This is a genomic window from Pontibacter akesuensis (assembly GCF_001611675.1).
GTDB lineage: Bacteria > Bacteroidota > Bacteroidia > Cytophagales > Hymenobacteraceae > Pontibacter > Pontibacter akesuensis.
Window position 1 is genome coordinate 3,629,350 of record NZ_CP014766.1, and the last position, 230,686, is coordinate 3,860,035.

The window sequence follows — 230,686 nt, forward strand, 5'->3', positions numbered from 1 at the left end:
AGAGGATATCACCGCAGCCGATAAGGAAGCACTAAAGGAAGCGGGTGCCTCTGTCGAGACAAAGCCGCGAAATGAGCTGCACGTGGAGGAAATCAGCTTTTACCCCAACCCAAACAACGGGCGCTTTAACCTTAGCTTTAAGCTGGACAAGAGGAGCACCACCCGGGTAAGCGTAATGGACAGCCAGGGGAAAGAAGTATTTGTGGATACTGTGGCAGAGCCTGCAGGAGAGTACAACCGGCAGATCGATCTCACACCTTTCGGACCAGGACTATACTACCTGCAAATTGCGCAGGGGAAAAAATATCACACCAAAAGGATATTAGTGAAATAACAGAATTGCTACAAAGATGAATAAACCGAAAAGCCTGCTACTGTGTAACAGGCTTTTTTTCTGTGGCTGAACCCTGTGCCGGCTTCCTAAGTAAAAGTATACCTGTGTTTTAAAGGAGGGTGACACTTAATAGGATACCGATGCAAAATAAAAGTTTACTGACGCTGCTTTTGACTTGCCTGCTTTGCCTAAGCGCACAGGCGCAAATTCCGAAAACCTTGAATGCCACGCTGGATGGCTACAAGTACCCTTATGAGGTGAAATACTTTGAGGCCGAGGTAGAAGGCGAGAAGTATAAAATGGCTTACATGGATGTGGCGCCTACCAGGCAGGTGCAAAACCCCCAAACGGTACTGCTCCTGCACGGCAAGAACTTCTTCGGGGCTTACTGGGGCCAGACAATTAAATTCCTCACTGAAAATGGCTTTCGGGTAATCGTGCCGGATCAGGTGGGTTTCGGCAAGTCTGAAAAGCCGGAAGTATACTACAGCTTCCACCAACTGGCCCAAAATACGAAGGAGCTGCTGGAGCACCTAGGGGTAAAAAGAACAGCCGTGGTGGGTCACTCCATGGGCGGCATGGTGGCTACGCGGTTTGCCTTGCTTTACCCGGAGATGACAACGAAGCTGGTGCTGGAAAATTCCATAGGGCTGGAGGATTACCGCCTGTTCGTACCATACAAAACGCTGAACGATCTGTACCAGGAAGAGCTGAAGCGCACGCCGGAATCTATCCGCAAATACCATCAAACCTATTATACCGCCTGGAAACCTGCTTATGAGGAGTGGGTAAACGTGCCGGCCGCGCAAATTGGCCATCCGGATTATCCTAAAGTTGCCCAGGCATCGGCATTAACGTATGCCATGATTTACCAGCAGCCGGTGGTGTATGAGTTCGATGAGCTGAAGGTGCCCACACTGCTGGTGATCGGGCAGGAAGACCGCACCATTGTAGGTAAAGGCTACATCCAGGACAAGCAGAAGCTGCAGGAGCATGGGCAGTACCCGCAACTAGGCAAGCAAACAGCCAAGGCTATTCCGAACGCAAGGCTGGTGGAACTGAAGGGGGTGGGGCATATCCCGCACCTGGAGGCTCCCGAAAAGTTTGAGCAGGCGCTGCTTCAGTTTCTAAAGCAGTAGGCCGGTTAATGGTGGTGGTCGTGATCGTTGGGCTTGCTGTTGTAATTGGCGATGGTACCCAGCACAAAAAAGACAGCCCAACATAAATAAAGCGCGTTGAAATTAGCAACAGTTTTGCCCAGCAGCAGCAGGATAAGGTTGGCAACAATGGTCATCACCAAGCCTGTGGCAGCCACAAACTGGTAGGAGTTCATTTCCCGAGGGTCGTAAATTTTCGATAATTTCATGCGCTGTCAGTTCTGTTCTCCCCCCGCTAACAATTTCGGAGCAAGAGTAGTGCCTTTTGGGTAAAGGTGCGGCAAAGATAACAGAACGGTTCAGTTATTGTTACTAAAGATCAGAACCAGCTCCTTATACTTTACCGATGATGAAAAAGACCTTCCTATACTTGTTTTTACTTTTTGTTCCCGCTGCTGTTATACTTCCCGTATCAAGCGCTTCTGCCGCTGCGGTTACCCAGGATAACTTTTATACCTCCACCACAGAGCTGTTGCAGCGGCACGTAAAGCAGGGGCAGGTAAATTACAGGAGCCTGCAGCAGGACGGACAGAAGCTAAAACAACTTGTGCAGCAGGTAGCTGCCTATAATCTGAGCAATGCCTCCGCTGCTGAAAGAAAAGCTTTTTACATTAACGCCTACAACCTGCTGGTACTGCAGCAGGTGCTGGAGCATTATCCGTTAAAATCGGTGATGGACGTGAAAGGCTTTTTTGACGGGAACAAGTATAAAGTTGCCGGGGAGAGCCTGACGCTAAACCAATTGGAGAAGCAAAAGCTGCTGGAGCCATTTAATGATGCGCGGGTTCATTTCGCCGTGGTATGTGCCGCTAAGTCGTGCCCGCCCTTGCTTAGCGAGGCCTACACCCCGCAAAAGGTAGAGCAGCAGTTGCAGGCACAGGCCGAGCGTACACTGCAAGGTAAGCAGTTCATAAAGGTACAGCCCCAAAACCGTAAAGTACTGGTGTCAGAGATCTTCAACTGGTACAAGAGCGATTTTGGCAGCTCTAACAATAGCATTCTCGCCTATATAAACCGCTATCGCACACAAGCCGTTCCTAAGAATTACGACCTGGGATACTATACTTATAATTGGCAGCTGAACGATATATCAGGCAAATGATGCCATTAGTGTGAATTTTATGTTAAGCTATTCTGGGGCACACGCTAACATGTGCTGGCTATCAGCGTATATGCTAGAGAACTAAAACAAAAAGACTATGAGCAATGCTGAAGATAGAAAGCCTGAAAAGGATGATAACATAAATAACGATTACCGCGAACGCGTTGGCATGGACAACCACCCCGATCCGTCGGCCAAGCGAAATATGGGCCCCGGGGGCACAACAGAGCGTGCCGGCCAGATGGACAAGCTGGAGAACAAGCACATCGGTGGCGACGAAACCACCGGCTACGGCGCCAACGACCCAAACAGCGTAGAATCTTTTGCGCAAGGACCGGGCTTTGAGTTTGAAGGAAGCGACACCGGCATGGATGACGATGTGGCGGGTATCCGCCGTGGAGACCAGCCGCTAGGGGAGGACAAGGAAAGACCAGACGACGCAGATTACAGCCGACGGTAACAGCGGACAAGTATAAACAGGAAGGGGGGAGCCAATTGGCTCCCCCCTTCCTGTTTATAAGTTAACCATACAGCGAAGGCCCAGGGTTGGTGTTCCTTCGCTATCCTGGCTCATGTTCTAGTTCTCTGCGCCGGCGGCTACAAAGCGTGTGTGGGTATTTTCTTTCTTAAAGTTAGCATAGGCCTGCATTTGGTCAGGCTTCAGGAAGGACTGCATGTTATGGTCATACGTCTGAGCCAGCTCCTGCAGCTTCTGCTTCATCAGTTTTTCATCGCTGCCAAACTTCTGCTTTATTTCCTCCGTTTTGGCCATCAGGTCACGGTTCAAAGCTTTGAGTTGGATATAGCCGGGCTCATTAAGGCGAAGTTCAAGCGCCATCTTTCTTGTTAGCTCGGTGCATCGGGCTTCGGCTTCAGGGCTAAGGGAGCTATTGGATTGTGCAAATGAGGTCGCACAAATCATAAAAGAGGCAAACGCAACTAGTAAAAACTTTTTCATAAGGGGTGTGTTTAAGCGTAAAACAAAGGTTACATAGAAGACTTCTATATCTGCATATAGTGTTTTTGTCTTACACTGCTTACGCACCTGTTTTTGAAATAGTTGTTGGTTTTTAATATTAGATTAGTTTGAGGGAGATTAAAGTTAAAAAAGATGCCTAAATATTTATATATATATATAATACGGAATCTATACTTAGAATCAGGTATACGGTATAAACGGAAAAAGGCCACAGGTAACTGTGGCCTTTTTCCGTTTATAGAAATAAACTATTGCTGTATATAGTCTTCCTTGATGATGTTCAGTATCTCTGTGGAAAGCGGTTTAGAGAAGAATTCCTTTACATCCAGAAGGTTCTTAGCGGTGATGATGTCTTTCCTGTCTACGGCCGAGGACAGCATAAACAGGCAGCACTTGCTGGTCAGGTCCTCCGGAAACTTCTTATACTCATCCATAAACTGCCAGCCATCCATGCCCGGCATGTTGATGTCGAGGAAAATTAATTCTGGAAAGTTGCCAGGGGAGGCTGTTGCCATATCCTTCAAGTGATTCAGCGCGTCCTCAGCCCACTCAAAACTACACACCTCCTCCGCAAAATCCTCATTCTTGATTATACTCTCACAAACAAAGTTGTTTACCTGGTCATCATCAATTAAAACTACTTTCTTTAAGGTGCTCATGGTACTTCTGTAGTTTAAGGTATACATAGAAGGTAGTCCCCATCGAAGGCTGGCTCTCAACTTCAACTTTTCCTCCCAGTAATTCCGCCTGTGTCTTTACAAGGTGTAACCCTATGCCTTTGCCTTCAATCTTGTGGTGGAACCGCTTGTACAGCCCGAATACTTTTCCGTTCTGCTTCTCAAGGTCTATACCCAAACCATTATCCCGAATGCTGAGGCAAAGATAATTGTTTACCTCATAAGTATTAATGCTGACGATTAATTTTTGATCAGGCTTTCTGAATTTAATCGCGTTGGATACCAGGTTGTACAGGATGCTGTGCACATAGCTGCGAACAGCCACGGTGCTTGGTGCCAGATCAAAAGAATACGTGATGCATGCTCCGCAGGCCTCTATCTCCGGTTTCAGGGAGGCCAGCACATCGTCTGCCAACTCCTGAAAGCAAACCTGCTCCTGTGCGGCCTCAGCCTCACTGCGCATGGTGAGCAGGTCGTTCAGGTCACGGATTGTAGTGTCAAGCAGCTGAGCTGAGGTTACAATGTTGTCGATAACCAGGTTGTTGGTAGGTATCTGGGGAGTTTGCCTGTTGTAAATCGAGACAAGGCCAAGCAGGTTGGCAATTGGTGCCCGCATGTTGTGCGACACAATATAGGCGAACTGCTGCAGGTTCTGGTTCTGCTTGAGCAACTGCTCTGTCAGCTTTAGTCGCTTGGCCTCAGTCTCCTTGTTTTGAGTGATATCTGATGCGGCACCGTCTATTCGTACTACACTGCCGTTCTCATTTTTCTTGGGCGACAGGCGCAACAGCACCCATTTGATGCCTGCGTCAGGGGTTACGATTCTTGCCTCATGCTGCTGTTGCTGGCCTGCCAGCACCTTTGGCAGCACTTCCTGCAGCAGCACCTCTTTGTCGGCACTGTATATTATGTTTTGCCATATTAGCTTGTTACCGATAAAGCTCTCTTCGGAATAACCGGTCACATCACGGCATTGCGGACTCATGTAGGTCATGACAAAATCCGTATCGGTGGAGAAGATAACCTCAGGGATATTTTCTATCGTTGACTGCAGTAGGTTTTTGGCCTCTGTTACGTCCCGCTCTGCAAGTTTCCTGTCCGTAATGTCCTGAGTAGTGCCTGTTACGAGTACAGGGTTCCCTTCCTCGTCGCAAATTGTTTCGGTGATGTGGTACAGGTATTTGGTGCTGCCATCCTGCAGGATAATCCGGTGCTCATACGTCAGGTCTTCCTTGCCACAGGCAATGTCGGCTACAAGTTTAAGGGTGGCCTGGCTGTCCCCGGGGTGCAGGAACGGAGCCAGACTGCGCAGCGTCGGAACAAAGTCGGGATATGCAAAGCCGCAGAGATCGTAGAGCGTTCGGGACATGGTGAGCACGTCTTTCTGCAGATCATACTCCCAACTGCCAATTTTGGCGAGACGCTGGGCCTTGGCCAACTGCGTTTCATTTCTTTTGATGGTCTCAATGGCCCTTTTTTGATCTGTCCGGTTGTAGACACTAAGCGTTACGTTGATTACCTGGCCCTTGCCATCAAAAACAGGCTTGAAGGTGATCTCGTGCCAGAAACCACCGGTTCCCTGCTCATACTGGATCGTCAGGCCCTGCATGGCCTTTGCATGGTTGTCGCGGAACTGCCCCTGCTGTTCAGGGTCAATGATGTCCAATATGTCCTGGCCTGTGGCCAACTCCTGGAGCGAAAGCCGCTGCACTTCTTCCTGTGCCACTGCATTGAAGGCAACGATACGTCGTTGGGTATCCAGCAGGTAGATCGCCTGAGGTGAGCTGTCGAGCAGTGCGCGCAGGTTTGCCTCGTTGCGGGTAAGCTGCTCCTGCGCCTCTTTCTGGCCGGAAATATCAATAAAAGTTCCGTTCCAGGTGACGGTACCCTTGCCCTTGCAGGTAGGCAGGCTGTGCCCACGCACCCATCCATACTTGTTCAGGTCAGGTTTCCAAACGCGTAACTCTGCTATCCAGGGGGTCAGGTTCAGGTATGAATCGAGGATGGACTGATGTACAGTTGGCAGGTCGTCCGGGTGCAGGTTACTGAAAAGAATCGAAGGGTCCTGGTAAACCTCTGCCGGCGCCACGCCACATAAATTGGTGATGCCCTCGCTCACGTATGGAAAGCTGGTGGAATGATCAGGGCCCATCTGAAACTGGAACACAGCACCGGGCAAGCTGGAACTAACCTCGTGAAGCTGTCTGGCACTTTTTTCCATCTGTTCCATAGCCTGCTCTCTCTCCTGCACATTCACAGCCACCACCAGCCTTGGATATATGCCGTTCTGCCTCGGCAGAGCGTGCGATTTCAGCTCTACCTTAAACAAATGCCCATCTTTGTGCTTGTGGATGTAACCTTTGCTGCCGGCATCAGAGGCTTTATCGATAGAATGCATGCGCTGCATAAGTTTTTCAACCTCTTCCTCAGGCCTTATATCGAGCAGCGTCATGCCCATAAATTCCTCCCGGGTATAGCCATACTCCTGCACCGCCGCCTTGTTTACCTCTAAAAAGCGGAGGGAGCTTTGGTCATAGACCCACATGGGCACCGGGTTTCTGTTAAATAGCCGCTTGTACTGCATCTGGCTATCCTCGAGTGCCTGCTGCAGCTCCTTACGCTCGTTTACCTCCTCATTCAGGGTGTTGTTTTCCTGGTGCAGTCGCTTGAAAACCTTGGACAGCACAAAAGCGGCCCACACCGAGGCGGAAATGGCCAGCAACAGCAGTAAGGCATAGTCATCAACAATAGACGAAAACCCGGAAATTGCCTCCTGTGTGCGCTTTCTGGAGGAGCTGGCAATGCCATCGCTAAGCTTTACTAACTTTAACTGGTGACTGCTGTAAAAAGGAGCAAGTGTGCCCTTTGCATAGGATTGCGCTTCTGCAGTCAACTTCATGTCGCTGAGCGTGAGCAGACTATCTGCCTGCATTTTGTATTGCCTGCGCTCTTCTACAAGCTCTTTTAGTAGCTGTCTGCGGGCCGTATCTACAATTATAGCGTCCAGTTCGAGGAGAATGGCCTCATTTTCCATGGTTATAACGGCTACCTCCTGGCGCAAGCTGTTTTTAGTGGCGGCGCTGTCGGCAAGCAGGTGCAGTTGGAGCAAGGTCTGTGTTTGCTCCTTGTTATTAAGCAGCTCATTGACGAGCTCCAGCTGCTTATAGGTGCGGAACACGTTGTTACTGTACTCGTTTCGCACCTGGTTTGCCCGTATGTAAGAATAAAGGCAAACGCCTACGAGCACCACTACCAATAGCAGGAAAGAAACACCTAGAGAGCGTATGGTCAGTTGGTGCCTGCTGTTGCCGCTTTGTTTGTTCGTTTTCAAGCTAAGGGTGTACAATAGTTTGGGTACGGCTTCGGAAAGCCTTGTAAGTATAAAGTCTAATATACAGGAGTTATATGTTTTGTGCAACAACCAGATAAGTTGTCCTGCCCGTAAAGATAGGCTATAAGACACAAAAGTAGTGACATATATTTAAAAGACCCCATAAAACCGAGGACTATTAGTAGAAACAGGATCGATTCTAAAATTATACTTATATTTTATAGAATGAATAAAATACAATTGGTGCTGGGCGCTTGATTGCCCTGTTGAGAAAAACTATGTAACATTATTATAAAATTATGTAATACCCCAGCCTCTTGCCTGAAGTATCTTTGTAGGGAACAGAAAATCAAACTATGGCAACGTTAGCAGACATAAAACTGGAAAAGGTAACTTATCCCGTAGAGGGCATGACCTGTGCCTCCTGCGCCAACAGCATTCAGAGTATGCTCAATGCGCGCGAAGGAGTGCAGGAGGCGAGCGTAAACTTTGCAAGCAAAACAGTGCAGGTAGCTTATGCACCGAGTGAGGTAACACCTGCGCAGCTGCGCGAGACGGTGCAGGAAATCGGGTTTGATATACTTATAGAGGAGCAGACGCAAGAGGAGCTGGAGGAGCGGCAGGAAAAGGCCCTGGCTACCCTGAAGCGAAAAACCATAGTGGCGGGAGTTCTGGCGTTGCCGGTCTTCGTGCTGGGTATGTTCTTCCACGGCGCCTTTGCCTGGGGTAACTGGGCCATGCTTATACTTACCACACCCGTGATACTATGGGCAGGGCAGCGCTTCTTCACTGGGGCCTGGGCGCAGGCAAAGCATTTCCGGGCGAACATGGATACGCTGGTGGCGCTTAGCACCGGCATTGCCTTTGCTTTCAGTGTTTTTAATACGGTGTACCCCCAGTTCTTTTTGAGCCGGGGCCTGATGCCGCACGTGTACTACGAGGCGGTGGCCGTGATCATTGCGTTTATACTTCTGGGTAAGTACCTGGAGGAGGGGGCCAAGGATCGCAGTTCTACGGCGATCAAAAAGCTGATGGGCCTGCAGCCCAAGAGCGTGCGTGTGCTCCGCAATGGCACCGAGATGGAAATAAAAATAGAAGAGGTACAGCTAGGAGACCGCGTAGTGCTGTTGCCCGGCGAGCGCATACCGGTGGATGGAGAGGTGGCAGCAGGCAGCACGTACGTGGATGAAAGCATGTTAAGTGGCGAGCCGCTGCCCGTGCAGAAACAGGCGGGGGATCTGCTGTATGCCGGTACCATTAACCAAAAAGGAAGTGTGCAGCTTATTGCCCGGAAAACAGGTGGCGAAACAATGCTGGCCCATATCATCAAACTGGTGCAGGAGGCGCAGGGGAGCAAAGCGCCTGTGCAGAAACTGGTGGATAAGATTGCCGGTATCTTTGTGCCGATTGTGTTGGTCATCGCACTACTGACATTTGCCGCCTGGCTACTTTTTGGTGGGGAATCCTACTTGTCGGAGGCGCTGCTGTCCACTATTTCGGTACTGGTGATTGCCTGTCCCTGTGCCCTGGGCCTTGCCACGCCAACGGCTATTATGGTGGGTGTAGGCAGGGGCGCCGAGAATGGCATTTTGATCAAAGACGCAGAGAGCCTGGAGCACGCCCATAAAGTTAACGCTGTTATCCTGGATAAGACGGGTACAATTACGTTAGGCAAGCCTTCGGTAACCGATAGTGTGTGGGCGCATGAAGTTGAGGAGCAGGGCAAGCTGGAGAGACTTTTCTTCTCCATGGAGGCACAATCCGAACATCCTATCGCCCAGGCCATCTATACTTATTATAAAGAACAGGGGCAGCAGGCGCTGCAGCCGGACAGCTTCAACAGTTTAACCGGTCTGGGAATTGAAGCGACCTATGCGGGCACAACCTACTATGCCGGTAACGAAAAGCTGTTGCGGCAGCAAGGCGTAAACCTACCGGAGCACCTGTTACAGGCGGCCCGCAAACTGCAGCAGGACGCGAAAACGGCTATCTTCTTTGCGGATGCCGTACAGGCACTGGCTGTTTTTGCCGTAAGCGACCCTGTAAAGCCTACGGCTGCCGAGGGCATAAAGGCCTTGCATGATGCCGGTCTGGAAGTATACATGTTGACGGGCGACAACATTCAGACAGCCACGGCTGTGGCTAAGCAGGTAGGAGTGGCGCATTATCAGGCAGAACTGCTGCCAAACGATAAGGCCGCCTTTGTGAAAAAGCTGCAGTCAGAAGGAAAAGTGGTAGCGATGGTGGGAGATGGCATAAACGATGCACAGGCCCTTGCCACGGCCGATGTAAGCATAGCCATGGGCCAGGGCACCGATGTGGCCATGGATGTGGCCGGAATTACCCTCATGCGCTCTGACCTGACCCAGGTTGCCAAGGCGGTAACACTGTCGCGGGCCACGGTGCAGACGATTCGGCAGAACCTGTTCTGGGCCTTTTTCTACAACGTGATCTGTATTCCCGTGGCAGCCGGTGTGCTGTTCCCGTTCACAGGCTTCCTGTTGAGCCCGATGGTAGCTGGGGCTGCCATGGCCCTGAGTTCCGTGTCGGTTGTAACAAACAGCCTCCGCTTGCGTGCCCGTAAATTATAAAGTGTAATTAATATGTTAAACAGATAAATGCATACGTATGGAAACCTTTAAATTTAAAACCAACATCAACTGCGGAAACTGTGTGAAAGCCGTTACGCCCCATTTAAATAAATTAGAAGGCATTCAGGAATGGACGGTGGATACCAACAACCCCAATAAAGTGCTGGAGGTGAAAGCTGACTCAGCTGATGCCCAGGAAATCAAAAGCACGGTAGAGCGTGCCGGGTTTGAGGCAGAGTTAATATAATTCTGAAACCGTGTGGAAAGCTTTCTGGTGCTTTGCAAGCTGTCTTATACTTGAAAGAGCATGTCAACAGCAGGAGGGGAGTAACGGTAGAATGTTTTAAACCAGATGGGCTAGCCGAGTAATCGGCTAGCCCATCTGGTTTATAGAACCGCTATGCGTTGGAAGAACGGCGAACGTGGTATTTCTGTAACAGAGCCAGGCAGGTAAAGGATACAGCGCATAACAGGAGGCCCAAAGATTCACGCGCTTCTTCGATGTGCTTAATGTCGCCACCGCCAATACGGATACCTTCGAAACGCGCTGGCCACACGAAGATGGCGCAAGCAATATACAAAGCGGCTGCTAACCAAAGTATTGCAGGTGCGGTTTTATTAGCTGCGGCCATAAAGCAGGCCAGCGCCGCCATACCATAGGCCACCATCCATATAAGAGGATCGGGATCATTGTACTGTAGCACCACAAAGAGCAGGTACAGCACTCCAAAGGACAACCCCATAATTTTTAGAAGCATCATAAGCACGAGGTTAGTTTGTTGATCTACTCCTATCTACTTTGATGGCATAGGTGATTAGTATACAAATAAAATAAAAAAGCGAGCTAAAGTGCCTGTTTGTTTGCCAACCTTTGCTGCAATAGCGGGCTATCCATGAAGTATCAGTTCTAGGGGTTGTTTATCTGTTGTGATTTAAACCTTGGCATACGCATTGAGTGCCAGGTGTTTGCAATAATTAGGTTGTTAACAAGAACCTTAAAACAAGTGCCGCTCCAGGAAAAATCGAAGTTGGAATCATGCTTGATGTTACTGTTTAAGCGGTATGAAATATAGCTGCCTAAGATTTGTGTTAAGGGCAAAAGCATAGTTAAGTAGGAACCGACCCTAAGGTATGAGAAGCAAAAAAAATTATTAACTGCAATTGGATGCTGGCTCTAATAGCGCTAAAAGTGAAAACAAGCTGCTCTCCTGCCCCTAAAGTTTTGTACCATTGGTACCATCCCTAACAATTCAGTCTGCAAACGCTGCCAATACTTGTAAGTAGATTTTGTCTGTCCTGTCTGATTCACTGCATTATACAGTTTCGGTTATTTCCTGTCAATCGTAAGGCGATTCTCCTGTACTTCAAGAGCATGCATGATTGAGCTTGCCCAAGTATAGGCTGCCCATCACAAGGTGCGTACGGCTTCAATAGTACATAATCCTGCTGGAAGCAAGCACAACGCTACACATTACCAGCTTTTATGAAGTATTGACCGCATTACCCCTTCCTTAAAATAGTTCAGCATATAGGTCTCCAAACCTGCTCGTTTATTAGATGAATTATGAACGTATGGTAGACAGGGCGCGTTGAAGACTGAAAATTCATCGGAAGGAGGGTGACGATCGCGCTATTTAAAATATAACTATTCGGCTATTAAATATTCTTAATTAATTGCTGGCACCTTAACTCACTACTGTAGCAATTCTGTTGGCGTGGGCCCTTAAACTAATGGCTAAATCCATTTGAAGAAGCGTGCACGAAGTATAAAGCACCTGCCAGAATACAAAAAAAAATTCGTTCTGAATCAGGCGTGAAAGCTGTATACATTAAAATATTTCTATATTAAAAACAGCGGATTAGTGTTGGGGTGTATGTGGGATTTCAGTGCAATTTGCCGTAAAAAATCAAATAGACAAACAATTAAATATATATTAATATTCTATTTTCTATATATAAACTTATTTCTTTTTATTAATACAACTTAGTAAAATCACAAACCTTCCTGGCTACAAAGCGTATTTTTAGTTATCTGCATAAGGCGCAGCTTCTAGCTCGCCGGAACGGATAGAAAGCAGTAAAGAAAAGACGCACCGTTAGTGTTTTTTCTGCTGACACCAAAGATCAATACAGACTGAATTTACCTTTAACTAATTGCTCTTAAAATGCACCATTAACCACTACCAAGTATGACGGCTTTCTGTGATGAGGAAACTGGCAGCATGAAAGAACAAGAAAGATTATAATATGATTAAATAAGTACCTGACTCCAATGAACAAATACAGACATTACTATAGCTTCAATAGAGTTCTTCTGTTGATTCTCGACGTTACCCTTATTGCACTTGCCTTCAAACTTTCGAACCTTGTACGGTACGGCGATCTGGACCTTGAGCACGAATACAACATCTTCTTTGTGTTGTTTGCACTCGTGTGGTGGATTGTTTCCGGGTTCTCTAATTTCCTGGTACGTGTAGACGGAATGCTGACTCTAAACAGAAAGCTGTCGAACCTGATAAATGCTTTCCTGATGCACGCCCTCGTGCTGGCAAGCTGTATCGTAATCTTCAACCTCGAAGAACTATCGCGACTCCTGCTGCTTTACACATACTTGTCAACCGTGATGCTGATAGGGTTTAGCCGCCTTATTCTGCTCCAGGTGTACCAGTACTTCACCAATGCCGACATGGCCCACACACGTTACGTGATTGTGGGAAGCGGCCAGGCTGCTACGGCGCTGCACCAGACGCTGGACCACAACGACGAATTGGGTACGAAATTTATGGGCTTTTTCGATGACAACGTTTCGGAAGGACACCCTTATTATAGCCAAGTGAAAGGTGATCTAAGCGAGTTAAAGGAGTTTTGCCTGCGCCACAGCATCGACGAGATCTACTATACCAAGCCGCTTACGGATAAGAGCCAGATTGATGACCTGACCCAGTTTGCGGACGACAATTTCTGCTATTTCCGCATCGTGCCGGATTTCAGCGCGATCGTGGAAAGAGAAGTGAACATGTACTTCTACCATAACATCCCAATGATCAGCGTGCGCAAGGAGCCTTTGGAGCTTGCATCTAACCGTGTGGTGAAGCGCATTTTTGATATAGCCTTCTCTCTGGCTGTCATACTGTTTATCTTCCCGATACTGTTGCCGCTGATCGCACTTGCCGTGAAACTGGAGTCAAAAGGCCCCGTGTTCTTTAAGCAGCTGCGCCCGGGTAAAAAGAACAAGCTGTTCGTGTGCTACAAGTTCCGAACCATGCGTGTAAATAACAATACAGAGTTACAGGCTACTAAAAACGACCCGCGCATTACCCGTGTAGGTGCCTTCCTGCGCAAAACGAACCTTGACGAGTTACCGCAGTTCTTTAACGTGCTGCTAGGCGATATGTCCGTAGTGGGACCACGTCCGAACCTGGTGTCTCAGCTGGATCATTATTCAAAAGTTATCACCAAGTATAAAATGCGCCATTTCGTAACACCGGGTATCACGGGTTACGCACAGGTTAGCGGCTTCCGCGGCGAGACCAAGGAGATGCACCTGATGGAGAAGCGTGTGGAGTACGATGTGAAGTATATGGAAAACTGGAGCTTCATGATGGATATGAAGATAATTTTCCTGACAGTTTGGAACATGATCAAAGGCGAGAAGAATGCTTACTAACACCTTAGAGCCCGTACAAGTAATTGCCGCCGAGCCTCCGATCAGAGTTAAACGAAAGCTGCTAAACTCCCTGATTTCAGCGGGATCGTTTGATGATTTCGTAAACCAGGTGTTCTGGCTGGCAGAGAATAAATACTCTTCCTATGTTTGCTTCGCCAATGTGCACATGCTGATGGAGGCAAAGCAGGATGCTGCCTTTTCAGAAGTACTGAACAATGCCGACCTGGCTGCGCCCGACGGAGGGCCGGTTTCGAAGCTCATGAAGTTGCTTTACGGAGAGAGCCAGGACCGCGTGCCGGGTATGGACCTGCTGCCGCGCTTGCTGCAGGAAGCACAGGCAAGAGGCAAGTCAGTGTTCTTTTACGGGTCAACCGACGATGTGCTGCAGGCAGTAGCAGCCCGAGCGAACGCAGATCTTCCTGATCTACGCATTGCCGGCACCTACTCACCGCCTTTCCGGCAGCTAAGTGAGGAAGAGGACCAGGAAATTATCCGGATGATAAACAGCTCTGGGGCCGATTTGGTGTTTGTGGCGCTCGGCTGTCCGAAACAGGAGCGCTGGATGGCGGCACACAAAGGAAAAGTAAATGCCTGCATGCTAGGCGTAGGACAGGCCTACATGACGTATGCCGGCTTAGAAAAGCGTTTGCCACAGTGGGCCCGCGATTTAAGCTTGGAGTGGACTTACCGTTTGTGGCAGGAGCCGCGCCGCCTCTGGAAGCGCTATCTACTTACAAACAGCCTATTTGTGTTTGAAGTAATGAAGCTGCTTGCTAAAGGCAAAGGCCGTCATTCTGAAAGCAGCAACTAATACGATACCATATAGAGCGGCAGGTAAACTTTACCTGCCGCTCTACTTTCTTCTACGCTGCGGTGCCAGTACGTTTCAACTCAACTAACGTAGTGCCCACACCCTTTTACAAGTATAAAGTGCACTGTCCAACCTGATTTGTACCCATTTTTTTCAGCTTGAGATGCAGCATTTACCTGCCGTTTCAATGTTTGACCACAAAAACATTCTTTTTTAACTCAATTTCTAATTTCTAAACATCAAAATATAGAATTTTCCGTATTTGTTTAAAGACAGTTTTTTAGACAGGAATAACATATAATTCACCACCACAGAACACAACCTAAAAACCCTTACTATAGATGAAAGCAGTTATCCTTGCCGGCGGCTACGGTACAAGAATCAGCGAAGAAAGCGGTGTGCGACCTAAACCCATGGTCGAGATTGGAGGCAAACCTATCCTCTGGCATATCATGAAGATCTACTCGCATTACAACATTGATGAGTTTATCATTTGCTGCGGATACAAAGGCCATATTATAAAAGAATATTTTGCCAACTATTGCCTCTACAACTCCGATGTAACCTTCGACATGCGTAAAAACGGCATGGAGGTGCATAAGAACAATACCGAGTCCTGGAAAGTTACGCTGGTGGATACCGGTGAGGGCACAATGACTGGTGGCCGTCTGAAGCGCGTGCAGGAGTATGTGGGCGACGAGACGTTCTGCCTGACTTACGGTGACGGAGTGAGCGATGTGGATATTTCAGAGGCTATCGCCTACCACAAATCTCAGGGCACCAAGGCTACGCTTACAGCTGTGCAACAGCCTGGCCGTTTTGGCGCGTTCACACTCACTACCGAGGCAACCAAAGTTCCTCAATTCAAAGAAAAGCCATCAGGAGGCGATATGCCCTGGATTAACGGGGGCTTTTTCGTGCTGGAGCCAAGCGTATTCGATTATATCGACGATGACAGCACCGTGTTTGAGCGCGGCCCGCTGGAGAACCTGGCTGAGGAGGGGGAGCTTTCAGCTTACCGCCACCGGGGCTTCTGGCAGCCAATGGACACGCTCCGCGACAAGCACCTGCTGGAGGACCTGTGGCAGGAGGGCAAAGCGCCGTGGAAAGTGTGGAACAAAGCCATGACCGAGGCAGTACAATAAGCGAGGCTGTGAGCTATCAAATCAGAACCTTAAACCCTCTTCATATAAAATCTCATCATGAAAATACTTATAACCGGTAACATGGGCTATGTTGGGCCCGGTGTGGTAGAACGCTTGCGTGCCGCGCATCCCGATGCCACGCTTATAGGCTACGATATGGCCTACTTTGCAACTTGCCTTACGGATGCGCCTATACTTCCAGAAAGCAGACTAGATGTACAGCTTTACGGTGACGTGCGCACCATGCCAGCCGAAGTGCTGGAAGGTGTAGATGCCGTAGTGCACCTGGCTGCCATCTCAAACGACCCGATGGGAAACAAGTTTGAGGAGGTGACCATGGAAGTTAACTATAAGTCCAGTGTTCGCATAGCCGAAATGGCCAAGGCAGCCGGCGTGAAAAACTATGTATTTGCCTCTAGCTGCAGCATGTACGGCGCTGCCGAAGACAAGCCCAAAACAGAGGATTCGACGCTGAACCCGCTTACTGCCTACGCCCGCTCAAAAGTGGCAACGGAAAAAGACTTGCAGCCGCTTGCCGGTGATGGCTTCACCGTAACCTGCCTGCGTTTCGCCACCGCTTGCGGCATGAGCGACCGCCTGCGCCTGGACCTGGTGCTGAACGACTTTGTGGCAAGTGCCGTGGCTACACGCAAAATCAATATTCTTAGCGACGGTACGCCGTGGCGCCCATTAATCCACGTAAAAGACATGGCACGCGCCATTGAGTGGGCCGTGACACGACAGCCATCGAACGGTGGCGAGTTTTTGGCAGTGAACACCGGCTCTAATGAGTGGAACTACCAAGTATACGAACTGGCTAATGCCGTATCGGAAGTGATGCCGGGGGTGGATGTGACCGTAAACAAAGATGCCGCACCGGATAAGCGCTCTTATAAAGTTAACTTCGATCTGTTCAGAGAACTGGCTCCGGACTACCTGCCGCAGTACACGCTAACACATGCTATACAGGAGCTGCACGCCGGTTTGCAGGCCATGGAATTCAAGGACGGAGATTTCCGCAACTCGCAGCTCATGCGCCTGATGGTGCTGAACAGCCTGATGGAGAACAACAAGATCAACGAGCAACTGCAGTGGGAGCAGCGTAAATCCGACGTATTACAAACTGTATAAGCCTTTATACTTACTATGATATTTACAGAGACCAAGCTTAAAGGCGCCTTTATACTTGATGTAAAGCGCCTGGAGGATGAGCGCGGCTTTTTTGGCCGCTCGTTCTGCCAAAACGAGTTTGAGGAGCATGGTTTGAGTGCCAACGTGCGACAGACGAACGTTTCCTACAACAAAAAGAAGGGAACCCTTCGTGGCATGCACATGCAGTTGGCCCCGAATGAGGAGTCGAAACTGGTGCGCTGCACCCGCGGCGCCATTTACGATGTGATTATAGACATGCGTCCAGATTCTGAAACGTACAAACAGTGGATCGGCGTGGAACTGACTGCCGATAATTACCGCATGCTGTTTGTGCCGGAGGGATTTGCGCATGGGTTTATCACGCTGGAAGACAACACCGACGTAACGTACCAGGTAACTGAATTCTATACACCGGGAGCCGAGCGCGGCATCCGCTGGAACGATCCTGCCTTCAATATTGAGTGGCCGATTGAGCCGGTAGTGATTTCAGAGAAAGATCAGGCGCATCCTGATTTTGTGGAAGCGCAGGAGGCACAAAAGGGAAAGCAGCTGGCGTAAGGCCAGCGCTTCATCTAACTAAATTAAAATTTCAACAGCATGATTATAGTTGATACCGCCTTAGCAAAGCGCCAGGCCGAGGGCAACCCGATTCGGGTAGCCATGGTGGGGGCAGGCTTTATGGGCAAAGGCATAGCGTTGCAGATTTGCAAGTATACCCAGGGAATGGAACTGGTGGCCATTTCTAACCGCACCCTCGACAAAGCCCGGCAGGCCTACGCAGACGCTGGGGTGCAGCAGGCAGAGGAGGTAAACTCCATCGCCGATCTGGAAGAGAACATTCGCCAGGGCAAGTATAGCATCACCGAAGATGCCCTGCTGCTTTGCCAGGCCGAAGGCATCGATGCAGTAATAGAAGTGACCGGTGCCGTGGAATTCGGCACAAACATAGCTTTAACAGCTATACAGAACGGCAAGCATATCATTATGATGAATGCCGAAGTGGATGGCACCGTTGGACCAATTCTGAAAGTATATGCCGACAAAGCCGGCGTTGTTTTCACTAATGCCGACGGTGACCAGCCGGGCGTTACCATGAACCTTTTCCGTTTTGTGAAGGGGCTGGGCGTGAAACCGGTGCTGTGCGGCAACATCAAAGGCCTGCACGACCCGTACCGTAACCCTACCACACAGGAAGGCTTCGCCAAGAAATGGGGCCAGAACCCGGCGATGGTTACATCGTTTGCAGATGGCAGCAAAATATCTTTTGAGCAGGCTATCATTGCTAACGGAACAGGAATGCGTGTGGCCAAGCGCGGCATGCACGGTCCTACTGTACTGGGCGGCACTACTTTGAAAGAGTGTGTGCACAGCCTGTACCCGCTGGAGGATCTGGTGCAAGGACCGGGCATTGTTGATTATGTGGTAGGAGCGGAGCCGGGACCAGGCGTGTTTGTACTTGGTACGCACGATGACCCGATTCAGCAGCACTACCTGAACCTGTACAAACTGGGCGAGGGTCCGCTATACTTGTTCTACACGCCTTACCACCTGTGCCACTTTGAGGTACCGAATACCGTGGCGCGTGCCGTCCTTTTCCAGGATGCGGCCTTAACCCCGATGGGGGCACCGCAGGTTTCGGTGGTTGCGGCTGCCAAAATAGACCTGAAGGCAGGGGAGGAAATAGATGGCATTGGCCACTACATGACTTATGGGCTTTGCGAAAACGCCGATACAACCGCTGCAGAACGTTTGCTGCCAATTGGAATTGCAGAAGGCTGCGTGCTGAAGCGCGACATCCCAAAAGACCAGGTGATCACATATGATGACGTGGTACTGCCGGAAGGCCGTTTGGTGGACAGGCTATTGCAGGAACAGGCTGTGTACTTCTCCACAACAGATGAAGCGACACGTGATAACGTGCTGCAGCACCTGCAACGATCAGAGGCATCTATTTCATAGAACAGAAGTATAAAACTGACGTTTAAATAAACCCATAGTAGCCGCGCATCGCAGACCACAGGTAGCGGTGCGCGGCTTTTTTAAGCACCTTATGCCAGCAGACATTGTAGGTTTGATTCCGGCTGCCGGGCAGGGCTCGCGGCTCGCGCCCATACCCTGCAGCAAAGAGCTGTTTCCGGTTGGCTTTGCGGCGCACCCGGAGCATGGTGCACCGCACCCGAAAGTGGTGTCGCAGTATTTGCTGGAGCACATGCAACGGGCTGGGGCCGCACAGGTGTACTTTATACTTCGCAAAGGCAAGTGGGATATTCCGGACTACTTTGGCGACGGCAGCCAACTTGGCTTGCAGTTGGGCTACCTGATCATGCAGCGGCCGTATGGCACGCCCTATTCGCTGGACCAGAGTTACGGCTTTGTGCAGGGCAAGCAGGTGGTGTTTGGCTTCCCGGACATCCTGTTTACACCCGAAGATGCCTTTGCCCAGCTGCTACAGCAGCAATCTGAAACGCAGGCCGATGTGGTGCTGGGCTGCTTTAAAGTAACTGACCCCTCCAAGTGGGATGTGGTAGATCTGGCAGAAAACGGACAGGTAAAACACATAATCCGGAAACCCGCACACTCTGCCCTTATTTACGGTTGGGCCATTGCCTGCTGGGGACCACGGTTCACCGAATTCATGCACCTATACCTGCAGCAGGAGGAGGCGGAGCTTTATGCTTCGGGAAGAGAACTAAGCGTGGGGGAGGTGGTACAGGCGGCGATCAAAGAGGGGCTGCTGGTGCAAAGCCTGTGTTTCGACAGCGGCAGTTGCCTAGATGTAGGCACGCCGGAAGACCTGCGAAAGGCTATCAAATCACTTATTTAATTCAATTCGCGCATGCGCATACTTCAGGTTCACAACCACTATAAAATATCAGCCGGAGAAGATACTGTTTTCTTTGCAGAGGCGGCTTTGCTGGAGGAGCACGGCCACCAGGTGGAAAGGCTGACCTTATCGAACAGGAATGTTAATTCTTTATCTGAAAAACTACGATCAGCGCTGGGAGTAGTGTATAACCAACGTAGTGCCCAGTTGGTGGAGGACAAGATAATAGCTTTCCGGCCGGACGTGGTGCACGTACATAATTTCTTCCCGCTGATTTCCCCGGCTGTTTTCTACGTGGCCAAAAAGCTGCGTGTACCCGTCGTGATGACGCTTCACAACTACCGGCTCGTGTGCCCCAGCGCTTACCTGCATTACAACGGGCGGGTGCACATGGAAAACGTGCAAAAGGTATTTCCTATGGGCGCTATTTTGGACGGTGCTTACCGCGACTCCAGGTTTCAGACTGCCTCCGTTGTTCTGGCTACAGGCGTTCATAAGCTCCTGGGCACGTGGCGAAGCAAAGTAGACCGCTTTATCACGCTAACCAGCGGTGCCGCCGACCTGTTTCTGCATTCCTCGTTAAAGCTAAGACCGGAGCAGTTGGTAGTAAAACCAAATTTCACAGCAGATCTTGGTGTAAGCGCCTCTGAAAGAGAAGACTTCTTTCTTTACGTGGGCCGGCTCTCGCCCGAAAAGGGGGTTAGCACCTTGCTGAAAGCTTGTGAGCAGCACCCTTTTAAACTAAAGGTAATAGGGGATGGGTCGATGCGGGCGGAGGTGGAGGCTTTTGCGGCGAATCATCCGCAGGTGGAGTATCTTGGTTATCAAAAGATTGAAAGGGTAGTGGAGGAGCTGAAGAAGACACGGGCGTTGATTTTCACTTCAGAGTGGCCCGAGATGTTCGGCATGTCCATTATAGAAGCCTTCTCTACCGGTACACCGGTGATTTCCTCCAACATAGGCGGCGGCGGACAACTCGTGCGACACGGACACAATGGACTGCATTACGAGCCTGGCAACGCCAATGAACTGGTGCGCCAGTTAAAGACAATCGGGCTTGATCCTCAATATGCGCAGCACCTGGGGCAGAATGCCCGCCGCGACTACGAGGCCAACTACACGCCTGAGGCTAACTACAAACTGCTGCTACAGATTTACCAGGAGGTGGCAGGCCAAAAGCAAAAGCCTGCATCCGAAACAACGTTTCAAACGCAGGCTTTATAGTATAGCCGCTTAGCTTCAACTTAAACTGGCTGCACTCTTTTGTGCCTTTTCTTTGTCTCTAGCATTTCCAGCATCTCCACCACCTTGTCAGTCTCAACCAACAGGTGCTCGTGCTGTCCCTGGTCTGCGTTGCGCACTTTTTTCTTGCCTTTGCAAATAATGTACTGGTAGTCCAGTTCAATTTTAGAGGCAATATCGTAGAAAGGCTCAATTACAAACCCCTCATTAAAAATCTCTATCATCTTGGTGCCGGGCTTGCAGAAAAACATGCTGATCAGACCCGCGCCCGTGGCGCCCACCACTACTTTGGCTTTGGAGAACAGCTGTATTTTCTGTTTTATACTTAGCTGGCTCGAAATAACTGTTTTGAAGCCATAGGGTTCCAGTGCCTCCAGCAACTCCTGCTCATTCAGTACATTCCGAATCTTGGAGTCCGAGCGGCTGATGTAGAGGTATGGCGTATCAGTAACCGCAGCAGCGGTCTCTTCGGCTGCATAAGGCATAAACGAGTCCTGAATGTAGTTGCACAGCCATTTGGGCACCAATGTATGGTTGCCGCGGGGGGCTGTAGAAGCTACTACGTTGTCAGCGGTAATGTGCGGGTACATATCACCGGTGATGATCTTTTCCTCCGGAATGCCCAATAACTCCAGCGTTTCTGTTTGATAGCTATAGCGGGTACTCGGTAGGTAAAACCAGTCTACTTTGTCGTAGAGGCCGCTTTCACGGAGCAGGTGCAGGCGGGGCAGCACATCAATAAACCAGTGCCCGATGTTGTTTATGCCTGCGCCCCCGGTAAGTAGCGAGAACACGGTGCCCTCTATCTTTACAGGCGGCTTAAAGAAGCGCTGCTCGAAGATATTGTTCAGGTTTGGCTCTGACACCTTGCCATTTACAAGGCTTAGTGAAACGTTCTCTATCAAACGGTTGTATTGCGAAACAACCGCAATGCTGCTGTCATTGTCTGTGTAAATCCGTCCGTTTGGCACTTCCAGCACCATATAGTCGGTCTGCACTGTCCTTTTGGGTTTCCAATAGGGAGAGCACGCTTCATACAACTCCTCTGATATATCCAGAGTGGTGGTCAAATCAGGGTAAATCGGGTGTATATAAAATTCACGGGGATTATTAACCGATAAATCACTCAGATTTATTCTGCAAACGTCACTGGGCCTGTACTGGGTGTTGTAAGGCACGATCTTCCCTAAAATCTTCTTTAACCTCTTTACCCCCTTGTCATAGTAAGCCTTCATGTTTCTGGGTTATGGGTTTTTCGCGTTGTATTCAATTCCAGCCAAAGCCAGAGTTACTCGTTCTTTAAATTTACAAGCATGCTCTGCTCGTCACTTCTATTTTTCTCTACCTTCAACTCCGCTACTGTGGCGTGCTGAGTTAACAGCTTTGCAGCTACTTTTACGGCTACTTCATTCCAATGGGCATCATCAGCCGGATAAAGCTGTACCTGCTCCTGCTGATAAAGCTTGTTAAACGATTCCTGCAGGTCTACATACGGTACGCCCCGCTCTTCCAATTTAGCGTACAGTCGCGGCAGAAAAGTAGCTTTTTTCTTAGACGGAAGCAGCTGGTAATAAATATTTTCTTTGTTCGGGATGGGAAGGAACAGAAACTGTATTCCACGCTCCTGCAGGGCTTTCTGGTAGCCTTGCAGCACGTCCGCTATCTGCTCTATCTCCTCCTCGCTGTAAGTGCGGTTTGCCGTATCACCCTCTATAAAAAACTCATTGTTATAACTAATATACTCTTTTTTTCCCAAAGCACGCTCAATATCTGCTAACGTGCGATGGTACAGCCCCAATTTGGAGATGCGGTCGGCGGTAACGGCCAGGGATGTCAGGAAAGAGGAATTACTGATAAAAGTACCTGTCATATCCCGAACCTCCGACTGAAAACCATTTGCGCCAACTGCAGGCAGGCCGGGCACGCGGCGCTCAATGCTCGAAACGATCACCAGGTGCGGCGGGTCCTTCACAAAGCGGTCTGTTGCCAGGAAACGGTTCATGGTGGCCGGGGCGAAAGAATAGACAGGGCGGTTCAGGCGCTGCTCCAGTACTTCAGCCAGCGTTTCGTCCTGCGACAGCTTGGCTCCCGTGATATTTGAGTCGCCGATCAGCAGCACATCGTTCTCCAAGTCACGGTTGCGGTAACCGTAGGCATCGGTGTACCACTCTACCGGGCGCTTCTGGGCGTAGGGCGTGCGCGGGGCCAGTTCGCCTTCCTCTACCATCTTCATATGGATGTTCGGGTAAAACGGACCGGACATGATGCGCATGGTATTCACAGAGATGGTCTCCCAGATACGGAAGGTGAAGAAGTTCATCGGCAGCACAAAGACCTCGATCAGCGGCCACAGCACGAAAGGCAGCGCCAACAGGCCCAGCTTCTTCAGCAATCGCTTCACTTCCTGCTTTTTACTAGCTGTCGTCATGCTCTACTTAAAACTGAAAATAAATAAACTCCTGGTTGCCAAACTGGCCGAACAACAACACCGCAATGATGGCCAAGTAGTACATTCCCCAGCGAACAAACGCCGGGCGCTGCCCAATTAGTTGCGATACGCTGCCATTTCGCTGTATTAAATGCACCGTTTCCATAATGGCTATGGCGATGACGGATGTTCCGAAAACCTTAACGCCCTGCTCCATAAAAACATCGTGGCTCCAGTCCATTGCAACTACCTGGCCTGGATTAGTGAGTACCGAGAAACACTGGCCCACGATGTAGAACGCATCGCTGATGCTGTTGGCCCTGAAGAATATCCACGAAAAGCATACCAAAGCAAAAACAGTGAGCACCTGCACCCACTTATAAAGCAGTGGGTAGTTGGTAAGGCCGATTTTCTGCACCAGCGCATTGCGCCCGGAGCGGGTTACGATGCCGAAGACCTGGTAAACGCCATGCAAGGCGCCCCAGATTACGAAGGTCCAACTGGCGCCGTGCCACAACCCGCTCACCAAAAATACAATAAACAAATTATAGTACCAGCGCCATTTTACCACCCGGTTGCCCCCAAGCGGGATATACAGGTAATCGCGGAACCACGTGGAAAGGGAAATATGCCAACGCCCCCAGAATTCGGATATGGTTTTCGCAAAGTAAGGGCTGCGGAAGTTCTCCATGAGGTTAAAGCCCATCACCTGCGAGGCACCAATGGCAATGTCGGAGTAGCCCGAAAAGTCGCAGTAAATCTGAAAGGCGAAGAAGATGGTGGCGATAACAAGCGAAATGCCTTCATACTCAGTTGGATTGTTATAGACCTGGTTCACCATCAGCGCCAGGTTATCAGCAATCACCAGCTTTTTGAAGAAGCCCCAGCCCATGCGTTTCAGGCCTGCCACCACGCGCTCATACTTAAACTCGTGCCCCACGCGCAGCTGCCCCAGCAGGTTTCCAGCCCGCTCAATGGGGCCTGCTACCAACTGCGGGAAAAAAGTGACGAAAAGCGCGAAGATGCCCAGGTGCGGCTCGGGCTTTATACGGCCATTGTACACATCTATACTATAGCTCATGGTCTGGAACGTATAGAAGGAGATACCCATCGGGAGCAGCATGTTAAAAGCAGGCATGGCATAACCCATATCCAACGCCGTAGCAAGGCCGCGGGCACTTTCGTTAAAGAAGTTATAGTACTTGAATAATAGCAGTATACCGAGGTTGGAACAGAGGCTTAGATACAGCCAGGGGCGACGCTTAGATTTCTCCTCGTCGGAGTAACCGCCCATTTTCCGGCCGCACACATAATCTATAAGCGTGGATACAACCAGAATAATGGCATAAGCGGGCTTCCACGACATGTAGAAGTAGTAGCTGGCAAGCAGCAGAATGATCCAGCGCCGGTTAAAAGGCGTTAGGAAGTAAAGGGTAACTACTACCGGAAAGAATATAAAGAATTCAGTAGAGTTGAAAAGCATAAAGGGACTAGTTAAGGGTTGTAACCGCTAAAGAATTGGATCAGTGTGGTTATGCTTCACATGGGGTTAGGGCGTGGATGGTTCTACTATATATTAGGAAAGAGCCTAAAAAGTTGCCCTTTTAAGTATATATTTTTTTTAATACAGTGATAACACTATTCTTAAATTGCACAGAAGATTTGGGAATGGGTGAATTTTACGTTGTTGTAACGCAGATGTTTGCGCGAAGTTGAAATATGGCTGGATATGAACTAGTTTTCTGAGTTAGGAGGGAGGCAACCAAGGTATCGGTTTATCGTTATATAGTGAATCGCGAAACTGCTATACCTAACGTACTATATGCCCTTACATTTATCAATAAGCAGGTTGCTTGTTTTATTGTTACTTACCTTTAGCACCCAAGCTACAGCATCACCCATTGCTACCCCTCTTCCTTCAAAGGCCCTAGCCTTGTCAGCTCCGCAGCTGAAGGCAAGGCCCTCACTAGTCGGAGCCATTTCCCTTACCTGGAATAAGATAGATGGCGCAACTGGTTACGTACTGGAGAGGTCAAATACAGGAAATGCCGGCACTTTTGTACCCTTAGCCACCATCACGAATCCGGGAGTTCTTTACTATCGGGATGCTACATTATACTATAGCCAAACAGCTTACTACCGCATCAAAGCTTCCGCGAACGGTGCGGAGTCTGCTTACAGTGCCGTGGCTAGCGCTACCACCCATCCTGCTTCCAAAACTTTCAACATCATGCCCCTTGGAGATTCCAACACAGAGGGGGGCAGCAGTGCTATCGCCGTGAACGAGCGGGGTGGTTACCGGGATAAACTGGAGGAGCTGTTGAACAACGCCATTTCCACAAACAAGTATGACTTTGTGGGAAGTGAAAGATCTGGCAGTAACTATGTTTCTGATACCGACCACGCCGGTTTTGGAGGGGCGCGGGACGAGGACATAGCCCTGTTGTTAAAGGACGGAAGGTTTCCGTACTACAACACAGGCGAGTTCCGTGGACCGGGCGGTGGTTTTTACCTCGACAAGTATAACCCGGACATTATTCTGCTGCACATTGGAACAAACCAGGTAGATGGCTCTGCAACCAGCATCCAAGACGTGGTGAAAATACTCGACCAGATTGACCTCTACGAGGAGCGGGCAAACCAAGAGGTAACGGTGGTGCTGGCTAAGATTATACTTACCGCCGGAGATAACCCATCGCTGGATGCCGCCGCAAAAAACTACAATAACTATGTGCGGGCAATGGCCGAGAAAAGAGTGCAGGCAGGAGACCGCATCGTGTTTGCCGACATGGAAGCCGGTGCCGGCCTGATTTATGATAAAGCCCCGAGCGGTGACTTTACCGACAACCTGCATCCCAGCCGGAAAGGTTATGATAAAATGGCCCAGGAGTGGTTTGAGGTGCTGGAGAAGCTCCTGAACGTGACTCCGCAGCCCAATGATACTCAGGACCCTGAAACCACAATTGCCACGAAGCCTGCCGAGTTAAGCAACAAGTCTACTGCCACATTTACCTTTACCAGCAACGAGAATGGCGTTACTTTCCAGGTGAAGCTGGATGGCGCAGCTTCCTTCAGCAATGCCACCACGCCTTACACGGTTTCGGGGCTGGCAGATGGAGAGCATACCTTGTTGGTAAGAGCTGTAGACCAGGCCGGAAACAGAGACGAGACGCCGGCTTTCTATACCTGGACCATCGACACCAAGGCACCCGCTGCACCTGTTGTGCTTACTCCCAAAGACAATGCGCTGCTGAACAATCCAAAGCCAACATTTTCCGGAACGGCCGAAGCAGGAAGTAAAGTAGTTGTAGCGGTAGACGGCAAAAGTATAGGTACGGCAACTGCCGCTGCTGACGGAAAATGGACGTTAACGCCAGGAACGGCCTTGGCAGAAGGCGAGCATACCGTTGCTGCCACTGCTGCGGATGCTGCAGGAAACAATAGCCCGGAAAGCAACACCATTGCCTTCACTATCGATTCAAAGGCGCCACAGACGAACATTGTAGAAAAACCCGCAGCTATTACCAACAATGCTTCCTTTACATTCACTTTCTCCAGTGATAAAGCTAACGTGACGTACCAGGTGAAGCTGGACGGGGGGAACTATGCTGATGCAGCCACGCCATACCCTGTGCAGAACCTTTCGGACGGCTCCCACACCTTGGCCGTTCGTGCCGTGGATGCTGCCGGAAACACCGATGCCTCGCCGGCCACCTATACCTGGGTGGTTGATACGAAAGCTCCCGCTGCTCCTGCCATGATCAAGATCACGGAAGACAGGGGACCAGACGCGAATGATAGAATAACCTCAGATAATACCCCGGAACTGGCAGGCACTGCAGAGGCGGGCGCAGAAGTAACCGTGTACAAAGACGGCACAACACTGGGCTCCGTGAAAGCTGATGCCTCTGGCAACTGGGCTTACAGCTCTGAAACTGCCTTGGCGGAGGGTGCCCATTCCTATACAGCTGCTGCCACCGACGCCGCCGGAAACACGGGTGCGAAAAGTGCGGCGTTCAACGTTCAGGTCGACCTAACCGCCCCAACCGGCAGTCTCACATCCGCTAGCAAAGCTGCTGTGAAGGACCCTTTTGCCATAAGTATTAAGTTCAGTGAAGAAGTATTCGGAGTAGCAGCCGCCGACTTCACCGTTAGCAACGGCACCCTGGGCAACTTTGCTTCAACGGATAAAGCCACCTACACCGCCACCGTTACACCAACCGCCGATGGTATGGTGCGCATGCAATTCGCGGCTGGCAAGGCCACCGATTTGGCCGGGAACCTGAACGAAGCATCGAATGCGCTGGAGCGCCAGTTTGATGCGACTGCCCCAGAGTTGGTGCTGAAAACGGATGCGCCCGCCACAACCAACACACCTTTTGTAGTTACCTTTACCTTCACCGAAGCCGTTACGGGATTTGAAGCCGGGGATGTTGAAATTAGTAATGGCGCAGCCGGCAATTTCACAAAAATCAACGCCACGAAGTATACGGCCACTATAACGCCAGCTTCCGACGGAGAGGTAAGCATTAGTGTTGCCGCAGACAAAGCCTTTGATGCGGCGGAAAATGGCAACAAGGCCTCTGCAGCGTTAGTGCGGACGTATGATGCGCAGCGCCCAACGGTTGTGCTGAGCACATCGGCTAAAGGCCCGGTAAACGCTCCGTGTACGGTGCAGGTAAGTTTTAGTGAGCAGGTGGTAAACTTTGCCGCTTCGGATGTGCGGGTAACCAATGGCGAAGCATCCCAGCTAACGAAGGTGAATGACCAGACCTATACTGTGCTTATCACCCCTTCAGCAAGTGGCAACGTGGCTTTGAGTATGGCTGCCAAAGTGGTGCAGGACAAGGCAGCAAACGGCAACGAGGCATCAAACGAACTGGTTCTGGGCTATGATGCCACCCGCCCGACGGTTAGCCTAAGCAGTAATGCACCAGCCAGAACAAACCAGCCCTTTACGGTGCTCGTTGACTTTAGCGAGCCTGTTACCGGCTTCGAAATTGGTGATTTTATACTTGCCAACGCAACGGCTGCCGATTTCAGGAAAGTAAATGAGCAGCAGTATTCCGTGGTGATACAACCGGGGCAGGATGGCGCTGTATCAGTCAGTGTGCCTGCTAACAAGGCGCAGGATGCTGCCACCAACGGAAACACTGCCTCCAGCAAACTGGAGCGCCAGTATGACACCACAGCGCCTGCCCGGTATGCTATCACCTTTGCAACAGATAAGGTGAACGTGGATAACCAGAACAATGTAGCGCTGCAAGTAACCGGCGCCGAAGTCGGGGCCTCCTATACCTATGCCATCAGCAGCGACAACGGAGGCAGCGAGATAACCGGAACAGCAACCGTTAACAATGCTTCCTTCACCATACCTGCACTAAACTTATCTGGTTTGAAAGATGGCCTGCTGACAGTGCGCCTGTACCTGGTGGATGCCTTGGGAAACAAGGGAGCCACGGTGACGGACGAGGTGGAAAAGCTTACAAAGAATGTTTCGGCCATAGCCGCTGTGGAGCGCATTATCGTGCCATTCAAAACGGCCTTCAATAAGGTGCCCCTACCTGCGCAGGTAGAGGTAACCTTTACGAACGGCGAAAGGGAAAACCTTAGCGTAACCTGGAGTGCCGGGAACTACAATGGCGAGGTGCCTGCCGCCTACGAGCTGACTGGAAAGCTACAACTGCCGGAGAATGCCTCTAACACAGAAAACAAGATGGCTCGCGTTACAGTGGAGGTGGCGCCAAACCAGCCACCTACGAACATGCGTCTGAGCGACAATAAGTTCAGGCCGGATATCACACCTGCAGAGGCAATCGGCACGTTTTCCACAACCGACCCCGATGATTCGAACTTCACCTATACCCTTGTTGCCGGGCCGGGCGATACGCATAACAGCCTGTTTCGAATTGTTAATGCTGATGAGCTACACTTAGTCTCTAACCAGGGCTTGTCCGGTGTATCTGATTTTACCATCCGTGTCAGCAGTAAAGACCCCTATAACAACACCATAGAGCAAATCTTTACACTCACCAAAACACTTTACGAGCCACAGCAAAAGCTTAAACTGGTAAATGCCTTCTCGCCTAACAACGACGGCCGGAACGATACCTGGACGGTACCGGAACTCCGCTATTATAACCAGGTGGAAGTAGAAGTGTTTGACCGGTCAGGCGTGCGGATTTTCCACACCAGCAACCCCGAGGAGGGATGGGATGGCAGAGGCGCTGGCGGAGATGTGCAGGCCGGATCCTACTTCTACATCATCCAGATAAAAGACATAAACCTGGTGCAGAAAGGCGTAGTTACCATACTTAAGTAGTACCCATGAAGAAATTTATACTTGCAGCATGTGTTTTAATGCTGAGCTGGGATGTACAGGCCCAGTCAGTGAAATCTTTTGCCAACTTTTCGCAATACAAGCACTATTTCAATCCGTCGCTAACGGGGCACGAAGGGTCGGTAATCAGGAGCCTGTACCGCAACCAGTGGACGGGTTTTGAAGACGCACCCAAAACAATTATGGCATCGGCTGAGATCAGCACAAGCCTGTTCGGACGTGCTAGCGGCGACTACCAGTTCAGAAGAGACGACCGCTTGGGATCTGGTGAAAGCATGGGCGCGAAGCATGCCTTGGGCCTGGTGGTGCTTCGGGACCAGTTCGGCCCCCTGAAAGAGACACAGCTGGCGCTAAGCTATGGCTCCGGCGTCAGGCTATCAGAAGAGTTGCAGCTGCGTTGGGGCGTTGCGTTTACCTTCGCCAACCAGCGGCTCGACGCCAATAGCCTGGTTGTGGACCAGCCGGACGACCCGCAGTACACCGGTGTGATGGCTGATAACAACAGCAGCAGCAAAGGAGACATCAACCTGGGGCTATCGCTGGCAAGTGCCAATTACTATGTGGGGTATGCCGCACAAAATGTTACTGGCGGGCGCGTGTTATCCTCTGGCTATGAGGTATTGGAGAATGCCAACAAACTCCGCCATCAGGCACAGGCTGGCTTCCGCAAAAGCGTAAGCCAGCAGATTGGGTTCACTGTAAATGGCATTTACCATTACATGCAAGACGAGAAATCAGTGGCAGAGGCACAGGTGAAGGCCGTTTACAATAACATGTTCTGGGTCGGCGCAGGCTATCGGGATGACCTTGCCTACAATCTGGCAGCAGGTGCGCGCCTAAAGCAGTTCCATATCGGGTATGCCTACGAAATGCCTGTTCAGGATGCCAGCGCTATAAACAAGGCTACGAATGAGATAACCCTTAGCTATGTACTGACACCGTTTAAAGATACTCCTCATCGGAGGCAGCTTACCATATGGTAATGCATCTCTACTTTATCAAAACTTATCATCTTTTTTAAGAATAGTAATATAGGAGTTAATTCACACCCGTAGCAGGTGTTATAACGCTGATTGTTTTACTATTCCAACATGCAACCCCTGTTATACATAATCAGGGAAGGCGGGAGCGGTAACCGAAATATCATAGGTTCGGTATATAGTGCTGCACTTAAAAACAAACATGCGCGCCTTTATGCCCTCACCCTTACGACAAGCTTTCCTGTTCATTTTCTTTTTTGCCGCAAGTGTGGCTAATGCCCTGGCAGCTGTGCCATCTGCCAAACATGTGTTCACAATGTCTCCTTCACCTGTGGCATTTGCAAGTGGAGTGTATGATGAAGGCTTCAAAAGTGTATACATGGAAAAGGAGTTACTCCCGGATTTTTCTGTAGTACAGGAAACGCAGTTAAACTCTTTTGAAGCACCCCAAGAAATCACAGCACGTGCATCATTTGTAAAAGCGATAGTTGTACGTTGGCAGCCTGTGCAAGGAGCAAATAACTACATCATTGAAAAATCAACATCAGGTACAGAAGGTAGTTTCTTCATATTAACAACAGTCTCTGGAAACCAATCTTCCTATAAAGAGACAGATTTGGGTTTAAGTCAAACTGTGCATTACAGAATAAAGGCCGTTGCTGCTGATGGTTCTGAATCCCTTTATAGTTCGGTAGTAAGTGCTACTACTAATCCTGATGAGATTATCCGCATCATGCCCTTGGGAGACTCAAACACACAAGGAAACATAGTGCCAGATAAAAGCAGACAAGTGGCTTATAGAAAAGCTTTGTATGATAATTTGGCTGAGGCTCAAATAAAGTTCCGTTTTGTTGGAAGTGAAAAGTCTGGTGAGGCATTGCTGGGAACTGATACAACGAAAACATCTCACGCCGGTTTTGGAGGGGCCAGAAATCAGGATATTGTTTTGTTGCTTAGGAATGGGGAATTCCCTTTTTACGGCAATATAAATGATATGCGGGGACCAGGTGGTAACATACCTTATCTGGACAGGTACCACCCAGATATTGTACTTCTGCATATTGGTACAAATCCGAATAATGCATCATCGAATGCCGTGGAAGACCTGGCAAGAATCCTAGATGAGATCGATGCCTATGAAACGGCTGCTGGTAAAGAGGTGACGGTTGTGCTTCCGAAGGTAATTCTTACGCTAGATAAAGAATCTACACACGAAGCTTATCTTAAAACCTACAACTTAAAAGTCAGAAGCCTAGCTGAAGAAAGAATCCTAGCCGGAGATCAAATTATACTTGCGGATATGGAGAAAGGTGCCGGAATTGATTACAGGAAGACAAGCGATGGAGGAGATATGGCTGACAACCTACACCCGAATCCAACAGGCTACGCAAAAATGGCCCAAGTTTGGTATGATGCGATTGCCCCTATATCAGTACTACCCGTAGAGTTCATCAGCTTCGATGCAACTCATGCACAGGGAAGGGTATTGCTAAAGTGGAGCACTGCCTCTGAAGACAACAACAGCCACTTCGAAGTAGAGCGGATGCAGGAGGGGCAGGCCTTTAGAAGAGTAGGAACTGTGGCAGGAGCCGGAAACAGCCAGTTGCGCCGCAGGTATACTTTCCAGGATGCCACCGCACCAGCAGGAACCCTGTACTACCGGCTGAAGCAGGTAGATCACGATGGCACGTATGAATATTCCAAAGTAGTTGCCATACAGCACGGCCGTACCGGTGAGATACCCTCCATACTTTACCCTAATCCTTCCAGCGGAGAAGGAGCCGTACAGTTAAATGCAGGCGGTTTCTCACCTGAGGCATCCGTTGGAATTACGTTATTTGATGCTTTCGGCCGTAGACTGCAGGCTCAGTCAGAAAAGGCTGGGGCAACAGGCCAAATCCATACTTCTGTGCAATTGCCACCGTCGTTAGCCAAAGGGCTTTACATCATCCAGATTGCTTCTGCTACCCGGATAGAACGGCTTAAATTGCTAATCAAATAAGATCCCGGAAGTATAAGCGCATTTACCCGAACTTACCTATATAATTGGCGTACTATATCTTGTAGTTACGGCCGGGGCGTTTGCAGAAAGGTATCTGTTCCTGTGCAATTTTATAGGCTAGCAAAGCCAATGCAGTGCCTGCTCATACTACACAACCTTTACGTTAAGGTTAGTCTCAATTGTACCGAGCACATGACATATACATACTCTTTATACAGGAGCTGTGCGTACAGATTCAAGTCCAATCTGTTGGCAACCCTGCTTCTTTCAGCACTGCTCGTATGGCAAAGCGCTTCCGTGGCTTACGGCCAAAAACCAGACCTTTCCAATTGCCCCACTGGCATTGTGCACTACTATGGCTTTGATGCGACAGATGGCTCTCCTTACCAGGACTATAAAAGTGACGAGGTAATTACCTGTACCGACTGCCCCGATCCGGCCAGCGGCATGTTTGGGGGTGCCCTAAGTTTTGCCGGAAATGATAAACTGACGCTTCAGAACTCCACCAATTTCGATCTCCCGCAGAACGGAAGCTTTACGATTGAATTTTGGGTTAAAACCACCGACAGGCCGAAAGATAATGTCGTAATGATCGGGCGCAACGGGGAAGGTTCTAAGTTGCATTGGTGGCTGGGGATGGACAAGGACGGCTACGCGCTGTTTCAGTTCCGCGACAAGAGCGGCGATGGTTTCCTGATGGGGCGGGGCATGAAAAAAATCAACGATGGCCAGTGGCACCACCTGGTGGGCGTACGAGACGGAAATTCAACCCTAACCACCTTCTACGTGGATGGGTATGCCATCGAAAGTCATGAGTATCAGTACAGTACCAGCTTTGAGAGCTCCAGCATGGTAACCATCGGCTGGCTTCCACTTTATAACAACTACCTGTTCAAGGGCTTGCTGGATGAGTTGATCGTGTACAACCGGGCGCTGCAGAAAGAAGAAGTGCTTATTCGCTACGGAAACGGGGCGGGGCAATATTGCGGCCCGCAGCAGATCGCTCCTGTCATCGTCTCTGATCCCATCACCTTTGCTACAGTCGGGCGAAACTATAGCTATGATGTAGCGGCCACCGGTAATCCCTTGCCAACCTATACATTGGTTACTGCTCCGGCAGGGATGAAGATAAATGCAGCAACAGGCGAAATAAGCTGGAACCCAGGAACTGCTGGCGAGGCAAGAGTCACTGTGAAAGTATCAAATGCCGCAGGAAGCGATGAGCAATCCTACACGATAAAAGTCAAGCAGGGAATAGGCGAGTCGTTCTCTATTATTCACCACTGGATGTTGCACGAAATATCAGGCAGCACATACAAAGACTATTATACACCTTCTTCCGGACTGGCCACAGAAGCTACACGGCCTCTTCCTATAAGTGGCGTTTCGTCCGGAGGGCAGCGATTTGATGGTGCCGATGACGGATTGAACGTTGCCCAAAGCCAGAATTTCAATTGGAAGCAGGATGAGTCTTTCTCTATTGAGCTCTGGATGCGAACAACAGAAGGTGGAAGAAACCAGGTGCTGATAGGGCGCGACGGCAAGGGAGTAGACTCTTACCTGCATTGGTGGGTGGGCCTGAATGGCAGCGGCAAAGCTGTTTTCGAGCTACGGGACATTAACTTCAGGGGAGGGCCTGTGGGTGGCGAAGGACAGGCGCTGAATGATGGGGCATGGCACCAACTGGTGGCCGTGCGTGATGGGGGCAGCGGACTAACGAAACTGTATGTAGACGGGGAACTACTGGGGCAGACAAGCTTTTCGTATCCGTATGGCTTTTCCAGCAGCATGCCGGTTAACATAGGATATCTGAACAGGGAGGGCGGCTACCATTTTAACGGTGACCTGGACGAGGTGAAGCTTTTCGGAACTGCACTGAGTCCTGAAGACATAGCCGAGCGTTACCAGCGCATCCGCAGTGCCATGACGGAGCTTTTAACTTTCGAAGCAAGGTTGCAGGGGCCACAGGTGGTGCTGGATTGGGAAACAATGTCAGAGATAAATACCAAGGATTTTGTCATAGAACGCTCTGCCGATGGCCAGGAATTTACTGCCATTGGCACCGTAGCCGCCTCGGGTACTACACAAAACAGGGTAAGCTATACTTTCACAGATGCGGACCCGTTGAAGGGCGTTTCCTACTACAGGCTAAGAATTAACAAGACGGATGTAGCCTATACCTACTCCAATATTGTACAGATAGAGAATCAGACATTAAACGCCTCTAAATTTATTGTTTATCCAAATCCCATCACGGAAGGCGAAGTAACCATCAACGTCACAAACCTGATAGGGGGCGAGGAAGTGCTTATCAGGATGAGCGAAGTTGCAGGGAAAACATTGCTGCAGGAAAAAGCTGTGGTGAACCCCGATGGCACGCTCAGTTTCAAGCTCCTGATGCCGCAGGAACTTCAGCCGGGTATATACTTGGTAAGTATCACTACAGGAAAGAAATCCCTGAGTAGAAAAGTTCTGGTTATCAGATAGGTAATTGGGTTGTGTGGCAGGTGTGGTTGCGTGTGGCGGTGCAATTTCTTACGCTGAAACACGGCTTGTAACAGGGCCTGAAGCGATGGCTATAAGTATATATAATAATCCCCAACTATTGGCAAATCATCGCCGTATTACCCTTGTGCAATCAGAGCCAACGTCAGGCACGAAGTTTTTAATGCTATCAACCACAAAAATTACTATTGTTTACCCATTAGCCGCTGTCGTGCAGCTATGGGGAGGCTATTTGTAAACATTTGGAAATATTATTTTTTTATGCAAACACTATACGCTACAGTTATTTCACGCTTACAGCCTAAAGTTTACGAAAAAGGAGAATTCCTGTACAAAATACGCGCGTGCTTTACATCTGTTTTAGTGCTTGCCCTGGCACTGTCATTTTCCTTACCTGCGTTCGCACAGCCGCCTGCCGGTTTTGTAGCAGAGCCCATCGGCGGTGAATGGAATGTGGCCGTGGGGCTTACATTCTCCAACGATGGGGAGCGCATGTATGTGTGGGAAAAAGGAGGTAAAGTATGGATTGTGGAAGATGGGGAGCGAAAGCCCAATCCACTGATAGACCTTACAGATGAGGTAGGCGATTGGGGCGACCATGGCCTGCTTGGATTTGCGCTGGACCCAAGCTTTGAGCAGAACGGATACATTTACCTGCTTTATGTGGTAGACCGCAACTACCTGATGAACCCGGGCAGCTTCAACCCGAACCAGCCAAGTATGAATGAGGCCACCATTGGCCGTGTAACGCGTTATCAGGTAGACCTGGCTAACGGTGGTCTGGCTGTGAAGCCAAACAGCCGTAAAATCCTGTTAGGGGAAACGCCCGCCACCGGTATTCCTATACTTTATGTATCGCATGGGGTAGGTTCGTTAGTGTTTGGAGAGGATGGATCCTTATTGGTTTCAGCCGGCGACGGTGCCACAGCGAACGGCCTTGACTCTGGCTATGATGTAAATAACCCCAATGATACCTATGTGCCACAGGGACTTGCCGATGGAATCATCGATGAAAAGCAGGATGTGGGGGCGTTTCGGTCACAGCAGATTCAGTCTTACAACGGTAAAATTCTGCGCATAGACCCTGCAACGGGTAGGGGACTTCCAAACAACCCTTATTACGATGCTGCCAACCCCAATGCCGCAGCCTCTAAAGTGTGGTCGCTGGGCCTAAGGAATCCGTTCCGTTTTACAGTTCGCCCTGGTACAGGCAACGCTAATTTCCCGGGTATTATTTATGTGGGTGATGTTGGTTTGATGGACTGGGAGGAAATAAATATTGTAGACAAGCCTGGCATGAACTTCGGATGGCCACTTTATGAAGGGCTGGAGCAGCAGCAGTTTTACTATGGAAGAGGAGCGGAAACTTTAAACAAGTATGCGCCAAACGAGCAGTATACCGCCGGCGGCACAAACCCACTCTGCAAGCCATTCTACTCATTTCAGGACCTTCTGAAGCAACCGCGTAAAACAACAGCGCCTGCTTTCCTGAACCCTTGCGACAACGCTACCGCAATTCCGGCTAAGTATACGTTTGTGCACGCACGACCGGCACTTGACTGGGTGAATGATATTGTTCAGAATGGGGTGGAGCCTGCTGCCATTACCCGTACCGGAACCTGGAATGGAGAAGAGGCCGCTGTGGTTGGCATCGGGCAGCCAGGTTCTCCAGTTACCGGTCAGCCTTTTTATGGAAGCTCCTCTACGGGTGGTATCTGGTATACCGGTACAGATTTGCCAGCAGAGTACCGCAATACGTACTTCTTCGGTGACTACGGCGCAGGTTGGATCAGGAACGCAACGTTTGACGGAAATAACAACCCGAAAGCCGTTCGTAGCTTTATAGATAAGGATGCGACTGTAACAGCTTTTGGCACAAATCCGGTAAGCGGCGGTTTATACTATATCAACTATGCCACCTCGGTGTTCAAAATTACGTTCTACGGTGATAATACACCGCCTAAAGCGGTGGCAGAAGCTGATAAGCTGTATGGAGCAAGCCCTTTGCGCGTGCAGTTCACAGGCAGCAAGTCAACGGATGCAGAAGACCAGAGCCAGCTTACCTACTCCTGGAATTTCGGGGATGGGTCAGCCGTGTCGAACCAGGTAAATCCGGTGCATACCTTCACCTCAAGCGAAAAAGGGAAAAAATATGAGGTGGTGCTTACGGTGACAGACCCGGACGGCCTTTCATCTACTTCCAAGATCACCATCACCCTGAACAACACACCGCCAGTTGTTAACATCACCAGCCCTGCCGAGGGCACAAAGTATCCGTTTGTCGGTTTGCCCAAGTATAACCTGCGCGCCACCGTTACAGACGGCGAAGACTCAGATGCCCAGTTGGTGTACGAATGGCAGCTTGTGCTGCACCACAACACGCACGTGCACCCGGAGCCGGTGGATAACAGGCATGAAACCGAGGTAACCATTCAGCCGATCGGGTGTGATGGCGAGACATACTTTTACCGGATTCACCTGAAGGTGACAGACACGGGTGGCTTATCAACCACTGACTATGTAGACCTGTACCCGGATTGCAGTGAAGGCGTTGTGGCTGCCGTTTCAATGGACGTAGTCACTGATCAGCCTTATGCTGTGGGAACTCCTATCGCCTTGAAAGTTAAATTTGCAGACAAGAACAGAGCATGGGAAAAAGTGGAGTATTTCAACGGTAGCACGCTGTTGGGTACCGCTACAACTGCTCCGTATACGTTTAATTGGCAAAATGCGCGCTCCGGCACCTACAGCATCACAGCCAAGGCAACCGACACCGATGGCCATTCCGTTACATCTGAGGCAATTCGCTTGGTGGTAGGAACCGGACAGGTGGCCGAACTGCAGGGATGCCTGCCGGGACTGGTGCATTACATAGGTATGGATAAGGTGAATGAGGGTGTGATCAGTGATTTCGCCTCCCTGTCGACAGCCACATGTACGGATTGCCCGGAGGAGACAACGGGTAAGTTTGATGGTGCCCTGTCTTTTAACGGGCAGACAAACGCCGTGAACCTGAACGATGCTACAGCCTTCAACTGGGGCAAGGACGATAGCTTTACCATTAGCTTCTGGATGCGTACAGATGCCACCCATGCTGACAACGCGGTTATTATTGGCCGAAACTCAACTGAATCAAGCCTGCATTGGTGGCTGGGTGTTACACCGCAAGGCTTCGTGAACTTTAACCTGCTCGACATTAACCACCAGGGTGTGGCGATAGGAGGCAAGGGGCCAAAAGTAAATGACGGAAACTGGCACCATGTTATCGCCATGCGCGAAGATGCCGCCGGCCGGAACAGGCTCTATGTGGATGGTGTGCTGGTGGAGGAAAAAGCCTACGACTATGCTAATGGCTTTACCGGGCAGGCGCCAATTAACGTTGGCTACCTGAACCTGAACAACGGGTACCACTATGCCGGTAACCTGGACGAACTGAAACTGCATAGCCAGACCTTTAACGATGCCATGATCGCGCAGGCCTATAACGCAGGCGAAGGCATGTACTGTGGCAGTGGTCCACTGGGCATCACCGACAACCAGACGTTTGCGGGCACTTACGAAGTATACCCGAACCCGACACCATCAAACCAGTTGAACGTGTTTGTCTCTGAGCTGCAGCCAGCTGAAACGGTACAGCTGCAATTGTTTGACATAACCGGCAAAATGGTGTTGCAGCAGAAAGCTGTTGCAAATCCTGACGGAACACTGCGAATAACGGTTCATCCTAAGTCCGTTCTTCCTGTTGGCTTGTATAATTTACTGCTCACGTCCGAAAAGCGAACCCTTAACAGGAAAGTGATCGTGCGCTAAGGTACAGCTGAAAAAAAGAAGGGGGCCGGCAATATTGCCGGCCCCCTTCTTTTTTGGTGTGCAAGTGAGTGTGTTATTCTTTTACAATCTTCAGGCTGCTAGTCTTGCCGGCCTTGTCGGTGTACTTTAGGATGTACAGGCCGCTCTTCAGGTCAGACAGGTTCATGCTAAGCTCATTGTTCACCAGCTTCGGATTTGCTTCCTTGTGCACTTCACGTCCTGTCTGGTCCACTATCACTACCTGTGCCAGTTCTACTTCAGCTGTTCCTAAGGTTAGTGTAACCATGTCGCGGAACGGGTTAGGGTAGGCAGTTGCCTTGGCAAAGAAAGCGTCTGTCTCATCAGCTACCTTCGAGATCTGCATGGCCGTGATACCTTCCAATGCACCGATCGGGGACAATCTGTTTCCTGCAATTGGTGCTTCCTTTGCGCCGCTTGGCAGTTGCCAGGCTACGGCCATGTTATCGCCACCACCGTCTTCCTTGTGCAGTGCCTCTATGTAATATTGCTTTCCGGCCTCCAGCTTCACCTGCACCGACTGCTGCGTGCCATACTTGGTCCACTCACGCGGATTCGTCCAGCCGCTCACAGAGGCAATCTTTACTTTTCCGGCGGCATCCGAAGATGTGCTCAGAAACAGCTCAGCGTTGTCATCACCAGCGATCCAGAACGTGTAAAGGCCAGTTTCCGGTGCCGTGATGTAGCCCCTGATGCGTTGCCCGTAGTTGTCTGCCACGTTAGAAGGTACCTCAAAGGTGGTAAGTTCGGTGGTACTGGTTGGCTTAGTGCTCAACGGAATGTTACTGATACTGCCTCCAAACTGATTCGACCAGAAGTCGCGCGTTATTTTTCCTGTTGCCACTACTGGTGTGGTAGTTGGAGCAGGAGCCGTACTTCCTATCGTCGACAGCCTGTTTCCTGCTATCGGTGCCTCCTTTACACCGCTTGGCAGTTGCCAGGCTACAGCCAGGTTGTCTCCGCCGCCGTTTTCCTTATGCAGCGCCTCGATGTAGTAACGTTTTCCAGCCTCCAGCTTCACCTGCACCGACTGCTGCGTGCTATACTTGGTCCACTCACGCGGATTGGTCCAGCCGCTCACAGAGGCAATCTTTGTTTTCCTGGCGGCATCTTCTGATGTGCTTAAGAACAGTTCGGCGTTGTCGTCACCAGCGATCCAGAACGTGTAAAGGCCAGTTTCAGGTGCCGTGATGTAGCCTCTGATGCGCTGTCCGTAGTTGTTGGCTACGTTAGAAGGTGCCTCGAAAGAAGACAACTCGCTGATGCTGCTAGGCTGGGTGCTTAGCGGAATATCAGACGTGCTGCCGCCAAGGTTGTTGGCCCAGAACTCCCTCGAAATCTTACCCGTTGTGCCAGCTGCTGTTGGAGCTGGGGCCGGAGCAGGCGCAGTTTCTGCTGGTGCGGTTGGTGCCGGAGCAGTGCTGCCAGCAGGAGACAAGCGCTTTCCGGCGATTGGTGCTTCCTTCGCGCCGCTCGGCAGTTGCCAGGCCACAGCCATGTTATCGCCACCCCAGTTCTGCAAGTGAAGTGCCTCAATGTAGTAGCGCTTGCCCGCCTCCAGCTTTATCTGAGCTGATTTCTGGGAAGCATACTTGGTCCAATCACGCGAGTTAGTCCAGCCGCTTACGAAGGCGATTTTTACCTTTCCGTTCGCGTCTTCTGATGTGCTTAGAAATAGCTCTGCATGGTCATCACCTGCAATCCAGAAAGTATAGAGGCCTGTCTCCGGTGCGGTAATGTAGCCTTTAATGCGCTGGCCGTAGGTAGTGCCCACATTGCTGGGTGCCTCAAAGGCAGTAAGCTCTGTAATGCTTGATGGTTTTTGAGTCAGTGGAATATCACTGATCTTACCATTGCTTTTTGTGTCATCCCAGTACTCCCGAGTAATCTTTCCAGTTGCAGCAAGTGTCGTTCCCGCTATCGGCTGCTCCGGTGAAGGAGCTGGTGCCGGTGCTGGTTCTACCGATGCAGTGCTTCCAGGTCCTATTTTGATGTTGTTGCTGTTCAGCTTCTGCAGCCAGAGCTGGTATTCGTGTTTTTCGTGTTCCCTGGTGATTGTTCCCGGGGGCAGTGTGGCGTTTGAGTGGAAGGCGACGGTTCCGTCGGGCAGGTAGGGGGCGTCGTTGCGCTGGTGGGCCAGTGTGCCCATCAGGCCGGTGGTGTTGGCGTGTATGGCGTTGGAGTGGGTGACGCCCTTCTTGTAGTAGTCGTAGCCGTAGAAGCCGATGTTGTGGGTGCTCACCGGGGTGCCGTCGGGGAGCAGGGCCGAGGTGACGGCGCGGTTGCCGGTGATCTCGATGTTGTTTCCGCCGGCGATGGCGTAGTTGTAGTTGCTAAGGTTGACGGTCTGGTTGTTGTAGACCTTCACATAAGCTGTGGCCACGGAGGCCGGGTCGGGCATGCCCTCGTTCCACCAGGAGTCCATGATGATGCCGCCCCCGGAGTAGGTGGAGGAGGTGGGGTTGAGGGGGTAGGCGCCCTGGATGTAGTTGTCGTGTATGCGGATGGGGGAGTCGGGGGTGCCGCGGGAGTTGGAGACGTTGATGTTGTCCTCCACCAGGGAGCGGCCGGGCTCGTTTACGACCTGGTTCCAGGCTATCAGGGCGTGGGGCACGGGGTTTCGGAAGTTGAGGCCCACGAAGTTGACCATGGCCTGGCCGCCGTGCACGCGGCCGTCGATGTTCCTGGCGGTGTTGAAGCGGATGCGCACGGTCTGCTCTGGTGTGCCGTTGCCCACGTAGCGGCCGCCCAGGGCGATGCCGGCCGCGCCCTCGATGTGGCAGTTCTCCACGACGATGTTTCGGAACTCGTCGACGGCCACAAAGTTGCGGGGCTTCTTGTAGTCGGCGTAGGGGGTGGGGGCGATGCCGTAGCCGGAGGTGTTGCGGACGGTGATGTTGGCCCCGTGGCCGGCCGAGCGGATCATGCGGCCGGCGGCGCGGATGGAGGAGTTGAGGATGAGCACGGGCTCTGAGGTCTGCACCTCCACGGCCGAGACGTTGGAGTCGCGGCTCTCCCAGTGGCCCGTGTACGTGCCTCCCTTCGTGATCACAATGGGGCCCGAGTAGGTTTGGGCCTTACCGCTGTAGGGGAACAGGGCAAGCACTAGCATAACGAGCAACAGGGTGGACAAAGTAATCCCTGCTCTCATTCTGTTGGAATAAGAAATTGCATTCATCTTCTTTGGCTAAAAGTTGAAAGTAGGTATTTAGGTTAAATTATGATCGGTATTCTTAAGCGGATTTGATTTATGAAATTATACATAAGCTAGACGTACTGACTTCTTGTAAATTCTTAAGTCTTACTATATTGCTAGACACAAATATATATTATAATTATAGAGAACTGCTAATGGCTTTTCTAAAATTATTTAGTTTTTTATATGGTATTAAAATCGTGATATAGGCATTAATGCTAAAAACTTTATATAAATGCTCTTATTGATGTTTTTATATTTTTAAAAGGTTTCAATTATTTAGCATCTCATGGAATAACCATAATATTAAATCTATATAATATAAGATTATAAATAGTACTATAATGTACTTTGCTTACTATTTCTAATATATGATTTATTTAATATATTAGAGTCTGAAGTTTTAATTTCGGGTGATCGCGAAGGGTAGGGGTTTGATGCTTAGAAAATGTTACAACAATAGTGTTTGTTGTACATTACCTGGTGTATACTTTTCTTTATATTTTGGAAGGTGTTTGTCGAGTCAGGAGGGGTTATGGAATAGGTTGAGGCTTGTCTGGTGTGTCGTTATAGCGGACAGAGGAAGGCAGTATAGCGGCTACTGGAGGCAGAGGTACTGGCGCTTTGCAATTAGGCTATAGAAGGGTTTGGCATCGGCTTTACAGCGATGCTCGGAAGGGAAGGAGGCAGGCGCAGTACTTGCTATACGGTAAGTGTGCGGCTCGTTGGTAGACACCGCAAAATCAAAAAAGCCCTGGCACGCACTGTGCCAGGGCTTTTTTGATTTTGCGGGTATGAGAACCTATTCTTTTACTATTTTCAGGCTATTAGTCTTGCCTGCTTTGTCGGTGTATTTCAGGATGTACAGGCCGCTCTTCAGGTCAGCCAGGTTCATGCTAAGCTCGTTGTTAACCAACTTCGGAGTTGCCTCCTTGTATACTTCGCGTCCTGTCTGGTCTACGATCACTACCTGCGCCAGTTCTGCTTCGGCGGTTCCTAAAGTCAGGGTTACCATGTCGCGGAACGGGTTAGGGTAGGCTGTTGCTTTGGCAAAGAAAGCATCTGTCTCATCTGCTGCCTTAGAGATTTGCATGGCAGAGATACCCTGCAGCGATCCGATTGTAGACAGTCTGTTGCCAGCGATCGGAGCTTCCATGGCGCCGTTAGGAAGTTTCCATGCCACCGCCAGGTTGTCGCCGCCACCGTCTTCCTTGTGCAGGGCCTCGATGTAGTAACGCTTGCCAGCCTCCAGTCTTATTTCTACAGACTTCTGTGAGCTATACTTGGTCCACTCACGTGGGTTAGTGTGTCCGTTAACCGAAGCAATCTTTCTTTTGTTAGCTGCGTCTTCTGTCGTGCTCAGGTAAAGGTCTGCGTGGTCGTCGCCTGCAATGTAGAAGGTATAAAGACCAGTTTCCGGTGCTGTTATGTAACCGCTGATGCGCTGGCTGTAGTTGTTGGCTGCGTCAGACGGCGCCTCGAAAGAGGTTAGCTCTGTTGTGCTGGTTGGCTTTTGGCCGAGCTGGATGTGGCTGGTGGTGCCGCCGTGCTGGTTTGCCCAGAAGTCACGCGTGATTTTGCCAGTAGCCGTGCCCGTAAGGCTGATGGAGGCAACCGGTGCAGAAGCAGTGCTTCCTAGCGTAGACAATCTCTTGCCGGCAACAGGAGCTTCCTTAGCACCGCTTGGCAGTTGCCAGGCCACGGCCAGGTTGTCGCCACCCCAGTTTTGGATGTGCAGCGCCTCAATGTAGTAACGCTTGCCCGCCTCCAGTTTTACCTGTGCAGACTGCTGGGAGTCATACTTGTTCCACTCACGAGAGTTGGTCCATCCGGTTACAGAAGCGATTTTGCGCTTGCCTGATTCGCTTTCCGAGGTGCTTAAGTATAGTTCGGCGTTGTCGTCGCCAGCAATCCAGAACGTGTAAAGGCCGGTTTCCGGTGCTGTGATGTAACCTCTTACGCGCTGTCCGTATGTGCTGCCCGCATTGCTTGGAGCCTCGAACGAAGAAAGTGTTGTGATGCTGGTTGGCTTTGCAGTCAAAGGAATAGCGCTGATGCTACCGTTGCCTTCTGTATCAGCCCAGAATTCACGTGTGATCTTGCCTGTTTCGGCTGTTGTAGTTCCGGTAGTAGTAGTCGTTGGAGAAGTTGGCGCTGGCGCAGTGGTAGGAGCTGGAGCAGGCTCAGATGAAGCAACCGGGGCAGAACCGCCTGGTCCTAGTGTCACACTGTTTCTCTGCAGCTTCTGCAGCCATAACTCATACTCCTGTTGCTCATGCACTTTTGTAATGGTTCCTGCTGGTAGTGTTGCGTTGTCGTAGTGCTTCACTGTTCCGTCCGGGAAGTAAGGTACATCGTTGCGCTGGTGAGCGTAAGTGCCCATCAAGCCAGTAATGTTGCGGTGCACTGTGTTCGTATGCGTTACGCCTTTCTTATAATAGTCGTAGCCGTAGAAGCCAATGTTATGAGTGTTCATTATAGTGCCATCCGGCAGACGGGCAGAGTTAACTGCACGGTTTCCAGTGATCTCGATATTGTTGCCGCCGGCGATGGCGTAGTTGTAGTTACCCAGGTTCACTGTCTGGTTGTCGTAAACCTTCACATAAGCTGTGGCGATAGTTGATGGCTCAGGCATGCCAGCATTCCACCAGGAGTCCATGATGATGCCGCCGCCAGAGTAAGTAGAGGAAGTAGGGTTAATAGGATAAGCACCCTGGATGTAGTTGTTGTGGATGCGGATAGGAGAGTCAGATGTACCGCGAGTATTAGACACGTTAATGTTGTCTTCTACTGCAGAGCGGCTAGGCTCGTTGATGACCTGGTTCCAGGCTACCTCTGCGTTGCGGATAGCGCCGCGGAAGTTAAGGCTCACGAAGTTAACCATGGTAGAACCGCCATAAATGCGACCGTCGATGTTCTTGGCCTTGTTGTAGCGGATTTTCACAGTTTGATTTTGAGAACCGTCGCCTAAGTAGCGGCCGCCCAGGGCGATGCCTGCTGCTCCCTCTATGTAGCAGTTTTCCACTACAATGTTCTTAAACTCATCCACTGCCATGAAGTTACGCGGCTTCTTGTAGTCAGAGTATGGCGTTGGGGTGATACCGTAACCGCTGGTGTTGCGGACAGTGATGTTGGCGGCTCCGTGTCCTGCCGAGCGAATCATGCGGCCTGCTGCGCGGATGTTGGAGTTGATGATGGTAACAGGTTCTGTGGTTTGAATTTCCACCGCTGATACATTCGAATCTCTTGATTCCCAGTTGCCTGTGTAAGTGCCGCCCTTTGTGATCACGATTGGGCCGCTGTAGGTTTGGGCCGCTACCGCGAGTGGAAACAGTGCAATAAAGAATAAGGCTAGGAATTGAGCTAGTATTACTTGTCCAGCTCTCTTGTTGAAAAGTGATGTTGTTGTGTTCATTACTTTGGCTAAAAGTTGATGAATTGTATTTTGTTGTTGTTTCGTTTGTTAAGCTTACTTGTGGTCCTTACTATAAGTACTACTTTTTGGGCTTCTGCAAGAGCTTTGTGAGCGCTTGGTTTTAATTGGTTTTCTTTTTTTTGTTTATATATAATTCGTTACAAATATAGACATGAAAATTTAAGAAATCATAGCCTTTTCAAAATTACCATTGAATAAATTATAAACTTAAAAAATTGTCCTATATTAAAAATAGCTTAATTTGTTCATAAATGGCTATTTTGATCTTTTATGTATGTTTATATAATTTATTATATATAAAATTTGTATTTGAAAAATTATATAAAAAAAGTTGCGAAATTTTAAAAGAAAATTTTAATCGCATCTTTATTAAGCAATACCTATCTATATATATGGTATGTTACCAATATGTTTCTAATTATTGGTGCATCATAAAAATGCAATTAATGTTTAGCTTTTGAGTTAAGACACGATTTTGCATTTTATTGTTGTGGAATAATTCCACACTTTTATCTAAACCTGTTCTTATCCCACGTTTACCCATTGTTTTAGGCCAATTTATTCCACACTTTGGGTAGTTTAGCCTGTGTTATGAAGGTGGATTGGAAGTTTAAGCTGGCCATTTCAATGTGTTGTTGATAGGTAATTGTGAAAATATGGCTGCGAACTGTAGGGAAATGGACAGTTTCGCAAGCGCTTCTGAAGCACTTACACGTTTCTGCCTCACGAAGTATAGCTTGCTGCTTGGGTACTCGCTATACCGCCAGTTCAGGCTAGTAGCCTGCTTGTAGTGTCCAAAGAACTTGTATAGGCTTATATGGCTGCAGTATCAGCCAGTCATGTGTCTTGGATAGCCCCAAAAGCTAATATATGCAGGTTAGGTTCTATTCGAAGTGTATGATCTGCAGAGCGCCGCAAAGACTGTTTTGTGTCGCTGCAGCCGCGAAAGAGAAGTGGCGCAAGTATACCTCGTTGTGCCTGCTTGCTTACACAGAAGAAACATCCTTCGGTAATTCAATGGCTACTTAACTGCTGTAGGCAAGTATACCATAAAGAGTGACTTTAAACTGCAAGAGAGGATATAAGTGGAATGGTTAGGCCTATAAGGTAAAGCAACACCACCTAAAAGGCCATACGTTAATTCAGGTGGTGTTACGTTTGAGTCTATCCTTTGGTGACTATCTTAAAATCAGAGAGCGGAACAGTCTGCGATGCATCATCTATGGCCAGAAGCGGGGTTTCGCCATAGAAAGAGGCCCACATGGTGAAGGTGCTTGGCGGCCCGATCAGGTAATCGCACTGAGAGAGCGCATACAGGTCCACAATAAAATGACGGTCCTCAGTTACGAGCGCCATCCCTGGAAAGCTTTCCGGGTTCACCTTCTCGTTTGAGCAGATCAGGAAGACACAGCGCTTGCCCTGCGCCTCCAGCTGTTGCTTTAGCTCCTGCATTTTGCTGAAGTATACCTCATCCTCGTAGTACCACTTGCCGTCGTTATAGGTTTTATAGTCTCCGCGCCGGATGTGCACGCCTATTACCGTATCTCCCAGTTGCCTGCAGCGGTTCATCACTTCCTGCACCTGCTGGCTGTACTTCGGAAGCGGCGTAAAAATCTGCCGGATGCTTGGGGCATACTTTTCAAAGTTCTTGAAATCGCGGTAGAGCCAGCCATCTATGAACACGATTTTGCTTTTTGCGGAGGCGACAAACTCCGGATCGTTCATGTCGAAGCTTTTGGGTGCGGCATCAAAGGCTTTGATTTCATGGAAGTAAAAGCCCGGTAGTTTCCGTAGAGGATCTATCTGTACTTTCTGCACCGCGTTTACGGCTTTCCGCATCAGTTCATCCAGCTGCTGGTTGTCGGTTATGTTCAGGCTGATGTCATGCCCGTTGAAATTATCAGAAGCGGTGGAGATAAAGAACTCCTTATAATCATTGAAAGAGGGGTTCAGGAGCTTGTAGTTGTAAGCTAAGCTGTTCGATATGAAATGAGAAAAATAAAATAACCGGTTGGCAAGCTGTCCGGCTTTATAGTTCATGATAACCATATTGTGTCTTAAATTATATATATAATTAACGATACTTTATACTGTTGCTCCCGAAATAGGTTCCTGCTAATTGCACGTGACTGCCGCTAATTTGCTCCACCTGCTTTTCGCACTCCTTATATATAGGCTCCAAACGTGAGGTGATACGGCGCCCATACTATAAGTCAGGTGGTGCAGCATGCCTGGCTGTTGTATCAGAAGGCACTTCCGGCTCATTTACGTAAATTTCCTGCCTATCCGGACACCCAGTAGGAGGTGTAGGCCCAACCTGAATACTGTTCTTTTTCAGCTTCTGTAGCCAGAGTTGGTATTCGTGTTTTTCGTGTTCCCTTGTGATTGTTCCCGGGGGCAGTGTGGCGTTTGAGTGGAAGGCGACGGTTCCGTCGGGCAGGTAGGGGGCGTCGTTGCGCTGGTGGGCCAGTGTGCCCATCAGGCCGGTGGTGTTGGCGTGTATGGCGTTGGAGTGGGTGACGCCCTTCTTGTAGTAGTCGTAGCCGTAGAAGCCGATGTTGTGGGTGCTCACCGGGGTGCCGTCGGGGAGCAGGGCCGAGGTGACGGCGCGGTTGCCGGTGATCTCGATGTTGTTTCCGCCGGCGATGGCGTAGTTGTAGTTGCTAAGGTTGACGGTCTGGTTGTTGTAGACCTTCACATAAGCTGTGGCCACGGAGGCCGGGTCGGGCATGCCCTCGTTCCACCAGGAGTCCATGATGATGCCGCCCCCGGAGTAGGTGGAGGAGGTGGGGTTGAGGGGGTAGGCGCCCTGGATGTAGTTGTCGTGTATGCGGATGGGGGAGTCGGGGGTGCCGCGGGAGTTGGAGACGTTGATGTTGTCCTCCACCAGGGAGCGGCCGGGCTCGTTTACGACCTGGTTCCAGGCTATCAGGGCGTGGGGCACGGGGTTTCGGAAGTTGAGGCCCACGAAGTTGACCATGGCCTGGCCGCCGTGCACGCGGCCGTCGATGTTCCTGGCGGTGTTGAAGCGGATGCGCACGGTCTGCTCTGGTGTGCCGTTGCCCACGTAGCGGCCGCCCAGGGCGATGCCGGCCGCGCCCTCGATGTGGCAGTTCTCCACGACGATGTTTCGGAACTCGTCGACGGCCACAAAGTTGCGGGGCTTCTTGTAGTCGGCGTAGGGGGTGGGGGCGATGCCGTAGCCGGAGGTGTTGCGGACGGTGATGTTGGCCCCGTGGCCGGCCGAGCGGATCATGCGGCCGGCGGCGCGGATGGAGGAGTTGAGGATGAGCACGGGCTCTGAGGTCTGCACCTCCACGGCCGAGACGTTGGAGTCGCGGCTCTCCCAGTGGCCCGTGTACGTGCCCCCCTTCGTGATCACGATAGGTCCCGAGTACACAACCTGGCAGGGATCAGGAGAAACTGTGGCCACATCACGCTGGCTATTTCTTTCCTTATTATAAGGAGAGAAAACAAGTACAAGCACCACACCAAGTATAGCAACCGCAATAACGCCCATTACTAATTTGTATATGTTTCGCTTTTTACCTGCTTTTCTCATACTATACGTTTTGCGAGAAGGCTACTTCAGGAAGTAGCCCAGCAACCTGCGCGCGTACCCATTAGCCAGGTGATAGGGAACGTAGGGTGGCGGGCAGTTTTTTAAGGTAAAGCGTGTGAAGTCGCGCAGGTTACCGCCACCCTTAATGTCGAACAGGTGCTTGTAATAGTTCTTGAAAGTCTTGGAGCTTCTGATCTGTCTTTCACCACTTTCCTCCGGGTATGTGAGGATCTTTGCATCGTAATTCACGAAAAGCTCAAACCCGGCCCGGCGCGCGGTGTGCGTATAGTCGTAGTCGGCAATATAATGTGGGAAACGCTCCTGGTCCAGCACGCCAATGGTATCAAATACCACCCTGGGGATAAGCAGGCTACGGCCCGGCAAATGCGTAACAGGATGCAGGCCTTTTCGCTCATTCTCCGGAAGCACCTGCAGCAGGTGCTCAATGGTGTTTGTCTTCCAGTTCAGCCGCTCCCCCCCGAATATAGGCTGGTTGTTGGAGGCATCCAACTCCAGCGCACCGAGCAGCGCCTTTGGCTTTTCTTTGTGCCAGCGGTACATCTGTGCTATCATCTCGCTGTCGACCAGCACATCGTTGTTCATGGTCATCACCAGTTCCGCACCCTCCTTCAGCGCATGGCGGATGCCCATGTTCACGCCGGCAGTCCAGAAGAGGCCGCCATCGCCTTTCAGCACCACTACTTCCGGAAACTCATTCCGAAGCATTTCCTCTGTTCCGTCTGTGGAGCCGTCATCCACAATAATTACTTTAAACGACTGATTTGTCTGTGCCTGCAAAGACACAAGGCACGCTTTGGTATATTCTTTTCTGTTGAAAACAGGTATGACAATGTGTATCATTTTCTTTTGATGGATAAATAGTGCTTGGGCCTGTTGTGGAAGTATGAACTGTTAAAAGCAACTGCCTCAACAGTACCCAGTGTTACAGGCTTAAACTGAAGATGCTTCTAAGCTTAGAGCTTACTTTGTCGCGTATCAGGTGGTTGAAATTCTTCTTGTCCGACTCCAGGTCGCGTATCACATAGCGTGGGTGGCGCAGCGGGAGTTCTATTTCCTGCTCGTGCACCTCGGCCTTTTTGTCCTGCTTGTTAAAGGTATGGGTGGCATCATCCCCAAACCCGATGTTACGCACCAAGTTCACCTCAGGCACAATGCAGAGGCCGGAGTTGCTGTAAACAGTAAACTCCCACTGGTAATCCCACACATCGCACTTCTGGATGTTGGTATAGGTGTCCTGCAACTTGCTCAGGCGGTAAAATTCCTCAAACTTATTCAGGAAAATGCCATTCAGGTATCCTTTCTGCTTCAGTTCCGGGTAATTGGGGATGTTGAAATCGTAGAGGTCCCAGGCGCGGCGCCAGGTGGCCCAGCCCCAGGCATTTACTTTGTCAGAGAAGTAGTAGGAGTAGTCGCTGTCGCGGCGCCAGCCGTTCAGATAATTGTTGCCGCTGATGTGCATCACGCGTGTGTCGTGCTTATACTTCTCCAGCAGTTCCTGGCAGTACCAGAAAAAGCTTTTGGAGGGAACACAGTCATCCTCAAGTATAATGCCTGTCTCTTCGTGCTCAAAAAGCCACGTGATGGCGCTGGCAGGCGCCACGCCGCAGCCCATGTTCTTTTCCTGGAACAGCGTTTTTACCTCGCACTCCCAATCCACCTGCTCCACAATGCGGCGGGTTTCCTCGCAGCGCGCCGCGTCAGTTGCCACATGGGCACGCGGGCCATCGGCAGCAACATAGAGCCTGCTCGGCTTCACCTGCCTGATTCTTTCAAATACTTGTTGGGTGGTATGGGGTCTGTTAAATAATATCAGCAACACCGGGGTGTGCAGTGGGTCTCTAGGAGTACTCATACAAATCTAAGGGTTGATATATTGTTGTACTGCTATTTTTAAAAGATGTTTTGCGCAGGCGTGTTTTTAACGGTAAGAAACAGGCGCCTGCAGCTGCCGCGTTCTTCTGCGGGCAAGCATGCGCTGGGCCGACCGCTTCAGATAGCTGGTAACAGCCTCGTTTTTCTCCTCTATCAGGGTAATACACCAGCCGAGCACGCCAAAGTAAAACGGGGGAAGTATGTAGGAGATGCCGTACACAAACCCAGAGGCAATAAATGTGAGCAGTATGATCTGGGTGATCGGCAGCGGGGACTTGGTAATGGACTTGCGAATTGGGTGAATCATTGTCATGAAGTAGATGAACATCCCCGCCATGCCTACATAAAACAGGATGTCGACATAGAAACTGTGGAAGAAGTGCCCGTTACCGTCCTCAAACACGGGCTTGTCAATATCTTCCTGGTAAAACTGTATGGGCAACTCAAAACCTTCGAAGCGCATGCCAATCATCAGGTTGTCCTCGATAAAGGGCAGGTAGGAGAGAAACTGCAGGTAACGCCAACCGCCTGTTCCCTGGGAGTCATAGTTCTCAATATCTGTGAAGTTCTCCTGAAATTTGGTGATGATCTCCGGGTTCATCGTGAAAATAAACGCACTCATCACGATGCTGACAACGGTAACGATAAACGCGATCGGCAGCATCCTGCCGATTAGGTTGATGGGTTTGTCAGCCTTGAACTTGATGTACAGGTAGAAAACCGCTATCGCAAAAGTTGAGCAAATCCAAACGGTACGGTGCTGGAAGAACACAATAAGCCCAAGCACAAAAAAAGTGGCAAACAGGTTATAGAGCTTTCCACCATACACATAAGTGCCCAGGAAGTACATGAGCGGGATCATGAGCATGTACACGGACGTGGCCACGGCCCCACGCTCATGGCTCGTGAAAGCCGAGATACTTAGCGATTCCGGGTGCACAATGAAAAGGTGCAGCACAAACCCTACAAGTATAAAATAGACAATGTGCTTGAAGTTGAGATGCGGGTTCTTCTTATAGAAAGCGTAGATGAAGAACGTATAACTAAGCAAAAACAGCTTCAGAAATACGTGGGGGTACACCATAAAGGTGCTGTACTTAAAGTACGACTCCAGCACCAGCGCAAACACGTAAGCGGTCAGCAGGAAAAACGCCACCCGCATGTAAGGCGACATGTGCTGGAAGTTGATAATGCTATAGCAGAAAGAAAGTACGGCAGAACCCTTAACAAGCAAATTGAACAGGTTTATCTGCAGCAATTCATTTTCCGGGGCCATCATTTTAATGTACATCTCATCCATCATCAGGACAAGCATGAGTGGGATGGCAAAGATGATACTGTAATTCAGCTTCATAAAAGGTGTTAGTATAGCGTTGGGCAGGGGTTAGAAGTTTCCCTCTTCCAAGGCTGTTTCTTTCCTTACCCGTTGGGGGTAGTATTTGGAGATGATCGACTCGTAAAGCTCGAGGTGCTGCTTTACAACAACCTCTTCTGAGAAGTTATCCTGAGCGAATCGATAGGCGTAAGCAGCCACATCACGGGCAAAAGCATCGTCGGAGAGAAGCTTCTTCACGGCTGCCGCCACCTCATCCGCAGAGTATACATTGCACAATAGCCCTGCTTTTCCGTGGTCGAGCAGATGGGGGATAAAGCCGCTTTCACGCCCTCCTACCACCGGTGTTCCCACCACCATCGATTCTATGACGGCCATGCCGAAGGATTCTTCCCTGGAGGGGTGCAGCAAAACCTTCGCGTTCGCCACCAGCTGAATGAGGTTATCATGTACAAGTGGCCCCAGGAATTTAACACCCTGCTCCAGATTGTGCTGTTTTGCATAGGCATGCGCCAATCCGTCTGGTTCCATGTCTACGCCAATCAGGTGATAGTTAACATCCGGAAATGCCTCCCTTACCTTCGCAAAGGCATGGAGGGCCAGAGGCACGCCTTTGCGGGTGTTAAACCCGTTTATGACCGATACTATGTAGTTTTCCTTCTGTTCAGGTTTAGTTACAGTATCCTCTATATCCGAAGTGAAAAAGTTATTGAGTGTGACTGTCTTCTTTTTCAGGCTTTTGGATAGCTGGCTGTATGTATAGCTGGAGTTCGCCGCAAGGTGCCTGGCGCGTGTCGTCACTATCTTGTTCATGATCAGGCGGACGAAGCGGAACATGTCGCACTGAGTAAGGAAAATTTTACGTGCTATATCATGTATACTTACAATGGTTGGAATGCCGCTCTTTAAGGCAGACCAAGCGTACTCGTAGGTCCAGAACGCATAGATCACATCAGCTGGGTGCTGCTGCATCAGGTTCTTCAACTCATTTATTTCATAGCGGAAGAAACGACGACCCGGCTGCGGTTTGGTACGGGCTACGCATACTGTTAAGTTATGGCCATGGAGCACCAGTGGCTCAGTGATAGTGCCCGAGTTGGTGTAGGCAATTACTTTATAGCCACGTTTAAGCAAGGCATTAATCAGATGCGAGACAAGCGGGAACGCGTTTGTATCAGGCAGGTTTTCACTGCCCAGATCGCATGCCAACAATTTCAAGTCAACCGGACCGGATATACCTATTGTCATAAACTAAATTGTATGTAAGCTAATCTTAAACAAATTCTTTTTTAAACCTTGTTATCACCTTGCCATAGTAGGTGGATGTGTTGACGTTTAACCCCACCCGTGAAAGTACCTGCCCGATCTGCTCTCTCAAAAGCCTGAGAGGAAACAAAAACGTGAAAGTAAGAAGTGCAACGGCTCCTGTTACCACCTGTGCCGCCAGGATGACCATTAGGGGAAGATCAAAGCCGCGCATTACGTAACTCACAGCATAGATAGCAGCGGCAACCAGGATGCCGTTCAGCAGACCCGGCAGATATATCTGTAGCTGAACTTTATACTTCAGGTCCAGCACTTTCCGCATTACCCGTTGGTACAAGGCCACCCGGGCCATCTCTGCCACGAAAACAGCGAGAGCAAATCCCACCAGGCCTAAATCACGGAACAGGTAAAAGCATCCGCAGATCACCAGGATAAATATTACGTTCAAAACAACCTTAGAGTTGAGAGCTGCCTTGGCATCGCATACAATTCCGGCAAACATCGTAATGAAACTTAGAGGAATACCGAGACACAGCACCTGCAGCACCGGAATCGACTCCACCCACTGATCGCCAAGCAATACAAGTATAATTTCAGGAGCCGCCACCGCTATACCCAGGCACACAGGAATCACGATAGCCGCCAGTAAGGTGATGCTGGATAAGTATACCCGCCCCAACTTTTCGTTGTCGGACTGCATTTTGCTGAAAGAGGGGAAGATAACCTTCGATACCGTGCGGGTAAGCATGTGCATCGGCAGGCTCACGAGCAGCAGCGCCCGGTCGTAAATACCGAGTTTATAGGAGCCAAAGGCCCTGCCGATAAGTATGGAACCCAGGCTGATGCTGATAAACTCCAGGAAACTGACAATGGACATTTTGCTTCCATAACTGAACAGCGGCTTGTACGACGACCACTCAAAGTGCAGCAGCACGTTGTGCCGTGCTACTACATAAGCGCCTATCGCCAGCAGGGCCGTTTGTGTGAGGGAGGCATACACCAAACTCCAAACGCCGAAACCCAGGTAGGCGCAGATAATGCCGACACCCAGGTAAGAGAGCACATAGGAGATTGTTTCGATGATGCTCAGGGCCTTGAACTGCATGTTGCGCTGCAGGAGCGTAGTGGCTGTGGAGGAGAGGCCGTTCAGCACAAATGCCAGACCCATTACCTGTACCACCGGCACTATCAGGGCATCATTTACTCCGTTCCCGTTGTCGAAAAATTCAATGGCGAAAGGAGCAAGCAGCCAGGCCAGCACGGTGAACAGGGCGCCCAGCAGCAGCGAACTGGTAAAGGCAGCCCGGATATTCTTATCTGAAAGGTCTTCTTTCTGGATGATGGCTTGTGAAAGGCCCAGGTTGGCAAAGTAGCTGCCAAAGCGAAGTATAACTCCTGCAATGGCAATCACACCAAAGGCCTCAGGTGCCAACAGGCGGGCCATGATGGTGGTATAGCCAATCTGCATCACTGCATTTGCTATCGTAGAAGCAGAGCCCCACTTTAGGCCACTGACAGCTTTTGACGCTAAATTCTTGCTCATCTTCCCTTCTTGGTCATCAGGACGCGCGCCCTCAGAGCTCATTCCAGGCTGTTCCGTTGCCTGCGGGTCTGGTACAGGCGGTTTGGCAAGTCTTGGAAGGTCCATATGCGGGTGCTGAAGTGTAATCGTATTAAATAAGGCTGTTGGAAAAGGTCCACAGCTTGTGTTGCAGGCAGGTTTTTTGTGAATTAGCTCGCGGCTTTAAAGCAGGTGCTGCAAACGGCAGCGGCGAATTGAGCCATCAGAAGTATAAACGTGGGTAATTTTGCACTGCTCGGCCTGGTTTCTGCCTTTCAATCACATGCCCTATAAACCATTGCAAGGGAAGCTTACCCTTAGCTTGCACGCTGTTGCTCCCGCAGCCCTGTGTTGCACAGGTAAAGCATTGCTTTTCTATGCCCGAAGGGGCCAAAGCCGGAAGTAAACAGAGCGGCAACTAAATGTAACGCTTCCCTTGCATGTTAGTCCTACTCGAGGAGCTTATATAGGAAGGGTATACTTACTACTGGCGGCGGAACCGGTAAGTATACTTGCCGACTTTAGAGGTTTTCTTCTCGCTGTCCGGCACATTCATCGGGTATCCTGCATAAGCTTCCTCATCCAGCCAAACCATTTCTGTGTCTGTAATAGAAACTACCATGTAATCTGTAGAAGCACTGCCACGTGTAAGAACTATACGGTTTGGATCATCCTTGTCAGGGAGAGAATAAGTCCAGGCCTCTGGAGTTGAGCTTCCAGGAGTGGTAATAAGCATTTGGTCCCCTTTGAATTCAAAGTATGTTTGAATGTTTACAGAGTCGGCATACATCACAGTGTCTGCATCGCCATAGTATTCTCTTTTAACCAGGTAATTGTGCCACTTTCCCTGGAGGTCCTGGCTAATTTCTCCTTCTGGGATCTTTGGTTCTGGTTCTACTTTTTCATCGTCTCCGCATGAAACTAGGAAGAGAACGGGTAGAAGAAATAACAATAATTTTTTCATGGTGTACTGTATGTTTAATTTACAATCCTTGTACTTTAAAATCGATATATAGTTGCACTTGATGATTAGGAAAAAGCCTAATTTTTGAAAGAAAATGCTTCTTGAAATTCTTCGTGACAACAAGGCAATGAAAGGCACCGGCTATGCGTTTACCTGTGCCTGCACCGGTCTGTGCATCGCTATAGGCAGCTTATGCAGCTAATTCAAAAAGGGCAAAAGGTGGCTACAGCGATGCTGCTGTAGCCGTTTGTTTAAGGTGAGAATTTGGGGAGCAGGCAGCTCAATCAGGCATAGTAGTAATGCGCCTTGCGTTTGTAGCCATACTCGTAGGTCTTGTTGTAATTCACATCGTTGATGATCATATAGAGGTTCTTTACCTTTCTGGAGGCATGCAACTCGTTGATCTGAGTCAGCAGGTTGCGGTCGGTATACTTATGTTTCACTACATACAGGTTCACATCCATGTGGCGCATCAGCACGAAGTATTCAGACACGAAGCCGATTGGGGGTGTATCGATCACGACGAAATCATACCGCTCCTTTAGTTCGTTCACCAACTCCTGCATTTTTGGCGATTCCAGCAAATGCAGCGCGTTTTCAGGTATAAACCCGCACGGAATAATATCCAGGTTCTCCACAGGCGACTTCTGTATAATCTCGTCAAGTGGCTGTCCTTGTGTCAAATAAGATGACAAGCCGCTGGTCTCGGACACAGGGAAGTATTTGCTGAAAGTTGGCTTGCGCATATCCGACTCGATCAATACCACGCGCTTGCCTGATAAAGCCATTTCGGAGCTGAGGTTCACCGAGCAGAAAGTTTTGCCTTCGCCGGAGATAGAAGAGGTAACCCCAATCACCTTAAAGCTGTTGTCGGCCATCAGGTACTGCAGGTTAATGCGGATAGACCTGAAGGATTCAGCAATAGCGGAGCGTTGGTTGTTAAGCACCGCCAGCTTATCTTTTCTGGTGCCATGCGCCACCACTCCCAAAAACGGGATGTTGGTGATGTTGCCAAGGTCTTCTTTGCCCTGTACGGTAGTATCTGCGCTGTTCATCAGCACAATGAAACCCGCTGGTATGGCCAAACCAATCATAAGCGCCAACAGGTAGATCATTTTCGGCTTCTTGTTCACCGGCCCGTTTCCTACCATAGAGGCATGGTCCACAATCTTCTTATCGGTGGCGTTGGTGGCAAGCGCTATGGCTGCTTCAGAGCGCTTCTCCAGCAGGAAGTCATACTTCTTGTCAATAAACTGCGACTCGCTCTGCAGGTCCATCAACTTGCGCTCATTCTCCGGAAGCGAAGCTAGTGTCGCTTCGATCTCAGCGATACGGCGATCCAGGTTCTTGATGGAGATGTCGGATGATTGTATCAGGTTCTGTATGTTGGCTTCAATAGCACTGCGGGTGCTGGCAATCTGGCCATCCAGTTTCCTGAAAATCGGGTTGTCCTGGGTGGCGTTTTCCTGGTAGCCGGCCTTCTGCTGGTTCAGCTCCGCCAGCTGCAAAAACAGGTTGTTCAGCAGCGGGCTCTGAATACCGGAGACAGTAGGGGAGACGGACTGGGCAATACCGTTTCCGTTCTGCACCTGGTCCAGTATGTTGGCATAGTAGGAGCGGTCGGTGGTGAGCTTAGCCTTCTCTGCCTCCAGCTGCGAAAGCTTTTCGTAGCTGATGTTAGACTGCACATTGATGTTGGCAATACGGTTGTTTGAGCGGAAAGCCGACAACTGCTGCTTGCTTTGGCGCAGCGAGTCTGACAAGGTAGCCAGCTGACCGTCAATAAACTCCAGTGTTTTTAAGCCGTTCTGGTTCTTCTCCTTCAGGTCGTTGGCCACGTATTCGGCCATTAGCGTGTTCAGGAAAGCCACCTGCTTGTCAGGAATGGTTCCTTGGCTTTTAAATACCAGTACGCGTGCTTCACGATCCCAGGGGGCCACTTCCAGGGCAGCCTGTTGCTGCTTTACCTGACTGTTAAGGCTGTTGATCACAAAGTAATATTCTCTGCCCCGCGCCAGGTCCTCTTCTTTGTTGCGGTTCAGGGTAAAGCTCATGTACTTGTCCTTGTAGGCTTCGCCATACTTCAGCCGCTTGGTCATTTTAACCACAGGCAGCGACTCCACGGTAGCATGTGTGCCAAAATCATAAAGCGGCACATTCTCGGCCTCCATACGGATTTCGTACGTCTGCTCGTCGATTGGGCGCACATAGATAGGCACATCCACCAGTTGGTTGGAGGTGGTGTCGAGGTCTACTTCGTAAGGAGCCGTTTCATACTGCTCCTCCACTACCAGCTCTGATATGTTGTTGAGCCAGTGGTCTGTTACTTTATAGTATGATACCGTAAAATCCAGGTTTCGCAGCGCCTGCTTCACCATTTCGGCGGACTGCAGCAAGCTTACCTCATCCTCTACTTTGATGCCTCTGCTCTGTACATCAAGCACCTCCAGCAACTCCTGCGCTTTCTTGGAGCCGGTTTGCTGATCGCCGAGAAGTAAAGTGGATTGGAAAGCGTATATGCGTGGGGAAGTTTTAACGTAAACGTAGGCTGCCGCCAGGGCCAGTGTGGCACTTATCGCAAACAGGTACCACTTGGTCTTAAACTTGAAGAACCAGCTCTTCAAGTCTATCTCATGCTCATTCTTCTTCTTCTTCATTTCTACTTAAACACATTGTATAACAGGGATCCTGTGGAGATAAGGCCCAGGATAGTTGTGAGCACGATCAGGTTGTCGCGCTTAAGCTGGGTTTGCCTTGGCTCCACGTAAATCACGTCGTTCGGCATCAGGTAATAGTATGGTGATTGTACGAGGTTCGGGTCCTTGAGGTCTAATAATATTATCTGCGAGTTCTCGCCCTTCTGGCGTATCAGCTTCACGTTGTCTCTGTTGGCACCCTGGGTCAGGTCGCCGGCCATACTTAACCCCTCGAGCAGGTTAGCCCGCTCGTTGTAAATATAGAAGTGGCCAGGATTTTTAACATCGCCCAATACGCTGATCTTAAAGCTGATGAGCTTCGAGACAACGGTGGCGTCAGTAATGTAGCGGTTCAGGTTTGTCTGGATCAGTTCCTGGGCCTGGGTAGGCGTCAGTCCGAGCACCTTCACCTTCCCAATCACCGGCAGGTTAATGTTGCCTTCCGTATCAATGGTATAGCCGCTCATGTACATGCTACCCGGATCAGACACCCCGAAGGCGCTGTTAGGATTGATGATGTTGAACATGCTCGACATTTCCGGATCGATGCTCAGCACCTTTACCGACAGCACATCGTTTGGCTGCAGTTTGTAAGCCGTGAAATTGGACTGAAAATCGGTGGGAGTGTTCCTGTTGAGGCGCTCGCCCTGCAGGTATACTAACTCCTTTTTAGTGACGCAGGATGTTGCGAACAGCAGGAACAGGAGAAAATAGACTGTATTTCTCATATATGGTTGTAAGGGTGTAAAGCGTGTCTGCACCAGATAATGGGCTGTTGACATGCTTTTAGTTAGGGTTTACTTATGGAACTTAGCTATCGCGGAAGCGATAATTCAGGATAGTATACTTTTACTGCGGCAAAAGGATTCCTTTTTATCACAATATTTAAAAACTTTAATAAACGAAATCGCCCTGCTGCGGTGTGTCAGGAGCTTAAGCGTCTTAGAATTAATGTGTTTTAAAAAGAGGCAGTGCCATGGCGGGTGGTAAACGATAAGGCCACTCCTCAAAATAGGGGAGTGGCCTTATCTGCGTTGTTAAGATTATGTAAAGCTAACTTATTCTATCCATTTCGTGCGGCGCTGCCGCTGGTTTGCCGCCGGCTGCTGCTGCTGAACCTTAATGCTGTCTTTCGGGAAACGGATCAGCTGTTGTGCATAGCCGTCCATGTGCTCCACTATGGCGCCTTTGAGTCTCCAACCCTGTGGCAGGAAAGCTGCCACTTCCAATGCCAACCCTTCCAGATCGGCTGCGATAATGATATTGTATTCCATAATTCCTTTGGGGCTAACTATAGAACCAATATACTAACAATAGGTATAGGTTGTGCGGGCGCGTTACGAAAAACTCAATGAAAAGGTTATTTTCTTTTTAATCTTTAGCTATATACTTCTATAGTTACATTCTTGGTAACCGAAGTCGCTTTTTCTACTGCTATAATGCTATATTCAGGTTTTAAAGGCGTTGTATTTTTAGCCATACGCAAGCTAATTTTTCTACCTAAGCCTATCTATACCTGCTGTGCAGCGCAAGTTTATACTTAGTGAAGCCTAATGGTGAAGGAAGTATGGGCGCTGCCGTTTGAGCTAAGCGAGAAGGTGAAGCCGTGGTTCATCAGAATGTCCCGCACCATGGTGAGACCGATGCCCTGACCTGTCTTTTTGGAAGTATAGAATGGTGTGAACAGGTGCTGCTGCACCTCCTCGGGTATGCCGCCGCCACTGTCTTTTATCACCACCTGCGGCGGGTTGTGCTGCGTCTGCAGCTGAATGGTGCCGTCCTCACCGATGGCCTCCATCGCGTTTTTAAGAATATTCAGAAGTGCCTGCTCCATTTGCTGCCTATCAAGGTCCACCTCAAGAGGCTGCGCAGCCAGCAGCCACTCCATTGAAATGCGACGGCGCTCCAGCTCAGGCTTCAGCAGGCGGTGCAGGTCGTGGAGCAGCGCGTGCAGGTCAGTTAGCGTTTTGCGGGGCTGAGGCAGGCGCACCACGTCAGCAAAGTTGGCCATGAAGCGGCTTAGGTTGGTGTTGCGGTCAATGGCCACCTGCAGCACGTGCGAGAAATCTGGCTGGTGCTCCTCCTGCAGTTGCGGCGTGTAAAACTCCAATGAGCCAAGTATGGAGTTGATAGCTCCGGTAGTGTTGTTCACCTCATGCGACATCACCCGGATTACTTTTTCGTATGCCTGCCGCTCATTCTGAAGTATGGCTTCGGTCAGTTCCTCTATCAGAACGAAATAATGCTGGAAGCCGCGGTCCATGAAATGGGCGCGGTGGCAGCGGTAAGTCCAGATACCGTGCACACGGAACGTGGTGGATTGGCCCGTAGGCAGCACCGACAGTTGCTGCGCCCATGTAGAGGGCAGTTGGCTGATGTGCTTGCCCAAAAGCTCTGAGGCGGGTTTTTCCAGGAACCGCTCTGCCGCCGGGTTTATACTTTCCACCTGGTTATCGAAGCCCAAAAGTATAATACCGGCAGGGGAGGCCTGTATCAGCTTGTCAAGCAGAAAGTGCTTTTCTGCCTGTGCCACGCGCTCCCGGCGCAGCTGGTCGATCATGCGGTTGTACACGTTCACCAACTCGTCCAGGTCCTGCTGGCCCACTGCCATGAACTTCGTAGAGAAATCCTTATCCCGGATAGACTCAATTCCGGCGCGGATAAGGCTTAAAGGCTTAAAGAAAGAGCTGTAAAGCTGAAATGTCACAAAAATGGAGCAAATAATGAGCAGCTCCATTCCCAGAAATAGGTACTTGTTCTGCTGCAGCACAAAATACGCCAGCACCACCATCAGGCCATGAACCAGCACGGCAAACAGGATGAACTTACTCCGCAGCGTCATACGGGATGTTGAACTTGTCGAGGCGACGGTAGAGGGCGGCACGGCTAAGGCCCAGCGAGCGTGCCACCTTGCTGATATTGTTGTGGTAGAAATCCATCGATTTCTTGATCATCGAAGCCTCTATCTCGTCCAGCGTCATGGTGCCCACAGCGGGAAGGGCTTTGTCGCCGGGCTTGGCAGGGCTTTGCTGTGCCTGTGCCTGGAAATCCACTGCCTCCAGCACATCTCCCTCAGCCACCAGCACCGCGCGCTCCACCAGGTTCTTCAGCTCCCGAATATTACCAGGCAACTGCAGCTCTTTTACCCACTGCAGCGCCTTCTGGCTGATCTGCAGGTCCGGGCGGTGGTAGGTTTTCTTCAGGTTCTCGACAAAGAACTTTACCAGCAGCGGAATATCCTCCTCACGCTCGCGCAGGGCCGGCAGCTTCACCTTAATCAGGTTGATCCTGTAGTATAAATCTTCACGGAACTTGCCTTCCTCCACCAACTGCGCCAGGTCTTTGTTGGTGGCGCACACCACGCGGATATCGAGTTTGCGGGAGCGGCTGTCGCCGAGTACCTCATAGGTGCGGTCCTGCAGCACGCGCAGCAGTTTTACCTGGCTGTTCAGGTCCAGTTCGCCAATTTCATCGAGGAAGATGGTGCCTTTGTTCGCCATCTCGAAACGGCCCATCCGGTCGGCTTTGGCATCGGTGAAAGCACCGCGCTTGTGCCCGAACATTTCGCTCTCGAAAAGGGTGGAGGAGATGCCGCCCAGGTTCACTTTCACAAAGGGCTGTGCCTTGCGGAGGCTGTTGCGGTGTACAGCCTCCGCAATCAGCTCTTTACCCGTTCCACTCTCTCCTTCTATCAGCACTGAGGCATCTGTCGGAGCTATCTGACCGATGCGCTTCAGGACCTGCAGTAGCTTTGGGTCCTGGCCCACAATGTAACCCAGGTCGTACTGCTGGTCCAGCTTATTGCGGGTGAGGGCATCGCCACTGTCGGGAACCTGCTGAGAGAGGGAAAGGGCGGTGCGCACTGCCTGGAGCAAATACTCATTGCTCCAGGGTTTGGTGATGAAGTCGGCGGCACCAAGGCGCATGCCCTCTACGGCGAGGCTGATGGAACCCCAACCGGTGATAAGTATAACCGGGAGCTTGGGGTATAGGCCCTTCATCTTTCCCAGAAGGTTCAAACCGTCATGCCCCGCCGTATCCATAGAGTAATTCATGTCCATGATCACGAGCTGCAACGGGTGTTGTCGGGCCAGGCCCACTGCCTCTTCCGGCGTGGAAGCCTCTTTCGTCGTGAAGCCGTTCTGCTTCAGCAACAAACTTAGGGAGGCGCGGATGGCAATATCGTCGTCTACAATCAGGATCATGGTGGGCTGAATGGTTGTTGCTGTTTCAGGTATAAAGATAAAATTTTTACGCATAGGTAAATGCTACTCCTCATGCAAAGCCGTGGCGGGAAGTATGGCTGCGGCTTGTCGGCTGGGATAGAAGGCGCACAGGGCTGTGAGCAGGTAGATGATGCCAACAGCACACAGCAAGGCTGTGAAGTATACTTCCGATTCTACCTGAAAAACCTGCAGCAGCGGAAACTGCACCGCAAAGAAAACGCCCAGCAACAGGCCAAACGTAGCCAGCACCAGCACCTCTCCTATAAACTGCCAGTAAATTTGGGTTGAGGCTGCGCCAAGTGCCCTGCGCAGCCCAATTTCCCCATTTCGGCGGCTGATGTTGTACCAGAGCACACCGAAAAGCCCCAGCGCTACATTAAGGATAAGGAACCCACAAACCAGCCCCAGTGCGATCATGGGAATCAGGGTTAGCTTTGATTTACTCTGTCGCATTTTTTCCAGGGTGGAAACCTCTAATGTCCAGTCCTTGGAAATACCGGAAATCTCACGCACCATTTTTTCCTCAAAAGCCACACCAGTGCCTGGCTTCACCCGGATCAGGAGTTCGCTCCAAAAAGAAGTGTTGCTTTCAGAAAGGTTGATACGTTCAAAAAAAGCAGGTTCTTCGGCCGAGAATTCGCTGGAGGCCCGGTAGTGATCTAATACGCCTACGACCTGGTAGTTAATCGTGTCATTTTTCGGGAACACCTTACCCACGGCATCCTCCTCCCCAAACAGTTGTTGTTTCAGTTTGCCGTTAATTACAATCGGCACGTGGTGCGTGGCATCGTCTTGCGGCCCAAACCAGCGGCCTTGGCTTACCTGCAGTTGCATTACATCCTTAAAGTCTTGCTGCACATGGTATTCGTCTGCCACCAGCTCTTTTACCTTGCTATACGATAGGAAAGTATTCATCCGGCTAAAGGCAAAAGGAGCATTGCTTGTGGTGAGGGAGGCATGATTCACTTCATCGAATGCCCGTACGCGCTGTATCACCTGCTCCAGGTTTTGATGATTGAGGGCAGCGGAATCGGTACTGGGGCGCATCGTGAGCAGCCACACGCTTTCATGTTTAAATCCCAGCGGTTTGGTATAGTTGCGCACGTTATAGAAAATGAAGCTTAGCACTGCAAACAGTACCAGAAAGCAAAAGAAGATTTCGGTGATCAGCAGGAAGTTACTTTTCTTCCGGTTCCAGATCAGTTTAAAGAGATGGCGTATCATTTCGAGCCTCCTTTCAGCGCCTCTACGGCATGTAAACGTGACATTCTATAGGCAGGGAGTACCCCTGAAATCAATCCAAAGACAAGACAGAGCACCAAACCCATGGCAAACACACGCAGGTTCAGCCCCAGGTTGGCATATATTATAATGCCGCTGTCGTTGATGAGCCAAAGCACCGCTGCCGACAGTGCAAAACCCAGCAGCCCGCCAAGGAGCGTCAGGAAAATGTTCTCGATCAGGAACTGCCCGATGATGGTGGAGGAGGTAGCGCCGAAGGCCTTACGTACACCAATTTCGGAGGATCGCTCCATGATGCGGCTGATGTTAATGTTCACCAGGTTAATAGTAGGCAGCAGCATGAACAGGAACGCCAATCCGCCGAGGAGAACATAGAGCAGGCCCACGCCTGGCTCTTTTCCGTTGTTTAAAAAAGTGCGGGCGATGCTTTCCAGAAACGTGTCAGGGAAGGAATAGAGTTGAGATCTATCCTTGCTATGCTGTCGCTCCAGTTCCTGCATCATGGCGGCATACTCTGCTTTTATTTTAGGCACGTCTCCGGAATTTTTGGCCTTGATGGTGGCAAAATAGGAGCCACGCAGCCCCGGCTTGTTAAAGTCCTGGCTTTTGAGCGTGATTGGCACCCATACATCGGCATAGGACTGCACGCGCAGCACCGGCACGTTCTCCACCACGCCCACCACTTTGTACTTCACCTGGTCTACCTCTATGTACTGTCCAATCGCTTCGCCTGTGCCGAAATACTGTTTGCGGGTATTTTCGTTGATTACCGCTACCCGGCTGGCACTTTCTACTTCCTGGCGGCTGAAGGCACGTCCCTGCAGGAAGTTAAATTCCAGAATGTCCCAGAACTCGCGGTCCGTATACTTGATGTCGATTGCCAGTTTTCGGTTGTTCACGTAGCTGTTCACCTGGTAAAAAACAGAGTTGATGGAGACTTCCTCAGGTGATTTCAAAGTGCGCACGTGGCGGTCCAGGAAATAGTAGCTGGGCGGTCCGCTGCTACTGTAGCCCTCCTCAGAGAATTCACGCATCTGGTTCACAAACAGGAGCCGGTCCGTGTCCCGTTCCGGCATCTGCGGCCCGAAAGTATGATCGAAGAGCGAAGAAGCCACCACCAGCACCATTAGGGTAAAGCTGATGCCGAAGAGGCTGATGAAGGTAAAGAACCTGCGCCGCAGGAGCACCTTCCAGGCAACTTTTATATAGTTCTTCAGCATGGCTATACTTGTTGCAGGTTGGCAAACACTTTGGCGTCGGATACTTGCTGCCCGTCTGAGAAACGCACCAGGCGCTCGGTTTTCTGAGCCATGTTTTCATCGTGCGTCACCATCACAATGGTGGTTCCTTCCAACCTGTTCAGTTCCAATAAAATCTGCATAATCTCTTCACCCATCACCGAGTCCAGGTTTCCGGTAGGCTCGTCGGCAAGTATAATCTGGGGCGCCCCGATCAAGGCTCGTGCAATGGCAACCCGCTGGCGTTGCCCTCCCGACAATTGGCCAGGGTAGTGCTTTGTGCGGGCGCTCAGGCCTACTTTCTCCAGAGCAACCCTGGCTTTTTTGGTGCGGTCTGAGGCTGAGCTGCCTTTGCGGTAGAGGAGGGGCAGCTCAACATTATCAAGCACGCTCAGGTCATTTACCAAGTGGTAGCTCTGGAAAACAAACCCGATCTTCTCATTGCGAATATTTGCCAACTCGGCGTCCTTATAGCTGTGGATCGGCTTGCCGTCAATTTCCACGAGGCCGCTGCTGGGCACATCCAGCAGGCCCATGATGTTGAGCAGCGTGGACTTGCCGCAGCCCGATGGACCCATGATGGAAAGAAATTCGCCTTTCGGAACCGTCAGGTTCACGTTCTGCAGGGCCACCGTCTCAATGGACTTGGTTTGGTAGACCTTCTCGATGTTTGATAGCGTGATCATAGTTTTAAATTAATGCTTTTACAGATTCTATTGCTGCTGCTTAGTAGATAAATATGTTGACCGTTGTGGTGTGTTAAAATATTCTGCCGTTAGTAGTTTGATCATAGCTTCTCCTGTTCTTTTGCCTGCAGCACTTCCTGGCGCTCAAAGTCATAAAGCGTCAGTTGGCGAAGCTGGTAAAAGGCCTCCCAAAAAGCGCTTAGCGAGGCAATGTAGGCGCGTGTGGCCTGGTCTTTCTCGGCAAGGGCAATGTTAAGTTCTGTAATGCTGATGCGGCCGATCAGGAAGGTGTTCTTAGCTATTTCATAGCGTTCTGTGGCAATGGCATCAGCCTCGGCTGTGCTTTTGATGCGTTCCCGGAGCGTGTTGTACTGGTTCACCTGGGTGATCACAGCCTGCTCAAAATTTGTTTCTTCCTGGCTGATGGTATAAGCCACCAGCTGCTGGTTCAGGGTGGCTACTTTGGTGATGGAGCGCTGGCGGCCCCAGTCGAGGAGCGGCATGCTGAAGCCCAGGCGCGCGCGCTGCTGGTTCTCCGGGTGACTGTAAATGTCTGACAGGTACTGGCCCTGGTCCGTTAAGCCGAAGGTGGCAAATATGCTGGCGTTAAAACCGTTGTCGCCACGGGCTTTGGCAGTCAGGCTTTCGGCCTCCAGCAACCTGCGCCGGAAATTTATACTTTCCTTGCGGTTCTTTTTCGCCTCTGCCAGGGCTACCTCCGCCAGCACCACTCCCTCTGGTAAATTGGTGGGTGCTACCAGGCTGATGCTGTTGCTTTGCGCCAATCCCACGTAATTGCTTAGTGCCAGTGCGGCGGTTTGCTCGTCCAAAGAGGCTTGTGCCAGGGCAAGATCGGCGTTCAGCACCGCCAGGCGCAACTGCAGCAGGTCGTTTTTTGATAAGCGGCCCAAGTTGTACTTCTCCTGAGCCACCTGGTACAGCGTATCGTTGCTGGTTCTGTTTTGGGCGGCGATGCGCTGGTTGATCTGGGCCAGCAGCAAATCGAAGTATAAACGAGTGGCGGTTACGGCTACCTGCTCCAGGTCCTCCACGTACTGCTTCTGCGACTCTTCGTAACGCAGCGGCTCAATTTTCCGCGTCCAGCGGAGGGCGTTGTAGGCAAACAGCGGCTGCTCAAATCCGATGATGGCGGGGTTGCTGTTGTAGCGCGTCATCTTGCGTTCAAAGTCATCAAAACGCTGCATGAGCGAAGTAACAAACACCCTGCCGCCGGTCGGGCTGATCACCTGGCTCAAGGTAAGGCCAATGTCTGAGCTGTTGATAGTTACCGGCCGGAATTCGATGGTGCCGTCTGGCTGAATTACAGGATTAATTGTGCGGCTGAAATCAGGGAGCGTGCCAGAAAGGCTGAGTTGGGGGCGGTACTCCGAACGCACACTGCGCCACTGCCAGTAGCTCGTTTCCCGGCTGGTCTCCACCTGCAGCGCCTCCGTAGACTGCTCCTGCGCCAAAGCAATCACCTCCTTCAGGCTTAGTTGCCGGGTAGCAGGCTGTGCCATACTTGGGCCGCAGGGCAGCACGAAGCACAAAAATAGCAAAGTATGCGCAAAAAGGTGTTTCATAATTTTATTTAGGGACACAAGTAGTAAGACAAAAGACACTAGATTTTATAAATTTAAATGAAGGTGATTCTACTTAGATGCAATGGCTTTTTCTAAGTATGCATGATGCTCGAGTTTATTATTAAAGTATAGCGGCTCATTTCAGCTTTACTTTTTCCATGTGCTGGAATTCCTTCATCTCTGAGACCACCACCACATCTCCTGGCTGCACGCCTGTTTCCAATTCCACGAAATCGCTGTTGCTTACCCCAACTTTGGCAGGCGTGCGGATGAGTTCATCTCCACGCAGCACGAACACCTGGTCTTCTGAGGCGCTGTTGAAGTATGGCCCGTTCTTTACCCGCAGCGTATTAGGCTTGGTGGCGGTCGTAACAAACACCTCCACGCGCAGGCTCGGCCGCAGCACCTGGTGCGCCTCTTCTGAAAGGGCCACATAAAAGGTGATAGTGCCGTTGCTGACGGTGGGGTTGATGGATGAGATGGTACCTGCCAGGTTCGTTTCATTGACACGCACAGTGGTTGCGTCGCCTAAGTGCAGCTGCTCTGCAAAAGCATCCGATATGGTAGCCTGCACCCGGAAACTGCTGAGGTCAGCTAGCCGCGCGATTACTTCGCCAGCGTTCACGTTGCTGCCCACTTCGCTGTTTACCCACGTGACCACCCCAGGGCTGGAAGCACGCACCTCTGCCTGCTGCATTTTGCGCTCCAGCTCCTCCAGCGAGCGGCCGTTCATCGCCAGCGTGAAGCCCAGTTCCTGCTCATCCGCTTTCAGGAGCTTTCGTTCACTGGCAATGTCACGCTCTAGCTGCGCCAGCTCCCGCTGCGCAATCTTCAGGTTCAGTTCAGCCTGCTTTACCTGCTCCAGTGTGCCACCGCCTATCTTTAGCAGGTATTGCTCATCTTCCAGCCGCGCCTGCAGGCTTTTCACGTGCATGCGCTTAATAGCCAGTTCCGATTCCAGGCCATTGAGTTTCTTTTCCAGTTGCAGGCGCAGCTGCACGCTTTTGTGCTGGTTCAGCTGCTGCTCGTCTTTCATTTTGTCGTAAGCGAGTTGGGTGAAGGAGCGGTCGAGGAGGAGCACCTGGTCGCCAGCCTGCACCTGTGCACCTGTGCTGCGCACCACCTGCTCAATGCGCGCCTGTATAGGGCTGGTGAGCACCAACTCATGCTCCGGCACCACTACGCCTGATGCAGTGAGCGTAGCAGCCACCAATCCACGGGACACAGTGGCCGTTCGAATATCGCTGCGCGCAATACCCGGCACTAGCAGGCTCCTGAAACCTAGCACAGCTACAAGTACCAGGGCTATCGCTACCCCTATTTGCCAGAGGCGCTTTTTCTTTTGAGCTTGTTTGGTAGCGGCTGATAATTCGCGATCCATCGTTCTGATTTATTAATTCTTCAGAGCTATATAGCCAATTTAAATGCCAATAGTATAATACATTGTATATCAATTAATTAAGAATATTTGCCGCGAATTTAAGTTAGATATAAGTGTTCAGTTATGAACAGGTTGTTCGTTTTTAAGAGGTCGGATTTGCCGCTTTGTGCCCTTGTTTTCCGTAAGTATGGAAGCCATGAGAAACGCAGCTTTAAGTTACCTTCTTGCCCGCCTGCCCATTGGCATGAGCATGCTCGGCCACGGCATAGTGCGCCTGCCCAAACTAAATGAATTCAGCGAGGGCATGGCCGCTAACTTCAACAATACCTGGCTGCCACAGGCATCGGTGGAGGTGTTTGCCTATTTCCTTCCCTACCTGGAGCTGAACATCGGGCTTTTGCTTTTGCTGGGGCTGTTTACCCGCGCCGCATCAGTGGTGGGAGTCTTGCTGATGGTGGTGCTGATCTTTGGCTCCAGTCTGCAGGAAAACTGGAGCGGCGTAGCCATCCAAATGTTCTATGGCTTATACTTCGCCCTGCTGCTTGCCTTTGAGCACAAGTATAACCGCTACTCCATCGACAACGGCATCCGGGGCCGCCGCAGCCGGAAAAAGAATGCCGCCGCGGCAACTAGCTAAGTACGATTAACGCGCATCAGCCAAGCATTTCTCCCCATCTTTCGTTAATTTGCCCTAAACCGAAAATTTGAGCAAATGACCTACAAAGAAAGACTAGCAGCCATTCAGAGCCAGATGAAAGGGGAGGGTGTGAGCGCCTACATTATTCCGTCGGCCGATCCACACATAAGCGAATACCTTCCAGACCGTTACAAATGCATTGAATTTGCCTCGGGCTTTACCGGTTCGGCTGGCACGCTGGTGATCACGCAGGACTTCGCCGGCCTCTGGACGGATGCCCGCTACTTTGTGCAGGCAAATGAACAATTGGCCGGTACCGGCTTTGAGCTGGTAAAACTACAGGCCCAGGGCGCACCGGAGTACATCACCTGGCTGGCAGACCGCCTGCCGGAGGGCGCCACGGTGGCGTTTGATGCGAAGCTGATCTCGGTGGGGCTGGCGCAGCAGCTGGAATCCATGCTTTCGCCGCTGGGTATCAGCCTGAACAGCGACCGCGATTACCTGGACCCGATCTGGCTGGAAAGGCCTGAACTCCCGGTAGCTCCTGCCTTTCTATTGGCAGAAGATACTGTGGGGGAGTCGCTGCAAAGCAAGCTGGAGCGGCTGCGTGCGGCTCTGAAAAAGCACAGAGCCGAGTACCACCTGATCTCTTCGTTAGATGACCTGGCCTGGCTCTTCAACCTGCGCGGTTCCGATGTGAAGTGCAACCCGGTGGTGCTAAGTTTCGCGCTCATTGGACAGGAGAAAGCCATTCTTTTCATCAACACCACCAAGCTTAGCGACGAAGACCAGCACCGCCTGGTAGAAGCAGGGGTGAGCCTGGAGGCATACGACCTGGTGGAGCGGGCTGTAGCCGGTGTACCGGGCAATAGCATTCTTATTGACCCGAAGCGCAACTGCTATGCCTTGTATAAAATGCTGCCAAAAGAGGTGCGCGTGATACAGGAGACCAACCCGACCACCCACTTTAAAGCCGTGAAAAACGAGGTGGAGGTGGCGCACATCCGCCAAACCATGATCAAAGACGGCGTGGCGCTGACGCGTTTCTTTAAGTGGCTGGAGGAGAACATCGGCAAAGAGAAAATTACAGAACTGTCTGTGGCTGCCAAGGTGCGCGAGTTCAGGGAACAACAGGAGGGATTTGTGGGCGAGAGCTTCGATACCATTGCCGGTTATAAAGCACATGGGGCCCTGCCGCATTACCGGGTAACACCCGAAAGCGACGCTGAACTGCAGCCAGATGGCCTGTTCCTGCTTGATTCAGGCGGTCAGTATACTTCCGGCACCACGGATATTACGCGTGTGGTTTCGCTGGGCAACCTGACCGAGGAGGAAAAAACAGACTATACCCTGGTGCTGAAAGGAATGATTGATGGCTCCACGGCCCGCTACCCGAAAGGCTCCAAAGGGTACCAGATCGATGCTATTTCGCGCAAGCCGCTTTGGGACTATGCCCGCAACTATGGCCACGGAACAGGGCATGGCGTAGGCTTCTTCCTCAATGTGCACGAGGGCCCGCACGTACTGAATGCCTCACCAACAGCAGTGGACCTGGAACTGGGGATGATTTCATCCGTGGAGCCGGGCATCTACCGCAACGGCAAGCACGGCATCCGCATCGAAAACCTGGTGCTCACAGTGCAGGACGAAACGAACGAGTTCGGTGAGTTTTATACGTTCGAGCACCTGACCATGGCGCTGATCGATACCACGCCGATAAAGAAGGATTTGCTGGAGCCACACCAAATTAAATGGCTGAACGATTACCACCAGCAGGTAATCGAACGACTCGGCCCGCACCTTGAGGAGGAGGAACTGGCCTGGTTAAAGGAAAAGGCGAAGCCCATCTAGTTGTAGGTTTTTCAGAATGATGGAAGGCACAGGCAACAGCTTGTGCCTTTTTCTTTTTAAACTGGTGCAGGCGCCGGCACAGAGAACAGTTTTGCCATTGCGAGCACAGTGGAGGCAGGAGCAGCATAGAGCGAGCGTAGCCCTAAGGAATCTATCCGGAATTCTAAAAAATCTCTCCTGTCGTCGGATGAGAATAAAGGGAAATTGTGGGTGAAGAATTTAACAGTTGTGCTCGCCTCTATTGAGAATCATTCAAGTACAATAGCGCCAAGTATGCGTTTGCAGCACCAAGACACAAGCAGACTCTGTTCCCCAGGCTCTCTTCACTATAATTCGATCAACAAATAACGAATAACGAGCAACGAATATCGATACCCGTGCGATCAACTAACAACGAGCAGCGAACAACAAACTTAAGTAGTGTAGAACGGAAAGCAGACAGTCGTGCAAGTATAAATTTCCCTCAAAAAGCTTCTGTTCCCGCAACCTTTCCGACGAAAAGGAATAAAAGTAGAGGTTGAGTATCCTTTACGCGTATCCTATGAATTTTTCATCTCTACTGAAACCATACCTGGCAGCGCTTGTCCTTGCCTTGCCGCTTGCTTCGTTTGCGCAGCGTACACCGCCTGCCGCCTCTGAAACAGTTAAAATCGAGGTGCCGGCAACGATGCGGAACGCTCCCTTCAACGTGGACCGTTTCGCGACAGTGCCGCCCAATTTTAAGCTGGAAGTATTCGCCCGGGTAAGTGGCGTGCGGTTTATGGCAACCGCCCCGAACGGCGACCTGTTTGTCTCGATGCCGTGGGATGGAAAAGTGCGGGGACTGCACCAAAGAGCAGATGGCACCATCGAAGAGTATGATTTCGCCACCGGGCTGCAGCGACCGCATGACATCGTGTTTCATAAGATAAGCAACACCCAGTATGTTTACATTGCCGAAAAGAACCAGATCAACCGCTATACTTACACCAACGGCGACAAGCAGGGGCAAAACCGGGAAATTGTGGTAGCCAACCTGCCTGATGAAACGCTCTCAGAATTGAAGGGCACCTATGGGCACGTACTCAAGAACATAGCCTTAGACAGCAAACATAACCTGTATGTATCGATTGCCTCTACCTGTAACGCCTGTGTGGAGGATACGCAGAGCAATCCGAAACGGGGCGCGATTTACGTGTACAACGCAGATGGCAGCAACCGTCGCTTGTTTGCCGAAGGCATCCGGAATGCCGAGGGACTGGATTTTGTGCCCGGCACCGACGAGCTGTGGGTAACGGTAAACAACCGCGACAATGTAGCCTATCCGTTAAAGGACGCTACCGGCAACTACGGCAAAGTGGTGCAAAGCTACGTGGATAATAATCCGCCAGAGGCATTTACGCTTGTACGGGATGGAGGCAACTATGGCTGGCCTTTCTGCAACCCGGATGCCCGTCAGGGAAAGGATAATATGCCCTACATCAATGATGTGCAGCTAAACCCTGACAATACGGTGGATTGTAACGGTATGACGCGCATCAGCAAGGGCATTCAGGCACACACGGCGCCACTGGGGTTGCTGTTTACGCAGAACACCGCGATGCCGCAGCCTTACCGCAACGGAGCACTCATCGCCCTGCATGGCTCCTGGAACCGCTCTAAAGCTACGGGTTACAAAGTGATCTACTTTCCGTGGCAGAACGGAAAACCCGGTGAGCAGGTAGATTTGGTCAGCGGTTTCCTCAACAGCGACTCCACCGAAGCCTACGCCCGCCCTGTAGACATTACCGTGGGGCCCGATGGAGGTTTATTTATCTCGGATGATAAGGCACATGTGGTGTACAAACTTTCCTATACCGGGCCGTTGTCATCAGCAGCTAAAGCGCAGTTGGAGCGCGCCGTGAAAGTATATCCGGTACCAGCCAAAGGCAACATCAAACTGCAGGTAAACGGCCTGAAGAAGCCGGAAGTACGCTTTATACTGACCAATGCCCAATCGGCCACGGTGCTGGACGTAACACAGCAGCTAAGTGGCGGAGGAAACAGCATAGAGCTGCAAACAGAGCACCTCGCGCCCGGTGTGTACTTCCTTAGCGTTGTTTCAGAAAATACACGGGTTGTACGGCGGGTGGTGCTGCAGTAGCAGGCAGGTGCTGGCTGCGAAAGTATAAATGCAGAAGGAAACCCTCCAGCTATTTTAGTTTTCTGCTTTCCCGGCCTTACCTTTGGGTGTTGCGGCTAAGCTGCGGCAGTCACAGAAGAACCTGATGGGCAGTTTTATACTTTTATTTGGATGCCTGGGGCTGGGAGTGCTGCTGCAGCGCTTCAGGGATTTCCCCCCGAACTCGGCGCTGGTCCTGAACCAGTTCATTATCTACATTTCGCTGCCTGCACTGGCTCTGTACTTCATCCCGGAAGTGACGCTGGACAGTTCGGTGCTGTTACCGGTGGGGCTGGCCTGGATATGCTTTGCCGGTGCAGCCTTGTTTTTCTGGAGCCTCGGGAAATCCTTCGGCTGGTCTAAAAAGCTGATCGGTTGCCTTATACTTACCGGCGGCCTGGGTAATACTTCCTTTATCGGCTTTCCGGTAATGGAAGCGCTTTATGGCAAAGAGGGGCTAAGGACAGCCATTCTCATCGATCAGCCGGGATCTTTTATGGTGCTTTCCACGCTGGGCATTGCCCTGGCTGCGGCGCTATCAAAAGGGAATGCCGACGCGGGTGTGATTGCCCGCAAGATACTACGCTTCCCACCTTTTCTGGTGTTCATGCTGGCGCTCGGCCTTAACATACTGGATCTCCACTTTTCGGATGATCTGAAAGAGGTATTTCAGCGCCTGGGCAGTACCGTTTCACCTCTGGCCCTGGTGTCGGTGGGGCTACAACTACGGCTGGAGCGGCGCAGCAAGCATTGGGGGTTCCTGGCGCTCGGCCTGACTTACCAACTGATGCTGGCACCGCTGCTCATACTTGTCATTTATGTGTGGGGACTGCATGTGCGCGGCACACTGGCACAAGTATGTGTGATGGAAGCTGCCATGGCTCCCATGATTACGGCCAGCATCGTGGCCGCCTCCTATGGCTTAAAACCCCGCCTGGCCAACATGATGATCGGCTTCGGGATCCCGCTCTCCTTCATCACCCTGACTTTCTGGTATTGGGTGGTGCAGGGGATATGATTTCGTTGTTAGTTTTTCGTTGATCGGGTGCGGGGTAATAGCGGGTTAGACGTTGTTTGCTTTAAGGGGTTTGACAGTATTCCTCTCAAGCATTTTCTCCTCCTTTCTGTCATCCTGAAAGGATCTTAGTGGCGAGAAGAGAGGCTATTACTTTACTATCACGCAACGCACATCGCAACCAAGATCTTCGCAAAATAACAAGAGAAGTATAGTCCCTCGAAAAACGATCAACGCGTAACGTAAAACGAACCTACTCCTGGTACGTGTCCAGTTTGATTTTTTCGATGAGAAGGTAGTTTTTAAACTGGTGGATCATTTTGTCCATTTCCCGCTCCTTTGTGCTTAGCGCCTCCATTTCCTCATCAGAGGTTTCGAGCACAGGGCGCAGGCGGAACAGGCTGTCCTGCAACTGTGGAATGGCGGCTTCGGTGTGTTCGCGCATTTCAGGGGGGATGCTGTTTGCCTCCAGCGAGCTTTCGAGTTCTTTGATGTACATTTCCAAAAACTCCACCATGTGCCAGGGGTTGTTCGGACGGTTCCAGGTAAAATTGGTGTTGCAGCGGCGGCAGCGGTAGGTATTGCTTTTCCAGCCATGCTCGTTTGTAGCCACGCTCTGTTGCTTCAGCATGTCTGCCTTGTGGCACTTGGGGCACTGGGCATTGTCCTGAATGATGTTGTTAAGGCGCTCCCGTTTATCAAGTATGGCCGTGCGGTTTTCAGCGTGCGTCAGCAATTGCGTCTCCAGTTTCTGGCATGCCTGTGTTAGTTGCTGGTGCTCGTGGCTTAGCTCCCCCGTCTCCATCAGCAGCGTGGCGCGCTTGCTGAAAAAACGGATCAGCTTAATCAATTCTCGCTCGTTGGCCTTCAATGCATTATTCATACTTACAAAGATAGCCCTTACAGAAGGAATTATGAATTCTGAATGATGAATTCTGAATTAAATTCCTCTATGAGCAGGGAATTCAACAGCCATTCTACACCCAGAGTTTCTAACCTTCTAACCTCCCAACTTTCTAACTTTTGCCCTCTCTTACTTTTTTGTAGATGCGGATGGCCAGCATTAAGATAGCAGAAAACAAGATCAAGCCAACAATACCCCAGAGCATGCTTAGCGAGCTTTTCAACACCACCAGGAACACAATGCTGATCAGGAAGAGGGTGGCCACTTCGTTCCAGATGCGCAGCTGCGTTGAATTATACTTGAGGATGCCTTGCTGCTGCTGTTTGAAGATGGCGTGGCACAGGAAGTGGTACACGTACAGGCCAAGCACAAACGCTATTTTCCAGATTAGCCAGCTTGGAAACGGGTCGTATAGGTTTAGGATGATGACAATACTGGTGCCGAAGATCAGGGTAAGTATGGCGGAGGGCCAGGTGATACCGTACCACAGGCGTTTCTGCATCAAAGAAAACTGCTTTTGAAGTATAGCGCGCTCCGGCTCTGGCTTTTCAGCGGCTTCGGCATAGTAAATAAACAGGCGAACAATATAAAATAGGCCTGCAAACCAGGTAACCACAAAAATGATGTGCAGCGCCTTGACGTAAAGGTAGCTCATAGCTAGTCTTGATTTTTTACAAAGGTACTGGAAAATGCCTTGCCGCCGCCGCAGGAGCGGGAGGAAATAGGTGCCGCTCCTGTTGTAGCAATTCAGTTTTCCTGCGGACAAGCCAGATTCCTTTGCCACCAAAACCTGCCACGGGTGTGCGTTTTTTTACGAACTTGTGTAACTTCACAGGATTTGCTACCATTTGCGAAGAATTGAACATGAGAATTACGATACCCACACTACTACTAGATAAGGATAAGGCAAAGCGCAACATTCGCCGCATGGCTGACAAGGCTAAACGAAACAGCGTGCGGTTGCGCCCACACTTCAAGACGCACCAGTCGGCACAGGTGGGCGAGTGGTTCCGCGAAGTGGGGGTAGAGGCGATTACGGTATCTTCGGTGCGCATGGCCCGCTACTTCGCCAACCACGGCTGGAAAGAAATTATGGTGGCTTTCCCGGTGAACGTGCTGGAAATGGAAAGCATAAATGAGCTTGCTGGCCGCATAAAACTGCACCTGGTGGCAGTAAACGAGGATACGGTGGCCGTGCTGGCGAATCAGTTGCAGCACCCGGTGCACCTGTCGCTCAAAATAGACACGGGCTACCGCCGCACGGGTATCCTGGCCACTAACTACGAGGAACTGGACAGTATCATGCAGCAAGTGCAGGGGCAGGAAAAGCTGCTGTTCGAGGGGTTTGTGGTGCACGACGGGCACACCTACAAGCAAACGGATGTAGACGCCATTCAAACCATCCACAATACCTCGGTGTATCAACTGCAGCAGCTGCGCGACCGCTATAAGTCCCGGTTCCCGAACCTGCAGCTCTCCATTGGCGATACGCCCTCCTGCAGCATCATCGAAACACTAAGTGGGGTGGATGAGATACGCCCGGGCAACTACGTTTTTTACGACCTCACGCAGCAGCGCATCGGCTCCTGCAGTTTTGATGATATTGCCGTTTGCATGGCCTGCCCGGTTGTGGCAATGCACCCGGAGCGGGGCGAAATTATACTTTACGGCGGCAGTGTTCACTTCTCGAAAGACGTGCTGCTGCAGGAAAACGGCTCTACGGTGTATGGTCGTGTTGTTGAGTTTGCCAGCAACGGCTGGTCTGCACCGCAGGAAGGCATCGAGGTGGTGTCGCTGTCGCAGGAGCATGGCGTGGTGAAGGCCTCGCCGGAGCAGTTTTCCAAGTATAAAATAGGCGATCTGATGGGCGTGTTGCCGGTTCATTCCTGCCTCACTGCCAACCTGATGCAAGGCTACACCACCACCGACGGAGCGCAACTTGAGCACCTGACGGGCCTGCCGCAGCGGGAACTCATTTTTTAACGCAAGTATAGCCTAAGTTTTTAATTTAACTGCAGGAGACAACGCATGGCTGCACGCACAAAGCAACCGGTGGATGAATGGCCCATCCCCAAGCCTAAATTGCCCCCCAGAAAGATGAAACCGCCTGTTCCGAAGGCGCCTGCACCGGTAAAGCGAAAACCATCCGCAAAAAAGCCACGCAGGAAGAAAGGCCAGCAGCCGCCCCGTCGCTTCTGGATTGGCTTGGCTTTGCTGCTTGCCATCATTGCCCTGGTTTTTTATGTGGAGTATTTCGTGGAGAAACCGGCACCTGTTTGGCCGGAGGGACACACGGTGTACGGCGTGGATGTGAGCCATTACCAGAAAGAGGTAGACTGGCAGCAAGTGCGCGAAAACCAGATCGCCTTCGCTTTTGTGAAAGCCACCGAGGGTGTTTCGTTGAAAGACAAGCACTTCCAGCGGAACTGGGCAGGAGCCGACTCGGCGGGCATTATCCGGGGAGCCTATCATTTCTACCTGCCTTACCTCGATCCGGAACAACAGGCGAACAACTTCCTGGCTACTGTAAAGATCTCGTCCGGCGATCTGCCGCCCGTGCTGGACATTGAAGTGCGTGGCCGGAAATCAGCTGCGCAACTGCGCAAGGATTTAAAAGTATGGCTTGATGTGGTGGAGAACGCCTACGGCGTCAGGCCTATCATTTATACCGGGTACAGCTTCTATATCGATTACCTGGCCGGGCATTTTGACAGTTATCCACTCTGGATTGCCCATTACGATGTGCCGAAATTAAAAATAGAGAAAAGCACCACCCGCAAACTGCACTTCTGGCAGTACACCGACATTGGCGAGGTAGGAGGCGTAGAAGGCAGGGTGGACTGCAACGTTTTCTACGGCAGCATGCGCGACCTGCGGGAAATGTGTGTAAAATAATCTACTTGAAGAGACCTATCCATCAAGTATAAAAACAAAAATATACCATCAGATCTGGCAGAAACAAAGAAGGCGCAGCTTACTGGCTGCGCCTTCTCTTTTGATCTTATGCTGCTTAATACCTGTCAGAGCCACGATCGTGGTCGCGGTTCCAGGTACGCGTGCGGTTGTCGCTGCTCACGTAGTTGCTGGACCTGCCAGACCTGCCCGATGAGCCACTGAAGCTTTTGTTCGGGTCATAATCGTAGTCGCTGTCGCGGTGCTGGATGCGGTTGTTGTACTGATCGCGCGCATACGTGTCGTTCGGGTATTCATCTCCAACATTTCTGCTGTAGTTGCTGCTTCGGCCTACCGAGCTACCGTAGTTCGAGTTGTTTCCGCCGCGGTCGTAGCTGCCCATAGAACCGTAATTGCCGCTGCCGTAGTCGCTGTTGGAGTTGCGGCTGTAACCACTGCCCATGTAGCTGCCCTGCGAGCCACCGTAGTTAGAGGAACTTCCTGATCCCTGGGACCCGTAGCCCATGCGTTGGTTACCGTAACCACCACGATCTGATTCACGGTCGAAACGGTAACTGCCGCTGCCCCGGTTGTAGTTGTCGGAATTGAAGTCATAGTTTCCCTGGTCGCGGCCCTGGAATCTTCTGGATACGTCAGAACCGTACAGGTCCGGCTGGTCGTCGTTGCGGAACGCGGAACCGTGGCTATCGAAATCGCTCTGGTAGCCGTGGCTGCGCTCGTGGCCCTGGCTGCCATAGTTTGGACTGTAGTTGATGCTGGTGCCCGGGCTGCTCAGGTTGCTCTGCCTGTTTTCGTCCGGAGAGCCCTTGCCGCTGTAGTAGTTGTAGCCGCTGCCTTGCTGGTGCTGGCCACCTCTCGCTGTCCCGAAGCCCTGCGCCCCGCCATAGCTGCCCATGTTGCCATAGTTGCGCGATGTGCTGTAGGTGCCGTACGTATCCTGGTTGCTGGTATTGCGGGAGCCGGCCATTTCGTTGCCCTGGTTGCCCCAGGTGCCGGTGTGGCCTTCGTTGCCGTAGCCGCCCCGCGCAGAGGAGCCATAGTCATCGAAACGGTAATCTGAATCTCGCTCCGGGTGGCGGTACCGGTCAGAGCGGCGCGTATTGAAATTTCGGTTGTTGTCGCGGTTTGAATAGTCACTGATCATAGCTTTAGGATATATAGGTTAAACAAGCGTTCAATACCCTACTAAACGGGGAGGGGCTGCACGGGGTTAAGGAATGTTACCCGATGCGCAAGGTTAGGTTGCGCTTATACACCGGCTCCTGCTTTACCTGCTGTTCAACCTTCGATGCTGGCTTGGCCCAGTAATCCACCCAATCCTGCTTAAAAAGCACAAAGGACACAGACACCATCGCCGATACCACCACCAGCACTAGGGCAGTGCTGCGGATGCCGTAATAAAAGCCATGGCGGGTGCGCCACACACCAAACCGCAGCGGGCTGAACACCGGCTCCAGCAGGGAGGCATGCAGCACATTTTGCCGCACCCATTCCATAAACCGCTCCTGGCCAATAATCACAATGCTACCCACAATCGCCACGTTAATCAAAGCAAAGCCCGCCATCATCTGCACGTAAGGGTTATCGTACAGGTGTCCGTATACTTTCTGGCTGTACATGATGGCACCTATACTTAGCGCGCAAATCATGGTGTTGGGCATGCTCAGCAGGAAGTTGTTCTTCGGCTTGTCGTCTTTTGGCGTGGGGATGTAGGGCACCTTTACCCGCAGAATAGAATAAATCAAGCCCAGCAAAAACACCCACCAGGTGCCGGTGCGCAGAATACCCCCAAACAGGTGAAATCCGTTTTCGTTCTTCTCGTGGTACCAACGCTGCGCAAAATGGCGGATGCAGAGGGAAATGCACAGAAAAGGTGTAAACATGATCAGGAACTCACCCAGCGACACATACCACGGAAATTCAGCCAATAGCAGCGCCAGCACCGGAATCAGGAAGTCAATGAGGTTAAACAAGCCGAACAGGTAGTAGAGCGGCAGGGAAAAATAGTGAATCTTCTGGCGGAAGGTAAAGTGGCGGAAAAGCTTCGGGTAGACAGCAAACAGCAGCTCAAAAGTGCCACGGGCCCATTTTACCTGTTGCTTGTAGTATGAGGATAGCGTTGCCGGCACGAGTCCGCGGGTCAGTATCTTAGGTACGTAGGTTGATTTCCAGCCTTTGGCGTGCAGTTGCATGGCCGTATGCATGTCTTCCGACAAGCCTGCCGCATGGCCTCCGATGCTGTCGAGCGCTTTTCGGCGGAAGGTGCAGTTGGCGCCGATGGCTTGCACGGTGCCGTAGCTGTTCATGCCCATCATCATGGGGCCATAAAAGCTGTAGGTCTGCTCGGCGGCGCCATAGGCTACCAGGCTCTCCTTTTGATTGCTGTACGCCTGCACCACCTGCACAAAGCCAATCTCCGGGTCTTCGAAGTAAGGGAGCACCTCATCGAGAAACTCCGGCTGTGGTACGTGGTCGGGGTCAAGTATAAGGCAGATATCGCCTGTGGCTTGCTTCAAAGCATTGTTGATGTTGCCCGCCTTGGCGTTTACCTTCACTGTTCGTGTTACATGGCGCACACCCAGGCGCTCACAAGCAGCCTTCAGCACCGGGTCGTCGCCTTCGTCGCAGAGGTAGGTGGTATGCGGGTACCTGATGCGCTGTATGGCCTCCAGTGTATTGATGATCATGCTGTGCGGCTCCCCGGGGCACGCAGTGGTGAGCACATCCACGGTAAAGGCGGTGCGCAAATTCGGCTTAACAGGAACGCTAACGGCATAGTAGTGGTACCACTCGTGCAGCGTGCGCAGCAGTTTAAACCCCAGGGCCGTGGTCAGCAGCCAGTAAAGCGGCTCGTAGCCAATGTGGTCCTCATCCAGAAACCAGTACAGAAACAGTACCATGGTTAGCAGGCCCAGCCAGATCATGAACCGTATCGCCTGCACATCCTTTCTGAAAGTGTCCGGCGCTGCCTTTATAAGGGGAGAAGATAGCTTATTCTCGGTCGCAAAGTCTAACATGCTTTGTACTGCTAGGCAGACATTTTAAAGGGTGTTTAACTAATAGGATTATGGAGCTGAAAGAGACAGGGTACTACAGGTGCAATATTTTAGCTGATCATACCGCCTCTACCGTCAATTGTGTACTTAGAACATGTAGAAAGGTTATACGTAAAGAAACTGATTTCACTAATTGAGTTGCACTAAATTTACACTTTTTACATGCTTCAACCCTTGTTCGGGAAGCTCCTGCCAAAACTTGTTTGCATTTCTTTCATCATCTTAACCCTTGCTGCCTGTAAAGCCGATCCAGACCTAGCTAACAAGTATAAACAACAGGGGCGCAAGGTGGAAGTGGTGCAAAAAGGAGATGCCTTTGTGCTGCTGCGCAATGGGGAGCCATACTTCATCAAAGGCGCAGCCGGTTATGATTTTTACGGACGCCTGAGCAAGTATGGCGGTAACTCCGTGCGGGTATGGCATACCGAGAATGCACAGGCGGTGCTGGACTCGGCACACAAGTATGGCCTGACGGTAACACTGGGTCTTTGGATGGCCCGGGAGCGCGAAGGCTTCAACTATTATGACAAAGAACTGGTGGCACAGCAGACCGAGCGGTTACGGCAGGAGGTGCTCAAGTATAAAGACCACCCGGCCCTACTGATGTGGGGCGTGGGCAACGAACTGTACGCCGAGGGATCTAACCTGAAAGTATGGGATGCGGTGAACCAGGTGGCGGAGATGATCAAGAGGGAAGACCCGGAACACCCAACCACCACCACGGTTATGAACGTGCCCGACAAGGTGATTAACCTTATTGCCGATCGCTGCCCCGCCCTGGACGTGCTTTCCATCAACTCCTTTGCAGCCTTGCAGGAGGTACCGGCCGCATTAAGTGAAACAGACTGGAAAGGGCCCTATATCGTGTCAGAGTTCGGCGCCAGGGGTTATTGGGAAGCGTACTACACCTGGTGGATGGCGCCTATTGAACAGACCAGTTCCGAAAAGGCAGAATTCGCCCGTAACCAGTATGAGCAAACCGTGCTGACCGACACGAAGCGCTGCCTGGGCTCCTATGTGTTTATGTGGGGGAGCAAGCAGGAAACAACGCCCACCTGGTTTTCACTTATCAACAAGCAGGGGGAGGAAACAGCACTGGTGCAGGAAATGCGTGCGCTCTGGGGCGATACAACCAACTTCAACAAGGCACCCTACATCGCTTACCTGCAGCTGGACGGAAAATTTGCCAACGATCAGATTTACCTGCGGCCGGGCAAAAAATTTGAGGCGCTGACCTTCACTTTCGACCCTGATGGCGATATGTTGGACCTGCAGTGGGAGGTGCTGCCTGAGGCGGAGACCAGCGATGGCAACGCCGACAAGCAGGAAACCCCGGCGGCAGTGCCTCAAATGCTGGGAAAACAGCAAGGCAACAGCCTCTGGTTGCACACACCTCAAAAAGAAGGTGCTTACCGGCTTTTTGTTTATGTGCGGGACGGGCACCAGAACATAGCCACAGCCAACATTCCTTTCTTCGTGTCGAACAATCCGCTTAAAGAATAATATAAATAAAGTTCAATTTTGTGATAGCAAGAAGGTGCTTGGCTGACTTTTATGGAAGATATAGACCTCTCTAACTACAAACAGGCAACAAACAGTGGTGTATTTTAGTAAAAGAACCCTACGCACCACAATGATCCTGTGAACTAGTGTCCTCTTATACTTAAGAAGCTGCTCCCGGCATCGGTGGGCTGTCGCCTGACGGCGGCTTTCAATAACTTATGGAGATAAAGCAATATGGCTAAAGTAATAGAATTGCAAGAAGGCATTCACCGCCAGGCCGCCCACGATTTTTACCGGGAGGCGCTTGGTATTCTTTCGAACAGTGATGCCGATTTTATGGTGGGAGGGGGATTTGCCCTGCGCCTCTACACCGATATTATGCGCGATACCAAGGACCTGGACATCTTTTGTAAATCGGGCGACACGCCGCGCATCCTCAAGGCTTTTAAAGAGGCAGGGTACGAAACAGAACTGACTGACGCCCGCTGGCTGGCAAAGGCCATCAACGGCGACAATTTCATGGATATCATCTTTAATAACCCTGGCAACCACTGCGCTGTGGACGATGAGTGGTTTGCCCGCTCCACCTCAAGTGAGCTGCTGGGCATTAAGGTGAAGGTGATACCTGCCGAAACGCTGATCTGGTCGAAGTTGTACGTGCAGAACCGCGAGCGCTTTGATGGCGCTGATATCAACCACATTATTTTGCGCTACGGCGATAAACTGGACTGGAAGTGGCTCTGGCACCACATGGACGTGCATTGGCAACTGCTTTTGTCGCAGGTGCTGTCGTTTCAGTTTGTGTATCCCTCAGAGCGCGATCTTGTGCCGAGGTGGCTTTTTGATGAGCTGATGGTACGGGCGCAGGAACAGTTCGATATGCCGCCGCCGAAGGAGAAAATATGCCGCGGCCCGCTCATCGATCAAACCCAATATGCAACCGACATCACAGAATGGGACTATAAGGTAGTTACCATCAGATCTGTTTAATTTATGGACAACACAGAAAAGAAGATTACAAGAATTGCTGCAGTAGGGGATATACATGTGCGGGAGACAGACAGCGGAGAGTGGGAAAAGTATTTTGCGGAAGTCTCGAAGCAGGCGGACGTGTTGCTGCTGTGCGGCGACCTGACGGACACGGGCCGGACGGCCGAAGCCGAGATCCTGGCCGATGAGTTGAAGGCATGCTCCATACCCGTGGTGGCTGTGCTAGGCAACCACGACTATGAGCGGGACAACCAGAAAAGCATCCGCAAGGTGCTAACCAAAGCCAAGGTGCACTTGCTCGATGGCGATAGCATTGTGATCGGGGATGTTGGGTTTGCCGGCGTGAAGGGCTTCGGCGGCGGTTTTGACCGGGGTATGCTTGGTATGTTTGGCGAACCGATGATCAAAAGCTTTGTACAGGAGGCTGTGGATGAATCCCTGAAACTGGATAGTGCCTTGTCGCGCTTGGAGGGGGAATACGTGGATATCAAAATGATAGCCGTGCTGCATTACTCGCCTATCCGCGCGACTGTTGTAGGGGAGCCGGAGCAGATTTTTCCTTTCCTCGGCTCCTCCAGATTAGCTGAGCCGCTAAACCGGCGGGGTGTGCAGGCTGCTTTTCATGGGCATGCCCACATTGGCACACTGGAGGGCGAAACGACCAAAGGAGTGAAGGTGTTCAACGTGTCCAAACCCATCCTGCAGCGCGAAGGTTTTGAGCCACCCTTTTATATTTTTCAAGTATAAATAGCTGCTCCTGCTGCTTCTGCCGCGTATAGGCTTCGCTGTGCCGAACAATAATTTCTGGATTGGACCGATTGCCGCTAAACTATTGTTGAAAAATTAAGTTTACCTTTATACCCGGTTTTAGCACATCCTCATTTTTTTTCAGCTAAGCCACTTAGTACAAGTAATATCAATTTATGGCAGCACCCAAATTTCAAGCACAAAAAGACTCTTTTCACGCGGAATTAAAGAGAAGAATAAACGACTATTTTCAGGAGGAAGGCATCGCCACCACTGGCAATTACAAGCTCTACACCAAAGCTATCATCCTGACTGTTAGTTTGCTGCTGATCTACACGCACCTGGTTTTCTTTACACCGGCCTCTGCCTTGCTTGGGCTGGTGGAGTGCGCGCTGCTGGGAGGTTTAACGGCCGCCATTGGCTTTAACGTGATGCACGATGGCTCCCATGGCAGTTTCAGTAAGAAAAAGCGCTTGAACGAGATGGCGGGTTTGTGCCTGAACGTGCTGGGGGCGAATGAGTTTATGTGGAACACCAAGCACAATGTTATTCACCATGCCTATACAAATATTGATGGTGTGGACGATGACCTGGATGCAGGCCCGTTTCTAAGACTCTGCGAGACGCAGAAACTGCGCAAGATTCACCGCTACCAGCATTTATACTTCTGGGCAGCTTATTCCATGCTTTTCTTTTTCTGGGTGTTTTTCTCTGATTACCAGAAATACTTCACCAAAAAAGTAGGGGCAATGCCGCTTCGCAAGATGAAGACATCTGACCACATCACGTTTTGGGGCTTTAAAGTACTGCACATCGTGTTCTTCGCGGTGCTTCCCATTTATACCGTTGGCTTCCTGCCATGGCTACTCGGCTTCCTGACTTACGGCGTTGTTACGGGGTTTGTGATGAGCATTGTGTTCCAGTTGGCGCATACGGTTCGGGAAACACACTTTCCGGTTGCCGTGCAGCCTGCTAACAAACTGGAAGATGAGTGGGCGGTGCATCAACTGAAAACCACAGCTAACTTTGCCACTAACAATAAACTGGTGACCTGGTTTGCCGGTGGGCTAAACTTCCAGGTAGAGCATCACCTGTTCCCGAAGATCTCACACATCCATTACCCGGCGTTAAGCAAAATAGTGGCTCAGGCATGTGCCGAGTTCAATGTGCCTTACCACAACATTCCTAACATGCGCCGTGCAGTTATGTCGCATGTCATGCACTTAAAGCAACTTTCAAGGGCATAAGGCTCCTGACACCAAGTATAAAGTATAGAAAAGGCTGCCCCTTTCGGGGCAGCCTTTTTTTGTGTGGATGCTACGGATTATTAATACTTCTCTATACTTTGATTCGCTTGAGTTACCCCCTAGCCTCTCTTGAGTAGGAATAATCCGCAGAAGTAGAACACCCCTGTAGTCCCCTCAAGGGGACAGTTATACTTGTTGCATAGGGAAGACAGTGGCTAGTGGAACTGTGTTCAGTCCTTGGGTGGGGGTAGGGGCCCTCGAAAAAGAGCGCCTTGTAATTGATGCGGTGCCCGAAGGGCAGCCTGCAGCGCAGCGGTGGCAGCTTCAATTGCACCGCGCGATGCCCTATATGAGCGGGGCCCCTTCCCCCAGGACGGGGCCCCGCTCATATAGGGCCCCTACCCCAGCCGTGAACGCTCCAAAGGTAGAAGTGAAGCAATAGGTATTAGGGAGCTGGAGTTGGAGGGTCAGCAGCAGCCTGAAAGGATAGCTTATTCGCAGATGCGGAAGCTGTGGCTATGGAAGTATAGCCGAAGCAGTCGATGGCACAAGCGGACGCTGGGAGCTGTAAAGTATGGATACATCAAAATATGCATCTCAACACAAAAGGGGCCGCTGTTGATACAGCGGCCCCTTTTGTGTTGTGGCTTAGTAGAAGTGCTACCCCGCCTGCTTTATACTTTGGTTGTACACATAGTTAACAAAGTCGTCGATGGAGTAGACCGGCACTTCATCCGGGATTGTCAGCTGGTAAGTTTTTTCTACGGCCAGTATAATATCCACCACATCCACTATGTCGAAGTCAAGTTTAGTGAAATCTCTAACCTTCAGAAGCCGGCTGGGGTTTACTTTTTTGATGGAGCTGATGATGTTCACCAGTTCATCTTGAATTGCCTGTGTCGTGTTCGTTACATTTTTCATGGCATTAAGGGTAAGTTGAGGGAAGCCAGTTGGCTATAAGGGTGCTGCGAGACAGCAGCTTTACTTGTGTTGTTGTAGGCAGACATAAAGATTGCGGAAGCCAGGAGCCTCCGCAATCTTGCTACCATCAGTATGTATAAGAAAACAGGTTCATTTTAGTAAGTATGAGAGTGGCTCATCTTGGACTCTTCGAGCATCGCTGTTTCATGCTCCAACTCTTCCATTGTCTTGTCTTCCAGCTCAATCACAGTCTTCTTATCCAGGCCGAACTTGGCAAGTATACGGTCAAAGCCGTAGTAGATAATCGGCACCACGATCAGCGTCAGGAACATGGAGGAGCTTAGACCACCGATCAAGGCCCAGGCCAGACCGTTCTTGGTTGCAGCCACCGAGCCACCTGCCAGGGCAATCGGCAACATACCAATTACCATCGCCAGCGTTGTCATCAAGATCGGACGGAAACGTATTCTCACCGCTTCTGTCAGAGCCTCTTTCACTTCCACGCCTTCATCCTTCAGCTTGTTTGTAAAGTCCACCACCATGATGGCGTTCTTGGCTACCAGACCAATCATCATAATAATACCAAGTATAGAGAAGATACTCAATGACTGGCCAGCAAGCGCAAGGGCCAGCAAGGCACCGATGATCGCTAAAGGAATAGAGAACAATACCACCAGCGGGTACACATAGGAGTCGTAAAGGGCCACCATGATCAGGTACACGAAGATGATGGAGGCAAGCAGGGCAATACCCAGCGTGCCAAAACCTTCGCTCTGGTTTTTGAGGTCACCGCCCATTTCAACACTCACACCTGCTGGCATATCAATTTCTGCTAACTTAGCCTGGATATCTGCACCAATGGAACCAGCCGGACGGCCGATTACCTGTGAGTTCACGTTTACCGAAGTTACACGGTTGTAACGCTCCAACTGAGATGGTCCAGTAGATTGACGAATATCAGCAAACTGCGCCAGGCGCACCAGTTGTCCCTTGTTGTTCACGAAAGACAGGTTAACGATGTCATTCACGCTGCGGCGGTCAAACTCGTCGAGACGGATGTTGATGTCGTAGTCTTCAGTGCCGGAACGGAAAGTAACATCAGAGTTACCGCTAAAGGCCAGCTGCATACTTGCACCCACATTTTCCAGCGACAGACCTACATTCGCCATCTTGTCACGTTCCACCACCACTTCAATCTCAGGGTTACCACCTTCTACCGATGTTTCTGTGTCCACAGTACCTTCCACTCCTTCTACAATCTGCATTACCTGCTGTGAGAAAGCCATCACGCTATCCAGGTTAGAGCCGGAGATGATGATCTGGATGGGAGCCTGCGAGTTTCCTACCAAGCCTACCGGAACCGGTGTTACTTCCACATCAGGCAACTTGCTTTCGATGTCGGCTTTGGCCTGACGGCTGAACTGATTGGTGCTGAAATCACGCTGCTTCACGTCTACCAGCGTTACCGAAACGTCCGCTTTGTAGGCTGTGTTCTGGCCTGCCTGCGCCGAAGAAGTGGTACCTACCGTGGTAAAAACCTTCTCCACTTCAGGTATGGCCTGCAAGTATTCTTCTACCTGGCGCGTGGCAAAGTTTGTTTGCTCCACCGTCGCGTTTTTAGGCAACTCCAGCTGTAAGCTTACCTCACCACGGTCGCCGGCTGGGATAAACTCCGAACCGATAAAGCCGAACGGCACCAAGGCGAATGAGGCAAAAAGCATCAGCATAGTTACTGCCAACGTGATGAACTTGTGGTTAAACGCCCACTTCAGCGCAGCTGTAAAGCTATCAATAATTCTATCAAGTAAACGCTCGAACGAAAGTATAAAGCGTCCGAAGAAGTTCTTGTCAGAGATATGCTCCAGGCGCGAGAAACGGCTGGCAAGCAGCGGAATCAACGTAAAGGCAACGAACAAAGAGATCATCGTTGCTATCGCTACCACCACTGCAAACTGGCGCAGGATATCGGAAACCAGACCAGTAGACAGCGCAATTGGGATAAATACCACCACAATTACCAAGGTGATGGACGTTACCGTTGCCATGATCTCGCGGATGCCGTCATAAGCGGCCTGTGCGGGCTTTTTGCCCATCTCCATGTGGCGGTGAATGTTCTCAATCACCACAATGGCGTCGTCCACAAGTATACCTACCACCAGCGAGAGTGCCAGCAAAGACATCAGGTTAAGGGAATATCCCAGCAGATACATGGCAATAAACGTAGCCACCAGTGATGCCGGAATAGAGACCATTACAATCACGGCGTTTCGCAGCGAGTGCAGGAACAGCAACATCACAATAGCCACAAGTATTACGGCAATAACCAAGTCGTGTATTACTGAGTCGGCAGCCTCCAAAGTAAAGTCAGAGGAGTCGCTGGCCAGGTTAAACTTCAGACCCTGATCTGCATACGTTTGCTCCAGTTCGGCAAGCGCCTCTTTTGTCAGGCGGCTTACTTCCACGGCGTTGGCATCCGACTGCTTCTGAATGGTGATACCCACAGAAGGGTTCGCATTTACACGTGTCAGTACCTCCACATCTTTCTGCGTATCCTGTACTTCCGCTACGTCAGCCAGGCGTACAATGCCGTTCTGGTCTTCGCGGATGATCAGGTTGCGCAGTTGGTCCAGCGAGTTGAATTTACCAGCCAGACGGATCTGCGTCTGCCCGCTTTCCTGCTTGATCTTACCTGTAGGGAAGTCCAGGTTGGAGTTGCGGATTTTCTGCTGCACCTGCAGGATAGACAAGTCATAGGCTGCCAGTTTATCGGCGTTGATGTTCACCTTAATCTCGCGCTCCTGGCCACCAAGTATTTTTATGGCGGCCATGCCTTGAATACGCGACAGCTCCGGCTTGATCTTCTTGTCGATCAGGTCATAGAATTCTGTAGGCGACAAGTTGGCCGTAGCACCCATCTTGATGATGGGCAGGTCGTCCAAGTCGAATTTGTTCATCGTAGGCGCATCCGCATCTTCCGGCAATTTCGCCAGAATGGTGTTTACCTTTCGCTGCGCATCCTGCAGGGCCAGGTCCACGTTAGTGCCCTGGTTCAGGTTGATCACAATCATGGAAAAGCTCTCCAGAGAGGTACTCTTCATCTCCTTCACGTTTTCCAGTGAGGCAAGGGCATCCTCGATCTCCTTCGTCACAGAGTTTTCCACCTCGTTAGGCGAAGCACCGGGATAAATAGTGGTTACAGTGAGTACCGGAGGGTTAAACTTCGGTAGCAGCTCGTAGTTAAGCGCCTGGTAGCTGACCACCCCGAGCAGCGTGAGGACGGTAAAAACCACCACCACCAGGGACGACCGCTGTATGGATAATTTAGTTATGTTCATTTCAGGATTATCTTAAAAGAAGTGTTTCTTTGTTAAAGCACTGTTACTTTGATGCCTTCGCGCAGGTTAATCTGGCCGCTCTGCACAATCTGCTCACCTGGCTGCACGCCTTCCAGCAGCTCTACTTTGTCTTGTGTTACTGTTCCCACTTTTACCTGGCGCAGTGTGGCTTTGCCATCTTTCACCACGTACACGCTTGGGTTCTGTATACTACCCACAATGGCCTCGCGCGGTAACAGCTGCGCATCGCGCTCGGCGGCTACATCAAAGAAGGCGGTGCCATACATGCCGGCACGCAGGTTGTTGTTAGCGGCGTTTTTCACTTCCACTTCCACGTCAAACTTCAGGGTAGGGTCGGCCTGTGCCGCGATGGCTGTCACCGTTCCTTCATACTCCTGGCCTGAACCGGCATCGGCTTTCACGGTTACCTTATCACCTTTGTTGATCAGCAGCACTTCGCTTTCGTTCACCTTTACTTTCAGCTTCAGCTTGTCCACGTTCACAATGTCGTACAGCTTCGTGCCCGGGTTCAGGTAAGAGCCAATTTCCACATAAATCTCGTTGATCTCGCCGCTGATTGGCGCAGTGATGCGTGTCTTGTTCAGGCGCTGACGGGCAGCAACCAACTGAGCCTGCGTAGACTTTGCAGCCAAACGGGCGTCCTCCAACTGTCGCTGGGTGATGGCGTCGCCGGCAGCCAGGTTCTCGAAGCGCTCCAGGTCTTTCTTCGCTTTCTCAGCATTGGTCTGTGCCGTGGCCAGGTCGGCGGCCATGGTGTTGCTTTCTACCTGCAGCAGCAATTCGCCGGCTTTCACCTTGTCGCCCTTGCGCTTCAGCACACGCTGTATCTGGCCTTGTGTCTCTGATAAAAGTGTCAGGCTCTGGATAGGGGCAAAGTTACCCTGAGCCGTGAAAGATTTATCCAGCTTGGTATTCTCCACCTCTGTAACAGTTACCGGAATAGCATCACTTTTAATTTCTGCTACTGCTGCATTGGCCGCCATTTGCTCCTTATTATCCATCAGTTTGAAACCAACGGCACCCAGAATCAGGATTACAACTACTATATAGATTATCTTTTTCATTTTGGATTTTGATGTATATCTTATTTAACTAATATTTCTAATTCTCCTGCTGCCTGCAGGTAATCCAGCTGGGCGATTTTATACTTTAGTCTCTCGTTATTCAGATTTGTTTTGGCCACACGCAAGCTTACTTCTGCATCAAGCAGGTCACTAAGCGGTGCCAGCGCCTCCTTATAGAGTTGGTTGGTCATGTCGTACACTTCCTGAGCTAGCTGCACATTTTCTTCCTGTGCGTTAATGTTGTTCTGGCTGGTACTCAACTGGCTCAGGGCATTGCTTAGCTCTACCTGTGTGTTCTTGTTGTATTGCTGGATATCCAAATCCATCTTTTTTAGCTCCACCTGGCGCTGCTGTACCTGAGCCTTCTTGCGCAGGCCGTCGAATACAGGTATGTTAAGCTGTAAACCTACCTGTGAGTTCGGAGACCACATGGCATCAGAGTTTCCAATCATCTGGCCATCGTACTGCGACTGATAGTTGTAGTTGCCAAAGGCGCTCAGAGAGGGGTAATAACCTGCTCTGATGTTTTCAATCTCATACGCCTTCAGTTCTTTTTGCTTGTTTAGAACCCTAAGCTCAGTACGCGCTGTGGCTGCTTCGCCAGCCGTGCCCAGTGTTGGCAGCTGCTCCAGCAATACCTCTTCAGCAGTGCCTTGCAAGGCTATTTGCTCATCGAGCGGCATGCCCATGAAGAACTTCAGTACATTCAGCTGCTGCACATAGGCCGCCTCCAGGTTTGCCTTCTGGTTCTCCAGGTTGATCTTGTTCACCTTTATGCGGTTTACATCCACCTTTTTAACCAGGTCGTTTTTGTACTGCAGTGTTAGTATCTTTTCAAGCTGGTTCAGCTTATCTAAGTTGGCGTTGATGCTGTTAAACTGCTCCTCGGTTTGCAGCACTTGGTAAAAAGCGCTGCCTACATTGTAAATCACATCTTCGGTAGCCATTTCTTTGCGAATACGGTACAGGTCTCCGGCGCTTTTAGCGGCTTTCAGCCCCACAAAGTATGATTTGCTGAACAGCAGCTGAGAAACTGATATACCACCCTGTACAGTGTTGTCTGTGCCCATTGGCTTAATAAGTGGACCTGTACCTTCTGGGTTGAAGTCAGCTGGTAACGCAATCATTGTTTTTTCAAGGGTTCTTACCGCTGTTCCTTTTATATCCACCTGCGGTAACCCGGCGCTTCTGGCTTCGTTGATTTGGTACTTCGCACCAAGCTCATCATAGGATGCCTTCTGAATGTCCTCATTGTGCTCAAGCGCATACTTTATACTTTCCTGTAGTGTAAGCTCCTGTCCCCGGCTGCTTTGTACAGGCCCCTGTGCAAAAGCAGGATGCAGAAACAGCGATAGCGCTCCTACTATAAAAAACTTTTTTATCACGGTATATTTTGTTTTGAATTGTTTATTTATTATTAGTTAGTTCTGAAATTAGAGAACTAAAAAGGGTAAATTTTTTTATTTCTGCTGTTCCCACCGCTGCAGCAGGCCCGGTAGTTCCGTTTTCAAGTACTTAAGAAAATCTGCCAGCTCCTGTATGTCTTTGTTATACTCTGGTGTGTTTGAGGATCGCTGGGCCACTACCTCGTTTAGTGTCTCTGAGAAGGCAGTGATGTTGTCGATTTCCTTTGTCACCAGCTCACGCCACCTGCCCAAGTTCAACCGGAAGTAACGCTTGCGGTCTCCGTTAAAGGTGATATAGTCTAAGCGGTTTAGCTGTTGCAGGAGGTTTAAGGCATTGCTCGTGGCACTTTTGCTGATGCACAGGGTTTCGCGGATCTCGTCGAAAGTGAGCTCGGGCTTGTCCGATACGTAAAGCAGGCCAATGATGCGACCTGCCGCTGGTTGCATTCCACTTTTCTCCTGGAATACACCAATCTGCTCTATCAGCGCCTGTTGCTTTTCGGTTAGGTTTATCATGCTACTTATCTTGTTCTCTAGTAAGAACAAGGCAAAGGTACAAATAGGTTCTTTTGGTTCCTAATTTTGAGAACTAATATTTTTTTCCCTCCATTCGCCCTCTGTGCCCTGCAAAGGTACTACCGGATTTTGTTATTGCAAGTCATGGTGCCTGATAGCCAGTTGTTGTTAACTTTACGATCCTAATTAGCCATACTTGCGTACGTTTTACTTGCGTGCCTAAGTTTGGCGCGTTCCTGAATCCCGCTGAAGGAGAGAATCATGCGTGGTTTCAGTCATTTTACAATTAAACAGAATATATATGGCATCCGAGTATAGCAGGTGGTATCACCCGTACGAGATTAACGACAAGTATAAAAAGAGAGTAGCTTACTTCAGCATGGAGTTCGGTATTGACCAGGCGCTGAAGATTTATTCCGGCGGCCTCGGCTTTCTGGCAGGTTCGCACATGCGCAGCGCCTACGAGCTCAGGCAGAACATGATCGGTATCGGCATGCTCTGGAAGTATGGCTATTACGACCAGCAGCGCAACGAGGACCTGACCATGCGCCCGCATTTCCAGGAGAAGAACTACTCTTTTCTGGAGGACTCTGGAATTACGGTGCGTGTGCTGGTGGATGAGCACCCGGTGCTGGTAAAGGCCATGGTGCTGAAGCCGGAGGTGTTCGGCACCATCCCAATGTACTTCCTCACCACCGACATTCCAGAAAACGACCACCTGGCCCGCACCATCACGCATCACCTCTACGATCCGGAGCAGCGTGCGCGCATTGCGCAGAGCATTGTGCTGGGGATAGGCGGCGCGAAAGTAGTGGAGGCCCTGGGCGGCTCCGATATTTACCACATGAACGAGGGGCACGCCCTGCCGCTGGCTTTCCGCCTGTTTGAAGTATACGGCAAGCTAAGCGAGATCCGCAAGCGATTGGTGTTTACCACGCACACGCCGGAGAAAGCCGGCAACGAGGAACACGACATCCACCTGCTCGATGACATGAGCTTCTTTAACGGCGCTTCTATTGAGGAGGTGCGCGAACTGACGGGCATGCACGGGCAGATGTTCAGCCATACCCTGGCAGCCCTGCGCCTGGCGAAGGTGGCCAACGGCGTTTCGCAGCTGCATGGCGAGGTATCGCGTGATATGTGGTACGAAAACGAGGGCGTTTGCGAAATTAAGGCCATTACGAACGCGCAGAACTTTAACTTCTGGACGGATATGGAGCTGTGGCATGCACAGGAGCGGGATGATAACGCAGCCATGACCAGGCGAAAGGAAGAGCTGAAACGCGTGATGTTTAAAGAGGTGGCCGACCAGGCAGGAAAGCTTTTCAGGCCGGATGTGCTGACAATTGTGTGGGCGCGCCGCTTTGCCGCTTACAAGCGCGCTGATTTGCTGGTGCGCGACATGGAGCGCTTCATGAAGCTGATCTCGAATAAGGAGATGCCGGTGCAGGTGATCTGGGCCGGAAAGCCTTACCCATTCGATTACGGCGCCATCAATATTTTCAACAAGCTGGTTAAAATGTCGCAGGTACTGGACAACGTGGCGGTGCTGACGGGCTACGAGATCGAGCTGTCGCGCAAACTGAAGCAGGGATGTGATATCTGGCTCAACACGCCGCGTCGCCCACGCGAGGCCTCCGGAACAAGCGGCATGACGGCCTCTATGAACGGAGCCGTGAACGTGTCGGTGCAGGACGGCTGGTTGCCAGAGTATGCCCGAAACGGGGAAAACAGCTACGTGCTGCCTGTTGTGGATACCACCATGCCTGACGAGCGGCAGGACGAGCAGGACTATAACAACCTGATGAACCTGTTGGAGAACGAGATAGTGCCAACTTACTACCGCGACCGCGAACGCTGGCTGTACATCATGAAGCAGAGTATGCGCAACGTGGTACCGCAGTTTGAGTCGAACCGCATGGCACATGAGTATTACGAGCAGCTGTTTAATAGCTAGTTTTTTGGTAGCAAGTAGCACGACACACGATTTAAGACAAAGGGTTTAGTAAAAACAGACCTAAAGAAGAGGGCCGTTCAAACTTGAACGGCCCTCTTCTTTTAAATGAATAATGATTCTATACTTAAGTTCGTGATACATGCATCGTGCTACGCATTACACCTTCTCCGGAATACGCTGCAGGGTGTCGAGCAGGAAATCCCAGTACTTCTGCACTGAGCTGATCTGTACTTTCTCGTCAGGGGAGTGAGCGCCGCGGATGTTTGGTCCGAAGGAGATCATTTCCATGCCCGGATAATTAGCACCAAGTATACCGCACTCCAATCCGGCATGGCAGGCGCTTACTTCCGGTTCGCTGTTAAACTTGCTGCGGTACAAATCGCTCATTAACTGTATGATAGACGCGTCTGGGTTAGGCGCCCAGCCAGGGTAGGAGCCATTTAAAGTTACTTCGGCTCCAGCCAACTCTAGCGTGGCCTGTATGGCAGTGGCCAGGTCTTCTTTCTCTGAGTCTACAGAGCTGCGGGTAAGGCAGAGGATTTTGTAGCTGCCATCCTTCACTTCCACGCGCGCCACGTTGTTGGATGTCTGCACCAGGCCTGCAATTTCTGGGCTCATGCGGTAGATACCGTTGGGCGTAGCATAAATGACGCGCAGCAGGGTAAGCGTAAAGGCTTCGTTCGCTACCTGATCCGGGGCGTCTGCCGTTTCTAACACGATCTGCAGGTTCGGATCGGTGGCTTTGTACTCGGCTACAAGTATGGCTTTTTGTGTGGCCACATACTTCTCGAACGCATCCTTGTCGCCTACAGCCACCGCAACAATTGCCGAGGATTCCCTTGGGATCGCATTGCGAAGTCCGCCGCCATCAATCGAACTAACCCTCAGGCCGAACTGCTTCACCGCGTTGTGCAGCAGGCGATTCACCAGCTTATTTGCGTTGCCGCGGCCAAGTATGATGTCCATACCTGAGTGGCCGCCGGTCAGGCCTTTGACGATTAGTTTGTAGCCCGCCATACCTGCCGGTGTTGCCTCCTGTGTATAGGTGCCTGTTGCCGTCACGTCCACGCCGCCTGCGCAGCCAATGGTCAGTTCACGGTCGTCCTCAGTATCCAGGTTCAGGAGGATGCTGGCATCCAGCAGGCCGCCTTTCAAGCCAAGGGCACCCGTCATGCCTGTTTCCTCATCGATGGTGAACAGCGCTTCGATGGCAGGGTGCGGAATATCTTTGGATGCAAGTATAGCCATGATGGTAGCGACGCCAATGCCGTTGTCCGCGCCGAGGGTCGTGCCGCGGGCTCTTACCCAGTCCTCATCCACGTACATGTCGATGCCCTGCGTGTCGAAGTCAAACGCGGTATCGTTATTTTTCTGGTGTACCATGTCCAGGTGGCTTTGCATGGCGACGGTCTGGCGGTTTTCCATGCCCGGCGTGGCAGGCTTTTTAATGATGACGTTGCCCGTCTCATCCTCCAGTGTCTCCAGCCCTAGTTTCCGGCCAAATTCTTTCATGAACCGGATCACCCGTTCTTCTTTTTTAGAGGGGCGCGGGACAGCGTTTAAATCGGCGAAATTCTCCCAAAGTGCTTTGGGCGCTAAGTTGCGTACTTCAGAACTCATAGTTTTTTGTTTTATGTTCCAGATGGTAGCAGGCGCTGCTGCAGGCTTAAAGGTACAAAATTCAAGCTGGAGAAAAGCGCCTGCCGCAGGTTTTCAGCTTTAGGCTGAGTGGTGGAGCAATGTAATCTTCAAAGTATAAAAAGGTTTGCCCAAGTATAAACCCGGAGAGGCTCCCTCATACTTAACGTAAGCTCAATGGGTAGGCAGGGGCTGTCAGGGAGTTTCCAGCTGCACATCACCACCCACCGGATACCCCACACAGGTCAGTACGAGCCCTTTTGCCAGGTCCTTCTCGGTGAGCACCTCGTTGTACGACATCCATACTTTACCGCTGGTGCAACGTGCCGTGCAGTTGCCACATTTGCCAGCCTCGCAACTATAGGGCATGGGCAAACCTGCTTTTCGGGCGGCCCGAAGAATGGTGTCCGGATACTGCACGGTTAACGCATGCGCTTTGCCTTTTGAGTAAAGCGTAACCCGATGCGGCCTCGTGTCCGGTGGCTGTTGCGCCACGGCTACTTTGCTGGTGTTGAAGTTTTCGCGACGGATGTTCTGTTGCGGCACGTTCGCCTGGCGCAGGGCGTAATAACACATGCGCATGTAGTTAAAGGGGCCGCAGAGATAGCACAGGATTTGCTCGGGTGCCGCGGTGGCATGCTGGCGCAGGAACTGAAGCAGCAGGTCGCGGTAGAGCCTGGCCCGCACCAGGTCTGGAGAGTTGCTGTACAGGAATTCAGTGGTAAACCGGTCCGGAAAGGCATCAGCCAACTGTTGTAACTCTTTTCGGAAGATGGCGTGGGCGGGTGTGCGGTTGCTGTAAATAAGCGTGACCCTCAGGTGGGGCTGTGTGTGCAAAATCGTTTTCAGCAGCGAATAAACAGGGGTGATGCCGCTGCCGGCGGCAATCAAAAAAACGTGCCGGTACAGCTGCATGTCCTCCGGCAGCACGAAGAGGCCCGCGGCTCCGGCGGCGTACAGCACATCGCCCACCTGTGCCTCATCCACCAGCTTTCGGGAGAAAAACCCGTTTGGGATGCGCTTTACCCCAATGCCCAGCGGCTCCTGCAATGCCGGGGAGGAAGTGATGGAATAGGAACGCCGCTCCTCCCTAAAGCCATCGGTGTGTACCAGCGTCAGGTATTGCCCGGCACTGTAGTTCAGTGGTTTGTCCGGCGCAAGCAGGAACGTTTTGAAATCGGGGGCCTCTGCCTTTATTTCTGCAATCGTGAGGGTGTAGTAGTCTTTGCTGTCTGCTGAGTGCTCTGCCATAGTAGGAATTCATACGCAGGCTTCGTTCGATTGGTGCATCATCCGGACATTTGCCGTGTAGGAAGGAAACGTGCTGAAGCTAGTATAGCAGCGGTTAGATGGTTATCTTGGGGCTCTAAAATGAAGCTTGAATGAAATCACTTCCTATAAAATCAAGTATACTGTTCTCGTTGCTGGCCATTAGCAGCTGCCAAACACAGAAGCCCGCGGCAACAGGCAGTGTTCAACATTCAGGGGCAGCGCGTTCGGCAAACCCCATCTGGCAGTCTGAGGCCTACACTATTTACCCTGACAGCGTGGTGCAGGGGGAGCATGTGGCACGGGTGCTTTCGCCCACGGAGCTGAATTCCAACTACCAGAGTCCGGCAAATGAATTTCAGAACCCGCGTATCACCTTTAAGTTCGCCATCAACGGGCGCGATAACGAGATGAAAGCTGGCGTGGATCACCACTTTAACTGCCTCAGCAAAAACTGCGAAACACCGGTGATTACTTTCGGAAAGCAGTATAGCGACACCACCGCCATACCGAACAATGTGTACCTGGCGCCTGATGCCGCCATGAAGGTACGGCTGGACATGCGCCCGGTACTGCAGGCGTTTGAGAAGCAGGGTTTTTATACTTCGCCTACGGGAGACAAAATTTATAAGGAGGATTTCAAGGGCGTGTTCATTGCCGGTAGCAACGACCCATTGAGTTGGGACTTCGATAACCTCGGCGGCAAGAAGGAGATGCAGCTGACCGATGCCGACGGCGATGGCATCTATGATATAACCTTGCCGATGAATGCCAGCCGCGAGGAGAATCTGATTGCCCAGCAATGGAAAATGTCGCGCGATGTGTCGGCTTTCCCGCAGTATCAGTCTGACTACCCGGTGGCCGATGCGCTTTATAACCTGGCTATCGAAGAAATGATTAATGCCGTGGAGCCGGACAGCACGTTCCGGACAGGCAAGGAGTGGGCGGGCGTGTGGACGCGTGATATTAGCTACAGTATTATTCTATCCATGGCGCAGCTGCAGCCGCAGGTGTCGAAGTATAGCCTGCTGCGTAAAGTGAAAAACGGGCGCATCGTGCAGGATACCGGCACAGGTGGCGCGTACCCTGTTTCCACGGACCGCATGATCTGGGCCGTGGCGGCCTGGGAAGTATACAAGGCCACCGGCGATCAGGAGTGGCTACGAAACACTTACCAGATCATCAAGAACTCCCTGGAAGATGATTACAAGAACGCGTATGATCCGGAAACGGGCTTAGTGCGGGGTGAATCCTCTTTCCTGGACTGGCGCGAGCAGACGTACCCGCGCTGGATGCAACCCGCCGATATCTACACCTCCCAAAACCTGGGCACAAACGCGGTCCATTACCAAGCCAACATGGTGGCGGCAAGTATGGCCGAGTTGCTGAACGATAAAGCCAGTGCAGCGATGTTCACGCAGGTGGCTCAGCGCATTAAAGCAGGTATGAACGAGCACCTGTGGCAGGAAGAAAAGGGTTATTACGGGCAGTACCTGTACGGCCGAAACTATATGATTCTTTCGCCACGGGCAGAGGCGCTGGGGGAGGCGCTAAGTGTGCTGTTTGGCGTAGCTGACGCTGAGCGAAGCAAAACCATCGTAGCCAACACGCCTGTTACTGATTTTGGCATTCCAAGCATTTACCCCCAGATTCCAGGCATTCCGCCTTACCACAACAACGGCATCTGGCCCTTTGTGCAGTCGTACTGGAGTTTGGCCGCGGCCAAAGCCGGTAACGAGAAAGCCCTGACCGAGAGCATCAGCGCCATCTACCGCCCCGCCGCCCTGTTCCTGACAAACAAGGAGAACTTTGTTGCCGCTAACGGCGATTATGCCGGAACACAGATTAACTCCAGCAACATGCTTTGGAGCCTGGCCGGCAGTTTAAGTATGGTGTACAAGGCTTTATTCGGGATGGATTTTAGGGCAGACAAACTGGTGCTGCAACCCTTCGTGCCGGAGGCCTTCGCCGGCAACCGCAAACTCACAAATTACAAGTATAGGGATGCTGTGCTGAACATCGAAATGAACGGCTACGGCAACCAGATCAAATCCATCACCATGGATGGTAAACCGCTGCAAAACCCGGAGATTCCCGCTACCCTAACGGGCAGCCATACTATCGTAATTGAACTGGCGAACAACACGGTAGGAGGAGAGGTGAACCATACGGTTGATTATACTTCGCCGGAAACGCCGAAGGTAACCTACAGTGCAGGCACGTTACGTTGGCCAGCGGTTGACGGAGCCGTGGCTTACCAGGTATTCCAGAACGGGCAGGAACTGGAGAAGACGCAAAATACAAGCCTGGCCGTAAAGCCTGCGGGCTATGCCGAGTACATGGTGCTGGCCGTGGACGAAAAGGGCGTTACCTCCTTTGGCAGTGAGCCGGTGGTGGTGGTGCCGGACAAGTATAAACTGGTGTATGAGCTGGAGAAATCGGCGCCTAAAGCCAGTCTGCCCTACCGCGATTACTCCGGCAGTAGCTTTGTGGAGATCAGCAAAAAACGAAACTCAAGTATAAAAGTTGACGTGGTGGTGCCGGAAGCAGGAACTTACGCCATCGACTTCCGCTATGCCAACGGCAACGGCCCGATCAACACCGAAAACAAGGCTGCCATCCGTACCCTGAAAAAAGGAGGAGAGGCTGTGGGCACCATTGTGCTGCCACAGCGCGGCACTGACGAGTGGAGCAACTGGGGCTACACGAATGCCGTGGAGGTACCGCTGCAGAAAGGCCGCCACACCATTTCCCTCACGTTTGAGCCGCACAACGAGAACATGAACGGAGAAACAAACCAGGCCATGGTGGACCTGATGCGGCTAGTGAAGGTGAAATAAAAGGCAGCCGTACCCACAGGTGCGTTCTAAAGCAGGAGAGGCAGCCGGTGGGCGTTTTCAGGAACGCTTGCTCCGGCTGCTCCGTAAGCAAGCAGTGTGACAGGAGGCACTGAGGCCTCTTGCAACTCTTTGCTGGTGCACGCTGTAAAACGTCTTTTCTTCTACCTGGTACTGCTGGCAAGCGTCCTGCTCATACTCCTGACTATGGCCTCGCTGCTGTACAATGTGCCTTTGTGGTACCTTAAGGTGCTCGATTTTCCGAGGGTGCAGGTACTTGTGGCACTGCTAATTTGCCTGTTGCTGCTGTTCATTGTGGCGCGTAAAAGAACCTTTTCCTTTTGGCTGCTGACGGGCGGTTTGGTTGTAAGTGTTTTGTTGCAGGCCCTCTACATCTATCCCTACACACCGCTTGCACAGAAAACGGTGCCCGATGCCATACTTCCTGCAACCGCAAAACAGGCAAAGGTCAGCTTGCTGCTGGCCAACGTGTGGATGAAGAACGACCAGGCCCAGGCGCTGCTGGAGATCATCCTAACATCAGATCCAGACCTGGTATTAGCCACGGAGACGAACAAGTGGTGGACAGACCAATTAGCCGCCTTGTCCGGCACCTATCCCTACCGGGTTATTTACCCGCTGGATAACACCTACGGCATGGCCCTCTACTCCAAATACCCTTTGGAAGAGGCAAAGATAAAGTTCCTGAACTACGAGAATGTGCCCTCAATCCATACCAACGTCAGGCTACCGGGCGGAGCGCTGTTCAGCCTGCACGCCATGCATCCGGTGCCGCCTGTGCCAAGCAAACTGCCCGGAAAAGTAAATGAAGAAGAAGTGGCCCTGCTGAAAGTAGGGGATATGCTCGCTCAGCGAAGCCTCCCGGTGGTGGTAGCCGGCGATTTCAATGATGTGGCCTGGTCGGAGACAAACCGTTTGTTTGGGATCAGGAGCGGATTAGGCGATGTGCGCGTAGGGAGGGGGCTCTACAACTCGTTTAACGCCCACTCCCCGATTTTCCGCTGGCCGCTGGACCATGTCTATGTTTCAGGCGAGTTCAGCGTGATGGAGCTGGAGCGGCTGTCTGGCTTTGGCTCAGACCATTTTCCGATTTACGTCAGCCTTGTTTTGGAGACAGAGTAGACACGATAAAAAAAGCCGCCCAGCATTTCTGCTGAGCGGCTTTTCTATTTTAACCGGGCCATACTTACCAGAGTCTGATTCTGTCTTCCGGCGCTATATACAGCTTGTCGCCTGGCTTCACGTTAAACGCTTCGTACCACGCATCCATGTTCACTGGCGCACCAATGGTACGGAACTCCCCAGGAGAGTGTGAGTCCGTCACGATCTGCTGTGCAGCAGCCTCAGGAAGGATATTGCCTCTCCAAACCTGTGCCCAGGCCAGGAAGAAACGCTGATCCGGCGTAAAGCCGTTGATCTTCTCGTTTGATTTGCCCTGCTCGGTCATTTTAAAGGCTTCGTACGCAGCGCTTAGGCCACCCAGGTCACCAATGTTCTCACCCAGCGTCAGCTTACCGTTCACGTGAACCGTGTCCAGTACTGTATAAGCATTGTACTGTTTTACCAGCGCAGCAGCTTTCTCTTCAAATCTGGCGCGATCCTCTTCTGTCCACCAGTTGCGCAGGTTACCGTCTTTGTCGTATTGGCTGCCAGAGTCGTCAAAGCCATGAGAGATCTCGTGGCCGATCACCGCGCCGATACCGCCGTAGTTCACCGCATCATCCGCATTCGGATCAAAGAACGGGAATTGCAGGATACCCGCAGGGAACACAATCTCGTTCATCACCGGGCTGTAGTAGGCATTTACCGTAGGTGCCGTCATGCCCCACTTGCTTCTGTCCACGGGCTTGCCCAACTGGCTGATCATGTCGTTGTAGCCCCACTGGCCGGCGTTGCGCACGTTCTGGAAGAAGGTTTTGCGGTTGATAGCCAGACCATCGTATGGCTTCCACTTATCCGGGTAGCCAACTTTTGGTGTAAAGGCGTGCAGCTTGGCAAGTGCTTTCTCTTTGGTTGTGGCGCTCATCCAATCCAGGTTGTTGATACGGATCTCGTATGCTTTCACCAGGTTGCTGATCATCTCTTCCATTCTGGCTTTCGCCTCTGGCTTAAAGTGCTTCTTCACGTACAGCTGCCCCAGCAAATCGCCGATAGTGCCGTCAGTCAGAGACGACATACGCTGCCAGCGCGGTGTCTGTACCTTCTGGCCAGACAATGCCTGCGAGTAAGCGAAGTTCGCGTCTACGAAAGCAGAACTTAAGTATGGCGCCGAAGACTTCAGCACGTTCCACTGCAGGTATGTTTGCCAGTCGGTTACCGGCGTGTTCTTTAGCAGGCCATCCAACTCCTTAAAGAAGGCCGGGTTGTTTACCAGCACTGTATCTTGTCCGGTTACCTTCATCTTGGCCATCAACGGCTTCCAATCGATGTTTGGCGTGGTTTTGCTGAAATCGGCAACGGCAAACTTATTGTAAGTTTTGTACGGATCACGCATCTCCACGCGGGCCATTTGCGCCTGGGCCATTTTCTTCTCCAGGTTGAAAACAGTCTCTGCGTTTTGCTGTGCTTTCGCCTTCGGAACGCCTGTTAACGTGAACAAGGTGGTGATATAGTTCTTTAGCGCTTCCTGTATTTTCTGGCTGCGCGCATCGTCTTTCAGATAATAGTCACGGTCTGGCAGGGTAGTACCGCCCTGGCTGAACTGAGGAATCATCACTTCCACGTTCTTGCGGTCCTGGCCTACGTAGAAGCCGAACATCGGCGATCCGGCACCTGTGGTTCTAAGCGTTGCCACCTCGTTCAGCACGCCTTTCACGTCTTTTACAGCGCCTACTCTTTTCAGGTCTGCTTTGATGGGCGTGTAACCCAGCTTCTCGATCGTCGCGCTATCCATACCTGCGGCATAAAAATCGCCCACACGCTTCTCAACCGATCCGGCAGGGGCTTTCTTGTTCGCGGCAGCTTCTTTCAGGATGTCCTGTACGGCTTTAATGTTAAAGTCGCGCAGCAGGTTAAAGCTTCCCCAGCGGGTCTCCTTCGCCGGAACCGGGTTGTTCTTCAGCCACGCACCGCTGGCGTACTGGTAAAAGTCATCGCCCGGCTTCACAGACAGGTCCATGTTATCGCGGTCGATAAACTCCTTCTTTTCCTGTGCCGAGGCATCCAGGCCATAAAAAGAGGCCGCTCCGAACAGAAGCAGGCGCAGGTAGTTTTTGCCCGTTGCCAGGCGATTAGTTTTTGCTTTTGACATAAGGTGTGTTAGTAGTAGACTGGTTTGACTAACTGCTGATGGAAAGGTTTAATCCCAAAGCAGCGGCTAAAAGTAAGGTTTTGCAGTGAAATTTCAGTAGCGTAACAACAAGATTGTAGCTTTTGGTGCCCTTTATCCTAATTTTTAGCCGCTGCCTGTGCTTTGTCTACTGCTTTAATGAATTTTACCAATCCGCTGAAGTATGTTTTCTGGTCGTCGTAAAAGGCCATGTGGCTTCCTTTGGGGCAATGCAGGTAGGTGCCGTTCTGTACTTGCGAAGCCATCCACTTCATGTGCTCCGGATCCATGGTGTCGTGCTGCCCTCCAATGGTGAGTGTAGGCACTGTTATCTTCGACAGATCACCGGAACGATACCAGTTCTTCAGTGAGGCGTTTCCGGTAATGCCGAATTCGCTGTGGCCCTGCATCTGCACGTACACTGTCTGGTTCATGTGGGCAAACATTCTGTTCACCGGGTCCGGCCATTCCTCCACCGGCATGCGCAGGGCGTGTTTGGTGTAAAAGTGGGGCAGCAGCAGCTCCATGTAGCGCGGGTTGCTGAAGTCGTTGTTCGCCTCTATCCGCTTTAATTCGGCCAGCACGGCAGGGGGCATTTGCGGCCCCAGCACCTCCTCGGCATACTTGTTATACGCCGGCACACTCGACATCATGTTAGAGATAATCAGGCCTTTCATTTTGTCCTGGTGCTGCAGCGCGTATTCCATGGCCAGAATGCCGCCCCAGGAGTGTCCCAGCAGGTAAAGGTTGCTCTCATCCAGGTTCAGGGCCTGCCGTACCTGCTCCACTTCCTCCACAAAGCGCTGGGTGTTCCAGAGGCTGGTGTCGTTGGGCTGGTCGCTGTAATGGGAGCCCAGTTGGTCGTAATAGTAATACTCAATGCCTTCCTCGGGCAGGTAGCTGTCGAAGCACTCAAAGGCCTCGTGCGTTCCACCGGGGCCACCGTGCAGGAGTAGCAGCTTCATGCGCGGGTTGTTGCCCGTACGCTTTGTCCATACTTTAAAATCGCCCTTGGGTGTGTTGATGGTGATCATTTTAACGCCGCCGGTAAACTCGTCGTCCCTGCCGGAGCTGTCGAGGTAATTCGCCGTGGCGGTGGGCAGTGCCTCAGCGGTGAGCGGCTCTTGCTGGCTGCTGCAGGATTGGGTAAGCAGCAGGCCCAGGCAAAGGAAAAGATAGCAGATTTTTTTCATGCGCGTTTCGTTTAAATGGCTTTTAAGGTCGGGTTCAAAACAGAAAGGAAAGCAATATACGCATTATTAGACACTGGTTATAGCAGGCGCAGCGGGAGTAAGCAGTTGGCTAAAACAGGAAATCCCTGCAGCAGGAGGCTACAGGGATTTCTTAAGTATGATTCCGCTCTTTCGTATTAGAAGCCGGCGCAGTCGGCTGTTGGTACAAGCACCCCCCCGGCCTGCTCGTACACCACTTCGGCCCCTGAATGCCCGGCCCTGATCAGAAACCAGATGCCAACCAGCATCAGCAGGGTTACCACCAGGTGAATGCCCTTCGGTTTGAACCTGATCAGATTTAACCGTTGCCCCAGGTCCAGCACTGTTGCCGCCGAGAAGAGGTAGGCCAGGTTGTAGGCCGCTATCTCATGCTGCTTCAGTACGGTGGGGTCGCACAGGTTTCGGGATACAATGCCGTCGGCCAAATCCCCGGTGTATATGCTGACCCAGGCGCCAAGGCACCCAAAATAGAGCATAACAGCTGCCGTCCTCTGCCAGAACGTGTCTTTCGTTTGCCGGATAAACAGGGATACCAGTTTGAAAATGGTGGCAAACAGCAGCAGGGCAATCGGGAAATGAACAGTTAAGGGATGCCAAACCTCTGTACGCCAAAAGTTCGGATCGCTCATGTTATTCCACTATTCGTACCGCGATGGGCTCCAGGCGCTGCCCCACTTTCTCTACTTCAACCTCTACCTGTCCGCCTTCCTTCAGCTGATCAAAAGCAACAGTCTCGCCGTTTCTGGTAAGCGTGGTGCTTTCGGTGAAGTATAGCTCCAGCAGTTTTCCGTCTGTGGTTTTAACGTAAATCTCTGTTTTTTCAGGCTCTACCTCGTGCAGTGTACCCGCATAGGTGCCAGATTCTACCACGTCAGTGCTCTGCTCGCACGAGTAAAGTAGTGGCAATAAGAACAGAAGCGCCAGCAAAAGTGATTTGTAATTCGTCATGGTTGTGTTGTTGTTAGTGTTTTGATTATGATTAAATACAGATAAAGCTTTATATATATCTATTTACGAAATACTATGTTTGCGTTACGGGATATTTACTGTCTTGTTCGGTGCTTTGACAGAAAGCAACCTAGAAAGCATAAATTTAGTCACAGTGCCGCAGCGATACAACCCTAAGCCCATTCATTCCTCACAAATCTGATAATTAACTTTGAAGAGGCGCTACAGTCGGTTGCTACACCAGCAGGGCATAGTATGGCTAGCAAGGATAACCCTTTAAGGCTTGCGCGCAAAGAAGCATACATCTATCAAATATTAAATCCTGTTGCCATGGCATTGGATAAGGCGGCACGCACTTTCCCGAATAAACACTGTGGTAAATACGTACACTGCAGGAAATACCTATTTTACCACCCTTTGTTAACTGTCTTTTTAGCGGGGCGTATAGGGTGTAAGTCAACAGGAAATGATAGTGGTGTTTTTTACCTTCTCGAGTCACTCCATACGAGGCACCTTCCGTTGACCGGTTCAAAATTTTAACCCACACCAGACTAAGTTTTATGGCGAAGAGAAAAGTATCTGACCGACATAAAGAGCATCAGGAGGCCCCGGTGCCAAAGGGACGACTCCTTGCTATTGGGGGCAAAGAAGACAAGGGAGAAGGAGATTTGAAAGACACGCAAGAGAAGAATGTGGATTTCGAAAGTGAGCAGATCCTTAAATTCTTTATTGATAAACTACCCGGAACCGACCCGCTGGTGGTGTTGATACCGACGGCATCTACCGTGCCAGAGGAAATAGTGAAAGACTATAAAGCAGGGTTTTCAAGATTCGGATTTAACAATTTAGAAGTACTGGACATTCGCACCCGTGCTGATGCCCAGGATCCGGCGCACCTGGAATTGATAGAGAAGGCGGGCGGTATTTTCTTTACCGGCGGTGACCAGTTGCGCCTGACGGCTATACTTGGCGGCACACCCGTGCTGGAACTCATGAAAGAGCGCTACACCTACGATGACATTCTGATTGCGGGTACAAGTGCCGGTGCCACGGCGATGTCAACCCCTATGATTTACGAGGTGATGACCCACGGCGGTTTCCTGAAAGGAGATGTCCGGATCACGACCGGGCTGGAGTTCCTGAAAAACATTGCCATCGATACGCACTTCATCGAACGTGGCCGCATTGTGCGCATGGCACAGGCCATTTCTACCAACCCGGGATGTATAGGTATTGGGTTAGAGGAAGACACCGCTATTTATGTGCTGGAGGGAAGGGAACTGGAAGTGATTGGCAGCGGCCTCATTACCATCGTAGACGGCATGCGCCTTACCAGTACCACTATTCATGAGATAGGATCGGGGGAGCCCTTCTCGGTACGCGATCTAAAGGTGCACCTGCTGGCATGCGGAGAGCGCTACTCCATCAAGACATACGACCAGTTGCACATTTAAGCTTTTGCCGTGGCCTTACCAAAACCGAAGCTGCAGGTAGTTTCCATACTTCAGGGGCTGTACTGGCTGGTAACTGGTATCTGGCCCTTTGTGCACCTGCCTAGCTTTCTGTGGGTAACAGGTCCCAAAGAAGACATCTGGCTTTTGTACACTGTAAGTGTACTCATTACGGTTATTGGTGGAGTTCTCTTAGCCGCAGGGCTCCGCAAACATGTAACGCAGGAAATTAAGTGGCTGGGTATAGCCAGTGCCGCTGGCCTGACGGGTATAGATGTGTACTACGCCACCAACGATGTCATCTGGGATGTGTACCTGTTAGATGCCATAGGGGAGGTGCTGCTCATTTTGCTGTGGCTTTGGAGCGGAAGTAAAGGGATGTGGACGGCGCATGCGGCGAAAGACAGAGGCTGAAAAATCCTTACAGTACAAGTGCCATACAATACATCCGCCTGTTCCTTGCGTCAACAAAATACTTTTCCCACACTTGACCAAGCCTGATCTCTCCAACCCAAATTATACCTGGTTTATTGCTACAGCGCTTGTTTCTGCACGTGGTTGCAAGCGGACGCTTACGCAGGAGTCTATTCAAGTATTTATTCTACTTAATGTAATTAATAAGCTGATAATGAAGTAACCAAAGTATAGCAAAGAGTGAATTTCTAAATTCCTTTCATCAGCACCTTCCCGGCTCTTTCTTCAGTAAAGCTTTCCCCTTCTTTGGCCACTTTTCCATTCACAAGCACATACCGGAAGCCAGTGGCTAATTGGCGTGGCTCCTCATACGTGGCCTCTTCCTTTATCTCAGAGGGCTTGAACAGCAGTATGTCGGCTTTGTAGCCCTGCCTGATGAGTCCGCGCTTCGGTATGCCGATGGTTTGGGCGGGAAGTCCTGTCATTTTCCAGATGGCCTGCTCCAACGGCATCAGCTTTTTAGTTAGCACGTAGGTTTGGATTACTTTGGCATGTGTCCCAAAACTCCTGGGGTGGTGCATGGAGGGGCTGCCGTCTGTGCATACCATAATGTACGGGTCCTTTAAAAAAGCTTCCTGAAGCGCCTCATCCATAATGAAATAAGCACCGCTGGCACCGTAGGGACCTATGTCTTCCATCAGCACATCTTGGTAAGGCTTGTTCAGCTCCTGCGCAATTCGGGCCAAAGTCTTTCCTTTGTAAGGACCGGATCCGATGAGGGTGGCCTCCGGGCCGTTGCGCTTTGTTATCTTTTCTTTCAGGAAGGTGCGCAGCTCGTTTTTGCGTGTTCGCAGCACCTGCTGGTAATCGTTCGGCTTCTGCGCCCACTCCGGAAAGAGGATGGAGATGCCTGTATAGCTGGCGGTATACGGATAAAAGTCTGCTGTTACGTCTATGCCCTTCGCCCGTGCGCTGTCCAGCAGTTGCAGGATCTCGGCCGCACGCGCTTCGCCTTTCCCGTACACCACTTTTATGTGCGACACGTGGACCGGACAATGCTCCCCTTGTGCCAGCAACTCACGAATAGAGGCTTCAACAAAAGCATCATCTTCGTTGCGCATGTGGCTCATTATGATGCCGTTATTTGCACCAACCACTTTAGCCAAACGGTTTAGTTCGTTACTGCTGGCATAAAGCCCGGGTGTGTACTCCAGTCCCGTTGTCAGGCCGAAGCAGCCGGCGGCCATGGCCTGTGCCAGCAGCTTCTCCATGGCCACCAAATTGGCTTCGGCGGGAACGGTATCGTAGCCCACCCCGGAAAGCAGGCGCAGCGTGTTGTGCCCGGCAAACGGGGCAACGTTTACAGCAGGCTGTACCTGGTTTACCGAGTCAATCCATACTTGCAGGTTCTCGTGCTCAGGGCTGAAACCGTCCTGTCCCAGGGTGATGGTGGTTATGCCCATGGCTATGAAGTTTTGGAACTCAGGCGTCTTGATCGGGTCACCGTGCGCATGGGTGTCGATAAAGCCGGGTGTCAGGGTAAGGCCCCTGGCGTCGATCACTTTTGCGGCTGAGAAGGTAGCGGTGGTGTCCCGTTCGATCAGTGCAATGGAGTCGCCGGCCAGCAGGATGTGGGCCGTATAAGCTGCCTCGCCGGTGCCATCCACCACCGTGGCGTTCTTCACGAAAACATCGTACGTCACCTCTTGCTGCTGTTGCTGACAGGCTGCCGAAAGTGTAACCAGTGCGGCGAGTGCCACCAGGTTTTGAAAGAAGGTTTTCTGTTTCTTCATCCCGAAAGATAATTTATCTACAGCAGAAACAATAGCCGCCGCTTTTCTGAAATCGAAAATTAAACCGCTTTCTTTGCAAGGAATACTTACGTGATGATGCGGCGTTTACTACTGATATCCATACTTATACTTGTGCAACTAGCCCTGGGCGGACCCGCAGCCAAGGCGCAGGCGCCCGCGGCAAAAGAGCCGTGGTCGTTTGGGGCGAATGGCTATTACGGCGCGCTGTTCCGGTACCGCAGCGGCACAGATGCGCTTAATTTTACCCACCCGGTGGCTGTAGAGGTGTATGCCCACCGCCACACGCTGGGCAAGCGCCCCTGGGAGCGGGCGTTCAACCTTCCGCAGATCGGGTTGGCGCTGTCGTACTACAACTACGGCGTGCCCGATGAGCTGGGCGAGGCGGCATCGCTGACTGCTTACCTCGACAACAGCATTTTTAAATTCCGGAAAAGCAGCCTCCGCCTGAACCTTGGCACAGGGCTGGTGTACGCCACCCGCCACTATACGCCCGCCGAGAATGAGTTGAACATGGCCATTGGCAGTGCCTTTACCTTTGCGTTGCGGGGTACGCTGCGCTATGAGATTCCGCTGCAGGAGCGGCTGACGCTGAACCTGAACTTCGCGTTCCGCCACTTCTCCAACGGCGCTTTGAACAAGCCGAACAACGGCATGAATTTCCCCCTACTGGGCGTGGGGCTGCGGTATCAGCCAAGAGAGGTGGAGCTGCTGCCGGAGGCGGGTATCTCGGAAGCAGATTTCGAAAAGCGCATTCGCCTGAACCTGAGGGTAACGGCCGGGGTGAAGGAGGTGCTGTATATTGATGAGAAGCACCCGATTTACAATGTGTCGCTGTATGCGAGCAAGCAACTTACGCAAACCAGTTCGCTGCTGGTGGGCGCGGACGGGTTTCACAACTCCTCTTTCCGGGAGGAGTACATTAAAATCGCTGCGCCGGTGCCCGCTGAGAAAATAGACCCCAGGCTGGCTGGTGTTACACTGGGGCACGAACTGCACCTGGGGGAACTGTCGGTTGTGGTTCAACTGGGGCGCTACCTCTACGAGCCAAACCACCTGTATCCGGATTTCTACCAGCGCTACGGGCTCAAGTATAACCTGACGGATCATGTGTCGGCGAATGTGCTGCTGGTGGCGCACACGAAAACGGCCAATGTAATTGAGTGGGGCGTGGGGCTGCATTTGTAACAAAAAAGGGGAAAAAGCGGTTTCCAGCTTACGCGGGCGTATTTATTTGCCGCTGTCACTACTGTGCCAGGTGAACCATGTAATTGTTCTGCCCGACGCGTTATATAATTCATTATCTTCAACTCTGGAGCGACCATAAAAAAATGCGCTCCTGGAAAAACTATGCCACACATACCTACAGATACAACCATACTCTCGCTCCTGGCGAAACATACCAAGCATCCTACTTTCCTATTTGAAGTAGCGTCCAAACGCCTGGCTTTTATCAATCAGGCGTTTGAAAAGGCCTTTAACATGACGACGGGCACTGAAGTATCACCGGAGGAGCTGCAGCAAGTTGTGCACCCGGAAGACAGGGAGTATGTGCGCGAAGCCTATAAAAGGCTGCTGGAGGAGAAGGATGGAAAAGAAGTAGAGTTCCGCGCGCAACTGCCGGGGCAGCAGGTGCGGTGGTTTTGCCTGACACCCTACATGGCAGGCGATGCTGACGGGAAAGTGTTTGTGGTAGGGTCTGTGGAGGACATTACCGCTTCGCGGCAGTACAACGACTACCTGAAGAAGTACAGCGCGAAGAAAAACTCTATCCTCCATTTGCTGGCCCACGATCTGGCTGGTCCGCTGGGCCTGATTGGCTCTTTATCGGAGGTGCTGGCTGAGGAAACGAGGCAGTACAGAAGCACGGAACTGAACAAGCTTGTTGAGCTCATTGCCAGCACCAGTGCGCACAGCGTAGCCATGATCAAGGACCTCACCAACCATGAGTTTCTGGAGACAACCGGCGTAGACCTGATCAAGCGAAGGGTAAACATGGTCGAGAAATTCAAGGAGGTAATAGAGCAGTACCGCAAGTCTGAGGGAGAGATCAGGAAAACGTTTGTATTCGAACCCTCCTCCGATACGATCTTCGCTGCCCTGGACGATGCCAAGTTTATGCAGGCCATCAACAACCTGATCTCTAACGCCATTAAGTTTACTTACCCCGGGGGCATCATAAGCGTGCGCCTGCAGGAGCGTGCGCAAAGCGTGCTGGTGGAGGTGGAGGACAATGGTGTGGGCATTCCCGAAAAATTCTATGATATCCTGTTCGATAAATTCACCAATGCGCGCCGGCCCGGCCTGAATGGAGAACCTTCCACGGGCTTAGGCATGAGCATTATTAAAATGATTGTAGAGTGGCACAGTGGAGAAATCTGGTTTAAAAGTGAAGAGGGCAAAGGCACGACCTTCTACATCGAGGTTCCGAAAGAGTAACTCCTGATACAGCTGGCCTTAAAGGGGGAAAGCAGCATAATTATAGCAGTAAAAGTATAAGTAAGTATAAGTAAGTATAAGTAAGTATTCTTATTCATTCTTTATTTAAGTATAAATCATTGCCGCCGGTTGCGTATAGTTGAGTTGTAACTATATACAAGCCAGTGGAAAAGAAAATAAAAAATCAGCAGGAATACGACATGGTTGCCGCACGTATAGAGGTTTTGAAAGATGCTGAGGCAAACTCGGAAGAGGAAAGGGAACTGCAGGAGCTAACGCGGCAAATAATCGAATTCGAAAGAAAGAAAGCGTTAACCAAAGAGCGCTAAGGCTGGTGTGGCGGCGTTTGTTCCCCTTATTTTAAATGCTGTACCATTCCGCGTAATTTGTCGGCATCCGTTACCGCATGGCCCTGTATGGTGTTGTTAAAAAACACCCATACTTCTTTTTTATCCTCCAGCCAATCTTTGATCATGTAGGCGTACCGCTCCAGTTTCTCATCAGAGTAAGCTGAGGAATACAGCCGCTCATCGCCATGTAGCCGCAGGTAAGCTGTATTGGTGGTGGTAGCCTCTGTGCCGGCAAAGCGCTTGCCTGCGCTCGCTATCACCAGCGTTATTTTATATTCCCGCAACAGCTCCAGCGATTCTTCGCTAAACCAGGAAACGTGCCGTGCCTCCAGGGCAAAGTCCTGCATTGGGTACTTCTCCCGAAGCGTCCTGTAAAACGACTCAGCCACCAGCCGGTTGTAGCGGAAACTGGCGGCGATCTGCACGAGCACCGGACCCAGCCGCGGCCCCATCAGCAGGTAGCGCGACATGAACTTATCCAGGGGCTCCTCTATATCCACAAATTTCTGCTTGTGCGTCACCTCCTGGTGTAGCTTCGGCGCAAACCGGAAGTGCTCAGGCGTGCTGGCCAGCCACTTCTCGATGGTTTTGGCCATGGTGAAATGGTAAAAACTGCTGTTTATTTCGGTGGCATCGAAGCGGGTGGCATAAAACGGGAGTCGTTCCGCGGATTTTAACTCGGGTGGATACAGCACTTCCTGCCAGCGGTAACTCCAGCCGGATGTGCCAATGTATAGGTTAGGAATAGCTGCCATGTTTTTGCGTTGCTGTAGCAGCGTGTACGGACAGCCAAGTAGGAGGGGTTTGAAATTTTCTCTTTCAGGGCAGCTACTATACTTATATTCCTTGCCAGTAACCTGTTGTTATTTCCTTGCTTTGCGGGTGCGTTTCTCCAGCAGCTTTATCCGCTCCTCAAACTGCTGGGCCACTTCGGCTATAAAGGTCTCGGGCTGTGGATAGGTGGTGAGCACGGTGTAGAGTTGGGATGATTTAGCTTCCTGCAGCGCCTGTTCCAGCTCCTGCTTCTTCTTTTGCAGAAAGGCCAGCATAGCGGCCGGGTTCGCTGCTGTGCCCGGCTTATACGCCACATGCGACATGGCATTGCCGCTGATGATGTGTTCGTAAAAGCCTTTCAACTCGTCCAGATCTCCGCTTTCATACAGATCGTTCAACTGCACCGTCAGAGCGGTGGCCCGCTCACTTTTGTCAGCCTCCTCATTTACAAATTTGTCGGGGTGCACAAGGCGGATCGCATCTTTATAGAGCCGTTTCAGCTCCTGCTGGCTGGCCGTGGCCGGGGTGCTTTTTTCCTGCAGGCCGGTTTCTGTTTTCTGAATTCCCTGCGGCTCCCGGTAATTCTTTCCTTTCTTTTTCTGCGCCAGCCGCTTTGCCATTTTAGCTTTCTTCTGCTGCCGGTACAAGTCGGCCAACTCGTGCAGGCGGTTTAGTTGCACGTGGAGCCTGCTGCGGATCTGCACCACAAAGGTATTTACCTCCCGCTCCGCCTGGCTTAGCTCGGCTTCGAGGGCGGCAATTTCCTTTTCCAGCAGGTTTAGCCGCTTGTCTGGCTGTGGCTCGTATTTCTGCAGCGACATGATTGAAAGATTATACTTGCGGGTGGAGAGAAAATAGAGATTAAGCCTTAACCGGCTGGACCAGACCTATACAGGAAAAGCCTTTTGTCTTGCTACTAACGTCTGGCGCCTCAAATATTATTTGCTGCTGATCCGGATAAAGCCCCGGTCGTAGATTCTCTTCTCAGTCACCTCATCCACCTCATACCACATGTCCACCACGTACTGCGGCGTTTTATAGGTGGTGGCGAATTCCTCCTTGCCGTTGATTGTCTTGTAGTCCAGGATCATCTCATACCCGTCGTGCAGGGCCTTGTAATGTGCCTCGTCCTCGTCATCAAACTCATCCAGATACCCGTTGTACACCTGGTGGTACTTAGTTGTCACCGCCTCGTATACGCGTTGCAGCTCCGACGGGTAAAACGTCATGTAGCCTTCTTCGTCTTTTTTCCAGTTGCCTTCCATTTCCATAGCTGCAAGTTAGGGCAAACAGCCTTCATCCGCCGCATTATTTATCATAATTCCCCACTGGAACTGCTTTAGGCGGGTTTTAAAACAGACAAGCAACCGCTTGAGTAACGAATTATACTTTATGGGCACTACCAGTTGGTCATACTTCACAGTGTTTCGGAACATGCCTGCTTATAACAATTCCCCAAATGAGCGGGTAAGTATAAAACATGTTGATAAGTGATACATGTTAACTGATAATTGAGAAAGCTATGGCAAAACAAATGAAAGCCGCTGTGTATGATGCGTTTGGTGGGGCTGCCAAAGTGCAGGTAAAAACGCTGGATGTTCCTGAGCTGCAGGAAGGAGAGGTGCTGGTGCGCATAAAAGCCGCTGCCGTTAACCCCGTAGACAGCGCCGTGCGCGAAGGGTATCTGAAGGACTTTCTGCCCTATGAGTTTCCGGTGATACCTGGTTGGGATGTTGCCGGTGTGGTGGAGGAAAGGGGCTTTAGTGCCAGGAGGTTTGCCGTGGGGGATGAAGTGTACGCCTATGCCAGAAGACCGCTTGTGAAGTATGGCACCTACGCAGAATACATTGTACTGCCGGAATCGTACCTTTCGCGCAAGCCGCAGAACCTGTCTTTTGAGGAAACAGCGGGTATTCCGCTGGTTGGCCTCACAGCGTATCAGTCTTTGTTTGATGCCGGCAAACTGCAGCAGGGGCAGTCGGTGCTGATTCTTGGTGCCTCGGGCGGCGTGGGCACCATCGCCATCCAACTGGCAAAGGAGAAGGGCGCCACCGTAATCGGTGTGGCCAGCGAAAAGAACCACAGCTACATGAAAGAACTTGGCGCAGACCACACCATCACCTACAAAGACACCCATATTGGCGATTCGGTAAAGGAAGTTCTGCCAGAGGGCGTAGATCTGATTTTCGACTGTGCCAGCGGCGAAACCCTGGAGCAGGCCCTGTCGGCCCTGAAGCCTTCGGGCAAGCTGGTATCCATTCTGAACCAGGGCCAGGACCTGGACAAAAGCATCGACTTTGCTTATGTGTTTGTGGAGCCAAACAGCAGCCAACTAGACCGACTGCGCGAGTTAGCCGAAGCCGGAAAACTGAAAGTACACGTCAGCGAAACGTATAAGCTGCAGGAAACGGCAGAGGCCATGAGGCAAATTGAAACCAAGCACACAACGGGTAAGATCGTGATTGTGCCTTAGTGAGTGACAGTAGGAATATTTACCCACCCCTAACCCCTCCAAGGAGAACTAAATTCCCCTCCTTGGAGGGGTTAGGGGTGGGTTCTATTTCACATGTTTACGAGTTGTAAAATAGTCTAATAAATAGCCCAATCAACGATCAACGAAGCTAATCCACCTCCATATATTTTTCGTCGCCGTTCATCCGCACGATCTTTGGGTTAAACACGCCCACCACTTCCACCAGATCCTGCTGAGCAGCCATCACCTGGTGAATGTCTTTGTATACCATCGGTGCCTCGTCCAAATCGGAGCCTAGCACCTCAATGCCTGCTTTTTTCAGGTGCTTTTGTACCTGTGGTTTAGAGAGCGTGTTCTTGGCCTGTGTCCGAGACATTACGCGGCCTGCACCATGCGAGGCAGAGTTAAGCGCTTTTGCCTCGCCCTTCCCCCGCACCAGAAAACCAGGGGTTGCCATGGAGCCCGGAATAATGCCGAGCACGCCCTTACCCGCCGGAGTAGCGCCTTTGCGGTGCACAATATATTCCCTGCCTTTGGCGTCCTTTTCCTTCCAGGCGAAGTTGTGGTGATTTTCGATGGTAGCCAGGGGCGATTCTCCCAGCGCCTCCGAAAGCCGCTCGTGTATCTGGTGGTGGCAGGCAGAGGCGTAGTCGCCGGCCAGGTTCATCGCCAGCCAGTATTCCTGGCCTGCTTCGGTGGCCAGGTCGAGCCAGGCCAGGTGCTTTGCCTCCTGCGGCAGGCGGCACGAATCCATGGCCACTTTGGTGTAGTAACCGGCAATGTTAGCCCCTAAACCGCGTGAGCCGGAGTGGGAGAGCACCGCCAGGTAACTCCCAACCGGCAGGTTAAACTCATTGTCGGCGTCTTTGATGTCTACTGTGCCAAACTCCACAAAATGATTTCCGCCGCCCGAGGTACCCAGCTGCAAAAAGGCCCGGTCTTTTAACTCCCGTACAATAGGGATCTCGGAAAACTCCGGCCGGTCCATCACGTCGTGGCCCTTTGGCCTTTTAAAGGAGGTATGGCCGAAGCGGGTGTTATCTAAGAGCATTTTCTTTAGCTCTTCGGTATTTTTTGAGAGGAAGCCGGTGTTAATGTCGTAGATGCTCATACTCATGCGGCAGCCGATATCCACGCCCACACCGTAAGGGATCACGGCGTTCTCTGTGGCCAGCACTCCGCCAATCGGCAGGCCGTAACCTTGGTGCGCGTCAGGCATCAGGGCACCCGCACGGGCAACCGGCAGGCGCATGGCAATCTCCATTTGCCGAAAAGCCCCCTCATCTATGCCCGAGGCACCATAAATGGTATAGTCCTGCTGTTGTTCCTTCAGTGCGATAGGAGCCGCCTCTTTCTGTGCCAGAATAGCCAGAGCCAGCGGCCCGAGCGTACTGTGCAACTGGTACTGATCAGGGGCATCCAGCACATCCTGGAGTAACTCAATCTGGTGGTTTTTAGGCAAGTCCTTGTAATACGTGTGCACAATGTTCAGGGCTGTGCCCAGTGGTTTACCCGACGGAAACCCCAGCCGAAGCAGACTGTCAGCACTTAACTTTGCCGGGGCTTTGCTTTTGTTCTTTTTCATGGTTCACTGCTGTTTGGAGCTACTAGTGTACGAGTGCTCTACGTGTTGCAGCTAAGCCACAGGCTATTTTCTGTTGTGTTCGGTGAGGACGGAAAGTACAGGGGCTGGCAGTAACCCGATATTGCGTTTTTGAACATCAACCACAACTGCGCTGGTAGTAACCTTAGTCTACTTCTAACCCCTTCGGGGAGGGGAAATTCAACACAAGTAAAAAGTCCCCGCGCCCCTTGGGGAGCGGGATAGGTGTAATTAATGCAGTTGCCGGACATCGGGGCGCATCAGGCTTTATTCAGCATACTTGACAGCACGTGTTGGCAGACTTGCGTCAGCCAGAGCGTTTCAAAGCATGGGTTTACATGTGTTGACTATTCTCCTTTTAAGGAGGGGCAGGGGCGGGTAGAGCAACAGCAGGCAGGCATTTCTTAAAGCTGATTTATACTTAAAAAGCCTGTGCTTGCTGTAACACCATTCGGGTCTTTTAACTCTACAGATGAAATGATATGTGGCTTTCTTTGGTTAGCAAGTATACCGAAGCACTTGTGCGGCGCGTTTTGAAAAGGAAGTCGGGGGTATTTCTTTGGCTTTTGAAGGCGCGTGCGAGGTGAAATTTTACCTAAGGGGGCAGATTAAGCACAATGCTGCCTGCAAAGCTCTTGAACTTTTGCTAAATTTAGGGAGCAGCGAAGCAGGGCTTCCGCACACAGGAATCAACAAAGAAGGAGGAACGTATGGCACAGCAGATTTGGAGATATGTATGGGGAACGATGGTAGTGGTATTGGCGCTTCAGTTTTGCAGCCAGCAACCGCACGTAGCCCCCACCACGGAAACGACTGCCGAAACAAATAAAGCCGGCTTCACTTCGCCTCCCTTGCCCGAGGCTTTAACATTTGCGGGTGAGGTTGTGCCGTTAGAGATTCCGGATGTAGCCGAGCGCCTCGACCGCGAGCTCCTTTCTAACAGCTATTACCACTCAGGTACATTGCTGGGCTTAAAGCGCATGCAGCGATATGTGCCTGAGATTAAACGCTTGCTTCGGGAAAACGACGTACCGGAGGATTTTATTTACCTGGCGCTGGCCGAAAGCTTGTTTGGGCAGGTTACCTCACCGGCCGGAGCCTCTGGTTTCTGGCAGCTAATGCCGGACACAGCCCGGGGCTACGGCATGATCGTGAACAGCGAGGTGGACGAGCGCTTTCATGTGGAGAAAGCCACTATTGCCGCCTGCCGCTACCTGAAATCGGCCAAAAAGCGCTTCGGCACCTGGACCAACGCCGCGGCCTCCTATAACCGCGGCATGGGAGGGTTGGACAGAGCACTGGAGAAGCAGGGCGTGAGCTCTTACTACGACCTCTACTTAAACGACGAAACCTCCCGCTACATGTTCCGCATTCTGGCACTGAAAGAGGTGCTGGGCAACCCGGCCAAGTATGGCTTCCACTTTACACCCGAGCAGGGCTACAACCCACTGCCAACGCGCTCTGTAACGGTTACCAGCACTATCAGCAACCTACCCAAGTATGCGCTGGAGCAGGGCACCAATTATAAAACGCTGCGCCTCTACAACCCCTGGATCAAAGATTACGAGCTGACGGTTCCCAGCGGGAAGCAATTTGTACTCGAACTGCCAGCGAAATAAATTCTATACTTCTAAACAGTTATCTCGAAGAGCCTTTCTTAAAGTGATGCTGGCGTGAGCGTCCGCTTGTGCCGGAGGTTTCTCTGTTAATCTAACGCGAAGCTTTTATCCTCCTAAGTTGTCACTACTACATCAAACAGCAACCCGTTTCCTTTTTTTCCGACCACGGCTAACGCTTCCATTTTGCGCAGGCAGTAGGTTATCTGTCGGCATCGGTGCAGGGGCAGCGCCAGTGCTTTTTCCAGGCATTTGTTGGAGAAGGGGCGAGGCAGCGTTTCAGGGATGAACTGCAGGAAGTCTGCTGCTTTGGTAAAACGGTGCGTGCTCACCACTTCCAGCAGCCGTCTGTCTTTTATACTTTCGCGCTTCCTGTGCTTGCTGCCCTTGCCGTCGCGGCAGCGCACTTCTTCCTCCCGGATCATCAGGAAATCCACACTGAAGTTCTCGTGCTTCAGCAGCTCCGGAATGCGCACCAGCTCTTCGAAAATATCTGAAAGTTTTCCCCGGTACGGCGACTTGCGGCGGGACAACTGCTTATTGCCCGTACGATCAACCTGCAAGACCCATTTCTCATGCGTTACCGGGTGCAGCAGGTGTACCTTGTGCGTCTTTACCAGCGTCTGCAGCTTGTGGCGGATGGCTGAAAAGTTGCGGGTCTGAATTTCGACCAGCTGCTCCCCCCGTACGAGGTCAATAAAAAATCCACCCAGCGGCACCTCCAGTTGGTCGCCCGGCTGCGCATACCATTGTTTTAGCGCTGCATGCAGCGAGCGTTCGTTCTGAATACCGATTCCCTTTCCCGCTGCTCTGTTTTCTCCTGTTTTTTGCACTCGCCCAACGCGTAAAAAGTTGTTTTTAAAGATACAGTTTGCTGTTCAAAATCGCTTTTTTTTAGAGGAAACGTCTTATAACATCAGGCGCAGGTGCATTATGTAATCTAAAGTATCTCGTTCGGCATCACTTTTTTGTTTTATCGTGACCTTTTTGGGTTTACAGCGTAGTAGTGATTCAGGTGATGCGCCAGTTCAGGCTGTAGCACCTTCCAGCACCCCAAACTTTTAGAAAACAAACTTATGTTCAAAGACACTGCTGAGTCATTTGCTCAAAATGACGTCCAAAATATCTCGGTAGATACGAAAAGTGAACCTGTTTCACCCACCAAAAAAGCAGCCACTCCCAGCTTAGCAAGTTTCCTGTCGCAGTTGCCCGATGTGGTATGTCTGTCACACTTACGCTGGGATTTTGTGTACCAGCGGCCACAACACCTGCTTTCCCGTTTTGCCCGCCACAGCCGGGTTTTTTTTGTGGAGGAGCCCATTTTCGAACATGTGGAGGAGCCCTACCTGGACACAGCCTCGCGCGGGGAAAATATCACCCTTGCCGTACCACACCTGCCGCATGGCCTGGAGCCACAGCGTATAGAGGAGGTGCAGCGCGAACTCCTGGTCCAACTTTTCGCTGAGCATGCCATTGAGCAGCCTATTCTCTGGTATTACACCCCGATGGCATTAAGCTTTTCAGAGCATCTGCAGCCTGCCCTCACCGTGTATGACTGCATGGATGAGTTGTCGGCATTTAAGTTTGCACCGGCCCGCCTGAAAGACCTGGAGCAGCAGCTTTTCCAGAAGGCAGACCTGGTGTTTACGGGTGGGCAAAGCCTGTACGAAGCAAAAAAAGAACAGCATCCGGCTATAAAAGCTTTCCCAAGCAGCATCGACAAAGCGCATTTTGCTAAAGCCAAAGAGGCGCTTCCCGTACCTGCCGATCAGGCGGCCATACCGGAGCCGCGCCTGGGCTTTTTCGGAGTGATTGATGAGCGCATGGATCTTGATCTGCTGGCGGAAATAGCCGATGCAAAACCCGAATGGCAACTCGTGATGATTGGCCCGGTGGTTAAAATTGATCCGGCTTCGTTGCCGCAAAGGGAGAACATCCATTACCTCGGCGGCAAATCTTACCAGGAACTGCCGGCATACCTAAGCTCCTGGCAGGTGGCCCTGCTGCCCTTCGCCATCAACGAATCAACTGCCTTTATCAGCCCCACCAAAACCCCCGAATACCTGGCAGCAGGCAAACCGGTGGTGTCTACGCCCATCCGGGATGTGGTGCGCCCGTACGGCGAAGAAGTCCTGGTACATATTGCTGCTACGGCCCCTGAATTTGTGCAGGCCGTTGAGGCCGCCTTGCTGCAACAGGACGACAAAGTATGGCAGCAGAAAGTGCAGGATTTCATGGGCAACATGTCCTGGGATCAGACATGGCAAAGTATGGTAGCGTTGATGCTTCATGCCATGCAGCAGAGAAATCTTTAGGGGCTTTTAATCTATAACATATGTTTGATTACCTGATAGTAGGAGCGGGCTTTGCAGGAAGCGTGCTGGCGGAGCGGTTGGCATCACAGCAAAATAAAAAAGTGCTTATTATTGATAAGCGCAACCACGTAGCAGGCAATGCCTACGACCATTATAACGAGGATGGAATACTCGTGCACAAGTATGGGCCGCACATCTTTCACACAAACTCCAAAGATGTGTTCGATTACCTGTCGGCTTTCACCAAATGGCGGCCGTACGAGCACCGTGTACTGGCAAGCGTGGATGGGCAACTGGTGCCGATTCCCATCAATCTCGACACCATTAACCAATTATACGGCCTAAAACTAACGGCTTTTGATGTGGATGATTTTTTCAAATCGGTGGCTGAAGAAGTGTCGCCGGTGCGCACCTCGGAAGATGTGGTGGTGAGCAAAGTAGGGCGGGAACTGTACGAGAAATTCTTCCGCAACTATACCCGCAAGCAGTGGGGCATGGACCCCTCGGAACTGGATAAATCCGTGACATCGCGGGTGCCGGTGCGCACTAACCGCGACGACCGCTACTTTACCGATACCTACCAGGCAATGCCCTTGCACGGGTTCACGGCCATGTTCGGGCAGATGCTGGCGCACCCCAACATCAAAATCATGCTCAATACCGATTACCACGAGATCATCGATGACATTCCGTTTAAGGAGATGATTTATACAGGTCCGGTAGATGAGTACTTCAATTTCAAGTATGGAAAGCTGCCTTACCGCTCGCTGGAGTTTAAGCACGAAACGCTGGAGAAGGAGGTGCACCTGCCAACAGCTGTTGTTAACTTCCCGAACGAGCATGCCTACACTCGCGTCACCGAGTTCAAGTACCTGACGGGGCAGCAGCACCAGAAAACAAGTATCGTGTATGAATACCCGCAAGCCGAAGGCGATCCCTACTATCCGGTGCCGCGGCCTGAAAATGCCGAAATTTACAACCATTACAAGCGATTGGCCGATGCGACGCCGGGTGTTCATTTTGTGGGCAGGCTGGCCACCTATAAGTACTACAACATGGACCAGGTTGTGGCTCAGGCTTTAACGCTCTACAAAAAACTTTCGGAAGAGAAACAGCAAAAAGTAATTGATGGCGCCGCCATCAAGCTGAACGGGGCAAAGAAAGTATGGAACGGCGCCATCGCAAACATCAGCACAAATGGAGTTCATGGAGCAAAATGAGCAGACAATCACAAGTTTAAAAGCACGACCTGAGACAGAAGAAACCAGCAGGCAAACGATAGGTAAAGATACTGCTGCCAGAAAAAACCAGTTTCCTGATTTCAGACTGGAGCAGGATTTGCCCTGGATTCAGGTAGCCCCTGATGCACCCTACTTCGTCACCGAAACGGGTGAGGACTGGACGCCAATAGGGCAGAACGATGCGATTACGTGGCCTGATTTTGAGGGACTGTTTCGGCGGAAAAACCTGCAGCAGGTGGAGGGGCACCTGGCATGGCTGGCGGCGCATGGCGTAACCTGCCTGCGCCTGATGCTGGAATATGCGCACGGGGAGCACCGTTACTTTGAAAAGCCTGCAGGCACGTTCGCGCCGAACATGGTGAAACTGTGGGATGACCTGTTTCAGTTGTGTGCCAAGTATAACATGCGCATTCTGCTGACGCCGGTGGACACATTCTGGATGTGGATCCGGTGGAAGCACCACCCCTACAATCACAAAAATGGCGGGCCCTGCAAAAAGCGGTCGGAGTGGCTGCTCTGCCCGGACACGCTGCAGGCGGTGAAGAACAGGCTAAGCTTTGTGGCCGAGCGTTGGGGAGGCAGTGGGGTGCTCTTTGCCTGGGACCTCTGGAACGAGATTCACCCTGCCCATGCGGCAGGCCGCACCGATGTGTTTTCAGAGTTCATCAACGAGCTAAGCCAGCACCTGCGTGAAACGGAACAACGGCTTTACGGCCGTTGCCACCCGCAAACCGTGTCATTGTACGGACCTGTTCTGAATGAGCATCCAGCCGTAGCTGATGTGATTTTCCGGCACCCAAAGCTTGATTTTGCAACGACACATTTCTACGATGCGGCCACCATCAACAACCCCAGGGATACGGTGTGGTCGGCTATTGTGACGGGCAGGCTCGTGCGGGAGGCGCTGTCGCATCTGCCGCCTAACCGACCGTTCTTCGACAGCGAGCACGGACCCATTCATGCCTTCAAAGACAAGCACATTACGTTGCCCGAGTACTTTGACGATGAGTACTTCCGGCACATGCAATGGGCGCACATGGCCTCGGGAGGAGCAGGCGGTGGTATGCGCTGGCCAAACCGGCACCCTCACGTGCTGACTCATGGCATGCGCCGCGCTCAGAAAAGTATGGGTGGTTTCCTCGAACTGGTGGATTGGCAGAACTTTCGCAGAAAGAACCTGAATGAGGAAGTGCAGGTGAACTCAGATGCCGTTGTTGCTTTTGCCTGTGCCAATTCGCGGCAGGCCGTGCTGTGGCTGCTCCGCACCGACAGTAGCGTAAAGAAGACGCGAAAAAAACTTTATACTTTAAATGAGGAAGCTGAGCCGCTGATTGTAACGGTAGGTATTCCGGGTATGGCGAAAGGCAGGTATACCGTTTCTTACTGGGATACGGCAGCGGGAAAGATACTTGCATCCGAAGAAATCAACCATACTTCTGAGCAGGCACTACAGGTGCAACTGCCACCCTACACTACAGATATGGCCGTGGCGCTGCGCAAATTATCATAGCAGGGTTAGGGGAAAACTGACTATTCCCCAATCCCCGCCACGCGCTGCGTGATTTCTTCGATCAGTTCCTCGCTCCACTTCACGGCTACCTCGTCCATTTCACTATCCGTCCAGGACTCGTAGTACTGCTTTTCGAGCCAAGCGTTACCTTTGCCCGTGCCCACGCTGTAGTCGTAAAGCTCCAGCTTAAAGATGAGGTTCTTGGCGATGTCGAAGGCGTCGGCGCCTGCCCGTTGGAAGCCTTCCAAGCGAAGCTTCAGGCCCACCTGCTGCACATTTCCGTTTTCGACGCTGATTTCAGTATCGTCGTCGGCGTGTGGGTCTTTGGTCCAGGTGTCGGTTACTTTCTCCAGTTTGTAATCATCAAACAGGGGGAGCACTGGCTCCAGGTTCGCATGGATCCGCTCGGCAAGTTTGGGCAGAACCTTGTTGAGCAGCTGTAGGATGGCGTCTTTGTCTCGGGTGTGTTGCACGGTGCTTAATTAAAGGATGGTTGATGCGGCGTACTCTGGCTAATAAACATCTCGTATAGCAGCAGCTTAACTTAGATGCGTGATTTTGGTCAGCATCTTCAGCGTGAATTCCTCCTCTGCACGAGTTCCCGTGTGTGCCAGTGCTTTCAGGGTAAGGGCGGCACAGGCATGGGCATCGGAGGCGGCACGGTGGTGCAGGAAGTCGATACGGTGCATGTTGCACAGCGACTTCAGATCATACTTGGGCAATCCCTGCCAAATGCTTTTGGAGAATTTCAGGCTGCACGCAAAGCGTGTCTGCGGAAGCGGAATGTTGTAGGTGGCCAGTGTTTTGCGCAGCACGCTGAAGTCAAAGCTGGCGTTGTGCGCAATCATGAACTGCCCCTCCAGGTACGGCTTTATACTTGGCCACAGCTCCCGGAAATCCGGCTGGTTCCGGACATCGGCCGGCGTAATGCCATGCACAGCTACGTTAAAGGAGTTAAAGTGCGGGTAATACTGTGGCTTAATCAGCCACGACTTCGTTTCCACAATCTGGTGTCCGCGCACTACCGTCAGTCCAATTTCACACGGGCTGTCGCGCTGCGGGGTAGCCGTCTCAAAATCTATCGTCACAAAATCCATCCCGAAAGATAAACATAAACCCTTAAAAGACACGGCAAAAAGGAAGCGCTCCTTTTCATACAGCTCGTTCAGTCCTTTAAATAGCGTCATCAGGCCGTACAGAAGTATAGCCTGTAAAGCAGGGGCTACGGTTTTTATACTTAAATTTACTTACGGAACGATAAATGGCTAAAGTCTGGTAAGGCATAACCCGGGCTGATTTTGTATCCGTAGTAGGAACATCCCTTAAAAGAAGGTCTTGCCTCGCCAGGGAGACGTCCCACTGCTAAAAAGTAACGTTAGCAGGCATTTTCCTAGTAATTTTAGAAATCATGAGAATCACCTTGAAAGACAACACGATCAGGCTGCACCTGGGGCAGCCCGAAATAGAAAAGTTTATGAGCGAGGGCAAGGTTGTGGGTACCTCTCAACTGGGGCCATCGCTGGTGCAATCGCTTCGCTACTCGTTGCTTAAAGACGACGAAGGCGACACTGTCACTGCGACTTTTATCGCCAACAACATCAAAGTTTTTGTGCCGACTGAACTGGCCGAGAAGTGGGCGCAGGCAGACCAGAAAACTTTGGAAGAACAGATGCCGCTGGATGAAGGAGAGTTTCTGCACATCCTGATAGAAAAGGATTCAGAGTAAGCGGAGGTGTGTTTGCGAGCAGGCGCGGCACTTGCTTCGCCAAACCCGCTAATGTTGGAATGCCACGGCTATAATGAAATAAGAAATGAAAGTAACCCTTTTCGGGATGGCCAAAGAGCTTGTGGGGCAGCCGGCCATTTACCTGAACAACACCCAAAGCATCACCAAAGTAAAAGACCTGAAAGAGCGGCTGCTGCGGGAGTACCCTGTGTTTAACCAGCTGCCTAGTATGGCCATTGCCGTGAATGTAAATTTTGCTCAGGACGAGGATACCGTACACGAGCAAGATGAAATTGCAGTGATACCACCCGTAAGCGGAGGATGAGCGGCATGATCAGAATTGTCGAGAAAATAGATTTGAACCTGGCCTACGAGCACCTGCAGGACCCCGGTGCCGGTGCTACCTCGTTGTTTTTAGGCACGGTCCGTAACGCAACCCGCGGAGACGAGGTGTTTCAGCTGGAATACGAGGCCTATGATGCGATGGCTATCAGCGAGATGCAGAAAATTGCAGATGCGGCAACGGCCAAGTATGGCCTGCTGAAAACGCTGATCATCCATGCTGTGGGTGTAAAGAAAGTAGGAGACCTGGTGGTGGTGATAGGCGCCTCTGCGCCGCACCGTAAAGAAGCCATGGCCGCCACCACTCATATGATTGATACCCTGAAACAAACCGTGCCGATCTGGAAGAAGGAGTTCTTCGAGAACAAGCAGGTATGGGTTTCTGAAAACCCCTGACTTATGCTGAAAGACAAACACAACAGGCAAGTTAACTACCTTAGGCTCTCAGTAACCGATAAGTGCAACCTGCGCTGCTTTTACTGCATGCCGGAGGAGGGAATCCCGTTCTGTAAAAAAGACGAGGAACTTTCGTTTGAGGAGCTGCTGCGTGTTTGTCGCATACTTACAGGGCAGGGAGTAAACAAGATCAGGATTACGGGCGGTGAGCCTTTTGTGCGCAAAGGCCTGATGCACTTCCTGGAGCAGCTCACGCAGCTCGAGAAGGCTCCAGAGCTCAGCATCACCACCAACGCTACGCTTATCGGTCCGCACATCCCGAAACTGAAGGCGTTGGGCATCCGAAGTATAAATGTGAGCCTTGACACGCTCGACGAGAACCGCTTTTTTTCCATCACGCGCCGCGACGAGTACAAGCGGGTGATGCAGAACCTGAACACGCTCCTGCAGGAAGGCTTTGACGTGAAAATCAACTGCGTGGTGATGCAGCACCAGAACATAGAAGACATTCCGCTGCTGGCCGAATTTACCAAGGCCTATCCGGTAAGTGTGCGTTTCCTGGAGGAAATGCCATTCAATGCGCAGTCGGAGGGGCAGGAGGCTTTGTTGTGGGACTACACCCACATCAAAGCAAACGTGGAAGCGCATTTCGGAGGGTTGGAAAAGCTGCCGGACCCGCCAAGTTCTACCTCGCTTAACTATAAAATAAAAGGCTATACAGGAACAGTGGGCATTATCCCTTCCTTTAGCCGCACGTTCTGCGGCACCTGCAACCGCATCCGCCTTTCTGCCAACGGCGACTTCCGCACCTGCCTTTATGGTGCGGCCGACCTGAACCTGCGCGACCAGTTGCGGCTAGGGTTTTCGGATGGGCAGCTGCTGTTAAACCTGCAGGAGGCCTTGCAGCAAAAAGCAGCGAACGGCTTCGAGACCGAAACGTTAAATCAGAAACAAGTAAAAGACTCCATGGCCTACCTTGGAGGATAAATATGGAAGAAAAAACAAACATTGTCATCTCAAAAGTATCCTCCATGGTGGATGTGGGGGAAAAGGCCGTGACACGCAGGGTAGCGCAGGCTTCCTGCTACATTCACTTTCCGGAGCAGGTGTTCGAAATGCTCCGCGAGAACGATTTCCTTACCCACAAAGGCTCTATCATCAACACCTCTGTGGTGGCTGGTCTGATGGCCGTGAAGAAAACCTCTGATATTCTGCCGCTGTGCCATCCGCTGCAGATTTCCGGAACGGATCTGGACATCACGCCGGAAGAAAACAAAATTAAAATAGAATGCACGGTGAAATGTGAGGGCAAAACCGGTGTGGAAATGGAAGCGCTCACGGGTGCGTCTGTGGCTGCACTCTGTATTTACGACATGTGCAAAGCGTTCTCGCACGACCTGGAAATCACAGACCTGAAGCTGAACTTTAAAAAAGGAGGCAAAAGCGACTATGGCGGATAAGGCAGAACTGTTCGGGCTGGTACTGGCTGGCGGCAAAAGCACGCGCATGGGCACCGACAAGGGCCTGCTCAACTACCGGGGCATGCCGCACCGCGACTACCTTTTCCAATTGCTGGACAGGCTTTGCACCAAAACTTTCCTGGGCCTGCGAAAAGAGCAACAGAACGAGGCAGGGGAGCAGCCGGTAATCTGGGACGATACGCAGTACGAGGGACCGTTCCGGAGTATACTTGCCGCCCATAAAGCACACCCAACGACTGCCTGGTTCATGCTTGCCTGCGACCTGCCTTTCCTGACAGAAAAAACGGTTGAAAAGCTAATTCAGGAGCGTGATGCAGGTAAAGCGGCGACAGTATACTACAACGAAGGAAGCGGATTTCTGGAACCGCTGATTGCGATTTGGGAACCGGCGGCCTTAGCCCAGGCAATGGAGTATGCAGCTGATGGCAGCAGGTGTCCGCGGAAATTCCTGTTAAGTCAGGATATAAAGCAGCTTTCGGTGGCAAAGGGGCAGGAGCTGTTAAACGCCAACTACCCGGAAGATTACGAGCAGGCGAAGAAAGCCCTCTTATAAGTATAAGCGTCTGCACCACCGCACCTAAAGCAACTAGAATGGACCCGACTACACTGGCGCTTCTACTCATCGTGCTATTCTTTTTTATCGCCATGCTGTATTCCGGCATCGGCTTTGGCGGCGGCTCCAGCTACCTGGCCTTGCTGAGCATTTTCTACACCAATTTTGAATTTATCCGCACCACCGCTTTGGCATGCAACATAGCGGTAGTGCTGGGAAGCGTGCTCCTGTACTACAAAAATGGGCTGATGGATTGGAAGCGGTTTCTGCCGTTTGTAGCCGTAAGCATTCCGGCGGCATTTATTGGGGCGCAGTTCCAGTTGTCACAGCAGGTGTTTTTTATACTACTGGGATTTACACTGATTGCGTCTGCTGTTCTGTTGCTGGTTAAAACGCTGCAGTCTCTGCATACAAATACAAAAAGTTATCCCGCTGGCAGTACCGTGGCGTTGGGCGGTGGTGTGGGCCTGCTTTCGGGGGTGGTAGGCATTGGTGGAGGCGTTTTCCTGTCGCCGGTGCTGAACCTGATGCGCTGGGATGAACCCCGGAAAATTGCTGCCCTGGCCAGCTTCTTTATACTTGCTAATTCTCTCTCTGGGCTAGGCGGTTTGGTTGCAAGCGGGTCGCTGGGAACGGATTTTTCGCTCCAGCTGCTGTTGCTGTTCGCAGTTTTTGCCGGCGGGCAGTTGGGTATTCGGTTGTCGCTGGGCATGCTGAAACCGCAGTTGATCAAATCCCTGACGGCCGTACTGGTGCTGTACGTGGGGGTGCGGCTGGTATTGATGTACAGTGTCGGCATAAAAATATAAGCGATGATTACAGTAGAAGAAGCCTTTGCGCAAATGCAGCAGAACCGGGTGGATTTTGGCCTGGAAGAGGTACTGCTGGAAGATGCAGTCGGTCGGGTTCTGATGCAAAACGTCACCGCCGATCGTGATTTCCCGCCCTTCGACAGAGCCACTAAAGACGGTATCGCCATCAATTTCCACGCAATTCAGCAAGGTATAACCAAGTATAAAATTGAGGGCATACAGGCAGCCGGCGATTCGCAAAAGCAGCTGCATGACCCGATGGCTTGCTTCGAAATAATGACGGGTGCAGTGGTACCCGCAGGTGCCGATACAGTGGTGATGTACGAGCAGGTGCAGCTCGAAAATGGAGTAGCCATACTTCAAACTGAGAAGGTGAAGGAGCGCCAGAACGTTCACTTTCAGGGCCAGGATGCCAGGCAGGGAGATGTACTGCTGCAGGCCCCGGTAAAGCTTCTTCCGAAGCATGTAAATACCCTGGCCTCAGTTGGCAAGTATAAAGTGCCTGTAGCTGGGCTGCCGAAAGTAGCCATAATTTCCACGGGTGATGAACTGGTGGAGGTGCAGGAAATGCCGGAGCCGCATCAGATCCGCAAATCGAATGTGTACGCGCTGAAAAGCCTTTTGAAGGAAGATGGCATCAACGGAGACCTCTACCATACCCAGGACAAGGAAGAGGAGATTGTAGAAACGCTGGGCAGGTTATTGGCGCAGTATGACGTGCTGCTGCTTTCAGGCGGCGTGTCCAAGGGCAAGTATGATTTAATACCGGAATGTTTGCAAAAGCTGGGGGTAGAGAAGGTGTTTCATGGTATAAAGCAGCGGCCGGGCAAGCCGTTTTGGTTTGGAGTCAAAGAAGACAAGTGTGTTTTTGCTTTCCCTGGAAATCCCATTTCTACGTATGTATGCTATTTGCTCTACTTCAGGGCCTGGCTCGGTCATTCTATTAATTCACCGCTTCCAGCTATTCCCGTTAAAGACATCGGCGCTATGACCGGGCTGCAGGACTTCTGGTACCACCGCCTGGTGCACGCCAGTTGGGATGGCACAGCGCAAAAGATTCGTACAGATGCTATCGATAACTCCGGCTCCGGCGATCTGGTCAGCCTGAACCTGGCCAACGGGTTGCTTTCTGTTCCTCCAGCCTCCGCACCGCACGCTACTCCTTTTTTTACGCCTTTCTCCGCGCAAGTTCATGCGTATGCACACCTATAGCACCGGCTTCGGTGCCGCATCCTGGCCCGAATTCCTTTCTGCCATCTAATAGCGCATGCTGTAGTGTGGTGTTGATTCATTTGTTATATTGAGGTGATCATCAAGGCCATGCGTTGTTTATGACGAAACCTCCAATTCCCACAGGCCCTAGCCTAGAGCACCGGATTCAGCTTAAAATCGCTGAGATTGCTGCCGTAGCCGACAATTTGCCGGGAGTCGTCATCATCCACAACCACCAAAACGGAATGGTGGTGGAGTACATGTCGCGGAGGGGAGTGGAGTATTTGGGCGTGACACTGGAGGAGGTGAAGCGGCTTGGAACCGAGTACTACACAAAGTTCTTTAACCCGGACGATGCGAAGGATTATATTCCCAAAATCATGGGTTTGGTGAAGCGAAACAGCGACGAGGAATTGGTGACTTTTTTTCAGCAGGTGCGGACAATTGAAAATCCTGGCTGGACGTGGTATGTGAGCACCATCAAAATTCTGATGCGGGATGATGCCGGGCTTCCGCTGCTAACCATCACCATGGCCTTCCCGATAGATCCGCTTCATCATGTTACGGCCAAGGTGCCGCGGTTGCTGGAAGAGAATAATTTTCTGCGGAACAACCTGCACCGTTTCAGGCTGTTGTCGAAAAGAGAGCAGGAAGTGCTGCGGCAATGGGCCCTGGGGAAAAGCGCTTCTGAAACAGCTGACATACTGTTTATATCCATTACGACAGTTGAAACGCACCGCCGCAACCTAAAGCATAAGTTACAGGCCAACTCTTCTTTCGATCTGGCGCAATATGCCCGCGCCTTCGATCTTATCTGACTATAAACGACATACCGCTCTAACCTGGTGTAGCCGGTTCAAAGCAGTCTTACACCAGAACGCCTTCCAGGTATGCCCACGAAACAAGTTGATACAGGTGGCCCATGTTAAGTTTTTGGAGCATTTGCTGCAGCCTTTTCTCCACTACTGGCTCACTGCAGCTTAACTTCTGGCTTATCTGGCCGTTGGTGTACCCTTCCGCTATAAAAGCGATAATCTTGCACTCTTGCTTGCTGAGTTGTATTACGTGCTTGTTCATGGTTTTCGGGCATGTGAGCAGTTGTAGGACAATTCACTTTTGATGGTTTACATCTACGAAGATATCGGCACCAGCCCCCGTGCGCAATACTCACTTTTAATGATTTTGTAGGATTATATTTAAAAGCTGAATATAGTAGGCACAAGCATTCAGCAAAAATAGGGCTTGCTGCTGGCTGTAGCCAGCAGCGCTTAAACTTCATCTCTGGGATGTACCGCTGTACACCTGCACAACACATTGCTTATACTTGGTGCACAGTTTCCTGCAGGTGCTCCTCCATGCGTTTTAACAGGGTAGAAGGGACCGGATAAACTTCGCTGCAAGTATAAAAACAAAGTCGCCGCTGTGCCTTTTCCCAGGAGAGCGGTATTCATTGATACCACATAGGCCTGTGTTGCCTTACCGAAAGCTGGCCTTCGCTAATTAAATTTGAAAAAACTGCATTTATACTTCCTCCCTTATAGCGTGGCAAAGCGTAGACAAACGCATACGTGAGCCGTCCCGTTATCAGCACCTCAACTGACGCCAGGCTTGCCAGCAGATCGGTTCTCCTTCGGTACCAGGCACCCACACCGGAAAATCGAACGGCCCTGGTCTGCTTTGCTTGAACATATTGTTTCATCGGACCTCCTGCACAAAGGAGCGTCTGCCGCATCAGCTATACACTAAAACAAACTATGGCAGAAAAGAAAGAAGTGAACCCATCCAACAGCGGCTTTTCCATCGGGAAAGCACCCATCAGGGCAACCAGAGCTCCTGTAGGCGCATTGAGAAACATGACAGTGCCCGCCCGTCCGGTAGTGGACCCGGCAGACGTGGTAGTGCCCGAGGGCTATCAGGTAGAGGTGGCCATGGCAGGCCTGTCTTTCCCCACAGATATTGCCTTTGCAGACGATGGAACTGTTTTCGTGAGTGAAGGCGGCAGTTCCTGGCCTACCCGCCCCTACATGCCGGCGCGCGTGCTGATGATAAAACCAGACGGCGGGGTAGAAGCCATTACCATGAAAGTGCAGGCCGGGCCACGGGGCATTGCCTGGCGCGACGGAGAACTGTACATGTGCCTCAAAGGAGGGTACCACATGCAGGTGTGTAAGTATAACCTGGAAACGGGTGAGCTTAAAGTCCTGATCGACAAGCTGCCGAGTGGCGGCTGGCACGAACCCGGCGGACCTATCTTCGGGGACGATGGCTTGATGTACTTCGGCAACGGATCTGTGTCACAGCAGGGGGTGATATTGCCTGCCGGTTTCACGGTGGATATGGCCAAGCACCCGCTGGCGCACGATGTACCGGGGCAGGATGTGACTTTGACCGGCAACAACGTCTGGAGCCGCGATCCGCGCATGCCGTACCCTTACCTCACCCAGACAGGTGCCTTCAAACCGTTCGGTACACCTGCAGAGAAGGGAGAGGTGGTAAAAGGGGATGTGTTCTGCAACTCGGCTGTGTGGCGTTCCAAACCGGACGGAACCGATCTGGAGCTATTGGCCTGGGGCATCCGCAACCCGTTTGGCATGGCGCTGAACGAGCAGGGGGAACTGTACGTGTCGGATAACGACTTTGAGGAAAAAGGAGAACGCGCTGTCGCCAACGATCCGGACCGCATTTGGCACATCAAAAATGCCAGCAAGCCCTACGGCACAGTAAGTACCCCGGATTGGTATGGCTTTCCGGATATCTGCGGCGATGGCTTGCCCGTAAACCACGAATCGCACCTGCCGCTAAAAGGCAAAGCCGCTGAACTGCTCATACAGGACCCGCCGCCCTGGGCCGGGCCAGCCGCTTTCCTGGAGCAGCCGCACTCCTGCATGTGCCGGATGGATTTCTCTAAGTCAGACTTCTTCGGCCACCGGGGAGAATTGTTTGTGAGCGAATGGGGCACCCTGGCTCCGCTAAACTCGCCACGGCCGGAAGACCTGGACCATGGGTTCAGGGTGATTCGGGTAGATGTGAAGCAAGGCACCGGAACGCCATTTATGCACAACCGCAAAATGGGGCCAGCCTCCACCTACAACACGGGTGGTATCGAGCGGCCCGTATCGTGCAAGTTTAGCCCTGATGGCAAGAGCCTGTACGTGCTGGACTTCGGGGTATGCAAGATTACGCAGGGCAGTATGTTTGCCTTCGCCCACACAGGTGTACTTTGGAAAATCAGCAGAAAGGAGGAGAACAATGGATAAGCAAGCCATACTTATAGAACTGGACCAGGAGTGCCGGGAGGAGCAGTACAATAGGGCGGCCGCCTGGTTTAAGAATGTGCAACTTACGCAGGCTTCGTTCCGGCAACTCCTGGAGGACACGGTGGAGAAAATCGAGGAGCCGCACATCAAGGACTACCTGTACACCATGCTGGAGTTTGCCCGGCACCACGAAGAAAAGGCCGAGGAATTGTTTCGGGCAATTGAACGGGAGCCCTCCTCGGTCCGTACCTTGGCCGGAGAAATGCTGGGAAAAGGAAGAGAGCTTTGGGCGGATATCATTGCTTTGGGTGGTGGTGCCGTAGGGCCGTGGCAGGACCTGCAACAGCTGTATATTTCCAACCTCAACTCCATGAGCGCCTTTGCCGTGGCCGAGCAACTGGGCCTGGCGCTGGGCATTCCGGCCATACTCGAAATTACCTTTCCGGTGGTGGCGCAGAAATCCACGGACCAGCTGCTGCTGCAGGAGTGCGCTTTGGAAATGTGCTCTAAATCTATACTCTACAAGCAGCCGTTTTAGAGACACACGATGCTAAGTGTTAGATGCAGGTCCTTATAAGTGTGGGAGGCGCAAGCCTCCGCTCGAGCCCTATCTTTGAGTATGCTGCCAGTTTGTGACGAGCGACGCCAAAGCTATACTTCTGCGTTCACCGACAGGCTGACATGCTCCACTACCGGTTTCCGCTGCCTTAAAACTGACGGTATACCTGGAGCGAAGCCGCTTTGAGTTATACTTCAAGAGCATCATACTTTTGCACCAGCTACGCTTTCGTAGCTGGTGTTTCTTTTTTAACTTGTTCCCTTACATCAATCCTGAAATCTATGCTCCTCAAATATCCTAAAGCAGCCCCACTCAACGTATGGCTGCTGCTTATCGCCTTGCTGCCATCGTTGTTAAGCAGCTGTGCCACTAGCCCTAAGCCAGAGGCTGATGCCGTTTCCCGTGGCTATACCGCCGAAAGAGCGATGGTGGTTTCGGCGCACCCGGAAGCCTCTCGCATCGGTATGGAAATTATGAAAAAGGGCGGCAATGCCTACGATGCGGCAGTGGCTACTCAGTTAGCGCTTGCTGTGGCGTTTCCGGTGGCAGGCAACATTGGCGGTGGTGGCTTTATGGTGTACCGCGGCGCCGACGGCGAAACAGGCGCGTTGGATTACCGTGAGACAGCCCCGGGTGCCGCCTCTGAAACCATGTACCAGGACAGTGCCGGAAATGTGGTACAAGGGCTAAGTACCGATGGCCACCTGGCTGTGGGTGTTCCGGGCGCCATAGACGGCATGGTGAAGATACACGAAAAGCTAGGCTCGCTACCTTGGGCGGAGCTGGTGCAGCCGGCCATAGATCTGGCACGGAACGGTGTCGTGCTCACCAGTAAAGAAGCTGAGGGACTGAACTATACAAAGCAGATGTTCATCAGCAACAACAAGCATGTGCCTTACCTGGTGCGCGATAAAGTATGGCAATCAGGCGACACGCTGCGCCACCCAGACCTGGCCCGCACCCTGGAGCGCATCCGCGACAAGGGACGTGAAGGGTTTTACGCCGGCGAGACAGCTGACCTTTTTGTGAAGGAAATGCAGCGCGGCGGTGGCATCATTACCCACCAGGACCTGCAAGATTACGAGGCCGTATGGCGTGCTCCCGTTACCGGCGACTACAAAGGCTACAAAGTTATTTCGATGGCGCCACCCTCCAGCGGGGGGGTGGCCTTGCTGCAACTGCTGGAGATGGTGGAGCCTTTCGATTTGCGCACCTACGGCTGGCAAAGTGTAGAGGCCGTGCAGGTAATGACCGAAGCGGAGCGCCGGGTGTACGCCGACCGCGCCACCTACTTGGGAGATCCGGATTTTGTGAACGTTCCGGTAGAGCAGCTGCTGGATGAGGCCTATCTGAAGGAGCGTATGCGCTCGGTGAACATGTCGCTGGCAACGCCTTCGGCCAATATTAAAGCAGGGCAGCTCCCGGTATACGAGTCAGACCAAACCACCCACTTCAGTATTGTGGACCCGGCGGGTAACGCGGTTTCTATCACCACCACGTTAAATGGCGGCTACGGCTCTAAAGTAGTAGTGGAAGGTGCCGGGTTTCTGCTGAACAACGAAATGGACGACTTCAGCGCAAAGCCGGGTGTACCAAATATGTTTGGGCTTGTGGGCGGCAAAGCGAACGCCATACAGCCGCGCAAGCGCATGCTGAGCTCCATGACCCCGACCATACTTGAAAAGGACGGAAAGCTATACATGGTAGTCGGCACACCCGGCGGCTCCACCATCATCACCTCTGTTTTCCAGACCATCCTAAACGTGCTGGAGCACGACATGACGATGCAGCAGGCTGTTGCCGCGCCACGCTTCCACCACCAGTGGCTGCCGGATGAGATACAGCACGAGGCGGCGGCGCTACTGCCTACAGTGGAGGCGGAATTGAAGCGCAAAGGCTATGAGCTGAAACAGCGGGGCCCCTTTGGTAGGGTGGACGCCATACTGGTGCTGCCCAACGGAAAACTAGAGGCGGGTGCTGACCCAAGAGGGGATGACGCTGCCGCCGGATTTTAGGCGTAGCAAGTATAAACCGGCACAAGCCGAAAAAATCAAGTAAACGAAAAAGCTGTACTCGTTTTAAAGGAGTACAGCTTTTTCGCTTATAAGTATGGCCATAGGTTTTCTGAAGGCTGCACAATCGTTCATGTTCGCTTCTGCACCGAAACGCGCATGCTAAAGCTTATACTCTTGCCGGGCATTCTGAACCAACGCTTTAATAAAATCAATATCCTCCTGGCTTTTCATTTCCTTACTTGATGCCTCCTCAATGGATTTGAGTTCTTTGGCAAAGAGAGCCGTATGCTTCTTTCGCTCATCCCGCGCACTTACTTTGCTGATCAGGTCTATGAGCCGTGCCTGAACGGCCACATCGGTAGAGGAGTAGGCGCGGATGCTGGCTGTGCAGATGCGAAATATTGTTTCGAAAGGCACAGGTTGATAAACTAAGCGGGCTACACCATCTTTCTTTATAACTTTCCGCCCCCGCAGCGCCTGTAGCCTGCAAAGCAGGTCGAGGAGGTAATCAATGGCCTGCATGGCCGTTCCGGGGTCGTTAATGCCGGGACTAAGGGCTTTCACAGCCACTTCGGTCAGCAGCTTAAACCCATAGACAAAGTTCTCCTCTACCATCTCCTGGTGCCTGAATAAAATATTTTCCTCCACCAGTTCCTGGATCTCTTTGTTCATGGGCTTGTTCATTTTAAGAAAAGGCTCTCCCTTTAGCAGGTACATGCCCTGGTTCTTAAGCAGCGTGGTAGTTAGCCCTAATTTAGAGGAGCCGTTTTTGAACTGGGGTTCTGTGATGGTATCAAAATACCCTGAGTCCCATGCCTTCACCAGGTACTGGCCTTCCTGTTCCTCCCAATCTTCATGGTAGTTGCCGCTGTTCAGTTCCCTGTCCAGGGAATCACGGGTGGCGCGGTACTGGCTGTTAAGGATGTTTCCTATCTGAATTTCATTTGATATTTTGTGAATGAAGTAAATGAAAGACAAGACGCAGGCGAAGCCCAGGAACAAGTTGATCATCATTGAAAGGCGCGGCACTTCGGGTCCACCGGACATCGTTTGCACATTGCTCAGCACCACCATGGTAAAACAGATAGTGCCTACAATGGTGCCTAATACCACCTGACTGCCCCGCTTGCTAAGCAAGTTTGGTAGCAATCTGGGTGAGAAGCTGGAAGTTACCTGCGTCAGGACGATCATTACCATTGCAAAGGTAAACGTAACGAGGCTGATCAAACCCGACAGCAATGACGAAAGCAGGCTCCGGGCCGTGTTGGCATTGTCTATTGAAAGGAATGAAGCCTTGCTAAGCAATGCTCCGCCTACTTTTATGTTATCAAGGTATGCTGTTAACCAGGCAAGAGCCAGTAAGCTGAAAGCGATCAGGAAGGGGTAAAAAGCAATACTGTTAATTAGCTGCATGTATGCTTTTTTAGAAGTATACTTAATTTTTGCAGTTCCCATGTCTAGTTATTGTAGAGGGTTGTGGGTGCATGGTAGTTAGGTGCAAAAAGTAGGCTCTGAAGCGGCGCGATGAACTGTTTCAGCTGCCTGTACTGGCTTTTGGAAACGTAGACAGCACGCGATGGGTTTGCTTTAAGTGCACAGGCCTATGCTTGTGCATAAGAAAGGAGGCAAAAGGATGAGACAGGGCAAACGCTAATCTGCTACAATTAAGACAGTTGCTGTGCATTGAAAATTCAGGGCTACTCCAAAGCCACATCTTCCGTATCTTTAATCTATGAAGTTCCTTCCAACACAACTCCTCGTCTTTCTGAAGAACAAGCCAGAGCGGCGTAATCTGAAGCTCTTGGGTAAATTTCTGCTGGTGTTACTAGTGCTGGTGGTGGCATTCACCGTTATTTTTCACCTGCTCATGATTCGGGAAGGGGAGACCTACTCCTGGATTACAGGGTTTTACTGGACCCTCACCGTTATGTCGACCCTGGGCTTTGGCGACATCACCTTTCATAGTGACGCGGGCCGTTTCTTCTCGATTGTGGTGCTGCTCTCGGGCATGGTGTTTCTGCTGATCCTTTTTCCGTTTACGTTCATCAACTTTTTCTACTCCCCCTGGATGAAAGCCCAGGAGCACGCACAGGTGCCCCGTGAGTTACCAGACACTACCAGGGGGCATGTGGTGCTGACAAGCTATGGTGCCGTGAGCGAGGCGCTCATCAAAAAACTGAACCGCTACCAGTACGACTACGTGGTGCTGGTGCCTGATCTGGCAGAAGGGCTGCGCCTGCATGAGTTAGGCGTGCGCGTGATGCTGGGCGACCAGGACGATCCGGAGACATACAACAAAGTGCGGGTACAGAGCGCAGCCTTGGTGGCCACCACCTCCTCAGATGTAAAAAACACCAACGTGGCGTTTACGGTGCGGGGGCTATCCAGCGAGGTGCCCATTATTTCTACCTGCAGCTTTGAGGCCTCGGAGGATATTATGAAGCTGGCCGGCAGTAACCATGTGCTGCGCCTGGGTGAGATAATGGGTTTGTTCCTGGCACGTAGGGCCAGCGGAGGAGACGCCCGGGCGCATCCCATCGGCAAATTCGGGGAGCTGCAGATTGCAGAGGCGTCGGTAGCCGGCTCGAACCTGGTGGGGCTTACGCTGCGCGAAACAAAGCTGCGCGAGTTGGTGGGGGTAAGTGTGGTAGGCATCTGGGAGCGCGGTAAGTTCCGGGCAGCCCAGCCCAATACCAAGATTACCACTACTACTGTATTGGTGCTGGCAGGCTCCGACGCACAGATAGAGAAGTACAACCAGATGTTTCAGGTAGAGTCAAACTTCACTTCTCCGGTGGTGATCATTGGCGGTGGGCGCGTGGGCCGTTCTACCGGCCGTGCGTTGGCTGCGCGCAACATGGAGTACCGCATTGTGGAGAAGGACATTGCGCGGGTAAAAAACGACAAAAGTTACATATTGGGCGACGCGGCAGAGCTGGAGGTGCTCAAGCAGGCCGGCATCGAGGATTCTCCCTGCGTTATCATCACCACCCATGATGATGACATGAACGTGTACCTCACGATCTATTGCCGCCGCCTGCGCCCCGATATTCAGATCATTACCCGCACCACACTGGAGAGAAATTTGGCCACCATGCACCGCGCCGGGGCCGATTTTGTGATGTCGTATGCCTCGATGGGAGCCAATACGATGTTTAACCTGCTCAAGCGCAGCGATATTCTAATGATAGCCGAGGGGCTGGACTTGCTCAAGGTGCCGGTGCCGGCGCAGCTGGCGGGGCGATCGATCGCAGATTCCTCCATCCGGCAGGAAACGGGCTGTACGATCATCGCCATCCGCAACGGCGAGACAACCCATATTAACCCGGAGCCCAATATGGTGTTACCCGCACAGGCGGAAATCATACTTATCGGAACGGTTGAGGCCGAAAACAAGTTCTTTAAGCTGTATGGCCCGAAATAGCAGCATGGCTTTTAGCTGCTCACTTTTTCCTGTGCCCATACTTGCTTTACTTCGCATGTTCTAAAACTGATCAAAAAATGAATTCTATACTTGACAAAGCCTATTCAACCGAAAACTTCCGCAAACGCGGCCATGAGGTGATTGACATGCTGGCCGATTACCTGGCCGATGCAAAAAGTGACAGCGCGGAGGTGAAAGCCATTCCGTGGCAGGAGCCGGAAGAGCAGCTGGCCTATTGGCAGCACGACTTCAGCAAACCAAGTCTGGACAACCCGCTGGAGCTGTTCCAGGATGTGCTCGAGAAATCGATTCAGGTGCACCGCAAGCGCTACCTCGGGCACCAGACAACTCCTACCTTGCCCATATCCATACTCGCAACAACCGTCATGGCCACGCTGAACCAAGGGATGGGCGTCTATGAGATGGGAATGGTAGGCAACACGCTGGAGAAGATACTGACAGAGCACCTGGCGCAGAAGCTGGGCTTTAGCGGAGAAGCATCCGGTTTCATCACCTCCGGCGGCTCCCTGGGCAACCTGACCGGCTTACTGGCCGCAAGAGCCGCTGCTACCAACATCTGGAACGAGGGCTATACGGGTAAGCAGCAACTGGCGGTGCTGGTGTCGGAAGAGGCACATTACTGCATCGACCGAGCTGCCCGCATCATGGGCCTTGGTACGGATGGTATCATCAAAGTGCCGGTAAACGATAAGTTTCAGCTGCGCACCGACCTGCTGGAGGAGTATTACCAGCAAGCTGTGGCAGCCGGAAAGCAGGTAATTGCCGTAGTTGGCTGCGCTGGAACTACCTCCACAGGTTCTTACGACAACCTGGAAGCCATTGCCGCCTTTACCAAGAAGTATGGGCTGTGGTTTCATGTGGATGGGGCGCATGGCGCACCTGCGGCTTTCTCGCCCAAGTACAGGCATCTGGTAAAAGGCATCGAGCAGGCCGACTCGGTGGTGGTGGATTACCACAAGATGATGATGACGCCCTCGCTTTCCACGGCTGTAATCTTCAAGCGCGGCGGCGATGCCTATAAGATTTTTTCGCAGCGAGCGCAGTACCTTTGGTCAGAGCAGGACACCGAGGAGTGGTACAACGGCGGCAAGCGCACCTTTGAGTGCACCAAAGCCATGTCTGCCCTAAGCGTGTACACCATGTTTAGAGCTTACGGCGATGATGTGTTTGCCGAAAACATTGAGCGGCTATACGGTATGGGTGCCGACTTTGCCGCGCTCATCAAAGCAAACGACAACTTTGAGTTGGCCTACGAGCCGGAGTGCAACATCGTCTGCTTCCGCTTTAAAGGGGAGGGAGACTTAAGCAAGCTAAACCAGCAGATCAGGAGGCAGCTAATGGAGGAAGGGCGCTTTTACATTGTGCAGACCATCCTGAACGGCGATTTATACTTGCGCGTGTCGCTGATGAACCCCCTGACAACAGAAAACGAACTGCAGGAGCTGTTGCAGGAAATAGAAGTAAAGGCGGCTGCAGTGGCGGTGTAGTCTGTTAATCGTTGCCAAAGCCATGTCATCTCGAATGCAGTGAGAGATCTTTCACCGTGTTAGAGATGACATTTTTTATGTTAAATACCATTCAGCAGCCAAAGCCACACCTGTGCGGAAGTATAATCTCATCCCGCCTGGCAGAACTTTTTATACTTCCGCTTTTGTATCTCTTAGCAGAAGCAACACCGCATAAAGTATAATTTCCCGGGCGGCACCGCCTGCATCACAGCAGGGTTTATACTATATTTGCACCCTTAATTAGATTTTATGATTTCAGTTGACGGAGTAACAGTCGAGTTTAACGGTTCGGCTCTTTTTAGCAATATCGGGTTCAACATCAACGAGAACGACCGCATTGCACTCATGGGTAAGAACGGGGCAGGCAAGTCAACCTTGCTGAAGACCATTGCCGGGGCGAACAAGCCAACTAAGGGAAAGATTTCTGCACCCAAGGATGCCGTGATCGCGTACCTGCCGCAGCACCTGCTCACCGAAGACAATTGCACTGTTTTCGAGGAGGCTTCCAAGGCCTTTGCTCAGGTGCTGGATATGAAAAAGCAGATGGATGAGCTGAACGCCCAGCTTGAGACCCGCACCGACTACGACTCCGACGACTACTATAAACTAATTGAGCAGGTATCTGAACTGGGTGAAAAGTACTACTCCATCGAAGATATTAACTTTGATGCGGAGGTAGAGAAAACGCTGCTTGGCCTGGGCTTCCTGCGAAAGGATTTCACTCGCCCGACTAAGGAGTTCAGCGGTGGCTGGCGCATGCGCATTGAACTGGCTAAAATCCTGCTGCAGAAGCCTGACCTGATCCTGCTCGACGAGCCGACCAACCACATGGATATCGAATCTATCCAGTGGCTGGAGGATTTCCTGGTGAATAATGCCAAGGCGGTTATCGTGATTTCGCACGACAAGACCTTCGTAGATAACATCACCAACCGTACCATTGAGGTAACGATGGGCCGCATTTATGATTATAAAGTAAACTACTCGCAATACCTGCAACTGCGCAAAGAGCGGCGTGAGCAGCAGCAGCGGCAGTTCGACGACCAGCAGAAAGAGATTGCCGATATTCAGGGCTTTATCGACCGCTTTAAAGGCACTTACTCCAAAACGCTGCAGGTACAGTCGCGGGTGAAGATGCTGGAGAAGATGGTGATAGTGGAGGTGGATGAGGTGGACACTTCTGCCCTGAACATTAAATTCCCGCCAGCCCCGCGCTCCGGCAACTACCCTGTTATTGTGGAGAACCTGGCTAAGAAGTATGGTGAGCACACGGTGTTTGAGGATGTGTCGCTGACGATTGAGCGCGGCGAGAAAATAGCGTTTGTCGGCAAAAACGGTGAGGGCAAGTCCACGCTGGTAAAAGCGATCATGAACGAGATCGACTTTGACGGTAAGCTGCAACTGGGCCACAACTGTGAGATCGGTTACTTTGCCCAGAACCAGGCCTCCTTGCTGGATGAGGAACTGACGGTGTTCCAGACGATTGACCAAATTGCCGTAGGCGATGTGCGCACCCGGATAAAAGACATGCTCGGAGCGTTCATGTTCAGTGGCGACACGATCGAAAAAAAGGTAAAGGTGCTGTCGGGCGGGGAGAAAACGCGTTTGGCCATGATCAAACTGCTGCTGCAGCCCGTGAACCTGCTGATTCTCGACGAACCAACCAACCACCTGGACATCAAGACAAAGGACATTCTGAAAGACGCCCTTCGCAGCTTCGACGGTACGCTGATCCTGGTGTCGCACGACAGGGATTTCCTGGATGGCCTGGCAAACAAGGTGTTTGAGTTCGGCAACAAGCGCATCAGGGAGCATTTCGAGGACATCAACGGTTTCCTGCGCAACAAGAAAATGGAGAACCTGCGCGAAATTGAAAGAACGGTAGCGAAGTAAATAGTGCAGGTCTTTTCGGCTATACTTCAGATAATAAATCTAAAAGCAGAAGGCACTCATACTTGTATGAGTGCCTTCTGCTTTTAGATTATTCGTGATCGTTCTCCAGATCAACCCGCTGTATACTTGCTGAATTGATGCAGTAGCGCAGCCCGTGCGGTACCGGCCCATCGTTGAACACATGGCCCAGGTGGCTATCGCAGGTGTTGCACTGCACCTCTATGCGCTGCATGTTGTGGCTGTCGTCGAACATATACTTGATGGCTCCTTTGGTGGAGGGCTGTGTAAAGCTGGGCCAACCGGAGATGGCATGATATTTTTCAGTAGCGTTAAACAGAAGCGTGCCGCAGCCAACGCACGTATAAATACCCGGCTCGTACGAGCGGCAGTAGGCGTTGCGGTAAGGCGATTCTGTGCCTTTTTGCCGCATCACATTATACTGCTCCGGCGTAAGTTTCTGCTGCCATTCCTCGTCCGTCTTTTCCTCTCTTTCCCGCGGCTCGGGGTTACTGTACTTGGCAAATTTCAGGACATCTATCCAGCGGAGCATAGGTAAGTATAGGAATGATTGGCACCGTAAAAACGCCTGCATAATACGATAGGTTCATGCAGCCGTTTATCGGTAGCATTGGGTAAGCTGCCGGGATGGCAGCGGACCCGGAAGTAGGATGAGGCGTATCAGGTGTTATTACATCAGCACAAAAAGGTAAAAGGTTGCCGCGCCCTGCGTAAAAACCGGTATCTTGTTGTCATCAAACAGTGCCACTTTAACGACACCTGATCATACAATATTATACTTAAACTCACCTATGCCGATTACGATTGTCACCCAGGGAAAAGACCTAAGCCCCTGGGTGAAAGCCTTGAAGAAAAACAGACCAGACGTAGAGATTAGAATTTACCCGGATGATGCTCAGGCAGAAGAAGTAGAATTTGCCTTGGCCTGGAACCACCCGCTGGGTGTTTTCAAGGCATTTCCAAACCTGAAGTGCATCTCCTCGATGGGTGCTGGCGTGGACCATATCTTAAAAGACACAGAACTGCCTAAAGGTGTAACGGTAACAAAAATTGTAGACACTAACCTGACACAGGACATGGGCGAGTTTATCCTGGCGCTAGCCCTGAACCACATACGCGGACTCGCTGCCTACAAGGTGCAGGAACAGCAGCAGGCTTGGCAGCCCAGGCCCTACAAACGCATTGCAGATGTAACCGTGGGTGTAATGGGGGTAGGTGAATTGGGCGCACATGTTGCCAGCCAATTACATAAAGTGGGTTTTAATGTATGTGGCTGGGCCAGAACTGCGAAGGAATTAGAAGGGGTGGCGGTGTATGTGGGCGAGGAAGAGCTGAACAGCTTTTTAGCGGCATCGGAAATTCTGGTTTGCCTGTTGCCACTCACAAAGGAAACGGCTAACATTCTGAATAAAGGCACGCTTCAGCAGTTGCCAAAAGGTGCCTTCGTAATCAATGCCGCAAGAGGGGAGCATGTGGTGGACGAGGACCTGGTGGAGATGATAAACAACGGACACCTGGCCGGGGCTAGTCTGGATGTTTTTCGGGAGGAGCCACTGCCGCAGGAGCATGTGTTTTGGAAGCACCCGGACATTAACATCACGCCGCACATGGCGAGTAAAACAGACCCGGAAACGGCCGTGCTGCAGATTCTCGACAACTACGACAGGCTTCAGAGAGGAGAGCCGCTGCAAAATATTATTTCACTTGAAAAAGGATACTAGCATGAGCGCATTTCACTACGCTTTCAAAATTAAAGACATCGCTTCCACGCGCAGGTTCTACGTAAGCATACTTGGCTGCCAGGAAGGGAGGAGCACCGACAGTTGGATTGATTTCGACTTCTTTGGTCACCAGCTTTCTGCCCACATCAGCACCAATATTCCGCCGCTTGATTACTGCGGAAAGGTAGACGGCGTGAACGTGCCCATTCCGCATTTTGGCTGTATCCTGACCTATGAGCAGTTCGAAAGGGTACAGGGCCAGCTGGAGGCGCACAACATCAACTTTATCGTTGCGCCTCAAACGCGCTACGAAGGGCAGAAAGGTGAGCAACGCACCATGTTTATACTTGACTTCAGCGGAAACCCCATTGAGTTTAAGGCTTTTAAGAATCCGGAGGAAATATTTGCCGCCTAAAAACAAAAAGCCCCTGCCACGAGAGTAGCAAGGGCTTTTTATTTTTAGCTGTTATGATTACTCTACCACCCGCTGATAGTGACCGATCTCTTCTTCCCCGGCATCTTCCTGCAGGTTCTTGAAGTATAGCGTTTCCAATTCTACTTTATTGATTGTAGCTGGCGCCAGGGTAAAGGTGCCTTTCTCAAATAGCTGCCGGGCCTGGCGATGGAAGAGCTGGTACATCGTCCACACCATCACCTTGCCATAAACATCTTCTTTGGCCACTGCTTCCTCTGCCTCGTTCCACCGGTTGCTAAAGGTTGGCGAGTAGAAGTTGGATGCGGCCTGCGGCATTATACTTAAGCCTTTCTTTTGTGGCTTGGCCTCCAGAATCATCCCGTCCGAAAAGTCAATTGTTTCTCCCCAAAAAGGTAAAATCCTGCTGTATATTTCGTTGAATGTCATGTTGCTTTTTCTTGTTATTTGGCCTTTGTTGATCTCTATACTTCAAAATTAAGAACTGCAGGACAACATAGAGCAGCCGGCTTTGCTTGTTGCCCACTCCGGCCTTTTGGCAAAGAACTCATCAAACTTGTTTGCATACGGGTCTTTCATTGCCTCCTGCAGCTTCAGGAACAGTTCGTTGTTTCCTGCCTCCAGTTGCTCTATCGCCTGCGAAAGCAGGTAATTGCGAAGTATAAACCGCGGGTTTGCCGCACGCATCTTTTCCTGTGATGCCTCAGGTGTAATGGTGTTAACTTTCATCCGCTCCTGGTAGGCTTGTGCAAAAGAGCACAACAGCAGTTTTTCATCGGCATTCAGGTCAGCATAAAAGCTTTCCCTGAAATAAGCTACTACAGCCACCTTATCCTCCAGGCCAAGTGGCAGGTCGATAAGCAGTTGAAAGAAAATAGTCATGTCCGGCTGTACGGTTGAAAGCATGCGCTCAACTTGCGCGAAAAGCGGCGCATCCTCTTTCTTCGCCTCGTCCAGTCCCAGTTTATTGCCCATCATGGTCATGTACCTGCTTGTAAAGGCTTCATCAAATGTGGCGAGTGTTTTTACCAGTTCCTCCGTCCCGGAAAGCAGTGGCGCGATGGCTGAGGCCAGGCGGCTCAGGTTCCAGTAGGCAATAGAGGGCTGTTTTCCAAAGGCATAGCGCTTACCCGGCAAATCGGTGGTATTCGGGGTGAAGTTCAGGTCGTAATTATCTACAAAAGAGTAGGGGCCGTAGTCAATCGTGAGCCCGAGTATGGACATATTATCCGTATTCATCACGCCGTGCACGAATCCCACGCGCAGCCACTCCACCATCAGGCCAGCCGTCTTTTCCACCACTTCCTTAAACCAGGCAAGTAGGCGCTCGTCTCCTTCGCCCTGGATGTGCGGGTAATAGCGCGAAATTGTCCAGTCAACCAGCTTTTGCAGGTTCTCCTTTTCTTTTCGGGCCGCCAGCATTTCAAAGTTTCCGAAACGGAGCAGGCTCGGAGCTACGCGCATCACAATGGCCCCCGGCTCGTAGGCCGCATTTCCATTGTAAAACATATCCCGCAACACCGGATCACCCGTGGAGACCAGGCTAAGGGCGCGTGTGGTAGGAATGCCCAGGTAATGCATCGCCTCGCTCATCAGGTACTCACGCACTGAGGATCGCAACACTGCTCTGCCGTCGGCTCTGCGGGAGTAGGGGGTGGGGCCTGCGCCTTTTAGCTGCAGTTCCCAGCTTTTGCCGTCGGGCGTTTCCCACTCGCCCAAGGTAATGGCGCGACCGTCGCCCAACTGTCCGGCCCAGTTGCCAAACTGGTGCCCGGCATAGCAGGCGGCGTAAGGCTGCATGGTGTCCGTCACAAAATTGCCACCCAGTATGTCGATGTCCTTCTGATCATTTGGTTTCTGAATGCCCAGTTCTTTTGCCAGGTCATCCGACCAAGCCAGCAGTTCAGGCTTCTCGACAGGAGTAGGTTTGGCTTTGCTGTACAAAACGCCCGGAGTTTGCCGTGGACGCAGGTCGCCACTCTCATCGCCGGGGAAGCTTTCTACGAACTCGTTTTTATATTCTTTATCGCTTAAAGTCTGCATATAGTTTGTCAAGTATAAATTCAATTGGCAGGAGGTATAACAGGAGGTATAAAAAGTACTTTCCATGCCAGTTTAGATAACATAAGTCAGGCAAGATTAGTTAAATTTTGCCACATCATATGTTGTTTTTAGCTCATCAAAGAGGATGTGCGATTAGCAAAGCCCTTATGCAGCGTGGTAAAGTCTGTGCATCATTCCCATAAAATGCTTACTTTTTGTGGATGAAATCACTCTCTATCAAACTTCTTCTTCTGACGATTTTAGTACTGGTGCACGTTACCGCCTTTTCTCAGCCAGTACCCGTTAAGTTACAAGCCGCCTTCAAGGCTTTTCAGAACGACCCGCAGTTGCGCAATGCCATAGCTTCCTTGTATGTGGTAGATGCCAAAACGGGTGCAGTGATTTTTGGGGAGAACGAAAGGATAGGGCTAGCGCCTGCCTCTACCATGAAACTGCTGACAAGTGCAAGTGCCTATGAGTTGCTGGGGCAGGACTTTCGCTATAAAACCAGCTTCGCCTATCAGAAAAACAACGGAAAAACTTCACTGCTCATATCACCCAGCGGTGACCCAGCTTTCGGCTCCTGGCGCTGGAAAGACACGAAAGAGGAACTGGTGCTGCAAGACGCCGTACTGGCCATCCGGAACCTGAGAATCAAATTTTTTGACGCGGTAATAATCGACAACAGCGGCTGGAACGAAGAAACTGTTCCGGACGGGTGGATGTGGCAGGACATCGGGAATTATTATGGGGCAGGGCCGTCGAAATTCAACTGGCGCGAGAATCAGTACGATGTGCTCCTGAAGTCCGGAAAGCAGATTGGTGACCCGGTTACTATTGTGAAAACGGTTCCCGCCCTGCATGGCTATACCCTGCGCTCAGAGCTTACTTCTGCCGCAGCCGGCACCGGCGACAATGCCTATATTTATTTCCCTTTGAATGGCTCTTCTGCTGTTATCCGGGGCACTATACCGGTAAACGAGAGCAGCTTCAGTATTTCGGGGGCCTTGCCATCGGCTTCGCATCAGTTTGTGCGAACGCTGGCTGAAACGTTGGAAGGCGTAGGCGTGCAGTTGCCGAAGCAGGAAGAGGTACAGCAAAAAGAGAAACTTTCGAAAGCCGGTTACACCACTTTTCACACCATCACATCGCCGCCACTTGACAGCCTTATTTACTGGTTTAACCGCAAGAGCATTAACCTGTACGGCGAAGCGCTGCTTAAAACTATTGCCGCTAAACAAACCGGAAATGGCGCTACAGACAAAGGCTTAGAGGCGGTACAAGCGTTTTGGCGCAAACGGGGCATTCCTGAAAGTGAGCTGAACGTGGTGGATGGTTCCGGCCTGTCGCCCCTCAACCGGGTTACGACGCACGCACAGGTGCAGGTGCTGCAGCATGCCCAAAAGCAGCCCTGGTTCAGCGGCTTTTATACATCGCTGCCGGTTTACAACGGCATGAAGATGAAAAGCGGCACCATTCGCGGCGTAAAAGGCTTTACCGGCTACCACACGGCCAAAGATGGGACGCAGTATGCCTTTTCCTTCCTGGTGAACAACTACAACGGCTCTTCGGCATCGCTTGTGAAGAAAATGTACCAGGTGCTGGATACGTTGAAGTAAACGGCATTACAGCATGCTTCAAGTTTTCAAATTGGAGCTTTCATGGGGCCAGTTTGTAACTGGCGTGGGCAATCTTATTTGCTTTCTTTCTGTATATGTTAACCCACCCCTGCCCCTCCGAGGAGGGGAATTTTCGGTACGAGTAATTCATTTAACACTGTCATCTCGAACGCGGTGAGAGATCAAGCCTGAATTCTAAATAGATCTTTCTGTCGTCGTGATGATAGTGGTGGCGTAAGGCACTTCATCAAAACTGATAGCCCCTTTTATAGCGCATGAATTTATACTTGGGGCTAAAGTTAATTCCCCTCCTCGCAGGGGCAGGTTAATTGTTTCCACATACACCACCAAGTTATTCAAACCTTACCCTCTTCTCCATACAAGTCCAACAGGAACCAGACCTCCAGGTAACCGTAAACTAATGAACTGTGGCTATCGGGTGGGTGGCCTTGAAAGCAAGTATTAAATGCAGAATCTTACAGCAAAGGCAGCTGCCATGTGCAGCCTGATCGTGTTCCTGCTGGTAAGCTTTTACGGCATGGGTATACTTGCTGCGTGTACTGTTGAAGCGGAAGGAGAGATAATGACAAAAAGAGACAGCTACAAGACCGGCCGGTTAACAGCAAAGCCAGCAACGGGAGCGAAGGCGAACGATTTGAAGACAGGCATGCAGCCCCTGAATCTGGACGGCAAAAAGGAGGGGTTAATATACATACCAAGTTCCTACAGCAGTGAAAAGCCGGCTGCCTTGGCCGTAATGCTGCATGGGGCAGGAGCCAACGCTGAGCAGGGGCTGTCGCTGCTTCGAAAGCAGGCCGATGCGCTTAACATCATACTTATTGCGCCGGCTTCCCGTGCCCCAAGCTGGGATATTATCTCCAGCCGTGCTTTCGGCCCGGATGTACTTTATATAGACCAGGCACTGCAGCAGGTTTTCGATAGGTATGCCATTGAAACAGCCCGTGTTGCCGTGGGTGGCTTTTCGGATGGGGCTTCGTACGCCCTCACGCTTGGCCTAACCAACGGCGATCTCTTCACCCACATCCTGGCCTTTTCCCCAGGCTTTGCCCACACTGCAGAACTGCATGGCAACCCGGCGGTATTTATTTCACACGGCATCCACGACAGCATTTTGCCGATTGACCCTTGCAGCAGGCGCATTGTGCCGCAACTGCAACGGCAGGGCTTTGAGGTTAAATACCAGGAGTTCGACGGGCCGCACACGGTACCGACAGAAGTGGTGGAAAGCGCGGTGGCGTGGTTTCTGAAAAGCGAAGTATAACAGCCATACTTGCCGTCACAGCACCAGTTTATGATCTGCCCTTTCGGCCTTTGCCTTTCTTCTGCTTTTTCTCCTTGCTTCTTTCAGCTTTGATATCCTTGAATTCCTCGTTGGAAACCGTGACGGTGTAGTAGGCAGCTGTCAGGATGGTTAGGTCTGCATCAAAATCATAAGCCACCGTTAATTCCAGGTACTTGTCCGGGTTGAGGACATACTCTCCCTCCACCTTATCATACACCTGATAGGCGAACTCGCCCTCCTCCAGGTGCTTATCCTGTACGCGCGCCAGACAATCCCCCGTCAGCACAAGGGGCGTGTCTAACTCATCCACAAACTCGAATGGCTGTGTATACCTGCCGTCCTTTTTATTCGTGATGTATTCAATCTTATCAATGTACAGCTCCACATCCACATTCTGGTTGTCCCTGCTGTTTTTAATCTGGCTCAAGTTTCCTTTTAACCGCATTTGCCCTTTTGTTTTATTTCTGCTAAGTTAAGAAGTATAAAACGAAAGCGTTGCCATTAGGCCCTGCCATTTCTATTTCAGCATGCAACAACCCAAATTATACATGCTCCTGCTCGGGAGCCGTCCAGCAGGCCGAAACACAGAGCAACACGATATTTTCTTCGGAATTGGCGAAGCTATAAAGGATTTGGTGCCGGCAACTAAAGCCTTCTGGCCCGAGGCGAAGGGAAACCTGCATGTTGATGCCTGGCGCGAGGTGACGCAGGTAGACGGTTTCGAAGTAAAAGTTATACTTCGTGCAGAGGTGTCCCATGAAGCAGCAGCAGAAAACAGGTTGTTTTTCCTGAACCTGGGCGGGTACAAAGCAGGGGAGTTTGATGAATTTCACTACAAGATGCTGGCAGTTGCCGAAGATAAAAAAGCGGCTATACGGCAGGCCAGGCAAACAGCTTTTTACAGGCATACCGGCATCAAAGGAGCGCCATCGCATATCGACGAGAAGTTTGGTGTGGATGTGGACGAGCTATACCAGGTAAAGGATATTTTGTCCCCAGCGCAAAAGGAGCATTATACCCTGGCGATACAACCAGGCGGTGCTGTACCTGAAGACGAACTGCACCTGGGTTATTTTAAGTTGCATAAGCTGTAAGGCAAGTATAGCCACGCTGTTTCTCAAAGGCAGTCGCGGGAATCCAGGGCAATAAAAAGCGTCGCTCCTGATCGGGAGCGACGCTTTTTTATATTTAATAAGTTATGTGATTCCTACTTATCCTGATCGTTCTGCTTGCGGATCTCGTCCAGGTCCACGTTGCTCTTGTGTGCTTTCAACGTGCTGGCGTTTGGCTGGTCTGTACGGAATTCCTTGTCGGTGCTGTCTGCGCCACGGCTGGTGGTGGTCAGGTTGGTATGGTCGTTATGATCGGGGCTATTTTTGCCTGCTTTGGCTCCACCACTATCTCCTTCGCGGCTTGGCTTGTTTTCGCCGCGGGTGTTATCCGCACCGCCGGCTACCGGGCCGGTATTTGTTCCCTGCGGGCGTCCGCTCACATTCTTATCCTTGTCAAAATCTCCTTCGTTCTCAATATTTCTGTTGTTCGTACTCATAGTTTTCTCTTTTAGGGTTTGTTTGATTCTAATTATACTAATGCGGGTTTGCACCGCCATGCTATAGTTTACGGGTAATGGCGGCTTAAGATTAGGTAGCGCGCTAAACGATGTCCCTGCCTGTACCTTTATGCAAGTGCAAAAGCTTGATTTTTAAACAGGAGGACAGAAATACTTTACACAATTTTGTCCTCCTGAATTGATCTTGTGGGCAGGCTAAGAAAGCACTGACTGCCCGCTTCTGCCGTTCGCCACCAAGATCCTTTCAGGATGACAAATCCTCATACTTCTCTTGCTTTGGGTGATAGAATGGCGCTGTATGAAGTATGCCAGGAGAGAGATTTGCCATGCGATAGCTATGTATTAATTATTTTATAAATAGCTGTTACCTAACCTTATATAGTTATAAGCGTCTTTAAGTATTAGATTAAATCATACTTTGTCCCTACCTTTTAACAAAAAGCCAAAATTACTATGGAAAGATTTTTAGGAAATTACAGCCCGCACCTGTACGCGATACTTCGCATTGTGGCAGGCTTGATGTTTGCCATACACGGTGCTCAAAAGCTGTTTGGCATTTTGGGTGGCGACCAACCGGTAGAATTAATTTCGTTGATGGGGCTGGCTGGTATTATAGAGTTTGTGGGAGGCATTCTGATTGCGATTGGCCTGTTTACAAGCATAGCCGCCTTTATTGCGAGTGGCCAGATGGCAGCAGCCTTTTTCATGGCGCACTTTCCGCAAGGCTGGAACCCGGTAACAAATCAGGGCGAAACAGCCGTACTCTACTGCTTTCTGTTTCTGTACATGGCAGCGCGCGGCTCCGGCATCTGGAGTGTAAATGCCGCCCGGCACAGCGGAGCCACCACGCACGCGGCAGTGCACCGCTAACCGCAGCAGGAGGCGCTGTTTTCTGATATTGATGCTGTCAGCACAGGTATGCAGGAAACGGGATCAGGGCTTTTCTCAACGCGAAGGGATGCAGGCCGTAGAATTAAGAAAGAAACGAATCACATCGACAACAAACTTAATACTATGGCTGAGACAACATCATTTGAAAAAACATACACCATTGGCGGAGACCTGGAGGTAAACAGAATGGGCTTCGGTGCCATGCGCATCACGGGCGAGGGCATCTGGGGACCGCCCAAAGACAAAGAGGAGGCGATACGCGTGCTGCAACGCTCCGTGGAACTGGGCATCAACTTTATCGACACAGCTGACAGCTACGGCCCTAATGTGTCGGAAGAATTGATTGCAGAGGCCTTATATCCATACCCGAAGAACCTGGTGATCGCCACTAAAGGCGGCCTTACGCGCACCGGCCCTAATGTATGGCCGATTAACGCCGACCCTGATTACCTGCAGAAAGCACTTGAAGGAAGCCTGAAGCGCCTGAAGCAGGATCGGATTGACCTGTACCAGTTGCACCGCATCGATCCGGAGGTGCCTTACGAGAAAACGTTGGAGTTTCTGCAGCGGGTGCAGGAAGAGGGGCTGGTAAAGCATATTGGCCTGTCGGAGGTGTCGGTAGAGGAGATCAAAAAGGCACAGGAGTACTTTGAGGTGGTATCGGTGCAGAACAAGTATAGCGTGGACTTCCGAAAGTGGGAAGACGAACTGCAGTACTGCCGCGAACAGGACATGGCTTTCATTCCATGGAACCCGATCAATGCAGGCAATGTGGGAGCCCTGAACAAGCTACAGGAGATAGGAAAGAAGTATGATGCCTCTGCGCACCAGATCGCACTGAGCTGGCTGTTGCACCACGCCGACAATATCCTGCTCATTCCGGGTACTTCTAAGGTAAAGCACCTCGAAGAGAATTATAAAGCCGCATCCATTTCATTGACTGAGGAGGATGTGCAGGAACTGAATAAGCTGGAGCAGTCGGAAAAGTAGCAGGAGGAGGCGTTTCGGGCGCAAGCGCTACTGCTTACAATATACTTTTTGGGAAAGCGCCCTATCGGATACAACCGATAGGGCGCTTTTTCTAGAGGTGTTGGTTTAAGAGCTTAAGCGAATTCTCTAGAATCAGCTGGAGGGGCACATATGTGAAATTTATGCTAATAAAATTAGTTTTTAAGCGTTTTTATACACAAATAATAAACCAAGAGTGGTGTAATGCGTAAATTATTAGCAAATCAACAGAGAGAATTATGAAACTGAAGATAGAGGAAAAGCCGTTTCTGCCGGAAGGCCGACACGTGGTGAAGATAACAGAAGTGGAAGAGGGCAAAAGCGAAAACAAGGAGATTCCGTTTATCAACTGCCGCCTCGAAAATGAGGATGGATTCGTGAACCAGCGTTTTTACTTAAGTGAGCCGGGCCAGCCTATACTTGCTGCGTTCCTGAAAGCCTTGGGCATTGAAAAGCAGGAGGTGGACTCGAAAGAGCTTAAAGGCAAAACGCTTTCAGTGGAAGTGGAAGAGCGCTCTTACGAGGATGCAAACGGCAAAGAGAAAACGATCAAACAGGCTTCTCATTTTGAAGCCGTAGGCGAGGCCGATACTTCTGACCGAATCTAGCAAAGCAAAGTATAAAACAAAAAAGGAGCTGCAGGCTCCTTTTTTTATGCCTGGTGATCAAGAGGGCTCGTTTATTCTTGTGTCTGCCTCGCTTGTTTCTCTTCAGGCTGTGCTGGACGTGCAGAAGAACGTTGCATCGCGGTGGATTCACCTCCCCAAAAATAGTGGCTTTTAGAAGTTGAAAGCTATTTCAAAGTCGCCGCTAAAGTTGAGCTAAGTGTTTACAGTTGCCATTGTTATGCTGTTTAAAAGAATACTATTTAAGGCTCACCAGTTTAATGCCAGCAGCTAATATGGCTTTGATAGACAGGTGAAACAAAAGCCAATTGCATCAACCGACAACAGGGGATAAAGCATCCTTCCATACTTGTTCGGAAGGTGATCTTGGCCTTTAGCAAGTATAAGCCGTTGATACCAGCCAGGAGTCTTCCAGAGAGAAGTGCGGAGAGGTAAGGCATTACCTGACTTGCGCTGAACCAAAGGCTTTTTGCATTTCTTGAAGCAATTACCGGACTTTCTTTCCTGCAATACCGTACTATGATTAAGCTTAAAATAGCAGTATAATACTGTGTTATAACATTTTAAGAAAAATACCTACGGAAACCAGCACCCCCTGTCATTGCACCCGTCCTGGGTGCGCAGTAGACCAGCTGCCTTCCCGGTTCTAGGTATTTCAAACGGATTTTGTTAAATTTAAAACCTATACCTCCGTTACCAACGGAAGGCAGTGTCGGGAGATAAATGAGTTATGTCAGGAATTGATCTTCAGGGAGAAACAGAGCAAAGTTTGGTAGAGGCGCTCCAACAGGGCAAACAGGAAATGCTAAGCGTGTTGTACGATGCTTATGCACCTGTGATGATGGGCGTAATTGCCAGGATAGTGCCCGATAAAGAGCAGGCGGAAGAGGTATTGCAGGAAACATTTGTGGCAATCTGGTCGCGCATCGATGTGTACGATTCCTCCAAAGGCAGATTCCTTATCTGGGGACTGGCTATTGCCCGGGGGATTGCACTGGAAGCAGTGAAGAACGGGCAGTATATACCGGGAAATTCGGCCAGTGCTGCGCCACAGCAGGCGCGGGAGCCGAAGCCAAAGCCGTTTTGTGATCTGGAACCCCAGGAACGCGCCATACTGGAGCTGATTTACCTGAAAGGGTACAGCTGCTCTGAAGTAACCGCTGAACTTAATATCACTGAAGAAACGTTAAGAACAATCCTGAAAAAGGCATTCATACATTTAAAGGCAGAAAAATCAGCATGAACCCTATGCTTAGTGAATTTTTAGAATCCGGGGTTTTGGAGCTTTATGTGATGGGTGCCACCACGCCTCAGCAGACCCAGCGCGTAGAGGAAATGGCAGCGGCGTATCCCGAAATCCGCCAGGAGATTGATGCTATCAGTCAGGCGATGGAGGCGTATGCACTGGCACATGCAGTGAAGCCCAGAAATACTGTAAAACCGCTGCTCATGGCCACCATTGATTATATGGAGCGCATGAAGCAGGGGGAACTTCCTGCAACACCACCCGTTGTAACGGAAAATTCGCGCCCTGAGGATTTTGCCACCTGGTTAAATCGTGAAGACATGATGCTGCCACCGGACGCCGAAAATATCCACGCCAGGATTATTGGCTATACACCAGCGGCCACCACAGCCATTGTCTGGATCAAGGACAGGTCTGACCAGGAAGTGCACGAGGATGAACTGGAGCGTTTCCTGATTGTAGAGGGCACCTGCAACATTATAGCCGGCGAGCAAACGCACAGCCTGCAGGCTGGTGATTATTTTGCCGTGCCGCTGCATACCCCGCACATGTTTATTGTAACGTCTGATTACCCCTGCAAGGCCATTCTGCAACGCCTGAGCGTTAACTAAATCGCTGCCTTATTGGAAACTTTGCCGCATACCCTGCTGTTTTAAAGGATGTTGGTTTTGTTACAAATAGCCTTACTATGCGCTGTTCTGATGGTCTGGAACAAGGCATCCGCTGATACTACGATATTTACTTTTTACAAGGAGTCGCACGGCACCTGGTATATAGATCTCCCGGATTACCCTGGCCCGAAAGGAAACTTGGCTATGGTGGCCGGAGCAGATGACATGCTTGATTACCTGGCAAAGGGAGGAAACAGGGTGACGGTGGAAATGAGCGAGCAGCCGTTTTCAGGAGCATTGGCCATGGAACAAACCAGGCTGGGAGAGCCGGGCGGTGGTGCTTACTATAAGCCCAGGAACCACTCGATACAATCGGTGTGGCTCTGCGATGTTACCCTCTTTGCCCTCGGGAAATTTCCGGAGAAGATTTATTTCCGTGCTGTGGAATAGCATCCCCTAACCCACAAATCATTCTCTTTTATTTTGGTTTAGCAGCCACATTAGGGCCGCGATGTTTTCGGCGCATAGAGAAAGTACGCTGAAAGCGTATAAGTATAGACACCGGCAGAAGCGAACCCTGCTTACTTGTACGAACTGCTAATCATACCTATACTTCCCGGTAAAACTCCGGCTTTTTTATTTTTCACTCTTCTGCTCATCTCCCGGATCGCCTGCCACATGATCGGCATGGTAGGCATTGCGCTCACCCAGTGGTTTTTCTTTTCCAACGGTGGTGTCCTTAGCCGTTTGATGCTCCAACTCGGAATTGATTTCAGCCCCTAGAAGTATGATGAAACTGGTTAAATTAAACCAGAGCATTAGGATGATAACGGCGGCAACAGAACCATAGGTTTCGCTGTAGTTGCCGAAGTTGTTCACGTAGTACGAAAACAACAGCGAGCCCAACAGCCAAAGCCCCGTTGCCATGGCAGATCCCCAACTTACCCACCTGAATTTTGGGTTGTTGCGTTTCGGCGCCACTTTGTAAATAAGCGCCAGGGCACCCATTATAAACACGATGAGCAATACCCACCGCCCTAGCTGCAACACTGTTTCGAGCCAGTCCGGCAAACCCAGGTGTTCTATAATGGCCGGGAAGGCAACTACAAGCGCTACACAGAGTGAGCCAAGAATAATGCCGCCGAGCGTAAAGAGCAGTGTGATTGCGTTGAGTTTAAGAAAGCTCCTGTCATTCTCCTCGTCGTAAGCGATGTTGATTCCCTCAAACAGGGATTTGGTGCCGCTGTTGGCACTCCATAAACTCAAAACGATACCCAAAAGCGCTCCCCAGCCCAGGGAGCTGCTAGACTGCTGGGCAATGTTACGGAGCCGTTCGGTAAGCATATCATGCGCTTCGGGCGGTAACACGGATGTAAGCTGCTCCATCTGTTGCTCCACCTCGGCGGGCGAAGTAACCAGGCCATAAATCGAGATGATGGCGGCAAGGGTAGGAAACAGCGCCAGGAAAAAGTAAAAGGCAACGCCGGCCGCCACAATGCTGATGTTATCCGTGGCCAGCTGCTCTTTTACACGGAGCATTACCTGTTTCCAACCGGCGGCCGGTATTTCTTTCGGGGCTTCTGCGTTTCTTCCTTTTGCGTCTTCCATGGGTTTACGGCTATTTATTCACTCAAATAAAACGAAGGACAGGCAAAGGGGTTGAGGTGTTGGGCAGGTTACACTGCACGTGTAAGTAATTCTGCAGCTAATTGAAGCCGGTATCTTTCCCTGCATCACCACAACAGTATTCATGAAAAAGGACACTTATACCCAACCTGATACGGATGCTACATAGGGTGGCAGGCACTGCACTTAAAGGTGCGCCAGTATATTTTCAATGCCTGGTACTGAATCTATACTTGTTGGAGGGGTGTAGCTAATCCTGCAAAGCCACATACTTATTTAGAAGCTACTCATTATAGAAGCTACTCAACTTTGGTTTATAGTACTATTTAAATATAACGCTTCTCCGGGAATGTTAGAATTATGCAACCTTGATTTTGTAAAACAGGTACTTACCTGTAAGCTGTGCTAAACCTCGTCCTGTACAGGAGGCGTGGCGATAGGGAAGATAATTGATTCTCATTTTGTCTCACATTAACTGAAAACAAGCTTATGCTGGCAATGAATTACCGGGGGCCTCAAAGAATCCGCCTCGATCGAAATAAACCCATGCCTGAAATACTGCACCCGCAAGACGCCATTGTGCGGGTAACGCGTGCGTGTATCTGTGGCTCTGACCTGCACCTATATAACGGCAACGTACCCGATACCCGCGTAGGGGAAACGTTCGGACATGAATTTATCGGGGTGGTGGAAGAAATCGGCTCTGATGTACATAAATTAAAAGTAGGCGACCAGGTGATTGTACCTTTCAACATTGCCTGCGGCGAGTGTACTTTCTGTAAGCAGGAGCTGTATGGCAACTGCCACGAAGCTAACCCACAGGCGACAGCCGTTGGAGGCATTTTTGGCTATTCACACATGGCTGGTGGTTACAATGGCGGGCAGGCAGAATATGTACGGGTGCCTTATGCCAATGTAGGCCCGATGGTGATTCCGAGCGGCATGCACCCGGATGATGCCGTGATGCTGACAGACGTGGTGCCTACCGGGTACCAGGCGGCTGAAATGGGTGGTATTCAAAAAGGTGATACCGTAGCGGTATTCGGTGCCGGCCCCGTAGGAATTATGGCTGCCAAGTGCGCCTGGTTATTCGGCGCTGGCCGTGTTATTGTTTTTGACCAGGAAGAGTACCGCCTGGATTTCGTTCGAAACTATGCGCAGTGCGAAGCTTATAATTTCCGCTCGATCGAAGACCCGGTGGTGTTCATGAAAAAGCAAACCGACTCGCTGGGTGCCGATGTGTGTATTGATGCAGTGGGTGCCGAGGCAGCCGGCAGTAAGTTTCAAACTATTACGGGTAGGAAAACCCTGATGCAGGCAGGTTCTGCCACCGCGCTGCAGTGGGCCATCAACTCGGCTAAAAAGGGTGGTATTGTATCGGTGGTAGGGGTTTATGGACCAACAGGCAACATGATTCCTATTGGAAACGCTCTGAACAAAGGTTTGACCATACGTGGTAATCAGGCCTCGGTAAAGCGTTTGCTGCCGAAAATGATAGAGCACGTGCAAAGCGGCGTGCTTAACCCTAAGGCGCTGATAACCCATCATTTCCCGCTCGAAGAGGTGGCAGACGCCTACCGTATTTTCTCAGACAAGCTGGATAATTGCATCAAGCCAGTGCTTATTCCACCTTCAGCAAGAATGTAAAACAGACATATTATGGAAAACAGACCAGTAGACTATAATCTCATCAATGGCTGGGGCATTGATGCAGATCCGAAGAATGACCCCACATACCCCATGCGGAAACGGTCAGCCGATGACCATGAAGGCTATAGCTGGAACAGGCCGCAGCAGCAACCGATAGACGTTGAAGTACTGCACTCCATTGAGCGCCCAAACGTTACGGCTGTATTTGGTACTTCCAAGCCACCGAGTGGCCTTAGCGGAAAGCTTCGCCGCCATGCCTTTAAGTATGGAGAAGGCAGTTTCGCGCATTGGATTCCCCTCATTGTGGCAGACCGCGTGGATGTGGTAGAGGGCATAATAGATGATATCAAAAGCGGCAGCTTTCCAAATATCTGGAAGGAACGCGGCATGAATGCCCAGTGGAAGTATGACAAAGCAGGCCTGTTAAAGAGCCTGGCCATTGGTGCGGCTATCACGACCGCTGCCGTCATGCTGATCAAAAATAAGAGCAGGGACTAACCTTGTTGTAAGGCAGCAGGCTTGTAGCATGTTTAGCCACAGTTGGCCTTGCCTAGTCCTGTTACTGAAAAAAAGAAGCACAGCGAAGTACGGGAGCATCGCGCCTGGTTTTTCGCTGTGTTTCCCTTTTGGGCCGTACATACAAGTATAGCCGGGTAATAAACAATTCGGGAGTTTGGCTGCTATACGTATGCCTGCTGCTCTCTAAAATATACTGTTGCAGTTAAAAGATAAAACAATGCAAAATAAAGTAGAACTCACGTCCATGGTTACCGTCCTCAACAGAGTACGGAAAGATGGCTTTACAACAGATTTCAGGGTTACGGAAGATGGTTTGTGTGCCCTGGCAACGAATGAGACCTTTAAACCTGAGCAGCTGCAAATTGTTAATTTCTACCGCTTCGAAGGAGAGACTAACCCGGACGACATGGCCATACTTTACGTAGTGGAAACAAACACGGGCCTGAAGGGCACGATATCCGATGCTTATGGCCTTTATTCGGACGAAACTATCGAGAGCTTTATGAAGCAGGTGCAGGACCTGGGGAAAAACCTGGACAGGTCGGGCAGGTAACAAGGACTAAAGAATTCCATAACGCATTGGCCGCAAGAATATCCTGTTTCCTGCGGCCAATGCATTATGGAATTTATTTAAAAAGCGCCGGATGCCGTTCCTTCGAAACAGCATTTTTTAGTTGTTTGGAGACTAATTCTTTAAGCTAACAGTAAAGGTAGAGCCTTCTCCCAATTTGCTTTCCACGTTTATTTTTCCGTCGGCATTCTCAATGATGCGCTTTACCATGTATAGCCCCACACCAGATCCTTCTACATGGTCGTGGAGGCGCCCAAACATGGTGAATAATTTGCGGCTGTTCGTCAGGTCTATCCCTAAGCCATTGTCTTTCACGGCAAGTACGGCGTAATTGGTTTCCTGCCTACAGGAGATTTCAATCTGAAGAGCTCGGTCGGGAGCGTGGTACTTGATGGCATTTGAAATAAGGTTGTAAACCACCGAGCGCAGGTTCTTCTTAGAGAAGCGGATGTTTGGGCAGTCCGCTACATCAACGTGCAGCGTGGCATTGGCAGCTTCGAGTTGTGGCTTTAGGTCAAGTTTTATGTTGCCAATCACCTCCTCCAGGTCAACCAATTCGGTGCCCTGGTTATTTTCCTTCTGCAGTTTCGTTACCTCCGTCAGGTGCTCGATAGTGCTTTTAAACCGCTGGATGGATTCTTCAATCATGGCCGGTACACTCTCCAACCCCTCACCAGCCAATGCCTCGGCTGGAAGTGAGTTTAGGAGCACCCGCACCAGGCCTTCAATGTTGAAAATAGGAGCCTTCAGGTCATGTGAAGCCGTATAGATAAAGTTATCTAAGTCAATATTGGTGCGCGTGAGCTGCTCATTGGTTGCACTTAGCTCCATGTTGGTGGCCGCGAGTTGATCCGACAGTTGCTGCAGTTCCGTCTCCTGTTTTTTCCGTTCGGAAATATCGATTGCGATAGCTGCCAAACCAAGTATCTCCCCGGTTTCAGGGTCCTTGATGGAAAAGCTGTTGTAATGCACCGGAATGTCTGCACCTGTCTGGAAATGCCTCAGATTTCTTTCACCGGTCCAGCGGCCATTTTCCTTTAGCGCGGGTAACAAAGACGCTTCTGCAGCCGCTTTGTCATCCTCATGAAAGTAGTCCGTAATTTTTACCTGCTTCACCTGTGCGGCAGTGAGCCCTACCAACTCAAGCCCGGCCTGGTTCAGGTATACCCCGCGTCCTGAGGGAGAAGCCAAGCTTATGAAGTCATTGCTGTTTTCCACCAGTTCTACCTGTTGCTGCTGCTGCTTGGTAAGTTTCTGGAATGCTTTGTTGGAGCGGGAAAGTTCTGCATTGGCGGCAAGGAGTTTGTCGGCTAGCGCTTTGGCCTCTCTTTCGCTTTTCTCTATTTTCTGCAGTACCAGCTTTTGTTCCGTCACGTCGTTTACGAGCGTGAAAAATCCTTCTACCTTGCCCTGCTGGATGTCGGGCACATAACTGGTGCGGATGTGCTTTACAAAATCTTCGCGGTACGGCATCCTGCTTTCAAAATCAAGCCGCTCCCCGGCAAGTGCGCGGTCAATATAGGTTTTAACACCCTGGTATGCCGCCTCGCCGACCACCTCGCGAACAGGACGCCCCAGCAGCTGTTTTGGGTCCATGTTAAACCATGACTCATAAGCCTTATTTGCAAAGCGGTACTTCTCGTCTTTGTCCAGGTAGCCGATCAGCACAGGCAGGGCATCCGTAATGAGGCGGAGGCTGTCAGCGCGCTGCTCCACCACCTGCCGTGACTTTACCTGCTCTGTTACGTCGTGGGCGAAAACCATTGCGCCATCTACTTCTCCTAGTTCGTTTCGACGCGCCTGGTACGTGAAATTCCAGAATATTTCCTCAGGCGGAGCACCCTCGTGGCGGGCCAGCATCAGGGGAAACTCCTGTGCCTGATAAGTCTGTCCGGTATTATATACATTAGCAAGGATATCAAGGAGAGGCGTGCCTTCCAACTCGGGAAGCGCCTTTAGCAATGGCTTGCCCAATAAATCCCTTCCCGGAAAAATCTGTTGGTAGGCTGGGTTTACCAGTTGGTATGTGAGCTCCGGGCCATCCAGGATAACGATAGGGGCAGGGGCTTCCATAAACAACTGCTGCAGGCGGTTGCGCTGCAGCTCTATTTCGGCTTTGGCCATTTCTAACTGGCGCATTCTGTCTGCGACACGTTTTTCAAGCCGCTTGTTAAGCTCCTGGAGCGCCTGTTGCACTTCGGTCAGCTGTTCGTTGGCAGCCTGAATTTCTTCGTTAGCCGCTGTAAGCTGTTCGTTTGATAGCTGCAGGGCTTGTTCCCGCTGCTCCACCTTCTGCCGGGCCTCCACCTGCGCCGTCACCTCATAGGCAAACACCAGAATACTGTCGATGTTGTTATGGATATCCCGGAGCGCCTGGTACGTGAAGTTGTAGTAGTTATGGCCGATGGCTCCCGAATTTTCGTGGTCGAGCTGCACCTTCATCTCGTGCGCATGATAGGTTTCGCCGGTATTGTACACATGGTCCAGTAGCCCAAAAATAGGCTGTCCCGCCAGCTCCGGCATAGCCTCGGCAATAGGCTTTCCTATAATGGATCGCTCGCCCACCAACTGTTGGTAAGGCGGGTTGACAAATTTGAACACATGGTGTGGTCCCTCAAAAACGCAGATCATCGCCGGCGCCTCCACCAGGATATGGTGCATTTTATGCCGCTGCAGATCCGCTTCTGCCCGGGCAGCATTCAGTTCAGCGTCATACTGTTCCTGCTGTTGGCTTAGGTGCTCTAACTGCTGCTTTGTAAGTATAGCTTCCGTTACATCCGCAAGCTTCAGAACAAGGTATTGCACGTTTCCCGCTTCATCCAACACAGGCGTGTTGAAGAGGCGCCAGTAGCTTTCTGCTGCGGCTGCATCCGGCTGCCGGGCGGCGTGGCTTAGTAGTAGTGGCTGTTGCGGCTGTTTGTGCGCAAGCACCCACTCCAGAGACCGATGTACCTGAAGCTGGGCATCCGGTGGCATACCGGCCGGCAAGGCATCCTGTAGTGTTTTCCCCTGCAGCGCGGCACGGCTATGGCGGGTGTTCTTCAGGTATCCCTCACTTGCCGTAAGAATCGTGAGATCGGGGGAAAGGATCAGGTATGGATCAGGGAGAGTCTCAAAAATTCTAAGTGTATCTGGCGGCAACGGAGCAGCTTTTATCATTGTTCGTCTTCTATTTTTTAGGCGCGTTCCCGCCAGGGCAAGCGGTACGTAATACCGCCTTTTGTAGGAACGTTAACAGGCAGGCCAGGTTAAATCTGTTTTTGCATAAGTAGCTCCAACTATTTTCTTTATAAGATTGGGGGCATCTAGCATGTTGCGTCAATGGAAAATTAAAATAAGGTGAACCGTTGGTATAAATATAAGGAAATATAAGGTTTCAGTGTATATCGGCTTCCATATCAGGCACACTATGCTTTATCGTCCGTTCAGTATTTTACGCTTTCCTGTAAAGATGAAGAGAAGCCACCTGTAAACGGGCTGTTCAGGTTTGAACGGACTGGCCTTACGTGCAAAGCAGCCGTAGCAATAAACACAACGCAGCCTGTTACCCAGCGCAGCCTGTTACCCAGCGCAGCAGATCTTAGCGCACACACTCCAGTTCCGCCAGATGTGTATCCGCCACAGAGCCGCATGAGCGGGAAGTGCTTTGGGATAAGTATAAGCGGCAGTTCGGGCAGCTAAAGCAGGGTCAGGGCTTCTGCTTTCAAGTCATCTTAGAGAACCCGGATGTTCGTCAGTTGCTGATACCAGAGATATAGGCCGCTATCTCATCTTCTTTTTCCTGCAGGTTCTCGTAGGCGAATTTGGCCACAACGTCGCTGGCCATGGTAGTGAGCACACCAAACACACGCGCCTTGCTGATGACTTCTTTGTTCCAGGCAGAGGCCACTACCAGAATGGCGTACCCGTTATAAGGCGTCAGGTCCATCAGGTCGGCATTGAGGTTGGGGGATGGCCACTTGCCGGAAGCGATGCTGTAGCTGCCCTGTTCCCAGCGGGGCGGGTTGTTAAGCTTGTCAGGAACCGGCTGAAAATAGCCGTCCACCACGGGCCCCATGAACACCACATTAACCTCCTGCAGCGCATTTGGAAGCAATGCCTGTGGGTTTGGCATTACTTTTCCGCTCTCCTCCGTAACCTCTGCATCCTTTGGGTTTGGCAATACAGTCCCTGACTCCTCTACACGCTCTTCTGTGGTATCCATTATGTTTAGTTGGGTGATAGACTATAAATACTGCAATCAGCGGCAATGGTTACCCTGGCAGCCGAAACAACCATGTCTTCAAGTATAAACGAACCCCGCCATACCACATTCTGGTAAATCAGAAGGTGAGGCTGCTGCCTGTGGGTGGCACATTAGCTGGTGGCAGGTTGTTGACAGGAGGAATCAGGGCCTTCACAACAAATCCATACGTCCTGACCAGCCTTACCGGGAACTGAACAAACAATGGAGCACCGGGTTAGGTACCTATACTTGTTTTTTAAATCAAACTACACCTCATGAACCTATCTCTGAAACAAGCTCAGGCTGCAGTGCAGGCAGCAATTGAAAAATCAAACGAACTGGGCCTTAAAATGAACATTGCACTGGTAGATGCGGGCGCCAACCTAACCGCTTTTGCCCGAATGGACGGTGCCTGGCTTGGTTCCGTGGACATTGCCATGAAGAAAGCCAGAACGGCCCGCTACTTCGACATGAACACCGGTCAGATCGGGGAGTTATCGCAACCGGGAGGTTCGCTATTTAACATTGAGCATTCCAACGGCGGCCTGATCACGTTTCCGGGCGGTATTCCGATCAAGGGAGCGGATGGCGAAGTGATTGGCGCTATCGGCGTTTCGGGAAGCACCGTAGAGAACGACCACACCGTGGCACAGGCGGGGGTAGACGCTGCAAATCAGTAAAAGCAAAGGCTATTCAAGTATAAAGCAGCCCTTCCGAACCAGTTTATACTTGGGGCGGAAGGGCTGCTTTATACTTGAATAGCTTCATTAAGCTGTTGCTGATCACTGTCCAGGCCAGCCTTCTGGTTTTTACCCATGAAAAATGAGCTGAATAATCTTTCAAATTATAGCTTTATACTTAAAAAAGCTCCTGCGCCAGCGCCTGGTCGTGGCCGTAAATATCGTTCCGGAACTGAACAGTACCATCGTCGGCTACCCAGGCAGTGAAATAAACCAGGTACACGGGCACATTCTTTTCCAGGTTTACGCGCTGCTCCTCGCGCGCATTCATGGCCTGCCTTACACGGTTCTTGTCCCAGCCCTGCTTGTTCCGAAGCAGGTAAGTAGCCAGGTCGGCGGGGCGCTCTACCCGCACACAGCCGTGGCTAAGGTTACGCTCTGCCTCACGAAACAGGTGGTCAGCCGGTGTGTCGTGCAGGTACACGGCATACTCATTCGGAAACATGAATTTTACCCGCCCCAGTGCATTGTCCGGGCCGGGGCGCTGACGAATGCGGTAGTCAAAGTTATGCTGCGTCATGGTATTCCAGTTTACCCGTTTTACCGGCACGCGCCTGGCATCGGGGCCAAAGGTGGTCACCATTTCCATGTTGTTGCTGGCCAGCCAATTGGGGTTGCGTTGCATGTGCGGTTTGATATCCTGCTCCACAATACTGTTGGGCACGTTCCAGTAAGGCGAGAAAATGAGGTACTGTATCTCATGGCTGAAGATAGGAGTGGAGTGCAGGTTTTTACCAACCACGGCTTTCATCTGCATCACCTCTTTGTCTTTCTCCATCACCGAAACCTGGAAGGCAGGAATATTCACCATAATATAAGTATCGCTTTTGCCTTCAGGAGCCAGTTGCCTGGGCAACCATCGCCAGCGTTCCATGTTCAGCACCAGCTGGTCGATGCGTTCGCTTACCGGCACGTTCATCGCCTTATACGTCTGCGGCCCCAGGATACCGTCGACCAGCAAACCATGACGTTTCTGAAAATCAGTGACAGCCTGCTGCACGTCTTTATCATACACATAGAGCGCGGAATCCCGGGCGTTTACCCGTTGTTGCGGGAAGAGGCGCCGGCGCACATCCAGAACCACTTTCGCGGAGTCGTTCAACTTAACCACTCCCTGTGGTTCCACTTTTGGCCAGCCACCCCGCTCCTGTAGCTGGCGATACTGTACCAGTGCCTGCTGCAGCTTCTGGTAGCCTTCGTGTACTGCCTCAAACTCGTAAAAGGAGCGGGCGCCATCCCTTTCCTGCAGAATGGTTTCCAGGGCTTTGTTCAGCTTGATTTTGTTCTCCTTTACTTCCCATTCGATGGCTTCGGCACTGTGCGGGTCTATGGCTCCCTTGTAAAAATCAGAGGCATAGTTAAAGTAGGAGGCGGTGAGGGCCAGGTCCAGTTCCTGCTGCTTTTGGTGTTGCTGGTCTGCCGGTAGGTTGGCTGATTGTAGCTCCCGTTGCATCTGGTTCAGGTCTTTTACCTGGTACGCTTTCGGGTTTAGGCCTTGCTTATTCGCTTTATCGATGGCCTGCATCAGTTTGCCTGCCTGCGGCACCAGCTTGCCTTCCTTATACCAGGCAAAGGCGTAGTTGCGGTCTTTATAAAACTGCTTTACCAGTGGCATGTGGTGCCGAAACTCCTCTGTTTTCTGGATGTATGCTTGCAGAAAGGTGCTGTCTACCGCTGCCGGATCACCAGCAGGTATAGATGCAACGGGGTTGTCCTGTGCAAGGCTTCGCTGCACGTTGCCAACGGCCAGTAAAGGCGTGAACAGCAGCAGAAATATCAGGATTAAGGGTGGTAATGTTGATAGCGGGTGTATAGATTTCTTCATGTTGGGATGGCTGTTTTAGTTCGCATTTGTCCCCGGTACATTAGAAAACACCAGAAGGTGCAGTATGTGATTTTACCGGGTCTTATACTTATGTGTACAAAAAATGAGCCATAAATGTTGTAAATTTCCGCTGCAGCAGGACTGGGGCTGGCCTTCGTCCGATCTCTTCCTCATAGGGAACGACAGTAACCTGCTCCTGCAAATCCTATACTTAAATAACAGCAAAGGCATGGCTCCCTGAACTGAATCCAGTCCCTGGGTGGGGCAGGGGCCCTCGTAAATGAATGCCTCGAAAGATTCCGGTGACGAGTGACAGCGAGCCAGTCCGAGGCACGTGGGCAGAAAGCGAAAGCAGCGCGGTGCCCGGAGCCTCACTCCTATGGTGCCTTTACCCCAACCTTGAGCGCTCTAAAGCCAGAGGTGAAACAGTGGGCGTTTGGGAGCTGGAGGATGATCGGCAGCTAAATAGCATAGCCTGTTTAAAGTGGCTTCAAACCACCGCTGTAGAAGTATGGGTGTACCAAGTATAACACCCGCTATGCAAGTGTGGCTTTGCAGGCCAGCCGAGTTAAAATCTTTATATTTTAATAGGGCACAAATCTGAATACTTGCGGCAGTAAATACTGCACACGAAGTATAAAAAGTCTAGGAGCAGTAGCCCACAAAGACACAAGCGGACGCTTGCGTCAGTTCTAGGCAAGAATTAGAACCTCATGCTGTTCGTCCTTCTCATCCTGAAAATCCTGATCCGGATAAAGTGTTTTCGTGCCAAATGACACCCTTATCCACAAGCCATACTTACCAGTCCAGGTCCTCGTCATCCTCCGCAAAGTCATCCTCATAGGTTTCTCCCGCATCGCCCAGTAGTTCTTTCACCAGCGCCTGCTGTGCTTCCTCGTAAATCAGTTCGCCGCGGAGCAGGAACTTATTGGTGTCGAGGAGCACGTCGTAGATAGGGGTGTGCACATGCTTGGGAATCTTGTACAGGCGCGGGTCATGCTTGTCGAAGGGGGTGGCTACTTTGGAGCTGAACAGGTAGGGGAGCAGCGTTTTAGAGCAGCTGATGGCGATGCACTGCACCTCATACTCCTCAGAATACGTCTGCAGACGCTCATTTATATTTTCGAAAAACTCCAATGTCTCGCCCAGGCGTACACGTGATCCGGACCTGGACTTCCCTTTGGTTTTGAGGTACTTGATCTGGCTTTTGCCCTGCTTTTTGCGCACCATGTAGGAGCGAAACACCTTGTGGTCGAGGTTTACGCCATCCTCAAAATAACCAAGCGCACAGTAGCCCGACTGAATCAGCAGGATCACGTAGTTCAGCGGCACTTCGGCTGCGGGATGGGCGGGAGTAGGAGGGGCAAACGTAAGCGGCAGCCGGAAGTATAGCTGCTCGTTTCCGGCAGCATCAAGTAGCGTGAGCCGGTGCTTCTCCGCATCATACTCATAGGGTATGGCAGCGGTCTGGAGGTGGTGCAGCAGTTCGGCTGCTTTCTCTTTCGGTATTAGCCTGTTCATAGGGTAGCGGATGGTAAGGGCATCGTCCAGATCCGGCAGACAGCACCAGAGGCACCACATAAGGTTGCCCCTGCAAGAGTAAGCATAATTCGGCAGGTTTCCATACGCAACCCGTGGCATTCCTTTCAGGTTCGCAAGCTCCTTCAGGTTTCTCAGGCCTTCGTCTTTTCAGCAGAAGCGACTACTAAGATTTTTTGAAGCAGAAGAACCAAGTACTTGTTGTTTTACATACATTGCATTCAAAAACAACTATATACCTATGAACAAGCTTAATTTACTTCTGCTCTGGTGCCTGCTTCTTGGCGCCATCGTTTCCTGCGGCGACAAAGACGAGGACCCTGAGCCGATTCCCACAGAAGCCACGGCAGCTTTGGACTACCTTCCTGCTACTAAAGGAAGTACCTGGACGTACGGCGGCGCGCGTCCCTATTCGTATACCGCCACCGGGGCCACCAAGGACTTCGACGGCAAAACCTACAAGGAACTCCAAACTACCTCAGGCACCGAGAAGACAAAGTCGTACCTACTCAAGGAAAAAGGAGTGTATACCACCATCGGTTTCATGCCTGGTTCACGTAACATTAAAATAGCTATTCTAAAAGAGGAAACGCCTGTTGGCAAGCCCTGGGAACAGACATACACCTTCAATGCGGTGGAGACCAAAATGACCTTTACCATAGAAGAGAAGGATATAACCAAAACAGTGGAGGGAAAAACTTTTAAAGATGTTATTCATGTGAAGCTGGTAAGCACGTATTCGTATTTAGACATGGATTTCAACAATACGCATACCAGCCATTACTACTTTGCCAAAGGCGTTGGCCTGATCCTGTCTGATTTACAGGAAGTCGGCCAGATACCGTTATTAACCTATGATGTGAAGTAAACTGTACTTAGCGCAGCTCTCTGTGGCAGGTGCTCCGGAAGCATAGCGTGAAGTATAAAACAGGAGAGGCATGTTACGCAGGTAGCATGCTTTTTTCATTTAGAAGCTATTTTCACACAGCGCAACAGCCAGGTTAACTACACAGGTATGCGCGGAAATAGTTTGGCAGGTGCGTACCAGTTACAGGATTCCCGAAAGCTAAGCTCCTGGTTACTGGCGCATGGAATATGGCCGCAGCACATCCATCAGGCTGAATTGCCGTATTCCCTAAAATAACTCTAAATCACCATATATGGAAAACAACAACAACAACAACGGTAGCAACAGCAGCGACAACACAGTTATGGGCCTGGTGCAGAATCCTGCCCAGATCAAGGAATTTATGGATGATCCGACCAAGGTACTGGACTTCTACAAAAAGCTTCCGGTGAATGAAAAGCAGTACATTCTGTTTGCTGCCGCGGCCGGATTAATTGGGTACGCTATCTACCTCGGCAAGAAAGGGTAAGAAGTGAATTGTTTCCGGTCTGCCGCGTGTATGCTGTAGATCCATAAGTATTGCACCCGCACGCGTCAATAGCTGGTGCTGATGCCTGTCTGTCGCGGCTGGAGTAGGGGCTGAACCGCTGGATGCGCTTTTATATTCACAAGCCTGGAGGAAAACTTGTGGCTTCCGGGCCTTGTGTGCTCTTAAAGCACAAGGCCCAAAAAACCGGGAATCCTGTTCACCGTTATAAGGGGAAACATGTATCATTAAACCTTAAAACTATGAACAGACAAGATAGAGGTTATTACGAATATGGCCCTTATGAGGGCTACAGCCGGAACGACGAGCACTATCACAGCGCCAGAAACCTGACCAATGAGTTTGAGCGGGATTTTCAGCGCGACAGAGGCCACTGGGACGAAAACCGCGACCGGGCACGGCACTCGTACCACGAAGGCGATATGGGAGATGCATATGAGCGCTACAGAAGACAGGGCCACGGCATCCTCAACGAATCCAGCCCGCGCTGGAATGAACGGGAGCACGACAGGTATCAGGCCAATACCTACAGCAACAACCGCAACCGCGATAACAGCAGCTTTTGGGATTCGCCCCGTCGGGATGAAAACTGGCTCAACAGTGACCTGAACAACAACCGTGGCTACAACGAAACACGCCAGGACTATGGCACCTCGCATCGCTATAACGCCTATAACCGCAGCAACTACCGGGGGGCAGGCGATTCACGGGATACGTATTCCGGATCAGGAGGCGATGACAGGCGCTCCCGCTTCGGTGGCGGCTACTACGGCAGCGACCGTAACAGCAGCACGAACTGGGGCGATGATGACCGCAGAAGATATCAGACAGACAGGTACTACTAACACCTGCTCATGCCTATAACAGAACAGCCGTTATGCTAGCGTGACGGCTGTTCTGTTATAGGCAACTTTACGGAGCACCTTGTTTCTTTCTTTGGAGCGTTGGCAGGCAGTGGTGCGAAAAAGACAGGCGCAGCCAATGCAATGGGACAAGAAGGTTCGTGTACCTAAAAGGCCTCTTCAAGCCATATTTTTCGGGCAATGCCCATCCCTACAAAATTCCCCTGTCCGTTGCCGCGCATCAAAATAGCCACATTCTGCCCCTGACGCAGCTCACTTAAACTGATGGTGCGGCCCTCAGGGTCTACAATCTGGGCAGTGGGCAACACAAGTACATAGGCCCGGTTATAGCGTGACTCCGGCGAAGGAGTATAGTTCTCTACCTCCAGCATCACCTGCCCCTGGTCGTAGCGGCTCGTTACAATGGTTCCCCGTATGTCCACGCGCTGTGGCGCCGAGCTCCTGTAGGCCGTAGTTTCTGTATCAGATGAGTCAGCGGGGGGGGTGCTGGCCTTGCAACCAGTCAGCCACAGGAGGGCGAGTACGGCTACCGACACCATGCCTTGTCTTACGTGCTTCATACGCATGTGCTTTTAAGTGAGTATGTTTCTATTAACGATGGGCTGCCAGTGCGGGATGTGTCTATTCCATGTCGCGTGGATGCACGGGCTATACTTGCCGAGAGCAGGAAGTTGTTTATTGCACCTTGGCTGGAGAATATTGGCAGGTCCGAAGACTAACCAGCCCAGGCCTTGCAGTGGAAGTATAATTTGCCCGGCCATCCTTCTCTGCTTACCTTTAAGCAGCAAATCACCGGAGGAAAAGGCTTCGCTAAAGGGTTAGGACAAGCGCCTCGCCTATTTACGGCAAGGAAACAAGCTGCTACTTAGCCGGTTCCGCCAAAACCCTGTTCAATGGAAAAACCTATACACCTGAATATTCCAATTACCATCTCCTATGCCGCGCTGGAAGGTTTGCTGAAACAGCAACTGGTAGGAACGTACATTCCCAGACCCGAAGAAGGCATGGTGGCAAATCCTTATGCCCGTATTTCAGATGTGGGCGTAGCAGGGAGTGCCAAAGGAGCTTATAACCTCCTGCTACGGGTGCAACTGAATATCCTGCGCACCGTGCTGAAGCGCGACAAGGTAGATCTTTATGCCTCGGTTGCGCTGGCCTATGACAATGCTTCACAGCAACTGTTCGTGCAGCGGTTCTCAATGGAGGCGAATACATCAAGCAGCTTTTATAATACGGCCCTGGAGGTGTTGGTAAACAAAGTGGCCTACAGCCAGATCATCCAAAAGACCCGGATTGACCTTAGCGGTATCGTTGCGGCAGAGCTGAGTAAAGTGAACAGCCAACTGGAGCAGGGGCTGGAGCTGAAAGGGCTGGAGCTAAAGGGTGCTGTGGAAGCGGTGGCCGTGCAGGATATCGTTCCAAAAGCAGCGGGACTGTCGCTGCGTTTGCTCGCGCAAGGTAACCTGGAGGTAACCATCTACGACCTTGCCAGCCTCATGCCACCGAAAGCAGATTGAAAAGATAAGACCGTAATCTTTTGCTGCAGGTGCCGACTAGCCGAAGCAGCATTGTAGTACGCGCACATACTCCTTCAGGAAGTACAGTTGTAAGGCCATATAGTCATAAGAACAACGAACGTGTGCCAGCCGGAACATTCATGCCTGAAAGGCAAAACAAAAAATTATTACTCCTTATCTGAGGCAGCATTTTGCTGCAGAATGTGCTGGAGTGTGTCCTTTGTGAGCGGCTTGTTGATGAAACCTGCAACCTTGTAACGCGCCGCCGTTTCTTTATCCTTAGGATGAAGCGAACTGCTGCAGATGTAAATCTTCGTCTGGCTTAGGTCCAGGTGCGCGTTGCTTTCTAAAGCACTCAAAAAACCAAACCCATCCATCACAGGCATCTTGATATCCAGGAAAATAATATCCGGCATATTTTCGCCCTGTGCTGTGAGTTCCTCCAGTTTTCGTAATGCTTCCAGGCCGTTCTGCGCCGTCAGTATGGTGTTACAGGCGTTTGCCCGGATCAGCAGCCTTTTCGTTACGAAACACCAGTTATCGTCGTCATCTATTACCAGAATGGATTCTACCTGTGGGAACTGATCAGGTGCGCTAGCAGTCATGTGGGTGTTCAATGTAAGCGTAGGTTTCAAAGATGCAAGTATAGCGAAAACAGGATAGGATTAAAATCTCTGTTATACGGCTGCCGGGAAATAAAGCCTGAATTTTGTGCCCGAGCCTTCTTCGCTTTCCACCTCAATTTTGCCCCCGGCATTCTCGAGTATGCGTTTTACCATGTACAGCCCCACGCCGGTACCTTCCACATGGTCGTGAAAGCGCCTGAACATGGTAAACAGTTCTTCCTGCTGCTGCGGGCTAATGCCCAGCCCGTTGTCTTTTATACTTAACACCACATACGGCTCCTCCAGGCGCGAGGCGATGGTCACAATGCAGTCCCGGTCAGGCGACTGGAACTTGATGGCATTGCTGATCATGTTGTACAGAATGCTCCTGAAGTTTTTGCGGGAGAACTTCAACTGGTACACCTGCAGGTCGGTATGGATAAAGCAGGCTTTCAGTTTCTTGGGCTTGTTTAGATCAGCCATAATGTCCTCATAAACTTCCTTCATGTTTATCACTTCGTCCGAAGGATTTTCGCTGAGGCCTTTCTGCATTCTGTTGATCTCGGCCAGGTCGGCAATGGTGCGTTTAAAGCGGTTGATAGAATCCTCCACCCTCAGCACGATCTCCTCTGTATTGTCGTTTAAGGCGTTTGCGGATGCCAGTTCATCTTTCAGGATATCCATCAGCCCTTCAATGTTCAGGATAGGGGAGCGCAGGTCGTGGGAGGCGGTATAGATAAAGGTATCCAGGTCGAGGTTGATGCGTTGCAGCTGCATGTTTTTATGCTCAAGGGCGCTTTGCTGCCGTTCGGCTAGCTGGTCCTGCAGCTTTTTCTGCTCGGTTATATCGCCGGTTACCTTCGTAAAGCCAATGTGCTTGCCTTCCGCGTAAATGGCCGTCAGTTTAATGGTGGCCCAGAACAGGGAGCCGTCTTTTTTCCTGCGCCAGTCTTTTGTTTCGTACACACCCGCTGCCAGCGCCGACTTCAGCTCTTCTTCGGGCTTCCCGGCCTGCTGGTACTCCTCCGGAAACAGCATGCCATAAAACTCCCCGACAAATTCATCTTCTTTGTACCCTTTCAGCTGCTCCACCCCCTGGTTCCAGGTCGTGATCATTCCCTCGGTGTCCATCGCGAAAATGGCGTAGTCCTTTATCTGCTCAATAAATAAGGTGTTGATTAGTTCCGGAGAATAGGGCGTTTTCATAGTAAATAAGCGCTTGGGTTTTTCTCTGTTTACTCCTGAACAGCAGCGCGGGTTATGGCAAACCGCTTACCGTTGGCTGTGAAGAAAACCCGGAGCCGCAGACACCGAAACCGTAGCTAGCGCACGCAACGGCGCAGAAGTATGCATGCAGGAGGAAAGCCGCTAAAAAAGAAATTGCCCGGAAAAGCCCGCACCCACGACTAGGCTATTTTATAACATTCTACGGTTTTAAGGGAGTCGACTTGGAACGTGTATCCAAACCCTGGCCAGGCATGCGAACTTAGTTGAACAGGGAATATTTGCTGATCCGGAAGTCCAGTTGCTGCCCGTTTCTTTGTACGATTAGTGAAACGGTATCGCCTTCCAGCACATAAGAAGCTTTTCCAGAAGAGATATTGTCGCAGTAGGTGGCGTAGTCTATTTCGCTGAGCGCTTTGCCGTTGATGGATAGAATCCTGTCATCCAGCTGCAGGCCTGCTTTCTCGGCCTCTGATCCTTTGTATATTTTACCGACCACGAAGGCATTGCTTTCCTTTTTGAAAACAGGCAAAAAACCGTAGCTCATGGCATCCGGGGCCGTCTCTTTCTTCGGGTTAAAGTATACGGCGCCCTTCCCGATGCTGTAATCAATCGTAATGGTACCGAACTGCGCCAGGTAATGGTTGCCCAGCAGCGAGTTTTTGGTGTCTACCTGGATGATGGCGTTTGGGATAGTGTCCATGGGGGAGGTGAAGTCTGTTTTAATCGTGTTGGTGGTGATAGTTTTCCGGCCACCCGTACTTAAGTTAGAGTAGCCATTGGCCTCTGCATAGCTACCCATTTCGCTGGCTTTGGCTGCGTCCCAGTTTTGCATGCCCAGGTTCAGGGAGCCACCGTTCCCGGTATCCAGGGTAAATTCCTCTTCCTTGCCCAGCACCCGGATGCCATCAATCACCACCAGGCCCTGCGGCAGGGTTACGGTGGCGTTAACCCTGGTGGCATTCTTCGGCACGGAAAGCCTGGAAAAGTCAGAGCTGACGATCAGACGCTGGTTTTCGTAGTCGATCTGCCAGTGGTAGTGCCGCATAAAGTTACCGCCGATAATTCCGCCATTGGCGTAGCACTTTATCTCATCAGCAAGGGTGCTTACCGATGAGAGGTTGATGCCTTCCACCTCCAGGTTGCCTAGTTTGAGGCTTTCGGCTGCGTAAAAGTTTAGCTGCTGCCTGGTGCCGTTGGCATCGGTGGAGGAAACAGCGGCACGGGCTTTGGCCAGCTTCAGGTCCTGTGCCACCTCTTCCCAAATAACCGTTGGCGCACCCGTATCGAGCACAAAGTCGTAGGTTTTACCGTTTACCTGCCCTTGCACTATAATCTTGTTGTGGTGGTATGCAAACGGAATGGTGTCGGGTGCTAGCACTACCCGGGCTTCGCCTGCTGTGAGCGCCTTAAAGCCGCGTATAAAGCTGCAGGATTGGATGCCTATACTTAGCAGGCAAGCGACACCGAAGGCAGGCAGCATTCTCAGGGAGGGCGGTATACTTTTTTTCATAATTCTGGTTTGTATGATGAAAGTACACCCTGCCGCGCCCATTGTAAAACGAACTATACCAATGCCCGCAACTTCTAGACAAGGTACAAGGGAAGCTTAAATCCTAAGATGAACAAGGTATAAAACCCGATCAATTCATCGGCGCAGGTATGGCCTTTCTCCTGACGTATCCTTTAGCAGAGCAGACAGCAGGCTGCTAAGGTTAAAAAACAGGGTTACACCTTCGCGCAAACGTAGGCCGGCTGCGTGTGCCGCCATTGCCCCCGCACCTCCTCACCAGCACAGTTTCACCGCCGCTTAAGGCTTCGAAGGTGGGGAATCCGGCTATGGCTCCTGCTCTGGTGCACCGGCTTCGTTTAGTTCTTTGATGCAGGCTTTCATGAACATTTTGCCATACTCGGTGAAGTAGTAATAGCCTTTTTTGTTGTACAGCGCGTAATCAACATCTTCGTGCTTCTGGTTAAGCTCCTCCACCCATTGCTGGCTTTTCAGGATGTTGGCCTGGTAGATATCCTGCTCCAACCGCTTAAACGTTGCCAGATCCTTTTTCAGCAGCACCTCTGTTTCAAGGGCGATGATACCGAGCTTTTCCAGGTTCTCGATGTACACGTCCACGTTATCAGGAAAGTCCAGTTTTACAAAAACTTCTATACCTGTCAGGTTCCAGGCTACTTTCGTGTGCACCTCCTGTGCCGGCGTATAATTCTGCTCTCCTTCCAGAAGCGTGATATCCGAATTGACAGGAAGTACAGGGCTTTGCGCCGCAGCATGTTGTTTTTTGATGTACAGGTCCAGGCGGGGTATGCTCTCCTTATACTTGTAGTGAAACAGGATCTTTGCTTCGTCGGCACACAGGTTGTTGAGCGTGCTGATAAACGATGGGTGCGCCAGGTTGATCGTAGCCTTGGTGGAGGCCTTCGTCAGCAGGTTAATGAAAGCCTCCGATAGCTCGTGCTGGTCCAGGTAAGTCAGTTTCTCTAAAATGGGTAAGCCCACGTAAGGCGGCACCTCGCAGATATCTTCCGCCAGGCTGGCTTCTAACTTCTTCGCGTAGCGTTTCAGGTTCGCATCAAACTTCATCCGAGCCTTCTGCTCCTGAAATTTCAGGGGCAGCAGAATCAGGTTGCCCATACTGAACAGGGTGCCCAAGGCTTCTCCCACATTCTTGAAACTTGGCTGCAGCAGCTCGTCATAGATCTTGTCGGTAGGGATCTTGTCTAAAAATTTGTCTAGCATAGGGGTAGGGGATAAGAATTGCACTGATTTGGCACGAGCAAGAGTTTTTGTAAATTTATACTTGCTAATATAATTAGTAATTTATACTATTGTATACTAAAAATATTAGTTAAAGTTGAGCTATGAAACAAAAACCTATCATAAACATCCTGCGGGGAGAAGGGCATGAATTGTACAGGATCGAGGAGTTTGATGTACTGCAGGTGCCTTACTATGCTTCCTTGATTTCGGCTGGCTTTCCATCGCTGGCGGATGATTACCTAGACGAGCGGATAAACCTGAACGAGTTCCTGGTGAAGAACCCCACCGCTACCTATATGCTGAAGGTGCGCGGAAACTCGATGGAAGATGCCAACATCAAAGACGGGGCCATACTGATTATAGACCTGTTGCTGGAGCCGGAAGATGGCCGCATCGCTGTTTGCTACCTCGACAACACTTTCACGGTGAAAACGATCCGGAAAAAAGAGGGCAAGCTGTTTCTGGAAGCGGCCAACGCGGCTTATCCTGCGATAGAAGTGACGGAAGCCATGAGCATGAAAGTGCTGGGGATGGTTACCTTTATCATCATGAAGCCTGAAGTGCAGTAGAAATCAAAGCAACTGCTTGTAGGGTTCTATCTTCTGTTACGCGTGCTAAAGTATAACTCTCCGCTGGTGCCCTAAACCTGCGCCAGCGGGGGCTATCTAGCTAGGATCAGCATCATGCTACAAAGTCGCTAATGCCTTCTAGTGCAATTCATTAGAGGTAAAATATATTTATATAATTAATTGTAAAACACAAATAAATGATATACTTATGCTACTCATTTTAATGGTGAAATAATGCAGATGATTCGTCGGATTGTTGGAATAGCGCTGGTGCTATTAGTAGCTTACAGTGTTCAGTTAAAAGCCCAGGACCAGCGTAATAGGGGGTATATTGGAGTAGGGCTAGGACCCAGTTTTATACTTGGGAACAACAATGTAAAAGCCGGAACAGGACTGAATCTGAATCTGCTAAATGTGGGTTATGTTATAGGCAAAGGCTTTGGTGTAACCGGAGTATGGGCAGGAGGTGCTCATCGGTTTGATTCTGAAGCTACCATTTATGTACATGGTTCCACCCCTTCACCGGCAAAAGTAGAATTTAGCTACGGTGTGCTTATGATTGGGCCCATGTATACCCTGAACCTGACAGAGGACGCTTCTCTGGATTTTAAGCTTAGACTGGGGCGCTTGTATACTTACAACAAAGCAACGACAGCAGATTCTGAAAGTATATCGGAGAACACAACGCTTGGCGCATCGCTTGGGGTAGGCTATCGCAAAAAAGTAGCCAACCGTTGGTGCGTGATGCTCTCCTCTGATTATTATGGGGGTAGGCGGCAATACAATTTTACAGGAGAGCAAAACACGCACCTCCTGAGCTTTACCGCCGGGGTGGGCTTTGTGCTGTAAGGATTTGCTAGCACTAGAGCTTACTGCTACCTGCACAATCACTAGTTTATGTCGACCCCTGACCGACTGTAGCCCGTGCTGATACAGGTGCAGCATGTATAGTATAGCTTTTATAGCTACGCACTGGCACGCGCTACAAAATGGCACCAGCGAAGTTGTACAGCAATACCACCTACTTCTAAAGTATGCTGCACGAAAGCCTTCTTGTTTACTGGTGGAGCAGAATTTATATATTAGAAAATCGGCATGTTCTTTGATGACTTTCAATTAAATTTCAGGATAGACCTGAAACAGGACAATTTTACCCTACATCCGCTATGAAAACAATTACTACTATCCTTTTAGCCTTTCTCCTGACGGGCTGCGCGCTTGTCCGGAACACCGTTGAGCTGGGCATGACCGAGACTGAGTTCAAGAAGAAAAATTACAGTGCAATCTTATCTGAATTGACTGAAGATTATTCGGTATACCGCATACCCCATGACAGTTATACCAATATGTACGTTTACTTTGAGAAGGGGAGATTAGTACGGGTAAAGGAAGAGATTAACAGGCCAGATGTGGTGATTCAAAAAAGCGTAGAGAAAGAAGTAGAGTAAACTGCTGCTGCGTCTTCTTAGGTTCGGCGGCAGAATACCCTCCAGCTGGCAATGCTGTATACTTTAAAAGGTGCGCCAGCAAATCCATATTTTGCGACACGGTAAACGTATAGCTAATAAAGCACACAGCAGAAGTATGAATCTGACAGTAGGTTGTAAAGTAGAGTGGACGGAGTCGGTGTACACGCCTTATACGGAAGGAGAGACATCGGCCTTTATCGGGGAGCGGACGATAACCGGCAGGATAACGGCAGAAGGGTATGCGAAGAAAACGAACTACCATTTCTTCACCATTCATGTGTATGGGGCGGAAGGAGAAAACGCGCACGAGATAGAAGAAAACAGCAAGATCGTCCGGCGGGGTGTGGTGCTTTACCCGAAGTGCAGGATCTTAGCCACCCCAGCCAACTACGCGGAACTGGTACAGGAAAAAGCAGCGCGGAAGGAAAACAGCAGCCCCGTATGCTATGCCAACACCAAAGGACTACGCGAAGGCTTCGAAGATTAATTGGATTAAGCGTTTAAAGCTTAAAATAAACCACTCGTGCGAGCGTGTAGCTCGTGTTCACACTGCTAGTGCGAGCTTGTAGCTCGTACTTCCATCATGCCAAATCAAGAACCAACACACCTTTGCTGCTGCCAGAACTACCCAAAAGACCTCGCGGTGTCGGAAGGTCCCGCGAGGTCTGACGCTACGTAGCAACAGCCTACACATGCAGACACGCGCGGGAGCTGCGCACACTGCAAAGTCCGGGCAACCATTTTTTCAACTCACTTAAAAAAAATCAGAAAATAAACTAACGCAACCGAATAGTTGCGCGTACATAAGCAAACAAACGGTTGCATATATTAATACAGAAATGAGAAGAGACGTTTTCCAGGCGATAGCAGACCCTACCCGAAGAGCCATTATTGGTTTAATTGCCTTGCAGGCCATGACGCCGAATGCGCTAGCCGAACATTTTGACACCAGCAGGCAAGCTGTATCCAAGCACCTGCAGATACTGGTAGAGTGCCAGTTGGTGAAACAGGAGCAGCAGGGGCGTGAGATTTACTATCAGCTTGAAGTAGCTAAAATGAAAGAAATAGACAACTGGCTGGAACAGTTCCGGAAGATCTGGGAAGACCGCTTTAACCAACTCGACACTATATTTTCTACCATAAAACAAAATAAGCCATGAAAAACGACCTTGCATTCGAGTTCTCTGTGAACAAGGAAAACAAAACGATCACTGTTAAAAGAGAGTTTGCCGCAGAGCTACCGCTTGTGTGGGATGCTTACACCAAAAGCGAGGTACTGGACCAATGGTGGGCACCTGAACCCTGGAAAGCCCGCACCAAAACAATGGATTTCAGAGAAGGTGGCCACTGGCACTATGCCATGGTTGGCCCCGAAGGCGAAGAGCATTGGGCAGTGGCGAATTACAAAACCATTGATCCTAAAAAGCGCTTTACTGCGCTGGATGGCTTTGCAGATGCCGAAGGCGTGGTAAACACAGAAATGCCGCAATCGAAGTGGGAGGTAAGCTTTACACCCAAAGAGGAGCTTACCTTAGTAGAGAACCTGATCACATTCGATGACCTGGCACAGCTCGAAACCACCATCCAGATGGGCTTTAAAGAAGGCCTGACCATGGCCATGGAAGGCTTGGATGCCTTATTGGCTGCTCAGAAACAGGAGGCCTAAGATCTGTAAGCTGCAGAAAAGAGATTATATTCAATAGCATACATAAAAGCGGGGCTGGTGCATAACTTTAGAGCCCCGCTTTTATAGTTTATAGTGCTTTTTCATCTTCTGCTAGAGCGGACATGTAGGGTGTGCTGTTACTCTTATTTAAAGTATTTAACGCTAACCTAAAGCTGGCGCGAGCTTGCAGCTCGTGTCTCCTTATACTTCAGGCAATATCAATCTCCAGCACACCCTTACCACCACTAAAGTCTATGGCACTGCTATACTTCCAATGTTCCGGCTCCGACACAAAGCCAGCGGCTACCGGGTTGTTATTGATGTAGTCGATTTTCTGATCTATGACCGTAGCGCTCCACAGCTCAATGGGTTTGTTGTGTTGCTGCCAGAACTGCCGGTGCTTTACGTTGCTATTTTTCTGTCCCGCCCGCTCCATCAACCAGAGCACCCATGCCTTCCGGCTTTCCTGGTTGTGCTCGGCAATGGCTTTTTGTAGCTGTTTGGAAGTATAGGTTTTCAGCTCCTTCAGCAGCACGCTGGGGTTGTTGGCCTTGGCCCGAAAGATAAGGTGCACGTGGCTGGGCATGATGCACCAGGCATAGATCTCCATGCCTTTCTGTTTGCGGCAGTAGTGCATGCTCTCGGTGAGTATAGCAAAGTATTCCTCCCGCGTGAACACGTCTATCCAGTACACTACCGCAAAGCTGACAAAGTGTAGCCCCTCCTTGTTATGAAATTTATACTTCTGGCTCATGTTCCTGCTTATACTTATAACAGTTGCTTCCCGGTTTAGGGTTAGGAAAGTATTACGCTAGTGCGAGCTTGTAGCTCGTACTGTGACGCGTACTGAGAATATAGCTGCGTGGAGAAAAAAAGGCACGAGCTGCAAGCTCGCGCCAGCGGGGTAAGAATAAAGAAGAAATAAAATCTTTTGGAAGAAAACTACGGTTTAAGCTTGCCACAGCAGGGGTAACAGTCTTGAAGATTATTAGCTTCAGAAATAACTACCTATTAATTATATTAATTAACTATATATTTGTTTGTAAATAATTACAAATTAATTGTTTTTTAGTATAGTTTAAGAAAGCAAGCAAAATCAATAGAGCTAATAAACCTATTCATCAATTAAGGTTATTTGCTTTAGATGTAAGGAGCAAATATATTAAGATGATAACGATTCCAAGTGTCGAAACAGAGTTGTTGATAGAAGAAAAGAACACAGATGGACATTCACCACTAAAGTTTAAATGTAATACTGGTGATATTTATTATTGTAAATATTTAGTAACGTCTAAAAAAGAAGAACTTAATTGCTTAGCCTATGAGGTAGTAGCACATTATTTACTTAAAGAGCTGCAGATTCCTACACCTGAGATTGCTCTGATAGTTGTATCAGAAGGAACTCTGAATAATAAATTAATAGTTAAAAATAGAAGGCTGAAGATTAATGATATTTGTTTTGGGTCAAAAGACGTATTCCCTGCGTCCGAGGTCAATGACATGCAGCTTATTTTGAAGAAGAAGGAGTTTAACATAATCTCTAATCCAAAAGATATAATAAAAATAGCTGCATTTGATCTATGGGTAAATAATACTGATAGGGGTAGATTTATTGATCCTGGCTTCAATTATAATCTCTTGCTACAGAGCGACGGTAAGAAGCAAAAGATCTTAGCCTTTGATAATGCTTTCATATTTGGAGGGATTGACCAATTGGGAATATTTAATCCTAATATACCTACTTTGACTAAAGACAAATTAATAAAAACTACGTATTATAAAAGTTTAATAGGCTTTATTAGTAATGAAGAGTTTATTGAAGTTGTTGACAATTTCATACCTTTGTTGAAAAAAGATTATAGTAAAATTGTTAATGATGTCATTGATCAAGTCAAGGTGGTATGGGATTTGTCTTTAGATCTTAACCATAGAATTATAAAATATCTATCGAGTTTAGATAGAATACAAAAAGTCAAAGATGACATATTACAATCAAAAAGATGAAGACCTTTTTTAGCATAATAAGTGTACAGACTAATAGTTTCTCTAATGAGAATATTGTTGTCGGTATTATTGCTATTAGTTCAAACAAGATTCATTTCGCATACTCAAAGAATAAGCTGAGTTTGGTAGATAAACTAAGTTCAGCTAAAATTGGAAGCTTTGCTAAATCAATCTTAAACCAGATTCATAATAGAGTATTAGATGCTAATCTTGAATTATCTAGCAACCAGTCAAAGCTTGAATTTAAGAACTTAGTGTTTTCAGAAGAATACTTCAAGTACTTAAATAAGTATAATAATGGGGTATTAGCCTTTTCTGAACCAGTGCAAATCAATTTAGAATTTAATAGCGACTACTTTAGTAATTATTATAAGAGTTTTGTTGGAGAGGATTTAGCTGTAGAAACATTTGAAACTAAGAAGAGCTTTTACAAAAAACTCAAACCTTACTTTGAGAAAGAGAATTTAAAAGAAAAGGCTGATATTAAGTTTGTTTTTGATCCTTTATGCTTTAAAGGTATACTTAAGGAAACACAAATACCTCTCATTACAAAAAATGGAAAGATAAGTTCACTCCAAACTATTGATTTTGATATAAATACTAATACTATAGCGAACCATATTTATGAAACTCAGATCATATACGAGGCTTTATATGATTTTTCAAAAAAGGTAAACTTGAAATTAGATAAGATTAAGATTGCTTATGAGGAGCCTGAATTAGAGTCTGAGCAGCATAAACTTTTTGATTTAGCTGTTAAAGAGTATAAAGACGTATTTGAGTTTGTTACACTTGATGAAGTAAATGTCTATACAGATAAGATATGTAACTCAAAAAACACTAAGTTTTCTGAATTGATTAAGGAGCTATAGACACTGTTTTTTACATTAAGAAGCGGCTCAGGTAAAGTGAATTCCTGCGCCGCTTTTATTTTATTAATTTATTGCTATTAATAATTTTCCTTGCCCTTCAACCCATTTACCATAGACCTACCCGTTCGGGAAATTATACCTGCTATCAGGGAGCACCTGGCGGCGCAGAACACACTGATCGTAAACGCTCCTCCCGGAGCCGGTAAAAGCACTTTGCTGCCGCTGGCTATTCTCGATGAAGTATGGCTGACAGGCCAGAAGATCATTATGCTGGAGCCCCGGCGCCTGGCGGCCAAAACCATTGCCGAGCGACTGGCGCAGCTACTGGGCGAGGAGGTAGGCCAGACCGTCGGCTACCGCATCCGTTTCGAGACGCGCATCTCCGAGCAAACACGCATTGAGGTGGTCACCGAAGGCATCCTCACCCGCATGATCCACAGCGACCGAGGCCTGGCGGGTGTGGGCATAGTGATCTTCGATGAGTTTCATGAGCGCAGCATCCATGCCGATGTAGCCATGGCCCTGTGCCGGGAGGCGCAGCACACGCTTCGCCCGGACCTGCGCATTCTGGTGATGTCGGCCACGCTGGACATGCCCCAGCTCACGCGCCTGCTGAAAGCCCCGGTGGCGCAAAGTATGGGGCGGCAGTACCCCGTGGAAACTATTTATTCCGGCGAGGCCGACGACCGCCTGCTGCCCGACATGACAGCCCGCGTGGTGCAGCAGGCAGCGCAGGAGCGGGAAGGTGATATCCTCGTGTTCCTGCCCGGTGAGAACGACATCCGGAAAGTAGAGGCCATACTCCGCAGGCAGCTGCGCGACTTTAAGATTCACCCGCTGTTTGGCATGCTGCCCTTCGGCAAGCAGTACGCCGCCATCATGCCCGACCGCAACGGCAAGCGCAAAGTGGTGCTCGCCACAAGTATAGCCGAGACCAGCTTAACGATTGAAGGCGTGTCGGTGGTGGTGGATACGGGCTTCGGCAAAACCTCCCGCTTCGATCCGAAGTCCGGTTTGTCGCGCCTCGAAACGGTGCGCATCTCCAAGGACGCTGCGGACCAGCGTGCCGGTCGTGCCGGGCGTTTGGGACCGGGAACGGCTTATCGCATGTGGAGCAAGGAAACGCAGGAGCGCATGGCCCCGCACCGCACCCCCGAAATTCTGGAAGCCGACCTGGCCTCGCTGGTGCTGGACATGGCGCAGTGGGGCATTATCGATATCCGCAGCCTCACCTGGCTGAACCCGCCGCCGCGCGCTGCCCTGGCGTCGGCCACCGACATGCTGCACCAGCTGCAGGCGCTGGAGAACTGCCGCATCACGGAGCACGGCAAGAAAATGCACGCGCTGCCCTGCCACTCACGCATCGCGCACATGCTGCTCAAAGCCGCCGATAACGACCAAGTTGCATTGGCCTCTGATATTGCCGCCATCCTGGAAGAGCGCGACCCAATGGACCGCAACGCCGGCATCGACATTAACCTAAGAATAGAAGCCTTACGGCGCTACCGCGACGAGAAGGGACAGGGCAAAAGTATGGGCAAGATCGAAAAGGTGGCGCGCTCGTACCGCTCCCTGTTTTCCATTGAGCCCGAGAACGGGGAGTTCGACGGCTACGAAACGGGTGTGCTGCTGACGCATTGCTACCCCGAGCGCATCGCCTACGCCCGCCCCGGCAACAACGCGCAGTTCCAGCTGGCCAATGGCACCTATGCCTCCGCCGGCCACCGCGATGACCTGGCGCACGAGCCCTGGCTGGCCATTGCGCACCTGCACGCCGGCGGGAGCGACAATCCCGGCCGTATTTTCCTGGCTTCGCCGCTCAACCCGAGAGATCTGGCTCCGCTCGTAAAGCAGCAGGAGGCCTACCACTGGGATGTGAACGACGGCGAACTCACCGCCACGCTGGATACCCGCATCGGCAGCATCGTGCTGCAAAGCAAACCGCTGCCCACCCCCGATGAGAAGTACCGTATCCCGGCCATCTCCGAAGCTATTAAACAGGAAGGCGAGCACCTCCTAGATTTCAGTGAGGAGGTAAGGCAATGGCAGCTGCGCGTGGGAAGTCTCCGCAAATGGCGCCCGCAGGAAGGCTGGCCCGATGTCAGCACGCCCACTCTGCTCATGACCAACTGGGAGTGGCTCAGGCCTTATTTGGCCGACGTGGAAGAGCCGGACGACCTGCTGAAAATAGAGCTGCTGCCGCTCCTGGAGAAAAACCTAGATGCCGACAAGCAAGCCCGACTCGACGTGCTGGCACCCCCAAGTATAAAACTGCCCGACGGCTCCTACATCGAGCTGGAGTACCAGCCCGCTGGTGCCCCGCCCAAGCTGGAGATCCGCCTGCAGGACGTGCTCAATTGGCAGCAGCACCCCCACGTAGACGGCGGCGACATGACCATTGAACTGCACCTGCTCACCCCGGACCTGAAGCTGATCACCGCCGTATCGGACCTGGAAAGTTTCTGGCAGGAAGACTACCCGCGGGTAAAGAAGCAGCTGGAAGTAGTGTTCCCGAAAGTGGCGTGGGAGAGAGTGTAAGCTCCCCAGCCCTTCACTAAGAACAGGGGAGCGCGCGCGGCAAAGACCTCGCAGCGTGCGCAGCTCCTGCGAGTGTCTGGATATGGACAGGCTGTTGCTCCGTAGCACCAGACGCTCGCGGGACCTTCGGACTCCGCGAGGTCTTTTGTACTTGCTGGTTGGTCTTGAGTTATTTTGGAGAGTGGGAGTGGGGCTAAGGAGGATTAGCTAGATTTGAATGGCTGTTCGTGCACGATTACACCCCTGTAGTCCCCTCAAGGGGACAGTTGCGCCTTCGAGGCTTCAGAAGATTTAGTGTTATAGCCCCCATTATCACATTATTAACTGCCTTTGAGCAAAATCAAAGTCATGAATATAGCTAACTGCCGAACTGTCCCCTTGAGGGGACTACAGGGGTGTTTGTCTCATACAGAACACCTTTTAGCATGAGCCTACACTTTCCTATTCTCCCTGATCCATTGCTCCAGCGAGCGAAGCACATTGGGTAAGTTCTTCTTCACCTCTAGGTCATCAAACCGAAGAAAACGCACGTTGTGTTGCTCCAGTTTAGCCTGTCGTTCCAAATCTTCCTTGTAAGTAAAAGTATGGCTGCTGCCATCAATTTCTATGGCAAGGCTTAATTCGTGGCAATAAAAATCAACAATGAAGTCCAGCATCGGAACCTGGCGGTGAAACTGAAACCCCAGCAGTTTACGCTCTTTGATTTCCTGCCAAAGCAGAATTTCAGAAAGGGTGCTGTTTGTCCTCAGCTGCCTTGCCAAGTCTTTTAAGTAAGGCTGGTAGGGGATAATGATGTGTTTCATTTACAGGTCAATAAGTGATTATGTTAACGGATGCTCTCGAACTGGATGTGGAATAGCAGGTAAAGAAGTTACAGAAAATTTTTAATGAAACGTTCTGTTTGTGGTCACACCCCTGTGAGCTACGCTCGCAAGCTGCAAACTCCCGTTCTTGCTTGTCCTCGAGGGGACAGTTCAGCCTTTGGAGCTTCAGCTATACTTGTGCTATTGCCTCCATTATTAAACTAACGACTGCACTTCAGTAAAAGTAAAAACGCTTATATGAGTAATCACTTAACTGTCCCTTGAGGGGACTATAGGGGTGTTAATCGTGCATGGTCTACTTACAAACTACAACGCTACTTCCTCTGATAGGAAGTATAAATTGAAGTTCCAGCAAAACAAAACCACTCTAAACCACTCCCCAAACTCCATCACCCTAAAACAAAAAAGCCTGGCACAGGGCCAGGCTTTTTTGTTAAAGTATAAGTAAGTGCGCTTTAAAAGCGGCTACTTATTTTTTGATGAGCTTGTGCACCTGCACTTTGTTACCAGCGGTAACATGTAGCAGGTACATACCAACTGGCTGGTTGCCCAGGTTTACCTGGTGCACTTCGCTGTTGCTGTTCAGGGTCACGTTTTTGCGTGATACTTCCTTGCCTGTAAGGTCCCATACACTCACCACTACCTGCTGCTGTGCAACACCCTTCAGTACCACGTTGTACTGGCCAGTTGAAGGGTTAGGGTACACAAGCGATGCATCGGTGATCAGGTCTGTGATACCGGCAGCCTTGCTTTCTTCAACCGAAGTTTCAGTAGCTACAGGAGTTGTTCCTGTCACTTCCACCTCAATGGTCTTCATTGCAACCTTTGCACCACAGTCACCCATCACTACTAAGGTAATGGTATACTTGCCAGCCTTAGAGAACACAACGGCCGCTTTGGTAGGGTCATACACGGCAGAAGCAGCACTTTCGCCCATGGCAGTTACTGTGCCGCCGCTTACCTGCCAGTTGTATACCTGAGCTTTCTTGCTCTGGCTTGCATCCAGTTTGATAGACTCACCAACCGCTACCGTAGTCGCAGAAGTAGTGAAGTTGGCGATAGGCAGCTTGTCAATGTTGTCGAACGTGCCGATACCAATGGCAAAGTCTGTAGAAAGGCTTACCAGGTCTTTAAGTGTATACCAGGTGCTGCCGTAAAGCGCTAAAGAGCGCTCGCCCATGTTAGGGCCAGCCAACTTTGATGCTACCGCCATGTTATCGCCGGCGATAAAGTTAACCGCGAAGCCAACATAGATGCGGCTGTCAACTGAAAGCACAACAGGCTGGTCAAGTATAACTTCCATATTGCCACCGTTAGTAGCTATTGCCTGCATCATCTTGGTATAAGATACCTTTACTGAGCTGATCACTTCACCTGGCGTACCATTCAAACCAGCATTCCATACGTTTACTGTGATGAACGACGTTGCGGGTACTTTAGCCGCAGCAGTAGCAATGTTAAACATGGCTTTAGATACAACCGTACCGGCTGCTAAATCAAATGACTTCGCATAAGTTCCGATGCCGTATCCGTTATGACCAGAGAAAGTGCCTCCAGCTCCAGTGCCAAACGTAGTCAGGCGGGCAGGGAAAGGGAAGTCCACGTTACCGCAATCCTGGCCAGCTGTGAAGATCTCGATGTACTGCTTCTTGGTAGAAGTTGATACATCTCCTTCAGGGTTGCGGGTTACGAGCGTTACATCATACTTGCCTTTGGTTTTGAATGTAACCACCGGGCTTTCTTCTGTCGATCTGATTTTGGTTGACCCCTGTGAAATTAACCACTCGTAGCTTGTAGCGTTAGCGGTGGTGTTCGTGAAGGTGATGGCAGAGCCAACGTTTGCTGATAAAGCAGAAACCTCAAAGCCAGCAACTGGTTCCTGAGCACAATCCGCCACGCGAATCTGCTTTGTGAACGACTGACGCAGTTCAACAGGATATACAGCGGTTCCTTCGGTGATATTTACCGCACGGGTAGCTACGAGCGTTGGCAGGTAGGTGCCGCCTGTGGTGTAAACCGAAGTAGCAGTAGCTGTTGCAGCAGTAGTGCCGTTTCCGAAGGTCCAGCGGTAAGCAGTTGCTTTGTTTACGCTCGCGCCGTCAAAAGTAACCTGACCGCCTACACATGCCTCAGCCGGAGTAACTGAAATTGGTCCGGCAGGATACTCAGATGCATTTGCCAGGACAGGGAAGATAGCGAACGTCCAGCGAGCGCCAACCTGTGCGTTTATCTGCCAGCTGTTGTTAAAGAACAAAGCAGATTCTGATCCAGAGCCAGTATAGGTAGTGTGGTGGATAGAAATGTTATCGCCAGTGCCGTAATCGATCTCGAAACCTACGTAGAAGCTGCTGTTAGCAGGCACCTGTACTGGCTTGTCGAAGTAGATGTAGTTCGGGCTAAGCGTGCCTGCTAAACCATTTGGCTTCAGGTCAGAGATTTTAACCGTCTGCGTGTGTAGTACACGTCCTGGTATGCCTCTCTCTGCTTCCCACACCTTTACGCGGACGGTGGAATTTGCGCTTCCGGCTGTTGCCAATCTAAAAGAGATATTAACACCGGAAATCATGTGCGTGGTAGAGTACTTGTAGAAGTTGGCGAAAGCCGGGATGTTGTTTGCACTGTGGCCGTTTACGCCAGATGCCCCAACCGGTCCAGCCAATGGCAAACCAAGTACGTCCAGCGCAGTGAATCCGGAAACATTAATTTTTACCGACTTAGAAGCACCACCATTGATAGACAACGTTACTTCGTGCGTGCCGGCAGCAAGGAACTTCACCACCGGGTTCTTAGCGGTGGAAGTGGCGATGTTCGCATTCTGGAAGGTCCAGGCATACGTCAGGTTGCTACCCGTAGAACGGTTTGCAAACGCTACTTCCTCACCAATCACAGCGCTCACCTTGCTGGGAATGAAATCTACAGTAGGTGCCAGAACAGTGCCTCCAGCTGCCACAATGGCCTGGTACACATTAATTCGGCCTGCACCCAGTAAACCTTCGTAACCAGGGTTCAGGATATCCACGTTGTCAGAAGTAGAAACGATGATATCTCTTACCTGGGTAGGAGTCAAAGAAGGTTTCTGCGCTTTGATGTAGCCAGCAAGGCCAGCAACCATAGGGCCAGACATAGAAGTACCGGTGTAGTTGGTATAGCCACCAGCAGCGATACCCGTGCCTGTTCCGGCAACTGTACTATAGATGTTAGTACCTGGCGCGGCAATGGTAACCCAATTGCCAAAGGTAGAGGAGCTACTCTTTTTATCGACTTCGTCTGTATTCGAAACAGAGATTACGTGCTGATACGTAGCTGGGAATTGCTCGAGGTTGTTGTTGTTGTTACCTGCAGATGCGATGAAAATCATACCTTGGGCAGCACCTTCGTTTATCAGATCCTGAAATGCCTGAGAGTAGCCGGAGCCACCAAAGGACATGGATACCACATCGGCTTTAGCACCTCTGATGGCGTAGGCCAAACCTGCAAAAGAAGTATAAATGCTTCTGGTATTAGCCGCATTGTCAGGAGTACATTTTACCGCAACAATCTGTACTTTGTTATTGCTTATAGAGGCTATACCCACACCATTGTTAGTTACAGCACCAGCTATACCAGCACAGTGCGTACCATGCGAAAAAGTGTTAGGGCCAGCTATGTTACCTAGTGCAGTTGCTACTAGGGGAGGATTGGGGTTATTGTCGTTGTCAGCAGAGTCCCAACCATTCACATCATCAATGTAACCGTTGTTGTCGTCGTCAATACCGTTAGAGGCTTTGTCTTTACCGCTGGCATCCACGCCAGTTTCGCCGGGATTTGACCAGATGTTGGCTTTCAGGTCGGTGTGTGAGGTTAATACAGCGTCATCCACGATGGCGACTTTGATTGGAGCACCTGTGGCATTGAAAGAGGAGTAAGACTGTACTGCTTTCGTGATGTTCAGTGAATACTGGCTTCCGCCGGTATAACTCGGATCAGAAGGGGCTGCATGAATCTGGTAAATAGGCACCAATTCGGCATATTCCACCTCAGGCATCGCCTTCAACTCACTGATCAGTTGTTTCACAGAAGAAACGGAACCGTCCAGTTCTACCTGAAAGATGCGGGCTACTCCATTGCCGGAGCCTTTGCCTGCTGCCTGGCGCATCAGGCGGGCGTCTGCCTTTAGTAGCGCCTTGCTTATTTTGTCATCCTTAAGCTTTTTTGCTCTTTCACTCTTGCCATTGAATTCGATGGCAGTGCCTGTTTCGAGCTGGCGAAACTTTACGAAGATCTTATCGTCGTGGTAAGGCTTTTCGTCCGGGCTCTGGTGCGGCGTGTTGGCTGGCACAAGCTGTGCCGACGAAAGCTCCTGAGCATTAGCACTGAAGACCTGCCCGGCCAGCATAAGCCCAAGCACACCTTTAACGAAGTAATTTTTTTTCATGTAATAAAAGTTAGATTAGTTTACCGGCTTAGAACCTGATAAATGTGTTTAAGATTCAAAAAGTTAAGCTAAAAAATCTGAATAATAAGCTCCTGATCTGAACCTTATGATGAAAATTAATTGATGATTAAATTTAAATCTAAGATTTAAATAGTACAATAGATGCCAGTAGAGGTCGATGCTATTAATAAGTGAATTTTAAATTGTATTATATTTACAAGGTGTGTTTGTGTTATTATTTTGTAAATCCTGCTGATGGCTGTAAATTGCTGAATTATATATTGTTAAATTTTTTTACTTAACGTGAGATGGAGGAGGGGTAAATATGTGCTTTATAATATATGAATAACGTGATACTGTGAATGTTTTTTCGAATCTGATTTCCCATACCTACTGAAATAGCTCAAAATTATATATTATTCTCCAGGTACAGGCTGTGTTTTGAGCTTAAAGAATAGCTTTGAGATAGGTATGAGCATGACCCCGGCCAGGGCAAACAAAATAAAGGAAAGCCGCAGGCTAAAAGCGTGCGCCAGGTAACCGATCAGTGGAGGTCCTATCAACATGCCGATAATGCCATAGGTCACGATAATAGACAAGGTGACGCCAGGGGAGTACTTGGTGGAAGCACCGGCCAAGGTGTACGTCATCGGTATAACCGAGGCCGTTCCAAAACCAACCAGCGAAAAACCAATCATGGCGGGCCAGAAGCTGGGAAGAAGTATAGAAAGGCTGACACCGGTAAAAATCAGGATTGAACTTAGCACGTAGGTTTTTGGCATCCCGATCTTCTCCACAATACGATCAGACACAAACCGGGATAGTGCCATGAACGACATGAAGATGAGATAGCCGGCAGTGAATACGTCTTCTTTTACCACCTGCTGAAAATAAATGCCGCTCCAATCGAACATGCCTCCTTCGCACAGGGCAGCAAAGAAAACGAGCAAGCCCAGGTATAAAATGGCCGGATCTGGTTTCCCCAACGTCAGCTTGTTTCCGGCGGTAGCACGGTCGTTCCTGAGCAGGAAACGCGAGGCAACCACTGTAGCCAGCAGGGATAAAATTGAAACGGAAAGCAGGTGCGGAATAATGGGGATTCGAAGCGACACCAGCAACGTCGTTAGCCCCACACCCACAATCCCCCCCAGGCTCCACAAACCATGAAAGGAGCCGTTTATCTTTCGGTTCAGCTTCTTCTGCAGGGCGATAGCCTGTGTGTTGATTGCAATGTTGAAGATGCGCATGGTTAAGGAAAACAGAAACAGCGCCCCAACCAGGTAAAAGGAGGAAAAGGCCAATCCTATGAGGGAAAGTGCCACTCCGTTTACCATAAAGGCTGTTGTTAACGGTATTCTGCTGTCGAACCTGGTCACCAGCCATCCTGATATGGGTAGACCGATAAGGGAGCTGATCGGCATGGTAAGCAGAATAGAACCCAGTTCAGCCTCGTTCAGCTGTAAAGCCCCTGCAATGGTAGGAATTCGGGAGGCCCAACTCGCAAAGTTGAAACCGGCCAGAAAGAAAAAAACACTAAGCGAAAGCCGCTGCTTGTTCATCGAAAATATCATAGCGTACCAAAGGGGCAAATATGCAATACTTAAAGGGGATGTTTACGCGCCAAAGCGCACTTCCTGCTGATTTTAATGGAAGAGATTTCAGTAACAGGTGTGAGAGAGGAGAGTAGTTTAGCCTCACTACACCTTACCGCTCCTGGTTTTAAAAAGGTAGGAGCGTGTGAACGAGAAATTGGGTATGCGTTGGCAGGGCAACAGCCAGTGCGAACAAGGCTTTATCCACAGCATCGGCGGGTACAGGTTCCCTCTGTTAGCTAACCAGCGGCGTTGCGTACAGTTGCAGCATTGCACCATCAAAATTTAGGTTTACGCTATAAAAGGTAAAGCAGGATTGAAAGATCCTGCTTTACCTTTTATAGCGAATACGACTTTGCTTATGCCTGCTGCAGCTTTTTCTCCTCCAGCTCCTTTCCGTCCCATTCGCCTGCGTTTGGTATTCCCAGGCGCTGCGCATTATACACCGGGTCGAGGCCGGCTTTGCGCTGGGCCTGGTAGTCTTTTAGAGCCTGAAGCGCAGGTTTGCGTAGCAGCAGGATAGCCACCACGTTCAGCCAGGCCATAATGCCCACGCCGATATCCCCCAGCATCCATGCCGACTCAGCCGTTTTGATGGAACCGTAGAATGTTGCGGCCAGAATCAGCGCGCGCAGCACCCACAGCAGCCACTTATTGCCCTTTGCATTCAGGTAGCTCAGGTTTGTTTCGGCTATATAATAATAAGCCATGATGGTGGTGAAGGCAAACAAAAGCAGCGACACAGCCACAAAGCCACTGCCCAGCGAAGGGAAGAAAGTATTGACTGCCTGCTGCGTGTACTCCGGGCCATAGGCTATGCCCGGAAGATTCTCCACTACAAAGCCGCCTTCCGGATTCACCACATTGTATTGGCCCGTAAACAGGATCATGAAAGCTGTGGCGGTACATACAAACAGCGTATCCACGTAAACCGAGAACGCCTGTACCAGCCCCTGCTTGGCCGGGTGGCTTACCTCTGCCGCCGCTGCCGCGTGTGGTGCAGTTCCCTGGCCTGCCTCGTTTGAATAAATGCCGCGCTTTACTCCCCACGAAATTGCCATTCCGAACATACCTGCAAAGGCAGGCTCGGCATCAAACGCTGATGAGACGATCAGGCTGATCACGGCTGGCACCTCTGCTATGTTTGCTACTATAATAATAAGAGTCATCAGGATGTAGGCACCCGCCATAAAAGGAACGGCCACCTCGGCGACCTTGCCAATGCGCTTCACGCCACCAAAAATAATAAGTGCCAGCAGTACGGTTACCCCGGCGCCCGTAGCAGCCGTGGGCACCTCGAACGCCGTGTACATGCTGGAGGCGATGCTGTTACTTTGCACACCCGGTAAAAAGAGCGCCATACTTACAATAGTGGCCACGGCAAATACCACGGCATACCATTTCATGCCCAGGCCCTTCTCTATATAATAGGCAGGGCCTCCTCGGTATTCCCCGTCTTTCACCTGTTTGTAAATCTGGCCAAGTGTGGCTTCTATAAAGGCCGAAGAACTCCCAAGGAATGCGATCACCCACATCCAGAACACGGCGCCGGGACCGCCCATGGCAATAGCCGTGGCCACCCCGGCAATATTGCCTGTTCCAACCCGACCGGCAATAGCGATGGAAAAGGCTTGAAAGGAGCTTACCCCTTTCTTAGAGGACTGCCCGTTGAAGAGCAAACGAATCATTTCGCGGATGTAGCGGACTTGCAGGAACCGGGTGGCAATTGAAAAGTAAATACCTGCCCCGAGACAAAGTATGATAAGGGCATTGCTCCAGACAATGTCGTTGATCGCGCTGATGATGCTTTCCATTGGGTGTTTTTTTGGCGGGAAATATTAAAAACTTTACTTGCTTACATTATTATAAAGAAGATCCAGTAAAGGCTTCTTAAGCCGAAAGTATGGAATTTCTATAAAAAATCAGCTATAGCAGGCGAAGAAGTGCCGACGCGACTGCTATAAAAAGAAAAGAAATTGATGCTATCAGCCTAAGCTGGCTGGCTGCCGCCGCCGCTGTAATCTGTATGAGAAAGCGGAACAAGGTAGGAATGGTAACCGCAAGTACAGTAATGCATGCTTACCTCAGTATACTAAAGCACGGACGCAGGCGTACCGGGAGGTTATCGGGTGAGCCATACTTGGGAGGCCTTTTCTATGATGCAACTACGAACCAGAATGTTATTTAAGCGTGCAGCGTTTCCTGCTGCCCAGGGGTTGCATCTTTGTTGATGCGGATGGTAAAGGTGGTTCCTGCACCTGGGGTGCTGTCCGCGGCAATCGTGCCGCCAATCGACTCCACCTGCTCCTTCACCATGTATAAACCAATGCCTCTGCCTTCGGCTCTCTTGTCCATCTTGCCATACAGCTTAAAGAGCGATTTTTGCGCTATGGCCATGTCCATTCCCATGCCATTGTCTGCAAATGTAATCATGTGCTGCTGTGGTGCCGGGATGTACTTCACCTGGATGCGCAAGGGCCTCATAGGGTCGCGGTACTTGATGGCGTTTGAAAGCAAGTTGTGAAAGATGCTGTACACGTATGCCTTGTTTGCCTGCAGGCATGCCTCCTCCGGAACAGCAACATCAATCTGCGCTTCGGTGCTTTCTATTTTGTCTTGCAGGCTTTTGCATACTTCCCCCAAAACCTTTGCAATGGATACCTCCTCTTGCCGGAGGCTAGCCCCTCCATCCCTGAAGGAGAGCAGTTCGTTCAGGTCTTTGAGCACATTGTATAGGCTCATGGAGGTCTGCTTTAGGTTTTGCAGCGCCTTGGCAAAGTCATTGGGGCTTGTCTGTTGCCGCTCCAGAATGGAGGTAAGGCCCAGCATGTTGGCCACAGGTGTTCTTAAATTATGCGAAACAATGTAGTTAAACTGCTGCAGGTCTTTGTTGTGGCGGGTAAGGTCCTCTGCCAGAAGCTGCATTTTAAATTCGGCATTTTTCCTTTCGGTAATGTCGTTCTGTATGGCGAAGTACTGCGTCAGGTTTCCCTCATCATCAAACATTGGGGTGATGTTCATTCCAAACCAGAACTTCTCCCCATTTTTCCGGTAGTTGACCACTTCTATATAAAACGGCTCCCGCTTATTTACTTTGTCGTGCATAAGGCGCACAGTGGTTGGGTCTGTTTCTGGTCCCTGCAGCAAATGGCCTGGCTTTTTGCCACGCAACTCGCGCATGGTGTAGCCGGTCACGTTGCTGAACTCCGAGTTCACCCATTCGATTTTGCCGGTGGGGTCGGTTATCACCACGCAACTGACAGCCTTACTTGCCACCAGCGAAAGTTTTTCCAGTTCCTTCTGTGCTTCCTTTTCCGCCGTGATGTCGCGTGCAATACCAAGTATACCGATGGATTCCTCTAAATAATAAAGCGGTATCATGGTGAGGTGCAGTGTACGGGACTTCCCGTTCTTGCTGATAACTTTCCCCTCCAGCACGCTTGGCTCGTGGTGGCTTGCTTTGCTAAGGGCTTTTATGGCTTCGAAGGTGAAGGAGGGGGCCGTAAACTTTGAGAAGTGCTCGCCTATTATTTCCTGCTCCCCGTACTGCAGCATTTTTTCCACGTTCGCGTTCACCCGCTCGAATATGCCGTCCGACGACAAGGCGAAAACAATGCCGGGGTGGTTCTGAAAGAGCGAGTTGTAATAACTCAGATTAATCTCATCAATGCGTTTGGCCTCTTTCTCCTGTGTTATATCCTGCAGGTGTACAATGTAACCCCTTAGCGCCTCATTCTCCACCGCATCCTTAATCGTAACAACTACCCATATCCAGGAGCCATAAGTGGTCTTAAGGCGGAGCGGTGGCGATTTTACTTCCTGCGCTGTTTGCAACTCCTGAAGCGTCTGCCTGACTAAAGGCAAGTCGGCAGGACAAATGTGCCTGATGGCGCGTAGGGCAGTGAGTTCCGCTGTTGCATAGCCTGTGAGCCGCTCCAGAGACTGACTTATGAAGAGCAATTTGCCGCTTTCGCTCAACACACACAGGAGGGCCGGGCTATGCTGAAGAAGAGACGAATAAAATAACGTCGTTGCTGCGTTTTGCTCCATAAGAACGCGTAGAGGGTGAGGAGTTCGAGGCTTTCTTTACAGGTAATAAGTATATATAAGTAAATATTAAATTTTTGTTTGAATTATTTTAATTATTTATAGATAGAGAGGATGTGCACACTTTATTATAAAAGCAGCATACATAACAGGGAAATCGAAGGGGGACAATTGCACATAAAGCCAGACGCAAAGTGAAGCACTATACATGTTTCGATTCTCCTTAAACAAGTCTACAAAGAACGTACTCGTGTACTGCATCATTGGTAAGATAAAATGGATAGTGAGCTTCTGAATTTTGTACCGCACGCCGTGTAGATCCACAATGGTAGTAGCATCTCAGATGTTGGAGCGGTTTAGGCTTACATGTCGAGCAGTGGTGTAAGCTCACATTAACAAATGAAACTATACTATATCAAAAAGACATAGCTTTCAGGATGTGGGCTGCAGCTTTAGATCGAGCATTCATAGGCGCTTTTTTACCACACAGATTTTATTGATGGAGGAAACAAAGGGAGAGGGGACATTTATTGAATTGCTGCTGACAGTACTTTAATGTAGCACCTTAATTCTGTTTGCAAATAATCGAAGAGAAAGTGGGCAGAGGAATACAACATAAAGTGTTCTGTAAGACCAGCTTCAGATATTGCTAAAGAAAGCGGAAGCAGAAAAAGAGAAAATTATGAAGTCCGCTATTGCGAAAAGAGAAAATATTACTACCTTTGCATCCCCATTCAGACAGCAGGTTTGAAGCAGGATCAGGGAAAAATAAATTATTCAAACTCCTTGCATTCAGAAAATAAATTCTTACCTTTGCATCCCGTTCAGCAGGAAGGGGCAAAAAGAAAAGAGTAAGAAAAAAAAGTTGAAATAAAGTTTTGAAGTTTAAAAATAAGCTACTAACTTTGTATCACACAAAAGATCGACTCTAAAAAATGAGTCGTGCATCGGAAGGTGGCAAGAGAAGAAAGATGTTCTTCTACAAGTTCTTTGAGAGATTGATTGAGACAGAAATTTAAGGTAATCCGCGCAGGTGGTTGAAACATACTAACTGCGTCGATTCTAGTAATAGAGTAAAAAGAAAGCCGGGGTCTGACAGACACATTTCTATTCTTAGGGATAGATAAAAACTTTACAATGGAGAGTTTGATCCTGGCTCAGGATGAACGCTAGCGGCAGGCCTAATACATGCAAGTCGAACGGATCAGGTTCTTTCGGGAACCTGGTTAGTGGCGCACGGGTGCGTAACGCGTATGCAACCTACCTTCCACAGGGGGATAGCCCCGGGAAACCGGGATTAATACCGCATGACACCATGAATCGGCATCGGTTTATGGTCAAAGTTTCGGCGGTGGAAGATGGGCATGCGTGCCATTAGCTAGTTGGCGGGGTAGAGGCCCACCAAGGCTACGATGGCTAGGGGTTCTGAGAGGATGGTCCCCCACACTGGTACTGAGACACGGACCAGACTCCTACGGGAGGCAGCAGTAGGGAATATTGGGCAATGGCCGAGAGGCTGACCCAGCCATGCCGCGTGCAGGAAGAAGGCCTTCTGGGTTGTAAACTGCTTTTATCAGGGAAGAAAACGCCCCTGCGGGGGTAACTGACGGTACCTGATGAATAAGCACCGGCTAACTCCGTGCCAGCAGCCGCGGTAATACGGAGGGTGCAAGCGTTGTCCGGATTTATTGGGTTTAAAGGGTGCGTAGGCGGCCCGTTAAGTCAGCGGTGAAATCCCAGGGCTCAACCCTGGAACTGCCGTTGATACTGGCGGGCTTGAGTTCGGTGAAGGCGGGCGGAACTGGCGGTGTAGCGGTGAAATGCTTAGATACCGCCAAGAACCCCGATTGCGTAGGCAGCTCGCTGTGCCGAAACTGACGCTGAGGCACGAAAGCGTGGGGAGCGAACAGGATTAGATACCCTGGTAGTCCACGCCGTAAACGATGATTACTCGATGTTGGCGATACACTGTCAGCGTCCAAGCGAAAGCGTTAAGTAATCCACCTGGGGAGTACGCCCGCAAGGGTGAAACTCAAAGGAATTGACGGGGGCCCGCACAAGCGGTGGAGCATGTGGTTTAATTCGATGATACGCGAGGAACCTTACCTAGGCTAGAATGCGCGTGACGGTACCAGAGATGGTACTTCCCTTCGGGGCACAAAGCAAGGTGCTGCATGGCCGTCGTCAGCTCGTGCCGTGAGGTGTTGGGTTAAGTCCCGCAACGAGCGCAACCCCTATCTTCAGTTGCCAGCACGTGATGGTGGGGACTCTGGAGAGACTGCCTCCGCAAGGAGCGAGGAAGGCGGGGACGACGTCAGGTCATCATGGCCCTTACGCCTAGGGCTACACACGTGCTACAATGGCGCATACAGAGGGTAGCCAGCCAGCGATGGTGAGCCAATCCCAGAAAGTGCGTCTCAGTTCGGATCGGAGTCTGCAACTCGACTCCGTGAAGCCGGAATCGCTAGTAATCGCGTATCAGCAACGACGCGGTGAATACGTTCCCGGGCCTTGTACACACCGCCCGTCAAGCCATGGAAGTCAGGGAGACCTGAAGCCGGTGACCGTCAAAGGAGCCGTCTAGGGTAAAACTGGTAACTGGGGCTAAGTCGTAACAAGGTAGCCGTACCGGAAGGTGCGGCTGGATCACCTCCTTTCTAGGGAAGACCACCGGCTTTCGAAGACGCAGGAAACCTGCGCGGCACACTTTAAATAACTGTTTCAATCAATTACCTCAAATACTATAAGGTCAGAACGGCAGGTTTTGACTTCACATCTTGAGAGTTTGCACACGCACCGAGACGTCTTACGTCCAGTGTCTAGTGTCTAACGTCTTAAAGAGAAAGTTCTTTGACATGATGGGAAAGAGAGAGAAGTAATAAAATATTGACTAGGCCCTAGTGATAGGGTCCTGGTGCGAAAGAGGCGGGCCGGTTGCCTTCGGGGGACCGGCCGATGACGCAGAGAAGGGCGCACGGGGGATGCCTAGGCTCTCAGAGGCGATGAAGGACGCGACAAGCTGCGATAAGCTGCGGGGATTGGCACATACAAGTTGATCCGCAGATTTCCGAATGGGGCAACCCACTGTGTTGAAGACACAGTACACCTTAGGGTGAGCGAACCCGGGGAACTGAAACATCTAAGTACCCGGAGGAAGAGAAAACAAGAGTGATTCCGCAAGTAGTGGCGAGCGAACGCGGAACAGCCCAAACCAGGCTTGTCACGGCAAGTCTGGGGTTGTAGGGCCGCGATGTGGGACCAAAGATTGAAGCATAACGTTCTGGGAAGAACGACCATAGGGGGTGATAGTCCCGTGTGCGTAAGCTCTTTGGCCCTAGCGGTACCCTGAGTAGGGCGGGACCGGAGAAATCCCGCCTGAATCCACCGGCACCATCCGGTAAGGCTAAATACTCCTGAGAGACCGATAGTGAACCAGTACCGTGAGGGAAAGGTGAAAAGCACCGTGAATAACGGGGTGAAACAGATCCTGAAACCGTGCGCTTACAAGCGGTCGGAGCCCATTAGTTGGGTGACGGCGTGCCTTTTGCATAATGAGCCTACGAGTTGCTCCTCCCTGGCAAGGTTAAGTGTCTTCGAGGCACGGAGCCGCAGCGAAAGCGAGTCTGAACAGGGCGCGCAGTCAGGGGGGGCAGACGCGAAACTTTGTGATCTACCCATGGGCAGGATGAAGGCTGGGTAAAACCAGTTGGAGGTCCGAACCAGTTTACGTTGAAAAGTATTTGGATGACCTGTGGGTAGGGGTGAAAGGCCAATCAAACTGAGAAATAGCTCGTACTCCCCGAAATGCCTTTAGGGGCAGCGTCGCGGTGGAGTCATGTGGAGGTAGAGCTACCGATAGGACTAGGGGGAGTCACATCCTACCGAATCCTGACGAACTCCGAATGCCACTTGACATACGCGGCAGTGAGGCCTGGGGTGCTAAGGTCCCGGGCCGAGAGGGAAAGAACCCAGACCGCCAGCTAAGGTCCCTAAATTCAGACTAAGTTGAACAAAGGAGGTCCACTTGCTTAGACAGCCAGGAGGTTGGCTTGGAAGCAGCCATTCCTTTAAAGAGTGCGTAACAGCTCACTGGTCGAGCGAGAGGGCATCGATAATAATCGGGCATCAAGTCTGATACCGAAGCTGCGGATTGCACTATGTGCACTGGTAGGGGAGCATTCCCTTCTGCGGTGAAGGCGTCCCGGCAAGGGGCGCTGGAGCGTAGGGAAAAGCAAATGTAGGCATAAGTAACGATAATGCGGGCGAGAAACCCGCACACCGAAAGACCAAGGTTTCCTGATCAACGCTAATCGGATCAGGGTTAGTCGGGTCCTAAGGGCGAGGCGAAAGCGCAGTTCGATGGACAACTGGTTAATATTCCAGTACCGGCACGCCATAGCGATGCGGTGACGGAGAAGTGAAAGGACGGCGCGCTGACGGAATAGCGCGTTTAAAGCCGTAGGTATTGGACCGGTCGTGAAGTACGCCGGACTAGCTGAAAGCTGAAAGTACTCCAACCCCTCGGGGGCGGAGATCGTCCCTAATCAGGCTCCCTAGAAAACCCGCTAAGCGTTTAAATGGCTTGCCGCCCGTACCGCAAACCGACACAGGTGGTCGAGGAGAGAATCCTAAGGTGCTCGAGTGAATCACGGCCAAGGAACTCGGCAAAATGGCCCTGTAACTTCGGGAGAAGGGGCGCTTCCTTGCAGCAATGCAAGAAGCCGCAGTGAAAAGGCCCAGGCGACTGTTTAACAAAAACACATGGCTTTGCGAAATCGAGAGATGAAGTATAAGGCCTGACACCTGCCCGGTGCCGGAAGGTTAAGAGGGGATGTCAGCCGCAAGGCGAAGCATTGAATCGAAGCCCCGGTAAACGGCGGCCGTAACTATAACGGTCCTAAGGTAGCGAAATTCCTTGTCGGGTAAGTTCCGACCTGCACGAATGGTGTAACGATCTGGGCGCTGTCTCAGCCGTGAGCTCGGTGAAATTGTAGTCTCGGTGAAGATGCCGAGTACCCGCAACGGGACGGAAAGACCCCATGAACCTTTACTATAGCTTAGCATTGACGCTGGGTAACTCATGTGTAGGATAGGTGGGAGGAGATGAAGCGGCGTCGCCAGGCGTCGTGGATCCGTCCTTGAAATACCACCCTTGAGTTGCTTGGCGCCTAACCTCACAGAGTGGGGGACCGTGCTTGGTGGGTAGTTTGACTGGGGTGGTCGCCTCCAAAACAGTAACGGAGGCTTTCAAAGGTTCCCTCAGCACGCTTGGTAACCGTGCGCAGAGCGCAATAGCAGAAGGGAGCTTGACTGTGAGGCCCACAAGCCGAGCAGGGCCGAAAGGCGGATATAGTGATCCGGTGGTTCCGCATGGAAGGGCCATCGCTCAAAGGATAAAAGGTACTCTGGGGATAACAGGCTGATCTCCCCCAAGAGCTCATATCGACGGGGAGGTTTGGCACCTCGATGTCGGCTCGTCACGTCCTGGGGCTGGAGAAGGTCCCAAGGGTTCGGCTGTTCGCCGATTAAAGTGGCACGCGAGCTGGGTTCAGAACGTCGTGAGACAGTTCGGTCCCTATCTGTTGTGGGCGTCGGAGATTTGAGGGGTTCTGGCCTTAGTACGAGAGGACCGGGCTGGACGAGCCTCTGGTGGACCTGTTGTGGCGCCAGCCGCAGCGCAGGGTAGCTACGCTCGGACGGGATAAGCGCTGAAAGCATCTAAGTGCGAAACCCGCCCCAAGATGAGATCTCCCTTAAGGGCCGTCAAAGACGATGACGTCGATAGGTGGCAGGTGTAAAGGTGGAAACACCAAAGCCGAGCCATACTAATTGCCCGAGCGCGTCCGGCCACGAAAAGGCCCGCCGCTTTTCGCCTCCCCTCTCTTTCCCAAATCATGTTAACAAGCATTAGCACGCATAACAGCCGTGCGACGATAATGGTGGCTATGGCCCCGGTGAGCACCTCTTCCCATCCCGAACAGAGAAGTTAAGCCCGGGCGCGCCGATGGTACTGGGGTCACACCCGGGAGAGTAGGTGGCCGCCAACCCCATACATCAGACGCCCCCCCTTGCGCAAGCGAGGGGGGCGTTCTGCTTTCAAAGATACTTTGGGGAAGTGGTGAGGGGAAGTGTGGCCCAGGAGGATTCGCTCTAATCCTGCATGTGGACCGCTTGGGCACAGCCGCCGTGCCTACCGGCTGTGCCTTATCTACGGGTGCCGTGCTCACGCCTTGCCATATACAGGTCACAAAGAAGCCCCCGCTACTAAAGCGGGGGCTTTCTCTTTTATAGAGTGATTATCAAGCTATTCATTCACATCTAACGGATACCTAGAACTTCCAGAGGTTGAAGCATAGCGCTAATTATGTTCAACAGGTAGGTGGGGTAGATGCCGATGCCGATGAGCAGGAATACTAATACTGCCAGTGTGCCCACACTGGCCAGGTAGATAGAGGGGCGCAACCGCTGCCGTGGCTCCATATCCTCCTCTGTCTGCTGAAACATCACGGCAATTATTTTTATATAATAGTACAGGCCAATCACGCTGTTAATCACCAGCATCACCACAAGCAGCCACATTTGATTATTCACGCCCGCTGCTAAAAGATAGAACTTGCCTACAAACCCAGCCGTGAGCGGAATACCAGCCAAGGAGAGCAACATAGCCGTCAGCACGGTTGCGGCCCAGGGGCGGCGCCAGAGCAAGCCACGGTAGTCAATCAACAGCTCCGCATCACGCTCCTTGCCTGACAGCATCGCGACGGTTCCGAATGCCCCAACAGTGGTGATGAAATAAGCTACCAAATAAAATGTCACCGCTTCCACGCCCATCTGGTTTCCCGCCAGGAAAGCCACCAGCAAATAACCCAAATGCGAGATGGAGGAGTAAGCGAGGATGCGCTTCACGTTCTTCTGGAACAGCGCCAGTAGGTTGCCTGCAAACATGGAGGCAATGGCGACAATAGTGAATATGAGCATCAGGGTAGGGTACCGGAAGCCGTCTACTTCCATAAAAAAGCGAATAAGCAGGCCCAGCATACCGCCTTTTGATACTGTGGCAATAAAAGCAGATACCGGGGCAGGGGCCCCCTCATACACATCCGGCGTCCACATATGGAACGGCACGAGGCTCAACTTAAACCCGACGCCGATAATCATAAGTCCGAAGCCAGTGAGCAGCAGGAGCGGTAGTTCCTGGGAAGCAGCCATGGCCACAGCAATTCCCTGGAAGTTCATGCTACCGGTGCTGAAGTACACCAGCGCCATTCCAAAAAGTAAGAAAGCAGAAGAGAAAGCAGCCAGAATGAGGTATTTAATACCAGCTTCGTCGGAGCGCTCTCGGGTACGGAGGTAGGAGATAAGGGTGTAGAGCGCCACGCTCAACACCTCCAGCCCCAGGAACAGGGAGGCAAAATGTGTACTGATGACCAGCGTGCAGGCCCCGAGCGTGGACAGAAGCAACAGGATGTAATACTCCTCCTTCTGCTCTTCGCGCTGCTCGAAGTAGGCATAAGACAGCATGCTGATGAGCAGCGCCGTCGCCAGTATCAGGCCCATATAAAATACCCCAAAACCATCAACCACCAGCAGCGGCTCGATGTGGTACGGCGCTCCAGCCCGTATCTCGAAAAGCGAAAGAAAGGCGGCGACAAAAGTAACAGCCGTGATAGCATAAATGATCTTGTGGTTGCGCCACGCCGCAATTACCAGCATGATGATCAGCACAGAAAAGGTCAGGATGAGCAGCGGCATCAGGTGAAGAAAATCGTTCTGGCTCATGGGCTTGTAATTTTGTAGTTTTAGCGCTATTAATTTCATTCATGAAGCACAAGCCTTAAGCTGTACCTTCTTGTACCATTACTTGTCTAACTGCATCAAAATCTGTTGGTATACATTAGCCGATTTTTCGGTTTGTAAGGCGGCTACAATGGCTGCGTCTTTCTCCTCTGCCGGAGGTGCTTTATATGCTTGCAGTTGCGCGTTTATACTTGGTTGGGCCAAGTCCAAGACAGGCTGGGGGTAGAGGCCAAGCCAGAGAATCATCACGACCATTGGGGCAGCAATCAGCATCTCGCGTGGGTTCAGGTCGGGGAGTGGCTGCTCTGCCGGGGCAGGCTCAAAAAACACTTTCTGCATGATGCGCAGTGAATACGCCGTTGCCATCACCAGTCCGATTGTCGCAAAGACGGTGAGCCAGTTATTCGCCTGCCAGGAGCCCACCAGTGTCAGGAACTCGGCTATAAAATTGCCTAATCCTGGAAGTCCCAGCGAAGCCATCACGAAAACCATTGCAAACACACCCAGTTTCGGCGCCTTCGACCAAAAGCCGCCCATCAACTGTATGTCGCGGGTATGCAGGCGCTCGTACAGCAGACCTGCAATGATGAAGAGGGCACCAGTGCTAAGGCCGTGGGCAATCAGCTGCATCACCACACCCTGCAGCGCCAGCTCGTTGAAGGCAAAGACTCCCAAAATCACGAAGCCCATATGACTCACACTGGTATAAGCCACTAGGCGTTTGAAGTCGGTTTGGGAGTAGGCGAGGATGGCTCCATATATGATACCTACTACTCCAAGCAGCATTGCCCAGGGTGCAATCTCCACGGCAGCGGCCGGAAAGAGCGGCAGCACAAAACGCAGCAAGCCGTAGGCACCGGTTTTTAAAAGCAAGCCAGCCAGAATAATGCTGCCCGCTGTGGGTGCCTGGGAGTGGGCATCGGGGAGCCAGGAGTGGAACGGCACCACCGGCAGTTTCACCAGGAAAGCCGCCAGAAAACCGAACATCAGCAAACGACCTGTGCCCATTGCCAGGGGCGTGTTGAGCAGTTCGAAATAGTTAAAAGTATAGGTGCCTGTCTGGCTGCCGTGTATGAAGTAAAATGCAAGGATGGACAGGAGCATGAGCAAGCCGCTGGCTTGGGTGAAGATAAAAAACTTGTAGGCGGCGTAGTTGCGGTTTTCGTGGCCCCAGATGCCAATCAGGAAGTACATTGGGATGAGCATCACCTCCCAGAAAAAGTAAAACAGGAACAGGTCGAGGGTGAGGAACACACCGGTGATACCCGCTAAAGCCCACAGCAGGTTGAAGTGAAAGAAGCCGGATTTGTTTTGTATCTCGCGCCACGACACCAGCACCGCCAGCAGGCCTAGAAAGAACGTGAGCAACAGCATGAGCAGGCTTAACCCATCGAGTGCCAGTATGAAATTCACGCCCCACTGCGGAATCCAGGGGATGTGAAGCTGCATAAGCCAGGGCGAGGCCCCCAACGTAGCGGCTGGAATGGTCAGCCATATATACATGGCAAGTATAAAATCAGCCAGTATAGTGCAGAGGGAAATCCAACGGGGCAGCACCGGGTGCCACTTCTTGGAGAGCCAGGCCAGCAGTCCACCAGCCATCAGGATTACGATTAGCCAGAGGAGTATCATAGCAGCAGGCTTAGGGTTAGTATCATAATAGCACCGACCACAATGCCCATCACGTAATTGCGCAAAACTCCGTTTTGCGTGGCCGACAGCATCACATGGAAGCCCTCGGCCATACGGGCAAGGCCGGTATAAAAGCTGTCGATAATATCGCGCTTGTTGAGGGTGGAGAGGAACACGTAAGGCCGCACAAGCAGGGCATCATACAGCGCATCGAAGCCCCAGCCGGAGTGCCAGAAACGGTGCAAGGCCATGGCTGTGTCCGAACGTTTTATACTTTGTAGCAGCGACGGGCTCTTCAGGTAGAAGAGGTAAGCGATAAATATGCCTCCCAGCGATACCAGGGCTGCCAGCACCTGGAACACCCACTCATTCGCCGCGAGCATTTCATTGGCTGTAATCCCGGGCAGCACGGGCGCCAGCAATTCGGAGAACAGTACCACGTGTCCGAAGTTGTGCGGCAACTCAATAAATCCCCCAACAACAGAAAGTATAGCAAGTATGATTAAGGGGATGGTGATAGGCTTGCCGGGCAGGTGCCCCACATGTGTTTTGCTCTCGCCGTAAAAGGTGAGGAACACCATCCGGAAAGTATAAATAGAGGTGATGAACGCGCCCGCCAAGCCGGCTATATAGAGCCAGATGTTGCCGTTCTCACCAGCAAGCGCATACCACAGAATCTGGTCTTTGCTGTAGAAACCAGCGGTGATGATGGGCAGGGCCGCCAGCGAGGCTGCGCCAATCAGGAAGGTCCAGAACACGACAGGCATCTTGTCGCGCAGGCCGCCCATTTTGCGCATGTCCTGCTCGTGATGCAGCGCCAGGATAATAGCGCCAGCACAAAGGAAAAGCAGCGCCTTAAAGAAAGCATGAATCATAAAATGGAAAATACCCGCCGACCAGGCACCCACACCCAAGGCAAGGAACATATAACCAATCTGGCTGATGGTGGAGTAGGCGAGTACCCGCTTCAAATCATACTGGGTGAGGGCGGAGAAACCAGCAATGAGCAAGGTGACAGCTCCGATAACAGCCACCAGGAACTGCGCGAGCGGAGAAAGCTCAAAAATAACGAACATGCGAGCGATGAGGTAAACACCAGCCGTCACCATGGTAGCGGCGTGAATAAGCGCGGAAACAGGCGTAGGGCCGGCCATGGCATCCGGTAGCCAAGTCTGCAACGGCAACTGCCCTGATTTGCCCACGGCTCCGCCCAACAGCAGCAGTGCCACGATGAGCGCCATCTGTGAACCAACGGCCCAGGCTTCGGGCGCTTCGGCAAGTATGGTTTGGATATGGAGCGTGCCGAACGCCTGGAATAGCATGAAGAGTCCGATGGCCATGGCCGTATCTCCGACGCGGGTGATGATAAAGGCTTTCCGGGCAGCGTAACCTTTTGCAGGCTCCTTGTACCAGAAGCCGATGAGCAGGTAGCTGCACAAGCCTACACCTTCCCAGCCGAGGTATAAAAGCAGCAGGTTATCGGCCATCACCAGCATCAGCATGGAGCCCACAAACAGATTCATACAGGCAAAGAAGCGGGAGAAATCGGCGTCCTCGGCCATGTAAGCAGTGGAATATATATGGATGAGAAAGCCAACGAAGGTGATGACGAAGATGAACACCATCGACAGCGCATCGAGGTGAAAGGCAATAGAAGGAGTAAATCCCGCCACGCTGAACCACTGCCATACTTCCTGGTGGTAAAAAGCAGGTCTTTCAGAAAGAAACTCTACACCCAAAAGTATGGTGATGAGCGCAGAAATGCCCACACTGCCCACACCGAGTATAGCCACCAGCATCCGCGACAATCGGCTACCAAAGAGTATCAGGAGCAGTGCGCCGAGAAAAGGCAAAGCGGGAATTAACCAGAGCAAGTTTTCCATAGTTCTATCCTTTCATGAAATTGGCAGCGTCGCTGTTGAGGGTCTTGAGCTGGTGGTATATCTGGAGAATCAGCGCCAGGCCAACAGAAACCTCGGCGGCGGCCATGGTAAGTATGAAAATGAACATAATCTGTCCGTCGGGCTGTACCCACCGTGTGCCCGCCACGATAAAGGCAAGACCAGCCGCGTTCAGCATAATCTCCACCGAAATGAGCATGAAGATGATGTTGCGGCGAATCAGCACGCTGATGAGGCCAAGCATAAAGAGGATTCCTGCCAGCAGCAGGGCGGCTTCCATATAAGAGGTGTTCATGAGGCGGCGCTCCTTTCCTGTAGAAACCGGTGAATAACTTTCTTCTTCTGCCTGCCCAAATGGTAAGCCCCCACAATTCCCGCCATCAGCAGAATGCCGCTTAATTGCACCCCCAGCACATAAGGCCCAAACAGCGCCAGCCCCACCACTTTCGCATCCACAGCCACCACGGCTCCGGCCTGAACAGTGTCACCTGCCATGAAAACATACACCAACTCGGCCAGCAGCACCGCCGACAGAATCGCCGGGCCGACCCACACGGACGGCCGCAGCCATTCCTTTTCCCGCTGCACATCCTCCTGAGTCAGGTTAAGCATCATAATCACGAAAATGATGAGTACCACGATGGCTCCCGCATATATAATCACCTCCAGCGCCGCCATAAAGGGAGCGCCCAGTGTGAAGAAAACGACAGCCACCGCCATAAATGACACCACCAGGTAGAGCAGGGCATGAATCAGGTTGAAGCGCGTGATCACCATGATGGTGGAGAGGATGGCGACGGCCGCAGCAATGTAAAATGTCAGTTCCATAGTTTAAGGCATTAAGCTTTTGATGTCTACCGGCGGAGCTTCGTTTTCGGCCTCGCCTTTTCCTTTTCCACCGATGGCCATACCTGCCACTTTGTAATAGTTATAGCCGGGGTACTTGCCCTCGCTGTTGATGAGCAAATCCTTTTTCTCATACACCAGGTTCTGGCGGTTGTACTCGCCCATTTCAAAGTCGGGGATAAGTTGGATGGCGTAAGTGGGGCAGGCTTCCTCGCAGTAGCCGCAGAAAATGCAGCGCGAGAAGTTGATGCGGAAAAAATCGGGATAGCGGCGGCCGGTCTCGTCTTCGGTGGCCTGCAGCGAGATGCAATCGACGGGGCATGCGGCGGCGCAGAGGTTGCAGGCCACACAGCGTTCGCCGCCGTCCGGGTCCCGCGTCAGCACAATCCGGCCACGCCACCGCGCCGCCAGTTTCACCTTCTCCTCGGGGTATTGTATCGTTTCGCGCTTATGAAACGCATGCAGAAACGTGAGCCACATACTGCGCAACAAACTAAACATAGCTGCTCCTTTCGTTTTATAGTTTCATTTCAATTGTCCCCTTGAGGGGACCACAGGGGTGTGATCAACTGCTGGTTTACACGTTGGTTCAATGTCTGTTAATGTAGTTCTTGCACGGTTAGCACCCCTTTAGTCCCCTCAAGGGGACAGCTTCCTTTTTCAACTCTTACAGATCACTTCGGCTAATGTGAGACCCGCACCAGCCTTACTTTTCACTCATTCAGCCATAGCACCACCGCTGCCGTTACCATCAGGTTCAGCAGTGTGAGGGGCAACAGCACCTTCCAGCCATACTCCATTAACTGGTCATACCTTGGGCGCGGCATGGAAGCGCGCAACAGGATAAACACACACAGGAAAAAGAGTGTCTTCAGGATAAACCACAAGATGGGTGGCAGGAAATCAGGCCCGAGCCACCCGCCGAAGTATAGCGTGACCAGCATACAGGAGATAAGGGTGATGCCCATATACTCGCCGATGAAGAACATGCCGAACTTCATGCCCGAATACTCCGAGTGAAAACCGGCCACCAGTTCGCTTTCCGCTTCCGGCACGTCGAATGGCAGGCGGTGCGTTTCGGCAATGCCGGCGATAAAAAAGATGATGAAGCCAAGGAATTGCGGAATGAAAAACCACAGCCCCCGCTGCGCCTCCACAATCTCCCGCAGGCTGAAGGAACCGCTTAACAGCACCACGCCCATCAGCGACAGCCCCATAAATACTTCGTAGGAAATCATCTGCGCCGCGCCGCGCATGGCTCCCAGTAAGCTGTACTTGTTATTGGAGGCCCAGCCGCCTAATATCACACTGTAGGCACCCATTGACGACATAGCGAGAAAAAACAGCAGGCCAATGTTTAAATCAGCCACAATAATGCCCGGCGCAAACGGAATCACGACAAAGCTCATGAGCACCGTGACCACCACAATGGCCGGGGCCAGCACGAACACGGGCTTATCCGCAAAAGGCGGGATCCAGTCCTGCTTAAAAAACAGCTTAATGGAGTCGGCGGCCACGATGAGGAGGCCAAAAGGACCCGCACGGTTTGGGCCATACCTGTCCTGGAACAGTGCCAGCAAGCGACGCTCCACCCAAATGAGCAGGGCTGCCACGTTGAGCATGACCAGCAGCACGCCGCCGATAATCAGAAAGTAGTTTGGGGCTGCTGCTTCCATTTTATGTCTCTGTTTAGGTTGGCCCAGGCAGGTAAATCGGCAAATCGAACACCAGGCAGTCCCACCGGCAAGCCGGCAGTTCCACTCGGTATGGTGGGGGTTATTTTCACGGGTAGTTGATACACCTGGCCTTCGAGCGCGAAACTCAAAGCCTGGCCCTCGGCAAGCATCATCCGGAGGGCATCCGCTGCGTTGACGGCTATATACGGCTCCGGAATGCGCTGCATGATGGAAGGCGACTGGTTGCTCAACTCTTCAGACCCGAAGGTATGGTGCAGCGGCAGCACGTACAGGTGCCCTTCAATTGGTACAAAATGCTGTGGTACAATAGCCGATAGCGTTGCAGTGCCTTTTGGCTTAATTAATCGCACGCCCGGATCGCCGCCTTTCAGAGGCCCGCCTACTTCCTGCTGGTATTTGTTCGTGGACTGCACCGAGTTCCAGCCAGGTGCCCAGAAGAATGGAATCATGGATGACGGCGGCTGTCCGCGGTAGCCCTCCATGGTATAGGAGAGGGCTGAATCCAGGTCTTCGGCGGGCTTTGGCTCGCTCACGTTGATATTCGCCAGCATAGAAGTACGGCCGCTGAAACGGTGCGGTGCGCGCGCTATTTTCTGTCCGGCAACCCTGAATTCGGAAGCTGGCGCAGCTTTCTCCACGCCCTTTAGTTCTGGAATGTCCCTGGCAACTGCTTTCACGATATCATCGTAGCCGTGCCAGTTACTGATTTGCTCGTCCGCCATGATGGTGCCCAGTTCGGCGAGCCAATGCCAGCTTTCCTGTATCTCCTCCGGGGTGGGGTGCACCTGGAAAAAGCGCTGCGCCCGTCCCTCGTTGTTGACGAGCGTGCCGTCTGCTTCGGAGAAGGGGGCGGCTGGTAAAAGGATATGGGCCCGCTCGGTAGTCGCGTTGTGGAGGTGGTCCAGCACAATAATCCGGCTGCAGCTATCCAGGAATTGTGATACTTCCGAGGAACCTGCCAAACGATACAAGTCACTTTCCAGAATGATGACAGTGTCGGCATAGCCGTTCAGCACCGCCTCAAAAGCGGACTCCAGTTTGTGGCCACCGAGCATGGCGAGCCCCATGCTATTGCACTCAGGCACCACCAGGTTGATACCTGCAGCTTTCTCCCGGGCGCATAGGGCATTGGCAATGTTGGCGGCGGCTTTTAGCACATGGTCGCTGCCAGCGGAAGTGCCTGAAATAATTAGCGGGTTTTTAGCTGCCAGCAAACTGTCTGCTATTTGTTGCGCCAGCGCCTTTTCCTCGATACTTAAATCCTTTACCTCCGGAGAAGCGGCATGAATCATGTTGGCGATAGCGAAACCCAAGCGGCTAATCGCATCCGGCGAATCTAAGTATGTCCGGGTAGCCAGCTCATCCAATTTGGTGTGGGTATAATGGGCGATGAAAAGCGGTCCTTTATCCGTTTGCACCAATTCGCGTATCGCTGCGTCCTGCCACACCGGGATATTGGCGGTGGAGACGGCCTCCAGCATGGGCTCCTGCCTTACCGCCTGCCGAACAGCCAGCGCCAGCATGGGTGCGGTATTTGTCAAGTCCTCACCCAAGATAAATACTGCGTCGGCTTTCTCAACTTCTCTTAAGGACGGTGTTCGCGCCGCGCCACTTCGCAGGATGTGCAGTGCCAGGTCCACCAGTAGATGTTCGGTGTCTGATACGCCGTGATGGAAATTATCTTCCCCCACCAGTGTCTTCAGCACATAGTTAGATTCGAGCGAAGCCCTTGGGGAGCCGATGCCAATGACACGCCCGGCTTTTACAGCAGAGGCGGTTGCTTTCAGGGCAGTATACTTGTCGGTAGCTTCAGGCAGGTGGCTCCGCACCAGTGGCTTTCTGACACGGCCTGCGCTGTTCACGAATTCATAGCCAAAGCGGCCACGGTCGCAGAGGAAGTAGCCGTTTAGCTCGCCGTTGTAGCGGTTAGTTATGCTTCGGATGGTGCCGTAGCGCTCACCGGCAGAAATGTTGCAACCGAGGCTGCAGTGGTGGCATACGGAGGGAGCCATCGTTAAATCCCATTTGCGGGTATAGTGCTGCTTCAGTGTTTTATCTGTGAATACACCCGTTGGACATACTTCAGCGAGGTTTCCACTAAACTCACTCTCCAGTACACCGTCTTCCGCGCGGCCAAAGTATAGATGGTTGTGGGCGGCAAACACATCCAGGTCTTTGCCACCGGCATAGTCTTTATAGTAGCGCACGCAGCGGTAGCACTGGATGCAGCGGTTCATCTCATGGTTGAGAAACGGACCGAGGTATTGGTTGACATAAGTGCGTTTATCGAAGCGGTACTCCCGGTAGTTGTGGCCCGACATCACCGTCATGTCCTGCAAATGACAGGCACCGCCTTCGTCGCAGACGGCACAGTCGTGCGGGTGGTTGGTCATGAGCCAGCCAATGACGTGCGCCCTAAATTCCTTGGCTTCCATATCCGCGATAGAAATCCGCATGCCCTCCCGCACCTGCTCCATGCACGACATGAAGAGCTTGCCTTTGGTGTCGTTTTCGTCTTTATATACTTTCACAGCGCACTGGCGGCAGGCACCAATGGATCCCATAGCCGGGTGCCAGCAGAAATAAGGCAAATCCTTGCCGAGGGTGAGGCAGGCTTCGAGCAGGTTTTTCCCTGCTTTCACTTCGTAGGGTTTGTTATCTATATAGATGGTTGCCATGCTTTGCTCTTGCTCAAGGGACAGTGGTGTTCGTAGATGTGCCGTTCAAAATCCTCTCTGAAGTATTTCAGAGCGCTCTGCAGGGGTTCCATGGCGCCGGGTGCCAGTGCACAGAAGGTGTTGCCGGGGCCAAGGTATTTGGTATGAAAATCAAGGGTGAGCAGGTGTTCAGGTTTGCCTTCTCCCTTGTCAATAGCCAGTAAAATCTTCTCTACCCAGGGCAGGCCCTCGCGGCATGGCGTGCAGAAACCACACGATTCCTGCGCAAAGAAATGCTGCAGGTTGTGCACGAAACCAACGGGGCAGGTCTGGTCATCCAGAATAATCATGGTTCCCGTTCCCATCCTGCTGCCAGCTGCCTGAATGGAACCGAAGTCCATGGGCACATCCAGGTGCTCTTCCACCAGGAAATCAGTAGAGGCGCCACCAGGTAGAAGGCCCCTGAACAGGTAACCGTCCTGCATGCCACCGGCATACACTTCCAGCAGTTCCCGAATAGTCACGCCCATCGGCAATTCCCAGCAGCCCGGCGTTTTCACACGGCCGCTTACGCCATATAGTTTGGTGCCCGCATCCGGGCTTTTGCTTAAGCTTTTGAACCATTCCACACCGTTGTTGAGGATGTGCGGCAGATTACAGAGCGTCTCCACGTTGTTAACGATAGTTGGTTTTCCGAACAGGCCACTGACCTGCGGGAAGGGAGGTTTGGCTCTGGGGTTGGCGCGCTTGCCTTCCAAGGCATTGAGCAAAGCGGTTTCCTCGCCGCACATGTAGCGCCCGACGCCGGTATGCAGGTGCATCTCCAAATCAAAGCCGGAGCCAAGTATGTTTTTGCCCAGGTAGCCAGCTGCGTGTGCCTCCTGTATGGCCTGGGTGATTTCTCTGGCGGCAAGTCTATAGGCCCAGCGCAGGAAGACGTAGCTTATACTAGCCTGAATGGCATAGGCGGCTACAATCATCCCTTCGATGAGCTGGTGTGGGTTGCCCTCCAGCAGTACGCGGTCCTTGAAAGTGCCGGGCTCCATCTCATCGGCGTTGGCCACGAGGTATTTAGGCGTGGCGGCTTCGGGTCCCATAGGCACAAAGCTCCACTTCAGGCCGGTGTTGAAACCAGCGCCGCCGCGCCCTTTCAGGTTTGAGTCTTTCACCAGGGTCTGCACCTCGGCAGGCGTCATCTTCAGGGCTTTGCGCACAGACTGGTAGCCACCTACCTTCTCGTATTCCTTCAGGTTGAGCGGCTTGCGGCCAGGTACAATGTGTTGGGTAAGCGGCTTCTCCATAGGCCCGCTTTGGCTTTAGGTATACTTGCTCAGTATCTCATCCAGTTGTTCCACCGTCAGGTTACGGTACAAATCGTTGTCGATCATCAGGGCGGGGGCACAGTCGCAGGTGCCGAGGCAGCAGTTGGGGAGCAGGGTAAAACGGCCATCTGCTGTAGTCTGGCCGTATTGTATGTTGAGTGTATCGAAAAGCTGGTCGCGGATGCCTTCGTAGCCCATCACATAGCAGCTGATGCTGTCGCAGACAAGTATAACATGCCGGCCGACAGGTCTCCGGAAAATCAGGTTGTAAAAAGTCGCCACGCTGTCAAGTTCCGCCGTGGACATGCCCACATACTCGGCCACATCCTGCAGGCTCTCGTCCGACACCCAGCCATGGCGCTGCTGCACGATTTTCAGCGCCTCAATACAGGCGTTCTTGGGCGAAGGCACCAGCCCGATTTCATGGTCTATCTGATGTTTTTCTTCTGCAGTCAGCATAGGTGTTGGTTTAGTTGCTGCTATTCTTTTCTTTCCTGTTGAAGTTTAAGCCGGCTGCCACTCCAACATCTAAGCCGGAGAGCGTGACCTTGGTAGCGCTAAATTCTGATCGTTGCATATCCGGTAGTGGTGTGCCTCCCTCATGCTCCACTACAAAAGGTCCGATCCTGGACTTAGGCGCCCACCTAGCCGTTGTGTTCAGGGCCAGGAACCATGATTTTCTCTGTACCAGTTGCAGAGAGTAACCCGCATTCAAGCCCGGTATAATATTCCTGTACTTCTCATGGTTTGAGTAAGGGTGCGTATCTTCTACTTCATGTAAGAAAAAGACTGGTCCAAGGCTTAGATTATGTCTTCTTTCTTTCAGGCTGATGATGTAGTTGGCCGCTACCTGGTGCAGCCGACTCCTTAGTGTCAGGTAGTTACCAATGCCACGGCTATCGAATCCGCTCACTTCCGTCACATCGGCGAATCCGAGGTTCAGCGAGAAACTTCTCTTTTCATTTATAAAATAGGCGGCTTCCAACCTTAAAACTGGGATTCGCATTTTTTCCGGGTACTCCTGGCCATCCGAAAACCACCCCCCATAACTGCTGTCACCAAAGCCGGAGTCTTTCATATGCTCCATCAGGTCTTTTGTGGGCCCGGCTACTCCTATGCCTGTATAAAGCGCAATGTGAAACTTGGGCGTGGTGCCAGAGGCCACCCCATGCTGATCTGCAGCCTGCTGTGCCTTTACTCCACAGAGGAGAAAGAAGAAAGAAAGCATCAGTATCGTAACTTTTTTTAGCATTTGCTTCTACTTGTGTCTATGCCTTCATACTTCCTCATTACCTGTCAATGTCTGCCAGCACATAATCCATCGCCCCAAGTATGGACAGCAAATCCGCGACTGTATAGCCCTTCGTTATATAGGGCAGCATCTGCATGTGCGGAAACGAGGGGGTGCGGATGCGCAGGCGGTAGGGTGATGTGTTGCCGTCGCTCATGACATAGTAGCCGTTGGCGCCTTTGGTCGCCTCAATGCAACTCATGGCTTCCCCAGGGGGCATCACAGGACCCCAACTCACTCCTAAAAAGTGGGTGATCAGCGTTTCAATATCGTGCATTGTGTGCTTCTTGATGGGCGGCGTGGTGAGCGGATGATCCGCTTTATACGGCCCTCCCGGCATGTTTTTCAGACACTGGTCTATGATGCGCAGGCTCTGGCGCATCTCGGCCACGCGCACCACAGCGCGGTCGTAGCAATCGCCGTTTGCAGCGGTGGGCACTTCAAAATCAAACAATTCGTAGCCAGAGTAAGGCTGCTTTTTACGGAAATCCCAGTCGAAGCCGCAGGCACGCAGGTTTGGCCCGGTCACGCCCCACTCAATGGCTTCGGCTGTCGTGAAAATGCCAATACCTTTAGTGCGGGCCTTGAACAGGCTGTTCTTCATCACCATGTTGTCATACTCCTTCAGCCTTTTTGGGAAGTAGTCGAGGAAGTTCTGCACCAGTAATTCCCAGCCTTTAGGCAGGTCCTGCGCTACTCCGCCAATGCGGAACCAGTTCGGGTGCATGCGGCCGCCCGTCACCGCTTCCACGATGTCGAAGATTTTCTCTCTGTCGGTGAACATGTAAAACACGGGCGAGAGCTGGCCCACGTCCTGCGCAAATGTGCCGTACCACACCAGGTGGCTGGCAATGCGGAAAAGTTCGCACAGCATCACCCGAATCACCTTCACCCGCTCCGGCACCTGGATTCCGGCCAGTTTTTCAACCGCCAGCAAGTAGGCAAGGTTGTTCATCACCCCACCCAGGTAATCCACGCGGTCGGTGTAGGGAAGGTAGGTGTGCCACGACTGGCGCTCGGCCATTTTCTCCTGCCCCCGGTGGTGGAAACCAATATCCGGGATGGCATCCACAATATCCTCCCCATCCAGCTGCAGCACAATGCGCAGCACCCCGTGCGTGCCCGGGTGCTGCGGACCGATGTTGAGGAACATAAAATCACTGTTGTCGCTTTCCCGCTTCAGGCCCCACTCTTCCGGCTTAAACTGCAGCGCTGACTGCTCCAAATCAATTTTATCATCATACAGGGCAAAAGGTCCCATTTCGGTGGCGCGGGCTGGGTGCTCCTTGCGCAGCGGGTGGCCGACCCAGGTGCGGGGCATCAGGATGCGGTACAGGTGCGGGTGGCCTTCAAAGCGGATGCCGAACATATCATATACCTCGCGCTCGTACCAGTTGGCGTTGGCCCAAAGTGTGTTTATGCTCGGTACCACCGGAAATTCATCACGATAGCCCACCTTCAGCCGGATAAAGCTGTTGCGGTGGAAGGAGAAGAGGTGGTAGATGATGGTGAAAGCGTAGGGAATATGGCCGTTGTCAGGTTTGCGTGTCCGCTCGTCGGTGGCCGTCAGATCGTAGAGCAGGAGGTAAGGCTGGGAGATTTCCTTTTTCAGGTACGTCAGCACCTCCACGATTTTGCCGTGCGGCATCCAGAGGGTGAGAATCTCATCCTTAGTCGTTTGCGGGGTGAAGGTGTCGGCCCCAAACCGCGACTGTAACTGCTCCAATGTGCCGCTTACGTTTTCCATGTCAGGAATTATAAATGCCCGAAAATTGCTACCTCATGTGATGCTACGCTCTGTTTGTGTTGTGGTCAATGCTTTTACTCTTAATACCTGGGGTATGCTGTTTCTTAAGTTAGTGCTCTGCTGTAACCGGATCAATGATGGCTTTTACTTCACTGACGCTGTTTGCGGGAAAACCGCCTTGCCTGGCGTGCTCCCGTACCATCTCCTCGTTTGGAGCATTATAAATGCAATAGACCTTATCTCCTGTCACATAGCTATGCACCCACTGAATCTGCGGGCCTAGGTTATTTAACACGCCACAGGAAGTCTGTGCAACGCCTTTTAGTTCTTCGGCAGAAAGTTTGCCAGCGCCGGGAATTTCCCGCTCAATTACATACTTCGGCATAGTTTTAAAAATCAAATGTTACTTACTTCTCTATACTTTTGCTGTGCGTATTGCAAACCAGAGAGAAAAGAGGCATACATTTTTTAACTCTCCACTCTCTGACTCTTTAACTTTCTATATTTCATCGGGCGTGCGGAACTCCGTCATGTTAGCTCGTGCTTCCTGCCGTCTTTCCCGCACATCTATTTTGTCTGGCCTGATAACGCCCTGCTCACCGATTGTCCAACTCAACGGCCGCCTTTCTTTTCCCACTGACTCTGACAGCAGCAACAGGCCTTCCATGAAGGCATCGGGACGGGGAGGGCAGCCGGGTACGTACACATCAACCGGAAGAAATTTATCCACGCCCTGCACCACACTATAGATATCGAACATACCACCGGAATTGGCACAGGAACCCATCGAAATTACCCAGCGCGGTTCCATCATCTGCTCATGCAGCCGCTTGATGATGGGGGCCATTTTGATGAAAACGGTGCCGGCAATGATCATCACATCGGCCTCGCGCGGCGTTCCGCGTATTACCTCTGCCCCGAAGCGGGCCAGATCATACTTGGGCGTCATGCTGGTGGCCATTTCCACGAAGCAGCAGGAGAGGCCGAAGTGGAAGGGCCACATGGAATTTTTCCGGCCCCAGGCCAGCAGATCCTGCATGGTACTGAGGACCATGCTCTGCTGCACTGTCTCCTCATAGGAACTGGTGCCACTGGTTGCACGCGCAGGATCATCGGGTTTACTTAGCCACCACTTCATAGGCTTTTTTCGTTAGTCGTTGTTCGTTTATCGTGTTCGGGTAAGATGCCAGCGAAAATCCTTACGCCTTTATTTCAATGTCTCTTGTCCAAAATTAAGCGGGTGGCTGCTGTGTCAGGCGTTTGTAAGCCTTCAGTATCTTGTTGCCGTCAGGGCCAAAATCCAGGGCACCGTTGCGCCACTCATAGATGAGCACCACCACCAGCATCAGCATAAACACGGCGACGCCAGCGTAGCCGTACCAGCCCAGTTCCCGGAAAGCAATGGCCCAGGCAAGTATAAATACCGTCTCCACATCAAATATCACAAAGAGCATGGCCACCAAGTAAAACTGCGAGGAGAAGCGCATGCGGGCTGACCCCGCGCTTAGGATTCCTCCTTCGTACGGCTCGCCGGTGGCGCGCTGGTTATGGCGCTGGCCCAACACGTAGGACAGACCAAGTATGATGCCCACCAGGCTTAGCACAATGGCGCCATAGACTACCATGGGCCATAGTATGGTCGCGTTTTCCTCTGAAGCGTACATATGCCTTCTCGCCTCCCTGCGAATAGCTGGTTGATAAAAGGTTAAGCTGTAATATGATATTCGGTGTTGCTGCCTTCAGCTTTAATGGCCTGTGATGTAGTGTTCGAGGTTCTCGATGATATACTTCTGTTCCTCAATTATGTACTTCACAATGTCTCCTATGGAAATCAGCCCGACCAGCCTGTTGTCTTCCAGTACCGGTAAATGGCGGATATAGCGCTTTGTCATGATCGACATGCATTCCTCCACTGATACATCCGGTGTTACGGTGACCGGGTGTTCGCTCATAATATCGCGGATGAAGGTGTCTTTGGATGACTTCCCCTTCAGCATCACTTTCCGGGCATAGTCCCGTTCAGTGAAGATGCCCGCGAATTTCCCATTATCCATCACCAAAAGAGAACCCACGTCCTTTTCTACCATCAATTCGAGCGCGCGGTAAACAGTTGCGTTAGGATCTATAGAAAACGCTTGGTTGCCTTTTTTCTGTAGAATGTGCCTGACTTTACCCATACGGCCTCCCTTTCCCTTAAAATGAGCTAATATTTTAATCTTCAGGTAATTATACGAAATAAATTAAAATAAGCCTAACTTTTATAAAAAAAATGTTATACAGTTATATTATGATGTGGAAAGCTAAATAAAGGCTATTTCGGCATGTGCAGCGGTATAGTTTTGAGTAGGAGCACCTCCTTGCAATTCTGATTAAGGAAGAATTTAATAGACCCGAATAGTGGTTACAAGAAGTATAATAATTTTTGATTATAAAACTTTCAGTAACTATTGAAAGTATATGGAAATATACTACATTTGAGCATGGAACTGGAAGAAGGAAAAGAGAAATTCATACAAGCCTGGGGAACATTGGGGTCGAGTTGGGGCATTAACCGCACCATGGCTCAGGTTCACGCCCTTTTGCTGATCTCACCCGATTCCCTGAGCACGGAGGATGTGATGCAGGAGCTAAATGTATCACGCGGAAATGCCAACATGAACCTGCGCGCCCTGATGGACTGGGGCTTGATCAGCAAGGAGCTAAGACCGGGGGAGCGGAAAGAATATTTCGTTGCCGAAAAAGATATGTGGAAGGTGGCCAAACAGGTTATCCGGGAGCGCCGCAAGCGTGAACTGGAGCCGATGCTGCGCATATTAGAGGAACTTAAGCAGGTGGAAGGCAGTAAAGGGGACCGCGATGCAGAAGCGTTTACCCAAGCCATCAGCAACCTGTATGACTTGTCGGCTAAGGCAGATAAAACCTTGGATACGATGCTGCGGGCAGATGAGCACTGGTTCCTGAGCTCCTTTATGAAGCTGATGCGCTGATTTTTTTTGATCTATATGTTTCAATAATTATTGAAAGTTCAATAAGTTAAACGGGTTATACAATGGAAAACAAGTTGATTATCTACGACAGCAACTGCAACGTTTGCGTTGGTCTCCGCGACATGATGCTTATACTTGGTCTGGTGGAGCAAAACGAGTGCCTGGCCTACACGGCGATGGACGCGCAGCTAAAGCAGAAAGTAAGTGCAGAGCGCTTCCGGAACGAAATGGCATTGATTGACACCAGGGGAGGGGAGACACTCTACGGCGCAGACGGCGTATCGTATGTTTTCGCTGATAAGGTTCGACTCCTTGGGCCATTGTTCCGTTTCAAGCCCTTTTTTCTACTGTTTCGGTTTCTCTACAAAACATTGGCTTATAACCGCTATATAGTTGCGCCGCCAAAGCAGCAGGCCATTGCCTGCGACTGCTATCCCGAGGCGGCCACGGCCTACAGGATCAGCTTTATCTCTATTACGGTGCTGACTGCTGTTATCCTGACAGCGCTGTTTGGTGCTTCTGTACATAAGGCACTCGGTGTCGCGCCACTGGCTGGCGCGGTGCAACTGCTGCTCATTGCCGGCACCGGATGGGTTATTCAGATAATTCTGGCCGCACTTACGCTGCAGCGGCAACAAGTACTGGATTACGTGGGCCACCTGGGTACCATCATGGTGGCAGGCCTGCTGGTGCTTGTTCCTTCTATAGTGTTTTACTCGTTGAGTGGCATCCTCTTTTATCCTTTGCCTATACTTAGTGTGGCCTGCAGCAGCGGCCTGATGGCTTACCTGCACTACCAACGGATTCAGTATCTGGGTCTGCCACAACGCTGGACGCTGCAGTGGTTCCTGCTGCTTCAGGTTACGGCAGCTTTATGGCTTTTATACTTTCAACTTTAATCCTGATCTCATGGAAATGCTAAAGAAACTTCCGATCAAGTATGTAGGCGAACTGCACCAGGTGCGCCTGATTAACTTTTCGGTTGACAAGGAGGAGGTGTTGCCCTACTTGCCGGAAGGGCTGGAGGTGCGCGACTACAACGGCCGGGCCTTGATTTCTATGGTGAACGTAAAGCTCCGTAACATGCGGCCTGATTTTATGCCCAAAGCGCTTCATTTTGACTACCAGCACATCGGTTTCAGGCTTTTGATTGATGACGCGCTTTATAGTGACGGTGCTGCAAAGGGCATCTTCTTTCTGCGCTCTTTTACCGAGAAAGAACTAATGGTGCAGGGAGGCAGCTGGTTTACGAATTATAAGCTGGAGAAGGCAAGTATAACCAACGCCGGTGATACATTTGAACTGAGGCAGGGAAGCAGTTACCTGAATTATAAACTGGGAGATGAAGCTCAGCCAAAGGCAAATCCGGAGCTGAAGGAAATGGTTGGAGCGTTGGACAGGGCTTACTCTTATATAGATAAGGAGCTGGTCAGGGTGCGGATTATGCGGGAGCGCTGGCCCATTGAGTGGGTGACCTGTACCGGCTTCGAAACAAACTTTTTCCAGACGGCCAGGTTCGAAGGGGCTTTTCAGGTACGGGGGATGATTCCGTACCAGTGGTTGCCACCAAAACCCGTTGCCACATGCGTATTGTAGTGCTTGGTGCCAACGGCCAGCTTGGAACACCTTTGCTGAAACGCCTGCTGCAGGATTACCCTCAGGCGCAGGTGGTGGGTTGTGTCAGGGAAAGAAGTATGGCTGCTGTTAAAGCAGATGCTGTTATGTCACAGCACGTGCTTTCTTTCAACCCTTTCACGGATAACTGGGCAAAGCTGGGTAAGGTGGATGTGCTGGTCAACTGCATCGGCATTATCAGGGAAACTGCTGCGCTTGACTTTGCCCAGGCTCATGCGGGGCTAACAAGCCTCATGCTCCAGCACCGGAAGCGGCTCGGAAACCCGAGGCTCCTGCAGCTTTCCGCGTTAGGGGCAGCAGTCCACAGCCCTTCCAGGTTCCTTCGCACCAAGGCAGAGGCGGATGAAGCGCTATTGGCGCACCCGAACGTGGTCGTGGTGCGCCCATCTATTGTCTGCACCCCAAATACCATGCTGAGCAGGAAGCTGCAGCTGCTGAAAAAACTGTGTCGGCTAACATTTGGAGCACTTCCTTTCCCCGCGCATTTACTACAGACAAAGCTGCAGCCTGTGCTGGTGGAGGATCTAACCGAGCTCATTTCGCGCCTCTGCCTGCAAAATCCGTATGAAGGAACAGTAGAAGTAGCAGGGAAAGATACCTTTTCGTTGCAGCAGCTGTTGGCACTCGTGCCCACCTGTAAGAAAGTTGTTCCCATCCCGAAAGCTTTTTCTGATGCGGCACTGCAGGTAGTTACATGGCTCTTTCATGCACTGCTGGACAAAGAGCAGCAGGTACTGCTTCAGCAGGACAACATAGCCGGTACCACGGTCTGCGAGAAGCTGCTCGGGCGGGAAATGGCCGGAACGGTTTTGTTTTGGAAAAGCGAGTTGAAGTAAAGCGAATTTGTAAGTGCCTTTACAGATACTGCACCCTTATTGCAACTACCACAAGTATAAATAAAGCCGCTCCTATAGTATGGAGCGGCTTTGTTATTTGGTAGGAGAAGTGCTGGCTTGCATACCAGCATTTCTGCTGCTAACCTTCTTTAGAATTTGAATTCAGTGCCTCAGCCACGGTATCAGCCATCGGCGTAGTAGGATGGCCGATCAGCTCTGAAAGTTGGTGCTTATCATCAAATAAATCACCCTGCGATGCTGCTACGTCCCACCCTGAGATTGCCTGTGCAAGTCCTTCAGGCAGGCCAAAGCTTTGAAGTGCGGCGGCATAATCAGCCTGCGACAAGTTTTTGTAAGGAATGTCTTTCCCTGTCTGTCTGGAGATTTCCGCCGCAAGATCGCTGAGCGTGTATGCGTCGTCCCCGGCAAGCTCATAGGTTTTCCCCTCGTGCCCCTCTTCTGTTAAAACTACAACTGCCGCGTCGGCATAGTCAGCGCGTGCAGCGGAGGAAATCCTGCCCTCGCCCGCGCTGCCGATAAATGCGCCTCCGGCAAGTGCGCCCGGGATGGAACCGGTATAGTTTTCGGTGTACCACCCGTTACGCAGGAGCGTGTACGGAATGCCCGTGTCCTTCAGGGCAGCTTCGGTTGCCAAGTGCTCATCTGCCAGGCTTAGCGTTGAGGTGTCCGCATGAAGCAGGCTGGTATACACAATGCGTTTTACTCCCGCTTTTTTTGCCGCCTCTAATACGTTTTGGTGCTGCCTGGCACGCTGCCCTACCTCACTTCCGGAAATCAGCAGCAAGGTGTCTATTCCTGCCAACGCACGGTTGAGTGTTTCGGGCTTGTCATAGTCCGCCTCTCTGGCCTCCACACCAAGGTCTGCCGCCTTCTCCGGCGAACGCACAAGGGCAATAAGGTTGTCGGTGGATACTTTTTGTTTGGACTTGTTTACTACCAGGCGCCCGAGGTGGCCTGTAGCTCCTGTTATTCCTATTTTCATTTTTATGGATTTTTTAGTTTATTTTACTGTACGTACATTTTTAGCAAGCAGAAAGTCCAGAACTGAAAATCGCTGCACAAGGCAAGGTGTGGATGGTATACAACCGCTACAGAAGACTTATGTCATCTTGCCAGTCGCGTACTGTCTTATTTAATGCAGATTTCAAAGTATAATGACAGGCTACAAAGTATAATACATCACCCTGATGGCTTTTATAACACCTTCTCCTATGTTCCTGGCTGGTATAGGGCGCAAGTATGGGGAAGGCCTGACAAACATAAAACCGCTGCAAATCCGTATGCTAATCCATAATTCTGTTTCTTCACCTTCAATACATTTTCGAATGCCTACGCTACGAAACGCTTACTTACCCTTACTACTTTTCTTCTTCCTTTTCGCTTACAAAGCCACCTCTCAGGTAAAGCTGCCGCAGTTGGTAAGCGATGGCATGGTGCTGCAGCGGGATGCTAAAACCAAGATTTGGGGTTGGGCGTCTCCCAGCGAAAAAGTTACCGTAAAGTTCAAGGGCAAATCCTATAAAGCCACAACAGGCAAAAATGGAGAATGGGAAATAACGCTTGCGCCTATGAAGGCCGGTGGCCCTTATACCATGGACATCAAAGCCAGCAACCAGATCACGGTTAAAGATATTCTGCTAGGGGATGTATACTTAGTTTCAGGGCAGTCGAACATGGTGCACCAGATGTCGCTGCATAATATTACGTACGCCGGGGATATCGCTACTGCCAACTACCCGCATATCCGCCATTTCTGGATTCCGACCGCTACCAATTTGCAGGGGCCGGCAGAAAAGCTGCCCGAAAGCTCCTGGAAGTCAGCCAACCCACAAGACGTGGCAAACTTTTCGGCCGTTGCTTATTTCTTTGCCCGGAAACTGCACACCAAGTATAAAATTCCGATCGGCTTGATCAATGCCAGTGTAGGCGGCACACCCATTGAGGCCTGGATGAGCGAAGAGGGACTTCAGGATTTTCCAGCCGCTGTTGCCACTATCAACAAAAACAGCGATACCAGCTACGTGAACAGCTTGAATCGCCGCGCGTTGGCAGCTGCCCAGGCCAACAAGCAAAAAACAGAGCAGGACAAAGGACTAACGGGGGAAGTAAAATGGTACGAAACCACTTACAAGCCGAAAGGCTGGCGCACCATCAATATTCCCGGCTACTGGGAGGACCAGGGAATTAAAGACCTGAACGGTGTAGTATGGTACCGCCGCGAGATAGACGTGCCGGTTTCGATGACGGGCGTGCCGGCAAAGGTGCACCTGGGTCGGATTGTTGATGCGGATGTGCTGTACATCAACGGGCAGCAGGTCGGCAACACCACTTACCAGTACCCACAGCGCAGGTACAGCCTGCCTGCAGGCGTGCTGAAACCTGGTAAAAATGTGTTTGTGATCCGGGTGACAAATCAGGGAGGCAAAGGCGGCTTTGTGCCGGACAAGCCATACTTCATAGAGGCAAACGAACAAACGCTGGATCTAAAGGGCTACTGGGATTACAAGGTAGGCGACGTTTTTCGTCCTGCTAGCGGCAGCGGATACGGTGGCGGCTTGAATGCGCAAAACCAACCGGCAGCTCTATACAATGCCATGGTGGCACCGGTAACGGACTACACCCTGAAAGGCATACTCTGGTACCAGGGCGAAAGCAACGCGGGAAATCCTTCGGAGTATAAAAAACTGCTGCCCGCCTTAATCAGCGACTGGCGTAGCAAATGGCAACAGGAGAAGCTGCCGTTCCTGTATGTGCAGCTCCCCAATTTTATGGACGTGAACTACCTGCCTTCCGAAAGCAATTGGGCACTGATGCGGGAAGCAGCCCTGCAGACCTTAGCTGTGCCGAATACCGCCATGGCCGTCACCATTGAACTGGGGGAGTGGAACGACATTCATCCGGATAACAAAAAGGATGTGGGGGAGCGGCTGGCCCTGGCTGCCCAAAGGCTTATTTACGGTGAGAAAGACGTTGTTTCGTCTGGCCCGCTCTTTCAATCAGCTAAAATTGAAGGGGAAAAGATCATACTTAGCTTTACGAATACCGGCAGTGGCCTGACCTCCATCGACGGGGAGGAACTAAGCTGGTTTGCCATTGCCGGAGCCGATAAAAAGTTTGTGTGGGCGAAGGCCAAAATTGAGGGAGACAAAGTAGTGGTGTGGAGCGAGGAGGTGCCGGAGCCCAGGTATGTTCGCTACGCCTGGGCCGACAATCCGGCTGGCGCTAACTTATACAACAAAGAAGGTTTGCCGGCATCTCCTTTCCGCACTGATCAATCAGAATAGAAATAACTAAACCTGCTCATGAAAAAGGCATTTTATCTTTTGTTTGCGCTTGCTGTTTCGTCTGCTTCGGCACAACAGCCTACCAACAGTACAACAAAACAGCTTCCGCAGGTGGTTAATTTTACCGCTCAGCAGGATCATCAGCATATGATGCAGCAACTTGGCATCAAAGCCTTACGGCCCGGACCCAGTGGCGACGAGTCGGCCCCAAACGCTGCGAACTACGACGAGGCACTTGCGAATCCTTACCCGAACCTGCCTGAGGTGCTGACCCTCAGCAACGGGAAAAAGGTAAAGACGCCAGCCGTGTGGTGGAACAAGCGGCGGCCGGAGTTAGTGGAGGCTTTTGAGCGGGAAATCTATGGCCGGGTACCAAAAAATGCTCCTAAAGTTACCTGGAAGACAGTGATAGCAGAAAAAGAGTATGTCGGATGGGTTCCTGTAAACGCCAAGCAACTGGTAGGGCACGTGGACAATTCCGCCTATCCGTTGCTGGATGTGAAAATAGCCATGACGGTGGTGACGCCTGCCAATGCCAAAGGACCAGTGCCGGTGCTGATGATGTTTGGCCCCAGCGCCTTGCCCGCTCCGGCACAGCCCCCGAAAGAGAGCCTGGAACAGATAAACGCCGCGCTAAAGAAGTTGCTGATTCTGCAGGACCCTTCGCTTAAGGAGGTGTTTGAGCAGTATCCGGCCTACAATCCCATAGCCTCACAGGTGCCGGCTTTTGGTCCGCCACCCGCAGGAGATCCGCCTACCACCCACCAGCTGCTTCGGGCAGGCTGGGGCTATGCCCTGATCGAGCCAGGAAGTATACAGGCTGACAATGGGGCTGGCCTGACGAAGGGAATCATTGGGCTGGTAAACAAAGGGCAGCCGCGTAGTCCGGAAGATTGGGGTGCTTTACGCGCATGGGCCTGGGGTGCCTCCCGCGGGCTGGACTACCTGGAAACCGATCCGGCCGTAGATGCCTCGCGTGTGGGCATAGAAGGTGTTTCCCGTTTTGGAAAAGCGGCCCTGGTTGCCATGGCCTTTGACCAGCGCTTTTACATGGCGCTGATTGGTTCTTCGGGAGAGGGTGGCGCAAAACTGCACCGGCGCAATTTCGGGGAAGCTGTGGAAAGCCTGACCAGCAGCGCCGAATACCATTGGATGGCGGGTAACTTTCTGAAGTATGGAGCCTCAGACGCTACTTTTGGAAGTAAAAACGCAGGCGACCTGCCGGTTGACGCGCACCAGTTAATCGCCTTATGCGCTCCCCGTTTAACATTTATAAGCTATGGGATTCCTGAAAAAGGAGACGCCAAATGGCTTGACCAGCAGGGGAGCTACATGGCCACCGTCGCGGCCGGACCAGTTTTTAACCTATTAGGAGCGAAAGACCTGGGGGTGGGGCATGATTACAAAACAGCTAAAATGCCTGGTGTGAACGTGAGTTTGCTGGATGGCGCCCTTGCCTGGCGACAGCATGACGGAGGCCACACCGATGCACCTAACATAAAGTACTTTATTCAGTGGGCAGATAGCTGGATGAAGCAAAGCAGAACTTCCGGTTCAAAGCGCTAATTGCCCTTCAGGCGTTCACTAAAGTTGAGAAGCACAGCCATCAGTATGGGGAATCATTTTTAGCATAAAAAAACCGCCCCACAAGAGGGAGCGGTTCTGGCTTTATAAGGATGAGTTAATTTTAAGAGACAGGGCAGTCCGTCTGTTCTGCCGCAAGTTTTCCAGTATCGGGGTGGTATTTTGATTTAGTTGTACTAACCAGGTATAAGCGCTGCTTTCACTACTGCGCTGGTATCACCTCATATTGTATCGGTTTAAAGCTGTAGTTGTTCGATTGCTCAGCTGAGCAGGCCGTGAGGGCCACGATTAAATCTATTTTAGCTTCGAATAGCACATAATCACCGGCCTTGCTGGAAGGCGGGTCAACGGAGAGTTTGCCATCCGGGGCGAACTGCACGTTCATAAAAATGTTGAAAGCAGTCGGAACATCATCGGGTTCAATGCCATACTTGGCCAGGTTCGTGTAGAGGTTCTCGAAACAGCTGGGGTGGTACTCCGGGTTCTGGTACATGATCTGAAACGTCTCGGGACTGCAGGGAGCCAGCAGGAAATCGTTGCGCCCGTTTGTGTCCTCCAGAATCTCCATCATTTTATGGCTGCGGTTGCTCCACAGGTGGTGCCCTTTGGTAATCAGAATTGTCTCCTCAAAGTCCAGCGTTTTACCGGATGAAAGCTTCTCGCGCTTATCCCCGGCGTTGAAGAGCACCATGTCACTCACCTGCTCGCCCTGCGGGTCAATCACTTTAAGTCTGTCTCCTTTTTTCAGTTCAAACGCGGCGCCGGTTTGCTTGGCTATCGTTTCTATCATATTTATACTTGCGTAGCTTCTTAATGTGATTTGAGGTTGCCTGCCAGGAAAGGGCATTTCCAGCTTTCGTCTACCTTGCGGCCACTGTACTGCGGCGCTTCCAGCCCCTCGTCAAAATCCTGCAGCATCGGGTTTATACTTCCATCATAGGCCTCATCCCGCTCGCGGATAACCTTCTTCATGTTTTCATAAACCCCTTTCTCACGCAACTGCTCAAATTGCCGGTGCAGGTTAAAGGCCATGGCAGTATAACCCGTTTGCCTGGCTTTTCTGCTGGCGTTAGGGTGCAGGCCCACTACAAAAAAGGCCGTGCCGTTGTAACTGAAGCTGAAGTTGGTGTCTTCCGGGTTGCTGCTCACTTCAGGGTCCCAGGGGTTGGCACTGCTATCACTGTCGTGGAGCCGCTGTAGCTGTGCCCACAGTTTCTTCTCAAAGTCGTCTTCTGATGTTGGCGCCTCCTCCGTGAAGCAGGCAACCATTGTCATGTACTCACTGTCGGCTGCCAGCGTTTCGGCAA

The 230,686-nt window shown here is 51.2% G+C and carries 185 protein-coding genes and 3 rRNA genes (2 of these 188 running past the window's edge); 95 read left to right on the forward strand and 93 right to left on the reverse strand.

Translation table 11 applies throughout. The annotated features are described in order from the left end of the window. Both A0W33_RS15360 and A0W33_RS15365 read left to right on the forward strand, forming a co-directional pair. On the forward strand, nt 1-334 hold the end of the coding sequence (locus tag A0W33_RS15360) for a T9SS type A sorting domain-containing protein (protein WP_068839000.1). The gene continues 929 nt to the left of window position 1, outside the view; the window shows 334 of its 1,263 coding nt (coding positions 930-1,263); its start codon lies beyond the left edge, outside the window; its stop codon occupies nt 332-334. Nucleotides 335-474: 140 nt separating this feature from the next. Then, nucleotides 475-1,473, forward strand: a complete 999-nt coding sequence (locus tag A0W33_RS15365) for an alpha/beta fold hydrolase (RefSeq protein WP_068839001.1) — start codon at nt 475-477, stop codon at nt 1,471-1,473. Between the two features lie 5 nt (nt 1,474-1,478). Here the strand turns inward: A0W33_RS15365 and A0W33_RS15370 are convergent, their stop codons facing one another. After that, the gene (locus tag A0W33_RS15370; RefSeq protein WP_068839002.1) at nt 1,479-1,700 is read right to left on the reverse strand and encodes a hypothetical protein; all 222 of its coding nucleotides are present in this window, start codon (nt 1,698-1,700) and stop codon (nt 1,479-1,481) included. 137 nt (nt 1,701-1,837) lie between these two features. Here A0W33_RS15370 and A0W33_RS15375 point away from each other — a divergent pair, with 137 nt between their 5' ends. Together A0W33_RS15375 and A0W33_RS15380 are read left to right on the forward strand one after the other, a co-directional pair. Further along, nucleotides 1,838-2,593: a DUF547 domain-containing protein gene (locus A0W33_RS15375; protein ID WP_082815265.1), complete on the forward strand. Its 756-nt coding sequence runs from the start codon at nt 1,838-1,840 to the stop codon at nt 2,591-2,593. Nucleotides 2,594-2,690: 97 nt separating this feature from the next. Continuing rightward, on the forward strand, nt 2,691-3,053 hold the full coding sequence (locus A0W33_RS15380) for a hypothetical protein (RefSeq protein WP_068839003.1): 363 nt from the start codon (nt 2,691-2,693) through the stop codon (nt 3,051-3,053). 117 nt (nt 3,054-3,170) lie between these two features. Here the strand turns inward: A0W33_RS15380 and A0W33_RS15385 are convergent, their stop codons facing one another. The 3 genes from A0W33_RS15385 to A0W33_RS15395 all read right to left on the reverse strand — a co-directional run bounded on the left by A0W33_RS15385 (nt 3,171) and on the right by A0W33_RS15395 (nt 7,580). Next, a complete protein-coding gene (locus A0W33_RS15385) occupies nt 3,171-3,431 on the reverse strand; it encodes a hypothetical protein (protein ID WP_068839004.1) in 261 nt (86 codons plus the stop codon). Between the two features lie 389 nt (nt 3,432-3,820). Then, nucleotides 3,821-4,231, reverse strand: coding sequence for a response regulator (locus tag A0W33_RS15390; RefSeq protein WP_068839005.1), 411 nt, complete (start codon nt 4,229-4,231; stop codon nt 3,821-3,823). Then, nucleotides 4,200-7,580, reverse strand: a complete 3,381-nt coding sequence (locus A0W33_RS15395; RefSeq protein ID WP_139237231.1) for a PAS domain S-box protein — start codon at nt 7,578-7,580, stop codon at nt 4,200-4,202. Before A0W33_RS15395 ends, A0W33_RS15390 begins: the two co-directional genes overlap by 32 nt. Before the next feature lie 356 nt (nt 7,581-7,936). On the opposite strand from A0W33_RS15395, the gene A0W33_RS15400 reads away from it, so the two are divergent. Next, nucleotides 7,937-10,171: a heavy metal translocating P-type ATPase gene (locus A0W33_RS15400; RefSeq protein WP_068839007.1), complete on the forward strand. Its 2,235-nt coding sequence runs from the start codon at nt 7,937-7,939 to the stop codon at nt 10,169-10,171. 37 nt (nt 10,172-10,208) lie between these two features. Continuing rightward, a complete protein-coding gene (locus tag A0W33_RS15405) occupies nt 10,209-10,418 on the forward strand; it encodes a heavy-metal-associated domain-containing protein (protein WP_068839008.1) in 210 nt (69 codons plus the stop codon). A gap of 151 nt (nt 10,419-10,569) precedes the next feature. Here the strand turns inward: A0W33_RS15405 and A0W33_RS15410 are convergent, their stop codons facing one another. Next, nucleotides 10,570-10,932: a transmembrane 220 family protein gene (locus A0W33_RS15410; RefSeq protein WP_068839009.1), complete on the reverse strand. Its 363-nt coding sequence runs from the start codon at nt 10,930-10,932 to the stop codon at nt 10,570-10,572. A gap of 1,511 nt (nt 10,933-12,443) precedes the next feature. Between A0W33_RS15410 and A0W33_RS15415 the strand changes: the two genes are divergently transcribed. From A0W33_RS15415 to A0W33_RS15450, 8 genes are all read left to right on the forward strand, one after another. Next, complete coding sequence (locus tag A0W33_RS15415) at nt 12,444-13,838, forward strand: undecaprenyl-phosphate glucose phosphotransferase (RefSeq protein WP_071890074.1); 1,395 nt, start codon at nt 12,444-12,446, stop codon at nt 13,836-13,838. Further along, nucleotides 13,828-14,649, forward strand: coding sequence for a WecB/TagA/CpsF family glycosyltransferase (locus tag A0W33_RS15420; protein WP_068839010.1), 822 nt, complete (start codon nt 13,828-13,830; stop codon nt 14,647-14,649). The genes A0W33_RS15415 and A0W33_RS15420 overlap by 11 nt, the downstream gene beginning before the upstream one ends. A 341-nt stretch (nt 14,650-14,990) precedes the next feature. After that, a complete protein-coding gene (gene rfbF, locus A0W33_RS15425; RefSeq protein ID WP_068839011.1) occupies nt 14,991-15,794 on the forward strand; it encodes a glucose-1-phosphate cytidylyltransferase in 804 nt (267 codons plus the stop codon). A gap of 57 nt (nt 15,795-15,851) precedes the next feature. Then, nucleotides 15,852-16,925: an NAD-dependent epimerase/dehydratase family protein gene (locus A0W33_RS15430; RefSeq protein WP_068839012.1), complete on the forward strand. Its 1,074-nt coding sequence runs from the start codon at nt 15,852-15,854 to the stop codon at nt 16,923-16,925. 15 nt (nt 16,926-16,940) lie between these two features. Continuing rightward, nucleotides 16,941-17,504: a dTDP-4-dehydrorhamnose 3,5-epimerase gene (gene rfbC / locus A0W33_RS15435; protein ID WP_068839013.1), complete on the forward strand. Its 564-nt coding sequence runs from the start codon at nt 16,941-16,943 to the stop codon at nt 17,502-17,504. Between the two features lie 39 nt (nt 17,505-17,543). Continuing rightward, nucleotides 17,544-18,905 (forward strand): NAD(P)H-dependent oxidoreductase, encoded by a 1,362-nt coding sequence (locus A0W33_RS15440; RefSeq protein WP_068839014.1) that lies wholly within the window; start codon nt 17,544-17,546, stop codon nt 18,903-18,905. A gap of 91 nt (nt 18,906-18,996) precedes the next feature. Next, nucleotides 18,997-19,770, forward strand: a complete 774-nt coding sequence (locus A0W33_RS15445) for a nucleotidyltransferase family protein (protein WP_068839015.1) — start codon at nt 18,997-18,999, stop codon at nt 19,768-19,770. A gap of 12 nt (nt 19,771-19,782) precedes the next feature. Beyond that, entirely contained in the window at nt 19,783-20,994 is a 1,212-nt protein-coding gene (locus A0W33_RS15450; protein ID WP_068839016.1) for a glycosyltransferase family 4 protein, read from the forward strand. 20 nt (nt 20,995-21,014) lie between these two features. Here the strand turns inward: A0W33_RS15450 and A0W33_RS15455 are convergent, their stop codons facing one another. The 3 genes from A0W33_RS15455 to A0W33_RS15465 all read right to left on the reverse strand — a co-directional run bounded on the left by A0W33_RS15455 (nt 21,015) and on the right by A0W33_RS15465 (nt 24,923). Continuing rightward, the gene (locus tag A0W33_RS15455) at nt 21,015-22,010 is read right to left on the reverse strand and encodes a glycosyltransferase family 61 protein (RefSeq protein ID WP_074937268.1); all 996 of its coding nucleotides are present in this window, start codon (nt 22,008-22,010) and stop codon (nt 21,015-21,017) included. Between the two features lie 290 nt (nt 22,011-22,300). After that, the gene (locus A0W33_RS15460) at nt 22,301-23,440 is read right to left on the reverse strand and encodes an alginate O-acetyltransferase AlgX-related protein (protein WP_068839018.1); all 1,140 of its coding nucleotides are present in this window, start codon (nt 23,438-23,440) and stop codon (nt 22,301-22,303) included. 7 nt (nt 23,441-23,447) lie between these two features. Continuing rightward, entirely contained in the window at nt 23,448-24,923 is a 1,476-nt protein-coding gene (locus tag A0W33_RS15465; RefSeq protein WP_068839019.1) for an MBOAT family O-acyltransferase, read from the reverse strand. Nucleotides 24,924-25,373: 450 nt separating this feature from the next. Between A0W33_RS15465 and A0W33_RS15470 the strand changes: the two genes are divergently transcribed. The 5 genes from A0W33_RS15470 (at nt 25,374) to A0W33_RS15490 (ending at nt 39,077) form a co-directional block, all read left to right on the forward strand. Further along, nucleotides 25,374-29,762, forward strand: coding sequence for an Ig-like domain-containing protein (locus A0W33_RS15470; protein WP_068839020.1), 4,389 nt, complete (start codon nt 25,374-25,376; stop codon nt 29,760-29,762). A gap of 5 nt (nt 29,763-29,767) precedes the next feature. After that, nucleotides 29,768-30,763 (forward strand): PorP/SprF family type IX secretion system membrane protein, encoded by a 996-nt coding sequence (locus tag A0W33_RS15475; RefSeq protein WP_068839021.1) that lies wholly within the window; start codon nt 29,768-29,770, stop codon nt 30,761-30,763. 211 nt (nt 30,764-30,974) lie between these two features. Next, nucleotides 30,975-32,762, forward strand: a complete 1,788-nt coding sequence (locus tag A0W33_RS15480) for an SGNH/GDSL hydrolase family protein (protein ID WP_172798125.1) — start codon at nt 30,975-30,977, stop codon at nt 32,760-32,762. Nucleotides 32,763-33,011: 249 nt separating this feature from the next. Further along, nucleotides 33,012-35,249: a LamG-like jellyroll fold domain-containing protein gene (locus tag A0W33_RS15485; protein WP_172798126.1), complete on the forward strand. Its 2,238-nt coding sequence runs from the start codon at nt 33,012-33,014 to the stop codon at nt 35,247-35,249. 279 nt (nt 35,250-35,528) lie between these two features. Continuing rightward, on the forward strand, nt 35,529-39,077 hold the full coding sequence (locus tag A0W33_RS15490; protein WP_172798127.1) for a PQQ-dependent sugar dehydrogenase: 3,549 nt from the start codon (nt 35,529-35,531) through the stop codon (nt 39,075-39,077). 73 nt (nt 39,078-39,150) lie between these two features. Here A0W33_RS15490 and A0W33_RS15495 read toward each other — a convergent pair whose 3' ends face one another. From A0W33_RS15495 to A0W33_RS15590, 20 genes are all read right to left on the reverse strand, one after another. Next, nucleotides 39,151-42,246, reverse strand: a complete 3,096-nt coding sequence (locus A0W33_RS15495; RefSeq protein ID WP_157578065.1) for a PA14 domain-containing protein — start codon at nt 42,244-42,246, stop codon at nt 39,151-39,153. Between the two features lie 847 nt (nt 42,247-43,093). Beyond that, on the reverse strand, nt 43,094-45,706 hold the full coding sequence (locus tag A0W33_RS15500) for a PA14 domain-containing protein (RefSeq protein ID WP_068839025.1): 2,613 nt from the start codon (nt 45,704-45,706) through the stop codon (nt 43,094-43,096). Nucleotides 45,707-46,891: 1,185 nt separating this feature from the next. After that, on the reverse strand, nt 46,892-47,767 hold the full coding sequence (locus A0W33_RS15505; protein WP_172798128.1) for an alpha-1,2-fucosyltransferase: 876 nt from the start codon (nt 47,765-47,767) through the stop codon (nt 46,892-46,894). 166 nt (nt 47,768-47,933) lie between these two features. Next, complete coding sequence (locus A0W33_RS20965) at nt 47,934-49,289, reverse strand: glycosyl hydrolase (protein ID WP_189564818.1); 1,356 nt, start codon at nt 49,287-49,289, stop codon at nt 47,934-47,936. Between the two features lie 21 nt (nt 49,290-49,310). Continuing rightward, nucleotides 49,311-50,150 (reverse strand): glycosyltransferase family 2 protein, encoded by an 840-nt coding sequence (locus A0W33_RS15515; protein ID WP_068839028.1) that lies wholly within the window; start codon nt 50,148-50,150, stop codon nt 49,311-49,313. An 82-nt stretch (nt 50,151-50,232) separates the two neighbouring features. Then, complete coding sequence (locus tag A0W33_RS15520; RefSeq protein ID WP_068839029.1) at nt 50,233-51,162, reverse strand: nucleotide-diphospho-sugar transferase; 930 nt, start codon at nt 51,160-51,162, stop codon at nt 50,233-50,235. Nucleotides 51,163-51,228: 66 nt separating this feature from the next. Continuing rightward, nucleotides 51,229-52,536, reverse strand: a complete 1,308-nt coding sequence (locus tag A0W33_RS15525) for an O-antigen ligase family protein (RefSeq protein WP_068839030.1) — start codon at nt 52,534-52,536, stop codon at nt 51,229-51,231. 30 nt (nt 52,537-52,566) lie between these two features. Then, nucleotides 52,567-53,763, reverse strand: a complete 1,197-nt coding sequence (locus tag A0W33_RS15530) for a glycosyltransferase family 4 protein (RefSeq protein ID WP_139237259.1) — start codon at nt 53,761-53,763, stop codon at nt 52,567-52,569. 25 nt (nt 53,764-53,788) lie between these two features. Continuing rightward, nucleotides 53,789-55,429 (reverse strand): lipopolysaccharide biosynthesis protein, encoded by a 1,641-nt coding sequence (locus A0W33_RS15535; RefSeq protein WP_068839031.1) that lies wholly within the window; start codon nt 55,427-55,429, stop codon nt 53,789-53,791. A gap of 397 nt (nt 55,430-55,826) precedes the next feature. Further along, entirely contained in the window at nt 55,827-56,306 is a 480-nt protein-coding gene (locus A0W33_RS15540) for a hypothetical protein (RefSeq protein ID WP_068839032.1), read from the reverse strand. Nucleotides 56,307-56,590: 284 nt separating this feature from the next. Then, the gene (locus A0W33_RS15545) at nt 56,591-58,963 is read right to left on the reverse strand and encodes a GumC family protein (protein ID WP_068839033.1); all 2,373 of its coding nucleotides are present in this window, start codon (nt 58,961-58,963) and stop codon (nt 56,591-56,593) included. Between the two features lie 2 nt (nt 58,964-58,965). After that, on the reverse strand, nt 58,966-59,730 hold the full coding sequence (locus A0W33_RS15550) for a polysaccharide biosynthesis/export family protein (protein WP_068839034.1): 765 nt from the start codon (nt 59,728-59,730) through the stop codon (nt 58,966-58,968). A 330-nt stretch (nt 59,731-60,060) separates the two neighbouring features. Further along, on the reverse strand, nt 60,061-60,276 hold the full coding sequence (locus tag A0W33_RS15555) for a hypothetical protein (RefSeq protein ID WP_068839035.1): 216 nt from the start codon (nt 60,274-60,276) through the stop codon (nt 60,061-60,063). A 266-nt stretch (nt 60,277-60,542) separates the two neighbouring features. Then, a complete protein-coding gene (locus A0W33_RS15560; RefSeq protein WP_068839036.1) occupies nt 60,543-61,844 on the reverse strand; it encodes a sensor histidine kinase in 1,302 nt (433 codons plus the stop codon). Next, nucleotides 61,828-63,207 (reverse strand): sigma-54-dependent transcriptional regulator, encoded by a 1,380-nt coding sequence (locus A0W33_RS15565; RefSeq protein WP_068840179.1) that lies wholly within the window; start codon nt 63,205-63,207, stop codon nt 61,828-61,830. The genes A0W33_RS15560 and A0W33_RS15565 overlap by 17 nt, the downstream gene beginning before the upstream one ends. A gap of 63 nt (nt 63,208-63,270) precedes the next feature. Beyond that, the gene (locus tag A0W33_RS15570; RefSeq protein ID WP_068839037.1) at nt 63,271-64,452 is read right to left on the reverse strand and encodes an ABC transporter permease; all 1,182 of its coding nucleotides are present in this window, start codon (nt 64,450-64,452) and stop codon (nt 63,271-63,273) included. Then, nucleotides 64,449-65,690 carry an ABC transporter permease gene (locus tag A0W33_RS15575; RefSeq protein ID WP_068839038.1) on the reverse strand — a complete coding sequence of 414 codons (1,242 nt, stop codon included), beginning with the start codon at nt 65,688-65,690 and terminating at the stop codon, nt 64,449-64,451. The genes A0W33_RS15570 and A0W33_RS15575 overlap by 4 nt, the downstream gene beginning before the upstream one ends. Nucleotides 65,691-65,692: 2 nt before the next feature. Then, nucleotides 65,693-66,394, reverse strand: coding sequence for an ABC transporter ATP-binding protein (locus A0W33_RS15580; protein WP_068839039.1), 702 nt, complete (start codon nt 66,392-66,394; stop codon nt 65,693-65,695). 101 nt (nt 66,395-66,495) lie between these two features. Next, entirely contained in the window at nt 66,496-67,977 is a 1,482-nt protein-coding gene (locus tag A0W33_RS15585) for a TolC family protein (protein WP_068839040.1), read from the reverse strand. Nucleotides 67,978-68,113: 136 nt separating this feature from the next. Then, nucleotides 68,114-69,358: an efflux RND transporter periplasmic adaptor subunit gene (locus A0W33_RS15590; protein WP_068839041.1), complete on the reverse strand. Its 1,245-nt coding sequence runs from the start codon at nt 69,356-69,358 to the stop codon at nt 68,114-68,116. A gap of 196 nt (nt 69,359-69,554) precedes the next feature. On the opposite strand from A0W33_RS15590, the gene A0W33_RS15595 reads away from it, so the two are divergent. The 4 genes from A0W33_RS15595 (at nt 69,555) to A0W33_RS15610 (ending at nt 75,004) form a co-directional block, all read left to right on the forward strand. Beyond that, complete coding sequence (locus A0W33_RS15595) at nt 69,555-69,995, forward strand: DoxX family membrane protein (RefSeq protein ID WP_068840180.1); 441 nt, start codon at nt 69,555-69,557, stop codon at nt 69,993-69,995. A gap of 75 nt (nt 69,996-70,070) precedes the next feature. Continuing rightward, nucleotides 70,071-71,846 carry an aminopeptidase P family protein gene (locus A0W33_RS15600; protein WP_068839042.1) on the forward strand — a complete coding sequence of 592 codons (1,776 nt, stop codon included), beginning with the start codon at nt 70,071-70,073 and terminating at the stop codon, nt 71,844-71,846. Between the two features lie 541 nt (nt 71,847-72,387). Continuing rightward, nucleotides 72,388-73,968: a T9SS type A sorting domain-containing protein gene (locus A0W33_RS15605; RefSeq protein WP_068839043.1), complete on the forward strand. Its 1,581-nt coding sequence runs from the start codon at nt 72,388-72,390 to the stop codon at nt 73,966-73,968. Between the two features lie 82 nt (nt 73,969-74,050). Next, nucleotides 74,051-75,004, forward strand: a complete 954-nt coding sequence (locus A0W33_RS15610) for an AEC family transporter (RefSeq protein WP_229802311.1) — start codon at nt 74,051-74,053, stop codon at nt 75,002-75,004. A 250-nt stretch (nt 75,005-75,254) separates the two neighbouring features. On the opposite strand, the gene A0W33_RS15615 is transcribed toward A0W33_RS15610, so the two are convergent. Beyond that, complete coding sequence (locus A0W33_RS15615; protein ID WP_068839044.1) at nt 75,255-75,884, reverse strand: hypothetical protein; 630 nt, start codon at nt 75,882-75,884, stop codon at nt 75,255-75,257. A 133-nt stretch (nt 75,885-76,017) separates the two neighbouring features. Next, nucleotides 76,018-76,560, reverse strand: coding sequence for a CopD family protein (locus A0W33_RS15620; protein WP_068839045.1), 543 nt, complete (start codon nt 76,558-76,560; stop codon nt 76,018-76,020). 209 nt (nt 76,561-76,769) lie between these two features. Between A0W33_RS15620 and A0W33_RS15625 the strand changes: the two genes are divergently transcribed. Together A0W33_RS15625 and A0W33_RS15630 are read left to right on the forward strand one after the other, a co-directional pair. After that, on the forward strand, nt 76,770-77,888 hold the full coding sequence (locus A0W33_RS15625) for an alanine racemase (protein ID WP_068839046.1): 1,119 nt from the start codon (nt 76,770-76,772) through the stop codon (nt 77,886-77,888). 45 nt (nt 77,889-77,933) lie between these two features. Then, nucleotides 77,934-78,800, forward strand: a complete 867-nt coding sequence (locus tag A0W33_RS15630) for a glycoside hydrolase family 25 protein (RefSeq protein WP_082815271.1) — start codon at nt 77,934-77,936, stop codon at nt 78,798-78,800. 115 nt (nt 78,801-78,915) lie between these two features. Here A0W33_RS15630 and A0W33_RS15635 read toward each other — a convergent pair whose 3' ends face one another. Beyond that, entirely contained in the window at nt 78,916-79,962 is a 1,047-nt protein-coding gene (locus tag A0W33_RS15635) for a hypothetical protein (RefSeq protein WP_068839047.1), read from the reverse strand. Nucleotides 79,963-80,038: 76 nt separating this feature from the next. Continuing rightward, a complete protein-coding gene (locus tag A0W33_RS15640) occupies nt 80,039-81,835 on the reverse strand; it encodes a glycosyltransferase (RefSeq protein ID WP_082815272.1) in 1,797 nt (598 codons plus the stop codon). A gap of 201 nt (nt 81,836-82,036) precedes the next feature. On the opposite strand from A0W33_RS15640, the gene A0W33_RS15645 reads away from it, so the two are divergent. The 4 genes from A0W33_RS15645 to A0W33_RS15660 all read left to right on the forward strand — a co-directional run bounded on the left by A0W33_RS15645 (nt 82,037) and on the right by A0W33_RS15660 (nt 86,361). Continuing rightward, nucleotides 82,037-83,377: a glycoside hydrolase family 2 TIM barrel-domain containing protein gene (locus A0W33_RS15645; protein WP_068839048.1), complete on the forward strand. Its 1,341-nt coding sequence runs from the start codon at nt 82,037-82,039 to the stop codon at nt 83,375-83,377. Nucleotides 83,378-83,611: 234 nt separating this feature from the next. Further along, nucleotides 83,612-84,367, forward strand: a complete 756-nt coding sequence (locus tag A0W33_RS15650; protein WP_068839049.1) for a nucleotidyltransferase — start codon at nt 83,612-83,614, stop codon at nt 84,365-84,367. 3 nt (nt 84,368-84,370) lie between these two features. Next, nucleotides 84,371-85,114, forward strand: a complete 744-nt coding sequence (locus tag A0W33_RS15655) for a metallophosphoesterase family protein (RefSeq protein WP_068839050.1) — start codon at nt 84,371-84,373, stop codon at nt 85,112-85,114. Between the two features lie 176 nt (nt 85,115-85,290). Beyond that, on the forward strand, nt 85,291-86,361 hold the full coding sequence (locus A0W33_RS15660) for a fatty acid desaturase family protein (RefSeq protein WP_068839051.1): 1,071 nt from the start codon (nt 85,291-85,293) through the stop codon (nt 86,359-86,361). Nucleotides 86,362-87,021: 660 nt separating this feature from the next. On the opposite strand, the gene A0W33_RS15670 is transcribed toward A0W33_RS15660, so the two are convergent. From A0W33_RS15670 to A0W33_RS15690, 5 genes are all read right to left on the reverse strand, one after another. Further along, nucleotides 87,022-87,282: an acyl carrier protein gene (locus A0W33_RS15670; RefSeq protein WP_068839053.1), complete on the reverse strand. Its 261-nt coding sequence runs from the start codon at nt 87,280-87,282 to the stop codon at nt 87,022-87,024. Between the two features lie 155 nt (nt 87,283-87,437). Beyond that, the gene (locus tag A0W33_RS15675) at nt 87,438-90,617 is read right to left on the reverse strand and encodes an efflux RND transporter permease subunit (RefSeq protein WP_068839054.1); all 3,180 of its coding nucleotides are present in this window, start codon (nt 90,615-90,617) and stop codon (nt 87,438-87,440) included. A gap of 32 nt (nt 90,618-90,649) precedes the next feature. Further along, complete coding sequence (locus tag A0W33_RS15680; protein WP_068839055.1) at nt 90,650-91,702, reverse strand: efflux RND transporter periplasmic adaptor subunit; 1,053 nt, start codon at nt 91,700-91,702, stop codon at nt 90,650-90,652. A gap of 20 nt (nt 91,703-91,722) precedes the next feature. Next, nucleotides 91,723-93,087, reverse strand: coding sequence for a TolC family protein (locus A0W33_RS15685; protein WP_229802313.1), 1,365 nt, complete (start codon nt 93,085-93,087; stop codon nt 91,723-91,725). A 75-nt stretch (nt 93,088-93,162) separates the two neighbouring features. Beyond that, on the reverse strand, nt 93,163-93,624 hold the full coding sequence (locus A0W33_RS15690) for a GbsR/MarR family transcriptional regulator (protein WP_229802315.1): 462 nt from the start codon (nt 93,622-93,624) through the stop codon (nt 93,163-93,165). Between the two features lie 301 nt (nt 93,625-93,925). On the opposite strand from A0W33_RS15690, the gene glgP reads away from it, so the two are divergent. Continuing rightward, entirely contained in the window at nt 93,926-95,581 is a 1,656-nt protein-coding gene (glgP, locus tag A0W33_RS15695) for an alpha-glucan family phosphorylase (protein ID WP_068839056.1), read from the forward strand. Between the two features lie 156 nt (nt 95,582-95,737). Here glgP and A0W33_RS15700 read toward each other — a convergent pair whose 3' ends face one another. Both A0W33_RS15700 and A0W33_RS15705 read right to left on the reverse strand, forming a co-directional pair. Then, complete coding sequence (locus tag A0W33_RS15700; RefSeq protein WP_068839057.1) at nt 95,738-97,201, reverse strand: aminoacyl-histidine dipeptidase; 1,464 nt, start codon at nt 97,199-97,201, stop codon at nt 95,738-95,740. Between the two features lie 213 nt (nt 97,202-97,414). Then, nucleotides 97,415-98,470 (reverse strand): ferredoxin--NADP reductase, encoded by a 1,056-nt coding sequence (locus A0W33_RS15705; RefSeq protein ID WP_068839058.1) that lies wholly within the window; start codon nt 98,468-98,470, stop codon nt 97,415-97,417. A 131-nt stretch (nt 98,471-98,601) separates the two neighbouring features. On the opposite strand from A0W33_RS15705, the gene A0W33_RS15710 reads away from it, so the two are divergent. Both A0W33_RS15710 and A0W33_RS15715 read left to right on the forward strand, forming a co-directional pair. Next, the gene (locus tag A0W33_RS15710; RefSeq protein ID WP_068839059.1) at nt 98,602-101,328 is read left to right on the forward strand and encodes an alpha-L-rhamnosidase-related protein; all 2,727 of its coding nucleotides are present in this window, start codon (nt 98,602-98,604) and stop codon (nt 101,326-101,328) included. 96 nt (nt 101,329-101,424) lie between these two features. Continuing rightward, the gene (locus tag A0W33_RS15715) at nt 101,425-102,468 is read left to right on the forward strand and encodes an endonuclease/exonuclease/phosphatase family protein (RefSeq protein WP_229802317.1); all 1,044 of its coding nucleotides are present in this window, start codon (nt 101,425-101,427) and stop codon (nt 102,466-102,468) included. Nucleotides 102,469-102,532: 64 nt separating this feature from the next. On the opposite strand, the gene A0W33_RS15720 is transcribed toward A0W33_RS15715, so the two are convergent. From A0W33_RS15720 to A0W33_RS15735, 4 genes are all read right to left on the reverse strand, one after another. Beyond that, a complete protein-coding gene (locus tag A0W33_RS15720) occupies nt 102,533-104,464 on the reverse strand; it encodes a M13 family metallopeptidase (RefSeq protein WP_229802327.1) in 1,932 nt (643 codons plus the stop codon). Nucleotides 104,465-104,733: 269 nt separating this feature from the next. Continuing rightward, entirely contained in the window at nt 104,734-105,807 is a 1,074-nt protein-coding gene (locus A0W33_RS15725; RefSeq protein ID WP_068839060.1) for a proline iminopeptidase-family hydrolase, read from the reverse strand. A 176-nt stretch (nt 105,808-105,983) separates the two neighbouring features. Further along, nucleotides 105,984-106,475: a DUF2231 domain-containing protein gene (locus A0W33_RS15730; RefSeq protein WP_068839061.1), complete on the reverse strand. Its 492-nt coding sequence runs from the start codon at nt 106,473-106,475 to the stop codon at nt 105,984-105,986. 1 nt (nt 106,476) lies between these two features. After that, nucleotides 106,477-106,794 carry a hypothetical protein gene (locus A0W33_RS15735; RefSeq protein ID WP_068839062.1) on the reverse strand — a complete coding sequence of 106 codons (318 nt, stop codon included), beginning with the start codon at nt 106,792-106,794 and terminating at the stop codon, nt 106,477-106,479. 560 nt (nt 106,795-107,354) lie between these two features. On the opposite strand from A0W33_RS15735, the gene A0W33_RS15740 reads away from it, so the two are divergent. Together A0W33_RS15740 and A0W33_RS15745 are read left to right on the forward strand one after the other, a co-directional pair. Beyond that, on the forward strand, nt 107,355-108,248 hold the full coding sequence (locus tag A0W33_RS15740; protein ID WP_068839063.1) for a cyanophycinase: 894 nt from the start codon (nt 107,355-107,357) through the stop codon (nt 108,246-108,248). A gap of 9 nt (nt 108,249-108,257) precedes the next feature. Continuing rightward, nucleotides 108,258-108,659 carry a hypothetical protein gene (locus A0W33_RS15745; RefSeq protein WP_229802318.1) on the forward strand — a complete coding sequence of 134 codons (402 nt, stop codon included), beginning with the start codon at nt 108,258-108,260 and terminating at the stop codon, nt 108,657-108,659. Between the two features lie 248 nt (nt 108,660-108,907). Here A0W33_RS15745 and A0W33_RS15750 read toward each other — a convergent pair whose 3' ends face one another. Next, nucleotides 108,908-110,452 (reverse strand): N-acyl-D-amino-acid deacylase family protein, encoded by a 1,545-nt coding sequence (locus tag A0W33_RS15750; protein ID WP_229802319.1) that lies wholly within the window; start codon nt 110,450-110,452, stop codon nt 108,908-108,910. A gap of 93 nt (nt 110,453-110,545) precedes the next feature. Between A0W33_RS15750 and A0W33_RS15755 the strand changes: the two genes are divergently transcribed. The 3 genes from A0W33_RS15755 to A0W33_RS20970 all read left to right on the forward strand — a co-directional run bounded on the left by A0W33_RS15755 (nt 110,546) and on the right by A0W33_RS20970 (nt 113,238). Next, nucleotides 110,546-111,658 (forward strand): acyloxyacyl hydrolase, encoded by a 1,113-nt coding sequence (locus A0W33_RS15755; RefSeq protein ID WP_068839064.1) that lies wholly within the window; start codon nt 110,546-110,548, stop codon nt 111,656-111,658. A 162-nt stretch (nt 111,659-111,820) separates the two neighbouring features. After that, nucleotides 111,821-112,909 carry a PAS domain-containing sensor histidine kinase gene (locus A0W33_RS15760; RefSeq protein WP_068839065.1) on the forward strand — a complete coding sequence of 363 codons (1,089 nt, stop codon included), beginning with the start codon at nt 111,821-111,823 and terminating at the stop codon, nt 112,907-112,909. A 164-nt stretch (nt 112,910-113,073) separates the two neighbouring features. Further along, nucleotides 113,074-113,238 (forward strand): hypothetical protein, encoded by a 165-nt coding sequence (locus A0W33_RS20970; RefSeq protein WP_157578068.1) that lies wholly within the window; start codon nt 113,074-113,076, stop codon nt 113,236-113,238. A 26-nt stretch (nt 113,239-113,264) separates the two neighbouring features. Here the strand turns inward: A0W33_RS20970 and A0W33_RS15765 are convergent, their stop codons facing one another. The 3 genes from A0W33_RS15765 to A0W33_RS15775 all read right to left on the reverse strand — a co-directional run bounded on the left by A0W33_RS15765 (nt 113,265) and on the right by A0W33_RS15775 (nt 115,304). Further along, the gene (locus A0W33_RS15765; RefSeq protein WP_082815274.1) at nt 113,265-114,014 is read right to left on the reverse strand and encodes a DUF72 domain-containing protein; all 750 of its coding nucleotides are present in this window, start codon (nt 114,012-114,014) and stop codon (nt 113,265-113,267) included. Nucleotides 114,015-114,122: 108 nt separating this feature from the next. After that, nucleotides 114,123-114,854 (reverse strand): J domain-containing protein, encoded by a 732-nt coding sequence (locus A0W33_RS15770; RefSeq protein WP_068839066.1) that lies wholly within the window; start codon nt 114,852-114,854, stop codon nt 114,123-114,125. Nucleotides 114,855-114,971: 117 nt separating this feature from the next. Continuing rightward, complete coding sequence (locus A0W33_RS15775; RefSeq protein WP_068839067.1) at nt 114,972-115,304, reverse strand: hypothetical protein; 333 nt, start codon at nt 115,302-115,304, stop codon at nt 114,972-114,974. A gap of 251 nt (nt 115,305-115,555) precedes the next feature. Between A0W33_RS15775 and A0W33_RS15780 the strand changes: the two genes are divergently transcribed. After that, the gene (locus tag A0W33_RS15780; RefSeq protein WP_082815275.1) at nt 115,556-116,506 is read left to right on the forward strand and encodes an NADP-dependent oxidoreductase; all 951 of its coding nucleotides are present in this window, start codon (nt 115,556-115,558) and stop codon (nt 116,504-116,506) included. Nucleotides 116,507-116,654: 148 nt separating this feature from the next. Here A0W33_RS15780 and A0W33_RS15785 read toward each other — a convergent pair whose 3' ends face one another. Continuing rightward, a complete protein-coding gene (locus A0W33_RS15785; RefSeq protein ID WP_068839069.1) occupies nt 116,655-118,091 on the reverse strand; it encodes an RtcB family protein in 1,437 nt (478 codons plus the stop codon). Nucleotides 118,092-118,819: 728 nt separating this feature from the next. Between A0W33_RS15785 and A0W33_RS15790 the strand changes: the two genes are divergently transcribed. Beyond that, nucleotides 118,820-119,728, forward strand: a complete 909-nt coding sequence (locus tag A0W33_RS15790; RefSeq protein ID WP_068839070.1) for a lytic transglycosylase domain-containing protein — start codon at nt 118,820-118,822, stop codon at nt 119,726-119,728. 113 nt (nt 119,729-119,841) lie between these two features. On the opposite strand, the gene A0W33_RS15795 is transcribed toward A0W33_RS15790, so the two are convergent. Next, nucleotides 119,842-120,558, reverse strand: coding sequence for a hypothetical protein (locus tag A0W33_RS15795; protein ID WP_082815276.1), 717 nt, complete (start codon nt 120,556-120,558; stop codon nt 119,842-119,844). Nucleotides 120,559-120,801: 243 nt separating this feature from the next. On the opposite strand from A0W33_RS15795, the gene A0W33_RS15800 reads away from it, so the two are divergent. Genes A0W33_RS15800 through A0W33_RS15810 form a run of 3 tightly spaced genes read left to right on the forward strand, consistent with a single transcriptional unit; the run spans nt 120,802 to nt 124,791 of the window. Further along, on the forward strand, nt 120,802-122,040 hold the full coding sequence (locus tag A0W33_RS15800) for a glycosyltransferase family 1 protein (protein ID WP_068839071.1): 1,239 nt from the start codon (nt 120,802-120,804) through the stop codon (nt 122,038-122,040). A gap of 20 nt (nt 122,041-122,060) precedes the next feature. After that, nucleotides 122,061-123,260, forward strand: a complete 1,200-nt coding sequence (glf, locus tag A0W33_RS15805) for a UDP-galactopyranose mutase (RefSeq protein ID WP_068839072.1) — start codon at nt 122,061-122,063, stop codon at nt 123,258-123,260. Continuing rightward, nucleotides 123,238-124,791, forward strand: a complete 1,554-nt coding sequence (locus A0W33_RS15810) for a glycoside hydrolase 5 family protein (protein WP_229802321.1) — start codon at nt 123,238-123,240, stop codon at nt 124,789-124,791. Before glf ends, A0W33_RS15810 begins: the two co-directional genes overlap by 23 nt. Nucleotides 124,792-124,811: 20 nt before the next feature. On the opposite strand, the gene A0W33_RS15815 is transcribed toward A0W33_RS15810, so the two are convergent. After that, on the reverse strand, nt 124,812-125,264 hold the full coding sequence (locus A0W33_RS15815; RefSeq protein ID WP_068839073.1) for a hypothetical protein: 453 nt from the start codon (nt 125,262-125,264) through the stop codon (nt 124,812-124,814). Nucleotides 125,265-125,330: 66 nt separating this feature from the next. Beyond that, nucleotides 125,331-125,978, reverse strand: coding sequence for a 3'-5' exonuclease (locus A0W33_RS15820; protein ID WP_229802322.1), 648 nt, complete (start codon nt 125,976-125,978; stop codon nt 125,331-125,333). Between the two features lie 221 nt (nt 125,979-126,199). Between A0W33_RS15820 and A0W33_RS15825 the strand changes: the two genes are divergently transcribed. The 9 genes from A0W33_RS15825 (at nt 126,200) to A0W33_RS15865 (ending at nt 132,131) form a co-directional block, all read left to right on the forward strand. Beyond that, nucleotides 126,200-126,517 carry a DUF7009 family protein gene (locus tag A0W33_RS15825; protein WP_068839074.1) on the forward strand — a complete coding sequence of 106 codons (318 nt, stop codon included), beginning with the start codon at nt 126,200-126,202 and terminating at the stop codon, nt 126,515-126,517. Nucleotides 126,518-126,602: 85 nt separating this feature from the next. Then, nucleotides 126,603-126,842 carry a MoaD/ThiS family protein gene (locus tag A0W33_RS15830; protein WP_068839075.1) on the forward strand — a complete coding sequence of 80 codons (240 nt, stop codon included), beginning with the start codon at nt 126,603-126,605 and terminating at the stop codon, nt 126,840-126,842. Nucleotides 126,843-126,847: 5 nt separating this feature from the next. Beyond that, a complete protein-coding gene (locus tag A0W33_RS15835; protein ID WP_068840194.1) occupies nt 126,848-127,255 on the forward strand; it encodes a molybdenum cofactor biosynthesis protein MoaE in 408 nt (135 codons plus the stop codon). 3 nt (nt 127,256-127,258) lie between these two features. Continuing rightward, on the forward strand, nt 127,259-128,242 hold the full coding sequence (gene moaA / locus A0W33_RS15840) for a GTP 3',8-cyclase MoaA (protein ID WP_068839076.1): 984 nt from the start codon (nt 127,259-127,261) through the stop codon (nt 128,240-128,242). Between the two features lie 2 nt (nt 128,243-128,244). Continuing rightward, nucleotides 128,245-128,715 (forward strand): cyclic pyranopterin monophosphate synthase MoaC, encoded by a 471-nt coding sequence (gene moaC, locus A0W33_RS15845; protein WP_068839077.1) that lies wholly within the window; start codon nt 128,245-128,247, stop codon nt 128,713-128,715. Continuing rightward, a complete protein-coding gene (gene mobA, locus A0W33_RS15850; RefSeq protein WP_068839078.1) occupies nt 128,705-129,289 on the forward strand; it encodes a molybdenum cofactor guanylyltransferase in 585 nt (194 codons plus the stop codon). The genes moaC and mobA overlap by 11 nt, the downstream gene beginning before the upstream one ends. 38 nt (nt 129,290-129,327) lie before the next feature. Further along, nucleotides 129,328-130,098 carry a sulfite exporter TauE/SafE family protein gene (locus tag A0W33_RS15855; RefSeq protein WP_068839079.1) on the forward strand — a complete coding sequence of 257 codons (771 nt, stop codon included), beginning with the start codon at nt 129,328-129,330 and terminating at the stop codon, nt 130,096-130,098. Nucleotides 130,099-130,101: 3 nt separating this feature from the next. Beyond that, nucleotides 130,102-131,313 (forward strand): molybdopterin molybdotransferase MoeA, encoded by a 1,212-nt coding sequence (locus A0W33_RS15860; protein WP_068839080.1) that lies wholly within the window; start codon nt 130,102-130,104, stop codon nt 131,311-131,313. Between the two features lie 119 nt (nt 131,314-131,432). Then, complete coding sequence (locus A0W33_RS15865; RefSeq protein WP_068839081.1) at nt 131,433-132,131, forward strand: response regulator transcription factor; 699 nt, start codon at nt 131,433-131,435, stop codon at nt 132,129-132,131. Between the two features lie 49 nt (nt 132,132-132,180). On the opposite strand, the gene A0W33_RS15870 is transcribed toward A0W33_RS15865, so the two are convergent. Continuing rightward, entirely contained in the window at nt 132,181-132,390 is a 210-nt protein-coding gene (locus A0W33_RS15870; protein ID WP_068839082.1) for a response regulator transcription factor, read from the reverse strand. 677 nt (nt 132,391-133,067) lie between these two features. On the opposite strand from A0W33_RS15870, the gene A0W33_RS15880 reads away from it, so the two are divergent. The 3 genes from A0W33_RS15880 to ggt all read left to right on the forward strand — a co-directional run bounded on the left by A0W33_RS15880 (nt 133,068) and on the right by ggt (nt 137,144). Then, the gene (locus A0W33_RS15880) at nt 133,068-134,570 is read left to right on the forward strand and encodes a PQQ-dependent sugar dehydrogenase (protein WP_068839084.1); all 1,503 of its coding nucleotides are present in this window, start codon (nt 133,068-133,070) and stop codon (nt 134,568-134,570) included. Continuing rightward, nucleotides 134,563-135,108 carry a ferritin family protein gene (locus A0W33_RS15885; protein WP_068839085.1) on the forward strand — a complete coding sequence of 182 codons (546 nt, stop codon included), beginning with the start codon at nt 134,563-134,565 and terminating at the stop codon, nt 135,106-135,108. Before A0W33_RS15880 ends, A0W33_RS15885 begins: the two co-directional genes overlap by 8 nt. Before the next feature lie 302 nt (nt 135,109-135,410). Then, nucleotides 135,411-137,144 (forward strand): gamma-glutamyltransferase, encoded by a 1,734-nt coding sequence (gene ggt / locus A0W33_RS15890; protein WP_068839086.1) that lies wholly within the window; start codon nt 135,411-135,413, stop codon nt 137,142-137,144. A gap of 159 nt (nt 137,145-137,303) precedes the next feature. On the opposite strand, the gene A0W33_RS15895 is transcribed toward ggt, so the two are convergent. After that, nucleotides 137,304-138,599: a DUF2254 domain-containing protein gene (locus A0W33_RS15895; RefSeq protein WP_068839087.1), complete on the reverse strand. Its 1,296-nt coding sequence runs from the start codon at nt 138,597-138,599 to the stop codon at nt 137,304-137,306. Nucleotides 138,600-138,876: 277 nt separating this feature from the next. Between A0W33_RS15895 and A0W33_RS15900 the strand changes: the two genes are divergently transcribed. The 3 genes from A0W33_RS15900 to A0W33_RS15910 all read left to right on the forward strand — a co-directional run bounded on the left by A0W33_RS15900 (nt 138,877) and on the right by A0W33_RS15910 (nt 143,990). Beyond that, nucleotides 138,877-140,568, forward strand: a complete 1,692-nt coding sequence (locus A0W33_RS15900) for a potassium channel family protein (RefSeq protein ID WP_068839088.1) — start codon at nt 138,877-138,879, stop codon at nt 140,566-140,568. 77 nt (nt 140,569-140,645) lie between these two features. Further along, the gene (locus A0W33_RS15905; protein ID WP_068839089.1) at nt 140,646-142,076 is read left to right on the forward strand and encodes a pyridoxal phosphate-dependent decarboxylase family protein; all 1,431 of its coding nucleotides are present in this window, start codon (nt 140,646-140,648) and stop codon (nt 142,074-142,076) included. A gap of 270 nt (nt 142,077-142,346) precedes the next feature. Next, nucleotides 142,347-143,990: an ABC-F family ATP-binding cassette domain-containing protein gene (locus A0W33_RS15910; protein ID WP_068839090.1), complete on the forward strand. Its 1,644-nt coding sequence runs from the start codon at nt 142,347-142,349 to the stop codon at nt 143,988-143,990. A gap of 88 nt (nt 143,991-144,078) precedes the next feature. Here the strand turns inward: A0W33_RS15910 and msrB are convergent, their stop codons facing one another. Continuing rightward, entirely contained in the window at nt 144,079-144,540 is a 462-nt protein-coding gene (msrB, locus tag A0W33_RS15915; RefSeq protein WP_068839091.1) for a peptide-methionine (R)-S-oxide reductase MsrB, read from the reverse strand. 259 nt (nt 144,541-144,799) lie between these two features. Between msrB and A0W33_RS15920 the strand changes: the two genes are divergently transcribed. Then, on the forward strand, nt 144,800-145,729 hold the full coding sequence (locus tag A0W33_RS15920; protein WP_068839092.1) for a 2-hydroxyacid dehydrogenase: 930 nt from the start codon (nt 144,800-144,802) through the stop codon (nt 145,727-145,729). A gap of 1 nt (nt 145,730) precedes the next feature. Beyond that, nucleotides 145,731-146,144 (forward strand): VOC family protein, encoded by a 414-nt coding sequence (locus A0W33_RS15925; protein WP_068839093.1) that lies wholly within the window; start codon nt 145,731-145,733, stop codon nt 146,142-146,144. A 57-nt stretch (nt 146,145-146,201) separates the two neighbouring features. On the opposite strand, the gene A0W33_RS15930 is transcribed toward A0W33_RS15925, so the two are convergent. Together A0W33_RS15930 and A0W33_RS15935 are read right to left on the reverse strand one after the other, a co-directional pair. Then, nucleotides 146,202-146,591, reverse strand: coding sequence for a hypothetical protein (locus tag A0W33_RS15930; protein ID WP_068839094.1), 390 nt, complete (start codon nt 146,589-146,591; stop codon nt 146,202-146,204). Between the two features lie 48 nt (nt 146,592-146,639). Next, nucleotides 146,640-148,205, reverse strand: coding sequence for a protein adenylyltransferase SelO (locus tag A0W33_RS15935; protein ID WP_068839095.1), 1,566 nt, complete (start codon nt 148,203-148,205; stop codon nt 146,640-146,642). A gap of 221 nt (nt 148,206-148,426) precedes the next feature. On the opposite strand from A0W33_RS15935, the gene dacB reads away from it, so the two are divergent. Together dacB and A0W33_RS15945 are read left to right on the forward strand one after the other, a co-directional pair. Further along, entirely contained in the window at nt 148,427-149,824 is a 1,398-nt protein-coding gene (gene dacB, locus A0W33_RS15940) for a D-alanyl-D-alanine carboxypeptidase/D-alanyl-D-alanine endopeptidase (protein ID WP_074937292.1), read from the forward strand. A 466-nt stretch (nt 149,825-150,290) separates the two neighbouring features. After that, complete coding sequence (locus tag A0W33_RS15945; RefSeq protein ID WP_229802324.1) at nt 150,291-151,106, forward strand: alpha/beta hydrolase; 816 nt, start codon at nt 150,291-150,293, stop codon at nt 151,104-151,106. A gap of 28 nt (nt 151,107-151,134) precedes the next feature. Here the strand turns inward: A0W33_RS15945 and A0W33_RS15950 are convergent, their stop codons facing one another. Further along, complete coding sequence (locus tag A0W33_RS15950) at nt 151,135-151,572, reverse strand: hypothetical protein (RefSeq protein ID WP_068839096.1); 438 nt, start codon at nt 151,570-151,572, stop codon at nt 151,135-151,137. Between the two features lie 103 nt (nt 151,573-151,675). Here A0W33_RS15950 and A0W33_RS15955 point away from each other — a divergent pair, with 103 nt between their 5' ends. Further along, nucleotides 151,676-152,221, forward strand: coding sequence for a DUF1543 domain-containing protein (locus A0W33_RS15955; protein ID WP_244888606.1), 546 nt, complete (start codon nt 151,676-151,678; stop codon nt 152,219-152,221). A 113-nt stretch (nt 152,222-152,334) separates the two neighbouring features. Here the strand turns inward: A0W33_RS15955 and A0W33_RS15960 are convergent, their stop codons facing one another. After that, nucleotides 152,335-152,676 carry a hypothetical protein gene (locus A0W33_RS15960; protein WP_068840197.1) on the reverse strand — a complete coding sequence of 114 codons (342 nt, stop codon included), beginning with the start codon at nt 152,674-152,676 and terminating at the stop codon, nt 152,335-152,337. A gap of 474 nt (nt 152,677-153,150) precedes the next feature. Here A0W33_RS15960 and A0W33_RS15965 point away from each other — a divergent pair, with 474 nt between their 5' ends. From A0W33_RS15965 to A0W33_RS15990, 6 genes are all read left to right on the forward strand, one after another. Continuing rightward, on the forward strand, nt 153,151-153,567 hold the full coding sequence (locus A0W33_RS15965) for a DoxX family protein (protein WP_068839098.1): 417 nt from the start codon (nt 153,151-153,153) through the stop codon (nt 153,565-153,567). A 144-nt stretch (nt 153,568-153,711) separates the two neighbouring features. After that, a complete protein-coding gene (locus A0W33_RS15970) occupies nt 153,712-154,578 on the forward strand; it encodes an aldo/keto reductase (protein WP_068840198.1) in 867 nt (288 codons plus the stop codon). 257 nt (nt 154,579-154,835) lie between these two features. Then, entirely contained in the window at nt 154,836-155,204 is a 369-nt protein-coding gene (locus A0W33_RS15975; protein ID WP_068839099.1) for a hypothetical protein, read from the forward strand. Between the two features lie 748 nt (nt 155,205-155,952). After that, complete coding sequence (locus A0W33_RS15980) at nt 155,953-156,465, forward strand: RNA polymerase sigma factor (RefSeq protein ID WP_068839100.1); 513 nt, start codon at nt 155,953-155,955, stop codon at nt 156,463-156,465. A gap of 5 nt (nt 156,466-156,470) precedes the next feature. Next, the gene (locus tag A0W33_RS15985) at nt 156,471-157,079 is read left to right on the forward strand and encodes a cupin domain-containing protein (RefSeq protein WP_139237253.1); all 609 of its coding nucleotides are present in this window, start codon (nt 156,471-156,473) and stop codon (nt 157,077-157,079) included. Nucleotides 157,080-157,169: 90 nt separating this feature from the next. Beyond that, nucleotides 157,170-157,529, forward strand: coding sequence for a DUF6717 family protein (locus A0W33_RS15990; protein ID WP_068839102.1), 360 nt, complete (start codon nt 157,170-157,172; stop codon nt 157,527-157,529). Nucleotides 157,530-157,715: 186 nt separating this feature from the next. On the opposite strand, the gene A0W33_RS15995 is transcribed toward A0W33_RS15990, so the two are convergent. Further along, a complete protein-coding gene (locus A0W33_RS15995) occupies nt 157,716-158,687 on the reverse strand; it encodes a YihY/virulence factor BrkB family protein (protein WP_172798129.1) in 972 nt (323 codons plus the stop codon). 507 nt (nt 158,688-159,194) lie between these two features. Here A0W33_RS15995 and A0W33_RS16000 point away from each other — a divergent pair. The 3 genes from A0W33_RS16000 (at nt 159,195) to A0W33_RS16010 (ending at nt 161,427) form a co-directional block, all read left to right on the forward strand. After that, nucleotides 159,195-160,352 carry a zinc-dependent alcohol dehydrogenase gene (locus A0W33_RS16000; protein WP_068839104.1) on the forward strand — a complete coding sequence of 386 codons (1,158 nt, stop codon included), beginning with the start codon at nt 159,195-159,197 and terminating at the stop codon, nt 160,350-160,352. A gap of 12 nt (nt 160,353-160,364) precedes the next feature. Continuing rightward, complete coding sequence (locus A0W33_RS16005; protein ID WP_068839105.1) at nt 160,365-160,853, forward strand: hypothetical protein; 489 nt, start codon at nt 160,365-160,367, stop codon at nt 160,851-160,853. 238 nt (nt 160,854-161,091) lie between these two features. After that, nucleotides 161,092-161,427 (forward strand): hypothetical protein, encoded by a 336-nt coding sequence (locus tag A0W33_RS16010; protein ID WP_068839106.1) that lies wholly within the window; start codon nt 161,092-161,094, stop codon nt 161,425-161,427. A 132-nt stretch (nt 161,428-161,559) separates the two neighbouring features. On the opposite strand, the gene A0W33_RS16015 is transcribed toward A0W33_RS16010, so the two are convergent. Further along, nucleotides 161,560-164,604, reverse strand: coding sequence for a PAS domain-containing protein (locus A0W33_RS16015; RefSeq protein ID WP_068839107.1), 3,045 nt, complete (start codon nt 164,602-164,604; stop codon nt 161,560-161,562). A 574-nt stretch (nt 164,605-165,178) separates the two neighbouring features. After that, nucleotides 165,179-165,649 (reverse strand): hypothetical protein, encoded by a 471-nt coding sequence (locus tag A0W33_RS16020; RefSeq protein WP_068839108.1) that lies wholly within the window; start codon nt 165,647-165,649, stop codon nt 165,179-165,181. A gap of 296 nt (nt 165,650-165,945) precedes the next feature. Here A0W33_RS16020 and A0W33_RS16025 point away from each other — a divergent pair, with 296 nt between their 5' ends. After that, nucleotides 165,946-166,350 (forward strand): GlcG/HbpS family heme-binding protein, encoded by a 405-nt coding sequence (locus A0W33_RS16025; RefSeq protein ID WP_068839109.1) that lies wholly within the window; start codon nt 165,946-165,948, stop codon nt 166,348-166,350. Nucleotides 166,351-166,528: 178 nt separating this feature from the next. On the opposite strand, the gene A0W33_RS16030 is transcribed toward A0W33_RS16025, so the two are convergent. Together A0W33_RS16030 and A0W33_RS16035 are read right to left on the reverse strand one after the other, a co-directional pair. Further along, nucleotides 166,529-168,235: a L,D-transpeptidase family protein gene (locus A0W33_RS16030; protein ID WP_068839110.1), complete on the reverse strand. Its 1,707-nt coding sequence runs from the start codon at nt 168,233-168,235 to the stop codon at nt 166,529-166,531. A 798-nt stretch (nt 168,236-169,033) separates the two neighbouring features. Further along, a complete protein-coding gene (locus A0W33_RS16035) occupies nt 169,034-169,756 on the reverse strand; it encodes a hypothetical protein (protein ID WP_068840199.1) in 723 nt (240 codons plus the stop codon). A 259-nt stretch (nt 169,757-170,015) separates the two neighbouring features. On the opposite strand from A0W33_RS16035, the gene A0W33_RS16040 reads away from it, so the two are divergent. The 3 genes from A0W33_RS16040 (at nt 170,016) to A0W33_RS16050 (ending at nt 172,013) form a co-directional block, all read left to right on the forward strand. Next, the gene (locus A0W33_RS16040) at nt 170,016-170,642 is read left to right on the forward strand and encodes a hypothetical protein (RefSeq protein WP_068839111.1); all 627 of its coding nucleotides are present in this window, start codon (nt 170,016-170,018) and stop codon (nt 170,640-170,642) included. A 292-nt stretch (nt 170,643-170,934) separates the two neighbouring features. Next, nucleotides 170,935-171,150 carry a hypothetical protein gene (locus tag A0W33_RS16045; RefSeq protein ID WP_068839112.1) on the forward strand — a complete coding sequence of 72 codons (216 nt, stop codon included), beginning with the start codon at nt 170,935-170,937 and terminating at the stop codon, nt 171,148-171,150. Nucleotides 171,151-171,410: 260 nt separating this feature from the next. Then, nucleotides 171,411-172,013 carry a splicing factor U2AF large subunit gene (locus A0W33_RS16050; protein ID WP_068839113.1) on the forward strand — a complete coding sequence of 201 codons (603 nt, stop codon included), beginning with the start codon at nt 171,411-171,413 and terminating at the stop codon, nt 172,011-172,013. A gap of 164 nt (nt 172,014-172,177) precedes the next feature. On the opposite strand, the gene A0W33_RS16055 is transcribed toward A0W33_RS16050, so the two are convergent. Next, nucleotides 172,178-172,591 carry a hypothetical protein gene (locus A0W33_RS16055; RefSeq protein ID WP_068839114.1) on the reverse strand — a complete coding sequence of 138 codons (414 nt, stop codon included), beginning with the start codon at nt 172,589-172,591 and terminating at the stop codon, nt 172,178-172,180. Here A0W33_RS16055 and A0W33_RS21115 point away from each other — a divergent pair. Further along, nucleotides 172,583-172,750 carry a hypothetical protein gene (locus tag A0W33_RS21115; RefSeq protein WP_172798130.1) on the forward strand — a complete coding sequence of 56 codons (168 nt, stop codon included), beginning with the start codon at nt 172,583-172,585 and terminating at the stop codon, nt 172,748-172,750. The genes A0W33_RS16055 and A0W33_RS21115 overlap by 9 nt on opposite strands. Nucleotides 172,751-172,924: 174 nt before the next feature. After that, entirely contained in the window at nt 172,925-173,548 is a 624-nt protein-coding gene (locus A0W33_RS16065; RefSeq protein WP_068839116.1) for a DUF4403 family protein, read from the forward strand. 167 nt (nt 173,549-173,715) lie between these two features. Here A0W33_RS16065 and A0W33_RS16070 read toward each other — a convergent pair whose 3' ends face one another. The 4 genes from A0W33_RS16070 to A0W33_RS16085 form a co-directional block, all read right to left on the reverse strand. Then, nucleotides 173,716-174,153: a response regulator gene (locus A0W33_RS16070; protein WP_068839117.1), complete on the reverse strand. Its 438-nt coding sequence runs from the start codon at nt 174,151-174,153 to the stop codon at nt 173,716-173,718. Between the two features lie 72 nt (nt 174,154-174,225). Beyond that, the gene (locus A0W33_RS16075) at nt 174,226-175,359 is read right to left on the reverse strand and encodes a sensor histidine kinase (protein WP_068839118.1); all 1,134 of its coding nucleotides are present in this window, start codon (nt 175,357-175,359) and stop codon (nt 174,226-174,228) included. A gap of 280 nt (nt 175,360-175,639) precedes the next feature. Then, a complete protein-coding gene (locus tag A0W33_RS16080; RefSeq protein ID WP_172798131.1) occupies nt 175,640-176,890 on the reverse strand; it encodes an aspartyl protease family protein in 1,251 nt (416 codons plus the stop codon). A gap of 324 nt (nt 176,891-177,214) precedes the next feature. After that, nucleotides 177,215-178,126, reverse strand: a complete 912-nt coding sequence (locus A0W33_RS16085; RefSeq protein WP_068839120.1) for a DUF4393 domain-containing protein — start codon at nt 178,124-178,126, stop codon at nt 177,215-177,217. A 122-nt stretch (nt 178,127-178,248) separates the two neighbouring features. Between A0W33_RS16085 and A0W33_RS16090 the strand changes: the two genes are divergently transcribed. The 6 genes from A0W33_RS16090 to A0W33_RS16115 all read left to right on the forward strand — a co-directional run bounded on the left by A0W33_RS16090 (nt 178,249) and on the right by A0W33_RS16115 (nt 181,851). Then, the gene (locus tag A0W33_RS16090) at nt 178,249-178,716 is read left to right on the forward strand and encodes a LexA family protein (RefSeq protein ID WP_082815277.1); all 468 of its coding nucleotides are present in this window, start codon (nt 178,249-178,251) and stop codon (nt 178,714-178,716) included. A gap of 234 nt (nt 178,717-178,950) precedes the next feature. Beyond that, nucleotides 178,951-179,565: an outer membrane beta-barrel protein gene (locus A0W33_RS16095; RefSeq protein ID WP_068839121.1), complete on the forward strand. Its 615-nt coding sequence runs from the start codon at nt 178,951-178,953 to the stop codon at nt 179,563-179,565. Between the two features lie 317 nt (nt 179,566-179,882). Then, nucleotides 179,883-180,164 (forward strand): hypothetical protein, encoded by a 282-nt coding sequence (locus tag A0W33_RS16100; RefSeq protein ID WP_068839122.1) that lies wholly within the window; start codon nt 179,883-179,885, stop codon nt 180,162-180,164. Nucleotides 180,165-180,300: 136 nt separating this feature from the next. Further along, complete coding sequence (locus A0W33_RS16105) at nt 180,301-180,672, forward strand: hypothetical protein (protein ID WP_068839123.1); 372 nt, start codon at nt 180,301-180,303, stop codon at nt 180,670-180,672. Nucleotides 180,673-181,024: 352 nt separating this feature from the next. Continuing rightward, nucleotides 181,025-181,345, forward strand: coding sequence for an ArsR/SmtB family transcription factor (locus tag A0W33_RS16110; RefSeq protein ID WP_068839124.1), 321 nt, complete (start codon nt 181,025-181,027; stop codon nt 181,343-181,345). Continuing rightward, nucleotides 181,342-181,851: an SRPBCC family protein gene (locus A0W33_RS16115; RefSeq protein WP_068839125.1), complete on the forward strand. Its 510-nt coding sequence runs from the start codon at nt 181,342-181,344 to the stop codon at nt 181,849-181,851. Before A0W33_RS16110 ends, A0W33_RS16115 begins: the two co-directional genes overlap by 4 nt. Nucleotides 181,852-182,059: 208 nt before the next feature. Here A0W33_RS16115 and A0W33_RS16120 read toward each other — a convergent pair whose 3' ends face one another. After that, entirely contained in the window at nt 182,060-182,605 is a 546-nt protein-coding gene (locus A0W33_RS16120; RefSeq protein WP_068839126.1) for an REP-associated tyrosine transposase, read from the reverse strand. Between the two features lie 413 nt (nt 182,606-183,018). On the opposite strand from A0W33_RS16120, the gene A0W33_RS16125 reads away from it, so the two are divergent. The 3 genes from A0W33_RS16125 (at nt 183,019) to hrpB (ending at nt 187,265) form a co-directional block, all read left to right on the forward strand. Beyond that, nucleotides 183,019-183,855 (forward strand): HipA family kinase, encoded by an 837-nt coding sequence (locus A0W33_RS16125; RefSeq protein ID WP_068839127.1) that lies wholly within the window; start codon nt 183,019-183,021, stop codon nt 183,853-183,855. Next, entirely contained in the window at nt 183,852-184,727 is an 876-nt protein-coding gene (locus tag A0W33_RS16130; RefSeq protein WP_068839128.1) for a hypothetical protein, read from the forward strand. Before A0W33_RS16125 ends, A0W33_RS16130 begins: the two co-directional genes overlap by 4 nt. Before the next feature lie 90 nt (nt 184,728-184,817). Continuing rightward, on the forward strand, nt 184,818-187,265 hold the full coding sequence (gene hrpB, locus A0W33_RS16135) for an ATP-dependent helicase HrpB (RefSeq protein WP_068839129.1): 2,448 nt from the start codon (nt 184,818-184,820) through the stop codon (nt 187,263-187,265). A gap of 431 nt (nt 187,266-187,696) precedes the next feature. Here the strand turns inward: hrpB and A0W33_RS16140 are convergent, their stop codons facing one another. The 5 genes from A0W33_RS16140 to A0W33_RS16160 all read right to left on the reverse strand — a co-directional run bounded on the left by A0W33_RS16140 (nt 187,697) and on the right by A0W33_RS16160 (nt 198,145). After that, a complete protein-coding gene (locus A0W33_RS16140; protein WP_068839130.1) occupies nt 187,697-188,068 on the reverse strand; it encodes an endonuclease domain-containing protein in 372 nt (123 codons plus the stop codon). A 490-nt stretch (nt 188,069-188,558) separates the two neighbouring features. After that, nucleotides 188,559-192,503 carry a S8 family serine peptidase gene (locus tag A0W33_RS16145; protein ID WP_068839131.1) on the reverse strand — a complete coding sequence of 1,315 codons (3,945 nt, stop codon included), beginning with the start codon at nt 192,501-192,503 and terminating at the stop codon, nt 188,559-188,561. A 416-nt stretch (nt 192,504-192,919) separates the two neighbouring features. Next, nucleotides 192,920-194,074: an MFS transporter gene (locus A0W33_RS16150; RefSeq protein WP_068839132.1), complete on the reverse strand. Its 1,155-nt coding sequence runs from the start codon at nt 194,072-194,074 to the stop codon at nt 192,920-192,922. Between the two features lie 380 nt (nt 194,075-194,454). Next, nucleotides 194,455-195,909, reverse strand: a complete 1,455-nt coding sequence (locus A0W33_RS16155) for an alanine/glycine:cation symporter family protein (RefSeq protein WP_068839133.1) — start codon at nt 195,907-195,909, stop codon at nt 194,455-194,457. 370 nt (nt 195,910-196,279) lie between these two features. After that, nucleotides 196,280-198,145 (reverse strand): PAS domain-containing sensor histidine kinase, encoded by a 1,866-nt coding sequence (locus tag A0W33_RS16160; protein WP_071890077.1) that lies wholly within the window; start codon nt 198,143-198,145, stop codon nt 196,280-196,282. 1,131 nt (nt 198,146-199,276) lie between these two features. On the opposite strand from A0W33_RS16160, the gene A0W33_RS16165 reads away from it, so the two are divergent. The 3 genes from A0W33_RS16165 to rrf all read left to right on the forward strand — a co-directional run bounded on the left by A0W33_RS16165 (nt 199,277) and on the right by rrf (nt 204,189). Beyond that, a 16S ribosomal RNA gene (locus A0W33_RS16165) occupies nt 199,277-200,799 on the forward strand. 297 nt (nt 200,800-201,096) lie between these two features. After that, a 23S ribosomal RNA gene (locus tag A0W33_RS16170) occupies nt 201,097-203,992 on the forward strand. A gap of 85 nt (nt 203,993-204,077) precedes the next feature. Then, nucleotides 204,078-204,189 (forward strand): 5S ribosomal RNA (rrf, locus tag A0W33_RS16175). Together the 16S, 23S and 5S rRNA genes form the textbook arrangement of a ribosomal RNA operon. 271 nt (nt 204,190-204,460) lie before the next feature. On the opposite strand, the gene A0W33_RS16180 is transcribed toward rrf, so the two are convergent. The 16 genes from A0W33_RS16180 to A0W33_RS16255 form a co-directional block, all read right to left on the reverse strand. Then, nucleotides 204,461-205,921: an NADH-quinone oxidoreductase subunit N gene (locus A0W33_RS16180; protein WP_068839135.1), complete on the reverse strand. Its 1,461-nt coding sequence runs from the start codon at nt 205,919-205,921 to the stop codon at nt 204,461-204,463. A 78-nt stretch (nt 205,922-205,999) separates the two neighbouring features. Continuing rightward, complete coding sequence (nuoM, locus tag A0W33_RS16185; RefSeq protein WP_068839136.1) at nt 206,000-207,571, reverse strand: NADH-quinone oxidoreductase subunit M; 1,572 nt, start codon at nt 207,569-207,571, stop codon at nt 206,000-206,002. Then, a complete protein-coding gene (gene nuoL / locus A0W33_RS16190) occupies nt 207,568-209,454 on the reverse strand; it encodes an NADH-quinone oxidoreductase subunit L (RefSeq protein ID WP_068839137.1) in 1,887 nt (628 codons plus the stop codon). The genes nuoM and nuoL overlap by 4 nt, the downstream gene beginning before the upstream one ends. Nucleotides 209,455-209,458: 4 nt before the next feature. Continuing rightward, entirely contained in the window at nt 209,459-209,767 is a 309-nt protein-coding gene (nuoK, locus tag A0W33_RS16195) for an NADH-quinone oxidoreductase subunit NuoK (protein ID WP_068839138.1), read from the reverse strand. Continuing rightward, nucleotides 209,764-210,300 (reverse strand): NADH-quinone oxidoreductase subunit J, encoded by a 537-nt coding sequence (gene nuoJ / locus A0W33_RS16200; protein WP_068839139.1) that lies wholly within the window; start codon nt 210,298-210,300, stop codon nt 209,764-209,766. The genes nuoK and nuoJ overlap by 4 nt, the downstream gene beginning before the upstream one ends. Nucleotides 210,301-210,303: 3 nt before the next feature. Beyond that, nucleotides 210,304-210,819 (reverse strand): NADH-quinone oxidoreductase subunit NuoI, encoded by a 516-nt coding sequence (gene nuoI, locus A0W33_RS16205; protein ID WP_068839140.1) that lies wholly within the window; start codon nt 210,817-210,819, stop codon nt 210,304-210,306. Nucleotides 210,820-211,031: 212 nt separating this feature from the next. Then, nucleotides 211,032-211,994 (reverse strand): NADH-quinone oxidoreductase subunit NuoH, encoded by a 963-nt coding sequence (gene nuoH, locus A0W33_RS16210; protein WP_068839141.1) that lies wholly within the window; start codon nt 211,992-211,994, stop codon nt 211,032-211,034. Next, nucleotides 211,964-214,693 (reverse strand): NADH-quinone oxidoreductase subunit NuoG, encoded by a 2,730-nt coding sequence (gene nuoG, locus A0W33_RS16215; RefSeq protein WP_068839142.1) that lies wholly within the window; start codon nt 214,691-214,693, stop codon nt 211,964-211,966. Before nuoG ends, nuoH begins: the two co-directional genes overlap by 31 nt. After that, on the reverse strand, nt 214,675-215,973 hold the full coding sequence (gene nuoF / locus A0W33_RS16220; RefSeq protein WP_068839143.1) for an NADH-quinone oxidoreductase subunit NuoF: 1,299 nt from the start codon (nt 215,971-215,973) through the stop codon (nt 214,675-214,677). The genes nuoG and nuoF overlap by 19 nt, the downstream gene beginning before the upstream one ends. Nucleotides 215,974-215,988: 15 nt before the next feature. Further along, complete coding sequence (gene nuoE, locus A0W33_RS16225) at nt 215,989-216,453, reverse strand: NADH-quinone oxidoreductase subunit NuoE (RefSeq protein ID WP_068839144.1); 465 nt, start codon at nt 216,451-216,453, stop codon at nt 215,989-215,991. Between the two features lie 10 nt (nt 216,454-216,463). Further along, nucleotides 216,464-217,246: a hypothetical protein gene (locus A0W33_RS16230; protein ID WP_068839145.1), complete on the reverse strand. Its 783-nt coding sequence runs from the start codon at nt 217,244-217,246 to the stop codon at nt 216,464-216,466. A gap of 37 nt (nt 217,247-217,283) precedes the next feature. Beyond that, nucleotides 217,284-219,032, reverse strand: a complete 1,749-nt coding sequence (gene nuoC, locus A0W33_RS16235) for an NADH-quinone oxidoreductase subunit C/D (protein WP_068839146.1) — start codon at nt 219,030-219,032, stop codon at nt 217,284-217,286. 109 nt (nt 219,033-219,141) lie between these two features. Next, on the reverse strand, nt 219,142-219,417 hold the full coding sequence (locus A0W33_RS16240) for a DUF4242 domain-containing protein (RefSeq protein ID WP_068839147.1): 276 nt from the start codon (nt 219,415-219,417) through the stop codon (nt 219,142-219,144). Nucleotides 219,418-219,531: 114 nt separating this feature from the next. After that, a complete protein-coding gene (locus A0W33_RS16245) occupies nt 219,532-220,170 on the reverse strand; it encodes an NADH-quinone oxidoreductase subunit B (protein ID WP_068839148.1) in 639 nt (212 codons plus the stop codon). A gap of 94 nt (nt 220,171-220,264) precedes the next feature. Further along, nucleotides 220,265-220,696, reverse strand: a complete 432-nt coding sequence (locus A0W33_RS16250; RefSeq protein WP_068839149.1) for an NADH-quinone oxidoreductase subunit A — start codon at nt 220,694-220,696, stop codon at nt 220,265-220,267. An 81-nt stretch (nt 220,697-220,777) separates the two neighbouring features. Continuing rightward, nucleotides 220,778-221,209, reverse strand: a complete 432-nt coding sequence (locus A0W33_RS16255) for a CBS domain-containing protein (RefSeq protein WP_068839150.1) — start codon at nt 221,207-221,209, stop codon at nt 220,778-220,780. Between the two features lie 303 nt (nt 221,210-221,512). Between A0W33_RS16255 and A0W33_RS16260 the strand changes: the two genes are divergently transcribed. The 4 genes from A0W33_RS16260 (at nt 221,513) to A0W33_RS16275 (ending at nt 224,490) form a co-directional block, all read left to right on the forward strand. After that, nucleotides 221,513-222,019, forward strand: a complete 507-nt coding sequence (locus tag A0W33_RS16260; protein WP_068839151.1) for a GbsR/MarR family transcriptional regulator — start codon at nt 221,513-221,515, stop codon at nt 222,017-222,019. A 62-nt stretch (nt 222,020-222,081) separates the two neighbouring features. Further along, nucleotides 222,082-222,918 carry a thiol-disulfide oxidoreductase DCC family protein gene (locus A0W33_RS16265; RefSeq protein ID WP_068839152.1) on the forward strand — a complete coding sequence of 279 codons (837 nt, stop codon included), beginning with the start codon at nt 222,082-222,084 and terminating at the stop codon, nt 222,916-222,918. A gap of 10 nt (nt 222,919-222,928) precedes the next feature. Beyond that, on the forward strand, nt 222,929-223,615 hold the full coding sequence (locus A0W33_RS16270) for a DUF2071 domain-containing protein (protein ID WP_068839153.1): 687 nt from the start codon (nt 222,929-222,931) through the stop codon (nt 223,613-223,615). Beyond that, a complete protein-coding gene (locus tag A0W33_RS16275) occupies nt 223,603-224,490 on the forward strand; it encodes a Rossmann-fold NAD(P)-binding domain-containing protein (RefSeq protein ID WP_068839154.1) in 888 nt (295 codons plus the stop codon). Before A0W33_RS16270 ends, A0W33_RS16275 begins: the two co-directional genes overlap by 13 nt. A 139-nt stretch (nt 224,491-224,629) precedes the next feature. Here the strand turns inward: A0W33_RS16275 and A0W33_RS16280 are convergent, their stop codons facing one another. Next, complete coding sequence (locus A0W33_RS16280; RefSeq protein WP_068839155.1) at nt 224,630-225,493, reverse strand: SDR family oxidoreductase; 864 nt, start codon at nt 225,491-225,493, stop codon at nt 224,630-224,632. Nucleotides 225,494-225,836: 343 nt separating this feature from the next. On the opposite strand from A0W33_RS16280, the gene A0W33_RS16285 reads away from it, so the two are divergent. Both A0W33_RS16285 and A0W33_RS16290 read left to right on the forward strand, forming a co-directional pair. After that, on the forward strand, nt 225,837-227,795 hold the full coding sequence (locus A0W33_RS16285; protein ID WP_068840201.1) for a sialate O-acetylesterase: 1,959 nt from the start codon (nt 225,837-225,839) through the stop codon (nt 227,793-227,795). An 18-nt stretch (nt 227,796-227,813) separates the two neighbouring features. Then, the gene (locus tag A0W33_RS16290; protein WP_068839156.1) at nt 227,814-229,361 is read left to right on the forward strand and encodes an alpha/beta hydrolase family protein; all 1,548 of its coding nucleotides are present in this window, start codon (nt 227,814-227,816) and stop codon (nt 229,359-229,361) included. A 220-nt stretch (nt 229,362-229,581) separates the two neighbouring features. Here the strand turns inward: A0W33_RS16290 and A0W33_RS16295 are convergent, their stop codons facing one another. Further along, nucleotides 229,582-230,169: a DUF1989 domain-containing protein gene (locus A0W33_RS16295; RefSeq protein ID WP_068839157.1), complete on the reverse strand. Its 588-nt coding sequence runs from the start codon at nt 230,167-230,169 to the stop codon at nt 229,582-229,584. A 20-nt stretch (nt 230,170-230,189) separates the two neighbouring features. Continuing rightward, on the reverse strand, nt 230,190-230,686 hold the 3' portion of the coding sequence (gene gntA, locus A0W33_RS16300) for a guanitoxin biosynthesis heme-dependent pre-guanitoxin N-hydroxylase GntA (protein WP_068839158.1). It continues 232 nt past the right edge of the window; the window shows 497 of its 729 coding nt (coding positions 233-729); its start codon lies off the right edge, out of view; it ends in the stop codon at nt 230,190-230,192.

Excerpts from the sequence above, each read along its gene's own strand:
- A0W33_RS16150 (WP_068839132.1), bottom strand. The coding sequence starts at position 194,074 with ATGATATTTTCGATGAACAAGCAGCGGCTTTCGCTTAGTGTTTTTTTC.
- dacB (WP_074937292.1), top strand. The coding sequence starts at position 148,427 with ATGAAATCACTCTCTATCAAACTTCTTCTTCTGACGATTTTAGTACTG.
- A0W33_RS15625 (WP_068839046.1), top strand. The coding sequence starts at position 76,770 with ATGAGAATTACGATACCCACACTACTACTAGATAAGGATAAGGCAAAG.
- A0W33_RS16245 (WP_068839148.1), bottom strand. The coding sequence starts at position 220,170 with ATGAAGTGGTGGCTAAGTAAACCCGATGATCCTGCGCGTGCAACCAGT.
- nuoH (WP_068839141.1), bottom strand. The coding sequence starts at position 211,994 with ATGGAAGCAGCAGCCCCAAACTACTTTCTGATTATCGGCGGCGTGCTG.
- A0W33_RS15970 (WP_068840198.1), top strand. The coding sequence starts at position 153,712 with ATGGCTGAGACAACATCATTTGAAAAAACATACACCATTGGCGGAGAC.
- A0W33_RS15750 (WP_229802319.1), bottom strand. The coding sequence starts at position 110,452 with ATGAAGAAACAGAAAACCTTCTTTCAAAACCTGGTGGCACTCGCCGCA.
- A0W33_RS15600 (WP_068839042.1), top strand. The coding sequence starts at position 70,071 with ATGACCTACAAAGAAAGACTAGCAGCCATTCAGAGCCAGATGAAAGGG.
- A0W33_RS16115 (WP_068839125.1), top strand. The coding sequence starts at position 181,342 with ATGAAAAACGACCTTGCATTCGAGTTCTCTGTGAACAAGGAAAACAAA.
- A0W33_RS15650 (WP_068839049.1), top strand. The coding sequence starts at position 83,612 with ATGGCTAAAGTAATAGAATTGCAAGAAGGCATTCACCGCCAGGCCGCC.
- A0W33_RS15645 (WP_068839048.1), top strand. The coding sequence starts at position 82,037 with ATGCTTCAACCCTTGTTCGGGAAGCTCCTGCCAAAACTTGTTTGCATT.
- A0W33_RS15945 (WP_229802324.1), top strand. The coding sequence starts at position 150,291 with ATGCAGAATCTTACAGCAAAGGCAGCTGCCATGTGCAGCCTGATCGTG.
- A0W33_RS15415 (WP_071890074.1), top strand. The coding sequence starts at position 12,444 with ATGAACAAATACAGACATTACTATAGCTTCAATAGAGTTCTTCTGTTG.
- A0W33_RS16095 (WP_068839121.1), top strand. The coding sequence starts at position 178,951 with ATGCAGATGATTCGTCGGATTGTTGGAATAGCGCTGGTGCTATTAGTA.
- A0W33_RS16290 (WP_068839156.1), top strand. The coding sequence starts at position 227,814 with ATGAAAAAGGCATTTTATCTTTTGTTTGCGCTTGCTGTTTCGTCTGCT.
- A0W33_RS15730 (WP_068839061.1), bottom strand. The coding sequence starts at position 106,475 with ATGAGCGATCCGAACTTTTGGCGTACAGAGGTTTGGCATCCCTTAACT.
- mobA (WP_068839078.1), top strand. The coding sequence starts at position 128,705 with ATGGCGGATAAGGCAGAACTGTTCGGGCTGGTACTGGCTGGCGGCAAA.
- rfbF (WP_068839011.1), top strand. The coding sequence starts at position 14,991 with ATGAAAGCAGTTATCCTTGCCGGCGGCTACGGTACAAGAATCAGCGAA.
- A0W33_RS15950 (WP_068839096.1), bottom strand. The coding sequence starts at position 151,572 with ATGCGGTTAAAAGGAAACTTGAGCCAGATTAAAAACAGCAGGGACAAC.
- A0W33_RS16090 (WP_082815277.1), top strand. The coding sequence starts at position 178,249 with ATGAAACAAAAACCTATCATAAACATCCTGCGGGGAGAAGGGCATGAA.
- A0W33_RS15790 (WP_068839070.1), top strand. The coding sequence starts at position 118,820 with ATGGCACAGCAGATTTGGAGATATGTATGGGGAACGATGGTAGTGGTA.
- A0W33_RS15960 (WP_068840197.1), bottom strand. The coding sequence starts at position 152,676 with ATGAGTACGAACAACAGAAATATTGAGAACGAAGGAGATTTTGACAAG.
- A0W33_RS15810 (WP_229802321.1), top strand. The coding sequence starts at position 123,238 with ATGGAGTTCATGGAGCAAAATGAGCAGACAATCACAAGTTTAAAAGCA.
- ggt (WP_068839086.1), top strand. The coding sequence starts at position 135,411 with ATGCTCCTCAAATATCCTAAAGCAGCCCCACTCAACGTATGGCTGCTG.
- nuoK (WP_068839138.1), bottom strand. The coding sequence starts at position 209,767 with ATGAACACCTCTTATATGGAAGCCGCCCTGCTGCTGGCAGGAATCCTC.
- A0W33_RS16055 (WP_068839114.1), bottom strand. The coding sequence starts at position 172,591 with ATGAAGCACGTAAGACAAGGCATGGTGTCGGTAGCCGTACTCGCCCTC.
- A0W33_RS16130 (WP_068839128.1), top strand. The coding sequence starts at position 183,852 with ATGAAGACCTTTTTTAGCATAATAAGTGTACAGACTAATAGTTTCTCT.
- A0W33_RS16105 (WP_068839123.1), top strand. The coding sequence starts at position 180,301 with ATGAATCTGACAGTAGGTTGTAAAGTAGAGTGGACGGAGTCGGTGTAC.
- A0W33_RS15440 (WP_068839014.1), top strand. The coding sequence starts at position 17,544 with ATGATTATAGTTGATACCGCCTTAGCAAAGCGCCAGGCCGAGGGCAAC.
- A0W33_RS15635 (WP_068839047.1), bottom strand. The coding sequence starts at position 79,962 with ATGATCAGTGACTATTCAAACCGCGACAACAACCGAAATTTCAATACG.
- A0W33_RS15480 (WP_172798125.1), top strand. The coding sequence starts at position 30,975 with ATGCCCTCACCCTTACGACAAGCTTTCCTGTTCATTTTCTTTTTTGCC.
- A0W33_RS15995 (WP_172798129.1), bottom strand. The coding sequence starts at position 158,687 with ATGGAAGACGCAAAAGGAAGAAACGCAGAAGCCCCGAAAGAAATACCG.
- A0W33_RS15965 (WP_068839098.1), top strand. The coding sequence starts at position 153,151 with ATGGAAAGATTTTTAGGAAATTACAGCCCGCACCTGTACGCGATACTT.
- A0W33_RS15620 (WP_068839045.1), bottom strand. The coding sequence starts at position 76,560 with ATGAGCTACCTTTACGTCAAGGCGCTGCACATCATTTTTGTGGTTACC.
- A0W33_RS15630 (WP_082815271.1), top strand. The coding sequence starts at position 77,934 with ATGGCTGCACGCACAAAGCAACCGGTGGATGAATGGCCCATCCCCAAG.
- A0W33_RS15560 (WP_068839036.1), bottom strand. The coding sequence starts at position 61,844 with ATGACGCTGCGGAGTAAGTTCATCCTGTTTGCCGTGCTGGTTCATGGC.
- A0W33_RS15780 (WP_082815275.1), top strand. The coding sequence starts at position 115,556 with ATGGCAAAACAAATGAAAGCCGCTGTGTATGATGCGTTTGGTGGGGCT.
- A0W33_RS15505 (WP_172798128.1), bottom strand. The coding sequence starts at position 47,767 with ATGAACTATAAAGCCGGACAGCTTGCCAACCGGTTATTTTATTTTTCT.
- A0W33_RS15680 (WP_068839055.1), bottom strand. The coding sequence starts at position 91,702 with ATGAAAAAGATAATCTATATAGTAGTTGTAATCCTGATTCTGGGTGCC.
- A0W33_RS15605 (WP_068839043.1), top strand. The coding sequence starts at position 72,388 with ATGAATTTTTCATCTCTACTGAAACCATACCTGGCAGCGCTTGTCCTT.
- A0W33_RS15770 (WP_068839066.1), bottom strand. The coding sequence starts at position 114,854 with ATGTCGCTGCAGAAATACGAGCCACAGCCAGACAAGCGGCTAAACCTG.
- A0W33_RS16145 (WP_068839131.1), bottom strand. The coding sequence starts at position 192,503 with ATGAAAAAAAATTACTTCGTTAAAGGTGTGCTTGGGCTTATGCTGGCC.
- A0W33_RS15465 (WP_068839019.1), bottom strand. The coding sequence starts at position 24,923 with ATGCTTTTCAACTCTACTGAATTCTTTATATTCTTTCCGGTAGTAGTT.
- A0W33_RS15400 (WP_068839007.1), top strand. The coding sequence starts at position 7,937 with ATGGCAACGTTAGCAGACATAAAACTGGAAAAGGTAACTTATCCCGTA.
- A0W33_RS15580 (WP_068839039.1), bottom strand. The coding sequence starts at position 66,394 with ATGATCACGCTATCAAACATCGAGAAGGTCTACCAAACCAAGTCCATT.
- A0W33_RS15775 (WP_068839067.1), bottom strand. The coding sequence starts at position 115,304 with ATGGAAATGGAAGGCAACTGGAAAAAAGACGAAGAAGGCTACATGACG.
- A0W33_RS15385 (WP_068839004.1), bottom strand. The coding sequence starts at position 3,431 with ATGGCGCTTGAACTTCGCCTTAATGAGCCCGGCTATATCCAACTCAAA.
- A0W33_RS15410 (WP_068839009.1), bottom strand. The coding sequence starts at position 10,932 with ATGATGCTTCTAAAAATTATGGGGTTGTCCTTTGGAGTGCTGTACCTG.
- A0W33_RS16295 (WP_068839157.1), bottom strand. The coding sequence starts at position 230,169 with ATGATAGAAACGATAGCCAAGCAAACCGGCGCCGCGTTTGAACTGAAA.
- A0W33_RS15585 (WP_068839040.1), bottom strand. The coding sequence starts at position 67,977 with ATGAAACACCTTTTTGCGCATACTTTGCTATTTTTGTGCTTCGTGCTG.
- A0W33_RS15445 (WP_068839015.1), top strand. The coding sequence starts at position 18,997 with ATGCCAGCAGACATTGTAGGTTTGATTCCGGCTGCCGGGCAGGGCTCG.
- A0W33_RS20965 (WP_189564818.1), bottom strand. The coding sequence starts at position 49,289 with ATGAGAAAAGCAGGTAAAAAGCGAAACATATACAAATTAGTAATGGGC.
- A0W33_RS16240 (WP_068839147.1), bottom strand. The coding sequence starts at position 219,417 with ATGCCGAAGTATGTAATTGAGCGGGAAATTCCCGGCGCTGGCAAACTT.
- A0W33_RS15765 (WP_082815274.1), bottom strand. The coding sequence starts at position 114,014 with ATGGCAGCTATTCCTAACCTATACATTGGCACATCCGGCTGGAGTTAC.
- A0W33_RS15930 (WP_068839094.1), bottom strand. The coding sequence starts at position 146,591 with ATGACATTCAACGAAATATACAGCAGGATTTTACCTTTTTGGGGAGAA.
- A0W33_RS15570 (WP_068839037.1), bottom strand. The coding sequence starts at position 64,452 with ATGATACGCCATCTCTTTAAACTGATCTGGAACCGGAAGAAAAGTAAC.
- A0W33_RS16285 (WP_068840201.1), top strand. The coding sequence starts at position 225,837 with ATGCCTACGCTACGAAACGCTTACTTACCCTTACTACTTTTCTTCTTC.
- A0W33_RS16020 (WP_068839108.1), bottom strand. The coding sequence starts at position 165,649 with ATGGATACCACAGAAGAGCGTGTAGAGGAGTCAGGGACTGTATTGCCA.
- A0W33_RS15495 (WP_157578065.1), bottom strand. The coding sequence starts at position 42,246 with ATGAGAGCAGGGATTACTTTGTCCACCCTGTTGCTCGTTATGCTAGTG.
- A0W33_RS16080 (WP_172798131.1), bottom strand. The coding sequence starts at position 176,890 with ATGAAAAAAAGTATACCGCCCTCCCTGAGAATGCTGCCTGCCTTCGGT.
- A0W33_RS15595 (WP_068840180.1), top strand. The coding sequence starts at position 69,555 with ATGAGAAACGCAGCTTTAAGTTACCTTCTTGCCCGCCTGCCCATTGGC.
- A0W33_RS15700 (WP_068839057.1), bottom strand. The coding sequence starts at position 97,201 with ATGAGTTCTGAAGTACGCAACTTAGCGCCCAAAGCACTTTGGGAGAAT.
- A0W33_RS16040 (WP_068839111.1), top strand. The coding sequence starts at position 170,016 with ATGAACAAGCTTAATTTACTTCTGCTCTGGTGCCTGCTTCTTGGCGCC.
- A0W33_RS15670 (WP_068839053.1), bottom strand. The coding sequence starts at position 87,282 with ATGAAAAATGTAACGAACACGACACAGGCAATTCAAGATGAACTGGTG.
- A0W33_RS16010 (WP_068839106.1), top strand. The coding sequence starts at position 161,092 with ATGCAAAATAAAGTAGAACTCACGTCCATGGTTACCGTCCTCAACAGA.
- A0W33_RS15870 (WP_068839082.1), bottom strand. The coding sequence starts at position 132,390 with ATGAACAAGCACGTAATACAACTCAGCAAGCAAGAGTGCAAGATTATC.
- A0W33_RS16270 (WP_068839153.1), top strand. The coding sequence starts at position 222,929 with ATGGAAATGCTAAAGAAACTTCCGATCAAGTATGTAGGCGAACTGCAC.
- A0W33_RS15740 (WP_068839063.1), top strand. The coding sequence starts at position 107,355 with ATGGCGAAGAGAAAAGTATCTGACCGACATAAAGAGCATCAGGAGGCC.
- A0W33_RS15565 (WP_068840179.1), bottom strand. The coding sequence starts at position 63,207 with ATGATCCTGATTGTAGACGACGATATTGCCATCCGCGCCTCCCTAAGT.
- A0W33_RS15640 (WP_082815272.1), bottom strand. The coding sequence starts at position 81,835 with ATGTTAGACTTTGCGACCGAGAATAAGCTATCTTCTCCCCTTATAAAG.
- A0W33_RS16180 (WP_068839135.1), bottom strand. The coding sequence starts at position 205,921 with ATGAGCCAGAACGATTTTCTTCACCTGATGCCGCTGCTCATCCTGACC.
- A0W33_RS15690 (WP_229802315.1), bottom strand. The coding sequence starts at position 93,624 with ATGATAAACCTAACCGAAAAGCAACAGGCGCTGATAGAGCAGATTGGT.
- A0W33_RS16030 (WP_068839110.1), bottom strand. The coding sequence starts at position 168,235 with ATGAAGAAATCTATACACCCGCTATCAACATTACCACCCTTAATCCTG.
- A0W33_RS16250 (WP_068839149.1), bottom strand. The coding sequence starts at position 220,696 with ATGTACGCTTCAGAGGAAAACGCGACCATACTATGGCCCATGGTAGTC.
- A0W33_RS15405 (WP_068839008.1), top strand. The coding sequence starts at position 10,209 with ATGGAAACCTTTAAATTTAAAACCAACATCAACTGCGGAAACTGTGTG.
- A0W33_RS15800 (WP_068839071.1), top strand. The coding sequence starts at position 120,802 with ATGTTCAAAGACACTGCTGAGTCATTTGCTCAAAATGACGTCCAAAAT.
- A0W33_RS16005 (WP_068839105.1), top strand. The coding sequence starts at position 160,365 with ATGGAAAACAGACCAGTAGACTATAATCTCATCAATGGCTGGGGCATT.
- A0W33_RS15430 (WP_068839012.1), top strand. The coding sequence starts at position 15,852 with ATGAAAATACTTATAACCGGTAACATGGGCTATGTTGGGCCCGGTGTG.
- A0W33_RS15520 (WP_068839029.1), bottom strand. The coding sequence starts at position 51,162 with ATGAGTACTCCTAGAGACCCACTGCACACCCCGGTGTTGCTGATATTA.
- A0W33_RS15755 (WP_068839064.1), top strand. The coding sequence starts at position 110,546 with ATGATGCGGCGTTTACTACTGATATCCATACTTATACTTGTGCAACTA.
- A0W33_RS15720 (WP_229802327.1), bottom strand. The coding sequence starts at position 104,464 with ATGGACCTGTCTGTGAAGCCGGGCGATGACTTTTACCAGTACGCCAGC.
- A0W33_RS15420 (WP_068839010.1), top strand. The coding sequence starts at position 13,828 with ATGCTTACTAACACCTTAGAGCCCGTACAAGTAATTGCCGCCGAGCCT.
- A0W33_RS15555 (WP_068839035.1), bottom strand. The coding sequence starts at position 60,276 with ATGGAATACAATATCATTATCGCAGCCGATCTGGAAGGGTTGGCATTG.
- A0W33_RS16125 (WP_068839127.1), top strand. The coding sequence starts at position 183,019 with ATGATAACGATTCCAAGTGTCGAAACAGAGTTGTTGATAGAAGAAAAG.
- A0W33_RS15660 (WP_068839051.1), top strand. The coding sequence starts at position 85,291 with ATGGCAGCACCCAAATTTCAAGCACAAAAAGACTCTTTTCACGCGGAA.
- A0W33_RS15615 (WP_068839044.1), bottom strand. The coding sequence starts at position 75,884 with ATGAATAATGCATTGAAGGCCAACGAGCGAGAATTGATTAAGCTGATC.
- A0W33_RS15975 (WP_068839099.1), top strand. The coding sequence starts at position 154,836 with ATGAAACTGAAGATAGAGGAAAAGCCGTTTCTGCCGGAAGGCCGACAC.
- A0W33_RS16280 (WP_068839155.1), bottom strand. The coding sequence starts at position 225,493 with ATGAAAATAGGAATAACAGGAGCTACAGGCCACCTCGGGCGCCTGGTA.
- A0W33_RS16100 (WP_068839122.1), top strand. The coding sequence starts at position 179,883 with ATGAAAACAATTACTACTATCCTTTTAGCCTTTCTCCTGACGGGCTGC.
- A0W33_RS15835 (WP_068840194.1), top strand. The coding sequence starts at position 126,848 with ATGATCAGAATTGTCGAGAAAATAGATTTGAACCTGGCCTACGAGCAC.
- A0W33_RS16035 (WP_068840199.1), bottom strand. The coding sequence starts at position 169,756 with ATGAACAGGCTAATACCGAAAGAGAAAGCAGCCGAACTGCTGCACCAC.
- moaC (WP_068839077.1), top strand. The coding sequence starts at position 128,245 with ATGGAAGAAAAAACAAACATTGTCATCTCAAAAGTATCCTCCATGGTG.
- A0W33_RS15885 (WP_068839085.1), top strand. The coding sequence starts at position 134,563 with ATGGATAAGCAAGCCATACTTATAGAACTGGACCAGGAGTGCCGGGAG.
- rfbC (WP_068839013.1), top strand. The coding sequence starts at position 16,941 with ATGATATTTACAGAGACCAAGCTTAAAGGCGCCTTTATACTTGATGTA.
- A0W33_RS15935 (WP_068839095.1), bottom strand. The coding sequence starts at position 148,205 with ATGCAGACTTTAAGCGATAAAGAATATAAAAACGAGTTCGTAGAAAGC.
- A0W33_RS15375 (WP_082815265.1), top strand. The coding sequence starts at position 1,838 with ATGATGAAAAAGACCTTCCTATACTTGTTTTTACTTTTTGTTCCCGCT.
- A0W33_RS15710 (WP_068839059.1), top strand. The coding sequence starts at position 98,602 with ATGAAATCACTTCCTATAAAATCAAGTATACTGTTCTCGTTGCTGGCC.
- A0W33_RS16110 (WP_068839124.1), top strand. The coding sequence starts at position 181,025 with ATGAGAAGAGACGTTTTCCAGGCGATAGCAGACCCTACCCGAAGAGCC.
- A0W33_RS16275 (WP_068839154.1), top strand. The coding sequence starts at position 223,603 with ATGCGTATTGTAGTGCTTGGTGCCAACGGCCAGCTTGGAACACCTTTG.
- A0W33_RS15865 (WP_068839081.1), top strand. The coding sequence starts at position 131,433 with ATGACGAAACCTCCAATTCCCACAGGCCCTAGCCTAGAGCACCGGATT.
- A0W33_RS15540 (WP_068839032.1), bottom strand. The coding sequence starts at position 56,306 with ATGAAAAAATTATTGTTATTTCTTCTACCCGTTCTCTTCCTAGTTTCA.
- A0W33_RS16085 (WP_068839120.1), bottom strand. The coding sequence starts at position 178,126 with ATGCTAGACAAATTTTTAGACAAGATCCCTACCGACAAGATCTATGAC.
- A0W33_RS16050 (WP_068839113.1), top strand. The coding sequence starts at position 171,411 with ATGAACAGACAAGATAGAGGTTATTACGAATATGGCCCTTATGAGGGC.
- nuoC (WP_068839146.1), bottom strand. The coding sequence starts at position 219,032 with ATGGAAAACGTAAGCGGCACATTGGAGCAGTTACAGTCGCGGTTTGGG.
- nuoE (WP_068839144.1), bottom strand. The coding sequence starts at position 216,453 with ATGCTGACTGCAGAAGAAAAACATCAGATAGACCATGAAATCGGGCTG.
- A0W33_RS15825 (WP_068839074.1), top strand. The coding sequence starts at position 126,200 with ATGAGAATCACCTTGAAAGACAACACGATCAGGCTGCACCTGGGGCAG.
- A0W33_RS15705 (WP_068839058.1), bottom strand. The coding sequence starts at position 98,470 with ATGGCAGAGCACTCAGCAGACAGCAAAGACTACTACACCCTCACGATT.
- A0W33_RS15365 (WP_068839001.1), top strand. The coding sequence starts at position 475 with ATGCAAAATAAAAGTTTACTGACGCTGCTTTTGACTTGCCTGCTTTGC.
- A0W33_RS16065 (WP_068839116.1), top strand. The coding sequence starts at position 172,925 with ATGGAAAAACCTATACACCTGAATATTCCAATTACCATCTCCTATGCC.
- A0W33_RS15380 (WP_068839003.1), top strand. The coding sequence starts at position 2,691 with ATGAGCAATGCTGAAGATAGAAAGCCTGAAAAGGATGATAACATAAAT.
- nuoM (WP_068839136.1), bottom strand. The coding sequence starts at position 207,571 with ATGATACTCCTCTGGCTAATCGTAATCCTGATGGCTGGTGGACTGCTG.
- A0W33_RS15760 (WP_068839065.1), top strand. The coding sequence starts at position 111,821 with ATGCCACACATACCTACAGATACAACCATACTCTCGCTCCTGGCGAAA.
- A0W33_RS15370 (WP_068839002.1), bottom strand. The coding sequence starts at position 1,700 with ATGAAATTATCGAAAATTTACGACCCTCGGGAAATGAACTCCTACCAG.
- glf (WP_068839072.1), top strand. The coding sequence starts at position 122,061 with ATGTTTGATTACCTGATAGTAGGAGCGGGCTTTGCAGGAAGCGTGCTG.
- A0W33_RS15390 (WP_068839005.1), bottom strand. The coding sequence starts at position 4,231 with ATGAGCACCTTAAAGAAAGTAGTTTTAATTGATGATGACCAGGTAAAC.
- A0W33_RS15475 (WP_068839021.1), top strand. The coding sequence starts at position 29,768 with ATGAAGAAATTTATACTTGCAGCATGTGTTTTAATGCTGAGCTGGGAT.
- A0W33_RS15590 (WP_068839041.1), bottom strand. The coding sequence starts at position 69,358 with ATGGATCGCGAATTATCAGCCGCTACCAAACAAGCTCAAAAGAAAAAG.
- A0W33_RS15855 (WP_068839079.1), top strand. The coding sequence starts at position 129,328 with ATGGACCCGACTACACTGGCGCTTCTACTCATCGTGCTATTCTTTTTT.
- A0W33_RS16155 (WP_068839133.1), bottom strand. The coding sequence starts at position 195,909 with ATGGAAAGCATCATCAGCGCGATCAACGACATTGTCTGGAGCAATGCC.
- A0W33_RS15880 (WP_068839084.1), top strand. The coding sequence starts at position 133,068 with ATGGCAGAAAAGAAAGAAGTGAACCCATCCAACAGCGGCTTTTCCATC.
- A0W33_RS16045 (WP_068839112.1), top strand. The coding sequence starts at position 170,935 with ATGGAAAACAACAACAACAACAACGGTAGCAACAGCAGCGACAACACA.
- A0W33_RS15525 (WP_068839030.1), bottom strand. The coding sequence starts at position 52,536 with ATGAAGCTGAATTACAGTATCATCTTTGCCATCCCACTCATGCTTGTC.
- A0W33_RS15460 (WP_068839018.1), bottom strand. The coding sequence starts at position 23,440 with ATGACGACAGCTAGTAAAAAGCAGGAAGTGAAGCGATTGCTGAAGAAG.
- nuoG (WP_068839142.1), bottom strand. The coding sequence starts at position 214,693 with ATGGCAACCATCTATATAGATAACAAACCCTACGAAGTGAAAGCAGGG.
- msrB (WP_068839091.1), bottom strand. The coding sequence starts at position 144,540 with ATGCTCCGCTGGATAGATGTCCTGAAATTTGCCAAGTACAGTAACCCC.
- A0W33_RS15905 (WP_068839089.1), top strand. The coding sequence starts at position 140,646 with ATGAATTCTATACTTGACAAAGCCTATTCAACCGAAAACTTCCGCAAA.
- A0W33_RS15575 (WP_068839038.1), bottom strand. The coding sequence starts at position 65,690 with ATGCTGAAGAACTATATAAAAGTTGCCTGGAAGGTGCTCCTGCGGCGC.
- A0W33_RS15925 (WP_068839093.1), top strand. The coding sequence starts at position 145,731 with ATGAGCGCATTTCACTACGCTTTCAAAATTAAAGACATCGCTTCCACG.
- A0W33_RS15500 (WP_068839025.1), bottom strand. The coding sequence starts at position 45,706 with ATGAACACAACAACATCACTTTTCAACAAGAGAGCTGGACAAGTAATA.
- A0W33_RS16260 (WP_068839151.1), top strand. The coding sequence starts at position 221,513 with ATGGAACTGGAAGAAGGAAAAGAGAAATTCATACAAGCCTGGGGAACA.
- A0W33_RS15535 (WP_068839031.1), bottom strand. The coding sequence starts at position 55,429 with ATGGACCTTCCAAGACTTGCCAAACCGCCTGTACCAGACCCGCAGGCA.
- A0W33_RS16265 (WP_068839152.1), top strand. The coding sequence starts at position 222,082 with ATGGAAAACAAGTTGATTATCTACGACAGCAACTGCAACGTTTGCGTT.
- A0W33_RS15655 (WP_068839050.1), top strand. The coding sequence starts at position 84,371 with ATGGACAACACAGAAAAGAAGATTACAAGAATTGCTGCAGTAGGGGAT.
- A0W33_RS16160 (WP_071890077.1), bottom strand. The coding sequence starts at position 198,145 with ATGGAGCAAAACGCAGCAACGACGTTATTTTATTCGTCTCTTCTTCAG.
- A0W33_RS15490 (WP_172798127.1), top strand. The coding sequence starts at position 35,529 with ATGCAAACACTATACGCTACAGTTATTTCACGCTTACAGCCTAAAGTT.
- nuoJ (WP_068839139.1), bottom strand. The coding sequence starts at position 210,300 with ATGGAACTGACATTTTACATTGCTGCGGCCGTCGCCATCCTCTCCACC.
- A0W33_RS15900 (WP_068839088.1), top strand. The coding sequence starts at position 138,877 with ATGAAGTTCCTTCCAACACAACTCCTCGTCTTTCTGAAGAACAAGCCA.
- glgP (WP_068839056.1), top strand. The coding sequence starts at position 93,926 with ATGGCATCCGAGTATAGCAGGTGGTATCACCCGTACGAGATTAACGAC.
- A0W33_RS15830 (WP_068839075.1), top strand. The coding sequence starts at position 126,603 with ATGAAAGTAACCCTTTTCGGGATGGCCAAAGAGCTTGTGGGGCAGCCG.
- A0W33_RS15515 (WP_068839028.1), bottom strand. The coding sequence starts at position 50,150 with ATGATACACATTGTCATACCTGTTTTCAACAGAAAAGAATATACCAAA.
- A0W33_RS16070 (WP_068839117.1), bottom strand. The coding sequence starts at position 174,153 with ATGACTGCTAGCGCACCTGATCAGTTCCCACAGGTAGAATCCATTCTG.
- A0W33_RS16255 (WP_068839150.1), bottom strand. The coding sequence starts at position 221,209 with ATGGGTAAAGTCAGGCACATTCTACAGAAAAAAGGCAACCAAGCGTTT.
- A0W33_RS15820 (WP_229802322.1), bottom strand. The coding sequence starts at position 125,978 with ATGACGCTATTTAAAGGACTGAACGAGCTGTATGAAAAGGAGCGCTTC.
- A0W33_RS15785 (WP_068839069.1), bottom strand. The coding sequence starts at position 118,091 with ATGAAAAAGAACAAAAGCAAAGCCCCGGCAAAGTTAAGTGCTGACAGT.
- A0W33_RS15860 (WP_068839080.1), top strand. The coding sequence starts at position 130,102 with ATGATTACAGTAGAAGAAGCCTTTGCGCAAATGCAGCAGAACCGGGTG.
- A0W33_RS16015 (WP_068839107.1), bottom strand. The coding sequence starts at position 164,604 with ATGATAAAAGCTGCTCCGTTGCCGCCAGATACACTTAGAATTTTTGAG.
- A0W33_RS15675 (WP_068839054.1), bottom strand. The coding sequence starts at position 90,617 with ATGAACATAACTAAATTATCCATACAGCGGTCGTCCCTGGTGGTGGTG.
- A0W33_RS16120 (WP_068839126.1), bottom strand. The coding sequence starts at position 182,605 with ATGAGCCAGAAGTATAAATTTCATAACAAGGAGGGGCTACACTTTGTC.
- A0W33_RS15990 (WP_068839102.1), top strand. The coding sequence starts at position 157,170 with ATGGTCTGGAACAAGGCATCCGCTGATACTACGATATTTACTTTTTAC.
- A0W33_RS16075 (WP_068839118.1), bottom strand. The coding sequence starts at position 175,359 with ATGAAAACGCCCTATTCTCCGGAACTAATCAACACCTTATTTATTGAG.
- A0W33_RS15980 (WP_068839100.1), top strand. The coding sequence starts at position 155,953 with ATGTCAGGAATTGATCTTCAGGGAGAAACAGAGCAAAGTTTGGTAGAG.
- A0W33_RS15725 (WP_068839060.1), bottom strand. The coding sequence starts at position 105,807 with ATGAAAAAAATCTGCTATCTTTTCCTTTGCCTGGGCCTGCTGCTTACC.
- A0W33_RS16025 (WP_068839109.1), top strand. The coding sequence starts at position 165,946 with ATGAACCTATCTCTGAAACAAGCTCAGGCTGCAGTGCAGGCAGCAATT.
- nuoI (WP_068839140.1), bottom strand. The coding sequence starts at position 210,819 with ATGTTTAGTTTGTTGCGCAGTATGTGGCTCACGTTTCTGCATGCGTTT.
- A0W33_RS16230 (WP_068839145.1), bottom strand. The coding sequence starts at position 217,246 with ATGCTAAAAAAAGTTACGATACTGATGCTTTCTTTCTTCTTTCTCCTC.
- moaA (WP_068839076.1), top strand. The coding sequence starts at position 127,259 with ATGCTGAAAGACAAACACAACAGGCAAGTTAACTACCTTAGGCTCTCA.
- A0W33_RS15895 (WP_068839087.1), bottom strand. The coding sequence starts at position 138,599 with ATGGGAACTGCAAAAATTAAGTATACTTCTAAAAAAGCATACATGCAG.
- A0W33_RS15545 (WP_068839033.1), bottom strand. The coding sequence starts at position 58,963 with ATGAAGAAGAAGAAGAATGAGCATGAGATAGACTTGAAGAGCTGGTTC.
- A0W33_RS15955 (WP_244888606.1), top strand. The coding sequence starts at position 151,676 with ATGCTCCTGCTCGGGAGCCGTCCAGCAGGCCGAAACACAGAGCAACAC.
- A0W33_RS15550 (WP_068839034.1), bottom strand. The coding sequence starts at position 59,730 with ATGAGAAATACAGTCTATTTTCTCCTGTTCCTGCTGTTCGCAACATCC.
- A0W33_RS15530 (WP_139237259.1), bottom strand. The coding sequence starts at position 53,763 with ATGACAATAGGTATATCCGGTCCGGTTGACTTGAAATTGTTGGCATGC.
- nuoF (WP_068839143.1), bottom strand. The coding sequence starts at position 215,973 with ATGGAGAAGCCGCTTACCCAACACATTGTACCTGGCCGCAAGCCGCTC.
- A0W33_RS16140 (WP_068839130.1), bottom strand. The coding sequence starts at position 188,068 with ATGAAACACATCATTATCCCCTACCAGCCTTACTTAAAAGACTTGGCA.
- A0W33_RS15735 (WP_068839062.1), bottom strand. The coding sequence starts at position 106,794 with ATGACGAATTACAAATCACTTTTGCTGGCGCTTCTGTTCTTATTGCCA.
- A0W33_RS15910 (WP_068839090.1), top strand. The coding sequence starts at position 142,347 with ATGATTTCAGTTGACGGAGTAACAGTCGAGTTTAACGGTTCGGCTCTT.
- A0W33_RS16000 (WP_068839104.1), top strand. The coding sequence starts at position 159,195 with ATGCTGGCAATGAATTACCGGGGGCCTCAAAGAATCCGCCTCGATCGA.
- A0W33_RS15450 (WP_068839016.1), top strand. The coding sequence starts at position 19,783 with ATGCGCATACTTCAGGTTCACAACCACTATAAAATATCAGCCGGAGAA.
- A0W33_RS15920 (WP_068839092.1), top strand. The coding sequence starts at position 144,800 with ATGCCGATTACGATTGTCACCCAGGGAAAAGACCTAAGCCCCTGGGTG.
- nuoL (WP_068839137.1), bottom strand. The coding sequence starts at position 209,454 with ATGGAAAACTTGCTCTGGTTAATTCCCGCTTTGCCTTTTCTCGGCGCA.
- A0W33_RS15985 (WP_139237253.1), top strand. The coding sequence starts at position 156,471 with ATGCTTAGTGAATTTTTAGAATCCGGGGTTTTGGAGCTTTATGTGATG.